The organism is Flavobacterium sp. CLA17, assembly GCF_013112255.2.
GTDB lineage: Bacteria > Bacteroidota > Bacteroidia > Flavobacteriales > Flavobacteriaceae > Flavobacterium > Flavobacterium circumlabens.
Window position 1 is genome coordinate 2290163 of sequence record NZ_CP068294.1, and the last position, 230686, is coordinate 2520848.

Consider the following 230686-nt stretch of genomic DNA (forward strand, 5'->3'; position numbering starts at 1 on the left):
AAAACACCCTTTTATCATTCATACAGATAAAATGGATACAAAAGTACTGGGGACCAGTTTTAATGTACAGGCGTATCCGGGCCAGGCCACTCAGGAAGTTTCTGTTCTGACCGGAAGAGTAAATGTGAAATCAACGGTAACGGATGAGAATGTCTATGTAACGCCGGGTCAAAAAGCCGTTTTTAAATCGAAAAACAGCAGCCTGCATGCTTTCAGTAATATTCCGATGAACTCCATCTCACTTTGGAGAAAAAATATTATCGTTTTTGAAGATACTCCTTTACCGGAAGTAATCGCGACGATCAACCGCAATTATAATATTGCCATTTCTGTTGAAAATAAGAACCTGAATAATCTCAGGATAAGTGCCTACTTCAAAGAACTTCCGGCGGATCAGGTAATCGGATTGGTGTGTAATATCATCAATGCCAATTATAAAATTGAATCGGGAGTTTACAGAATTCAATAAACGCAGAACCCATATATAACAAGAAACAAAAACAAGAAAAAAAACAATCAAAACAACACCATTATGAATGAAAAACAAATGCGGTATGTCGCAAATTGTCAAAGTATTAAAAAAGGCTTTATGCCCCAATTGATCCTGTTCATTGCTTTATTTTTTATCGGATTAACGGCAAAAGCCGGAAATGTGGATATGGATAAAAGAATAACCTTAAAAGTAGAAAATGAAAATATAAAAAATATTCTTCAAAAAATTGAAAATCAGGTTGATGTGCATTTTATGTACGAAGCCAATCAGATCAATACCAATCAAAAAGCAAGTTTAAAACTGAATGATGTAACGCTGGAATACGCTCTGGATAAGATCTGCAGCAGTTTTTTTCTGAAGTATGAAATTATAAGCAACAACATCGTAATTAAGAGAAATCAGAAAATAACGGATGCCGGACAAAACAAAATTACAATCTCAGGAACTGTTTTTGGCGGTGATGACGGAATGCCGTTGCCGGGAGTGGGTATTAAAGATAAAGTTTCAAGTGCAACGGCAACGACAGATTTTGACGGAACGTTTACGATGGAAATCAATTCTTCTGAAGCTGTATTGGTTTTCTCTTATGTGGGTTATGTTACTCAGGAAATCAAAGTTACGGAGACACAGAAGAACCTGAATATCAAATTAGCTGCAGATGTAAAACAATTACAGGAAGTGGTGGTAATGGGATACGGAAGTGTCAAAAAGAATGAAGTTTTAGGCGCTGTAGGATCTGTGTCAATGAAAGAAACCTCCAGCAGAACGTATAATTCTGCTGCCGATTTGCTTCAGGGCACAGTCGCGGGTGTTACCGTTATCAATAATGGAGGTGATCCTACAGGAGAACCTACCATCAACATTCGTGGTATTGGTTCGCTAAATGCAGAAACGCCTTTAATTGTTCTGGACGGAATTATTTACAGTGGTTCACTGAATACGATTAATCCAAATGATATTGCTTCGATCAGTGTTTTGAAAGATGCGGCTTCGGCAGCCATTTACGGAGCAAGAGCTTCAGGTGGGGTAATTTTAATTACTTCTAAAAAAGGTACTTCGGAGCGTCTAAACGTAAATGTGAATTATCAGGGAGGTTTTCAGAGTGTAGCCAAAAAATTAAAAGTGCTCAATGCCGCAGAATATGCAGATGCAATGAATACGGCAAGGGATAACGCAGGATTACCAAGAATACCTGCTTTTGATCCGGCATTTGAACCTACAGCCAGAATCACTAAAACCGACTGGATGGATGAAATTTTCCAGACGGGTGAGATTCAGGATTTGTCTATTTCGGTAAACGGAAAAACCGAAAAATCGAATTTCTTTCTGTCGGGAAGTTACCGTAAAAACGAAGGAATCCTGTTAAATACAGATGCAAGCCGTTATACTGCCAGAGCCAATTCTTCTTTTAAACTGGCACCCAACTTTACAATAGGTGAAAATCTGACGTATTCCTTAACGAATGGTCAGAGCGCCAATACTTCCAGTGCTTACACAGGGGCAATTTTAGGTGCTATTTTATATCCGCCAAATGCAACGGTTTACAGAGAAGACGGTTCCGGACTTTTTGGAGGCGTTCCGGAGAAATATATAGGTTCTTATGGTGACGTAATCAATCCGGTGGCGTATCTGAAAAGACTGGATAACAGCAATCCAATTTCTACGATACTGATTAATCCTTATGCGGAATGGGAAATTATCAAAGGCTTAAAAATCAAATCCAACTGGGGCTATACCAGAATCCAGAATGATTACAAAGATTTTACGGTGAAAATTACAGAGCCGGGTAAAGTATTTGACTTTAACAGATTGACACAAACGACTTCTACCACAACCGATTTATTAGGGGAGCAGACGCTTTCTTACGATAAATCATTCGGGAAACATAATTTTAAAGCTTTGGCAGGATATACGTATCAGGATACCAAAAGAGATTTTTACAGTGTATCGGGTACAGGCTTTGATAATGAAGATCCTTCACAACGTTATTTGCTAAATGCGAAATTAATTCAGCAGTTAGGAGCAGGAATGTCAGAAGAGATTATTTCTTCTTACGTGGGAAGGTTGAATTACGATTTTAATCAAAAGTATTTGTTCTCCGGAATTGTTCGTCGTGACGGTACTTCAAAATTGACTTCGGCAAACCGTTGGAGAGTATATCCTTCTGTTTCTGCAGGATGGCTGATTTCTGAGGAAGGATTTATGAAAAACATCGCTTCAACAGTAAACAATTTAAAACTGCGTGCGAGCTGGGGAGAAATTGGAAATTTAGGAAACCTTGGGCCGTACCAGTTTAGTGTGCCGTTAAATCAGACATCCGCTTTAATCGGATCGACTCCGGTGATTAATTATGGGTATTCAGAAAGTGAATTGTCAAATCCTGCCTTAAAATGGGAAAGTTCGGAACAAACCAACTTAGGTTTAGATTTTAGCCTTTTCAATAATACACTTACGGGATCTGTCGATGTTTATAAAAAAACGAACAAAGATATGTTGGTTCGTGATCAGTTACCCGGAGTTGCAGGAACACCATTAGGACGAATCGTAAATTCCGGTGATGTAGAAAATAAAGGTCTTGAAGCAAGTCTTACGTATCAGAAAACACGTGGACAGTTTAAATTTGATGTTACCGCAAATGCAGCCTTTTTAAGTAACAAAATTGTTTCGATCAAAGATGATTTAACTTCTCTGGAGCCGCTTAATCTTAGCAGGGTTCGTAGTTTGCCTTTAGCGAATATCTATCAGGTTGGAAGCCCGGTTGGAGCCTTTTACGGATATGCAACAGACGGATTGTTTCAAAGTAATGCAGAAGCAAAAGCGTATGTAAACAGTACAGGTGTCGTGTATCAGCCTAATGCCGTTGCCGGAGACATGAAGTTTAAAGACGTAAACGGAGACGGCGTGATTAATAACAATGACAGGGTCGTATTAGGAAATCCTTTTCCAAAAACGACATTCAGTTTAAATACCAATTTCAGGTACAAAGGTTTTGATATGAATATCTTTTTAAGCGGTGCAGCCGGTAACAGTGTTTTTAATGCTGTAAAATATACCGGTCTGAATGGTTCTTTCCCGGGGTACAATTTGCTGGCAGAATCGAAAGATGCCTGGTCACCGCAGAACACCGACACTAAGATACCGGTACTTTCAGCAACAGATAACAACAATAACTTCGGAAGAATCTCTGATTTCTATATTGAAAAGGCGGATTACCTGAGATTGAAAAATGTGGCTATTGGTTATACCATTAAGGACAGCTGGTTGAACGGAAAAGCAAATCTGAGATTCTTTATTTCTGCCCAAAACCTTTTCACAATTACCAAATACTCGGGAATGGATCCTGAAGTAGGACTGAATAATTTCGGCCTGGATTTAGGTAAATATCCGCTTTCAAGAATTTACATGACCGGTATAAACGCAACTTTTTAAAAAATATTAAAACAAACAAAATGAAAAAAATAAGTATTTTATTATTGAGTTTTACCATGCTGTTAGGAACGACAGCTTGCGAAAGCGAACTTGATTTGGTACCGCAGGGAGCTCCTTCGAGTGGAAATTTCTGGAAAACACCAGCAGATGCAAAAGCAGGAGTAAATGCTGTTTATGCGTTGTATTCGGATGATAATATGTATGGACGCGGTTTTTTCTGGCTGAATAATGCCAGTGATGATATCGGAACCAAGACAAGACAAAATGCAGAACGTATCAAAAACTTCATCGTAGACGGATCAGAATCCGATACAAAGGATATCTGGAGGCTTCATTATGAAGTCATGAAACGCTGTAACGATGTGCTTCGTAATATTCCAAACATTCCGTTAGACGAAAAAACGAGAAACATGATGTTGGGCGAAGCATATTTCAACCATGCTGTAATGCATTTGGAATTAGCCTATCACTATGGCGATAATCGCGCCGGAATTCCGATTCAGGATCGAAATGACCCGACCAATGTATATGTACCGCGTACCAAAAATGTAGCCGAAAATTATGCCTACATCGCTGCCGATTTACAAAAAGCTGCCAATTTGCTGCCTTATTTTAATGAACTTACAACAGACAATTACGGACGTGCACATAAAACTGCGGCATGGGCGTATTTGGTCCGTACGTATTTGTATGCAAAAGACTGGGACAACGCGATCAAATATGCCAATATGATCGTGAACAGTGGTAAACACTCCTTGCTTCCTAATTTTGAAGATGTATTTAAAATAAAGAATAACTGGTCATCAGAATACATCTGGTCGGTAACTTCAAGTGCTGAGAATACCTCATTGGGTTCTATTTTTCCGGGAGTTTGCCTGGAAGACAAAGGCTGGGGAGTTTACAACGGCTGGGGAAATTTCTACCCGACCAAAGAATTATTTGACGCTTACGATCCTGCTGATAAAAGACGTAGTGCGACTATTTTACAAAAAGGAGATCAGTTTATGTATTTTGGTGAATTAGCCACTTTTAACATAGGCAAATATGTAGTGAGTTCAAGTAACAGAACAGGGTATCAGTTTAAAAAATATATGGAGCCGTTCGGTTACGCCAAAACGACTTCGGGAGGAATTGACATTCGTTATGTAAATGCCAACGGAGACAAACCTTCTACAGCGTTGAATGTACCGCTTTTACGTTATGCCGATGTGATCCTGATGCTGGCGGAATCTAAATTAATGAAAGGACAGAATGCAGATACAGAAATAAACATGATTCGCAATCGCGCGGGTCTGGCCAGTATTTCCGGAGCCACAATGACTGATCTGAAGAGAGAAAGACGTTGCGAGTTAGCCGGAGAATGGACAGACCGTCATTACGATTTAGTTCGCTGGGGCGATGCTCAGGCGACTTACGCAAAACCATTGCACCATTATGACGGAACAGTGATCTATCCTGCCCGTAATTTCAATCCTGCCATTCACCATGTATGGCCAATACCACCGGATGAGATTGCCGTAAGCAAAGGAGCTTTATTTCAGAATGAAGGGTGGAAATAATAGTTTTTAAGTTAGTTTGTTTTTTTTTTTTCGCTGCAGGCTTTTGAGAAGTCTGCAGTTGTAAAGAAAGAACAAAGGACTTATAAATAAACATAAACCAGTCTTTAGTAAAGGACTGGTTTGTATTTTTGAAAAATACGCAATGCAATACATTTTTATTGTAAGAATTGAAATGTATTTTTAATAATATCAATAACTTATATTCATTTTGTTAAAGTTTACCTACAACTTTTCGAAAGAATAAATCATAGTACAGATGAAAAAAATAATTGCCCTTTTTGGCCTCCATTTTTGCCTTTTCGTTCAGGCACAGGAATACAGTTCTGTTAATATTCATTCGCATAATGATTATGCAAGTCCGCTTCCTTTCTATGAAGCCTATGCCAATGAAACCGGTGTGATCGAAGCCGATGTTTTCCTGGTGAAAAACGACTTGGCTGTTGCCCATACTTCGCAGGAAATTAACCCTGCTAATTCGCTTCGAAATCTTTATCTGAACCCCCTTTTAGTCAAATTTAAAGCGCTGGGCGGCAAAGCTTACAAAAGCGACAAACCTTTAATTTTAATGATTGATATCAAGTCGGATGCAGAGGCTACTTTAAAAGTAATTGCTGAGCAGTTGAACACATATCCTGAACTCATTTCAAACAAAAACTTTAAAGTTATTATTTCCGGCAACAGGCCATCTCCGGCAAAATGGAAGGACTATCCGGCGTTTATATCTTTTGACGGAAGACTTAACGAAACCTATACGGCAGAGGAATTGTCAAGAGTAGAAATGATCAGTGAAGATCTGAAAGAACTGACGGTTTGGAACGGGAAAGGAGTATTGACCCAGCCAGACTCAGAAAAAATACAAGCCATAATTAAAAAAGTGCACGATGAAAATAAAAAAATCCGATTCTGGTCTACGCAGGATAATGTCAATACCTGGATGACTTTAATGAACCTGCATGTGGATTATATTGCTACGGATAATACTTCGGCATTAACGCAATTTATCAAAAACATTAAATCCACTTTTTATCAGAATACGGAGTTTTATGAAACCTATGTACCTAAAAACGGCGCGGTATTTCCCAAAAATAAACGTCCAAAGAATGTGATTCTTCTTATTGGTGACGGTATGGGACTCACGCAGATTTATGCGGGTTATACGGCTAATAAAGGAAGATTAAACATGTTCAATATTCCGACAGAAGGATTTTCGATTACCAAAGCTTCGGATAGTTACATCACAGATTCGGCAGCTGGAGCAACGGCTATGGCTTCCGGGCACAAAACCAATAACCGGTTTATCGGTGTTGATGAAAAAGGAAAACCATTGGAATCCATAACCCAATTACTGGCTAAGAAAAAGTATAAAACTGCTATTATTTCGTGTGGTGATATTACAGACGCTACACCGGCCGCTTTTTATGCACATCAGTCCGACAGAAGCTATAATGAAGCGATTGCTGAAGATTTTTTATCGAATCCTTCTGATATTTTAATCGGTGGAGGAAGTAATCAATTCAAATCCCGAAAAGATGGTAAAAATCTGGTGGAAGCCTTACAGCAAAAAGGTTATACTTTTTCGGATCACTTCAGCACTTTAGATACAATAAGTAATGCCCGTTTTGTGGTATTGGACAATGCTTCGGTAGTTTCCAGAAAAGACGGAAGGGGAGATTTTTTAGCGAAATCATTATCAAAAGCTACAGCTACCTTTTCCAAAACATCAAATCCGTTTTTTATAATGGCCGAAGGAGCCCAGATTGATTACGGCGGTCATAGCAATAATGTAGAATATGTTGTGCGTGAATTACTCGATTTTGACCGTTTGGTAGGACAGGCCATGGAGTTTGTAGACAAAAACCCGGAAACGTTATTGATTGTAACGGCCGACCACGAAACCGGCGGACTTTCCTTAATAGACGGCAGTACCGAAAAAGGATATGTACACGGAAGTTTCAGTACCAACGACCACACATCGGTAACGGTACCTGTTTTTGCTTACGGCCCGGGAGCCCAGAATTTTATGGGTGTGTATCAGAACAACGAGATTTACAGCAAAATAATGCAATTGTTAGCAACAAAATAACAGCTTTCAAAAAAAGACAGGAACTGCAGTTTTACAATGAAAATTATAAAACTGCGGTTTTTTAGTGATTTGTAATTTCCTTTAAAAAGCAACCATGAATAAAATAATTTTAACTTTAGTGGTATCCTTATGGGGTACGTTTATTTTTGGACAAAACAACAAAATATCAGGAGTGGTTTTTGTCGATACCAACAAAAATGATATTCCTGATAAAGATGAGGTGGTGTTGTCTAATGTTCTGGTATCTAATGGAAAAGATGTAGTAAAAACAAATTTAAAAGGGAAATACACGCTTTCAAAAATAGAAGGAAATTCCGTTTTTGTCATCAAACCTGAAAACTATATTTCAAAGCAAAACAAACAAAACAGCGTACAGTTTTATGTTCCCTTTGATAAAATAAAAGAGCTGAAAAATTATAATTTTCCGCTGCATCCTAATGCAGAAAAGAAAGATTTAAAAGTTGTTTTGTTAGGAGACACTCAGGTCGATGTTATGGACGACATTCATCATGTCGGGAAATTGGTAACGGAAGAATTAATGGATAAAGAAATTGATTTTATAGTGCCTCTCGGTGATCTTTCTTTTGATAATCTGAATATTTTTAAACCATTGTCGGAAACTTTGGGACTTATCGGAGCTCCCGTTTTTTATACGATTGGAAATCATGATCTGAATTTTAAAGAAACTGCTTTTCAGGATAGGGATAAGGGTTTCGAAAGCGTTTTTGGCCCCTCCTATTATGCCTTTGAGTACGGAAATCAATTGTTTTTGGTACTGAATAATATTTATCCCGTCAATGAAAAAGGATATACAGGCCGCCTTGATGAAACGCAAAAGGAATTCATCACCAATCTGATTGCGGCCAGAAAAGATAATTTTAAATCGATCCATTTATTCATGCACATTCCGCTCGAGGAAATGGAAGACAAAGACTGGGTGATCCAATCCTTAGCACCTTTTGAAAATGTGTTAATCAGCGCCGGACATACCCATACCCAATACCATAAGTATTTTGCAAGGGAAACGGGACAGCCCATTCATGAATTGGTGGCAGGAGCGGTTTGCGGTTCGTGGTGGGAAGGACCGCATGATCTCGATCAGATTCCTTTTGCCTTAATGTACGACGGCACTCCAAAAGGGTATTGGACTGTCGGAATTAATACCGATGGTTATACTTACGATTATAAAGTTTCCGGAGCTCCCGTCACGAAACAAATAGATATCACAGTCCCAAAAACAAACGAATGGGATACGACACTCAACATCCTGAACGATAATTTTATTTACGCCAATGTATTTGCAGCAGATGAATTTACAAAAGTGTATATCCGTTTTGATAAAGGAAACTGGATCGAAATGACAAAATACGAAGGGATTGCTCCCAGCGTTCAAAAGCAGTATTACCTGCAAAGTCAGGGAAGATATGACAGTATGAAAATATCCAAATTTCCAAAACCGGAAACCATCAGCACGCATTTATGGAGGATCGAAAAACCTGCTAATTTGCCGGCAGGTGCACATGGTGTACAAGTTAAGGCTTTAGGTGAAACAATCAGGCTGGAAGCCCACGCGAATGCGGTATTGTGGACAAAATAAATAAAAATAGGTTTCTTGTATTTGTAATACACTTGTGTCAAAACAGTTTAAGAAATTATTTCCTTATTTTTTGCCAATTCTTTCTTTTTAGTCTGTAACATATTTTTAAATTTTGCTACTAATCAAAAGTGTTTCAATAGCTGTAATTGCTATAATTTTATCGCAGCATACTTAAAATATAGAATTAAATTACTGTTCTTTGCACTTTAATACAATATTGAAGTGGACATAGTGATTCAAAAAATTCCTTGTTTTAAATTTCGCAGTTTTGAATTTTAAAATACAATAATATTGAATACATTAAGTTTTAGAGTAGTCATCGTATTTAAGTTATGGACAATAGAAAGTTTATCTTACGTTTAAAAAAAGGTAATGAAGAAGCCTTCAAAGAGGTCTATCTCAATTACTATGATAAACTGATCCACATTGCCAGACGCTTTGATTTTTCGGTTCTTACCCCACAGGATTTTGTTCAGGAAACCTTTTTAAGACTCTACGACAAAAGGGAATTACTTCATGAAGACGTTTTATTGGATAAACAATTGTTTACCATCTGCCGGAATATTATCATCAATCACGTTAACAGGGAAAATAAAATCATTCAGCTTGATCCTTCAAAGGCTGAAATGGCAGACGAAGAAACTGATACAGGTGACTTTGAAGAAAGAAAAGAAAAATTATACAGTTTCATCAATCTGCTTCCCGAGCAGCAGCAAAAAATATTTACCTTACACAAACTGGAAAACCTTAGCTATAAGGAGATTGCAGCAATTACGGATCTTTCTGAGAAGACCATTGCCAATCATATTTATCTTGCCAGTAAATTTATTCGAAAAAAAATCGAAAACCATTAGGAACTTTTCCATTCTCGTTTGTTATCTATAAAAACAAACCATAGAAATGGATATAGAGGTTTACAAAACGGATGTCAAAACAAAAGAAGAGGCAAGTTATCTTGTAAAGCTCCTGCAATTTGTTATTTCTGATTGTATCATGAATTTTGATACAGAAGGTTATCATATTCTTAAAATTGAGACCAACAGAGAGATCAAGGAAATGGTCTGTGGTGTTTTTAATAAGCAAGGATTTCAATGTCAAAAACTATAACGCCCCAAAAATATGGACGAGAATAAACTGGATGAGGAATTAAAAAAATTATGGGAGGAAAAACCCATGATACATTCTGATCATACAAAAGAAGATTCCTGGGAAGAATTTCGTTCCCGGGCCTTTTCTTCCAAGAAGAAAAACGTTGTATGGCGCAGGTATGCGGCTGCAGCTGCTGTAATTGTAATGCTGGCCGGTACCGGACTCTATCTGACAAAGGAGCCGCTGAAAACAGAGAGTTTAATCGCAGGAAATGTGATCGAAAATACGACTTCGAAAGTAAAAACGATATTCTTGCCCGATAGTTCCAGGGTCGAATTAAGTCCGGCTTCCAAAATTGAATATACAGCTGATTTCTCTGTCAACAGAAAGATTGCATTAGAAGGGGAAGCTTATTTTAAAGTAAAAAAAGACAAGAAACATCCCTTTCAGGTTTTTTGCAAAGAGACGACTACAACAGTTCTGGGAACTTCTTTCATCGTAAAAGAATACAATCAAAAAGGAGTAGTAGTGGAATTGTATGAAGGCAGCGTTCAGATGAATGTAAAAGGGCAGGAGAAAAACTGGATACTGAAACCGGGTGAAAAATTCACGTATGGAGAGGGTGCAGTTACAGTGGCTGATTTCGAAAGATTTATGGATTTTGACAACGAAAAACTCAATGCTGTTACAGCTTATGTAGAAAGCAATTACGGCTATCAACTAATCCTTCCCGAGACTTATCATGACAAGCGAATCACATTGCGAATCAACAAAAAAGAAGACCTGAAAACAATTGTTCAATTAATATCAGAAATGTATAACCTAAACTTTGAAGTAAATGAAGCATTAAAACAGATTACTTTTCAGTAGAAAAGAAAAGGATGCACTAGCCGCGAAACTACACATCCTCCTCATAGTCAGGAAAGCATAGCGCTTTCCCATTTAATAATATTCAAAAATACAAAATTTCATGAAGCATATAATTTCAGCATGCTTTTTTTTACTCAGTTTTAGTATGTTTTCCCAAAAGGTAACCGTAACTGTAGATCAAACGGTGACCTTAAAAGAAGTATTCAGGCAAATTGAGAATCAGTCCGACTTTAAATTTGCCTTTACCGATCAGATCGATGCAAGCCAAAAATATTTTAAAGAAAACAAGACCTTTAAGCAAATCGAAGTAGAGAAACTGATCGGAGAGCTGAACAAAATTTCGTCTGTTCAATTTTCAATTGTAGGTAATAATATTTTTGTCAAACAAAAAGTAACAAAAGCCGCTAAAAAAAAAAATAAGGTGACCGGTCAGGTTTTTGATGACAGTAAGCAGCCCGTTATTGGTGCTAATGTTTTTATCAAGGAACTTTCTGTCGGGGCAACAACCGATGCGGATGGTAAGTTCTCAGTAGAAGTGGATAAAGGGAATTATACGGTTCAGATTAGTTATCTGGGTTTGAAAAATAAGGAAAAACAAATTACGGTTGCTGACGATGCCAGGATCAATTTTTACATGGATTCAGACAGTCAGGAACTGGAACAGGTAATTATCACCAATAGTAAGGCTGTTGATATCAGAAATACCCAGATGAGTGTCAACAAACTTTCTATGGAGGAAATCAAAAGGATTCCGGTAGCTATGGGGGAGCCGGATCCTTTAAAGTCACTATTAACATTGCCGGGTGTTACCAATGCAGGAGAAGCCTCTTCCGGTTTTAATGTTCGTGGAGGAGCAGCCGATCAGAATCTGATTCTTTTAGATGGTGCTCCGGTATATGGCGACTCTCATATGTTTGGATTTTTCTCGATTTTTAATGCAGATGTTGTACATGGTTTGGATTTGTATAAAGGCGGTATTCCTTCTAAATTTGGAGGACGTGTTTCTTCTGTTCTGGATGTAACCCAGCAAACCGGGGATTTTGAAAACTACAAAGTAAACGGAGGTATTGGTTTGATTTCTAGTCGATTATTGGTACAGGGACCAATCCAGAAAGAGAAAGGATCTTTTATTATTGCAGGACGTGCTTCTTATGCCCATCTATTTTTAAAGCTGGCAGATAATAAAAATTCTGCTATGTTTTATGATTTGAATGCGAAACTGAATTACCGTTTAGGTGCCAATAACACCATTGCTATTTCGGGGTATTTCGGAAACGATGTTTTCGATATCAACGATCGTTTTTCCAGCACGTACGGAAACACAATGGGAATCGTAAGCTGGAAACATAAATTTTCGGATCAGGTCAACACCAATTTGTCCGTTTTCTACAGTGATTATAAATTTAATCTTGGTATACAGACCGAAAACTTTGAGTGGAACAACAAAATTACAAGTTACGGACTTAAGTACGCCTGGAATTATTCGGTTTCAGAAAAGTTAAAACTAAACTACGGAATTGATGGTCAGTATTATAATTTTAATCCCGGTACCGTACAGCCTACAAGTTCTGATTCGCAGTTTAATTACAAGCAGCTCGATAAAAAATATGCCTTAGAATCTTCTGCCTATCTGGATTTCGAGCATCAGATTACGAAGAAACTGAATCTTCGCTACGGACTTCGTTACAGTATGTTTTATCGTTTAGGGGATGAAAATATTAATACGTACGAAAACGGAAATGCCGTAGTCTATAACCCGTTATACCATATTTACCAGGAAGGAACTCCAACCGGAAGTGTAGCTTATGGAAAGGGAAAAACAATCAGCAAATTTAATAACCTGGAACCAAGAGTGGCATTATCGTACGCTTTTAATGATGATAATTCGGTAAAGGCCAGTTATAACAGAATGGCGCAGTACATTCATATGTTGTCGAATACCCAGTCTCCGCTGCCAACGACAATCTGGACGCCAAGCGGCCCTTTTACAAAACCACAGCTGCTGGATCAGTATGCTGCGGGATATTTTAGAAATTTTAAGGATGGTGATTATTCTTTTGAAGGAGAATTATTTTATAAGAAAATCCAAAACCGTATCGACTATATTGACGGGGCAGATATACTGGCAAACAATGATATAGAACAGGTGATTTTAAATGGTAAAGCCAGATCGTACGGTATGGAATTATTGTTTAGAAAAAACACCGGAAATTTTACAGGATGGGTTTCCTACACCTTATCGAGGGCAGAACAAAAAACGCCCGGAAGAACAGCAGAAGAACCCGGAATAGCAAATGGTGACTGGTATTTGTCAGGATATGATAAGCTGCATAATCTGAGCATTGTAGGAAGTTATGAATATAATCCAAAATGGTCTTTTAATGCTAACTTTTCCCTGCAGTCCGGTCAGCCGGTAACTTACGCCAATGAGTATTATGAATTTGGAGGGATCAATATTCCGAATTATTCCCTTAGAAATGAAAACAGACTGCCGCTCTTTCATCACTTAGACCTTGCAGCAACTTACACGCCTAAACCCGATAAAAAGAAAGGATGGCAGAGCTATTGGGTGTTTAGCATCTATAATGTATACAACAGAAAAAATGCCGCTTCCATGACATTTGCTACAAATGAAGATACAGGAGCCAATGAGACCAGAAGACTGTCAATTTTTGGGATAGTACCTGGTATTTCCTATAATTTTAAATTTTAATGAACATGCAAAGGATTCAAAACGATACTTTTAAAAGTAAAGCACTTACTTTATTCAGCCTTCTTTTTATGCTGTTTTTTTCATCTTGTGAAGATGTAGTAACACTTGATTTAGAAAGTGGTGCACCCAAAATAGTAATAGATGCCGAGATCATCTGGAAAAAAGGAACAACGGGTAGTGAGCAGGTCATTAAAATCAGTAAAACGGCTCCGTACTATAATACTACTACGCCAAAAGTTTCCGGAGCACAGGTAAGAGTTGAAAATAGCGCTGGTACTGTTTTTACTTTTAACGAAACCGAACCCGGTTCTTATGTCTGTACTAATTTTGTTCCGGTTCTCAATACAGATTATACCCTTTTTGTAACCGCAGAAGGACAGAGTTTTAAAGCCGTCGAAAAACTGACTTCGGTGACGCCAATTGATAAAGTAGAGCAAAAGATGGTTCCGGATTTTGGAGGAGAAGATGTAATTGAACTGACTTTTTATTATAAAGATCCTGCTGATCAGGTCAATTTTTATCTTACGGATTATAAAAGTGCATTCCTCCTTTACCCGGAGTATGAACTAAGCGATGATGATTTATTTAATGGAAATGAAATAAGCACAAGATTCTCAGATGAAGATATGAAGCCCGGAAACACCGTTGAGATTATGCATCGCGGCATTTCTAAAAACTTTTATAATTATATGAATTTACTTTTAGAAGGGTATGGCGGAAACCCTTTCTCTATTCCTCCCGGAAATGTCAGAGGTAATATTGTCAATACCACTGATGCCAATAATTTTGCTTTCGGCTATTTCCGACTTTGTGAAGCAGATGCGGTTTCGTATGTAGTGAAATAAAATTTTTAATTGAAGGTTGATTTGTGATAACATCTGGCATACAATACGTAGGTCAGATGTTTTTTTAGGTTTATTTCAGAGCGTCTTTCAGATCGTGATACCCTTTTTCTAAATAATGTTCACAGTCCGGCCATAAAGTTTGTCCCTTGGTAATCCAGGATAATCCGAAAGCTTCTATGGCTACAGCTTCGAGAATAAATACCACCGGAACATTTTTTAAAAATGAGGGCTTTAAAAAAAAATACACGCCAAGCAGTACAATGCAGGCAATAATAACCCAGCCGCAAATAATGTAGATCAAATTTCGTTTCTTTTTTTGAGGGGTAACCACCTGTTGGTCGTCTTTTAACTTTGGAAAATAGACTAATGATATGATCGCCAGAGCAATAAAAAATAAAGCGGCGAAGATAAAATGCCTTTCAATTCCAAAAACAATCGGAACAGCTTCATTGGCAACATGTATAGTAGTAGAGCGGGCGCTGGTGGTCGCTGTTGGACTAAAGGCAATACCAATACCGCAAAGGGCAGCAAGGGTCGTTAATCCTTTTTCTATACTATTGTATCCATTATACGTAAATAGAAATACGCCCAGTACACTCAACAATACAACCAGTACATCTCCATTGCTGGTGTAATAATAATCGCTGATGGAAGGTTCGATGAGTTTTTCGCCGCTTGCCGTTTTGGTTGTCAAAACTAAAATAAGAGGAAGCAGTATTCCCGAAAAACCAATTAAATTTCTCATGGTCAGATAAGACAGCACCAGTTCATTTTCTGCTTCTTTTTGTTTGTCTGATTTTTTATGTGGCATTTTTTAAGATTTAGGGGGTTCTCAATTTCAGCTGACAAACCATAAATTTAGTATTGCTAAGATAATTTTTTGGGAAGAAAAAACTTCAAACATTGGCGAAAAATAATCTGAATATATTGGATTTAACACTGTAACCGGTTTAAAATTATTAATCAGATTACGGCAAATCCTACAGCTGAATTAGTAACTTTACGGGACGTATTATAAAGTGAAATGGAGTTGAAAATATTTCTATACTCCGGATTTGCAGCTTTAATAAAAAATAAATACCTATGCTGGTACAGGAAAACACAGGATTGATTCTAATTGATGTTCAGGGCAAATTGGCGCGTATCGTAAATGAAAGCGACAAATTAATTTCCAATCTTGAGAAAATTATTCGTGGGGGTCAAATACTGGAATTGCCCATAATCTGGATCGAACAAAATCCGCAGGGACTTGGAGCTACAATCCCCGAATTAGCAGGACTGTTAAAAAATCAACAGCCCTTCGAGAAGTATTCTTTCAATGCGATGGAGAATGAAAGCTTTAAAAAGGCAATCATCGATTCAGGCAGAACGCAATGGCTTGTTTGCGGAATTGAAGCCCATATTTGTGTCTACCAGACGGTCTTAGGATTGTTATCGCATAATTTTGAAGTTGAAATTGTAACCGATTGCGTTTCTTCGCGTGCAAAAGAAAATATTGATCTGGCCTTGAAAAAATTACAGCATAAAGGCGCTGATATAACGACTGTTGAAATGTGTCTTTATGAGCTTGTTAAAAGTTCGAAAAGTGAAGTCTTCAAAGAAATTCTAAACTTAATCAAATAAAAAAATCAACGTAAAATCAAAAACGAGTTAAATAAGCCTGATCGGGATATTTAACTCGTTTTTTATAAGGTAAACTTTTCTGATTTTGAGATCAGAACAAGTTTGTTACGCTTTACCTGCAGCGCTTTTATCTACAAGAAACAGCAATTCTCCTGAAACAGGTTTTATCAACTGCATCGGATAAGTAGCGGGATTGTAATCTCCGTGCAATACTTCCTTCAGGGCAGGTGCTTTCTTTTCACCAAAAGCGACTACGACAATCTTCTCTGCTTTGTTAATCAAAGGAGCAGTCAAAGTGATACGGTGCATGTTCTGGGATTCAAGACGATAGGCGGCTACCCATTTTTCTTTTTCGTTTAAAACGGCTTCTCCCGGAAAAAGGGAGGCCGTATGGCCATCATCTCCCATTCCCAGTAAAATAAGGTCAAATTTTCCGTCCGGTCCCAAAATATTTCTCACGGATTGTTCGTATTTCACTGCATAATCTTCAGCTGAAATACCATCTTCATACATGGTAAAAATATTTTTTTCAGGAATCGAAACATGGCTTAGAAGCGCTTCGAAAGACATTTTTGCATTACTCAGGTTATCGTCAAGCGGAACCCAGCGTTCATCACCCCAAAAAATATAAACTTTACTCCAGTCAATTTTGGTTTTATATTCAGTTGAAGCCAATAGGCGGTAAATACCCGCAGGCGATGAACCTCCGGTAAGTACAGCTGAAAATTGTCCTTTCTCCGTTATGGCTTTTTGGGCGGCTGTTACAAAAATGTCTGCTGCTGTACTATTAATAGCTTCTATAGTATCAAATATCTGTATCATTTTAAACTTTTTCGTTTTCAGTTGGTGTATTAGGAACCCACGCATGTCCTTGTCTTGCCAATAATTCATCTGCGGCTTCAGGTCCCCAGCTTCCGGCTTTGTAATTCGGAAAATTGGCGGGGGCATTATTTTTCCAGAATTCCTGAATCGTATCAATGGCATCCCAGGCCTGTTCTACCTGATCCCAACGCATAAACAGGGTAGGATCTCCCACCAAAGCATCAGAAAGCAGTGTTTCATAAGCCTCCGGTGACATCGTAGAACAATGAAAATAATCAAATACCATTTCTGCAGGTCGCAAGGAAAGCGACAGACCCGGTTTTTTGGTCATAAATTGCAGCTTGATATCCATTGCCGGCTGAATATTGATAATAAGTCGGTTGGGTGTCATTCCTTCATTGCCATACGAAAAGGAGGAGTGTGGTACCGGTTTAAACTGAATGATAATAGAAGACTGTTTTTCCTGCATTCTTTTTCCGGAACGCAGATAAAACGGAACACCCTGCCATCTCCAGTTGTCCAGGTATATTTTCATGGCCACATAAGTTTCCGTATTGGAGTCCGGTGCAATTCCTTTGTCCTGACGATATCCCGCTACAGGGTTGCCTTTTATAAAACCGGCATCGTATTGCCCTCGTACGGTATAATGATCTACTTCTTCCGGTTTGATGCGGCGAATAGAGCGCAGTACGTCTGCTTTACGGTTTCGGATATCATCCGCTCCCAGTGAAGCCGGTGCCTCCATAGCCGTCATGCATAAAATCTGAAGGAGGTGGTTTTGTATCATATCCTTCAAAGCGCCGACTCCTTCATAAAATCCGCCGCGTTCTTCAACCCCCACTTCTTCGGCCACCGTAATCTGGACAAAATCAATGAAATTGCGGTTCCATAAAGGCTCAAACATCGAATTGCCAAAACGGAAAGCCAGTATATTCTGAACGGTTTCTTTGCCTAAATAATGATCGATGCGGTAAATCTGTTCTTCCTTAAAGGTTTGTGAAAGCATTTCATTGAGTTCAATTGCTGAAGCCTTATCGTAACCAAAAGGTTTTTCAATAATAATCCGGTCTTGCCCGACATTAGGCGTAAGCCCTATTTTTTTAATATAAACTGAAATAGTAGTGATGAAGGAAGGTGCAATTGACAGGTAAAAAAGTCGATTGGCACGAATCCCGAAAGTCTGATCAATACTGGTTAATTTTGAATTTAATTCATGATAAGATTCTTCTTTGTCAATATCATGCCTTAAATACGTTATACGGGAGATGAAGTCCTTAGTTGCTTCATTGGTGACATCTGATTTTCTTGAAAACGTTTTTAAATTTTCAAGGACGTAATCGCGAAATTCAGCATCACTTTTTTCAGCCCTTCCAAGTGCTATGATCTGAAACTTTTCCGGCATTCGGCAATCCAGAAACAAATTTTGAAAGGCAGGAAAGAGCTTTCTTTTTGCCAGGTCACCCGAAGCTCCAAAAATCACGATAATAGTTGGGTTGATATTTTTTACAGTACTCATTTTTGCGTCGCTTAAAGGTTCTTAATCATTCCATTCCGTATGAAAGACACCAGGGGCATCAATACGTTCGTAGGTATGCGCTCCAAAATAGTCACGCTGCGCCTGAATTAGGTTGGTAGGAAGATTTTCAGACCGGTAAGCATCAAAATAAGCCAGAGAATTCATAAGTCCTGCAACCGGTAATCCTTTCTGTACGGCAAACTGAATCACGGTTCTGATTCCGTTCTGACTCTCATTAAGTTTTGCGGCAATATCGGCATCTAAAAGGATGTTCGGTAAGTTGGCATCTGTGGCAAATGCTTTTCTGAAGTCTTCCAGCACATTTGCACGAATGATACAGCCTCCACGCCATATTTTGGTAACAGTCTCCAGATTCAATTCGTAATTATATTCCTTAGAAGCAGTTCTCAGCTGAGCCAGTCCCTGCGCATAAGTAATCAGAATAGCAAAATATAAGGTTGATTTTAGTGAAGCAATGGCTTCTGCAGCATTTACAGCCGCCGGATCGTTATTCCAGATCAGTTTCGTGGCTGCTTCAATTCTTTCGGGTTTGCTTTTAGACATATCGCGCATGACTACGGCAGCATCGATGGTCGGAACCGGAACCTGCAGGTCCATAGCATTCTGGGAAGTCCATTTGCCTGTTCCTTTCGATTTGGCCCAGTCTGATATTTGGTTGATAAGTCTCAGGCCGTTTTCGTCTTTTTGTTTCAGGATATGGCCTGTTATTTCAATCAGGTAGGATTTAAGATCAGTCTCGTTCCATTCTTCAAAAGCTTTCTGAATGGTATCTTCATCGAGATTATAACCACGTTTCATGAGGTCATAGATTTCAGAAATGAGCTGCATAATTCCGTATTCGATTCCGTTGTGAACCATTTTAACGTAGTTTCCGGCGGATCCGTTTCCTAAGTATTCCACACAAGGTTCTCCTTCAACTTTTGCTGCTATCGCTTCAAAAATAGGGCGAAGTCTTTCGTAGGCTTTTTTATCTCCTCCTGGCATCATGCTCGGGCCGAATCGGGCTCCTTTTTCGCCTCCGGAAATTCCCATACCAAAGAAGTGGATTCCTTTAGCCGATAATTCGACAAATCTTCTGTCGGTATCGGTAAAATACGTATTACCGCCATCAATGATAATATCTCCTTCGTCAAGATGTGGAAGCAGGCTTTGAATGGCGCTGTCGACAGGTTTTCCGGCAGGTACCAATAGCATGATCGCTCTTGGACGCTGAATTAATCCGACAAAATGTTTAACGTCTGTTGTTGCTTCGAGTGTATGTTCCGCATCGGCTTCCTTTTGAAGAGAGTTGACCTTTTCGGGATCTAAATCTAATCCTGCTGCGGCAAATTTTTGGCTGGCAATGTTTAAAAGTAAGTTACGGCCCATTACGCCGAGACCGACAATGCCAAAATCAAATGTGTTCATAGTTTTTCAAATTAACTAAATTATTAGTGTGCTGTTGTTCACAATACTGCAAGAAAATACGCTGTATTGCTTATGTCGTGCTAAATTAGACAAAAAGGTTGGAATATTAAACAATTAAGCCCAGCCTTTAAATCTTTGCCAAATAAACGGGACATACGAACAAAATTAAAGGAAAAGTCGCATAAAAGGGATCTCTTTCCGAAGTGCCTTTTTCAGAGGACGGGTAAATTATTTTTGTGTTATAAAATCACTTCAGGTTGTAGATCAAATATTAATAAATCATTAAATGACGAAGCGCGTAAAATAACGGATGTTAGTTTAAGATAATTTTGTAAGGATTGTTTACCTCTTTTAAAACTGCATTATGAATACTATTTTGATCACCAGATTGCGCGACGGAGATGATTCTTCTTTTAAGGAAATCTATGAGCTATATCATTTCAAAGTATTTTGTTTTGTCAAAAAATATACGGCCCAGCTTGCAGATGCCGAAGATATCACCCAAAATGTCTTTATTCACCTCTGGAAGTACCGCACTAAAATTGAACCGGGAATAGCGCTGGATGCCGTTTTGTTTAAGAGCAGTAAACAGGAAATTTCAAAATGGTATAAAAAGCAAAATAAAGTTCTCTCGGTCGAATACGTTCAATTGATAAAAGAGCTGGATAGTGCTGATGAAGTGGACGAGAACATTTCGCTCAAGCTGGAAAAATTAGAAATGCTCTTGCAGCAAATCCCTGAAAAAAGGAGAAAAATTTTTACGCTGCATAAGTTTGAAGAAATGAGTTATAAGGAAATTGCACTGGAAATGGGCATGTCTCAAAGTGCTGTTGCCAACCAGATTTCCAAAACACTGCAATACCTTAAAAAGAATTCCGTAAAAAGCTATGAACTGTATTGGTTTGCCCTGGTATTCATCAATCACTACTAGGCGCTTATTTTTCATTTCAGCTTTATATTTTATTCCTGCAGGGGGCATCAGACAATGGTCAGGATCAGAACTCCTATGTAAATTAAATGTAACTTATTTTTTAGCTGTTTTTGATAACTAACTGTTTGTTAGTGTTTTGTTGTTGCCTGTTTTTTTAGAGCATTAACAAAAGGTTAAGTGTCGCATACCCCCGTGATTTTTTGAAGCAGAATAATCTAATGTACATAAACAGGAGATATTCGCGATTTTTCCTGGTACAATTAATTTTACTGATACATAATGAAATCGAACAGACTACGTGAAGAATGGGATGAGTTGCCGCAAAAAGGAATATTTTCTGATGAAATAAAATTCAGGATGTGGAATACTATTCAAAATGCCACAATTAAAAAACGCAAACGTATTTATCAAAAAGCAATTGCGGCCTGTATTATTCTTTTTATTTCTATTGCAGGATATCAGTCTTTTTCTGCCTTAGATTTTGTTACAACTCCTAAAGTGGTCACTCACACCTTTCCTCAGGATATCCGATTATTGCGTTTATCTGACGGAACAAAAGTATGGGTGAATGAAAATACCCAAATTGAGTATCCGGAACATTTTGCAGCCAACGAACGAATTGTAAAATTAAAAGGAGAAGCTTTTTTTGAAGTGGCACGAGATACCACGAGGCCTTTTATCATTAGTTCCGGTGACATCAAAACGACCGTTTTGGGTACTTCTTTTGATGTGAAAGCGTACGGAAAAATAGCGGAAGTAAATGTACGTACAGGTAAAGTAAAAGTAGAAAGCTCCCAAAATACTGTTTTTTTAGAAAGAGGAGATGCAGCCCTGCTTAGTCCCGAAAATAAGACCCTCAAAAAGCATAAAATAACTATTCTGGAACCGGAATGGAAAAAAGCACTCCTCGATGTTGACGGATTAAGTCTGGTAACCGTTATCCAAAAACTGCAGGCAGATCATAATTTCACTCTGAAATACGCCAGTGAAGATTTAAAATTATTGCAGATAAAAGGAACCCTGGATACCAGACAGGGAATCCCGGAAATAATACAAACCATTGCTTTCGCTTTAGAAGTAACGATAAAACCTATTGGTGACAATACTTATATGGTCAGCAAATAGAGATGCAATTTCCTGACAAGACAACAATATCAAACTATAATAAACAAAATACACACCTAAAACAAATTATTGACTTATGAGCGATTTTTTCAGGCAATTTTCAATTGCTGTACAAATTCTGTTTTTCAGCCTGTTTCTCGGTACAGCGAGTATATATGCACAATCTGGCACCGTGTCAGTAGATTTTAAAAATGCTTCGCCAAAAGATATTTTTGAAAATTTAGAATCCCGGACTCCCTATCGCTTTGTTTACCAAAAAGACATCGATTTTAGTAAACCGCTTGTGACGCTAAAAAAAGACAATGTTAGTATCGATGTTATATTACAGGAACTTCAGGTGCTGACCAATTTAAATTTCAGAAGAAACAACACCAATATTGCGGTCAATAAAAAAACGGCTTCCACCAAAAAAGTAGGAAACATTTCGGGAAAAGTCGTCGATAAAAACGGTCTTGCTTTGCCGGGTGCCTCCCTAAAAGTAGTAGAGACCGGAAATACAACGGTTTCAGATTTTGATGGAAATTATTCCTTTAGTCTGGAAGAGGGGACTTATGCATTGGAGATCAGTTACGTCTCCTTTCAAACTCAGAAAATTACAGACATAAAGGTATCCGGGGAATCTGATGCCGTATTGAATGTAGTGCTAAAAGATGATGCAGAATCCCTGAATGAAGTGGTGATTACCCAAACTTACCAAAAAGCGACTGCTTCTACCGAAGGAATGCTGCTGCAGCAAAAGAAAGCGGCTCAGTTTTCAGATGGTATTTCTGCCGAACAAATTGCCCGAACTCCGGATAAAGATGTTGGAAGTACCTTAAAAAGAATCACGGGCGTCACTACAATTGATGATAAATACGTAGTGGTACGCTCTATGGGCGAGCGTTGGAATCAGGCGGTAATGGATGGAGTGAATCTTCCGAGTACCGATCCGAACCAGCAACAGTTTAATTTTGACATTATCCCTACCGCGATGGTAGAAAGTGTTATTGTCAGTAAAAATGCTACTCCGGATATGAATGCCAATTTTGCCGGCGGTTATGTAGAGGTAAAAACCAAAGATATTCCGAAGAAAAATTTTATGACATTCAGCATAGGAACTTCCTATAACAGCCGAAGCACTTTTAAGGATCGCCTGACCAAACAAGAGGGAGAAAGCGATTATATCGGATTTGATGATGGAACCAGAAATTATCCTTCCGGTTTGGTGAACATCGCCGTACCCACTACCGAAGCAGCATCAGGGCCTTTTTTAGAACAATCCAAAAGGTTTACCCAGGATAATTTTACAACGTATAAGACCTATGCCGCTCCGGGAACTTCAATGCAATTTGCCGTAGGCCGTGTTTATGAATTAAAGGACAATAACAAATTTGGTTTTGTAGGTTCCCTAATCTTCAAAAATACACAAGATCAGTTAAAAATCGATCATACAGAGAGAGGAACGTATATGACTAATTCCGAATTTACGCCGGAGACCGAAAATGGATATTCGACTTTCAAAAGATACGGATATAAAAATTCAGGTGCCGCTTATAATTTCAATTCTACGCTGGGGGGAATGTTTAATGCTGGGATTCAGTTGGGAAAGCATAAAATTACAACCCGTAATACCTACATGCACATGTATGACAATCAGCTTACGCAAATTACGGGCTGGAATTTCTATGCCGGAAATATCGAAGGAATTGTAAACGGAAGTTATCTGCCCTTAACAAAAGAAACAGATTATCCTATTTATCAAACTTTTATCCAGAATAAAATAGAAGGAAATCATCGTTTTGAAAATTTCGAAATCAATTGGTTTGGAGCTTTTGCCAATACTTCAAAAGATACCAAAGATGCTACTTTTTTGACCAGCAACAGAAGAAAAGTCGGAGACGACGTGCAGTTATATCAGCAAATATATAATTCTGATCCCGATGTTTTTAAAAGATCAAATTTTACCAATAATGAAAAAGATTACAATGTTGGAATCAATTTTAATTATGCTTTTGATATTGGGGAATCGATTAAAAATAATGTAAAAGCCGGTTATTTTGGGACTTATAAAAAAGCGACCAATCAACAGGAATCTTCCGCGCTTAATGTAGTCGGGCAGGGAACCGACAAAGCTATTGTTGATTTTCCTATTTCCCAATTGCTTGATGGTTCCTATTATCGGTGGGGCGGTTTTGGCTGGAACAGAATTGCCAGTTACGGTAACGAATATATAGGAGATGTTAAAATTCATTCTCCTTTTTTAATGCTCGATAATAAAATCAATCCATACATAAGATTGGTATGGGGAATGCGCGCCGAGAGTTATGTATATACTCAGATTGCCAGCCAGTCTGATAATTCAGGCAGTTTTGAAACCGCACAATTAGACGATGATGTCTGGCAATATCTTCCTTCGGCAAATTTAACGATAAGCCCGACAAACAAAATGAATGTGAGACTTGGTTATAACAAATCGGTACTGCGTCCTCAATTTTCAGAACGATTAAACATGCCTTATTACGATCCGTTGCGCGATGCGAAAGTGCTGAATTATACCGGTGGTATCGTTTCGACTATAGTCGATAATTACGATTTCAAGACAGAGTGGTTTCCTTCGCAGGGCGAAATCCTTTCTTTTGGACTCTATTATAAAAATATTAAAAACCCAATCGAAGGAGTCACACAAATTGGAAACGACGGAGGTTCGCGTACTATCTTCAATATGAACTCCGATAGTGCTAAGCTTTTTGGAGTAGAATTTGAAATTTATAAAAATTTATCCTTTCTGGGTGAAGGAGATCTTTTAAAGAAAATATTTGTGTGCGGGAATGCAGCATTCAATGATACCAAGGTTACAGGATATGTAAACATCGATGGTACCGGTGGACTTTATGAAGCAAACCGACCATTATATGGCCAGGCACCTTACAATTACAATTTAGGTCTGGATTATATAGGGGAACGTTTTGGATTTAGTGTTAGACACAATGGTATTGGGGATCAGTATATTTTAGTTGGATTTGATTATCAGGCAGAGGAAATACGCATGCCCTATGCAGTTACAGATGCGCAAATCAGCTATAAGTTTTTTAAGGAAAAAAATTTAGAAGTAAAATTAGGAGTTAAAAATCTTTTTGATACGGCTATCGAAACCTATAATAATGCCAATAGCTATTCTAAAATTCAGGATTTTGAATACGGATCCAATCCAAGGGATCAAACCGCATTAGGTGCCGGAGCGACAGACAAATATGATCCTTATATCGATCGTAAATTGTTTAAAGCCTGGAGCGGAAGAACCATAAGCTTTTCTATGAATTATTCTTTTTAGTAACATTAAATGGGTGATTTCACGAATAAAAGACTACTAAAATTAAGAAAACGTTAAGGATAAATTTTCACGTGATTTTTTACTCTGTTGAAATCTAATGTATATAAAGGACCATAGATTTTTTAATATCAATAAAATCGGTTTCCAAATTAATTTCTTTGAAAGAAGGTTGCAAATAGTTACTAAACATTTCAGACGTACATAATCTGCAAAAAAAACCAGACCGGAAAACGGATCAGAATGGTAAAATAGATTTTCACGTTCTCTAATATTTGCGGTTGTATTTGTTTCCGGTTAGAAGAGAAATGACCTTTCGCCTGTGCCCTGAAAGTGAAAGAAGAATATGCGGGGATAAGTCTCCGGTGGTAAACGGAAAGCTTATTAAAAAACTTTACCAAAAAAGGAAAGGTCAGAGGGAAGAAAATTTGCTGCTCTCCCCAAAGACCTCATTTGTAAAATACAAGCAGCAAAGTTAATCAAAATTCAGTTATCATGAAAAAAGTTTTTTTGTTCGCGATTGCAATTATTTTCTTCAATTCTTGTCAAAATGATGAAGCAAGTGCTGATTCTTCATTTGCAATGAAATCTGCCAGCGCAGATTATTCAGGTTATCCTGCTACAGTACAAACAGTAAGTGGTAACATTACTACTAACACTACCTGGACAAACGACAGAGTTTGGGAAGTGAGCGGAGTTGTTCGTGTAATAGGAGCAAAATTAACCATACAACCGGGAACTTTCATTAAAGCTAAAGTTTTAGCCAGTGGAGCGACAGGTGTAGTGGTAATTACTAAAACAGGTCAGATTGATGCTCAGGGTACTGCAACAGCACCTGTTATCTTTACAAGTTATAATTTGTTAGACGGAAACGCTACTACAAAAGCAGCTCCCGGAGATTTTGGAGGACTTGTTCTTTTAGGAGATGCTCAGGTAAATACTGGTTTAACTACCAATATTATCGAAGGTTTAGGAGATCAGCCAACACCATCTGATTTTTATTATGGAGGAACAAACAACGCACATAATGCAGGAGCTTTAAACTACGTTCGTATCGAGTATGCAGGTCGTATTTTAGATGCAGCTACAGGTGTTGAAATCAATGGTTTAACTTGTGGTGGTGTAGGTAGCGGTACCGTTATTGATCACGTTCAGGTATCTTACGGAAGAGATGATTCATTCGAATTCTTCGGAGGAACAGTAAAAGCAAGCCATTTAGTTTCTTTTGCTCCGGATGATGACAATTTCGATTTTGACTTTGGTTACACAGGAACGATCAATAAAGCAATCGCTATTGCTGATATAAATTCTACACACAGTTTAAGCGGTGGAAACCCGGATTCAAACGGTATCGAATTAGATAATAACGCGACTGGTACTTCGACTACAATTATCACAAGACCGGTAATTTCTGAATTATCAATCATTGGTGCAAATTCAATTGCAGGTGGAGCTCTTTATGAAAATGCAATCCACGTACGCAGATTAGGACAAATAAGCCTTACGAATGCTACAGTTACAGGATATGTTACAGGAATCAGATGGGAAACTCCTTCATTGCCTGCTAATTCTGCAAGAAGCTTTTTATCAGTACATGCCTTTACAAATCCTGTATTACCGGTTGGAACATCTTTAGGTGCAGGAAGTTCAGTGCCATCTACTGCTACAGTTGCTGATTCATGGGGTTTAACACAACCATTTTTTAATATTGGTACATTAAACTTAGCAGGAGCTACAGGTGCATTTAAGACAGAACAAAACTGGACAAACACCTGGACAAAGTTTATTAATTTCTAATTAATACTATAATTATTTAAATAATTTAACAGGGCTGTCTAAAAGGTGTGTTTATTGTTTTTTTACTAAAGAGTGGGACATGTTCGTATGCAGTGTTGGTATGCATCTGTCCTCGCTTTTTAGGCAGCCCTTGTTTTAAACAAAAAAAAAATGAAAAAAAAATTACTTGTATTCGCTTTTATGTTTATTTCCGGAATCGCATCGGCACAATTCACCATATGGGAAGATGATTTTGAGGATTCGGATGTGTCTGACTGGACTTTATTAGATACGGATGGAGATGCCGTTAATTGGCTTGCTCGTACCAATCTTCAGGTAGATGAAAATTATGCTGTGATAGAAGGTACTAATAAGATCTTAGGGACGTATAATATCAATACGGAAACGCTGGAGTCTCTTGGGCGTACACAAAATAACTGGGCCATTGCTCCGGCAGTCGATTTGTCTTTTTACAGCGGCGGCATGCAATTAATCATAAATGCACAAAAAGCAATATTTGACGTCACTAATAATTTATACGTTTACGCTTCTACTACAGATACAGCTCCGGGTTCTTTTACTCAGATCGCAACTGTAGAAATAAAAAGAGAAGATATGTTAGCTACTGAATTTAAGGATTATACAGTAGATATTTCTCAGTTTGCAGGTCAGTCACAAGTATATTTCGCTCTTGTAAGCGCACCGGATGTTGCTATTGGTTACGAAATAGACAAAATTTCAATCACAGCTGCTTCATTAGGATTAGAGGATATACAAGGAAAAAAAGCAACAGTATTAAAACAAAATCCTGTAAAAAACTATTTGCAGTTGCAGTTAAGCGATGCTTTAAATGCAGAAGATATTGCTGTAAAAATATACAATACAGCAGGTACATTGGTTAAAGATGCCAAGTATAACGATTCAGGGATATTACTTGATAATCTGTCGGCCGGTGTGTATTATCTTGTTCTTGAGGACGGTGAAAAAGTTGAAAAAATCAAATTTATAAAAGAATAAGCGCTCCTTTTTTACACACTGTTCAGGAAATCATTTGTACCCGCAGAAAACAATTAAGGCATAAATAAAACAATCATTTTTAATAATTTACAATTAAACGCATGGATAATTTAGTTAAAGTAGTAATTGCTTTTTTAATCACCACTATTTGTCTTTCCTCTTGTACCAATGATAATTTAATTCCGATCAATCAGGAGCAAAAGGCAGGAAAAGTGGTCATAAAAGGATATAATGCAATGCCCGATTCTATTCAGGTTTCATTAGACGGCAAATTGCTGCTTATTGACAAGCGTGACGCTTTTGTGAAAAAAATAGAAAAAACATACGAATTTGTATTTTATGATAATAGTATTAAAACAATAGCCATTATCAATAAAAAAACAAAGCAAATGCTGCATTCCTACACCTTTACTACCGCTAAACCAGTGGATACACTTTCATTCTATGCTAAAGAAAATATCTGGATTGAAAATGTACTGTCGCAGAAACCCGGAACTTTAAGTACAACAAAACACACCGGATACAGATTCATTTTTCCAAATTTCAATCTGTATGCAAAAAGCAGCTATACCGGTACTTTGGATGCGATCATCACAAAAGCAAACGGACAGGAAATCGGGGTAGTTCAGAATATAACGAAAAACAGTTTTAGTGCTTTTTTGGAATTTCCTTTCAGTTCACCACCGATCATAAATGTTGAGCTTGTGAAACACGGAACCAGTGAATCATATATACCTGGAAAAAAAGTTACTTTTCAGACTATTATGCAAACCAATAAATCCAAATTAATTGTTTTGGAAGAAAAAGCAGATGCCAACGGTGTTTTTTCAGGAGTAGAAGGGACAATTAATTTAACTGATTATTTTTCTTTTTAAATTTTTAAAGAAACAATTGGAATGCTGCAGTATCTATGAAAAAATATCATTTTATTTTTAAAGGTCTTCTTTTTATTCTTTTTTCCCTCGCGGTTTCCTGCCAGAGTGAGGATGAACCCATTGTTTACAAAGAAGGCAGTACCGAATATGTAAACAGCTGGATGTACGAACAGATGAAAAAGTATTATCTATGGAGTGAAAACATACCGGACCGTAGCAATTTGTCTTTAGATTCAAAAGAATATTATAAGAAATTATTGCAGGCAGACGACCGGTTTTCTTATGCTACCCAAGCGTCGTCACCGGATACATTTCCTAAAAGTATCAGAAGCAGCTATGGATTTGATATGGCTGTTATAGAACATGAGGGAAAAGTCTACGGAATGGTTTTATTTGTACTTTCAGATTCCCCTGCCGAACGAAATGGCATGAAAAGAGGCCAGCTCATCAAAGCCATTAATGGTACCTTATTCAACAGTCAGAATTTTGAGAAGCTGTATGTCGATTTAGCCCATTCGGATCAGGCAAAAATACAGTTAACAGAGTATGCTGCACAAACTGGTTTTTCAGCAGTAAAAGAAATAGAATTAGGACGTGGTTTTACTTTTTCCCAGCCTATGATTCATAAGGTTATTCTAAACAATACCGAAAAAACAGGCTATCTCGCCATTCCTCATTTTGATATTGGACTTGCATCACCCTTATTGCAGGTTTTTCAGGATTTTAAAAATCAATCGGTTACCAAAGTTATTATTGATCTAAGATATAACGGAGGAGGAGATGTTTCATCGGCTGCAGCGTTAAGTATTATTCTGGCGCCTGATATTAAACCGAATGATTTGTTTATAAAGTTCAAAGGAAATAAAAATGGAGGCCTGGTCAACAAATCGTTTAAGGAAGCGCTTGAAATGAATGAACCTACTGTTAGCTATGAAGCCTTACGGGCGGCACATCCGGCCATTCAGGAAGTATATGTTTTATGCGGAAGCCATACCGCATCGGCTTCTGAAATAATTATAAATAATTTAAAACCCTTTATGAAAGTCATTTCCATAGGGGAGAAAACAACAGGAAAAGATGTGGCAGGTTTTGCTATAGAAGACAACAGGATTTCGGGTCAGCAGGGATGGACACTCTATCCGGTTATTTATAAACTATCAAATGCCAGTGACGAAGGCAATTACAGCAATGGCATAACACCTTCTGTAGTACTGGATGAAATACAAAATCTGGAAATATTTCCGCTTGGAGATACCAGGGAAACTTTAATGAATCGGGCACTGAACGGGGTATCGGCTGCTAAACAAAGTACTTTTTCTTCTGTAAAAGTAATTCCTCTGAAAACAATTCAGAATGACACGGATCATTTTCTGGAGGTCAATTTTAAATAAAATTCCTAAAAGGCAGTAGGAAGATAAGAGCACACAGATCGGGGCATTTCTGTATTTGAAGCACTATCTTGCCTGTTAGTAATTTTATGAAGTGTAAGAGAGTAGTTTTTTTATTCTATAACAATCCTAGTTTTTTTGCTTTTTCTATTAAATCCTTATCACTTCCTTTTCCTTGTAAAAGCTGATCTTTTATGCTTGCTTTTCTCTTTTCTATGGCACTCATGGAAAGCGGAATATAATCGGGAAGATTAACTGTTTTAACACCTTCAGAGATCAAAATCAAAATGTGATTATCGTGGTTGTCCCAGTTTATATTTTTTTTGAATAATTCTCTTTGCGATTCAATTATCGTCTGACTCCGGAATATCTCTCCTTCCATAATTTTTTTACAAATAATTGGAAATAGTTCAAAATTGATATCACTTTTGGCTATAAATCCTTCCGGCTTTAAGCTTTTGATGATCTTATCTACCGTCAAAGGCTCACTGTGCATAGTAAGAAGTACGATCTTACAGTTGGGAAATCTTTGCCGGAGTAATAAAGCCAAATCAGTACCATTATTGATATTGGCCTTTTTGTAAGAAGGCAGATTAATATCCAATAAAGCAAAATCTATAGTTATATCTTGCTTTAGATAGAAATTTATTTTATTGTATGCATCTTCACAATTGTAGCTCTTTATAAAATCAGGTGTTTTGTTTTGATAATTATTTTCAGATAGTAGGTTAATATAACTGTCAACGGTCATGGGGTGATCGTCGACTATCAAAATGCTAAAAATCATATTTATTTAATTATTTATAGCAAATCTAACTAAATATTACGGATAAACCGTACAATTAAAATAAATCTTCTTTATTTTTTTTCCTTAAATTATTGTGAATTTAAATTGATATTCTAAAGATAAAAGTATAATTTATAGCATTATGTGCTGTAAAATCAGGGGTTTTCAAGTTAATTCAAATTAAATAAGTGTTTTTTCCAATGTTACGGATTTGTAATATTAGAGATAACATTTGGAACTGTTTTCGATATGTTACTTCCTGATTGTAAAGGAATTGAATTTTTACAGGTAATGTTGATTTTTATACATAAGTACTGTCCTTTTTTTATACCCAAAATTTAAAACTGTAATTGATCCGATACTCTCAAAAGATTTAATAGTGAATTGCAATAAGATATTTTGTACTTCGAAGTTAAAATAGAAGCCAGCCTTTTGGCTTTTTTAGGATAATCTTTTCTTAAATTAAATACGATTCCCCTTAAACGAAAATCCCGTGTCAAAAGCTGCTCATTTGATATTTTATTCAAAACCTGAAATTTTAAGTATCATTTTTAAATAAAATTTGGAGTCAGTTGACGGTCCAATTCGAATTATACCATCCGGTAAGAGAATCTGTACAACATTTCTGCCGTTAAGGCTTTTTAAAAATTAATTAATTATTTGAATTCATCCTCAATTACGACTGTTTTTTTAATAATTCTAAAGTATTTTAGTTAAAATTAAGAATTTTCTTCTAAAATACGTAATGTGTTTTAAATCAGGTATTTATACGCTATTTCAAATCCTCTTCTTTTACGAATTTTAGCATACTTAAAATTAATCTTACAAACGAAATTATTTTTTGTAAATAAAAGGGATCAAAATTCAATCTCAGAAAATAGCGGTTGACGACCATTAAACTTTATTAACCCTTTAAAAACCAGAATTATGAAAATGAACAAAAAAGCACGCATTCCGTTTTTTGGAATGTTTACGACCAGAAGCCCTCCCCATTTTTTTATCAGATTTTAAAATTTTAAAATACAAACCATTAAATCTAAATCACATGAAAAAATTATACAAAATTATTTTCCTTTGTGTCTGCGGAATAACCTATTCGCAAACTCAAAATGATATCGAAACGATCAGGTCTAACAGTAATTTGTCAGAACTGGAATCGTTAAGTTTAAAATATAAGGCCCAAGCCGAGAGAAACAAAGCATTAGCTTTAAGTTTGGCAAAAACGAATGGCTGGAGTGTTGCATTTATCAATAAGGATGGAACAGTAAGTGAATTAATGGGCGTTTCCCCGGACGGAAAATCCCCAATTTATTTTACACCGGATAATGTAAATGCCGCCAAATCTACCAGAGCAAACTTTTTGAATTCAGGCGGCGGATTGGGACTCAACCTTAATGGACAATCCATGACTGCCTACGTCTGGGATGGCGGCGCTACACTTCCTACTCATAATGAATTTGGGGGAAGGGTTTCTATTCTGGATGGTGTTACTCTTCTCACAGCCAATAATAATAGCCAGCACGCCAATCACGTGACCGGAACTATTGTAGCAGCAGGTGCTGTTGCAGCAGCAAAAGGAATGGCCAATCAGGCAAATGCAAAAACCAATGATTGGAATAATGACTCAGCTGAAGCTGGTGTAGCCGCTACAGACGGAATGTTATTATCCAATCATTCGTATGGATGGAGGTTAAGAGACAATTTTAACAACGTTATTATGGCACCATGGAGATTTGGAGCCTATGAAACATTTGCAAGAGAATGGGATGAGTTAATGTTTAATGCGCCTTATTATTTAATGATAAAAGCTGCAGGTAATGATGGTACCGATAATACTGCAAATACCAACCCGTTAGGAGGTAATGCCAGTTATGATAAACTTACAGGATATGCCACTGCCAAAAACAATCTGGTTATTGCCAATGCCAATGATGCTGCCATTAATGCTACAACAGGAGCATTAACAAGTGTAACTATTAATACTTCAAGCAGCCAGGGGCCAACAGATGACCTAAGGATAAAACCGGATCTTACCGGAAACGGAACCGCTGTATATTCAACTGCTACACTGACAGCAACACCAACACCCCTGACCAACAGCAGTTATGGTAGTGCAACAGGAACTTCAATGGCATCTCCAAATGTTACGGGAACATTACTTTTGTTACAGCAGCATTATAAAAACCTGAAAGGCAATTTTATGCGTGCAGCAACACTAAAAGGATTGGCTCTACACACTGCAGATGATGCCGGGGCAACAGGACCCGATGCTATATTTGGCTGGGGTTTACTGAATGCCAAATTTGCAGCAGAAACCATTACAAAAAACGGAACATTTGCCATTATTCAGGAACATACCTTACCAAACGGAAGTACCTACAGTTTTCCTGTAACCTCAGATGGTGTAAACCCGTTAATTGCTTCTATATCCTGGACAGATCCTCCCGGAACAGCCAATTCAGGAAGTATTGCAAACGTAAGTGCGGCCAGACTTGTAAATGACCTGGACATAAGAGTGACCAATTCATCAGGTACAGCTCTTCCATACAGATTGCTGTCTGCTACAGTAAACGGACTGGGTGATAATACCAGAGATCCTTTTGAGCGCATTGCGATTAACGGAGCCGCAGGTAATTATACCGTAACGATAAGCCATAAAGGTACCTTGGTAAACAACCTCCAGAAATATTCTGTAATTGTGACTGGTATAACAGTACCTATTGCTGATTTATACATTAAGGACAGACCGTTTGACACAGGAGCAGAACCAAATCCGGATTCAGGCCCGATGTGGATCAGTGATGACATTTGGGTAAGACAAAATATTGATGCCGGACTAACACATGAAAATCCGGAATATAAAACAAGTTCCCCTAACGCAGTATACATAAGAGTGTACAATAAAGGAACAAATCCGAGTTCATCAGCAAAAGTAAAACTCTATTTTGCTAAAGCATCCTCAGGATTAACTTGGCCGACTAATTTTGTAAATTTCAGTATAGGAACTGTAAAACATGGCGATGAAATCGGAGAAGTAAGTATCCCGTCTATATTGCCGGGCAGCAGTACAATTGTCATGGTTCCGTGGTATCCGCCAAATCCGGCAGATTTTGCAACTGATATACACCATTTTTGTTTAACTGCCAGAATCGAATCTCCAAGAGATCCGATGCCGAATGAAGTAAACAATATCTCAATCGGTGCCAATGTCAAAAACAACAACAACATCGCCTGGAAAAACCTGAGTGTTTACAATTTAAACACAACAGATTTTGTTCCGCCAACAGCAGTATTTATAAGAGGAATTAAATCTAAATTAATTAATATCAGATTTGTTGATAAAGGATTTAATGAAGAACTTAAAAATAATTTCTTTGAATTAGGCGGTACAATTGAAGCCACTCTGGACGAACGTTTATTCGAAAGAGCACAATCCAACGGAAGTCTGAAAGGTGTAAAAATCCTGGATAAAAATAAAATCCTGATCACTTCCAGAGAAGCATCAATTGCTAATTTACCAATCGGTATTGGGGAAACTTTTACCATGACATTCGATTTTAGGGTAGCACAGAATTTTCCGGAAGATCAGCAAATCACGTTAGACCTTGTTCAGGAAGATGCCCAAAAAGGGGAACTTGAAGGAGGGGAACGTTTTGCCCTGGTAAAAGCAGATAAACCTAAAAATGATTCAAATGAAATTATACTGAAAGAAGCAGCTGAATCTCGTGTAATTACTATTTACCCTAATCCTACAGATGGTATCTTTACAATCAACGTAAACAATGACGAACAGGGAACCTTGAAAATATTCAACGTTTACAACGGAGTAGTTTTTGAAGAAAAAAACAATAAACAAAAAGAATTCCATGTCAATATTGCCAAACAAATCCCGGGAATTTATATTGTTCAGTTTACTTCTGAAAGCGGAATAGTAACTACCAAAAAGATCATTAAAAAATAATTTGCCTATCTTTTGACCTACTTTGAAAAGCAGCCTTCGGGCTGCTTTTTTTATAAAGTAATGTTTATTGAAGTTTTGTAATAACAATACTAAATCGTGTAAAAAAATATAAAATCAAATTCACTAATTTTAAGATTCTGAAAATTAAAAGATGAACCCCCCATTACTAGCATTTAACGACAAAGGGATATACTGCCAACAGGCAGATGTGTACCTTGATCCGTGGCGTCCCGTAACCAATACCATCATTACCCATGGCCATGCCGATCACTCGCGCTGGGGACATAAAAATTATATAACACATCATACCAATGTACCCATTATCAGACACCGCCTGGGAGAGATCAATGTTACAGGAAAAGACTGGAATGAAACTTTTACGATAAATGGCGTTAAATTTTCACTCCATCCTGCTGGACATATCATCGGGTCTGCTCAGATCAGGGTAGAATATAAAGGTGAAATCTGGGTTTTTACCGGGGACTATAAAACAGAAGATGACGGAATTTCCGTTCCATATGAAGTGGTTAAATGCCATTCGTTTATCACAGAATGCACTTTCGGATTGCCCGCTTTTAAATGGACACCGCAAGCCGAAGTAATGACAGACATTAACAATTGGTGGGCAGAAAATCGCGCTGAAGGAAAAACCTCTGTGCTCTTTGGCTATTCTTTAGGAAAAGCACAACGGTTATTAAAATACCTGGATACCGACATCGGAAAAATATATACCCATGGCGCTATAGAAAACATGACCAATGTCTTACGGCCAATGGTCGATTTTCCGCCAACTACCCGAATAACTTCCGAAGTAAAAAAAGAAGATTTATTGGGCAGTATCGTGCTTGCTCCGCCAAGTGCCCACGGTAGTACGTGGATTAGAAAAATGACACCTTTTGTTACCGGCTCTGCCAGTGGCTGGATGGCTTTTCGAGGTGCAAGACGCCGCCGTGCAGTCGATCGCGGATTCGTTCTAAGCGATCATTGCGACTGGACAGGTTTACTTGAAAGTATTAAAGCAACCGGTGCCGAAAAGGTAATTTCAACTCACGGTTATTCGGATATTTTTTCGAAGTACCTTCAGGAGTTAGGCTATGACGCCCGAACTGTTCATACACAATACGAAGGAGAATCAGGGGAAATGGATAGTAAAAAAGAGAATGAGGAAGAGAATAGAGAATAGAAACAAGAGAATAGAAACAAGAGTATAGAGCACCAGATCTTGACTCTTACATCTTTCATCTCACCTCTTTCTCCAAAAAAATAAAAAAAATGAAAAACTTTGCCGAACTTATCAAAACACTGGACAGTTCTAATAAAACTTCGGTAAAAGTGGATGCTTTAACGAATTATTTTCGCAATGCGAGTGATGAAGATAAAGTCTGGACCATTGCAATTCTTTCGCACCGGCGTCCGCCAAGACCGGTTAATACTACTTTATTGCGATTATGGGCCAATGAATTGGCAGGTATTCCGCTTTGGCTTTTTGAGGAAAGTTACCATATCGTCGGCGATCTTGCCGAAACGATTGCACTCGTGATTCCGACCACAAAAGAACATTCCGACAGAAGTCTGACCGAATTTTTACAGGAAATTATAGCCTTAAAAAAGAAAACCGATGTTGAGAAAAAAGAATATCTCCAAACCAACTGGCTTGCTTTAAATTACTACGAACGGTTTGTTTTTACCAAACTCATTACGGGAAGTTTCCGGATTGGTGTGAGTCAGAAGTTAATGACGAGGGCACTTTCGAAAGCAGAAAATATTGACGAAGATGCGTTAGCTTATAAATTAATGGGCGATTGGAATCCCAATACCATTACCTTTCAGGAATTGATTCTGGACGAAAAAAGCAGCGACTATTTATCGAAACCTTATCCGTTTTATCTGGCGTATCCTGTGGAAGGAGAACCTTCGAATCTGGGAAATGCTGAAGACTGGAGCGCCGAACATAAATGGGACGGTATTCGTTCCCAGACGATTATCCGTGAAAACGAAATTTATGTCTGGAGTCGCGGCGAGGAATTGGTGACAGATAAATATCCCGAATTCGCTTCTTTTATCGGCGTTATTCCCGACGGAACCGTGATCGACGGTGAAATCCTTCCCTTTATAGACAATGAAATAGGAACGTTTAATGATCTTCAGACGAGAATTGGACGAAAAACGGTTTCTGCTGCCATCCTGAAAAAAGCTCCCGTGATTATAAAAGCGTATGACTTGCTGGAATGGAAAGGCGAAGACATCAGGAATCTTTCTTTTGAAGAACGCCGTATCTTGTTAGAACAATTGTATGAAGATATAAAACACTATGACATTCCTTTACAGCTTTCCGAAAGAGTACAATTTTCAGACTGGGAAGAATTGACAGCAGAACGATTACGTTCGCGCGAAATGAAAAGCGAAGGCCTGATGCTGAAGCGTAAAGATTCTCCCTATCTCGTGGGAAGAAAAAAAGGGGACTGGTGGAAGTGGAAAATAGAACCTTTAGTCATCGATGCCGTTCTCACCTACGCCATGCGCGGACACGGACGACGCTCGAATTTATTTACCGATTATACGTTTGCCTTATGGCAGCAGAATGAAAATAACGAACGCGAATTAGTCACTTTCGCAAAAGCTTATTCCGGTTTGACGGATGCAGAGTTCCGAATGGTCGATGACTGGATTAAGAAAAATACACTGGAGCGATTTGGTCCCGTGCGAAGCGTAACACCGCAACTGGTTTTCGAAATTGGGTTTGAAGGAATAGCACTTTCGAAAAGACATAAAAGTGGGATTGCAACCCGGTTTCCAAGGATTCTGAGATGGCGTCACGATAAAAAAATGGAGGATGCGAATTCGATTGAAGATTTAAAAAGTATGATTGTATAGCCGTAAAATAGTACGCGGATGACACGGATTCACTAAAGCGAAAACGCAGATTAGAACGGATTTTTTTCATTTTTTGTCATTTCGACGCAGGAGAAATCACACGAGAAACTCCGCCACTAAAGTTGCCAATCTTTGTCGAATTAGGGATGCGATCAATTGAAGATTTAAAAAGTATGATTGTATAGCTGTAAAATAGTACGCGGATGACACGCATTCACTAAAGCGAAAACACGGATAAACACGGATTTTTTATTGTTATTCGCATTTTTTGTCATTTCGACGCAGGAGAAATCACACGAGAAACTCCGCAACTAAAGTCGCCAATCTTTGTCGAATTACGAATGCGATTGACTTCGTTTGTTCGCTATTGCCCGAGTCTCCTGCATTGAAAGGACAGGATTATGACTATAAAAATAATTTAAAGGATTAAAATAAAATGAACAGAGAGCAGCTTTTTACTGTGGCAAATGATTGGTTTCATCAACAGGGATGGAAACCTTTTCCGTTTCAGACGCAAACCTGGACGGCTTTTTTGCAGGGTAAAAACGGTCTTCTGAATGCCCCGACAGGAAGTGGAAAAACCTATGCACTCTGGCTGCCGATTGTTTTAAACTACATCAGGAAAAACCCAAATTATAAAACGAAACATACACCCGGACTAAAAGCCATCTGGATCACACCCCTGCGATCTCTTTCGGTAGAAATCAAACAGGCTGCAGAACGTGTTGTGCTGGATCTGGAGACCAAAATGACGGTCGGAATCCGTTCCGGAGATACGTCTGCAAGTGAGAGGGCGAAACAAAAAGGGAAAATGCCCGATTTACTGGTCACTACTCCCGAAAGCCTGCAATTACTGCTGGCGACTAAAGGCTACGATAAAATTTTTGGTAATTGCGAAGCGATTGTAATCGATGAATGGCATGAATTGCTGGGTACCAAAAGAGGCGTACAAACCGAATTGGCTTTGTCCAGACTGAAAAAAATAGCGCCCAATATGCGTATTTGGGGAATTTCTGCGACGATCGGCAATTTGAAGCAGGCGCAGGAAGTTCTACTCGGAGTGGATTCTGAGGCATACCATAATTCGGTTTTGATTAAAGCCGCCATTCACAAAAAAATAAAAGTCATTTCTATCATTCCCGATAAAATGGAAACCTATCCGTGGCGTGGACATATGGGGTTACATTTGATTGACGAAGTCGCAAAAATCATCAAAGCCAGTAAAACAACGCTTGTTTTTACCAATGTGCGTTCGGCCTGTGAAATTTGGTTTCAGCGTTTACTCGAAAAATACCCTGAGTTTGCCGGAGAAATGGCAATGCATCACGGAAGTATCAGCCGCGAAACCCGCCTTTGGGTCGAGGATGCGATTCGCAATGAAGAATTAAAAGTGGTCGTTTGTACCTCAAGTCTGGATCTGGGGGTTGATTTTGCGCCCGTAGAAACGATTATTCAGGTGGGAGGTCCCAAAGGCGTTGCCCGTTTTTTGCAGAGAGCAGGACGAAGCGGACACCAGCCCGGAAAGGAAAGTGTTATTTACTTTCTGGCAACACATGCAATTGAACTGATAGAAGCTTCGGCCTTAAAAAAGGCAGTCGAAAATAATGTTATTGAAGATCGGGTTCCGTATCTGAACAGTTGGGATGTTTTGGTACAATATCTGAATACGCTTGCCGTTTCGGATGGGTTTTTCCCTGACGAAATTTTTGAAGAAGTAAAAGGAACATTCTGTTATCAGGCCATGACCAAAGAGAACTGGAACTGGATTCTGAATTTTATTTCAAACGGAAGTCAGAGTTTACAGGCCTATGACGAATATAAAAAAGTGGATGTAGAGGAAGACGGCCGCTTTAAAATTAACAGCCGTCTGATCGCCATGCACCACAGAATGCAGATTGGAACCATCATTGGTGATTCGGTTTTGAATGTGAAATACATGAGCGGCGGTTATATCGGAACGATTGAAGAATGGTTTATCACCAAATTAAAACCGGGAGACACTTTTATTTTTGCCGGTAAAAAACTCGAATTATTTAAGATCCGGAACATGCAGGTTCTGGTACGAAAGGCAGACCCCAAAAAAACATCAAAAATTGTGAGCTGGATGGGCGGACGTATGGCGCTTTCGGCACAAATGAGCGAACTGCTGCGCCAGGAATTATACCGCGCGAATACCGATGATCTTTCACCGGAACTAAAAGCGCTTCATCCTTTATTTATCAGACAGCGAAAGGAATCTATTGTGCCCAATGCAAATGAGTTTTTAATTGAAACTTTTAAGACAAGAGAAGGATATCATGCTATTTTTTATCCGTTTGAAGGCCGTTTTGTACACGAAGCACTGGCAAGTTTACTGGCCTACAGAATCAGTTTATTAGGTCCGATCAGCTTCTCACTGGCGTATAATGATTATGGATTTGAATTGCTTTCGGATCAGGAAATGAATATGCAGGAAGTACTGGATAATAATTTATTTTCGACTGCCTACGTACATGACGATTTGCAAAAAAGCCTGAATGCTACCGAAATGGCCAGACGAAAATTCAGGGATATTGCCGTGATTTCGGGATTGGTTTTTACGGGATTTCCCGGAAAAATGGTCAAAACAAAACATTTACAAAGCGGCTCACAATTGCTGTTTGAAGTCTTTCGGGATTACGAACCCGATAATTTATTATTCCAGCAGGCGTATCGGGAAACTTTTGAACATCAGCTGGAAGAAGGCCGTCTGATTATGGCCCTGGAACGAATTCAAAAGCAGGAAATAGTCTGGAAATCCTGTGTAAAACCAACACCATTCAGCTTTCCGTTAATTACCGACAGATTAAGAGAAAAGCTTTCGAGCGAAACATTAGCAGAACGAATCAAAAAAATGACAGCTTTTTACATGAAATAATTATGAGGATAACAATACAAGATCAGACTTTCGTTTTACATTCAACCGGTGCTTTATTTTGGGAAAACAAAAAATGGCTTCTGATTTCTGATGTGCATTTGGGTAAAGTGTCGCATTTTAGGAAACATGGCGTAGCCGTTCCCAATAATGCGATTTTAGAAAACTTCAGCAGGCTGACCAAAGTGGCCGAATTTTTCAGTCCTGAAAAAGTAATTTTTCTGGGCGATTTATTTCACAGTTCTATCAATCAGGAATGGGATTTATTTGAAGAATGGGTTTCCTGCTGTGTCAGCGAAATTACCCTTATTGCCGGAAATCACGATATTATTAATAAAAAACATTATACCGATATTCATATAGAAGTACTGCAATTCCTTGAAGTTGATGGCTTTTTGTTAACGCATCATCCCAAGGAAAATAAAGGCTGGTTTAACTTTTCGGGCCACATTCATCCCGGAGTTACCTTAAGAGGTTTGGGAGGACAGTCTTTAAAATTACCCTGCTTTTTCCAGAAGGAAAATCAGATGATTCTGCCTGCTTTTGGAGAATTTACAGGAAAACATATGATGCGGCCGGAACAGGGCGATTTAATTTACGCGATTGCGATGGATGAAATTGTGATTGTCAACAGTAAGTAAATTAGAATCAATTAAAAAAAACAAACTATGGAAGCGTCAGCAAATTATATACGTTACAGCGAAAATATAGAAGTTAAACAGCCCAACGAAGACGAAATTAATCAGAAAATTGTGGACTCTATGGCAAGGGTAAACCGACTGATGTTTGAAAAATACCGTCATGCAATTCGCGATGCACATGCAAAAAGCCACGGAATTCTGAAAGGGGAATTGAAAATTTACGACAACCTTCCGGAACATTTGGCGCAGGGAGTATTCAGCCAGCCTAAAACTTATCCGGTTATTATTCGATATTCGACGGCACAAGGCGCAATAGTTCCCGATAAGATGTCGGCTTTTCGGGGTATGGCCATCAAAATCATTGGAGTTGAAGGAGAAAAATTCCTTCCTGATTTAGCCCATGCCATGACACAGGATTTTCTACTGGTCAATTATCCCGTTATACCTACCGGTACGATAAACGAATATCTGAAGCTGCAGGAAGGATTGGAAAAACAGGCAGACAGTGGCGAATTGTTTCAAAAGATAGAACAGAAGGTTGCTGTAGGGGTACAAAATGTCCTCGCTGCCGTTGGCCTCGCAGACGATACGAATATATTGAGTGCGCCGGGGCCTCATATTTTAGGGGACACTTATTTTAGTATGGCAGCAATTCGCTATGGCAGCAATTCGCTATGGCGATTACGTGGCAAAAATAAATGTAAAACCTCTTTCAGATAATCTGAAAGAATTATCAGGAAAGAAAATAGACAAAGAAGAAATAGAAGCCGATGAAAATGCTTTTTTAACAAAGCTGATATCCGGCTTTTTTAAATCTAATACAGCTGAATTTGAGATGAGTGCACAACTTTGTACCAATCTTGAAACAATGCCGGTTGAAGATGGTTCCGTGCAATGGACCGAAGAACAAAGCCCTTATCAGCCAATTGCTAAATTGACCATTTTACCCCAAAATACGTTTAGTCCGGAACGCAGGGTTTATGCAGATGATGTTTTGAGTTTTAATCCTTTTCACTGTCTGCCGAAACATCGTCCGTTGGGAAATATAATGAGAGTTCGAAAACTGGCGTATGAAACGTCAGGCAAATACAGGCATCATATGAATGCGCAACCAAGAGTGGAACCGGTTGCCATTGGGGAACTTCCCGATTAATTGGAATTATTATTGGTTTTCAATCGAAAATCTATTTAAATATAAAAATCCCCAGTACCTGAAAATTTTCAGGTACTGGGGATTTTCTAATAAAGTATGTTGTTTTATACAGGCTGATTGGCAGAACCGCTGTTCGGCGTATTTTTTCCTGTAAGATCTCCTGTAAAATCGGTTATTTTGTCTTTTAAGTTGCCTAAATAATCCGATTTAAGATCTGCTAATTTATTTCTTAAATCTTCTCCTTTTTCCGGAGCGAATAAAACTCCGATTGCTGCTCCAATTGCTACACCAGCAAGTAATGTGGCTGCTAATTTACCTGATTCCATGATTATTTATTTTTAAGTTAATGTTCAATTTTTCGTTTGTATTTAGGTAGACGTTTTCTAATCCAAATCTCAATCGTGATGCTAATGGTATTAAAAGATGTCTTTTACAAAGTTGCAATTCTAATCCGGAAATTTCTTTACATAACTTTCGTAAAATTTTATACTATTTTAATAAGGAAAGAATTAAATCGCAAATCTCCCAATTTTAGTGCTAAAAAAGTGCAAGGATATTTTGTTCCTTCTAATGTTATAAAATTCGTTTGTAATTGTGTAAGTGCTTGTCTGTAAGCCTTTTTAAATTTGATAGATCCAATTACGTCCTCAATTGAGTCAGGATTTTTAATGCACCAGAAGTTTAATTAATCAAATAAAAGGTATGTCACTTCTAAAATACAACGAAAAGAGAAACTTTAGCGATACAGCTGAACCGAAAGGGCAGGTGGGACGATCTGAAAATGAATTAATTTTTGTGATTCAAAAGCATGCTGCTTCCCATTTGCATTATGATTTTCGATTGGAAATGGATGGCGTCCTGAAAAGCTGGGCAGTTCCTAAAGGGCCTTCGCTGGATCCTGAAATAAAACGTCTGGCGATGATGGTAGAAGATCATCCGTACAACTATAAAGATTTTGAAGGGTCTATTCCCGAAGGAAATTATGGGGCCGGAAACGTGATTGTCTGGGATAACGGAACCTACCTTCCGGCTGATTCAGATTATAAAGGTACTGCCGAAGATAAATTGCAGGCAGATCTTAAAAAAGGACATATCAGTTTTACTTTAAAAGGTAAAAAACTAAAAGGAAATTTTTCTTTGGTACAATTAAAAGGCAAACAGGAAAACGCCTGGCTTCTGATTAAAAAAGAAGATAAATATGCCACGACCGAAGATATTCTTAAAAAAGATAAATCGGTTATTTCCAAACTTAGCCTGGATGTTTTAGAAAAGAAATCTGCCAAAGAAAAAGCATTAGCTAAAAAAAAAACGACTGATATAAAGTCAGCCACAACTGCTGAGAAAAAAAACAAAGAGACTAAAAAATCCGCTATTATATTTAAAAAACCAATGCTCGCCAGTCTGACCGACAAAGCTTTTGATGACCCGGATTGGATTTTCGAAAATAAATTTGATGGTTATCGCACGCTCGCTGTTATAAAGGAAGGCGGTACAGAACTTTTTAGCAGAAATCAGATTTCTTTCACTAAAAATTTTCAACCGATAACCGACGAATTAAAAAAAATAAACCACGAAGCCATTCTCGATGGGGAAGTGGTGGTTGAAAATGAAGCAGGAAAATCGGATTTTCAACTACTGCAAAATTATTTAAAAACAGGAAAAGGAAAATTAAAATTTTATGTTTTTGATATTTTGAACCTGGACGGAAATGATACGACTCATTTGACTTTACTGGAACGAAAAGAGCTGCTGGAAATGTTAGTGTCTAAATCTAAATTTTCGAATATTCTGTATTCCCAACATGTTCCCGAAAAAGGGATCGCATTTCTGGAAGTTGCCGCTAAAAAAGAAAGTGAAGGAATCATCGCTAAAAAAGCAGACAGTCCGTATACTATTGGAAAAAGAACAGGAGACTGGCTTAAAATAAAATTATCCCAACAGGAAGAAGCGATTATAATCGGAATTACGGAGCCTAAAAATTCACGTACCTATTTTGGAGCTTTACTACTGGGACAATATAAGGAGGGCATCTTACAATTTATTGGTAAATGCGGAACCGGTTTTACGCAGGAAGTACTGAAAGAACTACACCTTAAATTGGCACCTTATTTTACAGATAAATCTCCTTTGGAAGAAAAAGTACCGCTGCGGGATACTATTCAATGGATCAAACCAAAATTGATTTGTCAGGTTAAATTTGCGGAGTGGACTCAGGATAATCATCTGCGTCAGCCCGTATATCTTGGCTTGAGAATAGATAAAAATGTAAAAGAAGTACTTTTTACCGGAAAGGATAAGGATAACATTAAAGGAAAAGAAAAAATGGAAAAGACCACTACATTAGAAAGTAAATCAGCTCCTGAAAAAGAGGGTAATTTTGATTTAAAGGCAGGGAAAACAACCCTGCATTTAACCAATCAGAATAAAATTTATTTTCCGGCTGACGGCATAACGAAAGGGGACATTGTCAATTATTACAATGAGGTTGCCGATTTGATTTTACCTTATCTAAAAGACCGTCCGGAATCCATGTACCGTTTCCCGAATGGAATCGAACAATCCGGTTTTTATCAGAAAGATGTCGATGATGATAAAATTCCGTCCTGGCTCAAAACCAAAAAGATTTTTTCGGAATCTACCAATGCTAATGTCGATTACCTGATTTGCAATGACAAAGCGACTTTGCTGTACATGGCCAATCTGGGCTGTATTGACATTAATCCGTGGAACTCTACGATCAAACATATCGAAAATCCGGACTGGGTCGTGATTGATATTGATCCCGAAAAGGATGACTTTAAGGAAGTTGTAAAAACCGCACTCATGGTAAAAGAGGTGATGGATGAATTTGAAACAGCATGTTACTGTAAAACTTCCGGTGCTTCCGGACTTCATGTCTATATTCCGCTTGGAGCAAAATATGACTATGATTCAGTAAAAATATTTGCGGAACTTATTGCGCACGAAGTCCATTCCAGATTACCCGAAACAACGAGTTTAGAACGTTCGATCAAAAAAAGAAATCACAAAATCTATCTGGATTACCTGCAAAACCGAAAAGGGCAGACGCTTGCAGCTCCGTATTCCGTACGGCCAAAACCGGGAGCGACAGTTTCTACGCCATTGGAGTGGAGTGAGGTAAATGCAAAATTATCGCCTTCCCAATTTACCATCAAAAATGTATTAAAACGTTTCGAGAAGAAAGGGGATCTTTGGCAGCCGGTTTTAGGAAAAGGGGCCGATATAAAAGCAATACTAAAGAAAAGTTCCTAGGAACTTTTCTTTTTTTTGTTTTCAAGACTTGCTTTCAGCATTTCCATTAAATCATCGTTTTGTTTATGAACGACTTTTAGTTTTGGGGCAGCTTGTTTTTTGCCTTTGGCTTTGTCCTTGATGATTTTCAGAAGTTTATCGGTATATTCATCTTTATAGCTCGAAATGTCAAATTTTTCGGTAAGCTGTTCTACCAGTTTATTGGCCATCTCCATTTCTTTGACTTTTGTTTTAGAAACAGCCGGGAGTTTTAATTCAGAAGTATCTCTGATTTCCTGCTCAAAACGGATTCTGTTTAACACGATCACATTTTTATACGGTTTTAAGATAGCTAAACCTTCCTTATTTCGCATGACAAAACTGGTTACGCCTACCTTTCCTGAAGCTTCCAGTGCATCGCGCAATAAGGCATACGCTTTCATGGCACCTTTGTCCGGTTCTAGATAATAAGGCTGCTCGTAATAAAGGCTGTCAATTTCTTTTTCGAGCGTAAAGTTTAGAATGTCAATGGTTTTTGTTTTTTCGGCATCGGCGGCTTCAAAATCTTCCTCTTCCAGGATCACATATTTATCGTCTATTTTGTACCCTTTTACGATATTGCCGTACGCCACTTCCTTTCCGGTAGTTTCATTGACTCTTTTGAATTTAATATTCGAATGGTCATTTTTGTCCAGCATATCCATGTCTAATGTACTTTCCTGTACGGCGGAAAATAATTTTACCGGAATATTGATCAACCCAAAACTAATTGCACCTGTCCATATCGCTCTCATAATCCTTAATTTTAAAATTGGTTTACCCGTAAGACGCTGTACTGAGATAAGCAATTAAAGCACATCAGAGCCCAGCGTACTATTGCTGTGATAATTTTGAATTTATTTTTTGTCTTATTACGGGTCTTGTAATATTTTTAATTTTATTTTACTTCTTATCACGAAAGTTGTGATAAAAGAAATTTTAATTTTTGCCATATCACAAGAGCGTGCCCGTATTTAGCATTAAAGTGTCTCTTCAGAAACCCACGTCAGGGCTTCGTCGTATTGTTCTTTTTTAAAACCTTTAAATTCACCCGGAATCAGGTAACTAAAGCCATTGGTAAAAGAAATGATAGTATCAGAATCAGTAACGATTGCTGCCCTGTTCCATTTTCCAATGTTTTTAAGGCCCAACATCGCATCCTGAACCCAGGCGCCCGTGGTAAAATTTTCTAATTCAGTGTCTAAAACCAAAAGGAAATTGATGTGTTTAACTTGTTGGATCACACGATCTACTTCCGGAATTATAATATTCTGGAAATGTTCTTTGGTGACTTCTCCTGTTGCGCGAAAAGCGGCAATATTATTGGGGCTATCTTGTATTAATTGTATCATTTTATGTCTTTTATATTTTAAATAAATTTAAGCAACACTCCATTTCCCTGCTTACACTTAAAAAGTTAAATCTTATAAAATCGTAAGGCTTTTTTTAAGGTACTTAGGGGCTAAGGTGCTGAGGTTCTGAGTTTTTTTTAACTGATTTATTTTGAAAGCAACGTGCTATTTGGCGATTTGGGCCAAATCCTGTTGACTTATTGTGTAACATATTTGGTTAAAAAACTACCTATAGAAGATGGTGTACTTTTTACCACATAATTTTTCAAATACCCGGAACTCAAATTTTTATACTAATAACTAAAAAAGTAAAATATGAATTTATCAGAATGGCTTGTTTTTATTTTAATCATGCAAATTATTCATGGACTGTCTACCTGGAAACTTTATGTAAAAGCGGGCAGAAAGGCTGTTGAAGCATTTATACCGATTTATAATTTTGTAATTCTTATGAAAATTATAAATCGCCCGCGTTGGTGGACTTTTTTACTTTTTATACCGATTATTAATCTCATTATGATTCCGGTCATCTGGGTAGAGACTATTAGAAGTTTTGGAAAGAATACTACTTTCGATACGATATTGGTGGTACTGACATTAGGCTTCTATATTACTTTTTTAAACTATACTTCTGAAAAACTAACCTACATTGAGAATAGAAATCTAAAGTCCCAGACAAAATCGGGAGACACGGTAAGTTCTCTTTTATTTGCCATTATTGTAGCGACATTGGTGCATACTTATGTGATACAGCCTTTTACGATTCCATCTTCCTCATTGGAAAAAACATTATTAATTGGAGATTTTTTATTCGTGAGTAAAATTAACTTTGGTCCAAGAACTCCTATGACTACTGTTGCCTTGCCGATGGTGCATGATTCGATTCCTTTTTTAGGGGTGAAATCGTATCTGTTTAGTAATGATGTTACTAAAAAAGAAACCTCGCTGTTAAACAAGTTTCAGTTGCCGTATTTTAGATTTCCCGCTATAGAAAAAATTGAGCGTAATGAAATTGTAGTGTTTAACCAGCCTGCAGACACCTTGCGCGATATGGATAATTTCAAACCGGACCGGAATTATTATAAGCCGATTGATAAAAAAACAAATCTGGTAAAACGATGTGTTGGAATACCCGGAGATTCTCTGGAAATCAGGGATGGGGATATTTACATTAACGGGAAATTGAGCCAATTACCGGAAAGTGCAAAACCTCAGTTTAATTTTCTGGTAGATACAAAAGGAGAAGCCATTAGTCAGGATGCCCTTGTCAACCGATATGGGGCCAGGGAAGGCTTAAAGTATGAAAACGGAGATTTTGCCCTAACCAATAAAGGGGAATATTTTTTGACACTGACAGACAAAGAAGCGGCCTTATTGGCGAATAACCCAACCGTAAAAAGCGTAAAAAAATATTTAGCTCCAAAAGGAATAGACGGAGACGTATTTCCTCACATTCGTTCTTTGGGTTGGAATATCGATAATTTCGGACCGATTTACATTCCTAAAAAAGGAGCTACTATTCCATTAAACGTAAAAACACTTCCTTTTTACAAAAGGATTATACAGGAATATGAAAAGAACAGTTTAAAAATTAAGGGCGATGAAATTATAATCAATGGAAAAGTAAGCACCACATATACCTTTAAACAGGATTATTACTGGATGATGGGAGATAACCGCCAAAATTCTTTAGATGCCAGGTTCTGGGGTTATGTGCCTTTTGATCACGTAGTGGGTAAGCCGGTATTTATCTGGTTCAGCTGGAATACGAATGGCAGTGGAATTAATAAGATAAGGTGGAATCGTATTTTTTCTGTAGTAAACGGAAACAGTGAACCTAAATCGTATTTAATTCACTTTTTATTCCTGATCGGTTTTTATGTTATGGGCAAAAAAGTAATACAGAAAATGAAGAAGCAATAATGGGGACGCAGGGCAAAAGCTATTGAGTCAAATCAGGATTTTAGTGCAATTACTGTTTTATTTCCTATATTCGTTTCGTCAGAAAAATACGCTGTTCTAATGGCGCTGACCTCACGAAGCCACAGGACATTAACGAAACCAAACCAACCTTTATGAAAAGAAGAATTAAACTGTTAGTACTATTTATGGTGTTTTCAATTGTTGTCGGGGCACATGCCCAGGTTCAGATGAACTTTAAATTTGAAACACCTTATGGCGACAATAAAGCGGTCGGGAAATATGCTGAAATAAATGGTGCTAAAATCTATTACGAGGAATATGGAAAAGGAGAACCTTTACTGCTCATTCATGGAAATGGTGGAAGTATTAATTCAATGGGAAATCAGATTGATTATTTTAAAACGAAATACAGGGTCATTATAGCCGATAGCAGAGGCCAGGGAAAATCAGAGATGAAAACAGATTCGCTGACCTATGTGCAAATCACAAAAGACTGGGAAGGACTGGTGAATCATTTAAAATTAGATTCAATTAGCATTATTGGCTGGAGTGACGGTGGAATTGTCGGATTGGAAATGGGGATCTCCGGTAAAGCAAAAATAAAGAAAATTGTTGCGATGGGTGCCAATTTAAGACCTGATTCAACTGCAGTTAATGGCTGGGCTGTCAAAGAGGTTGCAAAACACAAAAAAGAAGTTGTATTGAAAATTAAGGAGAAAGACACCAGCCAAAACTGGAAAACAGAAAAGCAAATGCTGGGACTTTTGGGAGATCAGCCTAATATTCCGACTAAGGATTTATCAAAAATAAAGGCAAAAGTATTAATAATGGCGGGCGATGAAGATATAATTAAAAACAAACACAGTTTAGAAATTTATGAAAATATCCCCAAAGCACAATTGTGCATAATGCCCGGAGAAACACATTTTGCGCCTGCCTCCAATCCGGTATTATTTAATGAAATCGCCCATAAATTTTTATCGGAAACCTTTAAAAGACCGGATTCTAACTGGACAAAATGGAAATAATAGAGTTTAAACTTTCGGTTGATTTGCCGAAACTATCCAAAATAAAGTAAAAGTAAAAAGAGTTGAAAATAGCAATATTTCAACTCTTTTTTTTGGTGGTTCATTACTATAAAATTTAAATTATCTCTTTTTTAAACAGTAAAAATGAGGTAACTAGGAGTTTGAATAATATAAGGTTTTTCGATTGTTATTTAAATACGATAAGTTTTAACTATTTATTAATAGAAAATATCAGGTTTACTATAAATAGGAATTTGCGTAATTTTAATACTTTTATACTTCTTTATTTTGTGTCGTTCATACAACTAAAAATAAAGGATTCGTATTTCTGGTGCTTTTTTCAGGCATCGTTAATCTGATTTTTTAATTACATGCATGGTTTATAAAATTTGATTATTAACAATAAACTCATTTAAAAAAATGGAAAACAATTCAAATGACATCAGTAAATGCCCATTCCATAACGGAAGTACAAAGCAGGCTACTGCAGTAAATGCCGGTACAAAAAACCAGGACTGGTGGCCCAATCAATTAAAGGTGAATGTACTTCGCCAGCATTCTTCTTTATCCAACCCGATGGATAAAGACTTTAACTACGCTGAAGCTTTTAAAAGTCTTGATCTTGAAGCTCTTAAAAAAGACCTTCATGCACTTATGACGGATTCACAGGATTGGTGGCCGGCTGACTTTGGTCACTATGGAGGTCTTTTTATCCGTATGGCATGGCACAGTGCAGGAACCTATCGTGTAGGGGATGGCCGTGGAGGAGCAGGTGCAGGACAGCAGCGTTTCGCGCCGCTTAACAGTTGGCCGGACAATGTAAGTTTAGATAAGGCGAGAAGACTGCTTTGGCCAATAAAGCAAAAGTATGGAAGAAAAATTTCATGGGCCGATTTAATGATACTGACCGGAAATGTTGCACTTGAATCAATGGGTTTTAAAACATTTGGTTTTGCCGGAGGACGCGAAGATGTATGGGAACCGGAACAGGATATCTACTGGGGATCAGAAAAAGTATGGCTGGGCGGTGATGAGCGATATGCACATGGTTCTGAAGGCGTAGCGAAACATGCTGTCGTTTCTTCTGATGATAAAGCAGATGGGGATATTCATACCCGTGATTTGGAAAAACCTCTGGCTGCTGTTCAGATGGGTTTAATTTATGTTAATCCCGAAGGACCAGACGGTAATCCGGATCCTATAGCTGCCGCTAAAGACATTCGTGATACTTTTGGACGTATGGCCATGAATGATGAAGAGACCGTAGCATTAATTGCCGGAGGACACACTTTTGGTAAAACGCACGGAGCTGCCCCGTCTGAAAATGTAGGCGTAGAGCCTGAAGGGGGAGATCTTGAACAACAGGGCTTGGGGTGGCATAATAAATATGGTTCCGGAAAAGGTAAAGATGCGATCACCAGTGGTTTGGAAGTAACCTGGACCACAACACCAACGCAATGGAGCAATAATTTCTTTGAAAACCTTTTCGGTTTTGAATGGGAACTTTCCAAAAGTCCGGCAGGGGCACATCAATGGGTAGCGAAAAATGCTGAGGCCATTATCCCTGATGCATTTGACGCTTCAAAAAAACACCTGCCAACGATGCTGACTACCGATCTTTCTTTGCGACTGGATCCTGAATATGAGAAAATATCACGTCGTTTTCTGGAAAATCCGGATCAGTTTGCTGATGCATTTGCCAGAGCCTGGTTTAAATTAACGCATCGTGATATGGGACCTCGTGCTTTGTATCTTGGACCCGATGTTCCGGCAGAAGAATTGCTTTGGCAGGACCCAATTCCGGCAGTCGACCATCAATTAATAGATGAAGCAGATATTGCAGCACTGAAAGTAAAAATCCTGGATTCGGGATTAACTGTTGCCGAGCTTGTTTCAACCGCCTGGGCTTCAGCTTCTACCTTCAGAGGTTCGGATAAACGTGGTGGTGCTAATGGTGCGCGCATCAGACTGGCCCCTCAAAAGGACTGGGCGGTTAATAATCCTGTTCAGCTGCAAAAAGTATTAGGGGTACTGGAAAGTATTCAGAGCGCATTTAATGCAGGGCAATCAACTAAAAAAGTTTCTCTTGCTGATTTAATTGTTCTGGCCGGAGGAGCCGCAATTGAGAAAGCAGGTAAAGAAGGCGGAAATGGGATTACGGTTCCTTTTACACCGGGTCGTACAGATGCACTGCAGGAAAAAACAGATGTAGAATCTTTTTCATTTCTGGAACCTATTGCAGACGGTTTTAGAAATTATAAAAAGGCTAAATATTCGGTGGCTACAGAAGCTCTTTTAATTGATAAAGCGCAGCTGCTAACCCTTACAGCACCTGAACTAACAGTTTTGGTTGGAGGTATGCGCGCTTTGAATGCTAATTTTGACGGATCATCAAAAGGAATTTTTACAAATCGTCCGCAAATATTATCGAATGATTTCTTTGTGAATTTACTGGACATGGGAATCGCCTGGAAAGCAGTTTCAGACGATAAAGAAGAATATGCCGGACATGATCGCAATACAGGTGAAGTAAAATGGACAGGTACCCGTGCCGATCTTTTATTTGGATCTAATTCAGAACTTAGGGCTATAGCTGAAGTATATGCAAGTACCGATTCAGAAGCAAAGTTTGTTACCGATTTTGTTCAGGCGTGGACTAAAGTGATGAATCTTGATCGTTTTGATTTGCTATAACAAAATATAGTTGAAATAGAATAGGTTAAAAGCTCTATGAGTGGTTAGCTGTTTAATAGACAGTTAAGTAATCATAGAGCTTTTTTTGTGGTTAAGAAAAAAAGGATTTTGTGTGCAATGATTCTGTTTTTTGTATATTTTTACTAAAACTTTACTAAAATTTAGTATTAATAATGCTATCATAATATGTTTTTAGTAAAAAGATACATTCAAGTCTTTATATTTGTAATTAAAATTTTACAATTCACTACAATTTTTGATTTAGTCCTATTTTTCCTGAATTCTTTATAATGTAACTTTAAGTTTACGGATATACCGTAAAATGAAATACAATTGTAGTCTTTTTTTTGTATAAATGATATTAAATCAAATTATTATGAAAACTAGATTATGTATTGCTTCATTTATTTTACTTTCTTTTTCTATTTTCTCCTGTTCAACAGATGATATTGATGAACAGACTGAGACTCAAACTTTAAAGATTACTTCTGAAAAAGAGGTAAAAAATTATTTGCATAAAGATATAAATGTCAAAGCTATTGACTCAACTACTATCATTTCAGATGCAAATAATACTGCGGAAGGTGATCCAAGTAATCCAAGACCACCAAGAAAGGATTAGTACCTCTTTATTTTGAAATAAAAAGACTATATCATTTATTCGTATATTTTATAGTCTTTTTATTTCAAAATACTATATTTGAGAAGTAAAATAACACTTCGACTTTGGTAACATCTTTCAGAATATTTTTTTTATTTCTAGTGCTCGTAATTTTTTCCTGTAAAAAAACAGAACTGACTGGTTCTGAATTTAATACAGTTATTTCATTTGATCGTAATAATTTAGAAGGCAAAAAGAAAGAGCAGTATTTAGATTCGATAGTTGCTTTATTAAAACTTCAGAAAAATGATTCCACCATTAGAAATTTGTATTTTAAGATCTCTACGGAATACTATTACAACAACAACCTCGAAAAATCTTTAAGTACGAGTTTAGTAGCCCTCCATTTATCAAAAGAAGTAAATGATAAGGAAGGTATAGCAAAAGCACTTTTTTATGTTGGTGACAGTTATGGAAATATAAAAAAGGACAGTGCCTATTTTTATTACGTACAGGCGGAAAAATTGTACTATCAGTTATCAGATTATGATAATATGTCAAAGATGCTGTTTAATAAAGCCTATGTTTTATTTTACGATGGAAACTATATAGAATGTGAAGTTGAAATTTCTAAGGCACTGAAGTATCTGAAAGAATCTAAAGACCTGCGGTTAATTTATTCCTGTAATACCTTAATGGGGAATTGTTTAGAGAAGCTGGATAATTATGATAAGGCATTATGGTACCACCAATTGGCTTTGAATAGTTTGGAAAAAATGAAACTTACCGATATTGATAAAAAGGAGATAAGTGATTATAATATCACATCGATTATTAATATTTGTAATCTGTATGACCTGAAAGGAGAATATTCAAAGTCCATAAAAAAATTAAAAGGTCTGCTTTCAAAAGAATTTAAAGAAAAATCTCCACGATTATATGCCAATGTTCTCAGCAATCTGGCGTATTCTAAAATGAAGAATAAACAATACCACAATGTTTATTTAATGTTTTCCAAATCATTGGAAATGGTAGAAAAAAGCGGAGACGAGCTGGACGTTTTGTATAAAAAAATTCATATTGGTGAATATTTCCTAACGCAAAAAGACACTGTCAAAGCAATTAAAATTCTAAGAGAAGCTAATCAGCTGGCCATTAGGCTTAAGAATAGTAATGAAATCCTCACCTCTTTAAGACTTCTTTCCGGTTTAGATAAAAAACAAAGTCTCTATTATTCAAATGAATATATCAAATTAAGTGACAGCATTAATATTGTTCAGAAAAATGCGCACGAAAAATACGCCAGAATTGAATATGAAACCTCGAGAATAGAGGATGAAAATAAAATTTTGACCAATAAGAACTTTAATATTTTAATTATTTCGTTTGTACTGATTCTGTTGTTGGTTATTGTTTTTGTTTTAAGATACTTTAAATACAAAAACAAAGAGCTTAAATTTTTGAAAATGCAGCAAAAAGCAAATGAAGAAATCTATTTATTACTTACGGATCAGCATGAAAATATAAATGTGGCAAGAGACAATGAGAAAGCCAAAATCGCCAAAGAATTACATGATGGTATCATGAATAAGATTTACGGTGTCCGCATGAATTTAGGCTTTTTTAATGCCAAGTCAGAGAGTGAAATTGTCGAAAAAAGGAAAGAGTATATTTCTGAGCTGCAAAATATTGAAAATGAGATCAGGACTATATCGCATGATTTAAGTCGGGGTTCTTTTTTTGAAGGTAACGATTTTAATGTATTGCTACTGACCTTAATAGATAATCAAAAAGAGATCAGTACAACCCGTTTTAAATATCGAAACGATGAAAAACTGGACTGGTCTACGATTCAGAACATCTATAAAATAAATTTATATCGGATCATTCAGGAAGCTATTTTAAATATCAATAAATATGCAAATGCAAAAAATTGCGATATCATAATTCAGAGAAAAAGCAACAACCGCTTAAAACTTTGTATTACGGATGACGGAGAAGGATTTGATGTGGAAAGTAAAAAAAATGGTATTGGTTTACTCAATATGAAAGAAAGAGCGAACCTGCTAAAAGGTCACTTTACGATGGTATCAAAAATTGGAATGGGAACAAAAATTCAAATTATATTTTATCTTAATTCAGTTGCCCAGGATTAGAGATACTTCAATTTCATTGTTTCAATTACGTGAAATTTGTATATTGAAAGATTATCACCGGTCAACTTTTACTCTTCAATAAAAGGGGGATTCCTCCCTCTTTATAAAAGTATATTACTGCTTTTTTTAATTTCCTAAAATAAAGGTTCCGCTTTTTTATTTGGATCTTTTTTATAGTGTTGCTCCAGTAAAGCTTATAAAAAAGCAGCATTACAATCTTTAAAGTGAAGGGCAAATTGGTCTCTATTTATTTAAATGGAGCGATTATGCTTTTTATTTTCTCGAAAAACCTTCTTTTTTATGGTAAATGCAAGCGTTATTTGCTTTATTATCAATGTTTTGTGTTTTTTGTATCAGAGTCCGTAGTTTTTCTGCTGAAAGTCCGTAATTTTTATATGAATGCTACTGCTAATTTAGCGATAAATCTAATGCATTTTCCAATATTCAAAACCAGCATTTAGGATTAGTATTCTCGTAACAGAGAACAGCGTAGCTATTTAAAAACCCCTATTTTTATCATTATTTATGAAATCAATTCAAAATGGTTGGTATGTTCTATATGTTAAAAGTCATCATGAGAGAAAAGTATCTGAAGGGCTGAATAATTTAGAAATAAAGGCTTTTTCGCCAACAGTTCAGGTTCAGAGTACACGTACAGACAGAAGGAAAATGATTCATAAATTGCTTTTTCCGTCTTATGTTTTTGTAAAGATCAATTCTTCAATGGATTTTCACAGAACCCTATCCGTTAACGGAGCGTGTATGTACATTCGTTTTGGAATGGAATATGCAAAAGTAAGTGACAAGGAAATAAAAAATATTGAACTCCTGTTACAAAGCAATGACCTTACGGAAGTTGAAACAAATACTGAAAATTTTAAAGTTGGAGACCTTAAAACTATTTCATACGGTCCGTTAAGCGGATTGGAGTGCCAGGTTTTAGAAATCAGCAGCAGCAATAAAATTATTGTCAGAATTGATTCCCTAAAGAAAAATATAATCGCAACAATTCCGTCAGGCTACTTAGCTGATTAGGATATTGCGGATCAGAGAATCAGCTTCCTCTTAAATGCTGAATAAGCATTCCCTATTTTATTTATCGAAATTGAAAAAGCTCCTGTTTTTTATAAAACAGCAGCTTTTTGCATACCCTTATTTTTTACTATAAACCGTTATCATTTACTCATTCTAAAAGAGCTCAAAAATGTTTAAAAACTATCTAAAACTTGCCTGGAGAACTTTATTGAAAAATAAATATTTTACCATAATCAACATCACAGGTATAGGCATTGGAATTGCAAGCTGTTTATTCATAGTGCAATATGTATTTTTTGAGTCTGATTTTGATAAATTTCACAAAGATTCAGATTTAATTTATCGTGTTACCCAAAGTCGTTTTGAAAACAATATGCTGGTTGAAAATTCAGCAATGAATTTTTCGGCTATAGGACCTACAATTAAACGCTATTTTCCCGAAATTAAAGCCGCTACCAGTCTGGGGAAACAAGATTGTATTGTTTCTGTAGAGGGCACTTACGGAGACATCAAATCGTACAAAGAGAACGAGGTCTATTTTGTAGATCAAAACTTTTTGGATGTCTTTAACTTTCCCATTTTAAGAGGAGGGAAAAAGGCCCTAAAACTGCCGAATTCAATCTTTTTAACTAAAAGTTTAGCCAAAAAACTATTTGGGAAAGAAGACCCTATGGGAAAAACAATACAAATTGTAAACTTTAACCAGGGAACCAATTTAGAACTGGTTGTTCGTGCCATACTGGAAGATGTTCCTGCAAATTCACACCTGCAATTTACCTGCCTCGTCACTACTACCGAGACACTGGGTTCCTGGCATTTTATTGATGAATATGCGTATGTGAAATTTGTCCCGGGCACCAACGTAAACAATTCAAATTCGAAATTATCAGGATATACCAATAAATATCTTGGTGATTATTCGGATGGGATTACGAATATTCAACTCGCCTTTCAACCCTTAGAAAGTATACACTTATATTCTGATCTTACCAAAGAAATTTCTGTTAATGGAAACGGTAAATTTGTATGGTTCATGTTGTTAATTGCGTCTTTGATCTTAATTATTGCCTATGTAAATTACATCAACCTGTCTACGATTAAGTCTATGGACAGAGCGAAGGAAGTAGGGCTGCGCAGAACTTTTGGTTCTCAGAAAATAGCACTTATTATGCAGTTTTTCCTGGAATCCCTGATCCTGAGTTTTATCGGAATTATCATTGCCATTATCCTTGTATTACTTTTTAGAGGCGGTTTTGAAGGGTTGACGGGAATAAAAGTAACCGCTTTTTTCTGGACCGATTATAAAATATGGCTGCCGTTGCTTACCATACTGGTATTAGGAAGTTTTCTATCCAGTTTATATCCGGCCTATCTATTATCGTCTTACAATCCGGTACAGATTCTTAAGGGAAAATTACCCATTGGAGGTTCCGGAATTTTTATGCGAAAATGCCTGGTTCTCTTTCAATTTGTCATTTCGATTTCCTTAATTATCGGGACATTTACGATATACAATCAGCTCGAATATATGCGTAAAAAAGATATAGGCATCAATTTAGAAAGAAATATTATTGTGCCTGCCCCCTCTAATAATTTTGAATCGCAAATGGGCGGACGTAATTTCTATCAGAAAATGCAATCGTTCAGAGCAAGCTTAGAGGAGTATCCTGAAATCGAAAGTGTCACATCTGCATCTTCCATTCCGGGAATTGATCTCAACTGGACAAGGCCTTACAAACGAAAAAATGCTGTCAACAAGAATAATCTGTACGCCACTTTCTCCATAGGTCCTGAATTTATCGATCAATTTCAAATTGGTATCGTTGCAGGGAAAAAATTTAGCCGGGATATGATTTCCATAAATCAGATGCCAACCGGAAATACGCCAATCCTGATAAATGAAGCCGCAGTAAATGCGTTCGGTTTTGAGAGTGCCGAAAAAGCGGTTGGAGAATTCTTAACAGATAGTAATGGATCCGGGGTTGAGTTTGAATATGAAATTATCGGTGTCATTAAAAACTTCAATCAAAAATCATTAAAAGAAACACTTACTCCTATTGTATTCAGGTTAGAAGACGGTTCCAGTATAGAATACTACGCTGTCAAAGTTTCTTCTCAAAATATTCAGGCCTCTATCAGCCGTATCGAAAAATCATTCAAAGAAAATTTTCCTGCAAGTCCTTTTGAATATTTCTTCTTAGATGAGTTTTTCAACAAACAATACAAGGTAGATCAGCAATTTGGTCAGATATTTACGGTTTTTGCTGGATTGGCCATCTTTATAACCTGTCTGGGTCTCTTTGGATTAACGCTGTTTACCAGTTTTCAGAAAGCCAAAGAAATCGCGATACGAAAAGTATTCGGAGCTTCTGTTTTTAGTTTGTTAATGCTGCTCATCAAAGACTTCCTGAAACTTATATTATTTGCCAGTGCAATTGCCTGGGCACTATCCTGGTGGGGATTAGAGCAGTGGCTGCAGGGATATTCGACCAGAATTGGAATTAATTTCGTGTTTTTTATTCTGGCAACATTCATCGTCATTTCCATTGCGTTTGTCATCATCGGAGCGCAGTCCTGGAAGATTAATAAAAACAATCCTTTAAAAGCTATAAAGCAGGAATAATAGTTGTTTCAACCTGTTTATTTCAAAATAAACCAGCCTGCAATACTTCTGAATTTTCATAAAGTTCCTTTTTAGAAATTACTTAAACATTTTCCGTTGTGAAAGACAAATTCTTATACAAAACATTTGAGGATATTGTATCCTCTTACCCTGACCATACGGCATTAGTTGAGGCTAATGGCGATACGACTTACGCGTCCTTAAATTCATTTGCGAACCAGTTAAGTGGTTTGTTACTGGATACAGGACTGTCATCCGACGATTCAGTTGGTGTATTATTACCTGGTGGAAAAGAACTTATCGGTAGTTTACTGTCCTGCCTGAAGACCGGAATTACGTATGTTCCTTTATCGAATAGCTTTTCGCACGCAAGATTGCAGCAGGCTGTTTCAGAAACCGCTATGAAAGTGCTGATCACGGATGATGTCTCGTGGTCCGTATTTCAAAATCAGGATATTGATCATGAATTTGGTTCTGTTTTAGTATTTAAAGCATCAGGTTCTTCTCTTTTGGGAGATTTGGGACTAGGGAATTTAGATTTAATTTCACTGGAACAGACCAGTTTAGAAGTGTATAAAAGAAGTGCTGAAGGCAAATATTTATTGTCTGATTACAATTTAGCACGTTACAGTGACGCTAATATTGAGGTGGAATATCCCGTTGATAACAGCAGTTATATCTTTTACAGTTCGGGTACAACAGGAAAATCGAAAGCGATTGTAGGAAATCAGGAAAGTATTGCACATTATATCAACTGGCACAAAAACACCTTCGGATTTGACACCGAAACCCGTGTAAGCCAAATTGCTTCAGTCACTTTTGATGCCAGTTTAAAAGACATTTTAACGAGTTTGATTTCGGGAAGCTGTTTGTGTATTCCGGCTGCGAAAACGCGTGAGAATATGGTGCTGTTAGGCAAATGGCTTTCAGCAGAAAAAATAACCATTTTGCAGACTGTTCCCTCTTTATTTAGATTATTGACCAACAGTCTGGTCGAACAGGATCTTGCTTTAAAAGAGATCAAAGAAGTGGTTTTGGCCGGAGAGAAATTATACGGTCGTGATGTGGCTTTATGGCGTTCGCTTTCAGGACATACTGCCCGCATGAGCAACTTATATGGATTGACGGAAACTACAGTCTTAAAAAGCTGTTACCACATTCCGGACAGAGATTTAGATGCCGGCACCGTTTTACCTGTTGGTAAAGCGATCAGCAATACACTGATTGCAGTCATTAATAAAGACGAAATTTGTAATGACGAAGAAATCGGTGAAGTGTACATCAAAAGCCGTTTTGTCAGCAAAGGCTATTTGGATCAGGAACTTACGGCAGCATTATTTGTACAGAATCCGTTAGTTACCGATCGTGAAGATTTGGTTTGCAGAACCGGTGATTTGGGCCGTTATGACAGTGATGGAAACTTAGAAATTCTGGGAAGAATTGACGATCAGATCAAACTTCACGGCGTACGTGTAGAACTGGACGGCATTCGCAGTTCTTTATTAAATCTGGAAGGAATTGGGCAGGTAGAGTTACTGTTACATACAGACGCTACAGCAGATTCCCTACTATGCTATTACAGCGGAACGGAGTACGGTTCAGGTGAATTACGCTTGCTTTTATCCAAAATATTAGACCGCAGCAGTATTCCGGATTACTTTATTTATATAGCAGAATTTCCGTTGACCTTAAACGGTAAAGTCGACAAACGTGCCTTACCTAAACCATCAGAGTTATTGCGTGGCATCAACTATGAAGTGCCGAATGGTGCGATTGAAATTTCATTAAGTACTATTTGGTCAGAACTTTTGAGTGTTCCGCAAAACAGTATCGGAAGAAATGATTTGTTTTTTGATTTGGGAGGGTCCTCTTTAAAAGCCATTCAGTTAATTTCCAGAGTATACAAACAACACGAAGTACAATTGAGTATTGGAGAAATCTTCAATCACTCCGCATTAAAAGCGCAGGCTTTATTAATAGCGGCATCAAAAGGAGAAACAGTTTACAGTGCGATTAAAAAGACAGCAGAGCAGGAAGATTACGCACTTTCTCATGCACAGCGTCGTTTATGGGTTTTAGATCAGTTACAGGAAGATTTTACGGCCTATAGCCGTCCAATCAGTTATGATATTCATGGTGAATTAAACCTTGATGCCTTAACGGAGTCCTTTAGAAAATTAATCGAACGTCACGAAAGTTTACGAACGATTTTTATTTTAAAAGACGGTGAACCACGTCAGTTGATACAACCTCTGGAAAGTATTCATTTTGAAATTCCTGTAACGGATGTATCCAACAGTGAAAACAAAGAAGGCGCTATTGAAGAGGTTTTAGCGAAACTGGCCGTTTTGCCTTTTGATTTATCCAAGGGGCCTTTATTCAGAACCATAGTAGTAAACTTAGGAAACGATCAGCATCGTTTGTTATTTTCTATTCATCATATTATTTCAGATGCGTGGTCGATGCAGGTATTGGTGCGCGATTTAATAAGCTATTACAACTCGATTGTTAAAGCAGAAGAAAAATCGTTAAATGCATTACCAATTCAATACAAAGATTATGCAGCGTGGCAGTTAGAGGAACTTTCCAAAGGAGCGTTGGCGGATTCCCGCAAATACTGGCTGGCACAACTGGGCGGAGAATTACCGGTTTTGGACCTGCCATCGGATTATGTGCGTCCATCGGTACAAACCTATAACGGAGCACAGGTATATGTTAATTTTTCAGAACAGTTAAGCCATGCTTTCAGACACTATATAAAAGAACAGGACAGTACACCGTTTATGGGATTTGTGTCACTGGTCAAAGTACTTTTATACCGATACAGCGGACAGGAAGACCTTATTGTGGGAACACCGGTTGCAGGAAGAGAGCATTCTGATTTAGAAAATCAGATTGGGTTTTATATCAACAACCTTGCCTTACGAACCAGATTTCAGGGAACTGAGAGTTTTACAAGTCTGTTACAATTAGTCAAAGAAACCTGTTTAAAAGGTTACGAAAATCAATCGTATCCGTTTGATTTATTGGTAGATGAATTACAGCTTTCGAGAGACTTAAGCCGTTTTCCGTTGTATGATGTAGCGGTTGTCTTAGAAAGTGATGAGGTACTGTTGGAAAATGCGATCGCAATGGAAGGCGTAGATGTTTCTAACGTACGTGTAGCCGTAGACACGAGTTTATACGATCTTACCTTTTGGTTTGGAGAAGGCATTTCGGGACAAATCAGTCTTTATATTGAATACAACACCGATATATATAGTGCTGAACGTATTAAGCGATTAGGCGTTCATTTAGGAAAACTAATGGAGAGTATCGTTACCGATAGCACCATTTCGTTGAATCAATTACCTTTAATAGAAGCAGCAGAACAAAAAATATTACTCGAACAATACCAGGGAGAAATTGTTTCCCGGTTTTCAGCGAGCACGGTGGTTTCACTTTTTGAAAAACAGGCAGACCGAAGAAAAGAGGCATTAGCTTTAAAGTACGAAAATGTCACACTTAGTTACAGGGAATTAGAAGAACGTTCCAATGAATTGGCTCATTATTTACAAACACAGCATGCTATTGGAAAAGGAAGTGTGGTCGGAGTTATGCAGGATCGAAGTGAGTATTTGCTGATCAGCATTTTAGGAGTATTAAAAGCCGGCGGCGCATATCTGCCAATAGATCCGGGCTATCCATCCGATCGTGTAGCGTATATGCTAGGCGATGGAAATGTATCCTTATTGCTTGCTGATGCAGCGATAACGGAATATGAAGTGGCCAGCGTAAATATTGGCGATCTGAAAGAGGAATTAGAAAACCATCCAAAGACGCGATTAAATGTAGCGATAAGTGGAGAAGACCTTGCGTATGTAATTTACACTTCAGGTTCTACCGGAAGACCAAAAGGCGTTATGATCAGACATAATGCTGTTATCAATTTATTGAAATCGGTAGTAGATATTCTTGATGTTTCAAATAACGACCAATTACTGGCGATTACTACTTTTACGTTTGATATTTCCGTACTGGAATTCTTCACTACATTGAGTGTTGGTGGTTCCGTTATTATTGCTCCAGGTACAGTAATCACCGATCCACGATTGTTATCTGAAATGATCGATGAAAGTGGAGTCACTATTGTACAAGCCACTCCAAGTGTATGGAACTTGCTTTTAGAAACAGGCTGGCAAGCAACAAGTTTGTTGAAAAAAATATCCGGAGGAGAATTTTTACCACTTTCATTAGGCACACGTTTGTTAGCAATGCCGGGCGAACTTTACAATATGTTTGGCCCGACAGAAACCACCATATGGTCTACCTCACAATACATTCAAAATGAGAGAGATTTAAATTCAATCGGGAAACCCATCTACAATACAACACTTTACATACTGGATGAACTGGGGCAATTAGTACCGCACGGAGTTACCGGAAAATTGTTTATTGGTGGGGCAGGAGTAGCAAAAGGATATACGGATCCTGAACTGACAACGAAAAAGTTTATTAAAAACCCTTTTAATGGCGACGAAGTTATTTATGATACCGGAGATTTATGTCAATGGGATTTCAAGGGAAGATTAATCTACCTGGGAAGAGGTGATGGTCAGGTAAAACTGAGAGGATATCGTATTGAATTGGGCGAAATTGAATCGTTGTTAGAAGCAGATTCAAAAGTAAACCAGGCTGTGGTAATCGTCAAAGGCAATGATCTGTTGGCTTATGTTACCGGAAAAGAGAATGTAGATGTCAATACTTTAAAAACACTGCTCAGAAGCAAACTGCCAGCCTATATGGTGCCGGCTCACATTCAGCAATTAGAAGATTTTCCATTAACACATAATGGTAAAATCAGCAGGAAAAAACTAGCGGAAAGAGGTATTGAATTAACAGAAAGAACACTTACAGCTCCACAAACCAGTACGGAAGAAGTATTGACGGAATTATGGCAGTCGATACTGGGTGTTACTGAAATAAGTACGACGGATGATTTCTTTGAAGTCGGAGGACATTCCTTAAAAGCCATTCAGTTAATACTGAACATACATAAAAAATTAAATGTACAGATTCGCTTAAAAGATGTTTTCGAATATCCAAAACTGATTGATTTAGCGGCATATACCGATCAATTAAACGTAAGTCAATATAAAACCATCAATCCGGTAAAAGTTAGTGCTACTTATGAATTATCACATGCACAACGCAGATTATGGATCTTAGAACAATTTGAATCTTTAGGCTCAACGGCTTACAACATACCAATGAGTTATTGGCTGAACGGCAGCTTAAATATCGGATATGTAACAGAAGCATTCAGACGTCTTATTGAACGTCATGAAATTCTAAGAACCAATTTCAAAGAAATTGACGGAATTCCGTATCAGTTTATTAGTGATGCCGATAAGATCGATTTCAGCGTTGATTATCAGGATCTGTCCAGTCACGAAAGCCCAATAGCAGCAGTAATTGCTTTGTCAGAAAAAGCCGCTTTTACTTCTTTCAATTTAACAAGCGATGCATTACTAAGAGTGCAGATCAGTAAAGTGGAAGACGAAAGATACTTATTCATGCTGAGTATGCACCATATCATTACAGATGAATGGTCTATTAAAAACTTAATTACTGAGTTTTTAACGATATACAATGCTTTAAAGCAAAAAACAGCAATCAGCTTACAGCCGCTTTCCATTCAATACAAAGATTACGCGGCATGGCAATTACAAGAGTTATCAGGGGAAGCTCTACATACGCACAGAAACTATTGGCTTCATAAATTAGAAGGCGATATTCCTGTAATAGATTTACCAACAGATGCTCCAAGACCTGCTGTAAAAACATTCAACAGCACACAGCTTAAATATTCTTTTGAACCACAATTGGTTGCAAAATTCAGATCGTTATTAGCCGGTGAAAAAGCCACTTTGTTTGCCGGACTTATGGCGGTAACCAAAATACTGGTTCATAAATATACAGGTGAAAAAGATATTATACTCGGAACACCGGCGGCAGGAAGAGACCATTCTGATTTAGAAGATCAAATCGGGTTTTATATCAACGCATTGCCTTTAAGAACACAGCTTCATGCAGAAGAAACATTTGCTGACTTTTTAAAGAAGGTAAAAAATGTGGTGGTGGAAGCATTTGACCATCAGATTTATCCGTTCGATTTATTGATAGAGGACTTAGGTTTAAACAGGGATTTGAGCCGATCTCCTTTATTTGATATTGTCGTTTTAATTCAAAACAACGAAAACAGTAACAAATTGCCAGAAATGGAAGGGGTGACTATTGAAGATCATCTGCTTATCAATGAAAAGAGTAAAGTAGATTTGAAATTGTTTTTTGTAGAAAACGAGAACGAAATTAACCTGAATCTGGAATACAATACCGATCTTTTCGGAGAAGAAAGAATGCAAAGATTGTGCAGGCATTTTGAAGAATTAATCCGCGCAGTTGTTGAAGTACCTTCCCAAAAAATAAAAGAACTCAATTACATTACGGCTCAGGAACGTCAGCAATTAGTATACGATTTTAATCAGGAATCTTTTGACTATGATGAAAAATTAACGTTAGTTCAGTTATTTGAACAGCAGGTTGATAAAACCCCTCATGCAATAGCACTTGAGACTTCGACAAAATCATGGACGTACGAAGAATTGAATGGCGCTGTCAATACATTTGCAAAATCTTTACAGGAAATTTCGAACGTTACTAAGGGGCTGCATGTAGGCTTAATGACCGATAGAAATGAATGGTTGATTATTGGAATGCTTTCTATTTTAAAAGCCGGGGCAGTTTACATCCCTATAGATTTCTCCAGTCCGGCAGAACGAATACAATATATTTTATCGGATGCAAACATTTCGTTATTAATTACGGAAAGCAGCATAATAAACGGTTTTTCCGGTTTTACTGCGAATACTTTACGCATAGACGACATTTTTGAAGGTATTGAGAAACACGAACAAAATCTGATACCGAATTATTCGGCAGACGATTTGGCGTATGTAATTTATACGTCAGGTTCTACAGGACAGCCAAAAGGAGTATTGGTCTCTCATAAAAACTGTGTGAATATGGTTAAAAATGAGCATCACATATTCAATCCGTCTACGGAAGACAGGGTGTTGCAATTTGCTTCTCCCTCTTTTGATGCTTCGATTGCTGAAATTTTTATGGCGATTACTTCGGGTGCCGGCTTAGTTTTGGCAGCTAATAAAACCTTAAAAGATCTTACGGCTTTAACCCGTTATTTAAAAGAGAAGAAAGTATCTGTCGTGATTCTTCCTCCAGCCTATTTAGCAGCAATACCGGTAACAGAACTTTCCTTTTTACGATTGATCATTACGGCCGGTGATGTTGCCAACAAACAGCTGGCGATAGATTACAGCAGGGAATTAACCTATATGAATTGTTACGGTCCTACAGAATGTGCAGTATGGGCCACCATACATCAGGTGGAAGCTTCTGACCTTGATTATCAAAGATTGCCCATCGGAAAACCAATCGGCAATCTTCAGATTTATATTTTAAATGAATCCCTTCAGCCGCAGCCTATAGGAGTTCCCGGTGAAATGTACATTGGCGGTGTTGGTGTAACCCAGGGCTATTTAGGAAAAAAAGAGTTAACTGAAAAAAGCTTTTTGGAAAACCCTTTCGGTACGGGTAAAATATATAAAACCGGGGATTTGGCTTCCTGGTATTCAGACGGAAATATTGACTTTTTAGGCCGTGTAGATACACAGGTAAAAATAAGAGGTTACAGAATAGAACTGGGAGAAATTGAAAGCGTATTGAATAATCATTCGCAAATTGCCAATTCTTCGGTAATTACCAAAGGAGAAGGGAATGACAAGCTTTTAATTGCGTACTATGAAGGAGAAAATGCCCTTCCGCTTACCGCTATTCAGGATCACCTGAAAAACTTCTTACCGGATTATATGCTGCCTTCGTACATCGTTTATTTAGAGCAGCTGCCAAAAAATAACAGTGGTAAAATTGATAAAAAAGCACTACCGGATTATTTAGAAACGGCAGTAAAAGAAATAGTAGTTCCCAAAGACCCTATAGAAGCCGGATTACTGGAAGTATGGCAAAATGTGTTGGGAGTTCAGGAAATTGCCATGCAGGATAACTTCTTTTCTATCGGAGGACATTCGCTGCGTGCCATTCAATTGATGGCGCAATTATTCAAAAAACTGGAAATTAAACTGGAACTGGAAGATATTTTTATAAATCCGGTTTTCGGGGATCAGGTAAACGTCTTAAAAGCTTCCGCTAAAACAAGTTATCAGAAAATAGAAAAAGTTACCGGGCAGCCGCTCTACAAACTTTCCTATGCGCAACTGAGATTATGGCTGCTGGAGCAATTTGAAGATGAAACAGAAGCTGTAAACAGTATTCCTGTCAGCTATTGGCTTCAGGGAGATTTAAATACGGAGGCCTTAAACAATGCTTTTCGATTTGTAATTGAAAGACATGAAAGTTTGCGAACTTCCTTTATCACAGAGCATGGAGAAGCGTATCAAAAAATACTAACAGCAGAAGAATATTCATTTGAAGTGACGCAGGAAGATGCCACAACGGTATCAAACCCCAAAGAATATGCGCAAAACAAAGCCTTGGAATTATCCTTAATTCCATTCAATCTGGAAAAAGCGCCTTTGGTAAAAGCACATATCATTAAAGTTGCTGCTGATGAATACCTTTTCTTTCTGTGCGTTCACCATATTATTTTTGACGAGAGATCTGTTCATGTTTTCGTGAAAGAAATAATAGAAGCATACCAGGCATTTTTAAATCATACAACACCTGTATGGCCGGCATTGCCAATTCAATACAAAGACTATGCAGCCTGGCAGGAAAAAGAATTGCATACGGAACGATTATCGGTACACAGAGCCTATTGGTTAAGTCAGTTTGAAGAAGAAATAGAAGTATTAGACTTACCGACAGATTTTCCAAGACCTCCTGTACAGACCTTTCACGGTGATCAGGTTCACTTAAGCCTGAGCCCGGAAATAAGTACCGCATTCAGAGCTTGTTTAGAAGCGCAGGAAACAACGCTTTATATGGGCTTGGTAACGCTTGTAAAATTATTACTGCACCGTTACACCGGACAAAATGATATCATTATTGGTTCGCCATCGGCAGGCAGGGAACACCCGGATTTAAGAGATCAAATCGGATTCTTTATCAATACACTGGTTCTGCGAACTAAATTTAACGAGGAGGAAACCTTCAATTCTCTTGCTAAAAAAGTAAAAAACAATGTGCTGAATGCCTTCAAACATCAGGTATATCCTTTTGACTTATTGGTAAACGAACTGCAGGTAGAACGTGACATGAGCCGTTCGCCGTTATTTGATGCCGTAGTTGTTTTGGAAAACCTGATCGATAAAAATGAAATTCCTGAATTTGAAGGTCTTTCTGTTACAGATAATCAGTTAGATGTACCGATTAGCAAAGTCGATCTTCGTTTCTACTTTATAGAAAACGAATCCAATATTTCGCTGACGTTAGAGTACAATACGGATATCTACAGCAAACATCGAATGGAAAATCTATTAGGGCATGTAAGCGCTTTAATGCATTCAGTAATCGAAGGTCCTGCAACAGCTGTAAGCAAACTAAATTATTTATCAGCAAGAGAACAAAACTGGCTGCTGAAGGAGCTGAACCAAAAAGTAGTGACCTATGATAAAAACCAGACTCTAGTCGATATTTTTGAACAGCAGGCAGCAGCAACACCTGACAATATAGCGCTTGAATTTGAAAACAAAACGTTTACTTACCAGCAGCTTAATGAACAGGCAAATCAATTGGCGCATCATTTACGTGAGGAATATCAGGTAACAAAAGGAGAAACTATTGCCTTGATGGTAGAACGAAACGAATGGCTCATCATTGGATTCCTGGGGATTTTAAAATCCGGAGGGGTTTATCTGCCAATCGATTCAGGCAATTCGACAGAGCGAAATAATTTTATGCTGTCAGATGCCAATGCCAAAGTCCTCATCACAGAATCCGTAAATATTTTTAATGTTGGCGACTTCAAAGGAAGCCTGTTTGCGATTGATATAGAGTTTGATTTGTTGGAAACAGCAATCGAAAACCCTGTAAAAGTAAACAACGCCTTAGATTTGTCTTATATTTATTATACTTCAGGATCTACCGGACAGCCCAAAGGAGTGATGCTTCAGCATCGTAACGGGGTGCATATGGTGTACAATCAGAGAGAACAGTTTAACGTAACAACAAACGATTGCATCATTCAGTTCTCGTCCTTAATTTTTGACGGGTCTGTATTTGAATTCTTTTTAGCATTGGCCAACGGAGCCCGTTTATTAATCGCAAAAAACAACATTATCAAAGATGCTGTCGAACTGGTAAAGTACATGGCTGCCAAAGAGGTGACAATTGCAATTTTACCGGCGGCTTATTTTTCTTTGGTTGCTGTTGAAGATTTGAAATTTTTAAGAAAATTACTTTCAGTCGGAGACGCGATCAACAAAGATCAGGCAATAAAATGCAGCGCGGTTACGGATACGTACAATGGTTATGGCCCGACAGAATGTGCGGTTTGTACCAGTCTTTATAAAATAAAACCGGAAGACAGCCAAAGAGTCAGACTGCCAATCGGAGAAGGAATCGCAAATGTTCAGGTACATATTCTGGATCAGGTGCTAAATTTAGTCGGGGAAGGAATTCATGGAGAAATCTGTATTTCGAGCGAAGTAGCAATTGCCAAAGGCTATTTAAACAGAGAAGAACTTTCGAATGAAAAATTTATAAAGAATCCGTTTGGTGCAGGAATGATGTACCGAACAGGAGACAAAGGAGTACGTTTAGCGGACGGAACTATTGATTTCTTAGGACGTATCGACAATCAGGTAAAAATCAGAGGGTATCGTATCGAACTAAATGAAATTGAAAAAGTAATCCAGTCACATGCTCTGATAATTGAGACTTTAGTGACCACATACAGCACTGACGGAGATATTGCTTTGGTTGCGTATTACACGGCTACAGCAGAAATTAGTCCGACCCTGGTGAAGGATTTTATGAAAACCTTCCTGCCTAATTATATGATTCCTCCGTATCTGATTCAATTATCAGATTTTCCACTAAACGCAAGTGGTAAAATTGATAAAAGAAAATTACCGGAACCGGAAATCAAATTAAATACGACTTATGTAGCACCACGAAATGCCATAGAAGAAAGTCTGGCGATTATTTGGGGAGAAGTCTTAAATAAAGAAAATATCGGAATTGAAGATAATTTCTTCGAATCAGGCGGGCATTCCCTAAGAGCCATTCAGTTAATTACTAAAATTTACAAAGAACATCAGGTACAGCTGAACATTGGAGACATCTTCAGTAAACCGACTTTAACAGAGCAGGCGTTTTTGATTTCGAATTCGGATACCACAAATTACATTTCCATTCCGAAAGTGGAAGAGGAAGATAACTATCCGCTATCCGCAACACAGTTAAGAACCTGGTTGCAGGTAGAGCAATCCAAAAATTCCATTACCCATAATGTACTGACGAGTTATATGCTTACCGGACACTTCCATAAAGAGGCTTTTGAATTTGCTTTTCAACAAGTAATAGCCCGTCATGAAAGTTTGCGTACCGTATTCGAATTGGTAAACGGATCACCAAGACAACGTATTACAGACGCTTCGGATTTTACCTTTGCAATCAATTATACCGATATTTCAAAAGATAGTGAAGCCGTAAAACAAGCGCAAAAAGCAGAACTTTCATCGAAAGTATTTCATTTAGATACAGCGCCATTATTCAATATTGATATTTTAAAGCACGAAGAAAACAAGCATGAACTGCTATTTGCCATGCATCATATTATTTCAGATGAATGGTCGATGCAGGTGATGGTAAAAGACCTGGTGTTATTTTACAATGCCGCTGTAAATGGAATCACGAGTAATTTGGAGCCTTTGCCAATTCAGTATAAAGATTACACTGCGTGGCAGCTGGCAGAACTAAGCGGCGATAAACTAGTAGGACACAAGGAATATTGGCTGGAACAATTTAAAGGAGAGATTCCGGTGCTGGAACTCGCTTCCGACAGGCAACGTCCGGAAATCATGAACCATGAAGGAGCACAATATTCTTTCAGACTGGAGGAGACAGTAAGCCAAAAACTAAAAGAATTAGCCAAAAAGCAGGGTGCGACCTTATTTATGGGCGTAACTTCTTTGGTAAAAGCGTTGTTCTATAAATACACCGGAAATCAGGATATCATAATCGGAACTCCTGTGGCAGGAAGACAACATCCGGATTTAGAAGATCAGATTGGGTTGTACCTAAACACATTAGCACTGCGATCAAGATTTTCCGGAGAAGAAGGATTCAATACCTTACTAAGCGAAGTCAAAAAAGTAAGTTTAGACGGATTCACGCATCAGGTCTATCCTTTAGATATGCTTATTGAAGATTTAGGTGTCTATCCGCCAAAAAACAGAGGCGCTCTATTTGATGTTGTGGTCATATTGCAAAATGTACAGCTGGACCTTTTGGAAGGAGTTGAAATGCAAGGCCTGGAAGTTTCAGCGCAGGGAGAAGACTTAAAAATCAGTAAAGGTGATTTGAGATTCCAATTTATGGATCAGGGAACTTTTCTCGAAGGAAGTATCGAATACAGTACCGAATTATACGATGAAGCACGTATTTCCCGTATGGTAACCCATATGAAAAACCTGTTGACAATCATAGTAGAAACTCCGGAACAGCCTTTAAAAGAAATTCAGTATTTAGAAAATACAGAATCGGAAAATTTAGACTGGTTTGAAAAAATAATACAAAAAGAACAGCCACAATACGTACACAAAGCTTTTGAAGCAATTGTAACAGCATATCCTGAAAAGGAAGCCGTAGCAGTTGAAGAAAAATCGTTTACGTATCAGCAAATCAATGGGTTTACGAATCAAATAGCCCGTTTATTAGTGGATCTTAAGGTACAGCCGGAAAATGCTGTCGGCGTATTATTGCCGTCAGGGAAAGAATTAACAGCAACGTTGATGGCGTGTTTCAAAACCGGTGCCACTTATGTTCCGATGGCTGCTGAATTTTCAAAAAACCGAACAGAGCAGGTATTTTCAGATACGAAAATGACCACTTTGATAGCCGCTGAAAAAGCCTATAATACCTTAAATAATACAACTGATCTTTCACATACAAGACTGGAAAAAATAATATTATTTTCTGAAGAGGGAATACTAACCGTTCAGGAACGTAATGCTTCAGGCGAGTTTGTAGCATCCGATTATAGTTTAGCAAATTACAGTGAAGAAAATGTTGCAGTTGAGTATTCTATTAATAACAGCAGTTATATTTTCTACAGCTCCGGTACCACCGGAAAATCGAAAGCCATTGTTGGAGATCAGGAAAGTATTGCACACTATATCAACTGGCACAAAAACACTTTTGGGTTTGATACTGAAAGCCGTGTAAGCCAGATTGCTTCAGTCACTTTTGATGCCAGTTTAAAAGACATCTTAACGAGTTTGATTTCAGGAAGCTGTCTTTGTATTCCGGCTCCGAAAACGCGCGAGAATATGGTGTTGTTAAGCCAATGGCTTTCAGCAGAAAAAGTAACCATTTTGCAGACCGTTCCCTCTTTATTCCGATTATTGACGAACAGTCTGGTGGAACAGAATATTGCTTTAGAAGAGATAAAAGAAGTGGTTCTGGCCGGAGAGAAATTATACGGTCGTGATGTTGCTTTATGGCGCTCGCTTTCCGGACACACAGGCCGCATGAGCAACTTATACGGACTTACCGAAACTACGGTTTTGAAAAGCTGTTACCACATTCCATCTGGAGATTTAGATCCCGGAACCGTTTTACCGGTGGGACAAGCCATCAATAACAGTATGATCGCTGTAATCAACGATAACGGACTTAGCATGTGGGGAGAAATTGGTGAAGTCTATATCAGAAGTCCTTACATCAGTAAAGGCTATTTGGATCAGGAACTTACGGCAGCGTTACTGGTACAAAATCCATTGGTTAGCGATCGCGAAGATTTAGTTTGCAGAACAGGCGATTTGGGTCGTTATGACAGCGATGGAAACTTAGAAATCTTGGGAAGAATTGACGATCAGATCAAATTGCACGGCATACGCGTAGAACTGGATGGTATTCGCAGTTCTTTACTAAATTTAGAAGGAGTTAGTCAGGTTGAACTTTTGTTGCACAATGATGCGACAGCAGATTCTCTACTCTGTTATTACACCGGAACAGAATACGGCTCAGGCGAATTACGTTTGCTTTTATCAGCCGAGTTAGACCGCAGCAGTATTCCGGATTACTTTATTTACGTAGCAGAATTTCCGTTGACCTTAAATGGCAAAGTCGACAAACGCTCTTTACCAAAACCATCAGAACTATTACGAGGCAGTAATTATGAAATGCCGAGTGGTTCGATTGAAACGTCACTAAGTAATATTTGGGCAGAATTGTTAAGCATTCCGCAAAGCAGTATAGGAAGAAACGATTCGTTTTTTGATTTAGGCGGTTCGTCTTTAAAAGCGATTCAATTGATCTCCAGAGTGTATAAAAACCATGAGGTACAATTAAGCATCGGAGAAATTTTCAATCACTCCGCATTAAAAGCACAGGCTTCCTTAATAGCTGCATCAAAAGGAGATACCGCATACAGTTCGATTAAACAGGCGGCAGAGCAGGATGATTATGCCTTGTCACATGCACAGCGTCGTTTATGGGTACAGGAAACACAACAGCAAAACGGGGAAAGCACCTTTAATATCTTTATGCGTTACCAAATGGAGGGTAAACTTCAGATAGAAATACTACAGGAAGCCTTTGACCAGATTATAAACCGTCACGAAAGTTTGCGAACCATCTTTGTTTTAAAAAATGGAGAACCAAGACAAAAAATCCAATCCATGCAGGAGCAATCTTTTGAATTGGAATTTGAAGATCTTCAGGGAATCAAAGAACAGCAGGTAATTATTGATAAAGAGGTTCAAAACCTTGCTTACCATCCTTTTGATCTTCAAAACGGACCGTTGATGAAAGTAAAACTTTTAAAACTGGATGCTGAAAATCATATGTTATTGTTTGTCAAGCATCATATCATTTCAGACGAATGGTCTTTACAAATTTTTGTGAAAGAAGTATTGTCGATTTACAATGCTTTGTCAGAAAATAAAGAACATAATCTGACACCATTAACCGTTCAGTATAAAGACTATGTGGCCTGGAAAGAAAATGAATTGTCAAACAACGGACTTATAAATCATCGGGAGTTTTGGTTGAAAAAATTACAGGGAGACATTCCTGTTTTATACCTGCCGACTGATTTTCCACGACCGCCGATTCAGACTTTCAATGGATCAGAACTGCATTTTGAGTTTGCTGAAGATACGGCAGCTCCGTTTAAGCAACTCCTTCAGGAACAGAATGCAACCTTATTTATGGGGTTATTGTGCGTGGTAAAAACGATACTGTATCACTATTCCGGTCAGGAAGACATCATCGTCGGAACACCAATCGCCGGAAGAGAACATCCGGATCTGGAAGGACAAATAGGATATTACCTGAACACCCTGGCACTGCGCAGTACATTTGATCCTGCACTGAAATTTGTTGATTTCCTTTCAGAGGTAAAGAATACGGCAATAGCGGCTTTTGAACATCAGGAATATCCATTTGATACGCTTATTGAAGACTTAAATTTAAAGAAAGACTTAAGCCGGTCTCCTTTATTCGACGTTGTAATGATTCTTCAGAATGTGGATTTACACAGAGAATCGGATCTGGAAATGAACGGCATTACCATAAATCCTATCAAAGAACCTATGAATATCAGTAAGAGTGATCTTCGATTCCAGTTTGCTGATTTAGGAAATACAATAGTGGGAACCATCGAATACAATACCAGTTTATTTAAAAAAGAACGTATAGAACAACTCATAGCACATATGAACAGTTTAATAGCTCTTGTGGTTACAGATTCACAACGTTCCCTAATAGAATTTGATTTCTTAACTGATACAGAACGCCAACAAGAACAGCTGGCTTCCGATTTTTTCGGTTCTGATATCAGTACAGACTTCTAACTTAATTAATAATCAACTAACATTAAAACTCAATCTAATGAATAGAAACATTATTGGCATCTCTGCTTTTTACCATGATTCAGCGTGTTGCATAATTCAAAACGGAAAATTAATCGCTGCGGTAGAAGAAGAGCGATTTTCAAGAAAAAAAAATGATCCGGATTTACCCGTAAATGCTTTTATGTATTGCTTAGATCAGGCGGGAATAAGTATTTCCGATATTGATTGTATCGCGTATTATGAAGATCCGGTTAAAAAGTCGGAACGCCAATTGTGGAGTATAAGCAATCAGGTTTCTACGGATCCCATTTACGATATAGATCCCCAACATGTCATCAGGCAGATTCGTAAAGAATTAGGATATGATGGTCCAATTAAATTCTACGAACATCACCAGTCGCATGCTGCAAGTACTTTTTATTTCTCAGGTTTTGATTCAGCGGCTATTTTAACGGTAGATGGAGTAGGAGAATGGGCTACCACCACTTATGGAATTGGAAAAAATAACAAAGTAGAACTATTTGGAGAAGTGACATTCCCGGATTCAATTGGACTGCTTTACAGCACCATCACCAGTTATTTAGGATTCGAAGTAAATGGTGGAGAATACAAAGTAATGGGACTGGCACCTTACGGAGAAAACAAGTACCTGGAGCAAATGCATCAGTTGCTGACGCTGGAGGAAGACGGAAAATATACCCTGAACTTAAAATATTTTGACTTTTTGCGCGGAGAACGCATGTATTCTGACGAATTGCCAAAACTATTCGGATTACCGGTACGAGAGAAAGATGCGGAAATGGGGCAGCATTATATGGATATTGCCAAAAGTTTACAGACTTTCCTGGAAGAAACACTGATAAAAATGGCCAACTACCTGTATGAAAAAACAGGAGAAGAAAATTTATGCATGGCTGGCGGAGTGGCTTTAAACTGTGTCGCCAATGGTAAAATATTGAAAAATTCCCCTTTCAAAAGGATGTACGTACAACCGGCTTCAGGGGATTCCGGTTGTTCATTGGGAGCGGCCGCACTGGCTTACACAGAATTATATCCGGAGGATAAAATCGAACCGCTTACCAATGTGTATTTAGGACCTTCCTATACAGGAAAAGACGTTGAAAACCTGTTAAGTGCTACCTCCTTAAACTATGAAGACTGCAGGGAAGACGGAGATACACTTGAAAGAGTAGCGCAGAAACTGGCAGAAGGAAAAGTAATTGGCTGGTTCAACGGAAGAATGGAATTTGGACCAAGATCCTTGGGAGCACGTTCTATTTTAGGAGATCCAAGAGTGCTGGATATGAGAGACCGCATCAACGCCATGGTAAAAAAGAGAGAAGGTTTCAGGCCTTTTGCACCGGCAGTTCTGGAAGAAAAGATGTTTGAACATTTTGATATCGATCATGCCTCTCCTTTTATGCTGGAAACCTGTCAGGTAAAATCGACAATAGACATGCCGGCCATTACACACGTAGACAATTCGGCCAGGATTCAATCGGTTAATGATACTGATAATCCAAGATTTGCACAATTACTTCGTGAATTTGACAAACTTACCAATTGTCCGATTTTGCTGAATACCTCTTTTAATATCAAAGATGAACCAATAGTTTGTACACCCGAAGACGCTTTGGTCTGTTTTATAACTACTGATATCGATTGTTTAGTGCTGGAAGATTTCATTATCAGTAAAGAAGGAAATGAAATTACAATGCTTGAAATGATTAATAACAACTTTACGGAAAGAGGACGTTTCGAGCTAAATCCAAACGTATACACATTCATTTAATCCTTAAAAGAGAAAAAATCATGTCAAGACCTTCAGAATTACATAAAGAACTTGCTATTGACTTAGCAGCATTATTACCTGTTACACCAGAAAATCAACAAACTTTTTTAGATTTAATGGAAAAGCTGGGTTATACCAATCCACAAACATCCGAAGAAGAAACTGTTGCTGAAAATCCATTCAAATCACACATAGGAATCTACAAACCAGATATCAAAGACGGTAAAAAATACTATCAAAGAGATATTCTGTTCAAAGAAACCTGGAGTTTCTTCGCAGACATACAAACCATTCCGCCAAAATCGGATAAAAAACGTGTGGTATTATTGGGAGAATCCGTAACCAGAGGATTTTTATTAGACCCGGAATATACGCCGGCAATTGTATTAGACCAGCTTTTAAATTCAAATAAAGAGCTGTATGGATACGAAATAATTGATTTAGCCGAGACCAATCTGGGAATGGCAGGAATCAGACAAAGATATACCGAGTGCATGGCGCTAGAGCCGGATATGGTGGTTTTTTTAGCCGGAAACAATTGGCGTGAAGAATTATTAAGCACGATTGGCAACAGTCAGAAAAAGCAAACGGCCTTACAGGAATTAACACTGGGTGAGGACGGAATTGCCATAGCAAAACCGTTAATCGAAGATTACTTCAGTACGATTGTAGATGACTTTTTAGCGTATGTAGGAACCGTTTCGAAGAAAAACGGAGTTCCGGTACTGTTTGCAATTCCCGAATTTAACCTGTTAGATTGCAGAAGTACACCGGGAGAGCGCGTTGTTTCTGAATTGCCGTATGAAAAATTAAAAAGCTGGATTGAAGCCAAAGAAAGCGCAGAAGAAAGCCTGGCTTCAGGTGATACCGAAACGTGTAGCATACAAGCACAGCAAATGATAGAAATTGACCCGAGTCATCCCTACGGATTTGAGCTATTGGCAGATTGCTGCATCAAAAACGAACAGTACAAAGAAGCCAGACACTATTTGGAAATGGCAAGGGATACCGCTCTTTTTTGCAGGACCAATAGTAAACCGAGAACCTTTAAAGTAATTCAGCAGACCATACTGTCCAAAGCAGCAAGCTTTGGAATTGAAGTAATTGATTTACCGGCGGTTTTTAAAGCACACTTAGACGGTAAAGTACCGGGAAAAGAGTTGTTCTTAGATTATTGTCACTTTAGCGTTACGGGAATTCAGGTAGCTATGGATGCTGTTTACAAAAAAGTGCTTCAGGAATTTGATGATCTTAGAAAAACACATAAGGATGTAAAAACAATCATTCCGTCAAACGAAGTATTGGCGTTAGGACACTTTTTCGCGGCCATACACAATGCACACTGGGGACAATCGTATGACATTTTGTTGTATCACTGTTCCGAATCTTTGTCAAAATGGAAGGATATAGCCAAAACAATGGTCTATTACTGTGATATGATTAGCAGGGGAGCAGCCAATAATGTGTGTAAATCACTCGAGAAAATATTGGAAGACAATACAAAACTGGACCGATATGTACATGCGCTGGTTCCTGCAAGAAACATGAAAAACATGGAACTGGAACTGGTAGATGCCATGACAACCGTGTTAAAGTCAAACGGAATTGATATTACGAATTACTTACTGAAAATTCGCTTAGACGATCATAGTATCAAAAACAGACGTATCAATCTGTTGCAAAATTATTACCACGCGACTTCTTACGATGAATATCAGGGGCAAAAAACCGCTTTTTTACAGGCAAGAGACAGCAAATCTGATTTTTTTGTCATAGCAGATGCCAAAACAAAAGCGTTGTTATCCGTATCCTTCAGAATACCGGGAATCATCAGTGAAAACAATGATACAGCAACCTTATATGTGAATGATACCGAAGTAACAAAATTGTCTGTTGGCAGTAAATGGCAAACCCATTCGATAGAAATTCCGGTCGGTTTTCTTCAAAACGGATTGAATGTATTCAGAATAAAATGGCCAATAGTGGCTACCAGCAGAGCGCTGCAGGATAAAGATTCTTCTACGGCAATACTGGATGCTGCTTTTCGCGTTTTCGGGGAAATTGGCAGCATGACAGTTTCAGGAGTATAATTTTTACCCTAACCAGATTCTTAAAAAGAGAACCAATTAAAAGTGTTTAAAACAACGTTTCTAAGTCTGCTGAACATACAATTAAAAAAGTAAATCACTTATCAGCATTGTATGAAGTGTCATAACAGCAAGACGTACCAATTTATAAAAATATGTGTGGAATAAGTGGAATTTATAATTTCGATAGAGAATCTGTAGCCAGAGAGGATATCATTGTGGCTATGACCAATAAAATTCAGCATCGCGGACCGGATGATTCGTCTTGTTATATAGACGGTCATGTGGGACTTGGATTTGTACGACTAAGTATTATTGATTTAAGTCATGGAATGCAGCCCTTTTTTAGTCCTGATAAATCGATCGTATTAACCTGTAATGGAGAAATCTATAATTACAAGGAGTTACGTCACAAAATGGAAGACAAAGGATACAACTTTAATACCAATTGTGACATCGAAGTCCTGGTTTATCTGTACATGGAGTACGGGGTAGATTTCTTAAATATGATCAACGGCCAGTTTGCTTTTTGTCTCTACGATAAAAAGAAGGATATATTGTTCATGGCCAGGGATCATTTCGGAATTTGTCCCTTATTTTATGCCAAACTGGATCACGCTTTGGTATATGGTTCAGAGATAAAAGCAGTTTTGGAACATCCTGACGTTTCCAGAAGAATTGATTACAAGGGACTGGATCAGATTTTTACATTTCCGGCCAATATTGCTCCCATCACCTTTTTTGATGATGTAAAAAGTTTAGAGCCGGGACATTATGCCATATTGCATAACAATAAACTGGAAATAAAAGAATACTGGAATCTTGATTATCCAACCTCAGATTATGACTACGGTCAGAAATCGGAAGAATATTACATAGAAAACCTGAATGACCTACTCTTAAAGTCGGTAAACTATCGTTTAAACGCAGATGTTCCCGTAGGTTTTTATTTAAGTGGCGGACTGGATTCTTCGATGATTGGAGGCATGATGCGACATTTGGATAAGGATAAAGAATTCAACTCATTCTCTATTTGTTTCTCTAACACAGAAAACAAAGACATCAACGAGCAGCGTTTTCAACGGCTATTAAGTGAGCAGATAAAATCAAAACACAATGAAATAGAATTTGAGTGGAATGATTTTGAAAGCAAACTTCGCGATGTGATTTATTATTCTGAATCTCCGCTAAAAGAAACTTACAATATTTGTTCGATTGCTTTATCTGAAAGAGCGAAACGCGAAAAAATAAAAGTAGTCCTTTCCGGAGAGGGAGCAGATGAATTATTTGGCGGCTATGCAGGCTACAAATTTGACGGAAGGCGTGAAGGAAATATCGGCTACAAAGATTTAGAGCATTTAAGGGAAGATGAGATTCGAAAACAACTTTGGGGAAATCCGGATTTCATTTATGAAAAAAATGAAAATGTTTTCCGCGAAACCAAACAAGCGATTTATTCCCCGCTTTTAAACGAATCGTATAAAGATTTTGACTGCATGAAAGAACCGGCTATCGATCACGGACGTATTAAAAACAGGCATCATTTTCATCAGCGTTCCTACGTTGATTTCAAATTACGTCTGGGCGGACACTTAATAGCCGATCACGGAGACCGTATGACGCTGGCGAACAATGTAGAAGGCCGTTATCCTTTTTTAGATGTAGACCTGATCAACTTTGTAAAAACAGTACCTCCTTCTTTAATGGTGAAGAATATGGAAGAAAAGTACATCCTTAAAAAAGTAGCGCAAAAGTATGTACCGTCTCAGATCATTAATCGCGAAAAATTTGGATTCGTAGCACCGGGAAGTCCGCACTTACTGAAAACAAACAGCGAATGGATCAATGATTTATTGTCTTACGATCGGATCAAAAGACAAGGGTATTTCGATCCGGATACGATAGAACGCCTTAAAAAAATGTACAGTAGAGACGGGTTTATATTAAATCCCCCTTACGATTTAGACTTGCTGATTATCGTATTGACTTTCAATATGTTTCTTGACATTTTTGATGTACCGAATGTTTAATAAATTAATTCTTCTTCTTAAAACCAATACTAAATGAAATTTATCAAAACCCTATTAAGCAAATCAAAAAAGGCCTTGGGATTTATGCTCATATTAGGAATCTTCAACAGTATTCTTAACGCGGGATTATTAATTTTTATCAATAATACCATCATAAAAGAACCGATTCCATTCTTTCCGAAATATGACTGGGCCCTTTTTATAGCAATCATCCTGGCTTCGTTGGTCTGTTCCCGTTTCTTTCAAACCTATATGATTAAGCTGACGAACAACTTATTGTTTGATTTTGAAATCATGATTCTAAAAAAACTGCGTATGGCTTCCTACCAGGATTTTGAAGAAATAGGAAACGAAAAAATATACACCGCCATTAATGATACCAAAGTATTGGGAAGTATTCCTGAAGTATTCATGAATGCGTTTAATTCCCTGATCGTAATCTTGTGCTGTTTCGGATATTTATTTTATATCTCTCCGGTTGGAGCAGGTTTGGTGGTGGTGGCAATGGTCCTTTTACTGGTCTTTTACTTACTAAGAAACAATGCCATCGAAAAGGATTTAAACGAAAAAAGAGACTTGCAGAATTCTTATTATCAGTATTTAGCCGATATGCTTCATGGTTTCAAAGAACTTAAAATGGGCATTACAAGAAGCAATAATATCCTGAGTAAATTTCTGGTAAAAAACAGGGTAAAAGGAAAAGATATTTCGATACATACTTCCATAAAATATATGGATAATGAATTAACGGGCTATTACAGCTGGTACATTATTCTGGGAATAGTCATGTTTGTACTGCCGGTTTATTTCAATATCAGCACTGAAAAAACAACAGCTTTTCTGGTAACAATCCTATATCTTATCGGGCCTGTGGCGGTTTTAATTACACTAATTCCAACCTACACCATGGTTAAAATTTCAGTGGAACGTTTAAACCTGATCGAACAAATGCTGGATCCTATTCAGGATAGAATCGTTCCAAGCAAATTAGCGAACGCAGAGCCATTTGAAGAAATCAGACTGGAAAATGTTACGTACTTCTATAATGATGAAGAGCGAAATCAGAAGTTTTACCTGCAACCCGTAAATCTTACGATCAAAAAAGGAGAAATCATTTTTATCACCGGTGGAAACGGCAGCGGTAAAAGTACTTTCGGAAACCTGCTTACCGGATTGTACAAACCCTACGAAGGTTCCATATACTTTAATGATCAAAAAATTGATTCAGGTCAGTTAATGTATTACAGCGATAAAATTGCAGCCGTTTTTACAACGAACTACATCTTCAGTGAAAACTATGATGAATTTGAATTGAAAGAAAACACAGGCGAATTAAAAGCACATATCGACATGATGAAAATGCAGGAAGTACTTCACCTCGATGAAGAACGAAATGTGTTTGATAAAAATTTATCCAAAGGGCAACAAAAAAGACTGGCAATGATCTATGCTTTATTAGAAGAGAAAGAGATCATCATCTTAGATGAATGGGCAGCAGAACAAGATCCCGGATTTAGAAAATATTTCTATGAAGAAATATTGCCACAACTTAAAGAGCAGGGAAAAACAATTATCGCCATCACGCACGATGATGAATATTTTGACAGGGCGACCCGAGTGATCAAGTTTAATTTCGGAAAAATTGTAAGCGATAAAAGTAGTGTGTCAGATTTTACGGCTGATATAAAACGCCTGATTAACTAAGAAAAAGTGATTTGACATGATGGATCTAATTTGTTTACATTTTGCAGGAGGAAACAAATATTCCTTCTATCCCCTGGAAGAATTTTTAGATAAAAATATCAATTTAATTACGCTGGAACTTCCCGGAAGAGGCAAAAGATTTCATGAACCCCTGCTTACAGATATTCATCTTATAGTAGATGATTTGTTCGAACAGTTAAAGCAAAACGTATCCAGGCCCTATGCGATTTTCGGGCATAGTATGGGAGCAATCCTGACTTATTTACTGGCACATAAAATTGAAGAAAATGACTTCCAACGTCCGATTCATTTATTTGTTTCCGGTTGCAAGCCTCCGAAAATTAGGAGAGAAGCTCCTTTTTACCATGATTTGCCTAAAGACGAATTTGTCAATAAAATCAGGGATATGGGCGGATGTCCGGAAGAAATTTTAGGGAACGACGAACTCATGGCACTTTTTGAACCTTCGTTAAGGGCAGATTTTAAAACCATTGAAACCTTTACCTACGAAAAGAAAGATCCATTAAAAATGAGGCTTACTGTTTTTATAGGAAACAAAGACAAAGTCAGTTGGGAAGACGCAAAAGCCTGGGGAGAAGAAAGCATACATCCTATTGATGTGAAGGAGTTTGAAGGGAATCATTTTTTTATATTCCAACACAAACAAGAAATTACAGCTTTATTTAAATACTATATCAATACAAAAAACTTATTAAATAACTATTAAAAATTAAAACCATGAACTTAAAAATGAAAACAGTATCAATCGCACTACTAATGTTATTTGTTGTTTCTTCCGTAACAGCACAAAAGAAAACAAATCTGAACATTAAACCGAATTTAGTTTTAACCTATTCCGCGAAAGATCCTAAGGGAAATGAAGTGTTACTGCCATTGGAAATTAAAGAATTGAATGATAAAAAAATAGTTTTGGAATATTCTATGATTAACGGAGATAAGAAAATTTCCGGAGAATGGGTGATTTCACCAAAAGGACTTAAGTCAGGAAAATACTTTAACTGGCAGGCATTAAATCCTTCAGAAGTTAGAATACTGCCTAAAGACCAGACTATTTTTTGTGTTTCAAAAAAGTTTCTGGATGAAATAAAAAGCAAAAAAACAGCAAAGTATGATGATAAAACTTTCGAATTGAAAGAGATACCAAAAGGAAAAGAAATTATAGTAGACGGTAAAGAAATTGACGCTATTTACATCGCTGAAAAAGGAGGAGATTCAAAATACTGGATTTTAAACAACAGAGATTTACCTTTTATTGTTAATTCTGCCGGAGGAGACGGACCATCGTTTAAGCTTACAAAAGTGAGCAAGTAATCGCACAACGTTTTAGATAATCCATAACTAAACCTAAATAAGGCAGGAATGTATCCGGGAAAACTCTTTGATACATTCTGCATTGCCGGAAAAAAATCATGCAAGTTTATTATGCTATTATAACCCAGCCGTTAAACGACCTTGATTTTAAAAGGTATCTGGACCAAATGCCGCCTTTTATTCAGCAAAAAATTGGCCGTTACAAGAATTGGGAAGACGCCCACACTTCTTTGCTGGGCAAGTTATTACTGATACAGGCCCTGCAGGACAGTGGGGTTCAAAAAACCGACCTTTCTTTGCTCACGTACAATCAATACGGAAGGCCTTCGATTCCGGGAATAATAGATTTTAATATTTCACATTCCGGAACTTTGGTACTCTGTGCGATTGCCACAAGCGGAACTATCGGGATAGATGCAGAAGTCGTGAAACCCATCAACAAAATGGATTTTTATAATTGCTGGACTCCAACGGAGGTGAAAGCAATCTATGACGATCCGGACGATTACAAAACCTTTTACAGCCATTGGACTAAAAAAGAAGCTGTAGTCAAAGCAATCGGAAACGGATTAAACATTCCGTTGAAAGACATCGAAATTAACGGTGATCTGGCAACCGTTGCCCATCATGGAAACTGGTATGTAAAAGAAATTCCATTTTCGGAAAAATATATAGTGCATATGGCTGCCAAAGAGCCATATGGTGACCCCATAGTTGTCATACAAAAAGAATTTTAATAAGCTGAACAATCACTTATTTACAATTCGAACATTCTCAGAAAAAAAACCGAATTCTTTAAAGAATATATTTTTTGCCGCTTTCTTAGCGGTGAAAGTTAATAATGTCTTAATATGCTTATTAGTAATACTTTAGTTGATGTTTTAGAAAATGCCGCACAAGAGCAAACCGGAATTACGTTTATTCGTTCCTCTAGTGAGGAAGTAACGTATTCTTACCGGGAATTGCTTAGTAAAGCATTGTATACGCTCCATAATCTTCAGGAATTTGGAGTGCGCTCCGGCGATGAGGTCATTATACAAATAAATGATAACGCAGAATTTTTACAGGTTTTCTGGGCATGTATACTGGGGAAAATCATTCCTGTTCCGGTCGCAATCGGAAGACAGGAAGGACACAAGCATAAACTATATAACATTTGGAAAAAATTAAATAATCCTTTTTTAGTCTGTGACAAAGGCCTGTTGGATGAAATGTTCACTTACAAAAGTGATGAGGTAACCGAAGCAGCGTATCAGAAAATTGCAAAAACGACACTATTTTCAACAGATGCTGTAGTCGAGAAATCCCAGGGCATTAGCAACACCGATATACGTGCCGAAGATATTGCCTACATTCAGTTTTCATCCGGTTCTACAGGAAATCCAAAAGGAGTGGAATTAACACATGCTAATTTAGTAGCGAACATTGTTGATATTGCAAATCGTTCGCAAATTACAGCAGCAGACCGATCTCTAAGCTGGCTGCCACTGACACATGATATGGGGCTGATTTGTTTTCATCTCTCGTGTACACTAAGAAAAATTCAGCAATTTTTATTGCCAACAACACTTTTTATCAGAAGGCCTTTACTTTGGATGGAAAAGGCAAGTGAGCATCAGGCAAGTTTGCTGTATTCTCCAAATTTTGGATGTCAATACATCTTATCGGCAATAAATACGGCAAAAAATCCGATGGACTGGAATCTTTCGAAGGTAAGGATCATGTACAATGGTGCTGAGCCAATCTCATGGAAACTGTGTAATCAGTTCCTGGAAGAAATGGCACAGTTTCAATTGCCTTCATCCATTCTGTATCCGGGTTACGGACTGGCAGAAGCATGCGTGGCGGTGACCCTTCCAATTGTAGGGAATCCTTTCAAATGTTATTTTGTAGACCGTAATCATTTGAAAATCGGAGAAAAAATAGTAGAAGTGGCCAACGAAAATAGCGCCAACAGTACTTCATTCGTAGAAGTTGGAAGACCATTGGACCAATGTCCCGTACGAATAGCAAATGATAATGATGAAGTATTGGCGGACAAGCACATAGGACATATTCAGATCAAAGGGGCGAATGTGACCACAGGATATTATAATGATCCCGAAATAAGTGCAGCCTGTAAAACAGACGATTACTGGCACAGAACAGGAGATTTAGGATTTATGTACGAAGGGGCTTTGGTCATCACCGGACGTGCCAAAAACCTGATTATTATTAACGGACAAAATATTTATCCGCAGGATATTGAAGAAATTCTTCATAAAAAACTTCATTTAAAACCGGAAACTGTCGTAGCCTGCAGCGCCAGGAAAGATGTAAATCATTCCGAAGAATTACTGATTTTTGTACAGCAACGGTCGATATCGGAAGATTTTATTCAGACAATTTGGGATATAAAGCGAGAAGTTCTAAATGAATTAAATCTGGAAGTAAAACAGGTGATAGCCGTAAAAAGTATCCCTAAAACAACAAGCGGAAAAGTACAGCATTACCAATTGGTACAGCAATATCTTGCAGGAGATTATGAAACTCAAATTCTGAAAACAACGGAATTAGAAGAACAATTAACAGACAAAGATGACGATAAAACGAATTCTTTAGATGATAAATTGTGGTCCCTCGCCAGGCACATCCTTAAGAATGATACCTTAGAATTTTCGCAAAATTTCTTTACCGATCAATTCAATAGCTTAAAGGCGACAGCATTACTATCGCGAATTCAGCAATTGGGCTACCAGATATCGATAGAAACACTTTTCAAAAATGCCAGTGTAGCAGCATTAAGCCAGTATCTCCAAAATAAGGAACAGGTTGAAATTGCAGCAATTGAAGTTGCGGAGACAGGCAATAATTATCCATTGACTGCGGGACAAAAGCGATTTTGGATGTTGCACCAATTCAATCAAAGTACTGCGGCACATATTACAAGTGTAAGCCGTATCAATGGAAATTTCAACCCAACCGCTTTCAGCAATGCCATGAAAACGATTGTAAACCGCCATGACAGTTTGCGTACCATTTTCAAAAGCGAAGCCGGAGAAATAGTCCAACAAGTCATTCCGGCGACTTCTTTTGACTTTGAAGTTAGCCAATTGGATTTCAGTACGAAACCAGCACCGGAAGCCCTGGCCAAATCACGCGCCTATGAAGTGGCCAACAGCAGTTTTGATTTATCGAAAGGCCCGTTACTTCGAGTAGAACTTATAAAAATATCCGAATCTCAATATTATTTTATTTTTGTCATCCATCACATTATCAGCGATGGCTGGTCTATTGATGTCATTAGCAAAGAATTACAATCATTCTATAAATCGTATAGTTTAGGAAACGAACGGATACTTTCGCCGCTGCGTTTGCAATACAAAGATTACGTTGCCTGGTACAATTCGTATGCTGCGACCGCTTCCTATGAAGCTTCCCGTACCTATTGGCTGAATCGTTTTTCAGGCGAATTGCCAAGTTTGGAATTGCCTTTCTCTAAAAATGGCGGGGATTCCCTGTCTTTTTCAGGAGCATATTTACACCATAGTTTCAGCCGCGAGATCAGTACAGCATTAAAAACACTTTGCGCGGCACATCAGGTAACCACCTTTACGGGCATCATGAGTGTGCTCAGCAGTGTATTTTATCAGCTTACCGGACAAACAGACCTTATTATCGGAACCGATACAGCCGGCAGAATACACCAGGATCTGGAAAATCAGGTAGGGTATTATTTAAATTTACTTCCTATCCGAATCGGTTTTTCAGCTGAAAACAGTTTTACGGAATTACTTTCTGTAGTACATCAGGAACTATTGTCAGGATACAGCCATCAGTCGTATCCGTTTGATACCCTGATCTCCGAATTGGGATTACCAAGAATTATGGGTAAGCCTCCGCTATTGGATGTACTGGTCTTGTTTCAAAACTTCGAAAATGCATTAGGTTTTAATGATTTAATCGAAGACGTTTCCATTAGCAGTGAAACGATCGAAACCCCGACAAGCCTGAATGATTTATTATTGGAATTCAAAGAAACCAACGATACCTTATCACTCACCATTCGTTACAATACAGCCCTTTACAAGGCCGAACAATTGGAAGTTTTCATAACCTCTTTCGAAAATATATTATCCAAAGTAATAGCCCATCCAACGCAGTCAATTGAAAAATCAGGCATTCTGTCAGAAGCAGAAAAAGCTACAATTCTACAGTTCAGCAAAGGAGCAACCAAATCCTATGAAGCAGGATCGATAGTAGAACTATTCAGAAAACAGGCAGCCAAAACACCCGAGTCCAACTGTTTAACCTATGAAGGCAAAAGCCTTAGCTATGAGCAAGTAGAAGCACTTTCGAATCAACTGGCCGATCAATTGGTAAACGAGTATCAGGTAAAAACCGGAGCAATCATCGGATTAATGACCCATCGTGATTTTGATATGATTATCGGAATGCTAGGGGTTTTAAAATCCGGGGCAGCGTATCTTCCTATCGATAAAGACTATCCCGTTGCACGTCAAAATTACCTGATAACTGACAGCGGATTAGACGTACTCATTGTGAGTCAGAATGTGGAAGTTGAAGCAGCAGTTTCAAAATTAGAACTCCATATTGACCAATTATCAAAATACGATAATAATTATAAGGGAATCACAGCATCAAAAGACGATCTGGCGTATGTCATGTACACCTCAGGTACCACAGGAAAACCAAAAGGAGTAATGATTACCCATAATTCACTATTGGATTATACACAGACTTTTGTAAACTATTTTGGACTTACAGCCAATGATGTTGTTATTCAGCAATCCTCCTTTAGTTTTGATACCAGTGTAGAAGAAATTTATCCGATATTAAGTGTCGGCGGCGAATTGATATTAACCTCTTCGGGCGGAAAAGACGTCGAAGCGTTATTAAATCTAACAGCAAAACATAATGTTACGCTTTTAAGCAGTACGCCCTTGGTGCTACAAAGCATCAACGAATTACTGGCAGCGCGCAACAGCAACATACCATCCTTAAGAACAGTAATCAGTGGAGGAGATGCTCTAAGATTAGAATATATTTCCAACTTTTCAGAAAAAGTAAAACTGTACAATACCTACGGCCCAACAGAAGCAACGGTTTGTACCAGTTACTATGAAATAGACAACAGCAGCGTTTCCAACTGTATCGGAGCTCCTATTTTCAACAGGGAAATCTACATCTGTAATAACGATCTGGAAATACAGCCACAATTTGTAATTGGGGAATTGTATCTGGGAGGAAGCGGGATTGCAGCAGGATATCACAATCAGCCGACACAAACAGCAGAACGTTTTATTGAAAACCCTTTTGGGAAGGACAAACTATATAAAACAGGTGATTTAGGGTATTGGGATGCCTCAGGAAATATTCATTTTGTGGGTCGAAAAGACCATCAGCTGAAAGTTCGTGGTTATCGTGTGGAAACAATGGAAGTAGCCAAAGCCATCATCGCCTTTGAAGGTGTTACGGACAGTTATGTGACGGGCTTTAATGCTCATGGCATACAACATTTAGTGGGCTATTATACCGGAAAAAGTACCGAAACCGCTTTACGTGACTATTTACGCAATGAGTTGCCGGATTATATGGTTCCAACCTATTTAATTGCAATGGAATCTTTCCCAATGACAGCCAACGGAAAAATAGCCATCGACAAATTACCGGATCCCATACTGGTTTCCGCAAAAGAACATCAGCCCGCCCGAAACGAAAGAGACGAGCAGCTGATTACCATTTGGAAAACCGTATTACAAACAAACAATATCGGAATCACCGATAATTTCTTTGAGCTGGGTGGCCATTCCTTAAAAGCCGTTCAGATTGCCAACAGAATACAGGAAGAATTCTCGGTAGCCATTGGCCTGAAAGAAATATTCTTATATCCGGTATTGCAAGACCAGTCCGATCTATTGGCTGCTTTGGAGGAATCAGTATACGAACCGATTCCGGTGGCAGCTGTTCAGGACGGATATCCGTTATCCTATGCACAAAGAAGATTATGGTTTTTGGATCAATTGGGAATCGCCAAACAATCCTTCAATTTATGCTGGTTATGTAATATTGAATTAGGAAACAAAGCATTCAACCCAACCGCTTTCAGCAATGCCATGAAAACGATTGTAAACCGCCATGACAGTCTACGTACCATTTTCAAAAGCGAAGCCGGAGAAATAGTCCAACAAGTCATTCCGGCGACTTCTTTTGACTTTGAAGTTAGCCAATTGGATTTCAGTACGAAACCAGCACCGGAAGCCCTGGCCAAATCACGCGCCTATGAAGTGGCCAACAGCAGTTTTGATTTATCGAAAGGCCCGTTACTTCGAGTAGAACTTATAAAAATATCCGAATCTCAATATTATTTTATTTTCGTCATCCATCACATTATCAGCGATGGCTGGTCTATTGATGTCATTAGCAAAGAATTACAATCATTCTATAAATCGTATAGTTTAGGAAACGAAGCTGTACTTTCGCCGCTGCGTTTACAATACAAAGATTACGTTGCCTGGTACAATTCGTATGCTGCGACCGCTTCCTATGAAGCTTCCCGTACCTATTGGCTGAATCGTTTTTCAGGCGAACTGCCAAGTTTGGAATTGCCTTTCTCTAAAAATGGCGGGGATTCCCTGTCTTTTTCAGGAGCATATTTGCATCATAATTTCAGCCGCGAGATCAGTACAGCATTAAAAACACTTTGCGCGGCACATCAGGTAACCACCTTTACGGGCATCATGAGTGTGCTCAGCAGTGTATTTTATCAGCTTACCGGACAAACAGACCTTATTATCGGAACCGATACAGCCGGCAGAATACACCAGGATCTGGAAAATCAGGTAGGGTATTATTTAAATTTACTTCCGATTCGAATCGGTTTTTCAGCTGAAAACAGTTTTACGGAATTACTTTCTGTAGTACATCAGGAACTATTGGCAGGATACAGCCATCAGTCATATCCGTTTGATACCCTGATCTCCGAATTGGGATTACCAAGAATTATGGGTAAACTTCCACTATTGGATGTACTGGTATTGTTTCAAAACTTCGAAAATGCATTAGGTTTTAATGATCTAATCGAAGACGTCTCCATTAGCAGTGAAACGATCGAAACCCCGACAAGCCTGAATGATTTATTATTGGAATTTAAAGAAACCAACGAGACCTTATCACTCACCATTCGTTACAATACAGCCCTTTACAAGGCCGAACAATTGGAAGTTTTCATAACCTCTTTCGAAAATATATTATCCAGAGTAATAGCCCATCCGGCGCAGGCTATTGAAAAATATAACATCCTGTCAGAAGCAGAAAAAGCTACAATTCTACAATTCAGCAAAGGAGCAACCAAATCCTATGAAGCAGGATCGATAGTAGAACTATTCAGAAAACAGGCAGCCAAAACACCCGAGTCCAACTGTTTAACCTATGAAGGCAGACGCCTTAGCTATGATCAAGTAGAAGCACTTTCGAATCAACTGGCCGATCAATTGGTAAACGAGTATCAGGTAAAAACCGGAGCAATCATCGGATTAATGACCCATCGTGATTTTGATATGATTATCGGAATGCTAGGGGTTTTAAAATCCGGGGCAGCGTATCTTCCTATCGATAAAGACTATCCCGTTGCACGCCAAAATTACCTGATAGAAGACAGCGGATTAGACGTACTTATTGTGAGCCAAAATGTGGAAGTTGAAGCAGCGGTTTCAAAATTAGAACTCCATATTGACCAATTATCAAAATACGATAATAATTATAAGGGAATCACAGCATCAAAAGACGATCTGGCGTATGTCATGTACACCTCAGGTACCACAGGAAAACCAAAAGGAGTAATGATTACCCATAATTCACTATTGGATTATACACAGACTTTTGTAAACTATTTTGGACTTACAGCCAATGATGTTGTTATTCAGCAATCCTCCTTTAGTTTTGATACCAGTGTAGAAGAAATTTATCCGATATTAAGTGTCGGCGGCGAATTGATATTAACCCCTTCGGGCGGAAAAGACGTCGAAGCGTTATTAAATCTAACAGCAAAGCATAATGTTACGCTTTTAAGCAGTACGCCCTTGGTGCTACAAAGCATCAATGAATTACTGGCAGCGCGCAACAGCAACATACCATCCTTAAGAACAGTAATCAGTGGAGGAGATGCTCTAAGATTAGAATATATTTCCAACTTTTCAGAAAAAGTAAAACTGTACAATACCTACGGCCCAACAGAAGCAACGGTTTGTACCAGTTACTATGAAACAGACAACAGCAGCGTTTCCAACTGTATCGGAGCTCCTATTTTCAACAGGGAAATCTACATCTGTAATAACGATCTGGAAATACAGCCACAATTTGTAATTGGGGAATTGTATCTGGGAGGAAGCGGGATTGCAGCAGGATATCACAATCAGCCGACACAAACAGCAGAACGTTTTATTGAAAACCCTTTTGGGAAGGACAAACTATATAAAACAGGTGATTTAGGGTATTGGGATGCTTCAGGAAATATTCATTTTGTGGGTCGAAAAGACCATCAGCTGAAAGTTCGTGGTTATCGTGTGGAAACAATGGAAGTAGCCAAAGCCATCATCGCCTTTGAAGGTGTTACGGACAGTTATGTGACGGGCTTTAACGCTCATGGCATACAACATTTAGTGGGCTATTATACCGGAAAAAGTACCGAAACCGCTTTACGTGACTATTTACGCAATGAGTTGCCGGATTATATGGTTCCAACCTATTTAATTGCAATGGAATCTTTCCCAATGACAGCCAACGGAAAAATAGCCATCGACAAATTACCGGATCCCATACTGGTTTCCGCAAAAGAACATCAGCCCGCCCGAAACGAAAGAGACGAGCAGCTAATAACTATTTGGAAAACCGTATTACAAACAGACAAAATCGGCATCACTGATAATTTCTTCGAATTGGGTGGCCATTCCTTAAAAGCCGTTCAGATTGCCAACAGAATACAGGAAGAATTCTCGGTAGCCATTGGCCTGAAAGAAATATTCTTATATCCGGTGCTGCAAGAGCAGTCCGATCTATTGGCTGCTTTGGAGGAATCAGTATACGAACCGATTCCGGTGGCAGCTGTTCAGGACGGATATCCGTTATCCTATGCACAACGAAGATTATGGTTTTTGGATCAGTTAAATGAATCGTCCATTGCCTACAACGTTACCTTCGGACATTGGCTGCAGGGACCCTTAGATATAGAAGCCTTGTCGTATGCTTTCAATGCCTTAATAAAAAGACATGAAAGCTTAAGAACAGTTTTCAGATGGCAAGACGAAGAAGTAAAACAATACGTAAAAGCTTCTGAAACCATTGATTTTGAAGTAGAAAGTATCGATTGGGAAAAGGCAAAAGACGACGATGAAAAAGTAGTAAATACTATTTTCAAAGAATACAATACTGCTTTTAACTTATCGAAAGGGCCGTTGTTAAAAGTACACGCGTTCAGACTTTCAGCAGAAAAGCATTTTCTGTTCATCAACATACATCACATTATTGCAGATGAAATTTCGGTTCAGATACTAATTGCAGAACTGCAGGAATTATACAACGCGAAAATTAACGGAAACCAGATAGTTTTAAAAGATTTAAAAGTTCAGTACAAAGATTTTGCGGTTTGGCAGCAAGTGTCGAAAGAGCAGCAAGAAATTAGTCATAAATCGTATTGGTTAGAAAAATTATCAAGTGAAATTACTCCGTTGAATCTTCCAACATGTTTTCCAAGAGGCATAGAGCAAACCTTCAATGGAAAACGCATAAAACACACGTTTGGAAAGGAAATAAGTGCAAAGTTTCATTCGTTGTTAGAGCAACAACAGTCATCGCTGTTTATGGGGGTGCTTTCTTTAGTGAAAACACTTTTATATCGCTACACCGGAACTCAGGACATCATTATAGGAACTCCGATATCCGGCAGGGTACATCCCGATTTAGAAAATCAGGTTGGATTCTATCTGAATACTTTAGCCCTTAGGGATGAATTATCCGGTGATATGAGTTACGAAGCTTTACTAACGCAGGTAAAACAAACCTGTTTAGACGCGTATGAACATCAATCGTATCCGTTTGATTTGTTGGTCGAAGAGTTGGATGCTGCCCGTGATTTGAGTCGTTCCCCATTATTTGATGTAATGGTGGTTTTGGAAGACATGGAACGTTATGATAAAAAACTTTCCTTTTCCGATATCACGATTGAAGGAGAATATGTGGATGAAGAAACAAGCAAATTCGACATCACTTTCTACTTCAGTAAACGAAATGATAATTTACATTTAACGATCGAATATAACACTTCGTTATTTTCAGCTTCGCGAATTGCAAGAATGGCTTCGCACCTGGAAGAATTGTTGGCATTAGTTGTAGCGGCTCCACAGACCAGTATTGGGAAATATAATTATTTATCGGATGCAGAACGTACTACTATTTTAAAGAATTTCAATGCTACGGCAAAAGATTATCCTTTAAGCGGCAGTTTCCTGACCCGATACGAGCAAAATGTAAACAAAACTCCACAAGCGGTGGCAGTTTGTTATGCAGATCGAAAATTGAGTTACGAAGCATTGGATGCCGCTGTAAACCAATTGTCGAATTATCTGAAAAACAATTATAATATTCAGCAAGGCGATTGCGTCGGTTTACTGATGGACCGCAGCGAATGGATGTTAATCTCGATGTTAAGTATACTGAAACTGGGCGGTATTTATTTACCGATTGATAAAAGTTATCCCACATCCAGAATCAGTTACATCTTAGAGGATGGCCGTGCAGCGTTATTGATTGCTGATACAAAATATACAGATGAATCCGGGATCAACGTAATGCTGCTGCCGGAGCTAACAGAAGAAATTTCCACTTACAGCAGTGAGCTGGCACCCGTTGCTGTTGATGAAGCAGATCTGGCGTATATGATTTATACCTCCGGTTCTACAGGAACCCCGAAAGGCGTAAAAATCCTTCACAGATCGGTTACCAACTTAATGTATGCGATGGAAAGTGAAATTTCAGCAAACGCATCCGATTCGTTACTGGCTGTTACGACTTATGCTTTTGATATGTCTGTGGTCGAGTTATTCCTGCCGCTGCATGTTGGTGCAAGTGTGATTATCGCCTCAACGCCATCATTGAAATCACCCGAAGCCATCATCGAATTGTTTGAAAAACACGATCCGAGTATCATGCAGGCCACGCCTGGTTTCTGGCAGATGCTGGTAGATGCTGGCTGGGAAGGAAGCGAGAAAGTGCGTGTCATTACAGGAGGAGAAGCGTTATCGTTATCACTGGGAGAAGCACTGATCAACCGCTCAGAAACAATCTGGAACATGTACGGACCAACGGAAACCACGGTGTATTCGACTTATAAAAAAGTAAAAGAAACCCAGGACATTCCATACATCGGACGTCCGGTCGACAATATGCAATCGTACATCCTGGACAAAGAATTGCAACTGGTACCCATCGGCGTAATCGGAACCTTATATATGAGCGGAACCGGAATCGCAGTGGGCTATCAAAACAAAGAAGAACTGACATCAAAAGCTTTTATTGCTCATCCGTACCAGGAAAATACAGTCATGTACAACACCGGGGATTTATGTATGTGGAACGAAGAAGGCAGTATAAAATACTACGGCCGAATTGACCATCAGATAAAAATCCGCGGTTACCGAATCGAACTGGAAGAGATCATCTCGGCGATGTTAAGCTTTGAAGGTTTACAGCAAAGTGTAGTGGTAGGATTGGAAATCGATGGCGAGAAACATCTGGCAGGTTATTATACCGGAGAAGAGGTAGAAAGCAATTCGCTGAGAAAACACTTAGCAGGCTGTCTGCCGGAATACATGATTCCAACGTATCTGACCGGCATCGAAAAATTCCCTTTAACACCAAACGGAAAAATAGACAAACGTGCCTTACCCAACCCAACAGAAGGAATCGTGAGGGAATATGTCGCAGCGACCAATGAAACCGAACGCGTCTTAATCTCGATTTGGGAAGAAGTAATCGGAAAAGAACAAATCGGAATCAAAGACAACTTTTTCGAACTCGGTGGCCATTCCTTAAAAGGAATTCAGATTGTGTCGAGAATCAAAAAAGAATTCGGGGTTAAACTGGAATTAAAAGAACTTTTCATTGCGCCGGTATTGGAAGATGTCGCTTCCAAAATTTCCATTATTCAATGGGCAAAAAAATCAGAAACGCCAGGAGCTATTATCATTAAAAAAGATACCATAACATTATGAATGTATATACATTTTTAGAAGAACTAAAATCTAAAGAGGTTCAATTAAATCTCAAAAATGGAAAGTTAGAAGTACAGGCTCCTGAAGGAGTACTGACAGCTGATCTTGTGGAACGTTTAAAACAATCCAAAGAGGAAATTATTGCCTTATTGCAACAGACAGGAACTGAAGAAAATGTATCTGAAATTCCGGTAGCAGCAAAAAAGGAATATTATCCATTATCCTTTTCTCAAAACAGACTTTGGGTTTTAGATCAGTTTGATCAGGTGGCAACCGTCTTTAATATGGCGATGCAATATCGACTGAATGGTGCCATTGATGAAAAACTATTCGCACAGGCGTTCGAAATTTTAGTTGCGAGACATGAAATCCTGAGAACCCGTTTTGTAGATAAAAATGGCCAGCCGTATCAGCACATATTAGAAAATGCAACAGAAGGAATTTCTTTTGAAAGCTTAGATTATTCTAATAGTGAAAATTCAAATCAGCTGGCACAAAATAAAGCAACAGCAATTGCGGAAACCAAATTTGATTTATACCAGGATCCGTTATTAAAAGTGGCGATTATAAAAGTGGAAGAGGAGCAGTATTTTCTATCCTTATGTATTCACCACATTATTTCTGATGAATGGTCGATGAATATTTTGGTCAAAGATGTAATGGCAATTTACAGCGGATTAAAAAATGATAAAAAAGCAGTTCTGGAACCTTTGAGAATACAGTTCAAGGATTACGCCAGCTGGGAATTAGAAAACATAAAAAATGAAACTGCAAGCCAACAATACTGGCTAAAGAAGCTGGACGGAACACTGCCGGTCTTAGAACTGGTTTCGGATCACATTCGTCCTGCCCTGCAAACGTATAACGGTAACGAAGTTGCCGTACAAATTTCAAAAGAAAACAGCCAAAAATTTTACGAACTGCTGGAAAAAAATGGTACAACCTTATTCATGGGAGCCATGTCTCTGGTCTATACATTATTGTACCGCTATAGCGGTAATAATGATATTATTGTAGGAGCGCCGGTATCGGGACGTAAACAGGCAGACTTAGAACATCAGATTGGTTTTTATATCAATACGCTGGCTTTAAGACAAAATATTGATGGTGCTTCAGGTTTTACGGCATTATTGCAGGATGTTAAAACCAATATCCTGGAAGGTTATCAGCATCAGTCTTATCCTTTCGATTTATTAGTCGACGAATTAACCGTGCAAAGAGATCCGTCAAGAGCACCCTTATTTGATGTGATGGTTGTGGTGGAAGATGAAGGAAAAGACAACTTAACCAAATTTGAAGGGGTATCGATTGAAGAAGTGCCTTTAGAAAAAAAAGTAAGTAAATACGATCTTACGTTTTGGTTTAAAGAAGGTGCTTCGGGAGAAATCGCCATTCATCTGGAGTACAATACCGATATCTATAGTAAGGATCGCATGACACGATTAGCAGTTCATTTAGTAAAACTATTGGACAGTGTTATTGCAGACGCTACCACTCCGTTAGATCAATTACTTCTCCTGAAAACAGAAGAACGAAAAACACTACTGGAAGACTATCAGGGAAAGAAAGTAGCACAATCTTCGGATACCACTTTGATTTCACTTTTTGAAGCACAGGCAGACAAACAAGGAAACGCCTTAGCTGTAAAATATGAAAACAATTCGCTTAGTTATGCAGCATTAGAAGCGCGTTCGAATCAATTAGCACACTATTTACAAACCCAACACCATATTGGTAAAGGAAGTATTGTTGGTGTGATGCAGGACAGAAGTGAGTTTTTGCTGATCAGTATTTTAGGAATATTAAAAGCTGGCGGTGCCTATTTGCCAATTGACCGTAACAATCCCGCAGATCGTGTCGCATACATGCTGGCAGATGGAAATGTATCATTTTTACTGACAGATACCGAGGTTTCGGACTATGCAGTAATCACCAAAAATAGTACACAACTGCAGGAAGAATTAGGGAATTATCCTGACACCCGATTAAATATAGCGATAAACGGAGAAGATCTGGCGTATATCATTTATACTTCAGGTTCCACAGGAAGACCAAAAGGAGTGATGATCAGACATAGTTCCGTGGTGAACTTACTACAATCGGTTACCCCTGTATTTGATTTTTCAAACAGGGATAAAGTACTGGCAACGGCAACTTTTACGTTTGATATTTCTGTATTTGATTTTTTCATGCCTTTGTGTACGGGAGGTTCGCTTATCATCGCCACAAATCATGTAATTACAGATCCGTTATTGCTATCTGCAATGCTTGAGGAAAATGAGATTACTATTATGCAGGCGACTCCAAGTGTCTGGAACGTGCTTTTGGAAGCGGGTTGGAAAATCTCAACTCCCTTAAAGAAAATAAGTACCGGAGAATTTTTACCGGTTTCATTAGGAACGCGTTTATTAGAAATTCCGGGAGCACTTTACAATATGTATGGCCCGACGGAAACCACGATCTGGTCTACATTTCAGCAGATTAAAGAGGTGAAAGATTTATATTCAATAGGAAAACCAATCTGCAATACGACCATTTTCCTATTGGACAAACAGGGACAAGTAGTGCCTCAGGGAATTATAGGAAACCTGTTTATTGGCGGTGCAGGAGTTGCAAAAGGCTACACGGATGCTGAATTAACAACGAAAAAGTTTATAAAAAATCCTCTTAATAATGACGAAGTAATTTATGACACAGGTGATTTATGCCAGTGGGATTTCAATGGGAATCTGGTCTACCTTGGAAGAAGCGACAATCAGGTTAAACTTAGAGGATATCGTATTGAGTTAGGAGAAATAGAAACGTTGTTATTACTGGATGCACAAGTAAACCAGGCGGTTGTAATCGTAAAAGGTGATTTTCTTTTAGCCTATGTGACAGGAAAGGAAAAACTGGACAGAGAGCATTTAAAAACAGTGCTTCAAAGCAAGCTGCCAGCTTATATGGTACCTGCTCACATTGTACAATTAGAGATGTTTCCACTAACTTCCAGCGGTAAGATTGACAAATCAGCCTTGCCATTTCCAAAAGAATTATCTTCCAAAACCTACAGCGCACCGGAAACGGAAGCGGAACAATTGATAGCAGAAATCTGGTCCGAATTATTATTAACAACACAAGTAGGAAGGGAAGACAATTTCTTCGAATTAGGAGGGAATTCTCTTAAAGCAATTCAGTTCATCACAAGATTAAGAAATGAGGCTTCCTTACAAATAAACATAGAGTCTGTTTTCAGAAACCCGGTATTACAAAACCTGGCCAGACAAATTAAGGAAATAGCATCAAAAGAAGCATTCCTTATACCAAAAGCAGCGGTACAGGAGGATTATGAATTATCAAGAGCACAGCGAAGAACCTGGTTGCAGGTGCAAAGACAACCGGAAGCAACGACATTCAATATAATTACAAGGTATCATTTAAAAGGAATATTAAATCGTAACGCATTAGAAGAATCTTTTAACGCGTTAATCAGCCGTCATGAAAGCTTAAGAACGGTTTTTGTTTCAAAAGGAGCAGAGCCTCGCCAGAAGATTGTATCACTGGAAGAATATAATTTTTCCATTGAATACAGAGCAGGAAAAGACAGTCAGTCGGTAATTGCTGAATTTACGAATCATGTCTTTGATTTGAGCAAAGGACCGCTTTTCAAAGCCACCGTTTTAGAAAATAATTCCAACGATCAGGAATTATTTTTCGCCATACATCATATCATTTCCGATGAATGGTCAATGCAGATTCTGGTTCGTGATCTAATAAACTATTACAACGCATTAGTACGAAGCGAAGCGGCTTCAGTAACACCATTGTCTGTTCAATATAAAGATTATGCCGCCTGGCAATCTTCTACTTCTGGCAGTGCCGAATTTGAATTATCGCGTAACTACTGGAAAAACCATTTATCAGACGCACCGGGAATAGAACTGGCTTCTGACCGTCCGCGTCCGGCCATAATGAGCAATAACGGATCTCAGTATAATTTCTCCTTTTCTACAGCAGCAAGCGAAGGATTAAAAGCAATCTGTGCGGCATCAGGAAGTACCTTATTCATGGGCGTTAGTGCATTGGTGTATACCTTATTATACCGTTACACGGGACAATCGGATATCACTTTAGGAACACCGGTTGCCGGAAGAAATCATGCCGATTTAGAAAACCAAATCGGATTATACCTGAATACTTTGGCTTTACGCGCTGAATTTAGAGGGGAAGATAATTTTAAAGACTTATTATCGAAAGTAAAAGAAATTAGCATTTCGGGTTTCAATCACCAAAGCTATCCGTTTGATGTTTTGGTCGAAGATTTAGACCGTTCTCTAGAAAAAAATCGCGCTCCCTTATTTGACGTAGCGGTTATTTTACAGAATGTAGATTTACAGTTCATGAAATCGTTGAAGATGGAAGGGATTGAAATTGATGCAAAAGATTTGGATTTAAAAACAAGTAAAAGTGATCTTCGATTTGAATTTATAGAACGCGAAGATTGTATAGAAGGCAGTATTGAATACAATACAGACTTATATGACGAGGCACGTATGGTACGTATGGCCACTCATATGGGAAATTTACTGACAGCAATTCTCGATGCGCCAAATCAGGTATTAAACGAAATAGAATACTTAGAAGAGACAGAATCAGAAACCTCAAAATGGTTTGAAAAGCCGGTACAAAAAACAGCCTCAAAATACATTCACAAAAGCTTCGAGGAAATTGTATCTGCTTATCCGGATCATACCGCAATTGTGGAAGATAATGGACGTACAAGTTATGCCGCCTTAAACTCCTTTGCCAACCAGTTAAGTGGTTTGTTATTGGAGACAGGTTTGTCATCTAATAATGCAGTGGGTGTATTATTGCCAGGCGGAAAAGAATTAATCGGAAGTTTATTGGCTTGTTTGAAGACTGGAATTACCTATGTGCCGCTATCGAATAGTTTTTCATTGACCCGAATGCAGCAGGCTGTTTCAGAAACAGCGATGAAAGTTTTAATTACCGATGAAGCTTCGTGGACTGTATTTCAAAGTCAGGATATTGATCATGAATTCACGCATGTTTTGGTATTTAAAGCATCAGAATTGAGTATAGGCTTAGCCGTTTACAAAGCAAGTTCCTCAGGCGAATATTTATTGTCCGATTACAGTTTAGAAAATTACAGTGAAGAAAATGTTGCAGTTGAGTATCCAATAAATAACAGCAGTTATATTTTCTACAGCTCCGGTACCACCGGAAAATCGAAAGCGATTGTGGGGAATCAGGAAAGTATTTCACATTATATCAACTGGCACAAAAACACTTTTGGTTTCAATACCGAAAGCCGTGTAAGCCAGATTGCTTCAGTCACTTTTGATGCCAGTTTAAAAGACATCTTAACGAGTTTGATTTCAGGAAGTTCTTTATGTATTCCAACTGCGAAAACGCGCGAGAATATGGTGTTATTAGGCCAATGGCTTTCAGTAGAAAAAGTAACCATTTTACAAACGGTTCCCTCTTTATTCCGATTATTAACCAATAGTCTGGTGGAACAAAATCTTTCTTTACAAGACATAAAAGAAGTGGTTCTGGCAGGAGAAAAAGTATACGGTCGTGATGTGGCTTTATGGCGCTCGCTTTCCGGACATACGGCGCGCATGAGCAATTTATACGGACTGACCGAAACTACAGTTTTGAAAAGCTGTTACCATATTCCGGAAGGAGATTTAGATGCCGGTACCGTTTTACCTGTTGGAAAAGCCATTGACAACAGTATGATTGCTGTAATCAATGACAGCGGACTCAGCATGTGGGGAGAAATAGGGGAAGTGTATATCAAAAGTCCATACATCAGTAAAGGCTATTTGGATCAGGAACTTACAGCGACGTTATTAGTACAGAATCCATTGGTTTCGGATCGTGAAGATCTGGTTTGCAGAACAGGCGATTTAGGTCGTTATGACAGCGACGGAAACCTGGAAATTCTGGGAAGAATTGACGATCAGATCAAACTGCACGGCATACGTGTAGAACTGGACGGTATTCGCAGTTCTTTACTAAATTTAGAAGGAGTAGGGCAAGTAGAATTAGTATTACACACAGATGCCACAGCAGATTCTTTATTGTGTTATTATACCGGAACAGAATACGGTTCAGGCGAATTACGTTTGCTTTTATCGGCAACCTTAGACCGCAGCAGTATTCCGGATTACTTTATTTATGTAGCAGAATTTCCGTTGACCCTAAACGGTAAAGTCGACAAACGTGCCTTACCAAAACCATCAGAATTATTGCGTGCAGGCAACTATGAAGCGCCAAGCGGTGCGATTGAAACCTCACTGAGTAATATCTGGGCAGAACTGTTAAGCATTCCGCAAAGCAGTATCGGAAGAAACGATTCGTTTTTTGATTTAGGCGGTTCGTCTTTAAAAGCGATTCAGCTGATTTCCAGAGTGTATAAAAACCACGAGGTACAATTGAGTATTGCAGAAATCTTCAGTCATTCCACATTAAAACCGCAGGCTTCCTTAATAGCGGAATCAAAAGGCAACACTTACCTTTCTATTCAAAAAGTAGCAGAACAGGACGATTATGCCGTTTCTCACGGACAAGGCAGAATGTGGCTTATTGAACAGCAGATAGACCGTGTTTTTCCTTTTAATGGTGTAGATATTTATCGTTTAAAGGGAAATTTAGATATTGAAGCTTTAACCCAATCGTTTAAAAAACTTATCGATCGTCATGAGAGCCTTCGCACTATATTTATCCAAAAGGAAGGCAGACCACGTCAGAAAATACTAAACAGCAGTGATGTTGTGGTTCATATAGAAATTATTGATATCAGTGCAGTTCCGGAGCGCAGAAGCATCTTGATCGAAGAATTAAGAAATGCTGCTTTTGATCTGAGTCAATGGCCTTTATTCCGGGTAAAATTACTATCCTACGGAGCGGATGTCTATGATTTGGTTTATGTAGATCATCATATTATTTCGGATGAATGGTCTTTACAGGTCTTAATCCACGATTTGGTAACGTATTATAATGCATTCGTTTTAAAACAAGAAGTTGCTTTAGAGCCATTGCCAATTCAATACAAAGATTATGCAGCCTGGCAGTCTTCACTGGTAAACAGTACAGATTTTGAAGTTTCCGCAAAGTATTGGAAAACACATTTACAGGATGCGCCAAGAATAGAATTAGCCTCTGATCGTCCGCGTCCGGCCGTAATTAGCAATCAGGGATCTCAATATAATTTTTCCTTTTCAAAAGAAGCAAGCTCAGGATTAAAAGCAGTTTGTACGGAATCGGGATGTACTTTATTTATGGGAGTAAGTTCTTTAGTATATGCGCTATTATACAGTTATACAGGACAATCCGATATCACTTTGGGAACGCCGGTTGCCGGAAGAAATCATGCCGATTTAGAAAAGCAAATCGGATTCTATATCAACACCCTGGCATTGCGGGCGCAATTTAAAGGCGATGATAGTTTCGAAGAATTATTAGACCATGTCAAACAAGTATGTGTAGCAGGATTCAGTCATCAAAACTATCCGTTTGATATATTAGTCCATGAATTAGACAATAATGTTGCTAACAACCGTTCCCCTTTATTTGATGTCCTGATCGTTCTTCAAAATGTAGATTTACAAGTACTGGAATCTTTAGAGATGGAAGGCCTGGAAGTAACATCCGACGTCGAAGAATTAAAAATCAGCAGAGGCGATTTACGTTTTCAGTTTACGGAGCATGAAGATTTTATACAATGTAATATTGAATACAATACTGATTTATATGATGCAGATCGAATAATTCGTATGCAGAATCACATAGAAAACTTACTGGCAGAAATTGTGAATTCGCCTAAAGTTTCCATGAAAGAGCTTATCTATTTAGGCGAAGAAGAATTGTCTTCGTCGAATTGGTTTGAAAAACCGGTACAAAAAGTACCTTCAAAATACATTCACAAAAGCTTTGAGGATATGGTATTCTCTTATCCGGATCGTACGGCATTAATAGAAGCTAATGGAAGTACAAGTTATAAATCCTTAAACTCCTTTGCCAACCAGTTAAGTGGTTTGTTACTGGACACAGGCTTGTCATCAGATGCTTCGGTAGGTGTATTATTGCATAGCGGAAAAGAACTGGTCGGAAGTTTACTGGCTTGTTTTAAAACAGGAATCACCTATGTGCCTTTATCGAACAGTTTTTCACTGGCACGAATGCAGCAGGCCCTTTCAGAAACCGCCATGAAAGTTTTAATTACCGATGATGTTTCCTGGGCTGTATTTCAAAATCAGGATATTCGTCATGCATTCACTCATGTTTTGGTATTTAAAGCATCAGGTTCTTCCGTTTTGGGAGATTTGGGACTTGGTAATTTTGATTTGATTTCACTTGAGCAGACCACTTTGACAGTATACGAGGTAAGTGCTTCGGGAGAATATACAGTATCGGATTACAGCTTAGAAAGTTACAGTGAAGCCAATATTGCAGTTGATTACCCAATTACGAACAGCAGTTATATTTTCTACAGTTCGGGTACCACAGGCAAGTCGAAAGCGATTGTCGGGAATCAGGAAAGTATTTCACATTATATCAACTGGCACAAAAACACCTTCGGATTTGACACCGAAAGTCGTGTAAGCCAGATCGCCTCAGTCACTTTTGATGCCAGTTTAAAAGACATCTTAACAAGTTTGATTTCCGGAAGCTGTTTGTGTATTCCAGGTACAAAAATACGGGAGAATATGGTGTTGTTAGGCAAATGGCTTTCAGCAGAAAAAGTAACCATTTTACAGACTGTTCCCTCTTTATTTAGATTATTGACGAACAGTCTGGTAGAACAGAATCTTTCTTTAAGAGATATAAAAGAAGTGGTTCTGGCAGGAGAAAAATTATACGGCCGTGATATTTCTTTATGGCGATCCCTTTCCGGAAATACGGCCCGCATGAGCAATTTATACGGACTGACCGAAACTACAGTCTTAAAAAGCTGTTATCATATTCCGGAAGGAGATTTAGACGCCGGTACCGTTTTACCTGTTGGAAAAGCTATCGACAACAGCATGATCGCTGTAATCAATGATAGCGGACTCAGCATGTGGGGAGAAATCGGTGAAGTCTATATCAAAAGTCCATACATAAGCAAAGGATACCTGGATCAGGAACTTACAAAAGCCTTATTGGTACAGAATCCACTGGTTAGCGACAGAGAAGATCTGGTTTGCAGAACAGGAGATTTGGGCCGTTACGACAGCGATGGAAACTTAGAAATCCTGGGAAGAATCGATGATCAGATCAAATTGCACGGCGTACGTGTAGAACTGGACGGTATTCGCAGTTCTTTGTTGAATTTAGAAAGAGTCGGACAGGTAGAACTACTGTTACACACGGATGTTTCAGATTCATTACTGTGTTATTATACGGGAACAGAATACGGCTCAGGCGAATTACGTTTGCTTTTATCAGCCAAATTAGACCGCAGCAGTATTCCGGATTACTTTATTTATGTGGAAGAATTTCCTTTGACCCTAAACGGCAAAGTCGATAAACGTGCCCTGCCAAAGCCATCAGAATTATTGCGTGGCAGTAACTATGAAGAGCCAATAGGTGCAATCGAAACTTCACTGAGTACTATCTGGGCAGAACTTCTGGGTGTTCCGCAAAGTAGTATTGGAAGAAATAATTCCTTTTTTGATTTAGGCGGTTCCTCACTAAAAGCAATGCAATTAATTACACATGTATATAAAAAACATGATATACAATTAGCTATTGCGGATATCTTCAACTATTCAGAACTAAAGGCACAGGCAACGCTGCTCTCCGATTCTAACCATAAAACAGTCTATCATGCCATACCAAAAATAGCAGAACAATATGATTATGCATTATCACATGCTCAGCGTCGTACGTGGTTGATTGAACAGCAGATAGAAGGAGTTTCACCTTTTAACGGAATAGAAGTATATCGATTAAAAGGAAATCTGGACGTAGCTGCCTTAACGCAGGCATTTGCACAACTAATTGACCGACATGAAAGTTTACGCACCATTTTTATCCTGAAAGAAGGCGAACCACGTCAGAAAATAATCAAAAGCAGCGATGTGGTGGTCAACATAGAAACCATAGACATCAGTCAAACTCCTGAACTTAGGAATACAATAACAGAAGACTTACGACACCAACGGTTTGATCTTAGCAGCTGGCCGCTTTTTAGAGTAAAAGTACTTTCATACGGAGCCGATGTCTATGATTTAGTTTTTGTAGATCACCATATCATTCTTGATCAATGGTCCATGCAAATTTTAGTACGTGATCTGGTAAGTTATTATAACGGATTCCTGAGAGGGGAAGAATCCTCTTTAGAACCATTATCAATTCAATACAAGGATTATGCAGCCTGGCTGTCTTCGGATATCGGAAGTACGCAATTTGAAGTATCCGGTAAGTATTGGAAAACAAATTTACTGGACGCACCAAAAATAGAATTAGCCTCCGATCGATCACGCCCTCAAACGATAAGCCATCAGGGTTCGCAACAGCATTTTTCATTCTCCAAAGAAGTAAGTGCGGCCTTAAAAGAATTATGTTCTGAAGCCGGCTGTACCCTGTTTATGGGAGTTAGTGCCTTGGTATATACCTTATTATACCGTTACACCGGACAATCAGACATTACGTTGGGAACACCGGTAGCCGGGAGAGATCATACCGATTTAGAAAATCAAATTGGTTTGTATCTGAACACAATAGCACTTCGAGCCAAATTTAGCGGTGAAGATAATTTCAAAGAAGTACTCGCACAGGTAAAACAAATAAGTGTAGCGGGATTTCATCATCAAAGTTATCCATTTGATTTATTAGTCGAAGAATTAGGGATCAATGCCGCTAAAAACCGTTCACCCTTATTTGATGTTGTAGTCATCCTGCAAAATATAGATTTACAACTGGAATCTTTAGAAATGGAAGGATTGGAAGTAACCTCTGACAACGAAGAATTGAAAATTAGTAAAGGCGATTTAAGATTTCAATTTATTGAACGAAAAGAGCATATAGAAGGAGGTCTCGAATACAGCACAGACTTATATGATAGCGATCGTATTGCACGTATGATTACAGATCTGAATAATCTGCTAGCGGGGATTCTTGAAAAGCCAACGACTAAAATTAGAAAATTAAACTTCTTATCCGAAATACAAACGAAAAAACTGGCCGCCAAACGCGCCAGTTTTGCAGATGATTTATTAGAAGACTATTAAAAAATATAACGAACCACTATTTACAAAACAACCATCACACAGAAAATATGAAAAAAGACAGTATAGAGAAAAGTTACGATATAGAATGGCCGGGATGGTCATTAGACAACAATAATTTCGGAGAAGAGTTTGATGCGGAAGCCAGAATCAGAATGATTGAAACAGGGCGAAAATTGCTCCCTTATGTACTGGAATACGCCAACCATTCGTCAAAACAATACTTAGAAATAGGACCTTTTTTTACGCCTTTATTATTTTCTGATGAAGCCATTAATACCTTGCCAAAAGATCGAAAAGTTAGTTTTTTAGAAAATGATCAGAATGTAATCAGTTGGTTAACAGAAAAATTCGATTGTAATATCCTGAATCTTGACATTAACGCGATCACATTTCCGCAGGATTTAAAACAAAAAATGACCTCTCAGTTCGGAGCACACGAAAACTTTTATGATGTGATTACCGTCTCTCAGATTGTTAATTATATAGACTATAAATTGTTGCTGGCCAATATTTATTCCTCCTTAAAAACAGGAGGACAAATTTTTATAAACAATGTAATTGACTACGGCATTCCGGTATTGTTTTCAGAAAAAAGACCAAAATCGAATCAGGAAATAATAAATACGGCGATCGCTTTGGGATATAAAGTCCTATTGCAGGAAGAGCTTGCAAAAACTTTTAATAAAGAACCTCATCACCGATTAATTCTGATTCTTACCAAATAAAAGAAAACGCTTTACGTCTACAATAAAAATCAAATCAATGATTAAAAAATATATTCACAAAAGTTTCGAGGATATTGTATCCTCTTATCCTGAGCATACGGCATTAGTGGAGTCTAATGGCAGTACAAGTTATGCATCATTAAATTCATTTGCCAACCAGTTAAGCGGTTTGTTATTGGACACGGGCCTATCATCTGATGATTCGGTTGGGGTACTATTACCTGCCGGAAAAGAACTTATCGGAAGTTTACTGTCTTGTCTGAAGACCGGAATTACGTATGTGCCTTTATCGAATAGCTTTTCGCAGGCAAGATTGCAGCAGGCCGTTTCAGAAACACCGATGAAAGTTTTAATTACGGATAATACTTCCTGGTCCGCCTTTCAAAATCAGGGCATCCGTCATGAATTTGGCTTTGTTTTAGTATTTAAAGCATCCGGTTCTTCCCTTTTGGGAGATTTGGGACTTGGAAATTTAGATTTGATTGCATTGGAGCAAACCAGTTTAGCGGTATACCAAAGAAATGCTTCGGGCGAATATGAATTGTCCAATTATAGTTTAGAGCGTTACAGCGAAGCTAATATTGATGCAGAATATCCGGTAGATAACAGCAGTTATATTTTCTACAGTTCCGGTACAACCGGCAAGTCGAAAGCCATTGTTGGGAATCAGGAAAGTATTTCACACTATATCAACTGGCACAAAAATACGTTCGGATTTAACACCGAAAGCCGTGTAAGTCAAATTGCCTCAGTTACTTTTGATGCCAGTTTAAAAGACATCTTAACGAGTTTGACTTCGGGAAGTTCTTTGTGTATTCCGGCTGCGAAAACGCGTGAGAATATGATGTTGTTAGGTACATGGCTTTCAGAAGAAAAAGTGACCATTTTACAGACCGTTCCGTCTTTATTCCGATTGTTGACCAATAGTCTTGCAGAACAGAATATTGCTTTAAAAGATATAAAAGAAGTGGTTTTGGCAGGAGAGAAATTATACGGTCGTGATGTTGCTTTATGGCGCTCGATTTCCGGAAATAATGCCCGCATGAGTAACTTATACGGAATGACAGAAACGACAGTTTTGAAAAGCTGTTACCATATTCCGGACAATGATGTAGACGCTGGTACGGTTTTACCTGTCGGTAAAGCAATTAGCAATACTTTGATCGCAGTAATTAACGAAAAAGGAATCTGTAACAGGGGAGAAATCGGCGAAGTCTATATCAAAAGTCCGTATGTAAGTAAAGGTTATTTGAATCCGGAACTTACAGCAGCCTTATTTGTACAGAATCCACTGGTTTTGGATCGTGAAGATTTGGTTTGCAGAACAGGTGACCTGGGCCGTTATGACAGCGATGGAAACCTGGAAATTCTGGGAAGAATCGACGATCAGATCAAATTGCACGGCGTACGTGTGGAACTGGACGGTATCAGAAGTTCTTTATTAAACCTGGAAGGAGTAGGTCAGGTAGAGCTACTTTTACATACAGATGTTACAGCAGATTCTTTATTGTGTTATTACAGCGGAACGGAATACGGTCCGGGTGAATTGCGTTTGCTTTTATCCGCAACATTAGACCGCAGCAGCATTCCGGATTACTTTATTTATGTAGCAGAATTTCCGTTGACACTAAACGGTAAAGTCGACAAACGTGCCTTACCGAAACCATCAGAATTGTTGCGTGCAGGCAACTATGAAGCGCCAAGCGGTGCCATTGAAACTTCACTAAATGCAATCTGGGCAGCACTTTTAAGTGTTCCGCAAAGCAGTATCGGGAGAAACGATTCGTTTTTTGACTTAGGCGGATCTTCTCTAAAAGCGATTCAGTTGATTTCCCGTGTATACAAACAACACGAAGTACAGCTTAACATTGGAGAAATTTTCAATCATTCCCAATTAAAAGCACAGGCTTTATTAATAGCAGAATCAAAAGGAAATGCCTACAATGCTATTGAAAAAGCAGCACAACAGGAGGATTATGCCTTGTCACATGCGCAGCGTCGTACGTGGCTAATCGAACAGCAAATAGAAGGAATTTCACCCTTTAATGGTTCAGAAGTATATCGTTTAAAAGGAAATCTGGACTTAGGCGCCTTAACGAAGGCATTTACACAACTAATTGACCGACACGAAAGTTTACGAACCATTTTTATACTTAAAGAAGGCGAACCACGTCAGAAAATACTAAATAGCAGCGATGTTATCGTAGACATAGAAACCATAGACCTTAGTGCAGCTCCGGAACGCAAAGAGGAATTGGTAGAACAATTGCGAAATGAACGTTTTGACTTGAGTCAATGGCCTTTATTCCGGGTAAAATTATTTTCATACGGAGCCAATACCTACGATTTAGTGTTTGCAGATCATCATATTATTTCAGATGAATGGTCGATGCAGATTTTAGTGCGTGATTTGGTAACCTATTACAATGGATTAATTCGAAATGAATCCGTTTCATTAGCACCATTACCAATTCAGTACAAAGATTATGCTGCGTGGCAATCTTCACTGGTAAAAAGCACTGATTTTGAAGTTTCCGGAAATTACTGGAAAACTCATTTATCAGATGCACCAAGAATAGAATTGGCCTCCGATCGTCCTCGTCCGGAAATAATGAGCCACCAGGGAACACAACATCATTTCTCCTTCTCTGCAGCAGCAAGTGCAGGCTTAAAAGCACTATGTTCTGAAGCAGGCTGTACCCAGTTTATGGGCGTTAGTGCTTTAGTATATGCCTTATTATACCGTTACACCGGACAATCGGACATTACTTTAGGGACACCGGTAGCGGGAAGGGATCATTCCGATTTGGAGAATCAAATCGGATTATACCTGAACACAATAGCATTACGCGCTGCATTTAACGGAGACGATAATTTCAAGGAATTATTAGCCCACGTAAAACAAATAAGTGTAGCGGGATTCAATCATCAAACCTATCCCTTTGACTTATTGGTAGAACAACTGGACAGCGATGTTGCGAGTAACCGTTCACCCTTATTTGATGTTGTAGTCATTCTTCAAAATGTAGATTTACAATTGATGGACTCTTTGGAGATGGAAGGCTTGGAAGTCGTATCTGCCAATGAAGAAAAACAAATCAGTAAAGGCGACTTACGTTTTCAGTTTATCGATCGTGAAGATCATTTAGAAGGAAGCATCGAATACAGTACCGACTTATATAACAGTGATCGTATTACACGTATGGTCAGTCATTTAGATAAGTTGATTTCGGAAGTTGTTGCAACACCCGAAGCAGCTCTGAAGGATTTAACCTATTTAGCGGAAGACGAGTTGTCAGCAACGGATTGGTTTGAAAAAAATATAGAAAAAACAGCTTCATTATACATTCACAAAAGCTTCGAGGAAATTGTATCTGCTTATCCGGATCATACAGCAATTGTGGAAGATAATGGACGTACAGGTTATGCCGCTTTAAACTCCTTTGCCAACCAGTTAAGTGGTTTGTTATTGGAGACAGGTTTGTCATCTAATAATGCAGTGGGTGTATTATTGCCAGGTGGAAAAGAATTAATCGGAAGTTTATTGGCTTGTTTGAAGACTGGAATTACCTATGTGCCGCTGTCGAATAGTTTTTCATTGACCCGAATGCAGCAGGCTGTTTCAGAAACGGCGATGAAAGTTTTAATTAGCGATGAAGCTTCGTGGACTGTATTTCAAAATCAGGATATTGATCATGAATTCACGCATGTTTTGGTATTTAAAGCATCAGATTCGAGCAGAGGTTTAGAAGTGTATCAATTAAATACTTCAGGCGAATATGTAGCATCGAATTATCGTTTAGAAAATTACAGTGAAGAAAATGTTGCAGTTGAGTATCCAATAAATAACAGCAGTTATATTTTCTACAGCTCCGGTACCACCGGAAAATCGAAAGCGATTGTCGGGAATCAGGAAAGTATTTCACATTATATCAACTGGCACAAAAACACTTTTGGTTTCAATACCGAAAGCCGTGTAAGCCAGATTGCTTCAGTCACTTTTGATGCCAGTTTAAAAGACATCTTAACGAGTTTGATTTCAGGAAGTTCTTTATGTATTCCAACTGCGAAAACGCGCGAGAATATGGTGTTATTAGGCCAATGGCTTTCAGTAGAAAAAGTAACCATTTTACAAACGGTTCCCTCTTTATTCCGATTATTAACCAATAGTCTGGTGGAACAAAATCTTTCTTTACAAGACATAAAAGAAGTGGTTCTGGCAGGAGAAAAAGTATACGGTCGTGATGTGGCTTTATGGCGCTCGCTTTCCGGACATACGGCGCGCATGAGCAATTTATACGGACTGACCGAAACTACAGTTTTGAAAAGCTGTTACCATATTCCGGAAGGAGATTTAGATGCCGGTACCGTTTTACCTGTTGGAAAAGCCATTGACAACAGTATGATTGCTGTAATCAATGACAGCGGACTCAGCATGTGGGGAGAAATAGGGGAAGTGTATATCAAAAGTCCATACATCAGTAAAGGCTATTTGGATCAGGAACTTACAGCGACGTTATTAGTACAGAATCCATTGGTTTCGGATCGTGAAGATCTGGTTTGCAGAACAGGCGATTTAGGTCGTTATGACAGCGACGGAAACCTGGAAATTCTGGGAAGAATTGACGATCAGATCAAACTGCACGGCATACGTGTAGAACTGGACGGTATTCGCAGTTCTTTACTAAATTTAGAAGGAGTAGGGCAAGTAGAATTAGTATTACACACAGATGCCACAGCAGATTCTTTATTGTGTTATTATACCGGAACAGAATACGGTTCAGGCGAATTACGTTTGCTTTTATCGGCAACCTTAGACCGCAGCAGTATTCCGGATTACTTTATTTATGTAGCAGAATTTCCGTTGACCCTAAACGGTAAAGTCGACAAACGTGCCTTACCAAAACCATCAGAATTATTGCGTGCAGGCAACTATGAAGCGCCAAGCGGTGCGATTGAAACCTCACTGAGTAATATCTGGGCAGAACTGTTAAGCATTCCGCAAAGCAGTATCGGAAGAAACGATTCGTTTTTTGATTTAGGCGGTTCGTCTTTAAAAGCGATTCAGCTGATTTCCAGAGTGTATAAAAACCACGAGGTACAATTGAGTATTGCAGAAATCTTCAGTCATGCAGTATTAAAAGCGCAGGCTTCCTTAATAGGAGCATCAAAAGGGAATACCTACAATGCTATTGAAAAAATAGGGGAACACGAGGATTACGCCTTATCACATGCGCAGCGTCGTTTATGGGTTTTAGATCAGCTGCAGGAAGACTTTACGGCCTACAGCCGTCCAATCAGTTATGATATTCAGGGTGAATTAAACACCATCGCGCTGACGGAATCCTTTACAAAACTTATGGATCGTCACGAAAGTTTGCGAACTATATTTATCTTGAAAGACGGTGAACCACGCCAAATAATTAAGGCTACGGAGGCGGTTACTTTTGAAATTCCTGTCAAAGATCTTTCAAACAGCGAAAATAAAGAGGCCGAAATTCAGGAAGTTTTAACTGAATTGGCAGCTTTACCCTTTGATTTAGCAAAAGGCCCTTTATTTAAAGTGGTCCTGTTAAATTTAGGAAACGATTATCATCGCTTGTTGTTTTCGATTCATCACATTATTTCTGATGAATGGTCGATGCAGGTATTGATTCGCGATTTAATAAACTATTATAATTCGATTGTTAAAGATGAAGCAGCAACAGCAGCGCCATTATCCATTCAATACAAAGACTACGCAGCCTGGCAGTTACAGGGATTATCAGAAGGAGAACTGGCAAATTCCCGTGAATATTGGCTGACAAAATTAAGCGGAGAATTACCGGTGTTGGACATGCCGTCAGATTATGTGCGTCCATCATTAAAAACCTATAAGGGTACCCAAACCTATGTGACGTTCCCGGCAGCTACCAGCAGTAAATTTAAAGCGTATCTAAAAGAGCAGGACAGTACCTTGTTTATGGGACTTGTTTCACTAATCAAAACACTTTTATACCGATATAGCGGTCAGGAAGATATTATTGTAGGAACGCCAATAGCAGGAAGAAACCATTTGGATTTGGAGAACCAGGTCGGCTTCTACATCAACAACCTCGCATTGCGAACCCAGTTTGAAGGGAGTAGCAGTTTTACAAAACTGTTAAATTTAGTAAAACAGACCTCTTTAGACGGATTTGAAAACCAATCCTACCCATTTGATTTATTAGTCGATGAACTGGACTTATCAAGAGACCTGAGCCGTTTCCCCTTATTTGATGTTGCGGTTGTATTGGATAATGATCAGGCATTATCGGGAGAGCTGGTAGAAATGGAAGGTTTAGAGGTGTCTTCAGTACAGGTAAAAGTAGACACAAGTTTGTATGACCTTACATTTTGGTTTACCGAAAGCACTTCAGGAGAAATAGGAGGATATATAGAATACAACACCGACATTTATAGTGAGGAACGCATAAAGCGATTAGGCGTTCATTTAGGAAAACTAATAGAAAGTGTTGTTACAGACAGTACCATTTCGTTAGATGAATTGCCACTCATAGAAACAGAAGAACGAAGAATATTACTGGAAGAGTATCAGGGAGAAATCGTATTACAATCTTCGGATAAAACCCTGATTTCACTTTTTGAATCGCAAGCAGACCAAAAAGGAAACGCTGTGGCTTTAAAGTACGAAGATGTTACGCTTTCTTATCAGGAATTAGAAGAACGTTCCAATGCATTCGCACATTATTTACAAACCCAGCATACTATTGGTAAAGGAAGTATTATTGGTATCATGCAGGATCGAAGTGAGGATTTGGTAATCAGTATTTTAGCAGTATTGAAAGCCGGAGCTGCCTACCTGCCTGTAGATCCGACTTATCCATCCGATCGTATAGCGTATATGTTAAGCGATGGAAACGTATCCTTACTGCTTGCGGATAAAGCAATTACGGAATATGAAGTGACAAGCGTAAATATTGGCACTCTAAAAGAAGCATTAGCCAATAATCCGAAGACACGATTAAATGTAGTATTAAGCGGAGAAGATCTGGCATATGTAATGTACACTTCAGGTTCTACGGGAAGACCAAAAGGCGTTATGATTGAGCATAGTTCCGTGGTAAACTATTTAAATTGGGCGAATGAAAATTATTACGGAAACGAAGTAAACTATCCGGGTTGTTTATTTACCTCACTATCATTCGATTTAACGGTTACCAGTTTATGGAGCGGGTTGTTACGTGGTGATGCATTAGAAATTTTATCTTCCAAAGAAGATGATTTTGCGGCCTTACAAAAAGTATTCAGCAGCAATTCCATCCGAACTGTAAAACTAACCCCTTCGCACATACAGGTACTGGCAGGTTTAGAACTAAAAAACACCAATATTGCAGTAGCCATTGTTGGAGGAGAACGTTTAACGGCCCATCATGTTTCGATATTGAAAGGATTGAATCCTTCGATGAAAATCTACAACGAATACGGCCCAACCGAAACCACCGTTGGTTGCAGCGTTGCAGTAGCAGAAGAAGAAAAGACCATTACCATTGGCCGTCCGATCAGCAATACAACATTATATGTTTTAGACCGCAACAATCAACTGGCACCGATTGGTATTCAGGGTGAATTGTATATTGGCGGTGCAGGTGTGTTCAAAGGCTATATCGGAAATGAAGTTTTAACCACAGAACGTACCTTACCAAATCCATTCGGAGCGGGAATACTTTATAAAACAGGCGATATAGTAAGTTGGGATAATACCGGAAATTTACGCTATCACGGAAGAAAAGACGATCAGGTAAAAATACAGGGACACAGGATTGAACTGGGAGAACTAAGCGGCATAATAGCCGAAAGCAACTTACTGGCACAATTTGAAGTGCTGGTAGTTTCAGACGGAATACTTCCATCGTTAGTTGTGTACTACATTGGTGCAGCACAAAAAGCAAACGAGATCAAAGCATATGTGGGAGCCCATTTACCATTGTACATGGTGCCTAATTATTATGTAGGCATGGAAGAATTTCCATTGACAACTAATGGAAAGTTAGACAAGTCAAAATTGCCGTCACCACAAGGAGTATCCTCAAAAACATACCTCGCACCGGAAACAGCCACAGAAAAATTACTGGCAAAAATATGGTCAGAATTATTGCTGGTGCAGCAAGTGGGTGCAGAAGATAACTTCTTTGAATTAGGTGGAAATTCACTAAAAGCCGTTCGATTAGTTTCAATTGTAGCCAAAGAGCAGTCTGTAAAAATAACACTGAAAGATATTTTTGCCGCAGGGAGTTTAAAAGAATTGGCAAAACGAATAGAGCAACAAGAAGCCACTACGCTTGTCAATATAGAAAATGTACCCCAAGCAGATTATTACACTGCTTCGTATGCGCAAAAACGCATGTGGACATTAAATCAGTTTACAGAAGCAAGAGTAGCTTATAATACTTCAATGTCCTATTGGTTTCATGGAGACTTAAGTATCGAAATATTAAATCAGGCATTTCTTGAATTAATAAACAGACACGAAATTCTGCGTACCGTATTTAAGATGATTGATGATGAAGTTCGACAAGTAGTGATGGAAATGAATAATTTCTTTAAAATAAATTATGTTGACCTGACGGCTCATGAAAATGCTCCTGAGATAGCAAAAGAAAAACAGCGTTTGTTAATAGAAAGTCCATTAGACTTAGAAAATGGACCATTAATTAAAATAAGTGTTTTTGAAGTTACCGAAAACGAATACCTTTTTGTATTGGTAAATCATCATATTATTTCGGATGAATGGTCTGTTGAAATTTTAATCGATGAAATAAAACACATATACAATAAAATCAAGGCAGGGCAAAATTTAGGACTTCAGCCACTAAGCATTCAGTACAAAGATTATGCTGCCTGGGAAGCAAAAGAACTGGAAAAGGATAAATTATTAGCTCATAAATCCTATTGGTTAGAGCAGTTATCCGGAGAAATTACGCCATTGGAATTACCAACGGATTATACAAGACCACCCGTAAAAACTTTTTCAGGTGCGCATTATCAGTATCAATTTGAACCAAATAGTTTCAAAGACTTTAACAAATTAATTACGGGTACCGGAAATACAATGTTCATGGGCGTGCTGTCATTGGCAAAAATGCTGCTATATCGCTATACCGGAACTTCAGATATCATTATCGGAACTCCGATTTCCGGCAGAGTACATGCTGATTTGGAGAAACAGTTAGGATTCTATCTGAACACCTTAGTGCTTAGAGATGAATTATCCGGTGATATGAGTTACGAAGCTTTATTGGCGCAGGTAAAAGAGACCTGTTTAAATGCCTACGAACATCAATTGTATCCTTTCGACCTGTTGGTAGAAGAACTGGAAGTGTCCAGGGATTTAAGCCATTCCCCATTATTTGATGTCATGATTGTTTGGCAGGAGGACGGTAAGGAATCATCGGAAACTTTAGGGAGTGTAGAAATTACAGAAGATACAGAAACATTCGTCAATAGTAAATTCGACATCACTTTTTACTTCAGTAAACGAAATGATAATTTACATTTAACGATCGAATACAACACTTCGTTATTTTCAGCTTCGCGAATCGCAAGAATGGCTTCGCACCTGGAAGAATTGTTGGCATTAGTTGTAGCGGCTCCACAGACCAGTATTGGGAAATATAATTATTTATCGGATGCAGAACGTACTACTATTTTAAAGAATTTCAATGCTACGGCAAAAGATTATCCTTTAAGCGGCAGTTTCCTGACCCGATACGAGCAAAATGTAAACAAAACTCCACAAGCGGTGGCAGTTTGTTATGCAGATCGAAAATTGAGTTACGAAGCATTGGATGCCGCTGTAAACCAATTGTCGAATTATCTGAAAAACAATTATAATATTCAACAAGGCGATTGCGTCGGTTTACTGATGGACCGCAGCGAATGGATGTTAATCTCGATGTTAAGTATCCTGAAACTGGGCGGTATTTATTTACCGATTGATAAAAGTTATCCCACATCCAGAATCAGTTACATCTTAGAGGATGGCCGTGCAGCGTTATTGATTGCTGATACAAAATATACAGATGAATCCGGGATCAACGTAATGCTGCTGCCGGAGCTAACAGAAGAAATTTCCACTTACAGCAGTGAACTGGCCTCTGTTGCTGTCGATGAAGCAGATCTGGCGTATATGATTTATACCTCCGGTTCTACAGGAACCCCGAAAGGCGTAAAAATTCTTCACAGATCCGTTACCAACTTAATGTATGCGATGGAAAGTGAAATTTCAGCAAACGCATCCGATTCGTTACTGGCTGTTACCACCTATGCTTTTGACATGTCCGTGGTAGAGTTATTCCTGCCCCTGCATGTTGGTGCAAGCGTGATTATCGCCTCAACGCCATCATTAAAATCACCGGAAGCCATTATCGAATTGTTCGAAAAACACAATCCGAGTATCATGCAGGCCACGCCTGGTTTCTGGCAGATGCTGGTAGATGCTGGCTGGGAAGGAAGCGAGAAAGTGCGTGTCATTACAGGAGGAGAAGCGTTATCGTTATCACTGGGAGAAGCACTGATCAACCGCTCAGAAACAATCTGGAACATGTACGGACCAACGGAAACCACGGTGTATTCGACTTATAAAAAAGTAAAAGAAACCCAGGACATTCCATACATCGGACGTCCGGTCGACAATATGCAATCGTACATCCTGGACAAAGAATTGCAACTGGTACCCATCGGCGTAATCGGAACCTTATATATGAGCGGAACCGGAATCGCAGTGGGCTATCAAAACAAAGAAGAACTGACATCAAAAGCTTTTATTGCTCATCCGTACCAGAAAAATACAGTCATGTACAACACCGGGGATTTATGTATGTGGAACGAAGAAGGCAGTATAAAATACTACGGAAGAATTGACCATCAGATAAAAATCCGCGGTTACCGAATTGAACTGGAAGAGATCATCTCGGCGATGTTAAGCTTTGAAGGTTTACAGCAAAGTGTAGTGGTAGGGATGGAAATCGATGGCGAGAAACATCTGGCGGGTTATTACACCGGAGAAGAGGTAGAAAGCAATTCGCTGAGAAAACACTTAGCAGGCTGTCTGCCGGAATACATGATTCCAACGTATCTGACCGGCATCGAAAAATTCCCTTTAACACCAAACGGAAAAATAGACAAACGTGCCTTACCCAACCCAACAGAAGGAATCGTGAGGGAATATGTCGCAGCGACCAATGAAACCGAACGCGTCTTAATCTCGATTTGGGAAGAAGTAATCGGAAAAGAACAAATCGGAATCAAAGACAACTTTTTCGAACTCGGTGGCCATTCCTTAAAAGGAATTCAGATTGTATCCAGAATTTATAAGATCCTTTCGAAGAGAATAGAATTAAAAAATATTTTCATGTATCCCGTATTGGGTGATTTGGCAAACCTGATTATCAATGAAGATTTTGAGGAATACACGCCAATAACAAAAACGGCAGAACAGGAATATTATCCGCCATCCTACCCGCAGAAGCGTATCTGGATATTAGAAAAATTTGAAGCCTCGGGAGAAGTATACAACATGCCTAATACGTTTTGGCTGACCGGAAATCTCGATAGAGAGATCTTAAAACGAACTTTTGAAACCATCATAGAACGACATGAAGTTTTCAGAACGGTTTTCGTAGAAACGATGGAAGAACCACGTCAGAAAATTGTACCGTTTAAAGACATTGATTTTGATATTGATTTTGTTGATTTAAGAAACGAGGAGGAGCCAAAAAGTTTTGCCGTCGCGTTGGCACAAAATGCTTCTCAGGAAATATTTGACCTCGGAGAAGATCTTCTGGTAAAAGTAAGTTTATACCAAACGGCTGATGATGAATACCTGTTCTTATTTAATATTCATCATATTATAGGAGACGAGTGGTCTTTACAAATTTTAAACAAAGAAATCATTGCCATATACAATGCTTATTCTAAGGGAGAAGAGCATCAGTTACCGGTATTAAATATCCAGTACAAAGACTTTGCAACGTGGCAGCAGAAGGAACTGAGTGGAGAAAATTTACAACGTCACAAAGACTACTGGAACGAAAAAATGGGAGGTGATTTAGTGCCACTGGACATCACTACCGATTTGGTACGCCCATTGTCCCGTAAATTTAACGGAGACCGACTGTACTTTACCATAGATGCTGAAACCACTAAAAAATTCCAAAAATTACTGGCCAAAGAAAACAGTACTTTATTCATGGGATTATTAACCCTGGTCAAAGCAATGATGATTCGCTACACAGGAAACGAAGAACTCATCATTGGAACAGCCATTACAGGAAGAAGTCATACGGACTTAGAAGATCAGATCGGATTCTACTCCAATACCTTGGCGTTTAAAAGCCAGTATAAGGAAAAAGATTCCTTCTTAAGCTACCTGCAAACGGTAAAAACTACGGTTCTGGAAGCATTTGACCATAGAATTTATCCATTCGATAAATTAGTCGATGACTTAAAATTAGTACGGGATTTAAGCAGATCACTCTTGATCGATATCATGGTGGTATTACAGGATGCCAACGCAGATAACGAAAGTATACTGACGTTAAACGGAATGAACATTGCAGAAACGAATGTGCGAATGCCTATTAGTAAATTCGATTTATCGTATTATTTCAGAGAGCGTGACGGAGAATTAATCATGACCATTGAATACGATACCGATATATTTTTCAAAGATAGAATTGAAAAAATGGGAAGCCATGTGATGCAATTGTTAGCTTCCATCGTAGAGAATCCAATTGAAGAAATTTACGAATTGAATTATCTTCAAAAAGAAGAAAAACAGGTACTGTTATCAAAATTTGCCGGAAAAGGAACGATCAATATTCCGGATGAAACCCTTAGTGAATTATTTGAAAAACAAGTAAGCATAAACGGGGATCACACAGCAGTAGTGGACGGTGTTTATGAAATGACGTACAAAGAGCTGAACGAAAAAGCCAATCAGTTAGCGCAATACCTGAAAAATACTTACGATGCAAAACCGGAAGATGTAATCGGAATTATTGCCGAACACAATCAATGGCTGGTTATCAGTATTCTCGCCGTTGCAAAAACCGGAGCGGCCTATTTACCGATGAATTCAAAATCACCAATAGACCGTATCAATTATCAACTGGAAGATGCCGGTGTTAAATTGGTGTTGACCGATTATTTTGAAGAAAAATTAAAAGCAGAAACCTTCAAAGTGCCTCAGGAATGGTATCAGTTGGAACACTATCCGGTTACCAACTTTAAAAACAAGGCCAATACCGGTAACCTGGCGTATGTAATATACACCTCCGGTTCAACAGGAAAACCAAAAGGCGTAATGATTGAACAGGCAGGATTAATAAACCTTTGTGAATGGCATACAGCCTACTATGGACTAACGCACAAAAGCAGGGTCAGTATGTTTGCCAGTATCAGTTTTGATGCCAGTGTTTGGGAATTCTGGCCGGCAATATTACAAGGAGCTGCCGTATATATGGCTGCTGAAAAACAAGAAACCGGTTTTGATAACCTGATCGACTGGATTCATGAAAAAGAAATCGATCAGGTATTCCTGCCAACAGCTGCCTGTAAATTCCTGATACAGTCCGGAAAAGAAATTAATCCGAACATAAAAATTCTGACAGGAGGAGACAAACTCGGAAATTTAGGTAAAGTTCCTTTTACGCTTTATAACAACTACGGCCCGACAGAAGCTGTTGTGGTGAGTACGGTTTATAAAGTAGATAAAGCACACGAAGACAAACAAGTACCCATTGGAAAACCAATAGACAATAAAGTAATTTACATATTGGATGCTAAGCTTAATCCGCTTCCGGTAGGTTTTGAAGGCGAACTGTATATTGGAGGAGCCGGTATTGCAAGAGGATATATCAACAAAGAAGAACTGACAAATGCGGCATTCATTCCGAATCCGTTTGGAGAAGGACGTTTATACAAAACGGGAGATGTAGGGAAATGGCTGGAAGACGGAAACATCGAATTTATAGGGCGAAATGATGCACAGGTAAACATCCGCGGACTTCGTATAGAATTAGGCGAAATAGAAAGCAACCTGCTGTCACATCCGTTAATACATCAAGTATTGATAAGTGTACACGCAGTAGAGGAAGATGAATACCTAATCGCGTATTTTATCTCTGATGAAGTACTCGAAAAAAACGATCTCAAAGAATATCTGAGAGACTTCCTGCCGGCCTATATGATTCCGGAACATTTCATTCAATTAGATAAATTCCCGCTTACGCTGAATGGAAAAATGGATAAAAAAGCATTACCGATGCCAACGGAAATCTCTAAATTCAGATACGTAGCACCAAGAAATGAAAATGAAGTCAGAATGGTCGAAATCTGGAAAAAAATTCTGGAGCGTGAAGAAGTAGGTATCGAGGATAACTTTTTTGAGATTGGCGGACATTCGATGAAAGCACTTCAGATGGTTTCCAGGGTAAATGCTGAAATGGATTTAAGAATAAATCTTGGAAACGTTATCATTGCCCCATACATCAAAGATCTGGTAGAATTAATAAACAATTACCAACGTGATTTCAATAACATAATTACCCTGTCCGATAGTGCAGAAAAAGAAGAAGATGCCTTTTTCTTCCCGCCGTTAATGGGAACTTCATTAGCTTATATGGGAATTGTAAAAATGCTGAAAAACGACTTTAATTGTTACGGAATTCAGGATAATGGCTTTGATTTTGACGAACCGTTTGATAAAAACCTGGAAGACAAAGCCTGGAATTTTGCACGACAAATCATGAAAGACCGTTCACAAGGAAAGCTGACCTTAGTTGGTTTCTCGTTAGGAGCAAGCTTAGCGTTTGAAACGGCCAGAATATTAGAAGACAAAGGATTTGAAACACGCTTAATCCTGATCGACAGAAATATTAGCCGAAGAAAACCAAAACTAACCGACGAAGTGAAAAAAGCGAATGAAAATGAGCTGCGTTATTTAGAAGGGTGGTTAAGTGGTTTTGAATACAACGAAGAGCAGATCAACCGTATCCGAAAATTGTGGAGAAACAACATTGAACTCAATAACAAATACAAACAAAGAGGGAAAGTAAAAGGAGATATTATAGCATTCAAAGCCAAAAATAATATCAGTAACAAATTCCTGAACATGAAAGAATGGGAAAAATTCACAACAGGAAAATTTGACCATGTCTACCTTCAGGGAAATCACTATGACGCCATTCAGTTAACAAAGAATATCGAAATCATAGCTCAGGAGTTATTAGGCGCTGCAATTCAGTCATAAACCAATCACTTATTTAATAATATATTTTGTCTGCTGCAATAGCGGATCAGATAACTACGATCAAAACTATTCCTATGAAAAATGAAAAAGTATATCTAAAACCCAATGTCATTTTAGAGCCATTAATAGATAAATGGTATGCTTGGACACATTTAATTTATCCGCCCACGGCAGCGATGAATATAAAATCGAGGCATTTAAAAATCATGAATTCCTATGTGCAGGCCCCGAATATTCATATGGCTGCAACGCGAAACCCTAAAATGCTGGGCGGCCCTTTTATGAATTACGAGTCCAACAGGAAAGAAGAGGTGCAGGGACTTATTACACATGCTTTTGAAGAGCGAAAGCCAATGTTTGAGCTCGCAGAAGCGATTCATGAACTGACCCGTTTATTAAAAAAACACGGAAACGGACACTCCCTTGAACCGCTGTACGAAAAAGTACCGGAAATCCTGAAAGGCTACGTAGAACTCAATTACGATCTTAACGGAAATCCTTCCTTTCGGATATTTGAAAGTCTGATGTACAAAAGTGAATATTACAATACAGACACACAGAGTATTACGCTTTGGTTAACTGAAAATGATGAACGCCCTTTCGTATTGAGTACGGCAAGACTGCCTGAAAAAAATTGCCTGGAAATCAACATTCCCTTTGCACACGAAGCCATTGATAAAATGTGCAGCATGCGTAACGAAGCAGATACGCTGGAAAACCTGATCAGAGATTTCAAGATCAGCGAAGATCAGAAAGAATTGTTTGAGTCCTTTTTTACAACAGAAAAACCAATAAAATATCAAAAATACACGGGAGACAAAATCAGGATGCGTTACTATGGCCATGCCTGTATCTTAATCGAAACCAAAGACATTTCGATATTGGTAGATCCGGTAATCAGCTATTACGGCTATCAAAACGAAGTAAACAGATATTCGATGCAGGACCTGCCGGATGAAATTGATTACGTACTGATAACACACAATCATCAGGATCATATCCTTTTTGAAACCATGCTGAGTTTACGTCATATGGTCAAAAATATTATAGTCCCGAAAGGTACCACGGGAAATCTTCAGGATCCCAACTTAAAAATCATGCTGCAAACCATTGGTTTTAAAAATGTGATCGAGTTACAGGATATGGAAACCATTGAAGACAAAGAATGCAAAATAACCGGAATCCCTTTCCTTGGAGAACATGGTGATTTAGATATTCAGGCAAAAATTTGTTACCACGTCAACATAGGAACGAATTCAATGATATTTATGGCAGACTCCTGTAATATCGAACCGAAACTCTATGATTTGGTGGCCAGACAGGTGGGCGACATAGACGTTATCTTTTTAGGAATGGAATGTGACGGCGCTCCTTTCTCCTGGGTTTACGGCCCCTTAATCGAAGGAGAAGTTGACCGGGACATGGATAATGGCAGACGACTTGCCGGATCCAACTTCGAAAGAGGAAAAGGGCTGGTCAAATCATTTAAGCCAAAAGAACTCTATGTGTACGCTATGGGATTAGAGCCCTGGGTAGAATTTATCAGCAGCGTTCGTTTCGATGAAGCAGCTCATCCGATAATCGCATCCAACAACCTGATCAGTCACTGTGCAGAAAATAATATCAAGGCCGAGCGCCTGTACGGAGAAAAGGAATTACACTACGAAATTGACTAATAATTAAGTAACCAAATAAAAAAAAAACTTGAAAAAATGAAAACATTATCATTACACGAAGACATACTGGTAGAGGAAAACAAATATCCAATGACAATCACCTTTAAAGACGGCAGCATGGATAAATTTTTAGCTTACTACGAAGAAAATAAGGAATTTATTGAAGATCGATTAAGAAATGTAGGTGCCATTCACGTAGTGGGAATTAACATTGATAACGTAGATAAATTCGGGACTTTAATGAAAAATTTATGCCCGAAAGCGCCGGACTTTCTGGATGGTAACTCCTCAAGAGGAAAATACTCCTCCAATGTATACAATGCTTCCGAATACGACGAAGCTTCAATTGTAAGGCTGCATACCGAATTTTCATACTCCAATGTATATCCGAAGAAAATATTTTTCTGTTGCCAGAACCCGGCAGCAACCGGCGGACAAACTACTGTTGGGGATTGCAAAAAAGCGTTGGAATTAATAGAGCCGGAAGTAGTAAAAGCTTTTGATGAAAAAGAAATTCTCTATATCCGAAACTTACATTCCGGAGGCGGTTTAGGACCATCCTGGCAGGAAGCGTTTGAAACAGAAGACAAAAACTTTATGGAAGAATACTGTAAAGAAAATGGTATAGAAGTAAGCTGGAAAGCAAACGGAATTGTACGATTAACACAACGCAGACCTGCGATCAGGAAACATCCGGTGACAGGAGACCGTTTGTGGTTCAATCAGGTAGATCAATTTTTTCCGGCTATTTATGGAGAGGAAATTTATGAAACCCTGCTGGAAATCAACGGCGGAGAAAAAGATGCCCTGCCGATGTTTTCCCGTTTTGCAGACGGAACAGAAATCAAGAAAGAATACATTGAAAATATAATTAAAGTACTGGACGACATTACCATACCAGTTCCGTGGCAAAAAGGAGATTTGTTAATGGTAGACAATATGACTGCCTTACATGGAAGATTACCCTTTACGGGCCCTCGAAAAATTTTAGCCTCGATGGGATAATCCGGGATCAAAAACAGATAATCGGATGCGCGATATCTTAAACCCGGGTTTTAAATGGTACTAGAAAATAATTATAATTTAATAAAGCAAAAATGGAAAAATTTAAATCATATACATTAGGTCAACTTGATAAAATACCTCAATTAAGCGGACTTAGTGAAGAGCAGATAGAAGAAATTAAAATTGTCAGCTCCATATATCCTTTCAAAACCAATAACTACGTATTGGAAAAACTCATCGATTGGAACAACATTCCGGATGACCCGATTTTCAGGCTCAATTTTCCGCACAAGGAAATGTTGCTAACAGAAGATTTTGAGCAGCTAAAGCATATCAGGGCTACGGGTACTGATGAAGAAATTAAGGAAGTGATTTACAATATCCGAATGAGATTAAATCCGCATCCTGCAGGACAGGTAGATTTGAACAGCGCGTATATCAATGACGATAAACTGGAAGGAATCCAGCATAAATACAGGGATATTCTGCTTTTTTTTCCTAGTCAGAGCCAGACCTGTCATGCGTATTGTACTTTTTGTTTCCGATGGCCGCAATTTATAAATGATCTGGATTTTAAAATTCAGTCCAAAGAAATTGGCCCGCTTTTAGAATACCTGCATGAAAACCCACAGATTTCAGAAGTACTGTTTACCGGAGGAGACCCGATGATTATGAATTCCCGTGTATTGGATTCTTATATAGAACCATTACTCAAAGTAGACAGCATAAAAACCATACGTATAGGAACAAAAGCGTTGAGTTACTGGCCATACAAATTTACGACAGATGAAGACGCAGAAGGAATGCTGAACGTATTGGCAAAAGTAACCAAAGCAGGAAAACATCTGGGTTTTATGGCGCATTTTAATCATCCGGTAGAGTTAGAACCGCCTGTAGTAAAAGAAGCGATCGATAACCTGATAAAAATTGGCGCCACGATCAGAACACAATCTCCGTTATTGAGATTTATCAATAACAGCCCGGAAACATGGACGAAAATGTGGGAAAAACAAGTACAGCTGAATTGTATTCCTTACTATATGTTTTTGCCAAGAGACACGGGAGCACAGCATTATTTTGCAGAAACCTTAGAAAGGGCACATGAAATTTATACAGAGGCCATACGAAATTGTACCGGTTTAGCCTCTACGGCAAAAGGGCCTGTAATGTCCATGACCCACGGAAAAGTAGAAATCTTAGGGGTTAAAGATGATCTGTACACCTTACGTTACGTGAAGCACAGAGATGACAGCAAAACATTTAAAGTGTTCACAGCGCAGTCTATCAGTCCAAAACCAATGTGGATTGGTGATTTACAGGAAATAAAATCAGAAATAATGAATTATTAATTTAAATCTCAGTTCTATGAAAAAGCAATGCCAAAACACAGAACTGAGATTATTACGGCTCTAGAAGCCTCAGTAAAAAGAAGGAAATGATTATTGCTAAAAAGCAGTAAAATTTAATAGTATAAAAGAATGGATAAAAAAATCTCTAAAAAGAAGTGGACCTATAAAAAAATAAGTTACGTCGCAATCGGTACTTTCTTTGCAATTTTTGTAGTGTATTTTCTGGTAGCCTATCAAAATAAATCTACGTTAAAAATAGATCCCTCAAAAGTTGCATTTTCAAATGTTGAACAAGGCGATTTTCAGGAATATATCGTTCAGCAGGGAGAAGTAGTGTCCGGAAGAACCTATTTTTTAGATGCGGTTGAAGGTGGAAATATCACCAAAATCTTCAAGGAAAGCGGTGTTCAGATCAAAAAAGGCGATAAGATTGTGGAGTTGGAAAACATCAATCTAAGGCTTAGCGTTTTGGGTCAGGAGAATTCGTTAAGTGAGCAAATCAACAGAATTCGTACGACGAGGCTTGAATTAGATCAAAACTTTTTAGCCAATAAACAACAGTTAGCTCAGATTGAAAATCAACTGCAGATTTTAAAACCACAGTTTAGAAGAGATAGCATATTATTTAAAAAGCAATTGATTTCAAAACAGGTTTTTGAAAGAACAGAAGCAGATTACAGATACAACATCAAAAGAAAAGTTTTTACACTCAAAGCGTTTGAAAGTGATTCTGTTTCCCGTGCCGTACAAATAAGACAATTGCACACTTCAGAATTAAGCATGATGGAAAACCTGGACGGCGTTCAGAAAATCCTGGATTACCTGACCATAAGAGCACCAATTGACGGACAACTAACGTCGCCACAGCTGCAGGAAGGCCAGAACATTAACAAAGGCGAACGAATTGGCCAGGTCGATATTACGGGGGTTTATAAAGTAAGAGTGCCCATAGACGAATTGTATCTCTCAAAAATCAAACAGGGACTTCGTGCCACTACCGAAATTGCCAATAAAACCTACGAACTGCAAATTACCTACGTCTATCCCAATATCAAAGACGGAAGATTTGATGTAGACATGCAGTTTATGAAAACCATTCCAAAAGACATTACAAGAGGACAGTCACTGCGTTTAAAAATTGATTTAGGAAATCCTTCAATTGCCACTTTAATTCCGGTTGGCGGATTTTATCAGAGTACCGGGGGAAACTGGATTTACGTAGCAGAGGGGACCAATAAGGCTGTAAAAAGGCAAATTAAACTAGGAAGGCGAAATGTGGCAAACTACGAAGTCATCGAAGGACTGAATCCGGGAGATCGCGTTATTATTTCCTCTTACAGCACTTTTGGGGATAATGAAGAATTAGTATGGTAACTGAATTATTAAAACAGAACAAAAAAGACATGATAAAGCTAAATAAATTATTAAAAGTATATACGAGCGAAGACATCGAAACCACAGCCGTAAACGAAATAAGTTTAAACATTAAAAAAGGAGAATTTATAGCCATAATGGGCCCCAGCGGATGCGGGAAATCATCCTTACTGAACATTTTAGGTTTGCTGGATAATGCTTCCGGCGGAGAATATTGGTTTGGAGATGAAGAGGTAGTCAAATATGTAGAAAAGGACAGAGCCAATCTGAGAAAAGGAAACATCGGATTTGTTTTCCAGAGTTTCAACCTTATAGACGAATTAACGGTATACGAAAACGTGGAATTACCGCTTCTCTACCTGAAAATGACAAGTGCCGAACGTGCTGAAAAAATAAATCAGGGGCTGGAACGAATGGGAATTATGCACAGAAAAGGCCATTTCCCGCAACAGCTCTCAGGAGGGCAGCAGCAAAGGGTGGCTATTGCAAGGGCAATTGTAACCAATCCAAAAGTAATTCTTGCCGATGAGCCAACGGGGAATCTTGATTCTGCAAACGGAATAGAGGTCATGAACTTATTAAAGGAATTAAACCAGTCCGGAACAACGATCGTAATGGTAACGCACTCGCCGGAAGATGCCAAATATGCAGATCGCATCATTAACTTACTGGATGGCAAAATAGTAATGGAAAACATTAATCAGCCACTAGAACTAAAACTTACTATTGATAATGAATAAGCTATGTTTTTTAATTCTATTTCTAATAAACAGTTTCGCTCTGACGGCACAGGAAAAACTGAGTCTGGATCAGGCGTTAAAACTGGCATTAGAAAATAACGTAGAGATTGCTAAAAATAAAAATGACGAAGCCAGTACCAAATATGATAAAAAAAGAGCCTATTTTTCCCTGTTGCCAAGTGTAAACGGTTTCGGAAATGTATTCGAATCCACCGGAACCAATTTTGATCAGTTGACCGGAATGTTACGAACAGAAACGGGACAGTATGTAAACGGATCTGTTACGGCAAGCTGGGATATTTTGAATGTGGCCAATAAACTTTCCGATCTGAAGCTTTCCAATTCCAATTATGAAAGTCAGAAAGCGCAATTGGCCTACACAAAAGAATTCATACTGTTAAAAGTAGTAGGAAGATATCTGGAAACCCTGCAGGCAATGAAACAAGACGTGATTTTCAATAAGTTTTGTGATGTGCAGGAAGAACAACTCAGAAGAACTGATGAACTCATAAAAGTGGGTTCCTTGCCCGGACAGGATTTTTATACGCAAAATGCAGAATGGAGCCGTTTAAAATCCCTGAGAGAAGACAATCTCAATGTCATGAATGCCAAGAAAAACGAATTGATCCTGCTTTTACGATTAGATCCGGCCAAAGAAACACAACTGGACAGTATTCTCGGAGAAGGATTGTTTAAAGGTAAAATGAACATTGACAGTCTCTATCAAAAAGCATTGGTGAGCCGTAAAGATTACCAGCAAATTGAAGCAAAATCAATGGTAAAAAAGTATGAATTGGCTTTACAGCGCTCTAAATTTATTCCTTCGGTCTCTATTTACTATGACTATGGTTCGCGATATTCCTCCTTTCAGACCAGAAGATTTAACGATCAGTTTTATAAGGACAATATCACGACAACTATTGGACTTTCTGTTCAGGTTCCCATATTCAACGGATTGCAGACCAGAAATGTGGTGTACAAAGCCAGACAGGATTTTAAGAATGCCGAACTCGATGTCGTACAAACCAAAAGTAATATCTATGTGGAGTTGAAAAACTTAATGTCTACCATTGCTGCAAACGAAAAAAAGGTAACCTACAGACAAGACCAGACAGAATCAGCCAGCAGAGCTTATGAACTCGAAAAAGAACGTTACTATCTGGGACAGGGAAGCCCTCTTGACTTAGGGGTAGCACAACGAAACTATGTAGAAGCTTCTTTATCCTTAAACCAAATTAATTATCAGTTGATTTATAACCGGTTTGAACTTCTTTTTTATACCGGAGATATTATTTCTTTGGTGCAATAGCAGGCAGGATATGTCAAAGTAAATCAGTCGTTTTTAATCCACACCTCTTAATGTGAAAATAAATTTTAAATGAAAACACAAAAAATAATAACCCTCTTATTTTTCTTCTCCATCCTGTTGTGTAACGCCAATAATCCGGCCATAATATCAAACCTGAAAGGGACTATAGATGAGAAAAATCATAAGGTAACCATCGTTTATGATCTTTCAGATAAAGAAGAGAATCAGATAGAGGTGTGGTTAAAAATCACCGATGAAAAGGGTCTTAGCTATACAATAAACAAAAATAATACAGAAGGAGACATCGGATTTCCGGTAGCCACCGGCAAAAAAAGAAGAATTGTATGGACCTATGACAAGAATACTTTTAATCCTAAAAAATGCAGCATAAAGCTGGTAGCAGATGACCGGTACAAAATAGAAATCACACAGCTCCTTAAAGAAGTCGATACGGTTCGTATGGTAAAAGATTTGCAGTATGTTATGGGAGAACGTAATAGCAGCAATAGTAAATCGGAAGAACACTTAAGAAGCGTGGGAGAGTATCTTAAAAATTCTTTTAAAGACAACGGTCTAAATGCTTATTATGATACCTTTAAAATTTCCAATTCAGAACTTAATCAAATTTCGAATGCCAAAACAGGGTCTAACGAGATCGTTCCGGCAGGTGACAAAAAACACAATGTAAACAATGTGGTAGGCAGCATAGCGGGGCAGAGTGAAGAAGCAGAAACGTTTATTTTATCAGCGCATTATGACTCCTATCCTGGCAGTTTAGGAATGGATGATAATGGTTCCGGTATAATTGGTCTTCTGGAAGCCATGCGGATCCTTTCCCAATATAACTTTGCCCATACGATAAAATTTATGGCATTTGACAAAGAAGAAGACGGCCTGATAGGAAGTCTTTCGTATGTTTTTGCAGGAGGTATAAAAAAATCGGAAAAAATTGGCGGTGTCATCAATTTCGACATGATCGGCATTTCTTCCGATAAACCAGGATCACAGATCGTACCGGAAGGATTTGATCAATTGTATCCTGAAGTCTGCAGTGAAGTAGCAAAGAATCAATACAGGGGAGATTTTGTAATAAATACGTCTAATGAAAATTCGACAAAGTTGAGCGAATCTTTTATAAACTCAGGAAAAAAGTATGTGGAAGAGTTGAAAATAGTATCGCTCCTTGTAGAAGGTAATGGTGAAAGCACACCTTCATTGGCAGAAAGTGATCATGCCAGCTTTTGGTACAATAAAAATCCGGCTTTACATATCGGTGAAGGAGGAGCAACCAGAAATCCGAACCTTCATACCATCAAAGATAGCAGTAGTTATTTAAAATTCAACTATAAATTTATGAGCGATATCGTCAAAACGACAATAGCCCTTTTTATGGAACTGGCTGAAGCAGAACATTATACTACTGCGTCCATTCCGCTAACCCGATAATTGGTAAAGAATAGGATACATTTACGTATTTACCGTACTTTTTAATAATGGAACTTCATAACTTACGTCATATTTCATTTTTAAAAATACAACAATGCAAATAGTAAAGAATAAAAATACGATAAGACAGTTTGGTCTTTTAACTACCATTTTCCTGACAACCTGCAGCCTGTTCGGACAGAAAGCAGACTTTGTAAAAAGCGACAAAATAACGTACCCCGTTCACAAGGCAAACGTTGGAAAAATTGCTTTCATGCGGGAGAATATTCCCATCGAAAAATTTACGCAGTCCGACTTTTTAACAACCTATGAGTTAAAAGATAAAAGTAATCTCGATATCAGGTTTTTTCTCAAAAATTCGCTGACCAACAGCCTTCATGTACTTTCTCCAAATTCATCCGCTGAGGAACTTATTAAAAATGGCAACTACCAATTTTCATTTTTCATGGACGGCAAAAAGGTTTATGTGGAGAATCTGAATAACAATGCAGGAAGCAAGGAAAGTAAAAACAAGAAAAAAATGGTAAGAGTTCCGTTAATTAGTGCTGCCAATGAAGATTCGTGGGGTAAATTTCTTTGGAACAGATTTCTGGCGAATGGCGGACAGGAAGCATTGACAGACGGAGAACATCTTCTTAAAATCGAAATCAGACCTTACCTGAACACAACAGAAGTGCTGACGGGTGAAATTATTGCAGAAGGCGAGATAAAAATTATAGTTCCACAAATTATAATAGACGAGAAATTAGTAAAGGTTCAGAATATTGAACAACTTACGGACTGGCAGGTTTCAACAGAAAAAATTGATAACGTTAAGTTGGAAGAGCTCAATCGAAAAATCTTAACAAATGCCTATAAAAATATCACAAGTGTTGTTGTCATAAAAGACGGAAAGCTTTTGATTGAAGAGTATTTTAACGAAGAAAACAGAAATTCACTTCACGACACCAGATCTGTCGGAAAATCGTTTGCATCAACACTTATGGGAATCGCAATCAAAGGCGGTTATATAAAAAGCGAAGCGCAAACCCTAAAAGATTTTTACAATCTCAGCACCTTTCAAAACTATTCCCCATCAAAAGACAGTATTACATTACAAAGTTTACTCACCATGAGTTCCGCTTTCGACGGTTCTGATATGAATCAGGAATCACCGGGTAATGAAGAAAAAATGTATACCGCGGAGAATTGGGTGGACTTCACCTTAAATCTTTCCATTGACAAAACAAAAACAGCAAAGAAGCGATGGGATTACTTTACCGCCGGCGTGGTACTTTTGGGTGACATTATTCACAAATCGGTTCCAAATGGTTTAGAGAAATATGCCGACGAAAAATTATTTCAGCCACTCGGAATCACAGACTATAAATGGCAGTTGACCCCTCAAAAAGTTGCCAATACAGCTGGTAGTTTACAATTGCGTTCGCTGGACTACGCGAAGTATGGACAATTATACCAAAATAAAGGAAGTTGGAATGGCAAACAAATCCTGTCACAAGAATGGGTAACAAAAAGTTTATCCCGACAAATGGAGATAGGCGAAGGAGAATACTACGGTTACCTGTTTTGGAATAAAACTTATAAAATAAAAGACGTTGAATACGAAGTCTGCTATTCAAGCGGAAATGGCGGTAACAGAATTTTTATTTTCAAAGACAAACCAATTGTAATTGTCATCACTTCAGAAGCCTACAATACGCCATATGGAGAGAAACAAGTAGATAAAATCATGGAGGAGTATTTAATTCCGACCATCTTTTAAAGAACAAAAAAGCAAAAACAGAAAGGAATGCAAAGAAGGAGATCTATTAAGGTCTCTTTTTTTTTTGGAATAATAGGTTTTACTAAAATGTGAAATGTGAAATTTGAAAATTTGAAAATGTGAAAATGGGAAAATGGGAAAATGTGAAAATGGGAAAATGGGAAAATGTAAGAATGTTATTTTCACCTTCAAGTCACTGAGAATGAGACTGAGACTGAAAACTGCGATTTAAAGGGTAAAAACAAAAAACCGGATTGAAATACTCATCATAAGTATTTCAATCCGGTTTTTTGTTTTGTACTATTTTATGGCGATAACCAGTTTTTTCTCAACTGATACCAGTTATATCACGGAACATGGTTTTTGTTTAATAGCAGCTATTATTGTAGCTCCGATGCACTTAATTTGCCGGCTTTATCGTGCGAAAAAGTAGTAATCGGCCAGTAAGTCATTAGTGATTTGATCTATCTCTTGTGTCTGATTTTTTTATAATAAATTAAATTCTAAACCCCTAAAAAATGAAAGCACCTCTATTGTTCTTTTTCCTGCTGCTAACTTGTTTAGTCGTTGAGGTCACCTACGGGCAGGCCGGCATGCCGAAGAAAATTTTGGGAAAAATTCTAATAGAAGGTTCCGGTGCGGGCGGTAATCAATCTGTTACCCTCTTAAATAGTTCCAGTCAGACGACTTCGGTAACTGATGAAAAGGGAACGTTTTCAATTTTTGCAAAGGAAGGGGATGTATTGTTTTTTTCGGCAGTAAATCTGGAGGCAGTACGCCGGATAGTAACGGCAGAAGATCTTAAAGGAAATGTAGTATTTATAAAAATGGCAATCAAAAGCATTGAATTAAAAGAAGTTGCCATAAACAAACATCCGAATATAACCGCAGAAAGTATGGGAATTATTCCATACGGAATGAAAAAATATACCCCTGCCGAAAGAAAATTATATACAGCATCTTCGGGAGGAGATGCATTGCTCAATATGTTTTCCGGACGAGCCGACATGTTAGAAAAAGAATTAAAGGTGGAGGAGAAAGAGCGTTTATATGCAAAAATCGAATACCTCTTTGAGGATAGCTATTACACAGAAAGACTGCACATTCCATTTTCATTTTATTTCATACGATAAGACATTCGGAGGGCATTTGGTATCCGGAACTTTATCATCTGCAAAAATAAAAATAAGTATAGACGAAAAACCCGGATATGAAATTGTGTTGCCGCAGCAAAACAAAAATTTTGACAAACCCTGGCCACAGCAGCAGGTTAAGAGTTCTTACTAATAAGTAAGAACAAGGGAATTATTTTTAATACAAGGAATATTGGCATCTACCGATACTACCAATACCAATTTTGAAGAACAGGCAGAAAGATGCTGCAAGGAATAAAGTACATCATACTCAGTCCGGAGAGGCTATACAAGATTGATCCTGATAAGATGTCTGTGGCAATTCTAATCGCACTAATTTAATTCAACGACGAAACAGACCCTTAAAGTTTGCGGGTAGGTTAAATTATCAGTACCATGCTCCGATAACTAATCTAAAATTTTAAACAAAAAATCTTCAATAAACTGATTGGTAAACTCGGAGTTGTTTTTTGAGGAAACATCCGTTAGTTTGGGCAAATTAACACTAAAGTACTGCTGATGATGGGAAGTCTCAATCAGCGTAGTGCTTAAGGAGCGGGGATATTTATATTTGGAATTGTAAGCTGATATGACTTCTGCTATTTTCCCACACAAATCCTTATAAGGCTTAAAGACCTCATTTTTATTGATTTCTGTAACTTCTTTTACCAAATACACCTTACTGCTTTCCGCAATAACAATTTGATTCAGTAACTTTTTATTATAGTCAAATTGATTCGTGCTTTCTGCAAATTCGTGCGTCAGTAAATGCACAATTATTTTTAACCTTTCTTTTTTGTCAATTACGTTTTCTAATTTAAACGTCACTAAAAATTCCATATAGCACCAATACCAATTCAGAATATAAAGCAAAAGCCTGTGCTTATTTTCAAAATAGCGGTAAATGGTTGCTTCGGTACTGTTTATTTCCAGGGCCAGTTTCTTAAAAGTAAATTGTTCAAAGCCCAACTCATAAATAAGGTCTATGGATTTTTTGACCATCAATTTACCTACTTCACTGCTTTCAGGATTTCGTAAGAATATCTTTTCGTTTATATCAAATTTTACTTGAAATTCCATAAGGATAACTGTTTCAGCAAATGTAGTAAAGATTTATTGTTTGATAGTAATACTATTATAAAAAAATATTTATAATAGTATTACTATCATTAAAAATAGTTTTATTACTTTTACAGGGTAATTCAAATTAAAGCAGATGTTAATCAATACTAAAATTCCGGTTTCCTATCTTTTCAATAAAGTTAAGTATGAAATTATGTTCGTATTAGTTATTGCAGTATTAGTTCATTATCTCACGACGCAGTTTGAAAATCTCATTCCGGAGATGCCCATCACAATACCGGCCTTTATCGGAACAGCCATTTCTGTTCTGCTTTCGTTCAAACTCAATCAGTCGTATGACCGTTGGTGGGAAGCCCGTAAAATCTGGGGAAGTATTGTGAATGACAGCCGTAGTTTTGTGCTGCAGCTGCAATCCTTTGTAGCCGGAGAAAATCAGAACGAAATCAGGGAAATTGCTTTCAGGCATATTGCATGGTGTTATAGCCTGGGACAAAGTTTACGCGATCTCAATCCTGTTGAGAATCTGGAGCACTTTATTTCTAAAGAAGACATAGCGGAAATAGAGAAACAAAGCAATAAACCATTAGCCTTATTACAGCTGAATACACTTCAGATACTGAAATTGAAAGAAAAAAGGGCAATGAGTATTTTTTCACAAATTCAGTTGAATAATACTTTAGTTAATTTTTCAAATGCTATGGGAATGGCGGAGCGTATTAAAGGCACTATTTTTCCCATAACCTATCGCATTTTTCTACATTTCTTCATCTACATTTTTATCGTTACGCTCTCAATTGCGCTAAGAGATATAGAAAGTTATTTCGAAATTCCGTTGTTACTGACCATTTCAACCATGTTTTTTCTTCTGGAAAAATCGGCTACGCACATGCAGGATCCTTTTAGAAATCGTCCTACAGATACTCCGGTAACCGCGATTGCAAGAACGATTGAAATAAATATCAAACAGTTATTAAAAGAAACAGAGGTTCCAAAACCACTTCAGCCGGAAAATTTTTATTTATCATAAACTTTTAAAATCAATAAAAAATGAAAACATTAACAAAAGAAATGCAAGCTGCTATTACGCCTTCCAAAGCTTTAGAATTATTAAAGGAGGGAAACCAAAGGTTTGTAAGCAACCTGAAAATAAATCGTAATCTTTTACAACAGGCCAATGAAACGTCAGACGGGCAGCATCCTTTTGCTGTAATCCTGAGTTGTATTGACAGCAGAACTTCTGCAGAATTAATATTTGACCAGGGACTTGGTGACGTTTTTAGTGTGCGTATTGCCGGAAATATTATCAATGAGGATATTTTGGGCAGTATGGAATTTGGCTGTAAAGTGGCAGGTTCAAAAATTATCGTAGTATTAGGACACACGAAATGCGGAGCTGTAAAAGGCGCTTGCGACCATGTTGAAATGGGGAATCTTACAGCACTGCTAACAAAGATAAGACCGGCTGTAGACGATGAGACTGAAACCACAGAAAACCGTAATTCTGGCAATCCTGTTTTTGTTGAAAACGTATCAAGAATTAATGTGAAGCGCACCGTAAAATCAATAATGGAACGCAGTCCAATCCTAAAGGAAATGATTGAAAGCGGAGAAATTGGAATTGTTGGAGGTTCTCATGATATTACAACAGGAGAAGTAACATTTTTTACTTAAAATTTTGGTTTGTAAAAAATAAACAAATACAGAAACCTCCAAAGTCATTTGATTTTGGAGGTTTCTCATTTTAAATACATAGTAAAACTATATTTTTTCAGAGCATTTCACCTATCATTTTTAAACCGAAGATTTCAGATTGTCACCATCTTTAAAGTGCAGTCTTCTGAAAACGAAGCCGGATAAAATGGTTAAAAAACCAACCACTAAAAAGGTATAACGAAATGCATTGTGAATTTCATGATGAATTAGTTTTACATCGCCCTGAAAAATTTTAAGAACCAACAGTCCGAAAGCGATACCAAAACCAATAGCCAGCTGCTGATTTACCGAAACCAGGGAGTTGCCGCTGCTGGTGTGGTATACACGTAAATCAGCAATAGAAATGGAATTCATGGACGTAAACTGTATAGAGTTAAAGAAACCCAATACCGCGATGATCGGAACATACCAATAAATCGAGGTATGTATGGACGGAATGGCCAGAGCACAAATCAGCGCACCAATAATAAAGGTGTTTACCATTAAAGTTTTTCGATACCCAAAAGTGTTTAAGATGCCGATTACAGCCGATTTCCCAAACATGGCCGTTAGTGCCATCGGAGCAACAATCCACCCAGAGGTAACTGCCGACTTTCCGTAAGCAATCTGAATCATCATGGGGAGCAGTAACGGAATGGAACTAAACCCCAATCGGGTGGCCAGATTTCCAATGATGCCCACGCGAAAGGTTCGCACCTGAAATAAATTCAAAGGAAAAAGAGGATTATTGTCCGTCACCGCATGGCGATAGTACCAGTACAGCATTAAAAAGCCTGACATAAAAAGTACTAAAACGGGCGATACCCGAACAGTGTTGCCGAATAATTCCAGGGCCACGGACAAAAGGAGTGAGGCTGCGGCAAAAATCAGGAAACCCTTTAAATCGAAATCAATTAGGGGCGATTTGTAATCAGGCATGTATTTCAGGCTCATGAGAATACCTATAATTCCAAAGGGGATATTGATGAGAAAAATCCAGTGCCAGGATAAATAGTCCACCATATAACCTCCGACCAAAGGACCCAATACCGGGCCAATCAAGGCAGGAATAATGGCAAAATTCATGGCTTTCAGGAGCTCTTTTTTAGGAAATGTCCGGATCAGTGCCAGCTTTCCAACGGGCGTCATTAAACTTCCGCCGATTCCCTGCACCACACGGGCAAAAACCAAATGGGTAAGATTTTGGGAAAGCGAACAAAACAAGGAACCCAGGCTAAATAAAAACAAAGCAAAAATAAATACTTTTTTAGTCCCGAATTTATCCGACAAAAAACCGCTGACAGGCATAAAAAGGGCCAGTGTCAACACATAACTAATAATGGCATTCTGCATTTCCAGAGGAGACTCCCTTAAATCTCTTGCAATCGAGGTTATCGACGTATTGAGAATGGTAGAATCAAGCATTTGCATAAAAATGGAAGTAGCGAGGATAATCGGTAGTATTTTTTTGGTAGTCGCACTGTTTTGTTCCGGAGCGGTTGTACTCATATCATTTTTAGAAGTAACGTTTAGTAACGCCTATAAAATTAAATAAGATTTTATAGTTTTAAAACTTATTTTTCATCAATATTGATTTTTTTACTTCAACAGAGGCTTTTTCATTGTGTCTGGAAGAAGTCGACTTTGCTTCCGGTTTTTTATCTGAAGTTCGGGCACTGGAAACATTATTTTTGTGATGGGAAGAAGTCATAATTACATTTTTACAGTTAGATTACAAATAGAGCCACTAAGATAGCGCCTGCATTATAACATTGATGGTCAGTACTTATAATATTAACAGTTAGTTGTGAATTATAAAGGAGGAAAGCGGGATCAATAGAAAAACCATCAGTTCTCACTGACGGTTTTTACAAAAGAGTATTAAAAATGCTCTCCTTATTATGTATCAATTATATCCTGTTCAGGATTCTTTTTGTTCGAAATCTCCATAAGAATCAACATTATCGAGATCATCTTCCTGATTCAAATGTTTGTTAAAATCATTGGAAAGTTCGTTTTCGGGATATTTAGGATCTTCACCCCAATTTAATAATTGTTCTTTGATCGTTCTGTAGGTACAATAAAGGTGTTCCCCTTTTTGTAATTCCGTATAGCTTCCTGATTTTGTTGGGTTTGCAGTGTTCATGATTTCAATTTTTAGTAAAGAGATTAATTGATAAGTTAGTGCAAGGTCTAAAGTTTGGCTAAAGTAGAATTACAGTTAATCAAATTGTTATATAATTTTCGGGAATAGTTGTTTAATTATCAGCTGCTTATCACTGTACTTTATAAAATAGCTTCTATTCTGTTATATACAAAATACTGCCAACCCGAAACACTACTTTTAAGGAGCGTTTTTTATTAAGAACTGTTTTTGGTATCTGAATACGCTGATTCAAGTGAAATTAGGCTACTGCTTAGTCTGAATTGCAGCTAACAACCTATTTTTCTAAAATTTCTTTTCTAAAAAGAACCCCCCAGTTTAGAATCTCGTCCAGCAATTTTTTCATCGTCAAGCCTAAAGGCGTTAGCGAATATTCCACCGTTACCGGCATACTGTCGTAGAGCGTACGGGCAATGATTTTATTGGTTTCTAAAGCTTTGAGTTCCTGCGACAGCATTTTTGGTGAAATATCTGAAATATCTCTCTGGATTTCCCCAAAGCGTTTGTTGCCGTGCGTTAAGGAAATAATAATGGGTAAACGCCATTTCCCCTGAATAACTTCTAAAGTATCCCTGGCAACCAGTAACCGATGTTGGCAAACTTCATCTTTTTGACTCATAACGATCTGTTTTAAAGCATACTCACCTGAAGGTAACTACTTACTCAAAGGTAACTACTATATTTTGTATAGCGAATTTAGATAATTTTGTTCTTGTAATAACAGTTAAAAAAAATAAATATGTCAAATTCAACAAGATGGGCAATAGACCCATTGCACTCTGAGGTTTTTTTTAAAATCAGGCATTTGGTTATTTCTACCGTAACCGGTTCATTCAAAAAATTTGAAGGGAATATCATTACGGAAGGAAGTGATTTTACCAATGCAAAAGTGGCTATCGTACTGGATGTAAAAAGTATTGATACCAATCAGCCGCAACGGGATGAGCATTTACAAAACGGTGATTTTTTTGATGCCCCGGCCTATCCGCAAATCAATTTTGAATCGACGTCTTTTGTAAACAGTGGGGACAGGACTTACAAAATGACGGGTAATCTGACTTTGAAAGGCGTAACGAAACCTATTGAACTAAATGTAGCATATGGCGGTTCTGAAAAAGATGGGCAGGGCAATCTAAAACATGGATTTGAGGTAACCGGAATCGTAAACCGAAAAGAATTTGGAATGACCTGGAATAAAATTACGGATTCAGGCGGTTTGGGATTAAGTGAAGACATTAAACTTATTGCCAATATTCAGGTGGGTCAGGCAGCAGAATAAATAAGCCACAGTTTTTGCAAGTGTATTGAAATACAAGCCAAACAAAAAAAGCGCGAAGGCAGAGAGAACTGCCCCCAAAAAGTGACACACTGTTTGGGGGCATTTTTTTGTTCTTAAAAAGGGTAAAGCTTATAAAAGTTTATTCCTCTTTCTAATATTTTTTAAGCTTAATTAAAAGTTCAGTTGTTTTAGTATGTAAAAAGAACAACCACTTATTACAGAGATCGGGTCAGTTATTTAAAGTTACCTGTTTTGGAGGATGCATAAAATTACTTTTACCGAATAAGTATAAAATTTCCTACTATTTCAGAGTTGGGAGTTTTTATTTTAATCATTTAAAAAGTAACTATTAAAAGTTTATTACCATGAAAACAGTTTTAAAAAATCAATTTAGGTTTAGGCCATTTTTTTGCTCACTGGTGCTGTGCGCTTTATTAACCGGAATAACTTCCTGTAAAAAAGATGATCCTGTAGAGAAGAATGAGGTTAAAGTTTCGGAATTTACTCCAAATGCCACATTTGTGGTAAAGAATGCAGAGGAAAGCATGCCGGTCTGGGTCAATGGGAATAAAAATGCTAACGCTATTATTTTAGTGATGCACGGAGGGCCGGGATCAGATGTTCTTGATTTCAGAGCCTACAAGGACGGGCTGGCCTTTAAGAAAATAGAGGCGAATTATTTGGTTGCCTATTGGCAGCAGCGCGCTTCAGGACAATCTACAGGGCCGGATATTTCTAAATATTATACAATAGATCAGTATGTGGATGATGCGGATAAAGTAATAGAAGAGCTCGTAAAAACCTATCCGGGCAAAAAGATCGTATTGTTTGCACACAGTTGGGGAGGCATGCTTTCCTCTTCTTATCTAAAGGACGAGAAACGCAGAAATAAAATAGCAGCGTGGATTGATGCTGCCGGTGCTCACAATGGAACCTCCCTGCTTAAAACTACAACAGATGATGTTAACGCAGAGGTTGATTCGCGCATAGCAGCCGGAAAAAATACTGAGGTCTGGAAAGAAATAAAGAAAGTGGTGAAAGAACAACCGGAAAAGATCAATAGCATCGCTTATCTCGTTACAGCCGAAATCCCTGAAGTTGTAATAAAGGTAGACAATGCCGATTTTAAAATGAGTAGCCGTGGACATTCAAGTAATTCCTATTTGTTTAAAGAAATAATCAAAAGAGACAATAATCCATTTTTGGCAGACGTAAAAATGCCGTGTCTGGTGCTTTGGGGAAAATATGATTTTGCCGTATCCAGAACGTATCAGAAAGAGTTCCTGAAAAATATAGGATCAAAAGACGTGACCAATGTTGATTTTAATGCCTCCGGACATTATATGATGTTTCATGAACCTGATTTGTTTGCAAAGTCAATACTTGATTTTATGAGCAAACACAAATTATAACAGTTTACACTTAATCAAATATAAACCGGTACCAATAAAAGTATAGTAGTAAAATCAGAATTTATGAAAAAGAACATTTTAAAACTGATGATGATCAGTATTTCTCTTTTCGTTGTAAGTTGTAATAAGGATGATAACAACGATAGAGAAAAAGAACACCCATTATCAGAAATACAGGGAATATCAAGGAGTACAGGAGATCAGAACAGCAATATTGTGGTGGTTAATATGCAGGGAGGGCCTTTGTATGAGTTGATGGATACCGCGGAGACCATTGATTTTGCGAATGCGAAAAATGCGCTATGGGTAGATGTTCAGCAGATTCAGACCTTAAATCCTGCTTTGTTTAATCTGGATATATCATTTGCTGATGCCAAAACACGTGCGACTGCCAACGCAGAGAATGTAGACAAAGTGGTCAGTTATTATAAAAGTAAAGGAAAAACCGTTTGTTTAGTAGGCGTTTCTTACGGTGCTTTTGTAGCAGAGGATTATATTGCCAGATATGGTACTTCAAACATCAGCAAAGCATTAATTGTTGCCGGAAGATTAGACATGGAGAATGAATTTTGGGAAAAATTCAGCCAGGGTTACGATGGAGAATATGTGTATGGGGCAGATGGAAAATTCACTTATAAATTTGTAGAAAATAAAACAGCTAAAGACCGAAATTTAGGAAGACTGGCAGGTGCTCTGGGCTACAAAAGATTTACAAAATTATGGGAGAATGTCAACGGACTTGATAAAATAATCTACTATTACGGCACTAAAGATGAAAAAGTGGGAAAATTAACTACCGCCGAAACAGACTTTTTAGTATCGAAAAAAGTGACGGTATTCAGTGTACCTGACGGAACCCATGATGAAACAGGCAGTACAGCAATTTCAAAATTAAAAGAGCACTTTCAAATAAAATAAACTTTTTATTGGTGGTGAATCAAAACAGTTGGGTCAATCGCGGTACTTTGTGAAATTTTTGATTTTAATCAGGAACAGTTACAAAGACTAAGAGTCAGGGCACTTGCACAGCTTGCAATAGCACTCCACATACAGTAAAACCCCTTCCCTCTATTTTTAAGGGGAAGGGGTTTTTATTTTTATTTTTTTTCTTCATTGTCGAGCTGATCATCGAAATCAGGTGCTTCCCCTTTAAATTTGTGCGTGTCCACATCATAATTTTCATCGTTGGTCAGCACTTCATCATGATCTTTATACTGATGTTTTCTCATGTCATTTCTGTCATTTCGATTCTCAGTGTTGTTCTTATTAGTATCCGGATTTTGATTATTTGTTTTCATAATAGTACATTTTAAAGTTGTACTAAAATTACTTAAATGCCAGGACAGCAGGGTTATATAATCCTTTATTAAAGTTATAAAATACCACTGTCAGGAAGCTTACGTAAACCCGAACCTCATGTAGAATTGCTGTTGCGTTTAAGCGGAAAGGCAAACTACTTTTTCAAAACGGCCATGATGGCTAATAGAAACAGCCTGTCCATTTGGAGATAGGGGAGAGAATAAAAACGGAATACCATATTCGTCTTTCTCAATGTTCTTTTTTTCAATTTCCGTTACACTACCCCACTGATCGGGAGTAGTAACGGCTATGGTATGAAGGCAATCTGGAGTAAGAATCGTTTGGGTATAATACAGATTTCCGCAGCAGCTCACTTTTCCGGAAATGCAGTCACTACTTTCCGAATCTAAACTGCAGACCAGCTTTAAAGGGATGTATGCCCTGATTCGGGTTTGTCGGTTATAAATTTTATAGGCGGCCTCTTTCATGCTCCAAAATACCCACACCATCCTTTCCGGATTTAGATTCCGAGCGATAAGTGACTGTTCTTCATCGGTAAATAGTTTCTCTAAAAAACCTTTACGCTGCCAGTTGCTTTCCTGGCGGGTTTGTATGAGATCAATCACATCATTACCGATCATTTTGCGGCCAGTTTGGTTTCAATAATTGCTACGGCGGTTTTTACATCCAGCATGCGTTCCATATCGATATTGTCAATGACCACATCAAAAGTTTGTTCGATATCCAGCACAATATCGACCAGATTAGCAGAGTTGATACTCAGATCGTTGATAAAATCAGTCTCTTCCGTAAGGTTGTCAAAAGCTTCCGTATTGGTCGTGTAGGGCTTGATGATCGCTTTTAGTTTCAGTATAAGTTCTTGTTTGTTCATAGTATTATTTTTGAAATTTTTTAAAGAGGAGGCAGGCATTTACATCGCCAAAACCAAAACTTGCTTTGGCAATGATAGCAGCGCTTTTTTCTAAAGTTTGCAATGGAATTTTCGAGGCATCAATAAGAGAAGTAATTTCAGGATGAAGATCGGCACAATTGGTATTGCCGAAGATAAAACCTTCATGAAGCTGCAGCACCGTGGCAACGCTTTCAATACTTCCTGCTGCGCTCAGGCAATGCCCCGTCAGGCTTTTTAAGGAATTGATGTACGGAAAATCAGTACCCTTTCGTCCCAGGGCTTTTGTCCAGTTCTCAATTTCCAGACTGTCTTTTGTGGTGGCGGTAAGATGACCGTTGATGGCATCCACCTCATTCGCCGATATTCCGGCATTGTGCAGAGCGTTGGTAATACATTTTTGTACGGCCGTACTGTTGGGTGCTGTCATACTGCCGTTGCCGCGCTGTCCGCCGGAGTTGATATTGCCCCCCAGTATTTCGGCATAAATGGTAGCACCGCGTTCCAAAGCACTATCCAGTTCCTCCACAACTAAGGCTCCGGCACCGCTGCCCGGGACAAAACCTGCCGCTGAGGCACTCATAGGACGCGAACCGTCTTCAGGGTTATCATTATATTTCGAACTGCAGACGCGCAAAGCATCAAATCCGGCCCAGATATAAGGTCCGCTGTCTCCGGTACTGCCCGCCAGCACCCGTTTTGCCTGTCCGGATTGGATGCGGTCGTACGCCAGTATAATCGCTTCCGTACCGGTAGAACAGGCAGAAGAATTGGTCGTGACCTGATTCCCCAATCCGAGTTTGCCGCCCAGATAAGCGCTTACGCCACTGTTCATGGTTTGGGCGACAACCGTACTGCCCAGCCTGCGGGTCTGCAAATCGTCTATTTTATAAATGCTTTCGCGAAATTTATCAATTCCCGAGGTACCGGATCCAAAAATAGTCCCGCTGTCCCAATCGGGTTCTTCGTTTTTTTCTATCGGTAAACCGGCATTTTTCCAGGCTTCCATACCCGCAATAACCCCGTACAAAATACCGGTGCTGTTAAAACCGCGGAGTTCCAGTTCTGTAAAATACTGCGCTTTAAGTTCCTCCGAAATCTGGGGCTGTCCGGCAATCTGGCAGGAAAACTGCAGCTTCTGTAATTGCGCATCATGACGTATACCTGAAATTCCGTTTTTCAGGGCATGTGTAAACGCCGCAATGCCAATTCCGTTTGGAGCGACGACTCCAAGACCTGTTATCACAACGCGCTTTTTCATAGTTTTGTAGTAATCATGCCGGCAATGGTGCCTTTGCAGACTTCTTGTCCGGCTTCGTTTTTCATAATCGCTTCACACTTCAGTTTCCCAAACCGGAAAAATAGTTTCTTTGAAGTCACCGTTACTTTTTCATTGGGATATACCGGTTTTAAAAATTGCATATCCGCCGAGGTAAAAGCGACTACGGTATCTTTTTTCAATTCATTTCCCAGTAAATAAATACCCAGGCAAACCATCCCGATCTGTGCCATCGTTTCCGTTAGGATCACCCCCGGGGTGACCGGATTATCCTTAAAATGCCCTTTATAAAAATCAAGATCGTCCTGAAAAGTATAGGTTCCGGTAATGCCGTTTTCATCGACGTGAAGCAGTTCATCCACAAACAAAAAAGGAGGGGTGTACGGCAGCTGCGCTATAATATTTTGTAATTTCATGGTTCTTTTTTAAACAGTACTTACCATTGTAATAAAACACGTTGTGCCGAAAATCCCGGACCAAAACTGAGCATCAGTCCTTTTTCTCCGGCTTTTGGCTGATCCTCCATAATACTTTCGAGAACATACAGCACCGTTGCGCTCGACATATTGCCGTATTGTTTCAGTACTTCTTTGGTAGCATCAATATTTTTTCCTAATCCCGAGAACAAAGCCTCCACCGTGGTCACAATTTTTTTTCCGCCGGGATGAAAGATCATATGGTCGAGATCCTTGATTTCTAAATTGTTTTTCTGTAAAAACGGATGGATAATGTCGCTGAAGTGGGACGCAATCGTATCCGGAACTTCAATATCCAGTACCATCTGCAGTCCGTTGTTGGTTACTTTAAAACCCATCATATGTTCGGCATCATAAAAATGATACATCTCCTCATCGATAATCTCAGGACCAGCATCCTCTTCATAAGAGGATAACAGACAGCAGGCGGCGCCATCGCCAAAAATAGCCGCACTAACAATATTGGGCATCGAAAAATCATCGAGCTGAAAAGTGGCCGTTGGCGATTCAACCGCTATAACGGCAGCGCGTTTTCCGGGATTGGCCTTCAGGAAGTTTTTGGCATAGATAATACCCGATATTCCTGCGGCACAGCCCATTTCGGTAACGGGCAGGCGCACAATGTCCTGCCTTAGTTTCATTTTGTTGATCAGGTAAGCATCCAGCGAAGGGATCATAATTCCGGTGCAGCTCACCGTAATAATATAATCCAGTGTTTCGGGCTCCCAGTTGGCTTTGCGAAGTGCTTTTTCGAGCACCTGTTCGCCCAAAATAATCACTTCACGGCTGTAAATATCGTTTTTGTCTTCAAAGGAAGTAGCTGTAAAAACCTCGACGGGATCCATGACAGAATAGCGTTTGTCTACAGCGGCCGCTTCAAATATCTTTTTTACTTTTTTGATAAAACGCTCGTCCTGTCCGGCGAGCCATTCATCCAGAAAAGGAAGAATCTCTGCTGTGGTACGGGAATACTGGGGTAGCTGCTTGGCAACTGTTGTTATTTTTACACTCATCTTTTAGCGATTATCCATTGGTAGCGGAAAGCCCATTTCCAGTTTATGGTATAGTTTTTTAAATTCAGTTTTTTAGAAAATTCTTCCAGTTCGTTTTTTTTAAAACCTCTTAATATGGAGACCTGGCCATCTTCCCGCGACATTTTATTCAGCCGGAAAACAAAGCCAATCACTTCAAAAAGGCGATATGCCAGTGCACTGCGATGCAAATCATTTATTACAGTACCAATTGTCGCATTGGTATTAAAGATAGGCATTATATACAGGATCTGCTCATTTGTAAAATGGTGCAGGGTCAGCGTACACAGCACAATATCGTATTGCAGCGATTTGAATTCCTCACTAAAAATATCAATACAGACATATTCAATATTCGAAAACCGGCTCGATAATGATTCGGCATAACTGATCGTAAATGCATTGGCATCAATGCCTATCAGTTTAAAATTAAGATGACGGGAAGCGCCGTAATCCGCCAGCATTCGCAGCATATCACCGTTACCGCAGCCTATATCGGCTATAACGATCGGTTCAGTACCAATAGGTTGGTTCAACAATTGTCTGGTAGCCTGCAGCGTCAGTTGGTTACCGCCTAACAACCGGTTGATACGGGCAATCTGATCAAGCGCAGATCGTAATTCCTCGCCCGTAAGCGAAAAATCATCCATGATCTCGGTTTCCTGTGTTCTGTATTGGGTATTTATCGTCATTTAATCGATTACTATGGGTTTACCGTGTGTTTGTTTAATAATAAGCGGAAGCAGGCCGGGTAAGGAGGCAACGATCGAAATAAGAATAGGAGCCAGTTTTTTCCGGCTTAATATTTTGGCGAGCAGGCGTCCCATCAGCATCCGTCTGCCAAAATGCGTTTTCCATCTTTGGGTATAGGTTTTTTCTAAAAGGTCACGTGAAATCCTTCCGTTTTGAAAATCCAGTACCAATTCGGCTGCTATTTTAGCACTGTGTAAAGCCATGGCCATCCCGTTGCCGCATAACGGATGGATCAAACCGGCTGTATCGCCAATCATGAGGACATGTTTTTCTACCGGTTGTTTGGGGTCAAACGATATCTGACTGATGGTAATTGGTTTTTCAAAAAGAAGCGTGCTGTTTTCAAAAACTGTTTTAAGGTTTTTGTTTTGATACAGGACCTGATTTTGGTACTCTTCTATATTTTTATATCGTTTGAAAGTCGCATAATCGGCCAGATAACAAATATTGATTTTATTGTTTTCTACTTTGGAAACGCCGCAATAACCGCCGTTAAAGTTGTGCAAAGCCACCAGGTCATCAGGGAAATCACCCGAATAATGGGCTTTAACAGCCAGCCACGACGACTTTTTATGAATAAAATCCCGTGCTAAAACCTGGTCGATATTCGAGCGTTTGCCATAAGCGCCCAGTACAATTTTAGAGGTTAACGTCTGATGGGGTGTGCTGACACTGAATACGTCCTGATCGAAAGCAATATCGGTAACCGTTTCCTGCAGGATCTGGCAGCCATTGGCTATGGCTTTTTCATAGAGAAAATGATCCAGCGCATAGCGGCTCACGCCAAAACCGCCCAACGGAAGCTGAGCTTTTGCACTTCTGCCGTTTGTTGTCGTAAACTCAAATTTGGAAATAGCGGTAGGATGCAATTCAGAAACGGCTGCACCAAGCCATACTAAATACGGTAGAATTTCATTAGAAATATATTCGCCGCAAACCTTATGTCGGGGATAGCCGGATTTTTCAACCAGTGTTACCTGCATTCCCTGTCCGGACAAATGAATTGCACTTGCCAGACCTGCCAGTCCGCCGCCAATGATCAGTACATCCGTGTTTGTTTTCATATAAGCAAGTTAGATATAAATCTAGTAACAGAATACAGATTGTACCTTTTTTTCAAGCCAAAAGGTATAAAAAAAGCGGTATTTTTTAGATTTCAGGTGTAGGATCAGTTTCTTGAATCCACCAGGCTTCTTTTATAATCTCAGGCAAGTTTAAATTTAGATTTTCATCGGTAAAAAGGCTTATAGTATTCCCCTTAAATGTTATACAATTTCGTACTGCCGTTCAAAAGGGATTCAAGATATCCCTGTCTCTTCATGCTACTTTAAAACGGTATTTTTTTGTGCGTGATTTTGCCGTTTTTATTTTGCAGAAATTAACTTTATTTTATATTTGTAATGATTCTAAATAAAAATAACGATTATAGTTCACATGAAAATAAATAGTAATACGCTTATAAATATTGTTTTAGCTAAAATAGTACTGTCCATTCTACTCCTTCTTTTTGGGTCTTTTACCGCTTTTTCGCAATCCAATACCGGAACAATCTCAGGGAAGGTAAATGTAAAAGACGGAAATTCTGTACAAGGTTCGAAAGTCAAAATTGATGAGCTGAATAAAACAGCCATCACGGATGCGGACGGTTCTTATGAATTGAAAAATATTCCGTTTGGGACTTATATAGTCGAAGTAGTTATGAACGGCTATGATTCATCTCCCGCTTCCGTAGTAATCGATCAAAACAATACGGCTGTCCAATTGGATTTTGAGCTTCTTTATACCTCACAGAAATTAGAGGAAGTTATTGTAAGTTCGGGAGGAAACCGATTTGCCAGAAAAGAAAGCGAAGAAGTTTCTAAGATGAAACTCAAAAACATGGAAAACCCTCAGGTATACACCATCGTAAGCAAGGAACTGATGAAAGAGCAGGTCATAACCGATTACAACAGTGCGTTTAAAAACGTTCCTGGAGCCGGTATTGCCGAAGTTCGAAATCAGGGAAGAACCACCAATATTTCGAGAGGTTTTGCCACGCCGCAACTGGTCAGAAACGGGGTAGGAAGTTTTACGTACAATGCAATAGATCCGGCGAATCTGGAGCGTATTGAGGTCATTAAAGGGCCATCGGCTACGTTGTTTGGAAGTACCATTTCTTCTTTTGGAGGTTTGTTTAACAGGGTAACCAAAAAACCTTTTGATTTCTTTAAAGGTGAGGTTTCCTATTCAGCGGCGGATTGGGATCTAAACCGTTTTACCGCTGATATTAATACCCCGCTTAACGAAGACAAAACGGCACTTTTCAGAATCAATACCGCTTTGCATAGTGAGAGAAGTTTTCAGGATGCCGGATTTAATAAAAGCTTTTTTATAGCACCAAGTTTCTCGTATGCCGTAAACGAAAGACTGACTTTATTGATTGATGCAGAATTCAGCACCTCAAAAGGAACTTCGCCAACCCGACTGGCACCTTATACCGGAAAAGATGCGACAGCCAAAAGTATCACCGAAATGGGAATTCCGTACAAACTTTCTTTCGCCAACAATACTGTAAATTATACCGGACAGCAGTACAATATATTTGCCCAGTTAAAGTATAAAATATCAGACGCATGGACGTCGCAGACCATTGTATCACGTACCCGGTCTTCAGCAGAAGGCTATACGGTCGCTTTAACCGCTTTGAGTAATACAACCCTGAGACAGGCGGTTACCAAACAGGATAATCCGTATTACGGAACCGACATTCAGCAAAACTTCAACGGTGATTTCAAAATAGGAAAACTACGTAACCGCGTTGTGGCAGGATTTGATTTCTACAGCCTTCGCGCCACCCGTAATGATGCGACCGTAAACATGAAACCGCTCGACTATAGAAAACCGGGGGATGCGTACAATAATTTCACTGCCGTTAAAATAGACCCTTTGTTTTTACCGGAGAATGTTAAATTCAGTAATTATGTATCCAATAACGAGAGAACCTACAGTGCGTATGTGTCCGACGTATTGAATGTTACGGATAAATTAATTGTAATGGCGGGAGTAAGGGTAGACCGTTATATCAATAAAGGCGTCTATTACCCAAGCCGTGATTCTCTGGTAGGAAGTTACAATCAGACGGCATTTTCGCCAAGATTCGGGGCCGTGTATCAGCTTGTAAAAGAAAAGGTATCCGTATTTGCCAATTACATGAACGGATTCAATAATGTGGGCGGATCCGATTTTAACGGAAATACGTTCAAACCCAATCAGGCGAATCAGGTAGAAGGAGGGGTGAAGTTTGACTTTAATAAAATCAGCGCGACTTTAAGTTATTATGATATCCAGGTCACGAACATCACCCGTGATGATCCGGATAACGCGAACTTTCAGCTTCAGGACGGTACGCAGCTCAGTAAAGGACTGGAGGCCGAACTGATTGCCAACCCGATACGCGGTTTAAATATCGTGGCAGGGTATACCTATAATGACAGTAAATATACCAAAGCCAATGCGACGATCAACGGATTACGCCCAACCACGGCAGGTTCGCCAAGAACCGCCAATCTTTGGGCCAGTTACCGTCTGGCGGAAGGATCACTTTCGGGATTGGGAGTCGGTTTCGGAGGAATTTATGGAAGTGAATATTACCAGACCAACACCACAAACTTTAAGTTTAGTATTCCTTCGTATACCGTTCTGGATGCTTCCGTTTTCTACGACAGGCCAAAATACAGATTGGGGTTAAAAGTCGATAACCTGACCAACGAAAAATACTGGTCGTACCGTTTAGCGGCGCAAAATCCGACAAGAGTAACGGGTAATATTACCATAAAATTCTAAGCACTCCGTTGAATCATTTTAAAAGCAGATTCTCTATATTTGGACTTTACGATACAGTATGACAAAAGGATTTAAAAAAGCAGTACGACAAATACATTTATGGCTCGGTTTAGCATCGGGCCTTATTGTTTTTATCGTTAGTATAACCGGGTTTTTATATGTTTTTGAAGAAGAGATCCGGGAGGCGACACAACAGGAATACCTGCACGTACCCGTTCAGCAAAAACCTTTTATAGGGCTAGCTGCTATAATAGCAAACTACCGGCACCTCGAGCCCAAACAGAAAATAACGGCTTTAAAAGTCAACAAGGAAGAAGCTAACGCAACGGTTCAGCTTTCCACCAAAAAGAAAAAGATCTACTATTTTAATCCTTACGACGGAAGCCTCGTCAACGAAAAAGGGGCAGACTGGCTCAATACCGTTTTAGAAATACACCGTACCCTTTTATTAGGAGACGTTGGGGAATTTATTCAGGGCTGGTCTGTGGTGATTTTTATGATCATGCTTATCACCGGATTGATCTTATGGTTTCCGAATCAAATGCGTCAGCTGAAACAGTCGCTCCAAATAAAATGGGGCGGTTCGTTTAAAAGAGTCAACTATGACCTGCACCAGGTTTTAGGATTTTATGCGGCTTTCGTGCTGCTGCTGATCGCTTTTTCCGGACTTTATTTTAAGTTCGAAACCGCCAAAAAAGCCGTGAGTTTCGTTACCGGAGCGCCTTTAAATAAAGGAACAGCAGCTGTAAACACCGCCAAAATAGATTCCACCACCATTCCCGTTCGGTACAATGCAATCTATGAAACGGTAAACGCCCAATATCCGGGGGCAGCGTCCATAAGTTTTTCGGTTCGAAAAACCGGAGAGCTTAGGGTAAGAATGATTTATCCCAATACCTGGGCAAGTGCCAGAAATCAGAATGTTCTCTTTTTTGATGGAAAAACAGGGCAGCTGTTACGGACCAAATTGTACAAAGACAACAATGCCGCAGATGTATACGAAGCGAGCAATCATGACCTCCATACAGGCACTTTCTTCGGACTGGCCGGAAAAATACTGTGGAGTCTCGTCAGCCTGATTGGCGCCTCACTTCCGGTAACCGGATTTATCATCTGGTGGAAAAAAGGAAAAAAAGCAAAAGGAAAAAAAGGAAAGGGCAGGACTGCTGTTCTTTCAGAATAATTTAAAAGAACTTTTTATCTGGTAACGTGTAGTTCAGGCTTACGCTCTGTTAATCGCATTAAAATGGCGCAGGATATGTTTGGGTGCTGCGATTACTTTGCTGCGAACAGGGTCGAACCATTCGATTTCTTTGGTCACTGCCGCACAGCATTCGTTTCTGGAGTTGAAAAAGTAACTTTCAACCGTGATTTTATCGCCGATACAACACTGTTTCATTTCCACAAAAAAAGGTTCGGTAAACATCAGGTCCTGATACGAAACCAATATATCTTTTCTTTCCTGCAGACCCAGCTGCAAGGCATGGAGCCGCTCTTTTGAAAATCCGTTGGCAAATAAAAAACGATACAGGAGGCGAAGCGTATAGGAAAGGTACGCACTGGTTTCCATAACCATAAAGTCATTGACATCTTCTCCCGAAACAACATAATTTTTGCAGATCATTTCATTTTAGTTTAGGATTCGTAAAAAAAAGAGGTCAGCCGGTATCAACTGACCTCAGGGCACTATTTATTTAACCAGTAAAAAATTGTAATTAACCTTTATTTTATCCGCAATTTTTTTTCGTACCAGGTTGGGTATTTCAATACCATAATCTTCCGGTTTCACCTCAAAAGAACCCATAGCGATAACGCCGTTGGCTGCTTTCGAAACTTTTACCGTTACCGTTATCGGTTTGGTTACGCCGTGAAGGGTAAGGTCTCCCTTTAAAGTAAAATTTTTAGCCGTACTGGTTACTTTCGAAAGATCAAAATCTTCCATTTTACCTTTTAAAGTGGCTTTCGAAAACTTTTCAGATTCCATATAATTTTCATTAAAATGTTCCTCCATTAAAGCCACCTTAAACCGAAAACCTTTGATCAGGACCAAAGCCGCGAAATCCCCGGTAGATTGCTCTAAAACCGCAGAGACACTTTTGTTTTCGGCAGCCACTTCTTCATTGGAAGGTGTAGAAGCCTGAAATTTGATATTCCCCGTTTTGGTGATCAGCTTTTGCGCCCATGTGTCTGTACTTACCGTAATAAGCAACACGAATACGAAGAAATGAATAATTGATTTTTTCATGACCCTAGTTTTCTTTAAGTCCGTCCGTATTCCATTTTACAATCACATCAATATTGGCCTGAGACATTCTTCCTGCCTGAGGCATGATGCCCTGTTGTCCGGTCTGCAACTGAATTCGGTTTAATAAACCACCGTTTTCAACCGCTGCTTTAACCTCCGCATAAGTAGTCAGAGGCCTGAAAGCCGCAGACCTTCCGCTTTGGTGACAGCCGATACAATTGGCATCAATAATTGATTTCGCATTTTTAGTATAACTGCTGGCAGCCACAGGATCCGGATTTGGAGTTCCGGTCGTTGGTGGCGTTTCAATATCCTGATACGTATCAGAATCACTACAGCTTGCAAAAGCAGCCATAAGTAGGGTAAGGGCTATTAGTTTTTTCATAGTTGTTGTTTTTTATTTAGGTTATAAGTTATGAGTTATGTGTTATGGGTTATGGGTTATGGGTTGTGGGTTGTGAGTTATGGGTTATGTGTTATGAATTATGAGTTATGTGTTATGTGTTATGTGTTAGGCGTTTGTAAATCTCTCATTCTCACATTCTCACATTATCACATTATCAAATTATCAAATTATCACATTCTCAAATTCTTCTCTTAAAACACCCTGTACAAGTTAAATCCAAAGAAGAAATCCCCTTTACCCCAGTCACCGGTAGCATTCGTCAGGTACCCGCTCTCACTCATCGATTGTGAATTGGTAAAGATCAGTTGAAAGACATGTCCTCCGGTTTCGACATCCAGGCCTACGGACAATGGATTTTTGTAAAAGTCAGGCGTGTCAAAGTTGTGCATGTACTCTAAATTCACCGATAATCTTTTGGTGATTTTATAACGGCCGCCTCCTCCAAAAGAAAACTGATTGTCGTTTTCGATGGCCGGATTGTACAGGTTTCTATGAATAAAGGAGGGTACTAACTCTAACGATAGTTTTTCACTCACTTTTCGCGATACCAGCAGCTGCTGCACATACGTCATACGATGTTTGAATTCCAAGCCCGGATACTGATCCTCTTCTAAAAAAGTATTGATATCCGCCACACTGTACCCGACAATATCTACCGGGAAACTGGCATCCTGTCTGGCCATTCGGTATTTCACTCCGGTCTCGTACATTTTGTTCAGAGTATGTCTCGAAAGGCTTACGGACAACCAATCGGTAACGCCGTAAATACCACCCAGTTTGGTAGTAGCGTTATCAAGGCCGAAAAAACTGTCAAAACCGTCTTTCACAGTACCGAAACGGTGCGAGACTACAAAATAGAATTCTTTTTTGGCAGCCATTTTAGTGGTCTGTAAAGTAACCAGCTGTAAGGCTTTAAAAGTAGCGGTCGAATAGCTGTCTTCTACCTGAGTAGAATCCAGGTCCTTCAGCAGATCATCCTGCGAATAGGCCATAGTGGCCAGAAAAAGGCAGATTGGGATTAAAAATTTCTTCATAATACGTTTTAATTGTGGGGTTGATTAAGGGTACACTGGTCTAATTTAACTTCCTGAAACAGCTCGTCATATCCAATACATTTGCCTTTAACGCTTACCTTATGATCGAGATGTTTCTCTTTTATTTTCTGGGTAAACAGACAAAAAACAGTATTTTCGAGTGTGATTACCGAATCGGTTTCTTTGGTTACTGCACCGGTGATTTCAATAGTTTTATTGAGATACAGGGCATCTGCTTTTTTGGGATCTTCATTATACGCTTCCAGTAATTTTGTTGCGGTGATATTGAAATCCGCCTTTTCTGAGGCAATATCACGTGCTCCCTTAAAGAGAAACCCGTAATAAAAATAAATACCCGCAGCAGCCACGATCAGTAAAGCCGCAAGTACAAAGGCTGTTCTTTTTCTTTTCATGTTTTTGTTTTAAGTTCAGGTAGCAGTGCTATGTGTTTATTGGAAATTCTGGTGCTTAGATCGCGAGCGGCGAATCTTTTACCGGTACCGGCCAAACGCCCGGAGCAGGGAAACTGATCCCTTTATTGGCGCCTCTTACGCTGGCATCCTGTCCAAAATAATACAAAGGCCAGCCGTTGTACACCAGTTGCGATTTACCAAATACGGTAATTACAGAAAATTTGGTTTTGTCCAGAGTAGAAGGCACTACAATTTTGTCGGTCTCATAGATAGGCCAAACCGCATTGTTGGAGAAATCGGACTTTGTAAAATTGTTTTTCTTGAAATTATCATTTTTATAAGTATACAGTGTGATCCCTTTCGCATCGGTAAAGTAGGTCGTTACACCATCTCCAACCGTGTAATCAGATTTGTAGTTTTTACCATCATGTCCCACCAGCTGGCTTCTGACCAACAGGACGGAATAATCCGGTTTGGCAATAAACCAAACCCCGCCAACTCCGTCACCGGTTGTTTTTCCGGCCGCTTCCGGTACATTCGTTCCGGCACCGCCATACCCGTCACCCGAAGAAAGTGGTGCATAGTAATACAACGGCCAGCCTTTATACGTCAATTGTTTTTTGGCAGAAGCAGTAGTAACCGTTCCAAAATCAGCTAAGGTAAGTCCGGCACCTAATTTGTCGGCAGTTAGGTTATCCACATTAAAAGCAGGCCATACTGCTTCACATCCTCCGGTACAGGAAGGTTTTCCGTTCGCATCCGTGGCAAAAAAATACAAAGACCTTCCGTCCTTATCCGAAAGATAAGCACCTAAAGTAGCACTGGTAGAAAGACTAATTTCTTTTTTGGCTTCGACCACAGGCGGCGTAGTGGTGGGAGTATCACTGTCACTGCTGCAGCTTACAAAAAAAGCTGTTGCGATAAGAGCAACGAATGCGAATGTAATTTGTTTTGATTTCATGGGTTTTAAATTTTAATTGATTTTTTAACGGTTGTTAGTTCTTAGTTGTTGGTTTTTAGTTGTTGGTTTTTAGTCTGTCCAGATAGCTATCGGGATTAGTCTGAGTTCTCTATTCTATTCTCTTTATTCTTTGCTCTCTACTCTATATTCTCACTTTTCAGCACTATGGACTAAGAACTAAGGACTAAGAACTTTTCACATCGAACTAACAACTAATAACAAACAACCAACAACAATAAAACAGCCTTGACGCAGGTTACCCTACCAAAGAATTGATATTTTATTAAAAAAAAGTAAAAAAAGGAAAGTAAAGCTTTACAAAAGATTGAAATACAAGCTTATAGAGAAACCCTAAAACTCACATTTGGAGTTCTTTGCAGGGCGAAGGTTTCCACTTCTTCGATAGAATTGGTTAGGGAACTGATGCGGTAATATTCGCTGATTTCGTTTTTGCGGTTCAGGATATTCAGGATCGAGAGGCCTACTTTGTACTGAATTCCATTGTCGGTTTCCCACTTGTACGTAGAAGAGATATTTACCTGCGAAAAGATGTGCAGGTTGGTATTATTCGGTTTGTTGTAGATCAGTACCGGATCTGAAAGGTCAATTTGCGAAACATCAGTAGAGGTTTTGGGCCTGCCCGAAGACCATTTGGTGCCCAAAGCAATCTTGAAATTGTTTTTCTCGTAAATGGCAGCCCAGGATAACGTATGTGTTAACTCAAAATTGTTCGGAAAAGTAGGGTATTCATAAGCGGGAAAATGATAATTGTTTTTATTGTAGGTATAACTGAGCCAGGTCAGAAAATGGTTTATTTTTTTCTGAATCAGGATTTCCGTTCCCAATACTTCATAATCGCCTGTGGTTCGCACAAACTCCAGCTGGTTCTGAAAACCCTGGCTCGAAGTGGTGATGCCGTTTACTTTTTTATAAAAATTTTCCATACCCAGCAGCCAGTCGTTCTCTTTGTAGAATACATTTAAAGAGAGCTGTTTGCTTCTCTGAATAGGGATGGTGGCGTTATTGGAGATGATCCAGCGCCTTTTTTCAATGCCGAAATAATCTTTCTGCAAATCAATAATCTGTTGGGAGTTTTGACTTTTCAGTTCCCCCAGCAATTCTACATTGACACTTTTACTAATGCCATAACCCAGTTGCAGTCGCGGTTCAATATTGTATTTTTTAAATTTTTCAATATAATTCATACGGACTCCGGCCTTCAGATAGATTCTCGAAAGCGTGTCGTTGTATTTTCCCTCCAGAATTAAGGCATGGGTTCGCAGTACGTCTTTGACCCTGCGATAGAAATCAGGATTGGTGACCTGCTCTAAATTGGTAATCCCCATTTCGTTAAACTGATACCCGTTGTTAAAACTCCATTTAGCCGTAAGCGTATGGTTGTTCTCCATAGTAAGTCCATTATTGTTTACTGTGTTTTCCTGAAGCACGACCTGATTAGCATTGGTCGTTTTCTGGTTGCCCAAAAGTTCATACGCAGAGTTGTAGATATTAATTTTAGTGGTATTAAAGGCATTCCAGTTTCTTTTCCAGGATAAATTCCCGCCATAGTTTTGCTGGCGTAACACATTGTTTTCCGATCGGTTGATGTCGTAAAGTGTCGCACTCTGAAAAACTTCCAGATTGTCTTTAATCGTAATTAAATCCAGTACAATCTGGTCTTTAGTACCTATTTTTTGGGCATATTTTAAGGTAGCATCATAGAAACCGAATTTTTTATCACTTTGGTAATCGACATTCTGGTTTTGGGCAAAATCAGTAATGGTCGTGTTTTGAAATACTTTATTAAAATATTCCTTGTATGTAGGGGTTTCGACAAAATCAGTAATCGATTTACGGGCGGATATTTCAATAAAGCTCTTTTTCGAAAGATTGTACTTCCCGTACACATCGGCATTGATCATATTGATTCCGGCACTAAAGGAATTTTTTTCCGCGGTTTCGGGCGTTGAAGAAATCGCCACGACACTCGAAACACTTTCCCCGTAAAAAGCCGAACTTCCGTTTTTATAAATAGAAATCGTATGTGCCAGATTGGGATTAAAAACCGAGATCAGACCAAAAAAATGCCCGGTCTGGAACATGCGGATCCCGTTCCATAAGAACAAATTCTGATCGTGTGTACCGCCGCGCACGTTGATGCTCGAAACACTTTCGTCCAGACTGTTCACGCCCGGGATTTGCTGCATGGTCTGCAAAGCATCGGGTTCAATAAGTCCCGGCAGGATTCCGAACTTCTTGGGTTTAATTTCAAAGGCGCCATCGGTATTTTTGGAAATTCCCGAAGCCAGCACCGCACTCGCTTTGATTTCTTCGAGCTGCGTAATTTCAGGTTCCAGTACGATTTGGAGACAATTAGCAGCGTCCAAATGATCCGCCGTGATTCTCTGGGTGATAAACCCGACATGACTGATTAGAAAAGTAGCAGCGCTTTTTTGTTCAAATTCAAAATACCCGTTAAAATCCGTGGCAATCTGTGTACTATTCGGTAAGCTGATATTGGCGTTTTCAATCGGTTTATGATCCGTAGCCCCAAAAACATAGCCGCAGATCAGGGGAGCTGAATTTTCTTTTTTGTAAATATTAATAAACCGGTTGCCAATATTCTCAAAAGACAACTGTGTTTTTTGGGACAGGAACTGCAGTTTCTGCGCTAACGAAAGCGATCTTTTGGGCGGATTGCATTGCAGTCCCGTAATAATATCCTCGGTATAGTTAAAACTAACCTGATGCTGTTTTTCAATAGCCACGAGGATTTTTTTAAACGGCATGACTTTTCCCTTGTCCTGCGCAGATAGGGGCAGGACAAGGAAAAAGAAGAGAAACAAAAAATGAAATTGTTTGGGGAGCAACATTTATTTTTCGTCAAAAATTATTTTATGGTTGGAGACTTTCCGGGCCTCTAAATGATAGGTGGTACTAATAATCTGCAAGGCTACCTCCAGGTCATGGGCGGGTAATTTCCCTGTAAACAAGGCCGTTGTATCTTTGGTGTTTAATTCGATAGTAATGTTATATTGCCTTTCGACTTCGTCTAACAGGCTTTTGATGTTTTCCTGATAAAAACTAATCTCGTTGTCCATCCATTCCGGCTGTGAGGTTTGTATGTTTCTTTTGAGCTGTTTTCCATTTTCAAAACGTACTCCCTGTCCATGCGTCAATAGAATTTGCGTATTGCCGTAATTGACCTTGACACGTCCTTCGTAACACACAATATCAAAGCTGTTTTTACGGGCTTTCACGTTAAACTGTGTTCCCAAAACCGTTACTTTTCCCAGATTGGTCTGCACCTCAAAGCGTCGGCCTTTCGCTACTTTAAAATAGGCTTCTCCTTTAAGTTCCAGATGCCTGTTGTTATCCCAGTTCCATTTTTTATACTGTATTTCAGAACCCGAATTCAGGACTACTTCAGAATGATCCGGTAACGAAAAAATAGTTTTTTCGCCAAAACCGGCCGTCTCCGTCTGCTGTACCAGCATTTTCAGCGCAAAGGTAATGCCAAGCGCCAGCACAAAAATAGCCACTGCGCGAAACGCCCATTTTTGATATAAAGGAACTACTTTCGGAGTCACTTTAGGCTGTTTCAGGATATTCGACAACATCGCATTTTCATCCCAGTCCGCTACTTCCAGATGATCGGTATAGTGTTTTATCTTTTTATATTTTTCAAAATCGGGACTGGCTTCAAATTCCGCCAGTTCCTCAGGTGTTAAATCATTGTTCAGCCATTGGGCCAATAAGCGATTCTTTTTCATTGTACTGTATTATATCATTAAAACAATTAGAATTCAATTTACCCTACTTTTTTATAAATCAATTTCTTTACGTAAGCTTAACAGGGCGAGATGAATGCGTTTTTCAACGGCCTTGACGCTAAGGTCCAGCTCCAGGGCAATTTCACTGTATTTTTTTCCGTCAATACGGTGCATCAGAAAAGCGACCCGTTGTTTTTCGTTCAGGTTTTCAATGGCGCGCAAAAGCTTCGCCTGAAACTGTTTTTCCTCCAGCAGGTATTCCGGATTCTCATTCGTTTGATCTGTACCGCTAAAGTTTTTTTCATAGTTCAAAACCACTTTCTGGTGGGCAATAGCGTTCAGACTGCTGTTGTTGGCAATCGTATAAAGATACGACTTTGCTTTTTCCAGCGGTACCGAAGCACAGTTTTGCCAAAGCTTCACAAAAGCTTCCTGCGCCACATCTTCTGCCTGGTCGGTATTACCGAATTTGTACAAAAGAAAATTCCGAAGCGCTTTGACGTGACTTTTGAAGAAAGACGAAAAAATAATCTCATCACAGGTATTGGATTGGTTTTGATCTGGCATTTCCATTTTCAATTGGTATGCTGCAAAAGTATTTGTTTTTAGTATAAGTAGGGTAAAAGCCAATAGGATTGTTTTATAGAGGTATAGAATGCTATTACCTTTTGATAATTTAGTACAGACGAAGGGATCGAAACCTTTGAGGACGAATTTATTAAAAAACAGTTTCTTAATTTTATTACCTTTGTAAAAATATCACTATGTTCCCTTTCCAAAAATATATATCCATCATCCTTGTACTGTTCTTATGCGGCTGTCAGAGCGATTCAGAAGAGCAGGACACCACCGCACCCGGAACAGTGACCAATGCTTCTCCGCTTACGACCTATCTGCAAAGGGTGGCCATGGTACCCACCGTACAGGACAATGTCATCGACGGCTCTACCTACTGTACCATAAAACTCCCGTATACCGTGACGGTCAATAGTGCCACCATTGCGGTCAACACCACTGCCGATTATCAAAAAGTAATCGACAATATCAACGCCGATGCATACGACGATGATGTTGTAAAGATCACTTTTCCCGTAACGATGGTGTATTACAACTACATCCAGAAAGTGATCCCGAACGAAACCGAATTTAAAGACCTAATCGATTACTGGAACATGTACCCGGACCTGTTGTCTAAAATCAACGGACTCAACATCAATTATCCGATCACGATCAATACCTATAACAGCGCGAATCAGATCGCCGGTTCGGTGTCGATTGCCAGCGATCAGGCCTTTTTCAGTTTTATCAAAAACCTGAACGCCAGCCAGTATATCGCCCTGCAATATCCGATCTCGGTTACCGATTACAACAATCAGACAAAAGCCATTACGAACAATACCGAATTCGAAAATGCCATTAAATACGCGATTGATTACTGCCCCGAAAACAACATTACGCCACTTGATTTCACGGCAACCCTGACCGGTGCTTCCTGGGATATTACCTATTATTTTGCCGATTCCGATAAAACGGCTTTGTATAACGGCTATTGCCTGGTCTTTGCTAATGACCAGTCGGTCGTAGCGACTAAAAATGGAATTTCGGAAACCGGACAATGGCAAAGCAGCGTACAGTATGGGGTTAGGGTCTTTCAGCTTACGTTCAGCTCCCCCGAACTCGCCAAATTGAATACGAGCTGGAAGTTGTTTGAGTTTAACAATTCAATAATACGCTTTCGCAATGTCAGTAATGGTACACAGTATCTGTATTTTGAAAAAACTAAAAGCTAATTATTGATTTACTAATTTGAAAAATATTTTACTTATTCTCCGCAAAAAATGTGATGATTAGGGTATTTATTCGCTGCAAATGGAATATCTTCTTTATTCTTTGAATTACAAGAAAAAAAATCATAAATAGCAATTCCACTTTTAATAGCTGTTAATGAAATATTTGATTATTTAAACATTTTAACGAAATCATCAGATATTCTCATGGCACCATCAAATACGTGATGTCCTTGCTCAAAATTAATCCAGTCTTCTATTCTCATTTTATCTGTAAGTTTTGTATTTGATATTTCTAGCATATCTAATATATTATGATAATCCATTAACTGCAATTGCATTGTTCCTAATTTATTTATTTCGTTTTTAGAAATTAAATTGGCATCTTCAATTGCATCTTTTGAGAAATGGTCTTTATTTGAAACTAAAATTCCTGATGGAATACCTCTCGCTAATAAAGTACCGGCAACTTCTCTGATAACTTTTACGCTTTCAGCACCGTTCATGTTTTCTCGCCATTTTATTTGAACTATTGAACTAATTTCATCCCCTTTAATAATATAGCCATCAATCCCTTTATCTTTATATCCACCCACATTTTTAACTTCACAATTTGAATAATCTGACAATAAGTCCATAACAAATTTTTCTGCACGTTTAGGTCCGATATTAGGAAGCTGATCAGGATGTTTTTTTAAATGACTTACAAGATATTCTGTTGTTGAATCTTGTAATGGTACTAATGGTTTATAAATTCCTAACACACCCCGCAGACCAATTTTTGAAGACACATTATCCATTCTGCTGCCTCTGCCTCCCCAAAAACCATAGGTTAGACAAATATATATTTGTTCATTAAAATCTTGAGGACGAGGAGCCATTTTACTTTTACAGATAGGACAAGTTTGAAATTTTAAAATCCTATGAATTTCGTCAATTGCTTTTTCATCTTGTAAGCGATACTCTTTTCTACTTCCATTATCATAAGTTAGAAGGAATTCTGGAGAATTGATAAATTCAGACCAGTTTATGGGATTATCATTTTCAGGTAATTTTATTTCAGTACCAATATGGAAGGGAATCCATTCATCGAAAACTGCTATTCTTGGTTTGTCCATTTTTTTTATTTGACGAAATGGTTAATAAATTTGCTCCGCTCCGCTAAGTTTTCAATGGTAACGCTCCGCAATCCCGAAAGCCTTCGGGACTGACTTTGCGCTCTTTTAACATCAATAAGTGCTTTGGTTTGCTTTTCAGACTGTATTGTGGTAGTCATTGTATTTTTAGGTTATTTTTTCAATTTTTTAATATCTGCCTCAATTTCCTTCAGGCTCTGTTCGATCTCTATTGTTTTTCGAACTTCTTTAAATTTTTCAAATTCCCCGTTAGATTTATCCAATGCCATTTGATGGGTAATTTTTCCGGCATGCGACAGCAATTCTCTTCCGTTGAGCTGCAAAATACTATCCAGGCGCTCTGCCCAGTCTTTCATGTACATGGGAGTTTGTTGTTGCGCCATCGTCTCGGCAAATGCTAAATATTGCTCAACCAGTAGTCCTAAAAGTTTTATTTCATCTTCATTAAGATAATTTTTGGCGATGCTGACATCTGTTTTCTGCACCGCTTTGGCTTCCTTTTTATCAAAAGACTGCATTCCTAATAAGGGTAAAGAGGCATCTACTCTGCGATAGACTAATTCAGCCGCTGTGTTTTGAGAGATTGCCCAGAGAAGTTTGTTTTGTACAATTTTGAAAAACGAAACTGTTTTCTCGTCTTTCGGATCATAATCGATACTTGTGGTGTAAATGTCTTTTATTTTTTGGTAGAAGAACTTTTCGGATATTCGTATCTCACGAATGCGTTGCTGCAATTCGTTAAAATAATTCATTGAAGTACCCGACTTAAAGCGATCATCATTTAGAGCGAAACCTTTTATGATATACTCTTTTAAACGCTGTGTTGCCCAAATCCTGAATTGTGTTCCTTGCTGCGATTTTACTCTATAACCAACAGAAATAATGACATCGAGGTTGTATAGATTTACTTCAACTTCCTGCGTTTTCCCAGCAATAGCACCATGTTGAGTGGTTGTTCGGGATTTCCGAACAACCACATTTTCGATTAATTCTCCTTCTTCAAAAATATTTTTTATATGCTCACTGACTGTTGCTTTAGATTTTTGAAACAATTCACACAATTGCGCTTGCGTTAGCCAAACTGTTTCTTCTTCAAGCCGCACATCAATTTTAATATTGCCTTCCTGATTTTGATATATAAGTATTTCTCCTGTATTCCTATTACGCTGTTCATCCATAAAACTCGTTCCTGTATTCTTTTACTACCCTTTCCGTTACGTTTTCATTGGTAACACTCCGCAATCCCGAAAGCCTTCGGGACTGACTTTGTGCCCTTCAACAAATATAATTGAAAAACCCAAATCTTATAAAGTTTCTGACTTTAAAACTAATTTTCTTATAATATTGTTTAATGTAGGTAAAAAAATAAACGCAGTATAAGAACTAAACTTAAAAAGTCAGTCCCGAAGGCTTTCGGGGTTGCCAGCTTTTCATAAGAAGACTTAGGGAGAAGCAGGGGAAACAATAAATAGAATAGGGAAGAGGCAAAAAATGCTAAATAGTAAAACAAAAAGAGAGACTCCCGGGTCTCTCTTTTTGTTTTGTCATATCTTGTAAAGGTTTATTTTCCTTTTACTAATTTTTCCAGATATTCAATTTTATCTTTTTCGGCTTGTAATAAACGTTCGTAAAGGCTTTTGATTTCTTCTACTGATTCCATTAATTTATCTAAGGGATTGAAAGTGCAATTATAATTAGTTCCGGCATTAACGATACCATTGTCATGATACGTATTGCCAATAATATTTAGTACTGCCTCTTCCGAAAAATTTTTAATGGCCTCCACACTCACACCCAAAGCTTTTGCTACTTCAATCAACTTTTCTTCGTCAATGGTCTCGCTGTTTTCTATAATCGAAACCGCCTGCTGATTGGTTCCCATAGCCTGCGCCAATGCTTCCTGTTTCATGTCTTTTAGTTCGCGAATACGGCTTATTTTTCGCCCGATGTGATTTGGTTTTGTTTGTGTGCTCATAGCTCAAAGATAATAATTACGAATAAAAAAATAACGGTTAGGGAGGATACAATTATTTGGTTGTATGCCTTAACTGTGTGTATGGAACAAAAATACAATTTTTCATACAAGTTTGATTAAAAATATGAGATTTTGGGATGAAGTGATAAGCGGGAGTTTTTCTGATTAATATAATTTGTAGTTTTCTAACTTACCTTCACAACTAAATAGACTTAGAAATGCTAAGATTACTATAAATTTAATTAATGACCTTTATTGCAATATCTATTCATTACTGCCTAAAAAATAAATTGGGTGTAAAGGCAATAGATTCTTTTGTTCATCACTCATTTTAGAATAGTACTCTTGCCATAATGAGGTCAAACGATTAAAATCAATTAATTCAATATGTTCCCTTGATTCTCGCGCTTCTTTTACGGCAGGTTTTGAAAAGGTACCAGAGGTAACAAAAATCCCAACATCCGTATTCCTTTTTAAAGTGCCAGCTAATTTTTGTACCTCGTCGGAAGATACATTATCATTAGGTCTATGTTTTACTTGAACTATTATACGTGGCTGTTTAGTTCCAAGAGGGTCTGTAAAAGCAATAATATCTATTCCTCCGTCTGGTCCTCGTTGTGCTACCTCTGAAATAAAATATCCCATAGCTCGTAATAATTCAGCCACCAAATCTTGAAATTCATATGGATTTTTGTTTATTATAAAATTCCTAATTCCATTAAAAGCATCTTCTTCATAAGAATTCAATATCGCTTCTTGTGCTTGATTTGTATTTTCTATCGTAAAATCTTCTTCAACTATATCTTCTTCTATAACTTCTTTTTTTCTATTTCCATTCCATTGTCGATATAGCTCAGTTGCTGTTTCCAGTAATTTTTCGGGTCCTAATTTTATTGCATTTTCACCTTCTGAAGTAAGAATCCAAGTGCCTTTATTTTTTCTTAAAAATCCGGCTTTCATAGAGTCTATGGTAAAAAAGCGTAAAATGGATTCCCATCTGATATTCCCTGTTTTTTCTAAACGATGGCTTTCATATTCATCAAAAGTAACAGTTTCCCTTATTTTATCTATTACATCCTTACCTCGCATTTCTCCACCATTATTTTTTAGAATTTTAAAGGCGGCAAATATCGTTTTCTCTGCTATTTGTTGTGATTTTGATTTTGGCATAAATAGTTTTATTTATAAAATTTGAGGAATTCCTTGATATAAATTATCAATATTTAATTGAGATATAAGGCTATATGTTTTTTCAGCTTCTTTAAATTTTTGCTCAACCCAGTAAGCTCCTTCTTCGCTTAAAATTACATCAGGTTTTTGCATTAAAACATTTTTCGGATTAATATTCTGTTCTCCATCTAAATATCTTTTTTTTGTACTTCTAAAACATTCATAATCTAAATCTTTTATAAGATCTCCCATCATAGGACAATTACCTAAGTTGGTACTTAGAAATTTCGTTGAATGAATTCTTATATATACCGGATAATAGTCTTTCCATGGAACTCTTGCAATATCTTCTGGACTAGCAATATCCCTATCATCTATATGTCTTCTAGCAATTGCTCTACCAAATATTGCATAATCACCCCCACTTACCATTCTAGCTAAATAAATTATATCCCCATCTTGATAGCGCCTTGGTCTCCCGTTTGATTTTGAAAATGTTACAGCAAAATGACAGTGAGTTCCACTAACTTCTTCTATAATTTCTACATCTCTTTCAGCTCTCTCGTAATTTGTTCCATAAAATTTTATAAAGTAATTTTTTTGTTTTACTACTTTATTTATTATACAAGTTCCATAATCTTCTAATTCTGAACCTGAATTAATAATAACTCTATTATTTAAAATATTAATATTCCATTCATCTATTTTTGGACCTGATAGAATAAAATTATCCAGCTTCCATAATTTACTGAAATACTCAATTGATTCTAGTGTTTTCTTAGGATTATGACTTATCACTCCTAATTCATGATTTCTAAAAAAACCTCCACCTGTAAAATTTGCAGAAGTAATTATAACACTTTTTACATCAAAAATATATGTTTTGCTATGTAGGTCCTTTATTCCTTTTATTTCGGCCCCTTGTGCTAGTAATCTTTTTAAAGCACTTAGGCTTGATACACCTGAACGAAAATCATTAAGATTAAAACGGGTGATCAATTTAATGGTATTTCCTTTCCAATTATTAAGTAAATGGCTTACCATATTATCAGTAACAAAAGGAGAGACAATTTTAATTTCATTTGTTCCCTTAAGTTCTTGTAAAAAAACATTTAACCAATTATCTTGTAAAATTTCCATAATTATAACAATGTTAAGTTTGTTTTTTAATTTTAGCAAAAATAATTAACACTTCTAATGCACAATTTTTTTATTGGATCGATGGATTATGATACTTATATTTTTGATATCTTAATTTTAGTAAATGCTTCCTTTGCTAATAATTCTGTTACTGCTTTATTAAAGTCTTTCTCCCCCATGAATCTGGCAAAAATATCTTCATTTTGATCTATACGTTCCATGAATAGTTGTTGTAAAATACTTTTAAACATCAATGTAAATTTATCTTGTGAATTAGCTTTTGCAGCTAGAATGATATCTTCATCCGCAATTGCTGTTTGTATTATTTGATCGAAAAAATATTGATCTGCCTGATTAAATTCTGTTCCAAATCTATCGTTAACTACATCCACAATTCTTGAAAAAGGAATTTCTTCTTCTCTTACAAATCCAGTGGCTACGTCCGTTGGGCCATCTAATTTATATTCCTTGACGTTGCTTAAACTAATAGATCCTTCACTGATTTTTTGTAATCTATAATATTCTAATCTTATTGAATCATCAAAATTATAATCAAAGCCATTAGTTTTCTTCGGTAATTTACTTGATAAATGCCTCAAGAATACAAATAGCTTTTCGAGATCGGTATCTTGATATGGAATAATTTGACTTAAAAATGCATATAGATTTTTGAAGGCTGTAATTTTGCCTCTCCATAATTCAGCTTCTTCTTCGTTTTTTTTTAAGAATTGTCTGAATTTTTCAACAGGTATATCAAGTATATGGTTCATATCTTCATGATCCTTACTACTTTGTTTTTCTTTAGCTTTAAAATAGATGATTATAAAGGCATCTATATTCTCTACAGTAAAGACATTTGCGAAAAGTAGTTCTTGTTGTATGCGATATAAATTATTAGGATCAGCTTCCTGGCCTAATTCTGCTCCATCATAATAGGTTTTAAAAGCAGCTTGGATTTCATCACGATTATTAACAAAATCTAAAACGAATGTATCTTCTTTTAACGGATGGGTACGATTCAATCGTGATAATGTTTGAACTGCCTGAATTCCTGATAATCTTTTATCAACATACATTGTATGAAGTAATGGTTGATCAAAACCTGTTTGATATTTTTCAGCTACCAAAAGAATATGATAGTCAGAAGTTGAAAATTTTTCAGGAAGATCTTTTTCTTTAATTCCTTTATTCATTTCAACTTCAGTAAACAACTGATCTGGCATTTTATCATCTTTTACCTCACCTGAAAAAGCTACTAAAGATTTTATTTCATAGCCTTTTGATTTAATAATTTCATCAAAACTCTGTTTATAACGAACAGCTTCTAATCTAGAACCTGTAATCACCATTGCTTTAGCTTTTCCACCAATTTTATGCCTTGTTGATTGGTAAAAATGTTCTACCATTATCTCTGTTTTCTGAGCAATATTGTGCGGATGTAATTTCATAAAACGACTTAATGCTTTAGCTGCCTTTTTTCGTTCTACTTTAGGATCTTCTTCAGAGGACTTTATTAATCTATAAAATGTAGCGTATGACGTATAGTTCTTTAGTACATCTAAAATGAAATTTTCTTCAATTGCTTGTCGCATGGTATATTTATGCAGCGGTTCTCCTTTAGATGAAAATAATTTAATTGTTTTATGTTTAGGTGTTGCAGTAAAAGCAAAGAAGCTAATGTTTTTTTGTCGCCCTCTTTTAGCCATATTCCTATACAAAAGCTCCAAAGTTTCTTCTCCATCTTCGTTTGCTTTTTCTTCAGCTGCTCTAGCAAGGTCCTTACCTCCTAAAACTTCTTTTAAATCGGCAGCAGTTTCACCAGATTGTGAACTGTGTGCTTCATCGACTAAAATAGCATAGTTTTTAGTCTTTAACAGACCATTTGTTTCTTCACCTCGTTCTTCAGACAATTTCCTGAGTTGTTCTGTTACAAAAGAAAATTTTTGTAAAGTGGTTATAATTATTGGTACTGAATTTTCCAAAGCTTGGGCTAATTGTTTAGAATTTTTGTCGATTTTTAATACGACGCCTTTTTTATGTTCAAATTGATAAATAGTATCTTGTAATTGTCTATCTAAAACAACACGGTCAGTAATTACAATTACAGAATCAAACAATTTAATATTATCTTCTTTGTGTAAAGATGATAAACGATGTGCAATCCACGCAATTGTGTTGCTTTTTCCACTACCTGCAGAATGCTCAATTAAATAATTACTCCCTACTTCATCGACTAATGAAGTTTGTATCATTTTACGGACTGCTTGTAGTTGATGATAGCGAGGAAAGATTATTGCTTCTTTTTTGATCTTCCTGCCTTCATCTGTAATTCTTTCATCTACTTGTAAGTGAACAAATTTTCCTAAAATTTCCATTAAGCTGTCTTTCTGCAAAATTTCTTTCCATAAATAGGCAGTTTTGTAGCTAGATACTTCTCTATCTACTGGATTACCAGCACCACCTTGATTTCCCTTATTAAAGGGTAAAAAATAAGTGGCATCTTTGGATAATCGAGTAGTCATTTCTACTAAATCAGTATCAGCAGCAAAATGTACAATTGTTCTTTTTTTGAACTCAAAGATTAGTTCTCGGGGATCACGATTATTTTTATATTGATCTATTGCATCTGAAATATCTTGTTGTGATAACTGATTTTTAAGTTCTAGCGTAATTAAAGGAATGCCATTTACACTTAATACCACATCAATTGAATTTTGATTACGTGTACTATAGTACAATTGTCTTGTAATACCAAAGATATTTTTACTATAGCATTCTAAAACTTCTGCATTCATGGAATGAGAAGGCTTAAAATAAGCTAATTGTAATTGTTTTCCATAACATTTGAAACCATGACGAAGAGTAGAAAGAACTCCATTAAGTTCAATCCATTTTGTTAGGTCATGGATAATCTGATTCGCTGTACTATCTCCTAAAATAGAATGTAATTTGTTCCATTCTTTTAATTGGGTTTTTTGGATAAAATCAATTAAGGTTTTAGGAAATAATGCTTTTTCTTTATGATAAGTATTGCTAGTTAATGAAATGAATTCATTTGCTAATAATACATTTTCTATGCTTTCTTCAAATGCTATTTCTTTGGTTTGGGAATTATTCATTTTTTTCTAGCGTATTTTAACTTTTTTTCAATTTTAATAAGGTAAGCCAGATGTTCTATAAGAGCATGTTTTAAAGGAATGCAGAATTCAGCATATTTGCCATTTACTATCTTATCTATATCAGAGATTGCTTGAGTAGTTTTTGCTTTCTTGATTGGGTTAGACTTTCCAATAAAACTTTCAATTGCTAATTTTCTGTCTTCGACAAGAAAATCATGGTTTAATCCTAACAAAATAACAGTTATTTCCCCTCTTACAGTAGTTCCTTCCACTGTTCCCTCTTTGCTATATTTAAAATTATTTTCGCATTTTACTTGCAAAGGCAAAATATAATCTGTGCCATTGTTTATCCAATTATCATCCTTTTTAATTGCTCCAAAATATTTTTCTTTTGGAATACCTTTTGGAGAACTTTTTGGAAAACAAGCCACCATGTTTCCATAATCTAAATCTGAAACAGTTTCTATGCCATCAGCCATGTGTGTTCTGCAAAGTTCTTCTGGTTTTAGATGTTCAATATGACAGCTGTCTAAAGAAATTCTCTTCAAAGTATAGGCGCAGATGTATCCTTGTTCTTTTAATAATGCTTCTTTTATAGGTTTTCTTTCATTTTTACCTAAACTTGAATCGTAGCGTATGTGAATGCCAGCTTTTTCATTTTTTTGTTTAAATTGAATAAAGCTTGCTGGCTCTTGGCCTTTAATTATCCTCCTCATCTTCAAACATTTCAAGATGAGACATTCGGGCCTCAAAAATTACCCATTCTTCAAGATCTAACTTTTCTTTTTTATATTTATTAATCAATGATCTAGCTTCTTCAAATTCTACCTCATTCATTAATTTTTGAACTTTTTTAATAGCTTCTTCAGATTCTTTTATTCTATCATTATCTTCCATAATAAATCTTAAAATCCAATTTATATCTAAACCGTAACTTTTTATAGTTTGATCTACTTCAAAGTTTTTGATAATTTGAATATTTTCTGGAACAACTGATGATATAATCTGAGGAGAATGTGTTGTTGCTATAAATTGGCAATTAGGAAAAGTTCTTTGCAAATCACTGACAATAGTGCGTTGCCATTTTGGGTGTAAATGTAAATCCAGTTCATCAATTAAAATTACAGCTTGTCCAAGTAGAGGATTTTCTAATGATGGGTTTGCTATGCTAAGTCTTCTTGCTATATCGAACACTAATCCTAAGATACTACGTTCTCCATCTGATAATTGTTGAAAGCTGAGTTCCTTCTTATTTTTGACAATACTAAAAGTGTTGTTTTCATTCCTAAGATCCTTAATTACTTTTAAACTTGAAAACTCAGGTAAAAAAGTATAAATAGCTTTTTTTATCGAATGAATCTTATCTAATAAATTAACATTTTCTTTCGCTAACTCTTCTTGTGCAATAAACCAATCCGCAAATAAACGTAGAGCAAATTCTCTCTTCGAATTTAAAGCTTCCGCAAACGCAACGGCTTTACCACCTACTGTTTGACTTTTTGTAGGTTTTTCTTCGTTCATTAAAGAACGGTGAGAAGAATAAAAAATACCTAATGGTTGATTTAAAATTTCTTTATAATCTTTAGGGATATCTGGTTTAAATTCAGATCGATTTTTCACATCGAATGTTTGTGCTCTAATATTCTCTGTATTGACAATTTTTGTTTTTTCTTTATGTTTTGCTATCATAAATGAAAATTTTTCTTCATCAAAACTTATTATTGCGTCTAATTGTAAGTTCTCTTTCTCAATTTGTATGTCGTAAAGATCAAACGATTCTTTTTTGTTTTTCGACAGAGTAGCTTCTGGTAATAAATGGGACAGAACTACTCTTAAACTTTCCAAAACAGTAGTTTTACCGACACCATTTATACCAACAATAAGGTTAAAACCAAGCTGAAAATTTAACTTTGCATGTGTAAACCCACGGATATTAGTTAACTCTAAAGAATGTATTTTCATAATTTTTATAAGTTTAATTCACCATTAATTGCTTCTAATATAATTGCAGTTCGTTTTTCTTTTAAAAGGTTTTTAGCTTTTCTTACTTTATTTACAATTGAGTCAAATTTTGAGAATTCTTTTTCTATAAAGTCTACGATATCCTTTTGTTGCTCGAAAGAAGGAAAAGGTATCCAAAAATTTTTAATATTCTCAAACGAAACAGCTTCTCTACCACCTCCATATTGCAATAAATCAATTTGAAACTGTCCTACAAATGATATAAGTACAAAATGTAAATACTTATAAAAAATTTTATCATTTACACGTATAATGCATACATGTTGATTGATATTAGCTTCAACTTCTAGATTATAATAATAACATCTTCCAATTGACCCCCCGGTTATATTTAATAATATATCGCCTTTTTTTACTTGAGAAGATTTCATATTATTATGAATATTTTCCGGTATATATGTTTCATCATCTAGATGTAGTCTGTCATTATATATATTCTGGCTTCTTAAAAATAATATACCTTCATCTGTATAGACTTCCGCCCCGCCAGATGGAGTAACTCCGCTTCCTACTTTACTCGTTAGAAATTTTAATCTTTCTACCCTCCAGTTTTCAGAAACATTGCCGAGCCAGTTAATTCCGGAATTCTTTAAAAAATCTTCCGAATTTAAGTCTCTGGTTACGCACTGGTTAATTACAGCTTTTTTCTTTTCTTCGAGAAGATCTATTAATTTTTTTTTCTTTTCAATTAAACTATCTATTTTTCTTATTTCTTTATCTAGATAATTAACAATTTTATTTTGTTCAAACAAACTTGGAATTTTAGCTTTATTATTAAAATAATCTTCAATATCCAAATTCTGAATTCCAGTAGTTTGTTTTATTGACTTAACAACTGTTCTGTTTTTCCATAAACTATACAAAATGTAGGTTATAAAACTAGGTATAACAATCTCATTATTAGGTCTTAGTAAATCTAGAAAATTTGAACATAAAGCTTCCTTTTCTATTACAAATTTAGCAACTCTTCCTACTGGTTGGTTTTCTCCACCTCCAGACTTTTCTATAATAATGTCACCTTGTTTAAGTTTTCTTGAAATTAACTCTTGAAACGAAAATGAACGATAAGTTAAGTCATTAAGTTTATGACGAAATTGATCAGTTATTATATCGGCTGCACGCAAACATATTTTAGCATTTTCATCAGGCTCTACACCCCATGCACCACCAATTCTTTTTACAAACAAATGTTTTATACGATATTCTTTTGATAAACTCATTATAATGTATCTTGAATCATTTTAAGTATTTCTTCTTCAATCTGACTTAATTCTTTATTAATTATTTCTAAAGAACGATTTTCGCTATTTTTAAAGAAATAACGATTAAAATTGATTTCATAACCTATTTTGTCTTTTGAATTATCCATCCAGGCATCTGTAACAAAAGGTAAAACTTCCTTTTTGAAATATTCGTTAATCTTTATTTTTAAAGGGATATTTTCAAAATCTCTCAAATCAGTGTCAGCTTCAAAGTCGGATTTCCCTTTTAATACTTTTTCTGCCTCAGGATCTTTTTCTGTAAATACTGAACGGAATAATGCTATTTCCTTAGCTGACCATTTTTGGTTGCTTATTTTTTTTATGTTTATTAAAACTTTATTCCAATCTCTTAGTTCTTGTCTACCTAATTTTTTATCGATTGATTGTAGGTCATCAAGCAAATGCGGACAAGCGTCTAAGAAAGATGACTTTCTTTCTAATGACATTTGGTACTTTAAACGTAATGGACGATCCACGGTTACACGAGTAAAACCAAAATCTTTATTATCAAGTAATTTTGAGTTTTTTGAATTGACAAATTGACCATACTCCTCAATAATCTGAGCTATTTGATTTGGTTCGTTTACATGAATAATTCCATCATCAACGTCACCTTCTCCAATTTTTCTGCGTTTACTTCCTTGGCTTTTGCGCATTGAGATGTAAAATTCTCGCGCGTCAAATAATTGAATTTTTCCTTTTCGGTTTGGTGTTTTTCGATTGGTCAATATCCAAATATAAGTGGTTATTCCAGTGTTATAAAACATTTGTTCGGGTAAAGCAATTATTCCTTCTAACCAATCATTTTCGATTATCCATTTACGTATGTCACTTTCGCCAGATCCCGCTCCACCAGAAAACATAGGAGAACCACTAAATACAACAGCTAATCGAGAGCCATGTTTTTTATCTTTAGGATTATATGGTTCAAATTTACTGATCATATGTTGCAAAAACAATAAAGCACCATCGTTTACACGAGGTAAGCCCGCTTCGAAACGCCCTGTTTTATCACGATCAATTTGTGGTTTTTGCTTTTTCCAATCAACACCAAAAGGAGGATTTGCAATTAGATAATCAAATGTATCATCTTTAAATTGATCATTAATTAAAGTATCTCCAAATTTTATTTCTCCCTGATCCTGATTATATTTCCCAATACTATCAGACTTATCCATTTTTATCAGTAAATCCGCTGCTGCTGTTGCAAACGCTCTTTTGTTGTATTCTTGTCCATATGTTGCTAAAATAGCTTCACTATTTAGTTTTTTAACATAATTCTTAGCTTCGGATAACATTCCTCCCGTACCACAAGTAGGATCTAAAATTTTGCGTAATTCATACTTATTGATTAAGAAAGAGTCATCATCAATAAATAATAAATTTACCATTAATTTAATAATTTCACGTGGTGTAAAGTGATCACCAGCTGTTTCATTTGCTAATTCGTTGAAACGACGAATAAGATTTTCAAAAATTAAACCCATATCTCTGTTTTTAACAAAATCAGGATGTAAATTAACTTTTGCAAATTCCGAAACGATTAAATATAAAATATTAGCATCATTCATCGCAAAAATTTCTTTTTCAAAATCGAAGAACTCAAAAATTTGTCTCACATTTGTTGAAAATCCATTAATGTAGCTTACCAAATCCTGCGCAATACTATCAGGAGCTCCTTTAAGTTTATCAAATGTAAATGGGGAAGTATTGTAGAATTTTTGATCTGTTATTTTTTCAAGTTTGGAACTTAAAATTGAAGATGGGATATCATTTTTGTATTTTAATTTTAAAATCTCAAATTCTTCGAGAACTTTAGATTTTGTGTCTTCCAATACAGAATCAAATCGACGTAAAACAGTCATTGGTAGCATTACACGCTCATATTGTGGGGGCCTGTAAGGCCCACGTAATAAGTCTGCAATATCCCAAATAAATTTTATGTGTTGTTGATGTGTAGTCATTTAATTATTTCGTTTGTTTTTAGAATGATTTTCCATTTATTATTCACGACTCCATTTTGTTAACTCAAGTGAAAAATATGTTCACTGTTATTGCTAGCAACAATAATTGTCAGCCATTTTTAATCTAATATTGAGGAAGCACATTTCAGCAAACTTACAGTTTTTAAGTAAATTTTCGTTAGTAATTTATAATTTAATAGGAAGTTTTGATTTCTATTTTTAGGTCAATTTCTAATGTTAATTAAAATCATCCAATTTTATTCCATTTTTTTTTATAAAATTCTAATATTCTTTAGTTTAATTTTACTGTCTTTTAAACGCATAGTGATTCCTAATCAGGCATTTTCAAAGTACCATTAATTTTATAACACTATTGCAAGCTCTTTGGGTTTATTCATAAAAAACTTCTTTATCCCAAATTTTCTTTCCGAGATAGTTACCGCAAAAATCGTAGCGTTTTATGATGGCGTTTTCAGGATTTCTATTGTAGTAAAAAAGCAATATTTCATTGACTGTAATTTTTATACGGCGGTATCTTATGCCGTCACAGGCATCTGTTGAACAAATATTTATAGAGGTTGTCTTCAGGATGATTTTTCCGTTGGCATCCTTTACCTGATCACGTACAATTATTTTTTTGTGCGGTAATTTCCAAAAAAGAAATTTTCTGTCTTTCTCTGTCCGTTCTGATTTTAGTGTTACGTTAGTAGAGGAACAGGTAGGGTCAATAACATATAAAGTATTTGCTGGTATCCCTTTGGTTTTACTGTTGGCATAAAGACTAAAAAAACTAAATAGTAGTGATAGTATTAAACTCTTTTGCATCTTCTTTTTTTATATCAAGTAAGTTTACTGTAATTCTAACTTCTGTTCGTTTTACGTTAGCCCTTCTTCTGGCGAATATAAGCTATATTTTAACTGATTTTTTTCAAAAGAAATAATTTGGGATACTATTTTATCTCTTGTATTACTTCCTTTGTTAGTAATTATAATTGTGACAAAATAAAAAACAAAATCAAATTTGTCACGTTTTTTTTGTGACAAATTAATAATTAGATTTTTTTTTGTCACGCTTTTCGTGACAAAGTGTAAATTGTAATTAAATTTGTCACAAGAATGAAATGTAATATCTTATAAAGCATCGGGATGAAAAAAGATAAAAATATTGGAGAATTATTGGGGATGCAGCAAGAAGAAATGGCCATGCTGCTGCGGGTCACGCGCAGCCAATGGGCAATGTATGTATCAGGACAGCGTGGTCTGCCTCCGGAAGCGCAACTCAAGCTGGCTGAAATGTTCGCTTTTATAGCCCAATTAGATAAAGAAGAGAAAGTTGCTTTACCCCCTGCAAAGCAGCAAGGATCAAAGAAAAATAATTTTTGGGAAGGTAAGCTGATTGATAACCAGCTCAATCAGGCCCGTGTAGCGGCGATACTCAAAAAGTATAAGGATAAATATGAGCAGGCAATGATCGCCTGGAAGCTCAGTAATTTTCTGTCCACTAAAGAACAGGAAACCAAATGGGAGCAAGAACTTTTGCAGCACATTAAAAACAGGGCAGAAGCGGTTATGCAGAAAAATGGCTTGGAACTGCAGGAGCAGTACGAATTTAAACTTCGGTTATTGCAACACGAGGAATTGTTGCTGAACGAGAAACTATCAGGTAAATAAAAAAAATCTAAGCGATTAGCTGTGACTTTACAGCATAAATTTTGATTGATTAGGGTGGAATACCCCGCAATTGGTGACCTTTATAGAGTATACCATAAGTATATTTATTTGTTTAAAATTTACTATATATACTTTTTTTCTTACAATTTGTTAAAATTATTGTAAATTATTTCTGATACAAAACAACGGATATTGATTTTTATTAGTATTGCAGGAATAATCAATAAAATTAAAAAATCATGGGGTATTCCATTAAAAGAATTACACAAGTAGCAGACTGCGACGTCTTATTGACATGGGCAGCAAGAGAGAAAGCAGATTTGGATTTTGAACTGATGTCTGAAGATCGTTTAACCGATAAATTTGAGACTACTTCAGTAGAAGTAGAAGCAATTTTACAAGGGGTACTGGCCGAGCTATTGGCGCTAAGAGTAGCAGTAGTCATGTTGCCGGAAGGGAAGGGTAAAAGGGAGATGAGCGTAAGGATAAAAAAATTAGAACACAAACAATTCTTACTCGAAAACCGTAAATTAACCTACGGGCTTCTGGCCTTGCTGCAAAAAGAGCTGGATATTCAGCGTATCGAAAACGAAATAAAAGAAGTAGACACTTTTGTAGCCGAACTAACGGCCCATAAAGCGACTTTGTAAACTATTCGTTTGTAGAAGAAGAGGGTTGTCCTGGTTGGGACAACCCTTTTTTTTGTGGATGTTTTATATCGAATGTAGTTCTATGAAAATAAATAATTAGTGCTGACTTCATTTACCGTAATTAATATATCGGAGCGATTTTCTTACGTATTTAACTGGTAGACAATTATATCAAATTGATTTGTGTGCATTTAAGGTAAACTCATAATGGATCACAAAGTTAAAATCAGGTAATTCTACCTAGAATTTTGCAGGATATAATAATTAGATTTGGTAATATTTTATTGTAATAACATAATCATTAAGCTCATTAAAATAATTTCACAGGGACTATTTTTTAACTTTTAAAAAATCGCTCCGTATTTGTATTCGACGATTTTATAAAATTAAACAGTTTAAACTTTAATACGATTATTATGTTTGACAACGTAGCATTTAATGTGTTTATCGGATTAGTTTTTGTTTTTCTCCTTTATAGTTTATTAGCCACTATTATACAAGAAATAGTAGCCCGATGGTTGAACTTGCGTGCAAGAATGCTTCAGAAAGGTATAAGACGAATGCTTCAGGATGAAAATGTTACCTATAAATTGACTATCATAAAAATTCCACTGGAAATATGGAAAAATATTGTTCGTTTTTTTGTGCCCTTTTCAGGAAATGAACACTCTTTTTTCAAAATATTTTATAACTATCCAACTATCAAATATCTTGCAGAGAGCAGTTGGAACAGCAAACCCTCTTATATTGATGCGTCCAATTTTTCCGAAACGATAGTATACCTGCTTCAGGGGAGTCAGGGAAGCGGTAATGCTAATGCTGCAGAACAAATAAAGCATGTTCTTTTTACCTGTAAAAATGTTCGCGGAGTGGATGGCAAACAAGTTGATATCGATAAAGAAACCTGTGAGCATCTGGGCAGGCTCTGGAATGATGCCCAAGGAGATATTAATCAGTTCCGGGTTAATCTGGAAACCTGGTTTAACCGGACTATGGACCGCGTTTCGGGTTGGTATTTAAAACAAACCAAACTTATGCTTTTTGTTATAGGGTTAATAATTGCATTTAATTGCGAGGTAGACTGTATTGCAATTTACCGACTTTTGGCCAAAGATGATAACGCGCGAAATAATATGGTGCAGCTTGCCGTTAGCCATGGCTCCCAACAGAACACAACAAGTGATAAGACAGATGATAAAATGCTCAGAGAAGCCAGCACAGCTGTTCAGGCCGATATCGATCAGGCTGGACAAATACTCTCGGTAAAAGTAGCAAATAGCGACAGTTGTCAGGTTTGCCATTTTTTTCAGAAACAAAGAGCAGTCCTTGTTGAAGCAGAAAACAAACTGATTAAAAAGAAAGACAGTACTTCAGTCATTTTTAAAAAGAATAAGAACCAACAGGCCGAGCTTTCGTTACTCATTAAAAAGTATGAGCCAGCCTGTCGTAATTTGCCACAAGCCAGCCTGTTTTCCTGGGGTTACTTGCTTACAGCACTTGCTATTTCCTTTGGATCTTCATTTTGGTTTGATTTATTAAACAAGTTGATGCAGATACGCGGAACAGGCGGTAAACCCGATGATAAAACTGCAACTGGTACAGATAAGACTTCACCGCCCGTTAAACCTGTTGGCTAATGAAAACTTTTGTAAGTAAATATCTGAATGCGCGTATTGGCACTGCCTCAGTAAACGCAAAGATCCGGACTTATAAAAGCCCGGGCGAACGTATTGTTATTGATTCAGTAGTTATCGGAGACGACATTGAAGGTAATGCAATATGGTATCTTAACAGCGAAGACCTTTGTTATTATTGGAGCGGAGGTATTGATGAAACTGAGTTTGCCATAAAAGATACCTCATTTGGTTCAGACCGTAAAAAATCGATGCTAATAATGGCTGAGGCAAAGGACTATTTTTGGAGAAAGTACAGGGATGAAATACCTGAACTTACAGGTGTAACAATAGAATATAATGATGTTTTTTCACTCGTTTTTCAATATTTGAACCTGCAAAATTCAGCTATACCGGCTATACTTTATTTTAAAGGATTTACAATTCCTACAAGTATGGTGATAGCCCCGAACAGTGAGTTTCATTTTATACTTGGGAGCAGTATTTCGCGCAGAGGAATGGAGCAATGGGGCAGTAGTGGTATTAAGTTGCGTGGTACCATGACCGGCAACGCCGGAAATTATCTGTTGACGAACTATCATGTGGCTGCCGTTGATTTCATGGAGAAAGATATCTTCATTTATTCTTATGACAAAGACAGCCAGTTTCGGTTTTGCAGTATGCCCGCATGGTTTGACAATCCTAACAGTACAAATGAAATTGGATGGCTTTACTCAGGTCTTTTCACTGATTGGCATGATGTGGCCTTAATTTACTTAAAATCAGATTTGGATATGAGGAACGTAACATTTGACGGAACAGAAATAAATGGTCACATAGATATATTTAATGATCCGGAATATGAGAGAAAACATGTGGTACTATTCGGCGCAAAAAGCGGAAGGAAGTCAGGACATATTTTATCTGTAAATGCATCACAAAGATTTGCACAGGGAACAAAAAGTTATTATAAAGAGAATCTCATACAGATCACTAATACCAGTAACCCAGGTGATTCAGGTTGCCCGGTACTATACAATCAACAGCTCATAGGCTTACTTGTAGGATCGGACACATTGTCCAGTTATGTCTTGCCTATACAGCGTATACTGAATAATTTTTACTTAAAACTCTAATTTTATGAGCAAAACTCTACTCTTTTTTATCGTTTGCGTATTTAGTATTGCTGAGTGCAATGCCCAAAAAACTATCGTTTATATGAAAGTACCTAGCAAAGAGGTACCAGCTCTTGCTGCCGGGGAGACATTTATAATAAATAACATTCCCAATACAACCAAAGCTGATAAATTGAGGCTTTTTTACAATGGAGGTACTGAAATCAAAGGAACAAGTACTGGCTCGGGTACAGAATTAAGTAAAACATTTGCTATACCTTCTGACACTAAAGATTTACAATTACAATTTGATGACAGTGCTCCTTATTTAATTAGCTTAGTGACGGGTGCACCAGTTGTACCTCCACATGGTGGAAGCGGGAACGGTGCCACGTACGTTATTAATGATGAAGACTATTTAAACAGGGCAATTTGGGCCGCTATTCAGATGGACGCCTATATTTATCAATACAAGGATAATCCTAATGATATGAATGTAACAGAGTTAGATAAAATCTTGTCCCGATATATTAGCCCTAGTCGTCTTAATGATATTTATGGAGGCGATTATAATAATTGGTACAGTACAAATCCATTTGTAACAAATGTTAATTTTTTTGGAAACAAAGGACTTAACGCACTTTACCCAGCACCAGATCCAGCGCAACTTCATAACGCTCTATCAGCTATCGGGGGAATGGATGTTACAAAATACGTTCAGGCCTTTTCAGATTTTTTACGGGACCGTATTAAACAAGAACTTACCATCGCTTATCTTGAGAAATTTAAGGAAGCTCTTGAAAAAAATAAGGAAATAAGAGAGCTACTACCTAAGACCTGGGCAACTTTTAAAGATAATGATATTTTTAATCTACCAAGTATGGGGGCTACTTATAAAGACGCCTTTGCTGACGATCTGGCTAATTTAATGCCCAATTTTATTACTTATGTAAAGAGGTATCGTTTTGAAAATATGGCATCTGGAAACAAAGAAGTTTTTATCATTGGCAGTGCGATGTATACTTTTATTAATCAAATGGCTATCGGTAACCATCCCTCAACCGCAATGCATACTATCGCTTTGCAAAACCCCTATAAAGGAGATTTGACCAGTACTTATATTATTGCCGTAACTGATATGTTCTCACAGAATCTAATGGCGAAGGACGATGATCGATGGATTGAACTCCAAACGGTTGAAAAATTAAATCCTGATATTATACGTATTTTCTTTGCCCTTCTCTATGATAAATATCCCGAACTTTTTGACGATAAACACTTATCAGGTAAATTGATTGATCTTGCGAACGATTCAAAGCTCAATCAACGTTTTAATGATATTTATAATTTTGTTTTATTGGCACAGAATATTGATCAGCGTATCAAAGAGTTTGATACTATGAAAAAAGCACTGGAGAAAAGCACAGCCGCTGAAAGAAAGGAAGCAGCACTTGATTTTTTTCTGACTAATTCTGATTTTTTAGTAGATTTGGTTAAGAGTACTTTTTCAGTTGTTAATCCTGAAGATGTATATGACGAAAAGTATGCAAAGATCATTTCGGGAGTTACGGATGCTATTGACATTGCAAAATCGGTACGTTCAAATAATTTACCAAAAGCAACCAATGCAGCCATTTCACTTATCACCACGGTTGTTGGTTCAGAAAAAGATAATAAATGGATTCAGTCACTTAAAAACATCTTAGCTTTTACTAATGATGTAGTTGCCGCAAAAACTTCAGATCAGATAAAAGCAGTGATTGAAAATTATGCTGAACCTGTACAATCTTATAAAGTAATACGCAAATCATACTTCTCGGCAGCACTAAGTGCTTATCCTGGACTTTACTGCGGTACAGAGGCAAATAGTCAAACTAAAACCAAATTATTTTCAAATTTTGTATATGGTGTGACCGCTCCAATTGGTTTAGCTTTTGGGTCAGGGAACAGTGATGAAGACAGCGGATCAATAACAGGTTTCTTTAGTATTGTTGATATTGGTGCTGCTTTAAGCTACCGTTCTAATGATACCAATACCGATATACCGGATAAAATTACTTTAGCGCAAATTTTTGCTCCGGGATTCCATCTTGTTTATGGTATAAAGAAAAGCCCACTGGCACTAAAAGTGGGTTACCAATATGCCCCTCAATTACGTGATATTAGTACAGAATCTATAACCGTTGAGGACGCAAGTGTATGGAGGTTAACTGCAGGGATCTCAGTTGATATTCCAATTTATATATTTACCAGTAAACATTAATACAAGATGAGAAACTATTTAATACTCTTGGCAATATTTATGACAGTAACAAATGTTTACTGTCAGGATAAAATAAACTTTTCGGCATTTGCTCCTACCAGTTTAGACCAGAATAAAGGTACTTGTTTTGCTTATGCGGCTTCCTATACGGCACTTACTATTAAATTTGCGATAAAGATGGAAATAAACTCTGCACAGGATATTAATCTTAATGCTTTTTCATCTGCATTTACGGCCTCCCGTATACAATCTGAGAAAAACTTTTTTAAACGGTTGTTTACTTCTTGCAGCATAGGAGGCAATATTGAAAAAGCAGCAGCTGTTCTTGTGAAGTACGGTGCTGTTCCGGTTAGCAATCAACTATGCTGTTATACGATTCCAAAAGCGGAACTGACCTTAGCAGCTAATTATGCAATTAAAGGTTATACAACAATAATAAAAATTGATACTTCACGAGAAGATTTCGCTAAGCTGATGGATGTGATTAAACCATATCTGCTTAAAAAAGAACCTGTAATCTGTGCCATCGCTCAAACAGAATCCCTTCGAAACAATAAAGATTTGATCTATCAGATCAAGCCGGAAATAGATGCTAAAAACGATTATAAAGAATCGAACCACGCTATTTGTGTCGTTGGATTTGATGATACCTTAAACGGCGGATCGTTACTAATTAAAAACAATTATAAATCCTTTGGAAGCAATGGTTTGTCGTGGATCACTTATAAAGATTTTAATAAATATTTGAGCTATGCCATAATTTTAGAAGATTTTGTTTCGACAATTTCTGACTTCCCCCCCATAAAAAAATACGATCCTTCTGAGATCTATAAATGAAAAGATAAATGATTTTTATTATAATTAAATGAGATTAAAAAAAATACTGGTTAAGAAGGCGCATTATAAAGTAATAGAAAAAGATAAGAGCATATTGGCTTATAAAGTCGACTGTAGCCCATTGACAGGAGATCTTATTCCCAATAGAATAGTGTTTTTCAATACTTACAGAAATATTTCTAATAAAACCTCCGTAAAAGTCTTCTGACTCTTTGCGGATTTTTTGCCTTTTTAGAACTTATAAATTTGGCAAAAGTCTCCTCATTTTTCTTTTATAGATTACTTCTTTATTTACTATTTACTTTTAGTTCTTTAATAAAATCGGAGGGTTTCATTTTGGTATAAGCGGTAAAAGCTCTTGTAAAGGTCTGTACACTATTATAGCCACAGATTTCAGATAAAGCCTGTATGGTATAATTTAAAGTTTTTTTGTCATTTTCTAATTGATTCAATATATATTCTATTCTTAAAGTATTTATATATTGCGTAAAAGTAATGTCTTTTATGGTGTTGATCACCTTAGACAGGTACTTTGAATTAGTTTTAAACTCAGCCGCAAGCATCTCAATAGTATATTCTTTATGAATATATCTTAACTCAGATTCAAATTTTTGAAGACAATCTAAAATATGGTTAATGATATTTTCGTCCATATTATCGATTGACGCTTTTTTGGTAACCCTTTTTAGGGATTCGTTAGTAAGGATCATTTGTTGTTCCCTTTCCTTAGTGTAGGCTTCAAACAATTGCCTTTGTTTTTCGACTTCTTTTTGTCTTTTTTTGTTATTGCTGTACAATAAGCTGAAAAGGATTATAACTCCTAAAAACAAAAATAGGATGGTAAGTTTTAATGAAAGTTTTTCGGTCTTTAAAGCCATCAGGCTTTGCTTAAAGGATAATACTCCTTCTGTGTCAGATTTTTTTGCAAGTGTGGCAGTGATATATTTATAATCACCATCCAGCACTTTATCTGCTTTTATAAACTGATCGGAGTAAAAAATAACTTCCCTGTACTGGTCTTTGGCTTTATAATAGGCAATCATTTTTTCGTACGCCGGTATAGTGATTAATGAAATATCATGTTGCACGTTAAAGATCGAATCTACTTTTTTATAAAAGCGTACGGCCTGATCACTTTGATCAAGCTTTGTATAAGCCTCTCCGATATAAAAGCAGTTCTCAGCATAATTAGAAAAATCATTATTTTTTTTAAAATTTACCAAGGTACTTTTTAAATCTGCGAGGGCAGCAGTGTAATTTTTCCGCTGTAAATAATTTTTTCCCCTGTTCGCAATAAAATAGGGCAGATAGTAATCGCCAAAATCATAATTCCCACAGGCATGAATTCCTTTTTTTGTTAATTGCTCAGACATTTCAGTATTCCCTGTCCAGTTATAGAGTTCTGCTAATCCTGTAAGATACCTTAGGTAATTTCCATCCTGAATCTTTTCCGCTCTGGCTAGACATTTTTTGTAGATGGGGATTGCTTCACTATAATTACCCTGTGTCTTTTTGATAAGGCCTATGGAGTACCGGATGTTGTTAATCCGCTGATCAGAAAGATTTGTAGTATCCTTAAGGGCCGTCAAAAAACAATTTAAAGATTCTTTGAGCCTTTTTTTATTGTAAAATACGTAACCTCTTGTGAAATAGAGATAGGGAAGTGCTTTTGGATATTTTTGCCGGGCTAAAGTGATGGCGCTATCCGAATACTTAATAGATTGATTAAAATCATCAAAAATTTCAGCCAATAAATCGTACCCGTAAATAGTCTCTCTTGTATTATGCTCACTTTTTGCTTTTAATAAATTGAACTTCCCATAAATTGAGCTCCTGGTAACATTATCGTCATATGAGCTATAAACTTTAGCTCTAAAAGTATCATATGTATAGTTTTTTAAAGAATCAGGTACTTTTAATAGCTTTTGGGAGTGGGCAATAGAGTAGAAAAGGAAAAGACTAAGGACAAACAAAATTTTATTCTGGCGCATATACGATCACTTATTTTATTCTGAACTGCAAACATACGTAATATTCTTACATTTAAATGGTTTAAAACGATTGAATGTCTTTTTAGAAATGACAAGTACTTCTGTAGTTTGAAAAATATCTGATTCGTATAGTGGGTCAATTCCTAAATTGAAACTACCAATTCCTGAATTGATACATACATAGTTTGTACATCCGAAAGTGACAGTATACATTTGTCAGAACAAGATCACAAAAAAAGCGATTACTATGATACAGCTTTGTTTTTCTTTAGCTTTTCCTTGTTGCGTTAATTGCGATCAATTGAAATAGTATTTAATGATGTAGTACTTTGTTAAGAAGGCCAATTGCAAAGGAATAATTTTTTAAATAAATCGCTTGCAAGCAAAAACAAGGGCTATTTTTTGAGGTGTTGGTTAAGTAGCCCGGTTCAGAACCAACCAACCATAAAAAAGCAGCCTTACCCTATTAAATGTTTTCGACGACAGGAGTAAGACTGCAATAATTTAATAATTGCGAATGTATGAAAAATTTAGAAAATTTAGGTTTAGTGGAGCTGAATGCTCAGGAAGTTCTTTCCATTGAAGGCGGTGATGGTTGGTTGAAATGGTTTGTGGAGGAGGTTGTAGATCATTGGGAAGAGATAAAAAAAGGGGCTAGAGAAGGCTGGAATGCCGGTAATAGATAATTAAAAAGACAGAAAGATGAAAAATTTAAATGAATTAAATGTAAATGAGTTAACCCTGAATGAATTAGTAGCAATAGAGGGTGGTAGTGGCTTTTGGGAAGATGTGGCTTATGGAATAGGTTATGTAGCTGGTAAATTAAATCATTCCTTAGAACATATTGAACCACAGGTTTATCAACGATGGTAAAAATTAGTAACTAAAGAAAGAAGTTTTATAACAAAAGAGGCTGTTGTACAACAGCCTCTTTAATAAACTCAACAAACATATGAGGGTAAAAATAAAAAAAAGTGTCCTAGGTTTTGAGCAATGGCAGCTTGTAGTAATAGTACTCCTTTTAAATTTTCTAAATAATTATATTTTTTCAATTGTTGCAAAACACTTTTCAATTTCCTTAAATAAAGGGTTCATCGACAATTACTCTATAACAGAAAAAATAGTTTTATTTATTATTATTGGACCAGTCATTGAAACGCTGCTTTTTCAATATGTGGTAATTGAAATTTGCAAAGATCAAAAAATGGCCTTAAAATACAGCTGTTTTGTGTCTGCCTTTATTTTTGCCTCCATGCATCTCTATAATGTTTTTTATTTTTTATATGCTTTTGTTACTGGTTTACTGTTCGCTTGTTTATACCTGGCGGGCAAGAATGAAAAAAATGCCATCCTTTTACCCTTGGTAACTCACATTATTTATAATGGTATTGGTTTTATAGGAAAGACTTATTTTTCTTAAATTTTAATCATAAAATTTTAATCGAACCATAGGTTCAGCAGCGATGGTAAAACTGATAATTCAGGAAAATAGTTTTAATAAAACAAAAGAGGCTGTTTAAAACAGACTCTTTAACAAAGTCACACAATGGTATTAAAAATAAAAAAAACGGTACAAAGTTTTCAGCAATGGCAGCTTATGCTAATAATAATCCTTTTAAATTTTCTAAGTAGTTATATTTTTGAAGTAATTGCAACACTTTTTTCAAGGTCTTCAGACGAAGGTTTTAATGAAAATTACTCTAATAAAGAGAAACTCATTTTATTTGTTATTGTTGGTCCTATCCTTGAAACTTTGCTATTTCAATACGCAATAATTGAATTTTGCAAACGCAAAAAAATGGCATTACAATACTGCTGTCTTCTGTCTGCCTTTATTTTTGCCTCCATGCATCTTTATAATATTTTCTATTTTCTATATGCTTTTGTTGGTGGTTTAATGTTTGCCTATTTATACCTAGCAGGCAGGAATAAAAAAAATGCAATCCTGATCACTGCAGCAACACATATAATTTATAATGGTATTGTTTATATAGCGAAGGTCTATTTTTCTTAAATTTTTACCCATACAATGAAAAAAACAGTACACTTTTATATCAGGACCTTTTTGATCGTTTCCTTTATATCTCTGCCCTTTGTTTTTTATTGGTTTTACCGATTTAAAGACAACGACATTCAGCTATAAAATATGGATCGCAGCATTTTGTCCCCAATTAATCTACATACTATATTTATTTAAGAACAAAAAAATGTACGATAGTTTTAAAACTGCTTTTCTCGATAAAGAATGGTCTGTTAGCCTCATTGTGATTACCGGTCTGATGCCCTTTATTGTATATTTCTCTCTTATTGGATTCCAATTAATTGAGGTAGATGATACCGGTACCTGGGATATTGAAATCTTGGTTTATTTTATTTTACTATTTCTTTCGGCATTGCTGGAAGAGATTTTATTCCGATTTATTCCTTATACAATGCTAATTAAAAATCCTTCCCTAAAAGATGTACTATTAGTTTCTCTTCTTTTTAGTGTTTTCCATATATTTAATTCGAATATCAATGTAATTGGTATTGTTAATCTTATCATAGCAGGTGTTCTCTTTAGTTTGATCTATTTAAAAACCAATTCAATTTTAGTGGTAAGCTTTATACATGCTTTTTGGAATTTTGCTATTGGCTGTTTGTTAGGAAGTAATATTAGTGGTATAAAAATAGAAAGCGTTTTCAAATACAAACCACTGGAACCGTTTTTCTTAAGTGGCGGATATTTTGGCTTTGAAGGTTCTGTTTTAACAGGTTTGGCTTTTTTGATTTTTTGTGTCTTTTTATATCACCAAAAGCCAAATGGTTTTGAAAAAGTATATAAGCCAAATGAACATTAGTGAAGATCCCGTACATACTATTGAAAACCTAATCCCCAGAAATAGTAGTAAAGGTATTTCGTTATACCTCGTTTTGGTCTTGGCAGTTATTGCATTCTTATTTTCATTGCCGATTATAAAAGTAGAAGTAAGCAGTCAGAGTCGTGGTATCGTGCGAAGTACTATGGATAAGGTGCCTTTACAGGTACTTGTAAATGGTAAAATTACACACTAAGACTTAAGAAATAAGGGTAAGACCGTAATTGTTATTGCACACCGCTTAAGTACCATTGCTAATGCTGATACGATATTAGTGATGGAAACGGAGGCATTGCAGAACAAGGCAATCATGCTGCGCTCTTGAATCTAAAAGGCAAATATTTTGAATTATGGCATAAACAGAGTTTGGTTTAACTGCTTTGTAAATATTCTTGTAACATTTGTTTTAGCTGAAAAAAATATTTTGCTGCTTTTTGTGTTGTGTTTTTTTATTTGCTGACAAGTTACGTTTAATTTTGTGGATATATAGTATACGATGCAATCATTGGTGCAAACAAACAATTTTTTAACCCTGCTAAATATTTTCTTTTGGGTTACCAAAATCGATTATTATAACATTTTAAAACTTGTTATTATTTGTCCTGTTTGTTTTTACAAGCTAAATTATTATACTAAAAAGGATAATGGAGCAATCATCATTAAAGATAAAAATTATGACTTAGGGCGATACTCTTTTTTAGTGGATGTATATAATTTATTCTTCCTATATGTTGGTAATCTTTACTTACTATCTTTATAAAAAGGTTTAAAATATTCTGTTTTCAGGATTGCTAAATTTAAAGCTTCAGTGAAGTGTGAAGTTAATGGGCAGTTGTAAATTAACCAAAAAATAAAAGGCTCCGGATTTTTCCGGAGCCTTTTTTAATTATCGGTTTTAAATTGACACCTAAAAAACAAGCAGGCTTTATTCGTTTTCAAATGAAAAACGACTACCTGTTGCGCTATATGATTTCTCTTCTTTTATTATTTGAGATTCATTTTTTTGTACATTTCATCGTATTTTTCGTAGTTGCGAAGGACAGTGGTAGGCGGGAGATTAAATTTACTGGCGATCTCTGATACGTTGCCGACACTGTTTATGGCATCTGTAAATCGGGTAGTATCTTCGGGTGTGTCTGTGAGGTTATTTCCTAAAAATATATTGAGGCGTTCTTCCTTGAACGTTTCGGGTGTGGTGCGGACTGAATTGACAATTAGTTTTCTAACTTTAGCGATAGCATTGTCTTTTAGGTTTGAACCATAATATTTTGATTTTTGCAAGAGGTTCTTATACAAGTCTGCCATACGCGAGAGGTCTTCTACTTCTGAGAAATTGTTCCAGAAGATATCATAACTCAGGCTGTCTACGACGCGATCCATGATGGAACCGGGCTTGAATTCCATCTTTTTGCCCACCGTTATCATACACTTGGCCATAATAGCCGAGACGATGGGTAGTTCTTCTGAATTGATTTGCTGCTCACTGTCTTTTAAGGCTTTGAGCATTGCAATGTCGGGCAGTTCCAGTATTGGGGTATCCCTAAATTCGATGTTATCCTGTTCATTTTCCGTAACCAAATGAAGGATGTGTACCAGTGCAACCAGATAGGGATGTTCTTTTATGGCAGTGCGGTCTGAAGCGGTGAGCAGTTTATAGTTATTGTAATCTTTGTAAGCATATTGAATTTTGTCGAGCAGCAGGTATTGGTTGTCCTGCCTGTTAAATCCAAATTTGTTGTCATAGTAGAAAAAACTGTTATAAAAATCGGGTGCCTGCTTGTAACGCAATAAAAACTGGGTTTGATACCCGTTATAAATGTAAAAGGGAAAAATCCTGCGTTTTCCTTTTTTTCTATACTTAAGAAAATACAGGCCCTTTCTGAGCCGGGCAGAAAAAATAACAACGGCAGCTTCCGGATCTACAAACGAATTGTCGTAGTCGAAACGGATATTTAGTTTTCCTTTTGGATCGAACAGGGAAAAATTTTCAACAAGATCGGTAATTATTTCCTCCTTATACGGGGCATCTTTGTCAAAAGCGGCTGCAAAAAAAAAGAAATTTGGGATCTTATTCTGATCGCCTGATGTACATTTTCTGCTCCCTATTTCGGCAGGAACTGAAAAATATTCGTGTGTGGTAGCAAATTCCATACTGGGTGAAGTCATCGGGTAATGGTAATCCAGGACGAAAGACTCATTTTGACTGACAGTGAGGAAGTATTCTTCGAAGTAGTCTATGAAAGAAGCTTTTAGCTGGTAAATTCCTTTGGACAATGAAAGTTCAAGGCTCTGTGTTTCTTCCTCCACAATGTTGTTCAGGCTGCCGTCGACGAGTACGAGCTGCAATCCCTCCAAGAACTGTCTGAAAGAAATATGAATGGTATATTTAGTATCAGAATCGTTCATAACTGATTGTTTTTGGGGAATAATTGATAAATGTTTTAGGCAGTACCGTTGTATCCAGATTGTCCTTTAACTGATGAAAACCTTTGGCCAGTTCCGGTAGTTTCAAAATCTGTCCGACTACCACGTCGCCTTGCCAGACACTTTCGAAATTCGGGCCGTAAAGCGTGACATTTGAATTGCGCTCAAAGGTGATTATACAATTATATTCAGGCAATATCACAGGGACGGTACAGATCAGAATCTGATCTCCGCCGTTTAGTGTATCGGCAGAAGCATCCTGTGTTTTTTTGAATTTTTCGGCATGGCTTTTAAAATTGTTACGGATATGATCTTTAAGGGCCAGTGCGGTAATTTGCCCGGTGCCGTCACTGTCTGCATCACCATTCAGGCTGTCAATAAGAAAAGTCGTAAAGGCACCCCTTTTTTTGTCAGACTCTGATTCTTTAGGCAGTGCATGGGTTTCTGCCCCACGATCCGGATCGCTTTCACTTACGGGATCCATTAGCACCTCATAGCTCAATTTGCCATAGGCAGTAGAGTTACAAATGAGTACTCTGGGATTTCTGTTCCCAATTGGAAGGTTCCACGAACCGGCAGGCGAATTGCCTTTAATCAGGGTGTCGTGTTCACGGCAGCAATCGAAGAAAATCAGTACCTCGTCAAACGCCCCTGCATTGGTAAACCAGGTGCGGTAATCCAGACCGGAAATGCAATGGTTGATCAGGGCCGGCCAAAGGCGGAGGCAAAGGGCTGTATTGTCGAAAGTGACGCCTATGCCATGTCCGGAGAAATAAAAATACAGCCTGTTTGTTTCGTTGTTGTTTCTGGCAGCACGGTTGATCCTATCGATGGCTATGTCAATTTCGGGACCGCTCACGAGCATGTCTTCGCTGTTTGATACAAACAGTTTGAGGTTTTCCTTTTGTACACCGCCTTTTGTTTCCAGCCAATTGGCAAAAGCTTTGGCATCTGCTACGGCACCCGACAGCGGTTTCTTCTCGTAATGGTCGATTCCTATAACAATAGCATAATTCATAATTAAATGATATTTATAGTGGAAAGGATTGATTTTAACGTGGCACTGTTGTTGTCAAAATCGCCGTGTCGCAAAGAATCGGTCCACATGCTGTTATCTGCATTTGCAATATCCTTTGACAGTGCCAGTTTGTTGTTTGTAATAAAGCTGTTTATTACTTTCAGTTCGTCAAATTTAGCGTAGCGCCCCTCCGCTTTGAACTGCTCATGAAGCCCCATTATTTTTGCATCTGTTTCGTCTTCAAACAAGCCCGATACAAGATAGAGCAGGGAGTAGGTGTAGAGGTATTTGACACAGAAATCTTTTTTCTCATACTGTTCTTCCATGGTAAACATCTTGAATTTTTTAAAGACCCCGTTTTCTTTTGCAGGGATCCCTTTTTCAATAAACAGGTCGGTCCTGCAGGCAGGTGCGAGAAAAACGACATTGTTGTATTTTAGCTGCCTGAAGTTTTCGGATGTTGCGGCCAGCATATTGCAGATTGCGATAGAGCCTGCACTATGGCCTACAAGTTCAATCGTGAATTTTTTACCGGCGGTTTGTCTTTTTTCGTAATGTCTTTCCAGAAGCTTAAGGAAATAGGTTCCGGCATGTAAATCGGCACCAGATAGTCCTTCGTTATCGGCAAACATTTGTTCGGCTTTTTCTTTCATTTCAGACCAGCCCCATTTGCCGATGCGGTCTATATAAAGTTTCCTGAAAGTTTCTTCTACAACGGTAGGGTAGAAATCATGATGGGTTTCCTTTGCGTAACGCTTAAGCACAGCAAACGCAATTTTGGCTACAAGCGTACCCAGCGTAAGTAATAATCCTTTTGAATCGTCCCCATCAGGATCAGTTTCTGCTACTTCAATTTCTTCTTCCACCATTTCACTTTCTGCGCGGATCATCCTGTCGCTATCCTTTTTAAGATCGGCAAAAAAGCCTGTTTCATCTTCTTCATCAAATAGAATACTTCCGCCTCTGCTGCCTCTGTCTGCACTATTTTTGAGTTGATCGTTCAGTTCGGCAAACGGATATTCTTTTAGTTTTTCTGTTTCTATAGTTGCATTGTCCAGCATTTCGCCGCCACCCCGGGAGTCAACACCCAGCTTTTTGCCGACAAGTTTAATGACAAAATTCAGTACTTTCCGGAATTGGCTTTCTGTACTCTTTAAGCTTAGGTTTTCTACTATGGTTTCCCAGAGTCCTGTTTCCCAGACGAACGTAACAGCATGTGTTTTGGAAGGAGCATCTGCGAAGTTGGCACGCATCACTTCTGCCGATCCCATTCCGCTGGTTTCATTCACAAGTCCGCCGTGAAAGTATACGAGCAATCTTTCGATGTCGTTATCCTCCAGGTGTTTGAACAGGTTGTCGATATCGGAGGGATCACTGTCGTAGTCTCCGGATTTTTTAAATGTTCCGCCCTGTCCGACGTTGATGTAATAGATTTTTTCAGGATTTGTCATTGGATTATGGTTGTTTTTGGTTGTTAATCTACTGGAGATGTTTAGTGTATGGCGAGAAAAGTATGCACTTCCAACCTGAACATCATGAAAAAAGCGGCTCCTGTTTTCTTAGAGAATAAAATTTTCCGTCTTACCCATGTTTGGATAGTAGTTGATCAGATTTTATTATCAGAGAACTGTCTTAAAAGTTTTCGGGTCAACAGTTTAACAATCAGTGCTTTATTTTGGATAATAAAATAAAAAGTAAATTTAAAAATAAAAAGGAGAGTAGTAACGGGTAAAAACACCCGATTATTTTAGGGGTATTTACCCATTGGAAAAGAACTAATATGGGTTTGTTATACTATTTAAAATTAGATAAATGTTTTTAGAGTCGTAACATTCCTAATTTAGGGCAGATTTTATTATGGTCCCGAATCCTTTATAAGAATTTTGAATAAAAACGGAATAAAAGCACGCTTAATTAAAGTGTAATAGTTTTAAATAACAGCTTATAAAATTTTTACCGCTATAGGCCGGCGTGCGTTAAATGCTAAATTTTGTTATTGATTTTAAGATTATTGATTTGTAAAAACCTTATTAAGTATTTATATAGTACTTTTGAAAAAAATTAAATCACTTCAACATGATAAGTTCTGAAAATTCATTCGAAACTTCTAAAGACATAAAAGAGAAAGAGCCGGTAAAAATAATTTTGGCTGAGGATGATAAAGATGATCAGGAATTATTCATGGAAGCCCTTAATGCAACAAAAGTTCCTTCTGAAGTAATTACGGTAGAAAACGGGAAGGAATTGGTTGACACCCTGAAAGGTGGGGAACCGAAACCTGATATGATTTTTATCGATATTAATATGCCAATCAAAGGAGGTAAGGAGGCACTGGCAGAGATAAAAAGCGATGAAGAACTTAAAGAAATTCCCGCAGTTATGCTCTCCACTTCCAACCACCCTAAAGATATTGAAGATACTTTTAATAATGGGGCAAACCTCTTTATACAAAAACCAAATTCCTTTACGGGCTTTATTCTGATTCTTAAAAAAGTATTCATGCTCCACTGGTCAAAAGCTTTAATCAATCCGATAAAAAATATATTTTTTGTTTCTGAAAAGAATATAACTCAGGACAATTAACAATACTGAATATTGTAAAAAACCATGTGCCGCGATTTGCCCACAAAACTCAAAATTTTAATTTTTGCCACATTTCTTTGCCTAATCTACTGTCGGATATTATTTGGTTTCAATAATATTTCCAGTTTCAGCCAGGCCGGATTTTACTTTTTGGGCTGTTTTTCCAATTAGCAGATTAATATTCGAAAAATAGGAGGGAAGACCTTCAGCAGCATTAGTTATATCAGTTCTAATCTCAAAATGAAGGTGTGGAAAAAAGGAGCTGCCCGAAACACCAATCTGTGCAATTTCCTGTCCGGATTTTACCCAATCTCCCTTTTTATACTTTAAACTGTTTTCTTTTAAATGACCATAAATACTTACTGAACCATCTTTATGCTCCATTGCAATACAATTTCCATATAGTTCCAAAGGATTTTCTTTAAGCTTGGGGATGTCAAAATTTTTATCGTCTTTGTGATCGCCTGTCGCATAGAGTATTTTTCCATCAGCAGCTGCATAAACTGAATTTCCAAAACCAAAATAATCAGAATTGTTTTCTCCTTTGTTTTTAAATTGATTGTTATTGGAATCAAGTATTACAAAATCATAGGCATAACGCATGAAATTTGATTTTAAATCCAGCAATCTGACAGGCTCGAAATTATAGTCGAATCTTCGGTGATGTGAGTTATAATCATGCGCATCATATACAAGGATACGACCTTTTAAGGGTAATTTATACGTTGTTTTTTGTTGATATTTTTTAGGTATAACACTGGTTTTTACAACGGTTTCATTCTCTTTCGGATCACTAAAAATCCATTCGAATTCTAATTTTGCCAAAGTAAATGAATTATCAAATTCGGAAAAAGGATTAAATACCAAATGACTTTCCTTCCCATTCCAGTTGCGGGTTGGTACTAATAAAATACTGGGAGCAGTGCCATTATTATCAAGAAATCTTGTGTGAATCAAATGATTTTGATTGTCAAAAACCAAAACTTTAATACGTTGTAAAGTCAGTGTGTCTGTAGATTGATTTGAAATTAAAAAATCAAAATTGAGGATTTGTTTAGTGTCACTTTGCTCTATAAAAATTGAAGATGGTTTTGAATCAATCAAAATTTTATTTTGAGCGTAAGTCGGAATTCCGGAAAAAAATAATAGCAATGCGATGTAATAAACTGTTCTCATCTTTAATAGTTTTGGTGGTTATCTTATTTAAGACGATGATTTTTTTTTTAGGTTACATTAGCTCGTACATTTTACAATTAAAATAGCAGATCATTTAAAAAGCGGTAAAAAAGTTTTAAGGGTTGTGTCAAATTCAACAAAATTATTTCAAAGATGGAGAATTTAAATCAGCAGTAAATAAAATTTTTCTTTTTAAATAAAACTATTAGATTTATCTCCATCAGCTAATAATGTAAGGACATAGATCAGTTGTACAGATTAAAATTTATTTCATCACAAACAATGAGTTGTTTTGTATTGCTTGCCTAACAAGTTAACTGTGGTTTTGCATAGGTATATGCGTTAAATTTCTGAAAATCAAATGTCAAAAAAATAGTTTAAAATGAGAAATGAAAATAGCTTACACCCAAAAAAAACCTACAAACTATGGAGAAATTATTTAGAGCTCATCTGGAAAAAATAATTACACTAACCGATGAAGAGTTTGAGTATATAAAGTCTCATTTTTCAGTAATGAATTTTAAGAGACGTGATTTTCTTATTAGAAAAGGCGAAAAGGTTACCTATGTATTCTGGGTAATTTCAGGGCTTTTAAAGCTAAATTATGTAGATGACGCAGATAAGAATCATGTCGTAGCTTTTGCTATGGAAGACTGGTGGGAAGGGGATTATTATGCATTCTTTAACCAAAGTTCAGCAACAATGTCCCTACAGGCACTTGAAGATACCCAGGTGCTTTGTATGACTCTTGACAGTTATAATACTTTATGCAGGGAGTTTCACAAAATGGCCTACTTCTTTCTTGAGAAAGCCAACAAGGGGCACATTAGCTCTCAGCAGCGAATACTGGAATTAATAAGCACGAATGCCAAAGAGCGCTATGATAAGCTCCTGAATCGATATCCGGTACTTTTCCAGCGCGTCTCCCACACCCTTATCGCCTCTTATCTTGGTGTAACCCGGGAGACACTCAGCAGGCTTACAGCACAATAATGTTTGTTACATGATAATTGTGAGATTTGTCACGATTAATAAATTAGGCTTTTTATGAACTTTGTCTTATTAATTTAAAACATCTGATTATGGAAAGATTTGCTAAAGTTTTAGTACTTACATTATTAACTGTTGCACCTGTTGCGGCGCAAAATACAAAAGAAAAACAAATGGAAAAAAGAGAATTCAGTCCGTGGAAATGGCAGGACGAGCTCAGCTATGTACAGGCTGTTGAGGTAAAAAATGTACAGAGTACCTTATATGTTTCTGGTCAGGCAGCAGTGCATAGCGATGGCACATCCAGTAATGCCGATATGCGTACCCAACTTGGACTGGCAATACAGAACCTTGAAAAAGTAATCAGCGAGGCGGGTTATGACCCTAAAAATATCGTTAGGCTGACTATTTACTCGACTTCCTCAAAAGAGTTTATCGAAAATTGCTTTGACATATTCAAGGATTTCGTAGCAAAACACGGAATGAAACAGGCACTTACTCTGCTACAGGTAGTTGCTTTGAATGAAACACTGAATATAGAGTTGGAAGCTACTGTAGTGAAATAATAATTTAAAACGTTTTAGCTATTTAGCCCTCTATTGAAATGCCCTCAAAAAATCAGACACTTTTTGAGGGCATTTTTTATTAGAAAAGAGAAAATGATAGTAATGATTTTTTTGAGTTGATCTGTGTAAAATTACATCTGACACGAATAGGATATTGCATTGCCCTAATGACTATCATTAGAAATAAAGCATTTAATGTTCAACTTCTATTGCAATTTTACCGTAGAAATTTTCATCACCGGCTTTTGTTTCCAAAAGTTTATGAGCTTTACCAATATCTGATAAAGGAAAAATTTTGGTTAAAACAGGTTTTAGTTTTTTACTTTCTACGAGTTTAGTCAGTTCATCCAGTTTATTTCTGCTTTGTCTTGTAAAAACAAAATGATAGGTTGCATTTTTCCCCCAGGCTGCAACAAGGTTTTGTGGCTTCTCAATATCAACCAAAGTAACTACTTGTCCTAACTGACTAAGTATTTTTCCACTATCAGAAAGAGTGTTACCACCGATAGTATCAATGATTACATCTACTCCTTTATTGTTCGTTAATCGATTAATCGCCTGAAGGTAGTCTTCATTTTCGTAATCAATGACATAATCTGCCCCCAACTCAAGAAGAAACGGGTGGTGAACTTTTCTCGCTGTTGTAAATACGGTTGCTCCGATAGCTTTAGCAATTTGAATAGTGGGTATTCCCACTCCGCCTGCACCTCCGTGAATCAATATAGTCTGGTTAATTTTAAGTTGTGCTCTTGTAACAAGCATTTCCCACGCAGTACCAGCAGCTAATGGAAGCGTTGCAGCTTCTAAATGACTTATGTTTTTAGGTTTTAGACCGATAATAGATTCGGGAGCACAGTGATATTGTGCATAGCTTCCTTGTCCATTAAAAATTTCAGGGGAATAATAAACTTCATCGCCTATTTTAAAATTTTCAACCCCGGGGCCAATTTCCACGATCACACCTGAGATATCGTGTCCTGTAATAACAGGCAGGGTTAATTCATTTTTATAATCTCCGCGACGGACCTGAAAATCCAAAGGATTGACGGAAGAGGCCAGAACCTTTACTAAAACTTCTTTAGATTTTGGTTGGGGTGTGGGTATTTCTGTAATTTTAAAACTTTCAAAAGACCCGAATTCATTTAATATTGCTGCTTTCATATACTATATTTAAGTTAGATGTTTCATTAAAAGGCTGAAAAAATATTGTTTTGAGAAATTTTGATTTCTAATTAATACTGTTTCAGGCTGCTAATTATTTAGATAAGGTTGCCATAAATTCAACAATCTCTGCTGCAATCTCTGTTACATGGGTTTCTAACGCAAAATGACCTGTATTGTAGAATATAAGTTTAGCCTTAGGTAAATCTTTTTTGTAAGCCTCTGCCCCCTGAGGTAAGAAATAAGGATCCTTATTTCCCCAGACTAATAAAGTCTTTGGCTGGTATTTTTTAAAGTATTCATGAAATTTCGGATATAATGCTACATTTGTTCTGTAGTCTTTAACCAGGTCCAATTGTATTTCAATATTTCCTTCTCTGTCTAAAAATTTCTGATCAAGTGTATAAGCCTCAGGTGCTATTAAGGATGGATCGGATACCCCATGATGGTATTGAAACCATGTTGCTTCCTTGGAAACAAAATCCTTTAAGGCTATTCTGTTTTCGGGAGTAGATTCATTCCAATATCTTTGAATAGGATCCCACTCAGTACTTAGTCCTTCTTTGTAAGCATTTCCATTCTGAGAAATAATTCCTGTGATCTTTTCAGGATTGTTCATCGCTAATCTAAATCCAACAGGAGCTCCATAATCAAATACATAAATGGCAAAACGTTTCATTTTTAGCTGATCAGTGAAGGCTTGCATTGTTGTAGCTAAGTTTTCAAATGTGTAATTAAACTCCTTATGATCCGGAGAATCTGAAAAGCCAAATCCCGGCAAATCAGGTGCTATGATGTGATAGTCTTTGCTTAGAATTGGAATTAAATTTCTAAACATATGAGACGATGTTGGATATCCGTGTAATAGCAGTAGGGTTGGTTTAGTTGCATCTCCTGATTCTCTATAGAATATATTTAATCCATTTACTTTAATGTTTTGATAGTGAATTGAATGATTGTCCATGTTTTGATTTTTTAAAATTAAATTTTGCTGCGATTGTGCCATTGCACTGTTACTAATGAATAGCGTTAGCGATAAGCTTGCTATGGTTTGTGTAATTGTTTTTTTCATCTTAATTATTTTGATTGTCAAAGATAAATCATACATTTGATTACTAAAAACGATTAATTGTGATTGTATAAATCATAAAAAGTGATATTAATATGAATACAAATGATTTAAAAATATTTGAAGCAGTTGCAGAGAGCGGCAGCTTTACTAAAGCTGCAGATAGAATGTTTACGGTTCAATCTAATGTTACAGCAAGGATAAAGAGTCTTGAAGAAGAATTCGATACAAAACTTTTTTCCCGTACCTCCCGTAAGGTAGAGCTAACGGATGAGGGACAATTATTGATGAAATATGCTAAACAAATTCAGTATTTAGTGGAAGAAGCTAAAAATGAAATTAAAAGTAGTGATACAGTTAACGGGCATTTGGTCATAGGCTGTATGGAGACTACGATGGCATTAAAAGCGCCCGAAATATTATTGGCTTTTGGAGAGAAATACCCTGCTGTGGAATTAGAATTTAAATCTGATGACAGGGATATGCTTATTTCAGATGTTTTAAATTATAAACTTGATGCTGCTTTTGTTTCGGCTCCTTTAAATGTAAACGGACTGGAAAAAATAAAGATAAAAGAAGAACAACTTGTAATTTTAGCCTCTTCAAAGGAATCATCTTTAAATAATTTAGTGACAAAAGAAGCATTAAAATCTATAGTATTTGATAATGGCTGTATTTTTAGAGAGCGCTTAGAATCTTGGTTTAGCCATAAAGGGATTCATAATTACAAAAGTATTGAGCTCAACTCTATTGAAGGAATTATAAACTTTGTTGAAGCAGGTTTAGGGATTAGTCTATTACCGGAAGAGGTGATATCTAAATATTATGAGGGAAGAAAAATTTGCACTTATCCTTTGAACAAACAATTAGGAACAATGACTACTTTGTTAGTATATAGAAAAGACAAAACGACATCCAGGGCTTTGCAAGGCTTTATTGATCTGTATTTGCAGGATATCATTTAAGGAATTAATCTCTAATAGTTTATTTTAGTGCGTAAAGTATATTTGTATTGATAAAAGGCTCCGGATTTTCCCCCGGAGCTTTTTTGTGCAGTATCTTTTTCATTTAAGGTCTTACTGCTTAACTGCCAGTAACATTCGTTTTTTCAGTACCTACATTATTTTATAATTATAGTCATATTCGAAACCAGAACATCGGCCCCGTCGTTGCCGCTGTAACGCTGCAGGTAAAAATCAATATAATCGCCGGTATTTAATTCAATAGAGGCATTAATAGGAAGGGTTACAATATCACTGGCAGCATTTCCGCGGCCGTAAAATTTAAATTGCGGCATTGCCACGCCATTTTTGTACAGGTGTACAATATAGGTACCTGCTGACGGAACCTGAAAATTGACCGCTCCGGATACCTGAAAGATCCTTTTCTTTTTACCCACATATTTTAGCCTGTTGTAAGTAGCATCTGTTGAAAATCGAAATAAATTGCCCGATACCGTAGGAATTGACGCTGAATAGATTCGTAAATTGGCGCTGGGAGTAGAAGTGCTTAAGTTAAGGGGTATAGCACCTCCGGTTTCGGCATCCATAGAAAAATCTCCTGTTGCATTGGTATCGGCTTCATTCGGAATCCCGGCAGCCCTGACGGTCCAGGCATTACTAAAATTGTAGCCGGTATACGTAGCTGCAGCTGCATAAGGCTTAACATAATTAGCCGGTGTAGTGCCTGTAAAAACTACAGATTCTAAAACAGCATCACCACTAATGGCCAGACCGGCCGTAGCAACATCCAGACCATACGCTCCCGGACCCACATTAGAGAAACCTCCTTGTTTTTCGATCAGCGTAAAGTTGCCTGTAAATTTTTCGTAGGTTCCGGCATTATTGACAAACCACGCCTGATTGCTTAATAGTAACTGACCTATATTATTGTAGGTAATACCATTTGTATTTCCTGAAAAATTGACAATACTCAGGAAAACCAATCCATAACCGGATACCGTTCCAATACTGGCAGCATTGGCAATTATAGTATCCCGAAGTAAAAAAGTTGCCGTTGCTAAAGCCGCATTTAAATTAAAAACAGTTGCACCCGGGGCTAAAATGGTAACGCTCCTAATGCTGCCGCCAGTGGTCCCGTCGAACAGAATTCCGGATGTTCTATACATAATATCTTCGTTGGCGTCCAGACCTTGTATATAAGCATTATTGAGGTCTATCGGAAAATTAAAAGTCACCATACCATTTATTTCATATAAGGTATTGGAAGTCAGTACATATTTCGCACCGCCACCGGCAGCCAGTTCTGTTGCGAGCACGACGGCTAAATTATCTGTTGATTTGATACGTTTAAAATTTAATCTTGACGTTTGACTGCTATTAAGAGCGGCCCAGACGGTAGTACTGTAATAATAAAATGATTTTAAATTGGTATCGTAAACCAGTAATCCGTCAGCGGGTGCAGGGATAGCGATCCTCTGAGCGGTTGTCATACGAGGAGCAAGCATACCCTGCGTGGTAGAAGATATATCTAAAACCGAACTTGCATTGGGCGTAACAGTACCAATACCAACTTGTGCATTGCCCGAAAGGGTCAGGAAAAAGAAAAACAGTAATAGGAGAATTTTAGTATTCTGACGAGTAAAGGTTATTACCATAATTTAGTTATGAATTGAAAATGGATTAAATAAAAGGGGGCTTTTTGATCCTGATGAAATGGGTATTATCTGCCGGAATTCGAGATGATTACTTTTTGGGTAATTTTTACATTCTCTGCGGTCAGGAAGGTGGCGATATAAACACCGGAACTTATTCCCGAAGTCGAAAAAATATAGTTTGGTTCGGCTTCTAAAGGCTCTTTAGAAAGCACAGCCCTTCCAAGGATATCATAAAGCACAAATGATTTCATGATTTGATTATCGGGATTCATCGCTTTTAAAACTTTACCGGCATTGTCCTGAGTAATAAAAAAATTAGTTTTACTATCTTCCTTTGTGCCCAGTGTCTGATTGGTAAAGCTTATTTTAAAACGGTCGGTATAGGTTCCGGGAGCAACGGTAACTTCGTAGGTACCCTTTGTAATATCATGATAAGAATTATCCAGTGAATCGTAAAGATAAACGGCCTGCGAAAAATCAAAATCTACCATTTCAGGAATATAAAACTGAAAGGTGGTACTGGCGGCGGCTTTTACCGACAGCGGAATTTTTTTAGATAAATCGAAAGCAACGCCCTCAATCACATAATTTCCGTTTTCAATCCAGAAAGCTACGTCATTAGGAAGATCTTCATCCATATTTTTGGCATCAATGCCCCTGTCAACGCCGTCAGTTGCTCCGGAAACTAAGGCTAAGGCAAGCTGTCTGGTAAATTCTTTATTGATGATGGTATTCAGCTTAAAATAAGGAATGGGAGGAGGGGGAACGGGTGGGCCGTTTTTAATAGCGCTTGTATTTCTGGCCGGTTTTTCGAATTGTGACACGCTATTGTCTTCCTTATAAAAAACCCGGTGTGCATTTCTAAATGTGACGGTTCCGTTTGTAGTGCCATTGATTAGAAATCCCTGACCGATTGGAAGGTATTTTCGGGATACAACAGGACTTGTTCCCGTTGGTGGATTATTGTTTACCGTTCCGTTGCTGTTGTACGATCTGAATGCTGCAGCTGTGTAGATACCGTTGGACTCTATGCTGACAGGTGAGTACGCAGCATAACCGCCTTTGTAAGCAGACAGATAATGAGAGTTTACATTTTTATCCTGCTGCCAGAAATAGGCCACACCCGTTGCGGCAGTATTGGCGGGATCTAAAAGAAAAGCATTGAGATGTAAGGCAGACGGGTAGGGATTTCCTGTAAGTGTTGCCGCATTGTTAGCCCCGACAGCCACTATAATATCTCCGTCGTTTGGCTTTCCTCTGAAATCATATCTCTGACGGCCCGTGCCCGGGTTGTTTACGATTCCGGTTCCCTCAGGATCTATTTGGTCAGACCCGCTGGTTCCCTTCATCGTAAAACCTTCCCCAGGTGCAAGTGCAGTGGTACTTCCCACAGGTATCCACTGCGAATAGTTATTGGCAATGGTCAGTTTGTAAATCCAATGTGTGGCTATGGTCAGTGGACTGGCCAGGCCATTGTAACTGCCAACAGGCAACAAGACAGCACCGGATGATGTGGTTGAAGTTACAGGCTGATACAGCTGCGTAATTCCAAAATTATTATTGATGGCGGAGGCTGCCGTATTTCCTACGGGAGAACACCAATAGTTATAATCAAAATGATCAGAAGTTCCCTCCTGATAGACAGACATATTTCCTGTTCCGGTATTGGCCGAAAGGCCTGTTGTACCCTGTACCAATTGGGAATTGTTTCTTAAGTAAAGATTTGAATTGGCAGCTAAATTTATATTCTGACCCACATACAATACCTGAGCTTTTACGTACACGGGTGTATTGGCCCCTATTGCTATTTGGGAAAAGCTCTGACAAGAAATAAAAACAGTTAATAAGAGTAAAGTTTTTTTCATATTGCTTTTGGTTTAATTATTAGACAGGTGAGACCGTTTCCATTTAAAGGGTAACTCTATTTCCTTTTGATACTACTATAACCTCCCAATACAACACCTGCCGTTGCTAATAGGAAGAGCATGGAATCAATAGGCACCACTACAGGTTCATCCGGCAAACCGGGCGGAGGGGGATTTGCTGAAAAAGCCAGCAGGGGCATAAGAAAAAGGAAACAGTAGGCGAGTTTTTTCATTATTTTGGATTACAGTTACGTAAAGTGATAATAGAATTGGTAAAAATTACAGGAGGATTTCCGGTTGAATACTAAGGCAAATTAAGCGGAATAGCCTTTAAGTTAAAAGGGAGAAGTAATAACTGACTTTAATAGGGAATAACTGTTTACCAAAAATGGACAGATTGTTAAAGAAGTTGCCCGGTATGCCCGTAACTGTACTGCAAATAGGGCAAGTGGTTGATTTTGAAATGCTTTTACAGCACAGCTTTACGTCATAGTATGGAGTCGTTTAGCCTGATGTAGCCACAGAAAGGGAATGCGATAGGAATAGAGTGTCTTTTTGTGTGCTTTTTGACTAATAGGCAGAAAAAACAAAAACAGATTTAAAAAATTTTTAACGGTCCTGCTGGAAATTGCGCCTGATTTACTGAGGTGATGGCACAAAAAATCTAAACTTTAAATTGAATTTAAAGTGATCGGGGGAGTAAATTTTAAAAGAATAAGCGTTGCTAGACAATACGGTCCAGAAATTCTTTGGTTATGGGTTTAACGTGAAAAGAAATTACATTCTTATTACTGTTAGATCGGGCTATGTCTTCATTGTCTATTGTTGATGATATAATATAGGCCTTACAATGCTTTTTTACAGCAGCGGATAGTTTCTCGTAGGCCTCCAGAAATTCAAATCCGGACATTAAAGGCATGTAGATATCCACAAACAGTACCTGAGGTAATTCAGAGATATTGTCCTGATTGTCCTGAAGATATTTCATGGCCTCTTCCGCTTCTGAATAAAGCAACACTTTTTTGCCAAAATTATTCTGAGTGATCATACGGGATGCAATGTAAAGATCTATGACGTTATCATCAATAATCATTACGGTATCAAATTTTGGTGTTAATGCTTCTATCATGGTTTCAAATTTTTTAGTGTGATAATAAATGTGGTTCCAATGCCTTCTTCCGATTGTATGGCTATAGAACCCTGCAATATTTCTATGGCATCCTTTACGATATACAAGCCGATACCCGAGCCCTCTTTTTTGCCTGAAAGCCGAAAAAACATGTCATATATTTTTTGATGATAGGCCGGAGCAATTCCGATCCCGTTATCGGTTATGGTTAAATGAAGGTTTTCCGGGTCTGAATGTCCGGCTATTTTTACAGATCTCCCGGATTCTTCTTTCTTCTGGTATTTGATGGCATTGGAGATAAGGTTTTCCAGAATGGTATTAAAACGCAGCCGGTCTGTATAAAACGGCTGCTGTTCCTGAACTGCAATTTCATAATGAATTCCCTTTGCATCTCTCGTACTTTGAAGCGAATTGACTACCTCAGACAGCGTCTCCTTAATCGAAATTTTTTCGACTTCAACTCCGGTACGTTTGTTTCGCGAGTAACTTAAAATGTTTTTAATAAAGTCATCCAGACGATTGATGCTGGAGTGTATCATTTCAGCATGTATAACGGTATCAGGCTCCCGGCTTTCTGTTTCAATAAAAGAAAGCAGACCAAGGATAGAGGTTAGGGGAGAACGTAAATCATGGGAAACGCTGTACACAAATTTATCCAGCTCTGAATTGGTTTTGAGGAGTTCCTTATTTCTTTTTTCCAGATTGATTCCGGCTTTGGTCTGATCGGAGATATCATTCGAAAGAATTAGCCTTGCCCGGGATCCTTCATACATGATATCATGCGCTATAATCTCCACCGGAAAAACAGATCCGTCCTTTCTGAGGTGATTCCATTTTCCCCTGTTGTAATTGGATCTTTTAATTTCTGAAGGATCGCTGGATTTGATGAAATGATTTCTCTCCTTACTGGGTCTTATGTCTAAAGCAGTCATAGAAAGGAATTCGTCTCGGCTGTATCCATATTGCAGAATGGCCATTTTGTTGACATCGAGAAATTTAAAAGTGACCAGATCGATCACCCACATGGGCATCGGATTGTTATCAAAGAGATACCTGTATTTTTTTTCGCTTTTTTTTAGCTCTTTTTGTGCCAGTTTCATATCTGTAATATCGGCAAGGACAATAACCGCTCCTGTGATCCGGCCTTCAGCATCACGGAAAGGAACCGGGTAAGGCAGTACATAGCGTTTATCTCCGTTGGGACGTTCGATAACGATCTGCTTGCTGGGGTTTGAATCCTCTTCTGTCAGTGCTGTGGAAAGCGAACACATACTTAGCGGTTCAGGGTTATTTTTAGCAGCGTTACTCTTCCAGGAATCGTACCATAAATCTTTGCCTATTTCCGGTTTTCTTCCCCATAAAGCCACTGCAGCCTTATTATAAATTACGATTCGTCCTTTGTGATCGCAGGAATAGGTTGCAACGGGTAATTTGTAGATGAGCTCCTTATACATTTTTTCCCGTTCTTCGATTTTTTTACGGGATAGTACCTGCTCTGTTACATCATTGGCAAAGACAAGAATACCATCAATATTGTTATCGGTGTCCCTATGGGCCTGGCAAATGAAATTTAAATAGGAATCTTCCGGTTTTTCGTTACCGGACCGATTAAATTCGATGAGCATCTCATTAGCTGAAAAGGTTTCCCCTGTTTTATAGACCGTATCTAATATTTCAAAAATTCCCTGGGTTTCAAGTTCAGGCAATACTTCTTTTACGGTTTTGCCTATAATATCTTTTGTATCGATTAATTGTAAATAAAGTTCATTTGCCAATTCAAACACATGGTTGGGACCTTTTAAAATGGCCATTGAGGAAGGTGCGTGAGAAAACAGATTAGAGAACCGCCGCCTTTCGATTTCAAAAGCTTTTTCGACGTTTTTTTTCGCGGTAATATCTCTGCCTGTATAGTAGCTCATTTTTTTTACATCATCCCATACGGCAGACCATTGCAAATAAACCGTACTGCCGTTGTTGTGTCTGAACCTGTTTTCAAATATAGGCAACTGGCCCCCGTTGCTGCTATCGAAATCGGTATGTACGGTAGTTTCAGCATCTTCAGGAAACAGGAGATCGATATATGGTTTGCCGATTAATTCTTCGGGCCGGTAGCCTAAAATACGCTCCGAGGCTTTATTCACCCAAATAAACTTTCCGTTTTCATCACAGGAACAGATCAGGTCCATTGAAAAATCCAGAATTTTGCCCAGATCCTGTAAGGATTCCTGCAAAGCAGGGATAGGATCAGATTTTTCTTTTGTTGTTTTGCTTTCCGTTATACTGTAGCGCGGCATTACGGTTCTTTCTGCTTCCGTTTGGTAAGTTTCGCGGGTCTTCCTGCTTTTTTTTAGCGCACTGTTTACTTTTGAAGTTAAACTATTCAGGTCTGTTTTGAATACGATGTCGTTTACTCCGGTTTGTATAAGCACTATGGCTTTTTCTACCGTAATGGCTGGTACCACAAAAATAAAAGGGGTTTGCGGTGTCAGTTTTTGCTTCATTCTAAAAAGTGCCATTCCGTCGAAGGATGGGAACGTATCATTCGAAAGAATAAGGTCTGGTTTGAAATGATGAAGTGCCGCTTCATACGCCTTTTTTGAGGAAACAATTTCGACGATACAATTGATAATACCGGTCTTCAACTCGTGTTGAATCCACTCAATAGCAGCGGGGTTTTGCTCAGCAATTAATAATTTTGTTTTCATAGCTCTGATTCAGTTTGTATTAGTTCGAATTACCTTAAAACAGGAAGCCGTTTTTATTCTTTAAGTTTTATAAATTTATTAAAATCATCTTGTCGTCTTTTCGCAACCGATAAAATTATACCATTGGAAAGTTCACAGAAATAGCCGTCTTTTTTTGAAATTTTAACGATATGACGGAGATTGATGATATAGGAATGATGTATTCTGAAAAAATGGCTGTTGTCCAGAATAGTCGTGTATTCTCCCAGATTTCTGCTTGACATGATATTGCTTCCGTTGGAAAGAACAAAAACAGTATATTTTCCGTCTGCTTTGCAAAAAATAATTTCGGCCATGGGTATGAGTTCTATTTTTTCCAAAAACGCGACGGCTACATAATCATTGGATTGACTGGCAGAGTTGAGGATATTAATACTATTGATTTTATGATTCTGATAGGAGCGCTCCATTTCCCTTCTTTTGATTACTTTATAAACGGCTAAAATGATGGCATTAAAATCAGTTGGTTTCAATAAAAAATCAATTGCATTGTGTTTAAATGCCTTAATTGCGTACTCTTTTTCTGCTGATATAAAGACCAGTTTTGGAATGCTGAAGTCTAATTGTTCCAGCATTTCGAAAAAAAGATCATCCTTAAATACAATATCCAGAAAAATAAGATCCGGTTTTTTTGCTTTTAGGAGCGCAGTTCCGTCACTGATGCAATGGGCATCACCGATTATTTCCATAATCATGGCGTTGTCCTCTCCAAATTTTTTTAAAATCAGCAGCGTCTCTTTTTCCTGGGATATGACTATGGCATTTATAGGATTCATACGCTTTTTTGGTGTTTGTAAATTCAAACGATACATTAATGGATCAAAACTATTTCTAACGTACTGATTTGTAGGTTTTTATTGTAATAATAATCGTAAATCGCAAAATAGAAATTACAGCAATACTTTGATATGGGATGCGGAAATTAATGAAAAGTAATAAGTGTGCTTCAACAGGTATAAGTGGGAATAAAATGGATCTAACTGTATATTCAAATATAGTACTTGGGGTAGGAATCCATTTATACAATTAACCTTAATTATTATACATTTAGTGGTATAAATAATTAAAAATCAATTTTTTAGACGGTTTGTTTTAGCGCCTTACATCAGGATTTTTAAAGGCAGGCTGTAGAAAAAAAAGCAAAAACAACTATATTTATTTCAGATCTCAGGTTGTTTCTGACGCAAAATCAGGACAATTAAAAAATTTAAATGGAAAACCCGTCTGTACTCTTAAGTACGAGACGGGCGTCCATAAACATAATCTTCCATTTTATGTTTACTCAAAAATCTGTAACAGCAGAGCCTGCCGTATGCAGTGGAATTTTATTTTAAAGCGTTCATTTTACACTACTGCAAAAAAATGCACTATTCAAAGTCAGCGATTAGATTCAATTGTACTCCGATACACCAGATGTAGTCAGGTTATCAAAGGTGCGCTTTATGAACTGTCTTTTATTACAGGCTGGATGTAATTAGTTGTATAATTAGCATCTCGCTCTATTACCAGATTTTAAATACAGTACTGATCTCTGATTTAATTTGGGCTGTATCCTATAGAAACCTTAATTTTTCTTCTTCGATATCTAAAGAATGCATTTGCCTTCTGATAATGGACTCGTCTATATTCAGATCGCTTCTGTTTTTTTCAAGTAACCATTGCCGTTGCTGGTTTAATAAATCGAGATAAATAACTTTCAGTTCGTTTCCTATGGATTCATCCTCTATTCCGTTACTGTATTGTTCCCATTTTAGAATGAGATGCTGCAAGGCCGCATTGTTTTCTACCTGGTCACTATAATTTATTTTTAAATAATTTACGGCATACTCCGCCAGTTCTTGTCGTATGTTTTTATAAACTTCATCCCGTGACAAAGAATCGTCCAGAGTAGTAAAATTAATTTTTCTGATAAAGTAGGGAAGTGTTAAGCCCTGAATGAGCAGGGTAAGAAGAATAACAATAAAAGTGATGAACAAAATAAGGTTCCGCTGCGGAAAGCCATTACCATTGTTCAGGTAAACCGGTATCGATAAAGCGGCGGCTAAGGAAACCACGCCTCTCATCCCGGTCCAGCCGAGTATAAAGGGTGCTTTTAAGCCCGGATTTTTGCTGTCGGCTACGGTTATGAAATTACGTGCAATCATGGTGATGACCACAGCACCGTAGGAAGATAATATTCTGCTGATGATTAAAACCAGGGTAATCATAATGCCATACCCGATGGCTGATAAAAGACTGACCCCTTCGAGTCCGCGGGTAATTTGCGGAAGATCCAGTCCGATTAGCATAAAAACAAAACCGTTCAATATAAAACAAAAACTTTCCCATACGTTTATGCCCTGCAAACGGGATTTGCTGGTCAGGAAACGGTGTCTGTTATTAGACAACAGCAATCCGCCGCTTACAACGGCCAATACACCCGAGCAGTGTACCTGCTCAGCAGACAGGTATATTATATAAGGGGTGAGTAATGACAGCACGATATCTGCATTGTTATCGGTAGGAAGGTATTTATGGGCTTTCATGAAAATCCATCCAATCAATAAACCAATAGTGACACCGCCAATAATCATCCAGCCAAAACTTGTTGCCGCTTTGTAGAATAAAAATTGCTCGGTGGCGACGGCGATCATCGCAAATCTGAAAATGATCAGTGAGGAAGCATCGTTCAATAAACTTTCGCCTTCTAATATAGACGAAATCGCTTTGGGAACTTTAACAAACTTTAAAATGGCACCGGCACTAACAGCATCCGGCGGAGATACAATACCACCCAATACAAAACCTAATGCCAAGGAAAATCCCGGAATAAAATAATTGGCAACCAGCGCCACGGAAAGTGCAGAGAGAAAAACAACTACAAAGGCAAAACTGGTAATAATTCTCCGCCAGCGCCATAATTCTTTCCACGAAACTTTCCATGCGGCTTCGTAAAGCAACGGGGGCAAAAAAATAAAAAAGATGAGATCCGGTTCTATATTGATAACAGGGATACCGGGAATAAAACTTATAATCAGTCCGGCCAGTACCAACAGTATGGGGTACGCTACTTTTATTTTATTGGCCAGCATAATCAGCAATAAAATGACAATTAATATACCGAGATAAAAGGGGAAATCTTTAAGCATTGGTTTGGTTATAAAAATGGTTTATAATGAATAGGTGCCATCAGCTAAATAATTAATCTTGCCTGCAAATATACTGTTCCCCTTATTACTATGTTAAAGTATTTGTCCCAATCCGTTAAAATTTTAGGAATAGCAGCGATATATTTAGGTTTCGGAACCGGAAAGGCAGTTGAGCTGCCGGAATCTTTTGATTTTATCCTCTTACATGTAGTCTTCTATTTCCGAATCGTTCCTGTAGATCTGCTTACTGGCAGGTTTTTTTAGCACTTACTATAACGATTGAATTACTTTATTGCATTGTTCGTCTTTTTAATCCTTGCTGTCCGGACAAAGTATTTTTTATAAGACAGGAGTAGAAAGAGTAATGAAAAAAACAGCTCTGAAATGTTTTATCTTCTGTTTTTTTATATTGAGAAAAGACCGCTGAAAATGAAAATAAACAGCTATAACTTTTGATTGCCGGAAGAAATAGTGATGCAGGGGATTTATTTTCATAAGTACTGATTGTAATTGTAGAAGTACCGTCTTATTCTGCGATTCTCAAAAAGTTGTATATAAAGATGATATAAAAAAACCGTCTGGAAACAGACGGTCTTTAAATAGTTTACAACGGACGATCCGTATTAATTTCATCATCGTCATCGATACCATCAAGGCCTTCGTTCTCAAAATTTTCACCTCCCAGTTCGTTACTGTCCTCTTCGTTACTGAGTTCTTCATCCAGTTGTTCGATATCGAGTTCAGGTGTATTGAATTCGTTGTTCCCGAGATTCTCATTATCAAGTTTTTCGATATTGAGATCATTTCCGTAATCCGGTTCTGCATTGCTGGTAATGGAATGATCTTCGGAAAGATTTTGTGCTTCCTGACCTTCATATCTTTTTTCGTTATTTTGAAAACCCTGATCTTCCTGACCGTAATTTTCTCTTTCGTCTCTATTCATGATACTATATTTTAAAATTATTTTTAGTTGTTATTTAGTGCTTTCCATTTGATAAACTTCTCCCTTTTTAATTGTGGTTACAGTTGAATCGTATTTTCCTGCAGTTCAATTCATTATTATTAAAACAAATTTCGACTATGGAATTATCTTCTGCTTACAGAATTAGAATTGCAATCTTATAACTTTTGCATTACTCAGTGAATCAGCTGCTTTGATTTCAATCAGTTGTTTTGATTCCGTCAATGCTACTGGAAGTAAGGTTATAACATAAAAGGATAATTGTGTAAGAAAAAAAGTAGTCCCTATTTTATATTTGAATCCTACAAACTAAATTTCCATAGTATGAAAAAGTTCATTAAATCAATAATCATGTTAGGCCTTATTCTAACAGGACTTCTATTTTCCTGTAAAAAACAGGACGGATACAGCGATGAAGTTCAAACGACCCAAACTCCTGTTGATACTACAAACGGAACAGTAAGCGATAGTGCGGGTGTACATAATACGGATGCGAATGCCCCAATGACAGGTACCCAGGCGGCGGGCGCTCAATCTACAGGTTCTCAATCCGGAGTTTCCAGTTCCGGTAATACCGGATCCGGAAATAATAATACGAAAGGTACCGGAACAGGAAGCGGTCCCGGACCCAGTGCAAAAGACGGGTCTGCTTATGCCCCTTCATCCGATCCTAAAAATGCCGTAAATAGCGATACCATTAAAAAAAAGGCAAGTAAGACGCAAAACTAAATGTTGTATTTTGATGTTTTGTGTTTTAAGTGGAAAGCCTGTAATGAAATCATTACAGGCTTTTTGTTGGAAGCCGCTGCCGAATGATTATTTTTATTTTAAATTTGAAATGAATTTTAAATTTTTAATAAGAGACAATCCAAAATGGCAGCAGCGACGATTTATTTTTATATTCCGAAACAAGTTACCATACTGGACTTAGCCGGCGTTTTAGAAGTTTTTCAGGAAGCTAAAAATTTAGGACTTCTTTATACGTTAAAATTTATCAGCAGTAACCCTGTGATCACTTCTTCATCCGGATTAGAACTTTCATCCGTCACACACTTTTCAAAAGCACATCCGAAAGAAAATGATATTATAGTTATCTCCGGATTCAGTTCCGGTCAAATCAATAAAATAACAGAAGATATCGTCTTTTTCGAATGGCTTGAGAAAGCAAATTCACTTCAGACTACAATAGCAAGCATTTGTAACGGGGCATTTATTCTTGCGAAATCCGGGTTATTGGATTTTAAAGAATGTACTACGCACTGGAAATTAATCGAAAAATTTAAAAAAGATTTCCCTCTTTTAAAAGTACAAAGCAATACGCTATATACCAAAGCAGACAATTTATATACCAGTGCAGGTATCGTAACGGGGATTGATCTGGCCCTGTTTCTTATAGAAGAACGTCATGGTAAAGAGGTTGCCGTAACCATTGCCAGAGAATTAGTGGTATACAAGAGAAGACAAGGCAGCGATCAGCAGGAAAGTGTCTATCTGCAAAATAGAAATCATCGCGACGAAAAAATCCACATAGTTCAGGATTGGATTATTTACAATCTGGAGAAAACGTCTACTATTGATTTTCTGGCCGATCTGGTTCATATTGGTCCCAGAAACCTGACGCGGATTTTTAAGAAAAAAACCGGAGTAACGATCGCGGAGTACCGGACAAAACTGAGAATCGAAAAATCAAAAAGCCTGTTGATCCATTCGGATTATAAAATAGAAAATATTGCCCATTTATGCGGATACAAAACCTCAAAGCAATTACGGGTTGTTCTGGAGACACACCTTCATGAATTACCTACGGAAATTAAAAACAGGCTGTCTTAAAACGACTATCTTTTGTCCTTGTTTGCATACTCAATTAGCTGATACATTTGTATAACGAATTAAATCACTAAAAACATGAAACTTAGAGAACACAATACCGCTTTGATCATCATAGATGTGCAAAAAGGTTTTAATGACGAAAATTATTGGGGCGGCAATAGAAATAACAAGGATGCGGAAGTAAAAATAACACAGATTCTTGAAAAATGGAGGTCTCTTAAACTCCCGGTATTTCATATTGTTCACAGTTCGGTACACCCGGACTCTAAATTACACGAATCAAATGCAGGATTTGAAATTAAAGAGGAAGTAAAGCCAATTGAAGGTGAAACTATCCTTGTAAAAAATGTAAACAGTGCTTTTATAGGAACTGATTTAAAAGAGCTGCTGGATCACCGGAAAATTAACAAATTGGTCCTTGTAGGATTAACAACCAACCACTGCGTTTCAACGACAGCAAGAATGGCCGGCAATTTAGGATTTGACAATTGGGTAATTTCCGATGCTACGGCTACTTTTGACAGGATCGGAATAAAGGGAGAAAAGTTCGACTCAGAATTAATTCATCAGATCTCTTTAGCAAGTTTGCACAATGAATTTTCGCAGGTAATTGATACCGAAAAATTATTTGATTTAGTTTAAGCCAACATTTAAAACTGAAAATATGGATAAAAGAGTACAATTTGACTTTGAAATATATTTCACCAATGGCGGAAGTATAAAAGGCGAGGACTTTCGTCTGGATATTGAGGGCAACACCATTTCGGATCAGGAACTCGCGGATTATATTGTAAACGATTTGCGACTGCTTATGGTAGGGGAAGTCAAAATTCTGAATAAAGAAATTTTTGATGAAACCCACAAAAGAAAACCGATTTCTACCAAAACGGAACCTGATTTATTAATCGATTTAAGCCATACGATCGAACACGGGCTTGTCACGTATAAAGGTTTGCCGGCACCCATTGTATGTGACTATTTAAGCAGGGAAGATTCTAAACAGTTTTATGAGGAAGGTACTCAGTTTCAAATAGGTAAAATTGAGATGGTCACCAATACAGGAACTTATATTGACTGCCCGTTTCATAGATTTGAAGATGGAAAAGACCTGTCGGAAATAGGTTTGGAATGTTTTACAGACCTTGATGCTGTGGTAATCCGTATTCCTTTTTCAGAAACACGGGCAATTACCGAAGCACATTTGAAAAATCGTGAAATTAGAAATAAAGCCGTTTTGATTCATACAGGATGGGATAGTTACTGGAATACGGAAAAATATTATGAGAACCATCCTTATCTCACAGAAGGAGCTGCCCTCTATTTAAGAGACTGCAATGTAAAGCTGGTTGGCATTGATTCTCATAATATCGATAATACAGCAGGCAAAAGCAGACCGGTACATACCACACTTTTGCAGGCAGAAATACTTATAGTAGAACATCTTTGTAATCTCTGTGTTTTACCTCAGGAAGATTTTACTTTTAGTGCGATTCCTCCCAAATTTAAAGGAGTCGGAACATTTCCGGTTCGGGCAATGGCTAAAATATCTAAAAGCTCATTTCGTTAGAAATGGGCTTTTTTAGCTTGAAATCGAAAATTGACAGCACTTCATTAGTTGTACAATCTGTTATAATTTCAAATTTTGCAACAAGTCTTTTCTTATAGTAGTATATAATAGTTTGCTGAATGTATTACTAAATCCCATACCGGCGACTTTTATTTTTATTTCGTTGCATATCTGCATTTATTTTATTTATTTAGATACGTATTTTGGTTCAGCAACTGCTTTAGTTTTTCTGTACCAGTCTTAACCTGCGAAGCACCGGAAGTTTGTATGTGGAATAAAAGCATCACAAACCGGTGTCAATGATGTGCCGTATTTCAATACTATTAATAATCACATAAACAGCAGAGCAGTCTGCTGCCGGATAATATTATACCGCCTATGGATTTAATAAATAATGATCTCTTTCAGACCGTTTTTGACTCTGCCTCAAACGGTATTGCCGTTATGCAGGCTGTTTACGATGATAATAACAAGGTAAAGGATTTCTCTGTACTGCTGTTTAATGCTTATACCTTGAATTGGATCGGTGATAAACCTTATAAAGGCAGACTGTACAGCGAGTTATTTCCAACGGTAAAACAAACAGGAATTCTGCAGAAATTTATTGAAACTGCCGAAACAGGTATTACGGCCCGTTTTGAACAGTGGTATGAGGGGGAAGGGATGAATCATTGGTTTCGGTTTACTGCAGTTAGGCAGCAAGATTTGCTGGTAATAACTACAGATGATATAACTCAGAGCAAACAGGCAGAAATTGCCCTGAACCGGGCACTCGAGGCCGCAGAGAAACAAAGACGACTGTACGATTCCATTACAAACAACACGCCCGATCTGGTCTATGTATTTGATCTCAGTTACAATTTTATTTATGCCAATAAAGCATTATTGAATATGTGGGGTAAATCGGCGGAAGAGGCTATCGGAAGAGGCTTAAGAGAAAACGGTTATGAAGAGTGGCATGCCCAGATGCACGAAAGGGAAATCGATGAAGTAGCTGCTGTGAAAAAAACAGTCAGAGGTACCGTTTCCTTTCCTCATGCTGAGCTGGGCAGCCGTATGTACGACTATATCCTTGTCCCGGTCTTAAATGAGCGGGGAGAGGTTGAAGCTGTTGCAGGAACAACCCGTGATATTACTGATATAAAACAGGCCGAGGAAAAACTGCAACAAAGTGAAACGCGCTTTCGAAATATGATTGAGCAGGCACCTGTGGCTATATTGTTGTCCCGTGGTGAAGATGTTGTCATTGAGAGCATTAATAAGCCAATGCTCCAGTTTATGAACAAAAGTTCTGCCGATGAGGTGATTGGAAAAAAAATGATTGAGACACTGCCGGAACTTTCAGGCCAGCAGGCACTGCAAACCGTTATTGAGGTTCAAAAAACGGGAATTTCTTTTAGAGGAGATGATCAGCCCGTTGATTTAATAATTAACGGCAGGCTCGAGCGACGTTATTTTAATTTTTCTTATGACTGTATTCAGGAAGCTTCAGGGAATTCTGCTGTACTTCATATGGCAGTTGATGTAACCGAAATGCTCTTATCCAGAAAGAAGATTGAAGAGAGCGAAAAACGTTTTCGTTCCTTGATTGAAGAGGCGCCTGTAGGCACCTGTTTATATGTCGGGCCGGACATGCGCATTGAAATTGCCAACAAAATTATTATGGATCAGTGGGGCAGAGGTCCTGAAGTAATTGGCAAAAACATGATAGACGTTTTTCCTGAGGCGAAAAACCAGCCTTTTCCTGAAATATTAAAAAAGGTTTACAAAAGCGGAAAGCAGTACGAGCAAAAAGGAGCCAGGGCCGATATTATGATCGACGGTAAGCTCAAAACGTCGTACTTTGATTTCACCTACAAACCCTTATTTGATTCCAATGGCAGTGTATATGCTATTTTAGATGTGGTTGTAGATGTAACCTCTCAGGTTAAAGCAAAACTGCTTCTGGAAGAAAATCAGGAATTTATACGTAAAATATTCTATAACTCTCCCGTAGCTAATTTGGTCTATGTTGGAAAAAATATGATATTGAGGGAAGCTAATGAAAAGATGCTCGAAATTTTCGGACGTGATGCTTCCATAATAGGAAAACCGATACTGGAAACTATTCCTGAATTGAGAAAGACTGATTTGTTTGAAAAATACAATGAGATCTTAGCCACCGGAGAAACGTACCAGGTATCTGCCCAGCGCATTGATCTTATTAAAGATGGAATTCCGCATTCGGGATATTATGATTATACCTATAAAGCGCTGATGGATGACAATGGTGCGGCCTATGGTATGATCTGCATTGCCGTGGAAGTAACAGATCAGGTATATGCCAGGCAAAAAGAGTTGGAAGCAGAAGCGCGTTTAAGAGGTGCTGTTGAATTAGCACAGCTGGGTACCTGGAGTATCGATGTAGCCACAAACGGACTTACTTACTCCGATCGTCTTATAGAATGGTTTGGATATGATCCTAAGGATCAGGATTATAATAAAGTGATCCCTATACTGGAAGACGAAGACCAGGAAAGAGTAGCAAAGGCAGTGGCCTGGGCGCTTAATCCCGAATCAGGAGGTATTTATGATGAAGTATATAAAGTAATTCATCCCATAACGGGTCATAAGAGAATCCTGCACGCTCAGGGAAAAACGGTATTTGATTTGGCAGGAAACCCAATTCGGATGCATGGTACCGCACAGGATGTGACCATACAGCATGAATTGCAAACGGCACTGGAACAGCAGGTTCTGATACGTACAGAGGAACTCGCAGCAACAGCTGATGAATTAGTAAAAACAAACGAAAATCTCGAAAAATCCAATCTGCGCCTCGTTCAGTCTAATGAAGAGCTGGCTCAGTTTGCCTATATTGCTTCACATGATCTTCAGGAACCGCTGCGGAAAATTATTACGTTTTCTAATTTGCTTGAAACAAGTCTCGGTGAGCACGCAGCTCCAAATGCAAAGAATTATATGAGCAAAATTCTGAATTCGTCTATGCGAATGCGAAGCCTGATCAGTGATGTTCTCAATTATTCACAGCTTGCCAAATCTGAAGAACACTTCAAGGAAGTCAATCTCAACGAAATTGTTCAAAATCTTATAATGGATTATGACCTGCTGATTGAGCAGAAAAAGGCTAAAATTTATTTAGAAGACCTGCCGGTTATACAGGCAAATCCGATGCAAATGGCACAGTTGTTTAGAAATCTGATTGGAAACGCTTTAAAATTTACTAAAAAAGACAGGGATCCGATCATTTCAATAAAAGCTTTACCACTGGAGCCGCATGACATTGATAAAATCCATACTACTCATTCAAATGCTGAATTTTGCAAAATTCAGATAACGGATAATGGAATAGGTTTCGAAGCTCAATACTTTGAACGTATTTTTAATATCTTCCAGCGCCTGCACAGCAAATCCGATTATGAAGGAACCGGTATAGGACTCGCAATGTGTAAAAAGATCGTTCAAAATCATGGAGGCGACATAACTGCTGAGAGCCAATTTGGTGAAGGTGCTGTATTTACAATTATACTGCCGATAAATTCCGAAGTTTAACTTTTAACTGTAAAGAAAGAGCTTCTATGCTCAGTATGGTTTTATTTTAAGGTTCTTCAGGGATGGCCGGAACTAAATCCAACTGTAAGTTTATTATGCACCGGCATTTTGAATGGCAGCTTACCTGAAAATAAAAAGGCTTCCGGCAGGGAAGCCTGAATAATTGCGCTTTACAGGAAAGTACCAAACCTCTCAAAATGGCAGGTATAACCGTTAGGATTCTTTACAAGGTAATCCTGATGATATTCCTCGGCAGGCCAGAATTTTGTGTAAGGTTCGAGTGTGGTGACCACTTTACCCGGCCAGCGTGCAGCATCATCGACAATTTTAATGATCTCCCTGGCCGTTTCTTCCTCCTGTTCGTCCTGAATAAATAGTGCGGATCTGTAACTGGATCCCCTGTCATTTCCCTGCTGATCGACAGTCGAAGGGTCATGCATCCTGAAAAAATAATCCAGAAGTTTGCGATACGATGTTTCATTGGGATCGTAGGTAATTTCTATCCCTTCTGCATGTCCGGGATGGTTAGGGTAAGTAGGGTTGTCATTGCTTCCGCCAATGTAACCTACCTGAGTGTCTTTTACTCCGGGGCGTACGCGAAACAGGTCTTCCATTCCCCAGAAACAGCCCCCTGCTATATATGCTTTTTTTAAATTTTCCATGAGTGGTATAGATTAAGTGAATTGCTATTTAAATGATTGTAATTATTTTTCTTTATAAGTAAAACCAAAGATAAAGAGTATATCTAAATTAGGGTAATTAATACCGAAATTAAATTGGGAAACCAGAAAGCCAAAATGGCCGAAAGCACCTAAAGAAAAAAAGTAAACGGGACTGATTTTTCATTCTTTTTTTAAACATTCTGATAATCCTGCAAAATTTAATACTGTTGGCCGTTTATTCATCAATATTATAATTTTTTATATTTCACGACACTGGCATTAATTTGCGAAATATAGTCAATAAGAAAATTAATATAATATCTATTTAGCTGATATTTAATAGTTTATTACTTTAGTATAGTTATTGTTTTCGGTATTGGCCTATGGGATTCAATTACAAAAACGGACATCAAGTAAGGGACTCTTTTATTTTAAAGCCTGAAGTAAAATTGAATCCGTATCATTTAATCTGCTGAGGTTAACTGAGCTGTATCTTTAAAGTGCTATTACTAATTTAAATAATAAATCTTATGACAAAATCGAAATCCATTATTCTCATACACGGGAATTTTGTAAACGACACCACCTGGGCAAAGTGGAAAGAACGTTATGAACAAAAAGGCTATAAGGTCTATACACCGGCTAATCCGGGTCATGGAGGTAATCCCTCTGATTTGAGAAAACAGGTTCATCCCGATCTTATTAAAACAGGTTTTACAGACGTGGTGAATAACATTGTAAGGCTTGTAGACAGTCTTCCGGAAAAGCCATTAATTATCGGGCATTCAATGGCAGGAATGGCAGCAATGAAACTACTGGAACTGGGCAAAGCAGCCGCTGCAGTAAGTATTGATGGTGCTCCTCCAAAGAATGTTTTTCCTCCTTTCTCAACATTAAAGGCAGTGTTGCCTGCATTTGGTTTTTTTTCGGCTACAAAGTATTTTATGGGGAGCCGTGACTGGTATGACAAATGTTTTTTTAACACATTGCCCGAAAGTGAAAGAGCGCGTACTTTTGACAGTATTGCAGTACCGGAAAGTTATAAAGTGAATCGTGAACTGGTATTGAACTCTTTTTCTAATATTGATTTTGGTAAAGCACACAACCCTATTTTATTTATTGGGGGAGGCAGTGATGCCATTTTTCCGTCTTCTCTTACAACAAAGCTGGCAAAAAAGTATAAAGACAGCAACAGCCGTGTTGATTTGAAGATTTTTCAGGGTAAAAGTCATTTTATCTGTGGAGAGACGGGTTGGGAAATAGTAGCAGATTATATAACAGACTGGTACGAGAAATTATAAAAAGTAAAAAAGCTCTCGGTTGTAGGACACCTTTCAGATTGGTTCATGAAAAGATCTGGTTTAAAATGATAAATGAACTAAAATGAATTCAAATTATTAGTAACAATTTAAAAGAAAGTAAAATGGCTAAAATTACAGTAAAAGACGGAACAGAAATTTATTATAAAGATTGGGGAACAGGAACACCTCTTTTTTTTCATCATGGCTGGCCGTTGTCAGCAGATGATTGGGATGCGCAGCTGCTTTTTTTCCTGGATCAGGGCTTTAGAGTTATTGCACATGACAGGAGAGGACATGGAAGATCTACGCAAACGGATACCGGTAATGAAATGGATACTTACGCCGCTGATGTAGCGGAGCTTACCACATTTCTGGACTTAAAGGACGCGATACATATTGGGCATTCCACCGGTGGTGGTGAAGCAATTCGATATGCTGCAAAATATGGTAAAAACCGCGTTTCAAAGGTAATTCTTATAAGCGCAGTAACACCATATATGGTTCATGATGAAAACAATCCGGAAGGTGTGCCAATTGCGGTATTTGATGATATCCGTTTTAATACCGCCAATAACAGGCAACAATTTTATCAGGATATCACTTTTCCGTTTTATGGCTATAACAGAGAAGGGGCAGCTATTAAAAAAGGAATTCAGGATAATTGGTGGCGTCAGGGAATGATGGGCGGTATTAAGGCACATTATGACTGCATCAAAGCATTCTCTGAAACAGATTTTACTGAAGACCTAAAAAGTGTTGATTTCCCTGTACTTATACTACATGGCGAGGACGATCAGATAGTTCCTTATAATGTTACTGCGTTAAGAGCTATTAAACTGGTAAAAAACGGCAAATTGATCACTTATCCGGGACTTTGTCACGGAATGCCGACAACAGATGCTGAAACTGTTAATTCAGATATTTTAGCTTTTATTAAATCCTGAAATGTTTATTCCGGATTTTCTGTATTATTGTTTTAGCGGTTAAATTATATAAATAAAAAAAATACAAAATGGATGCAAGTATATATTCAAAAACAGCCCTGATCATAATTGACCCTTTCAATGACTTTCTGTCTGAAGGGGGAAAGCTATATTCCGTCACAAAAGAAACTGTGGAAGGTATTTCTCTGGTTCAAAATCTTAAAAAATTAATCGAAGGAGCGCGAGAGCGTAAAATACAGGTAATTTATGCGCCGCACCATCACACAACGAAAGAGGATTATTTAAATTGGAAATTTCTGGCACCTGCACATCAGGGCAGTAAGAATATAGTTTTATTTGAAAAAAATAGCTGGGGAGCAGAATTTCATCCTGAACTTCAACCACAGCCAGGTGATTTAATCGCTCAAAATCATTGGACCGGCAGTGGCTTTGCCAATACCGATTTGGATTTTTTATTAAGAGCACATAACATTGACCATATTATAATCGCAGGAATGAGAGCGAATACCTGTATTGATTCTACTGCAAGATATGGCGTCGAGCTCGGTTATCATGTGACGCTGATTAAAGACGGAATAGCAGCCTTTAACTGGGAAGAAATCCGGGTTACTGTCGAAATTACTTTTCCAAACTATGGACATGCAATGTTGACCACTGAAGAATTTATAAACAGTCCTCAATCCTGAAATAATGGAAATCATCTCAGGAAGCAGCACAACAGCCCGGATTACTGTAGCAACAGAAATTATGGAGGAGCTAGAGGTTATGAGTTAGAGATTGGTTTAGGGAGAGTGTTTAGCGGCTTTTTAAAAAACAGCTTTGATTTTAGCAGCAAAAAAATAAGATGTTCAGAGATTTATTTTATTTAGAAATTTCTGAATGTCTTTTTTAAAATATGCTTTTTCCGGTTTGTTAATTTCTTCCGGAACAGGAATCCAGCTCTTTTCAGGACTTACCCTTTTATAAAACAATTGCAGGGACTGCCGCAACCCTGAATATTTTTTTTATCCTGACCACTGAGCAAAATTTCAATCACGGCAGGCCAGATTAACCAATAGTGTCCGGAGCTGAAATGTTTCATAATTAACTTAAAAAAGCTTTTATGTATCGATCCAATACTAAAACGATTGTATTTATTTCAGGAGCATTTGTGAGTCATCATTATTGGGAGCAATGGATTGTTTTTTTCGAAAGTAAAGGGTATAAAGCAGTAGCACCACCGTGGCTTCATAAAAATGATACTGCCGAAAATCTCAGAAAACAAAATTTAAACTCTAAAACAGGAGCAATCCGCTTATCTGAGCTTTTGTGTTATTACAAGGAAATAATTGAAATACTTCCTGAAAAACCAATTTTGATCGGACATTCCTACGGCGGGCTTATAGTGCAGTTATTAATTCAACAGGATTTAGCTTCGGCAGGAATCTGTATCAACTCATTTCCGCCTGCAGGTTGTACCGTTTCAAAATGTTCTTTTTATAAAAATATTTTTAGGTTTTCCTACAGTCTTTTTTCTGATGAAAAGACATTTTTTTTATCCTTTAAGAAATGGAAGCATGTTTACTTCAATACCAATTCAGCTGAAAAACAGAAAACTACTTATGAGAAATTCCTGATTCCCGAATCAAAAAGAGCCTTTAGGGATTTATTTTTAGAAAATACAACTATAAACTTTAAAAGAAAACATGTTCCTCTTTTCTTTATTTCGGCTTCAGAAGACAAAATCATTTCTTCAAAACTAGTGTACTGGAACTTCAGAAAATACAAAAACTTCCATTCGCTAACCTGTTATAGAGAAGTCCGGAATAAAAGCCATTTTGTGATACTTGATTGCCAATGGGAAGAAACGGCTCAGCATAGTGCCCAATGGCTAAAAAAAATCTTTAGCTGACTTCTTTATTGATTTGAAGTTTTTTAATTCTTGAAGTTAAGGTTGAAGGATTAATATTTAGAATTTCTGCTGCCCCGCCGGCTCCGGAAACTTTTCCATTACATTTTTTAAGAATATAAAGAATATAATCACGTTCATTGTCTAAGATCGTTTTAATAGAGAATGATTCCGCATTCTGTTCTGGTTTAAAGGCTGATGAGGGTGAAAATTCAATTGTTTTAATGGTGCTTTCTTCATTAAGCAAAATCGTACGTTGTATAATATGTTCGAGTTCTCTAATATTGCCCGGCCAATTATAATTGATTAGCTGTTGTAAGGCTATATTAGAAAGTAATGGAGGTTTTATACTCATATTCTCACTGTACATTTTTATAAAATGATCTGCCAGTTCAGGGATATCTTCTTTTCTGGTTCTAAGGGATGGTACTAAAATTGGAAAAACATAAAGCCTGTAATACAAATCCATTCTGAAGCGCCCGGCTGCAACCTCATGTTCAAGATCCTTATTGGTTGCTGCTATAATTCGGACATCAATTTTCAGCGGTACAAGTCCACCAACACGTTCTATGTCTTTTTCCTGCAAAACACGTAATAATTTAACTTGAAGTGTCATTGGCATTTCTCCAATTTCATCCAGAAACAGGGTACCGCCATCAGCTAATTCAAACTTTCCTATGCGTTTTTCCAGTGCTCCGGTAAAAGCTCCTTTTTCATGACCAAAAAGTATAGACTCAGCCAGATTTTCGGGTATTGCACCGCAGTTTACAATAACTAAAGGTTTTTCTTTTCGTGGTGATAATGCATGAATACTTTGGGCAATTTTTTCTTTTCCGGTGCCACTTTCACCCAGTATCAAAACAGAAGTCTGCGACGGTGCCACTTTTTTGATATAGTTAAAAACCGTTGCCATCTGGGAACTATTTCCAATTATTCCTTCAAAACCTGATTTTGTACTTTCTGCATGTTGTTTTTTTGGTGGAGCAGTTTTTATTGTTGTTGGCTCGACTGCTTTTTTATCTAAAAAAAGATGAGTTATCAGCCCGGAAAGTGTGCTTTGTAATTGCTTTAAAAGAAGCAAATTTTCATCAGAATAAGTATTAAAGTTTCTGCTGTAGAAAGTGAAGCAAAACTGCTGGGAATCTCCTGCGCTAAAAGGGAAAACCAGGTACGATCTGATACCGAAGTTATGGGCTATTATTCCTTTTATAGGGGAAGCCTGAAAATTATTGATTAACGATTCCTGGCTGTAAATAGCAGGAAGTATGTCGATCTGGGATTTTTTATAAGTTTCATCTAATTCCTTAATTGAAATTTCAGCTATTTTAGAAAGTTTTGATACCGTAATAGTTTGATATTCCTCTATGTTTTTGCGCACAATACCAATATTAGAATACTGGTCTGCAGCATTAAATCCGGCTTCCAGATAATCGAAAGAGATAAAAGTCTGAATTATTTCTGCAAAGGAGATCAAACCGTCTTCGGGATTCAGATTTGAATTTAGTAATTCACTTATATTATTTTTAAGCTGAAACTGATGCATCAGTTGAGATTCCAGACTATAGGTTTGCCTGTAAAAAGCAATTTCAAGAGTAGTCAGAATATCCTGTTCTCTAAAGGGTTTAATGATAAACCCGTAGGGACATGTTATTTTGGCTTCATTTAAAATTAATTTACTTGAATTCGCTGAAATAAAAATAAACGCAATATTTCTATTTTTTAATATATGAGCCAGATCTATTCCGTTTTTATCCCCTTTAAGCATAATATCAAGAAATACCAGATCAGGTGTCTGAGTCCGGAGTCTTTCCAGAGCCTGATCTACAGAACGGGCAATACCAAGTACTTCATAATTTGCTTTTTCTACAATTAGCTGCAGATCATGTGCTTCAACAAATTGGTCTTCAACAATAAGGATGCTTTTTTTTACCAGGTTTTCAGATTGTGGGTTTTCATCAGACAACGTTCCCATATATAATATTATTGAGTTTATAAACTTATGATTTATTACTATAAAAATAGTTAATTATCCCCATTAATATTATTGTTTTCTCTGAATTTTAATAAAAAAAATCATATTTAATGTGAATTTTCCTGATATTTTTCAAACATGCTTCTGGTTTATTTTTATATTTGTTTTTAACTAAAACCAATTTCAAAAACCTGATTTGTAGTTAATTATGAAAAAAAATCTGTATTTCTATTGCATCTTATTAATAACTTGCTCAGCATTAGCTCAGGTATCGCCTGCAATTGCGAGATATGATCTCCCTAAAAAAAGATTACTACTTCAGCTTTGTTCAACTTATTTGTATAATTCTAATCAGGGTGCTATAGATGTAGACAGTTCAGTTGTTTTAGCCGCTACAGCTTATAAATTGCCTTTAAGGCTGGCGTATGAGGAAGGTTTTAATGAGGAATCATTAATTGGAAGTGATTTAATAGAGAAAGGAAATAGTAAAGGGATACAAAAGCTGATTGCTAAATCAACAGGTCTGGAAAAAATTAAAATATTACTTCAACTAGGGAGCTTTTACCTTTTTAAACCGGGTGTAAAACCAGACGATCTTCGAAAGGCAAAGCTTTATATGGATCAGGCATTTGCAGAGAGTAATAAATTAAAAGTTGTAAAATGGCAGCATCAAAGTCTGTTGCTGCTTGGTAAATATTATTATCAGGCAAATAATCAGTCTGAAAGTAAAAAATGTTTTTTACAGGTTATAAACGAATGTCGCAAAAGTAATGATAAACTAGGTTCAGCTCAGGGTTTAGAAGCTCAGGGAGATGCATTATCTAATTTAGACCCTGAAAAAGAAAAAATCCTGCTGGAAGTAATTTCGCTTTATGCATCTTTAGGATTAGAAGAAAAAAGAATTGAGAATTACAGCAAGATTACGACCATTTATTTTTGGTCAGGAAGAATGCAGGAAGCAAAAAAGAGACTGTATCAAAGTTTAATTGATTTGCGTAAAATTGGTTTCACACACCAGCAATTTACAGAAACAACAATCGTCTATGTCGAATTGCACCAGCACAACATAAAAGACGCTTTGTACTATGCGCTAAAAAGCGTGAAAAGAATGGAAACGGAGAAGGATTATACTTTTGCAGATATTTTTTACATGCGCCTCGGTGATGTTTATAATATATACGGCCATAATCAGGAAGCATTGGATTTATACCTGAAAAGTATTGAAATGGGACGTAACGATCTGGATACCGGTACCTGGTATAAAAGTTTTTTTGGCGGTGTCGCCGCTTTATCCTTAAAAGGAAAAAATAAAGAAGCTGTTGCCTATATCAATTCAATGACCGCAAAATATCCTCCAAAAAGTACCTTTGATAAAATGTCAGTCGCCTTCATCAAAGCGAATTGTTATGAAGCATTAAAGAAGAATATTCTCGCTGAAAAATATTTTAAGGAAATGGACGATTATGCGCAGCAGCTCCACGGGCCGGAAACATCCAGAGAAATCGCCCATCAATATACTATGATGGCCTTATTTTACATTAACACAAACAGACCGCAAAAAGCCCAGCCTTACACAGATAAAGTTTTGGCACTTGGTAATGCCGGTAGTAAAACTTCCAATTCAGATGTTTTTCAAATGTTACTGTATAAAACAGATTCCATCAACGGAAATTTCAAAGGAGCTTTAGCTCATTTTCAGGATTATAAAAGAATAAACGATTCCATTCATGGAGTCTCCAGAAACAAGCAGATTGATGAACTGAAAATTGCCTATGAAACTAAAAATAAAGAACAGGAAATTAAATTTTTAAATAATCAATCTAAATTGCGGGAAAGCGAATTGCAAAAATCGAAACTTTTAAATAATCTTTCAATTGGAAGTTTAATTCTTTTGCTGATCATAATTGGATTGTTGTATAACCGTTATCGCTTAAAACAACGAAATCACAGCAAACTGGAGATCAAGGAAAGAGAAATTAACCAAAAGAACATTAATTTGAGACATTTACTGGATGAAAAAGAATGGCTGTTGAAGGAAGTTCATCATCGGGTAAAAAATAATTTGCAAACCGTAATAAGCCTTTTAAGTTCACAAGCGGCTTATTTAAATAATGATATGGCTTTGTCTGCAATCAAAAACAGTCAGCACAGAATACATTCCATGTCATTAATTCATCAAAAACTATATAAGTCAGACAATATTGCAACCATTCATATGTCTAACTATATCAAAGATTTGGTTGAATATTTAAAAGATTCTTTTTCTACCGGACAGCGAATCCGCTTTGAAATTACAGTTGAACCACTGGAGTTAGATGTCGCACAGGCAATTCCGATTGGTCTTATCCTGAATGAAGCCATTACCAATTCAATTAAATATGCTTTTCCGGATAACAGCATCGGATTAGTTCGTGTACTACTGGAAAAAACAGAAGCAGATTACTATCTGCTGACTATTTCAGATAACGGAATCGGAATTGATACTACTTTAAGCAATAGTAAAACAGACTCTTTTGGTATGAGTTTAATAAAAGGTCTGAGTGAGGATTTAGAGGGGAAATTTATCATGGAAAACAACAATGGGACTATCTTAAAACTTGAGTTTAAACCGGAGCACCCTCTCGATAAAAAGTACCTGAAGAAACCGGTTCATAATTTTGACATTTAATACACTTTAAAAAAAACAGATAGCTCAGGAGTTTCGCTGAAGTATAATCAATTTCTGAATATTCTCATTTACACCTTCCATGATGTTCCTAAACATCATATAAATCAAATCCATGAATAAGAAGCCGGTTCCGGACCAGATTCTATTCATGGATTTGTGTTTAATAATACGACTTCCTCGTTTATCTTTTTGTTTAAAGCTGCGGAATACCCTTTGCCGGCGATCGTATTGCTGAAGAATCTGAATTTACAATGTACAGCCTATTTTTTCATCATATTTCGCAAATCTGCCTGCTAGGCTCGCGAAATATAAAACAAAAAAGCAGTATAAAAAATATAAAACCACTGTTAATCAGTTGTTTGGTTTTTGGTATTTGAATTGTTTGATAAGAAGCAACGGATTAAAATATCTTCTTAATCGG

At 37.6% G+C, this 230686-nt stretch carries 148 protein-coding genes; 89 read left to right on the forward strand and 59 right to left on the reverse strand.

The annotated features are described in order from the left end of the window. The 10 genes from HAV12_RS09710 to HAV12_RS09755 all read left to right on the forward strand — a co-directional run. A partial coding sequence (locus HAV12_RS09710) for a FecR family protein (RefSeq protein ID WP_171569463.1) occupies window positions 1–469 on the forward strand: 469 nt, incomplete at its 5' end. Between the two features lie 63 nt (window positions 470–532). Continuing rightward, window positions 533–3922: a SusC/RagA family TonB-linked outer membrane protein gene (locus HAV12_RS09715; protein ID WP_171569464.1), complete on the forward strand. Its 3390-nt coding sequence runs from the start codon at window positions 533–535 to the stop codon at window positions 3920–3922. Window positions 3923–3942: 20 nt separating this feature from the next. Further along, complete coding sequence (locus HAV12_RS09720; RefSeq protein ID WP_171569465.1) at window positions 3943–5481, forward strand: RagB/SusD family nutrient uptake outer membrane protein; 1539 nt, start codon at window positions 3943–3945, stop codon at window positions 5479–5481. A 256-nt stretch (window positions 5482–5737) separates the two neighbouring features. Beyond that, entirely contained in the window at window positions 5738–7564 is a 1827-nt protein-coding gene (locus tag HAV12_RS09725; protein WP_171569466.1) for an alkaline phosphatase, read from the forward strand. Between the two features lie 94 nt (window positions 7565–7658). Beyond that, window positions 7659–9161 (forward strand): calcineurin-like phosphoesterase family protein, encoded by a 1503-nt coding sequence (locus HAV12_RS09730; protein WP_171569467.1) that lies wholly within the window; start codon window positions 7659–7661, stop codon window positions 9159–9161. A gap of 332 nt (window positions 9162–9493) precedes the next feature. Next, window positions 9494–10015, forward strand: a complete 522-nt coding sequence (locus tag HAV12_RS09735; RefSeq protein ID WP_171569468.1) for an RNA polymerase sigma factor — start codon at window positions 9494–9496, stop codon at window positions 10013–10015. A 46-nt stretch (window positions 10016–10061) separates the two neighbouring features. Beyond that, a complete protein-coding gene (locus HAV12_RS09740) occupies window positions 10062–10268 on the forward strand; it encodes a hypothetical protein (RefSeq protein ID WP_171569469.1) in 207 nt (68 codons plus the stop codon). Between the two features lie 12 nt (window positions 10269–10280). Then, the gene (locus HAV12_RS09745) at window positions 10281–11120 is read left to right on the forward strand and encodes a FecR family protein (protein WP_171569470.1); all 840 of its coding nucleotides are present in this window, start codon (window positions 10281–10283) and stop codon (window positions 11118–11120) included. Window positions 11121–11220: 100 nt separating this feature from the next. Then, the gene (locus tag HAV12_RS09750) at window positions 11221–13833 is read left to right on the forward strand and encodes a TonB-dependent receptor domain-containing protein (protein WP_171569471.1); all 2613 of its coding nucleotides are present in this window, start codon (window positions 11221–11223) and stop codon (window positions 13831–13833) included. A 5-nt stretch (window positions 13834–13838) separates the two neighbouring features. Continuing rightward, window positions 13839–14678 (forward strand): DUF4249 domain-containing protein, encoded by an 840-nt coding sequence (locus HAV12_RS09755; RefSeq protein ID WP_171569472.1) that lies wholly within the window; start codon window positions 13839–13841, stop codon window positions 14676–14678. A 70-nt stretch (window positions 14679–14748) separates the two neighbouring features. Here HAV12_RS09755 and HAV12_RS09760 read toward each other — a convergent pair whose 3' ends face one another. Further along, complete coding sequence (locus tag HAV12_RS09760) at window positions 14749–15489, reverse strand: hypothetical protein (RefSeq protein ID WP_171569473.1); 741 nt, start codon at window positions 15487–15489, stop codon at window positions 14749–14751. 272 nt (window positions 15490–15761) lie between these two features. On the opposite strand from HAV12_RS09760, the gene HAV12_RS09765 reads away from it, so the two are divergent. Further along, window positions 15762–16301, forward strand: coding sequence for a hydrolase (locus HAV12_RS09765; protein ID WP_171569474.1), 540 nt, complete (start codon window positions 15762–15764; stop codon window positions 16299–16301). Window positions 16302–16406: 105 nt separating this feature from the next. Here HAV12_RS09765 and pgl read toward each other — a convergent pair whose 3' ends face one another. The 3 genes from pgl to gndA are packed head-to-tail and all read right to left on the reverse strand — an operon-like array spanning window position 16407 to window position 20067. Further along, window positions 16407–17123, reverse strand: coding sequence for a 6-phosphogluconolactonase (gene pgl, locus HAV12_RS09770; RefSeq protein ID WP_171569475.1), 717 nt, complete (start codon window positions 17121–17123; stop codon window positions 16407–16409). A 1-nt stretch (window position 17124) separates the two neighbouring features. Then, window positions 17125–18639 (reverse strand): glucose-6-phosphate dehydrogenase, encoded by a 1515-nt coding sequence (zwf, locus tag HAV12_RS09775; protein WP_171569476.1) that lies wholly within the window; start codon window positions 18637–18639, stop codon window positions 17125–17127. Between the two features lie 21 nt (window positions 18640–18660). Further along, window positions 18661–20067, reverse strand: coding sequence for an NADP-dependent phosphogluconate dehydrogenase (gene gndA, locus HAV12_RS09780; RefSeq protein ID WP_132037119.1), 1407 nt, complete (start codon window positions 20065–20067; stop codon window positions 18661–18663). A gap of 364 nt (window positions 20068–20431) precedes the next feature. On the opposite strand from gndA, the gene HAV12_RS09785 reads away from it, so the two are divergent. The 7 genes from HAV12_RS09785 to HAV12_RS09815 all read left to right on the forward strand — a co-directional run bounded on the left by HAV12_RS09785 (window position 20432) and on the right by HAV12_RS09815 (window position 30489). Next, window positions 20432–20998 carry an RNA polymerase sigma factor gene (locus HAV12_RS09785; protein ID WP_132037120.1) on the forward strand — a complete coding sequence of 189 codons (567 nt, stop codon included), beginning with the start codon at window positions 20432–20434 and terminating at the stop codon, window positions 20996–20998. A gap of 279 nt (window positions 20999–21277) precedes the next feature. Then, entirely contained in the window at window positions 21278–22123 is an 846-nt protein-coding gene (locus HAV12_RS09790; protein WP_171569477.1) for a FecR family protein, read from the forward strand. A 76-nt stretch (window positions 22124–22199) separates the two neighbouring features. Then, the gene (locus HAV12_RS09795) at window positions 22200–25433 is read left to right on the forward strand and encodes a TonB-dependent receptor (RefSeq protein WP_171569478.1); all 3234 of its coding nucleotides are present in this window, start codon (window positions 22200–22202) and stop codon (window positions 25431–25433) included. A gap of 492 nt (window positions 25434–25925) precedes the next feature. Then, window positions 25926–27227, forward strand: a complete 1302-nt coding sequence (locus tag HAV12_RS09800) for a hypothetical protein (RefSeq protein ID WP_171569479.1) — start codon at window positions 25926–25928, stop codon at window positions 27225–27227. A gap of 150 nt (window positions 27228–27377) precedes the next feature. Next, entirely contained in the window at window positions 27378–28223 is an 846-nt protein-coding gene (locus HAV12_RS09805) for a T9SS type A sorting domain-containing protein (protein ID WP_171569480.1), read from the forward strand. 101 nt (window positions 28224–28324) lie between these two features. Continuing rightward, window positions 28325–29098, forward strand: a complete 774-nt coding sequence (locus tag HAV12_RS09810) for a hypothetical protein (RefSeq protein WP_171569481.1) — start codon at window positions 28325–28327, stop codon at window positions 29096–29098. Between the two features lie 35 nt (window positions 29099–29133). Continuing rightward, window positions 29134–30489 carry a S41 family peptidase gene (locus HAV12_RS09815; RefSeq protein ID WP_171569482.1) on the forward strand — a complete coding sequence of 452 codons (1356 nt, stop codon included), beginning with the start codon at window positions 29134–29136 and terminating at the stop codon, window positions 30487–30489. A 115-nt stretch (window positions 30490–30604) separates the two neighbouring features. On the opposite strand, the gene HAV12_RS09820 is transcribed toward HAV12_RS09815, so the two are convergent. After that, window positions 30605–31273, reverse strand: a complete 669-nt coding sequence (locus HAV12_RS09820) for a response regulator (protein ID WP_132037127.1) — start codon at window positions 31271–31273, stop codon at window positions 30605–30607. A 1045-nt stretch (window positions 31274–32318) separates the two neighbouring features. On the opposite strand from HAV12_RS09820, the gene HAV12_RS09825 reads away from it, so the two are divergent. The 7 genes from HAV12_RS09825 (at window position 32319) to HAV12_RS09855 (ending at window position 42795) form a co-directional block, all read left to right on the forward strand. Further along, on the forward strand, window positions 32319–35234 hold the full coding sequence (locus tag HAV12_RS09825) for a S8/S53 family peptidase (RefSeq protein ID WP_171569483.1): 2916 nt from the start codon (window positions 32319–32321) through the stop codon (window positions 35232–35234). Between the two features lie 151 nt (window positions 35235–35385). Continuing rightward, entirely contained in the window at window positions 35386–36417 is a 1032-nt protein-coding gene (locus HAV12_RS09830) for a ligase-associated DNA damage response exonuclease (RefSeq protein WP_171569484.1), read from the forward strand. 89 nt (window positions 36418–36506) lie between these two features. Next, a complete protein-coding gene (locus HAV12_RS09835; RefSeq protein ID WP_171569485.1) occupies window positions 36507–38108 on the forward strand; it encodes an ATP-dependent DNA ligase in 1602 nt (533 codons plus the stop codon). 436 nt (window positions 38109–38544) lie between these two features. After that, entirely contained in the window at window positions 38545–41004 is a 2460-nt protein-coding gene (locus HAV12_RS09840) for a ligase-associated DNA damage response DEXH box helicase (protein ID WP_171569486.1), read from the forward strand. A gap of 2 nt (window positions 41005–41006) precedes the next feature. After that, entirely contained in the window at window positions 41007–41642 is a 636-nt protein-coding gene (gene pdeM / locus HAV12_RS09845) for a ligase-associated DNA damage response endonuclease PdeM (protein WP_171569487.1), read from the forward strand. 27 nt (window positions 41643–41669) lie between these two features. Continuing rightward, the gene (locus tag HAV12_RS09850; RefSeq protein ID WP_197984785.1) at window positions 41670–42362 is read left to right on the forward strand and encodes a hypothetical protein; all 693 of its coding nucleotides are present in this window, start codon (window positions 41670–41672) and stop codon (window positions 42360–42362) included. Then, complete coding sequence (locus HAV12_RS09855; RefSeq protein ID WP_205423361.1) at window positions 42301–42795, forward strand: hypothetical protein; 495 nt, start codon at window positions 42301–42303, stop codon at window positions 42793–42795. The genes HAV12_RS09850 and HAV12_RS09855 overlap by 62 nt, the downstream gene beginning before the upstream one ends. A gap of 104 nt (window positions 42796–42899) precedes the next feature. Here the strand turns inward: HAV12_RS09855 and HAV12_RS09860 are convergent, their stop codons facing one another. Beyond that, a complete protein-coding gene (locus HAV12_RS09860; RefSeq protein ID WP_197984787.1) occupies window positions 42900–43121 on the reverse strand; it encodes a YtxH domain-containing protein in 222 nt (73 codons plus the stop codon). A 376-nt stretch (window positions 43122–43497) separates the two neighbouring features. Between HAV12_RS09860 and ligD the strand changes: the two genes are divergently transcribed. After that, complete coding sequence (gene ligD, locus HAV12_RS09865) at window positions 43498–46068, forward strand: DNA ligase D (RefSeq protein WP_171569488.1); 2571 nt, start codon at window positions 43498–43500, stop codon at window positions 46066–46068. Here ligD and HAV12_RS09870 read toward each other — a convergent pair. After that, window positions 46065–46841 carry a Ku protein gene (locus tag HAV12_RS09870; protein WP_132037136.1) on the reverse strand — a complete coding sequence of 259 codons (777 nt, stop codon included), beginning with the start codon at window positions 46839–46841 and terminating at the stop codon, window positions 46065–46067. The two genes, ligD and HAV12_RS09870, sit on opposite strands and share 4 nt — an antisense overlap. A 225-nt stretch (window positions 46842–47066) precedes the next feature. Further along, a complete protein-coding gene (locus HAV12_RS09875; RefSeq protein WP_171569489.1) occupies window positions 47067–47438 on the reverse strand; it encodes an STAS/SEC14 domain-containing protein in 372 nt (123 codons plus the stop codon). Window positions 47439–47753: 315 nt separating this feature from the next. Here HAV12_RS09875 and lepB point away from each other — a divergent pair, with 315 nt between their 5' ends. The 29 genes from lepB to HAV12_RS23065 all read left to right on the forward strand — a co-directional run bounded on the left by lepB (window position 47754) and on the right by HAV12_RS23065 (window position 135999). Next, window positions 47754–49361, forward strand: a complete 1608-nt coding sequence (gene lepB, locus HAV12_RS09880; RefSeq protein ID WP_171569490.1) for a signal peptidase I — start codon at window positions 47754–47756, stop codon at window positions 49359–49361. A gap of 152 nt (window positions 49362–49513) precedes the next feature. Continuing rightward, a complete protein-coding gene (locus tag HAV12_RS09885) occupies window positions 49514–50389 on the forward strand; it encodes an alpha/beta fold hydrolase (RefSeq protein ID WP_171569491.1) in 876 nt (291 codons plus the stop codon). Between the two features lie 420 nt (window positions 50390–50809). Further along, window positions 50810–53083 carry a catalase/peroxidase HPI gene (katG, locus tag HAV12_RS09890; protein WP_171569492.1) on the forward strand — a complete coding sequence of 758 codons (2274 nt, stop codon included), beginning with the start codon at window positions 50810–50812 and terminating at the stop codon, window positions 53081–53083. A 376-nt stretch (window positions 53084–53459) separates the two neighbouring features. Then, window positions 53460–53705 carry a hypothetical protein gene (locus tag HAV12_RS09895; protein WP_171569493.1) on the forward strand — a complete coding sequence of 82 codons (246 nt, stop codon included), beginning with the start codon at window positions 53460–53462 and terminating at the stop codon, window positions 53703–53705. Between the two features lie 140 nt (window positions 53706–53845). Then, complete coding sequence (locus tag HAV12_RS09900; protein WP_171569494.1) at window positions 53846–55840, forward strand: ATP-binding protein; 1995 nt, start codon at window positions 53846–53848, stop codon at window positions 55838–55840. A gap of 525 nt (window positions 55841–56365) precedes the next feature. Beyond that, the gene (locus HAV12_RS09905; RefSeq protein ID WP_132037143.1) at window positions 56366–56875 is read left to right on the forward strand and encodes a UpxY family transcription antiterminator; all 510 of its coding nucleotides are present in this window, start codon (window positions 56366–56368) and stop codon (window positions 56873–56875) included. A gap of 169 nt (window positions 56876–57044) precedes the next feature. Next, the gene (locus tag HAV12_RS09910) at window positions 57045–59498 is read left to right on the forward strand and encodes an ABC transporter permease (RefSeq protein WP_171569495.1); all 2454 of its coding nucleotides are present in this window, start codon (window positions 57045–57047) and stop codon (window positions 59496–59498) included. Window positions 59499–59596: 98 nt separating this feature from the next. Further along, window positions 59597–75598, forward strand: a complete 16002-nt coding sequence (locus HAV12_RS09915; RefSeq protein ID WP_171569496.1) for a non-ribosomal peptide synthetase — start codon at window positions 59597–59599, stop codon at window positions 75596–75598. A gap of 37 nt (window positions 75599–75635) precedes the next feature. Further along, entirely contained in the window at window positions 75636–77390 is a 1755-nt protein-coding gene (locus tag HAV12_RS09920; protein WP_171569497.1) for a carbamoyltransferase, read from the forward strand. Between the two features lie 20 nt (window positions 77391–77410). Beyond that, window positions 77411–79480 carry a hypothetical protein gene (locus tag HAV12_RS09925; protein ID WP_171569498.1) on the forward strand — a complete coding sequence of 690 codons (2070 nt, stop codon included), beginning with the start codon at window positions 77411–77413 and terminating at the stop codon, window positions 79478–79480. 152 nt (window positions 79481–79632) lie between these two features. Next, window positions 79633–81507: an asparagine synthase (glutamine-hydrolyzing) gene (asnB, locus tag HAV12_RS09930; RefSeq protein WP_171569499.1), complete on the forward strand. Its 1875-nt coding sequence runs from the start codon at window positions 79633–79635 to the stop codon at window positions 81505–81507. A gap of 33 nt (window positions 81508–81540) precedes the next feature. Then, window positions 81541–83211, forward strand: coding sequence for a cyclic peptide export ABC transporter (locus tag HAV12_RS09935; RefSeq protein ID WP_132037149.1), 1671 nt, complete (start codon window positions 81541–81543; stop codon window positions 83209–83211). A 16-nt stretch (window positions 83212–83227) separates the two neighbouring features. After that, entirely contained in the window at window positions 83228–83938 is a 711-nt protein-coding gene (locus tag HAV12_RS09940; RefSeq protein ID WP_132037150.1) for a thioesterase II family protein, read from the forward strand. Window positions 83939–83961: 23 nt separating this feature from the next. Beyond that, complete coding sequence (locus HAV12_RS09945; protein ID WP_205423362.1) at window positions 83962–84543, forward strand: hypothetical protein; 582 nt, start codon at window positions 83962–83964, stop codon at window positions 84541–84543. A 98-nt stretch (window positions 84544–84641) separates the two neighbouring features. Further along, complete coding sequence (locus HAV12_RS09950) at window positions 84642–85280, forward strand: 4'-phosphopantetheinyl transferase superfamily protein (protein ID WP_171569501.1); 639 nt, start codon at window positions 84642–84644, stop codon at window positions 85278–85280. Between the two features lie 114 nt (window positions 85281–85394). Continuing rightward, window positions 85395–96809 carry a non-ribosomal peptide synthetase gene (locus tag HAV12_RS09955; protein WP_171569502.1) on the forward strand — a complete coding sequence of 3805 codons (11415 nt, stop codon included), beginning with the start codon at window positions 85395–85397 and terminating at the stop codon, window positions 96807–96809. Continuing rightward, window positions 96806–108034: a non-ribosomal peptide synthetase gene (locus tag HAV12_RS09960; RefSeq protein ID WP_171569503.1), complete on the forward strand. Its 11229-nt coding sequence runs from the start codon at window positions 96806–96808 to the stop codon at window positions 108032–108034. The genes HAV12_RS09955 and HAV12_RS09960 overlap by 4 nt, the downstream gene beginning before the upstream one ends. Window positions 108035–108081: 47 nt before the next feature. Continuing rightward, window positions 108082–108759 (forward strand): hypothetical protein, encoded by a 678-nt coding sequence (locus HAV12_RS09965; RefSeq protein WP_171569504.1) that lies wholly within the window; start codon window positions 108082–108084, stop codon window positions 108757–108759. A gap of 37 nt (window positions 108760–108796) precedes the next feature. Beyond that, the gene (locus HAV12_RS09970) at window positions 108797–124051 is read left to right on the forward strand and encodes a non-ribosomal peptide synthetase (RefSeq protein WP_171569505.1); all 15255 of its coding nucleotides are present in this window, start codon (window positions 108797–108799) and stop codon (window positions 124049–124051) included. Between the two features lie 74 nt (window positions 124052–124125). Then, window positions 124126–125727, forward strand: a complete 1602-nt coding sequence (locus HAV12_RS09975; RefSeq protein WP_171569506.1) for an MBL fold metallo-hydrolase — start codon at window positions 124126–124128, stop codon at window positions 125725–125727. Between the two features lie 36 nt (window positions 125728–125763). After that, window positions 125764–126732: a TauD/TfdA family dioxygenase gene (locus HAV12_RS09980; RefSeq protein WP_132037433.1), complete on the forward strand. Its 969-nt coding sequence runs from the start codon at window positions 125764–125766 to the stop codon at window positions 126730–126732. Window positions 126733–126824: 92 nt separating this feature from the next. Next, window positions 126825–128081, forward strand: a complete 1257-nt coding sequence (locus tag HAV12_RS09985) for a KamA family radical SAM protein (RefSeq protein WP_171569507.1) — start codon at window positions 126825–126827, stop codon at window positions 128079–128081. Window positions 128082–128210: 129 nt separating this feature from the next. Next, complete coding sequence (locus HAV12_RS09990) at window positions 128211–129455, forward strand: efflux RND transporter periplasmic adaptor subunit (protein ID WP_171569508.1); 1245 nt, start codon at window positions 128211–128213, stop codon at window positions 129453–129455. Window positions 129456–129484: 29 nt separating this feature from the next. After that, window positions 129485–130195 (forward strand): ABC transporter ATP-binding protein, encoded by a 711-nt coding sequence (locus HAV12_RS09995; RefSeq protein WP_171571663.1) that lies wholly within the window; start codon window positions 129485–129487, stop codon window positions 130193–130195. Next, the gene (locus tag HAV12_RS10000; protein ID WP_171569509.1) at window positions 130188–131504 is read left to right on the forward strand and encodes a TolC family protein; all 1317 of its coding nucleotides are present in this window, start codon (window positions 130188–130190) and stop codon (window positions 131502–131504) included. The genes HAV12_RS09995 and HAV12_RS10000 overlap by 8 nt, the downstream gene beginning before the upstream one ends. 69 nt (window positions 131505–131573) lie before the next feature. Further along, the gene (locus HAV12_RS10005) at window positions 131574–132950 is read left to right on the forward strand and encodes a M28 family peptidase (protein WP_171569510.1); all 1377 of its coding nucleotides are present in this window, start codon (window positions 131574–131576) and stop codon (window positions 132948–132950) included. A gap of 94 nt (window positions 132951–133044) precedes the next feature. Further along, a complete protein-coding gene (locus HAV12_RS10010; RefSeq protein ID WP_171569511.1) occupies window positions 133045–134712 on the forward strand; it encodes a serine hydrolase in 1668 nt (555 codons plus the stop codon). Between the two features lie 518 nt (window positions 134713–135230). Continuing rightward, window positions 135231–135845, forward strand: coding sequence for a hypothetical protein (locus HAV12_RS10015; RefSeq protein ID WP_171569512.1), 615 nt, complete (start codon window positions 135231–135233; stop codon window positions 135843–135845). Then, a complete protein-coding gene (locus HAV12_RS23065) occupies window positions 135763–135999 on the forward strand; it encodes an acetolactate decarboxylase (RefSeq protein ID WP_370528493.1) in 237 nt (78 codons plus the stop codon). Before HAV12_RS10015 ends, HAV12_RS23065 begins: the two co-directional genes overlap by 83 nt. Window positions 136000–136253: 254 nt before the next feature. Here the strand turns inward: HAV12_RS23065 and HAV12_RS10025 are convergent, their stop codons facing one another. Beyond that, the gene (locus HAV12_RS10025) at window positions 136254–136925 is read right to left on the reverse strand and encodes a TetR/AcrR family transcriptional regulator (RefSeq protein WP_171569514.1); all 672 of its coding nucleotides are present in this window, start codon (window positions 136923–136925) and stop codon (window positions 136254–136256) included. 136 nt (window positions 136926–137061) lie between these two features. Between HAV12_RS10025 and HAV12_RS10030 the strand changes: the two genes are divergently transcribed. Further along, window positions 137062–137955, forward strand: a complete 894-nt coding sequence (locus HAV12_RS10030; RefSeq protein WP_171569515.1) for a bestrophin family protein — start codon at window positions 137062–137064, stop codon at window positions 137953–137955. A 20-nt stretch (window positions 137956–137975) separates the two neighbouring features. Further along, complete coding sequence (locus HAV12_RS10035; RefSeq protein ID WP_171569516.1) at window positions 137976–138599, forward strand: carbonic anhydrase family protein; 624 nt, start codon at window positions 137976–137978, stop codon at window positions 138597–138599. Window positions 138600–138719: 120 nt separating this feature from the next. Here the strand turns inward: HAV12_RS10035 and HAV12_RS10040 are convergent, their stop codons facing one another. The 4 genes from HAV12_RS10040 to HAV12_RS10055 all read right to left on the reverse strand — a co-directional run bounded on the left by HAV12_RS10040 (window position 138720) and on the right by HAV12_RS10055 (window position 141403). Then, window positions 138720–140129 (reverse strand): MFS transporter, encoded by a 1410-nt coding sequence (locus tag HAV12_RS10040; RefSeq protein ID WP_171569517.1) that lies wholly within the window; start codon window positions 140127–140129, stop codon window positions 138720–138722. Between the two features lie 58 nt (window positions 140130–140187). After that, complete coding sequence (locus HAV12_RS10045; RefSeq protein ID WP_171569518.1) at window positions 140188–140331, reverse strand: hypothetical protein; 144 nt, start codon at window positions 140329–140331, stop codon at window positions 140188–140190. 210 nt (window positions 140332–140541) lie between these two features. Further along, window positions 140542–140766, reverse strand: coding sequence for a hypothetical protein (locus tag HAV12_RS10050; RefSeq protein ID WP_171569519.1), 225 nt, complete (start codon window positions 140764–140766; stop codon window positions 140542–140544). Window positions 140767–141061: 295 nt separating this feature from the next. Next, window positions 141062–141403 (reverse strand): helix-turn-helix domain-containing protein, encoded by a 342-nt coding sequence (locus HAV12_RS10055; RefSeq protein ID WP_132037450.1) that lies wholly within the window; start codon window positions 141401–141403, stop codon window positions 141062–141064. Between the two features lie 120 nt (window positions 141404–141523). On the opposite strand from HAV12_RS10055, the gene HAV12_RS10060 reads away from it, so the two are divergent. The 3 genes from HAV12_RS10060 to HAV12_RS10070 all read left to right on the forward strand — a co-directional run bounded on the left by HAV12_RS10060 (window position 141524) and on the right by HAV12_RS10070 (window position 144393). Then, on the forward strand, window positions 141524–142063 hold the full coding sequence (locus tag HAV12_RS10060; RefSeq protein ID WP_171569520.1) for a YceI family protein: 540 nt from the start codon (window positions 141524–141526) through the stop codon (window positions 142061–142063). Window positions 142064–142428: 365 nt separating this feature from the next. Further along, window positions 142429–143475 carry an alpha/beta fold hydrolase gene (locus HAV12_RS10065; protein WP_171569521.1) on the forward strand — a complete coding sequence of 349 codons (1047 nt, stop codon included), beginning with the start codon at window positions 142429–142431 and terminating at the stop codon, window positions 143473–143475. A 63-nt stretch (window positions 143476–143538) separates the two neighbouring features. Further along, window positions 143539–144393 carry a hypothetical protein gene (locus HAV12_RS10070; RefSeq protein ID WP_171569522.1) on the forward strand — a complete coding sequence of 285 codons (855 nt, stop codon included), beginning with the start codon at window positions 143539–143541 and terminating at the stop codon, window positions 144391–144393. Window positions 144394–144572: 179 nt separating this feature from the next. On the opposite strand, the gene HAV12_RS10075 is transcribed toward HAV12_RS10070, so the two are convergent. The 8 genes from HAV12_RS10075 to HAV12_RS10110 all read right to left on the reverse strand — a co-directional run bounded on the left by HAV12_RS10075 (window position 144573) and on the right by HAV12_RS10110 (window position 150287). Further along, the gene (locus HAV12_RS10075; RefSeq protein ID WP_171569523.1) at window positions 144573–144773 is read right to left on the reverse strand and encodes a hypothetical protein; all 201 of its coding nucleotides are present in this window, start codon (window positions 144771–144773) and stop codon (window positions 144573–144575) included. Between the two features lie 138 nt (window positions 144774–144911). After that, a complete protein-coding gene (locus HAV12_RS10080; protein WP_171569524.1) occupies window positions 144912–145415 on the reverse strand; it encodes a 4'-phosphopantetheinyl transferase superfamily protein in 504 nt (167 codons plus the stop codon). Next, window positions 145412–145666: an acyl carrier protein gene (locus HAV12_RS10085; RefSeq protein WP_171569525.1), complete on the reverse strand. Its 255-nt coding sequence runs from the start codon at window positions 145664–145666 to the stop codon at window positions 145412–145414. The genes HAV12_RS10080 and HAV12_RS10085 overlap by 4 nt, the downstream gene beginning before the upstream one ends. Before the next feature lie 4 nt (window positions 145667–145670). Beyond that, window positions 145671–146945 carry a beta-ketoacyl synthase gene (locus tag HAV12_RS10090; RefSeq protein ID WP_171569526.1) on the reverse strand — a complete coding sequence of 425 codons (1275 nt, stop codon included), beginning with the start codon at window positions 146943–146945 and terminating at the stop codon, window positions 145671–145673. Then, complete coding sequence (locus tag HAV12_RS10095) at window positions 146942–147379, reverse strand: 3-hydroxyacyl-ACP dehydratase FabZ family protein (protein ID WP_171569527.1); 438 nt, start codon at window positions 147377–147379, stop codon at window positions 146942–146944. Before HAV12_RS10095 ends, HAV12_RS10090 begins: the two co-directional genes overlap by 4 nt. 20 nt (window positions 147380–147399) lie before the next feature. Then, window positions 147400–148452: a type III polyketide synthase gene (locus HAV12_RS10100; protein ID WP_171569528.1), complete on the reverse strand. Its 1053-nt coding sequence runs from the start codon at window positions 148450–148452 to the stop codon at window positions 147400–147402. Next, on the reverse strand, window positions 148449–149162 hold the full coding sequence (locus HAV12_RS10105; protein WP_171569529.1) for a methyltransferase domain-containing protein: 714 nt from the start codon (window positions 149160–149162) through the stop codon (window positions 148449–148451). Before HAV12_RS10105 ends, HAV12_RS10100 begins: the two co-directional genes overlap by 4 nt. Next, the gene (locus HAV12_RS10110) at window positions 149163–150287 is read right to left on the reverse strand and encodes an NAD(P)/FAD-dependent oxidoreductase (protein WP_171569530.1); all 1125 of its coding nucleotides are present in this window, start codon (window positions 150285–150287) and stop codon (window positions 149163–149165) included. Between the two features lie 370 nt (window positions 150288–150657). Between HAV12_RS10110 and HAV12_RS10115 the strand changes: the two genes are divergently transcribed. Beyond that, on the forward strand, window positions 150658–153045 hold the full coding sequence (locus tag HAV12_RS10115; protein WP_171569531.1) for a TonB-dependent siderophore receptor: 2388 nt from the start codon (window positions 150658–150660) through the stop codon (window positions 153043–153045). 58 nt (window positions 153046–153103) lie between these two features. Continuing rightward, window positions 153104–154228, forward strand: a complete 1125-nt coding sequence (locus HAV12_RS10120; RefSeq protein ID WP_171569532.1) for a PepSY domain-containing protein — start codon at window positions 153104–153106, stop codon at window positions 154226–154228. A 39-nt stretch (window positions 154229–154267) separates the two neighbouring features. Here the strand turns inward: HAV12_RS10120 and HAV12_RS10125 are convergent, their stop codons facing one another. The 9 genes from HAV12_RS10125 to HAV12_RS10165 form a co-directional block, all read right to left on the reverse strand. Continuing rightward, on the reverse strand, window positions 154268–154669 hold the full coding sequence (locus HAV12_RS10125) for a hypothetical protein (protein ID WP_171569533.1): 402 nt from the start codon (window positions 154667–154669) through the stop codon (window positions 154268–154270). 66 nt (window positions 154670–154735) lie between these two features. Beyond that, window positions 154736–155290, reverse strand: a complete 555-nt coding sequence (locus tag HAV12_RS10130; protein WP_171569534.1) for a YceI family protein — start codon at window positions 155288–155290, stop codon at window positions 154736–154738. Between the two features lie 4 nt (window positions 155291–155294). Beyond that, window positions 155295–155675, reverse strand: coding sequence for a cytochrome c (locus HAV12_RS10135; RefSeq protein WP_171569535.1), 381 nt, complete (start codon window positions 155673–155675; stop codon window positions 155295–155297). Window positions 155676–155887: 212 nt separating this feature from the next. Further along, entirely contained in the window at window positions 155888–156730 is an 843-nt protein-coding gene (locus HAV12_RS10140) for a DUF5777 family beta-barrel protein (RefSeq protein ID WP_171569536.1), read from the reverse strand. Between the two features lie 8 nt (window positions 156731–156738). Further along, the gene (locus HAV12_RS10145) at window positions 156739–157143 is read right to left on the reverse strand and encodes a hypothetical protein (RefSeq protein WP_171569537.1); all 405 of its coding nucleotides are present in this window, start codon (window positions 157141–157143) and stop codon (window positions 156739–156741) included. A 55-nt stretch (window positions 157144–157198) separates the two neighbouring features. Continuing rightward, the gene (locus tag HAV12_RS10150) at window positions 157199–158104 is read right to left on the reverse strand and encodes a hypothetical protein (RefSeq protein ID WP_171569538.1); all 906 of its coding nucleotides are present in this window, start codon (window positions 158102–158104) and stop codon (window positions 157199–157201) included. Between the two features lie 338 nt (window positions 158105–158442). After that, complete coding sequence (locus HAV12_RS10155; protein ID WP_240345260.1) at window positions 158443–160872, reverse strand: TonB-dependent receptor; 2430 nt, start codon at window positions 160870–160872, stop codon at window positions 158443–158445. A gap of 105 nt (window positions 160873–160977) precedes the next feature. Beyond that, entirely contained in the window at window positions 160978–161877 is a 900-nt protein-coding gene (locus HAV12_RS10160) for a FecR family protein (protein WP_171569540.1), read from the reverse strand. A gap of 51 nt (window positions 161878–161928) precedes the next feature. Next, complete coding sequence (locus HAV12_RS10165) at window positions 161929–162444, reverse strand: RNA polymerase sigma factor (protein ID WP_171571664.1); 516 nt, start codon at window positions 162442–162444, stop codon at window positions 161929–161931. Between the two features lie 197 nt (window positions 162445–162641). On the opposite strand from HAV12_RS10165, the gene HAV12_RS10170 reads away from it, so the two are divergent. Beyond that, complete coding sequence (locus HAV12_RS10170) at window positions 162642–163667, forward strand: hypothetical protein (RefSeq protein ID WP_171569541.1); 1026 nt, start codon at window positions 162642–162644, stop codon at window positions 163665–163667. A gap of 167 nt (window positions 163668–163834) precedes the next feature. Here HAV12_RS10170 and HAV12_RS10175 read toward each other — a convergent pair whose 3' ends face one another. The 12 genes from HAV12_RS10175 to HAV12_RS10230 all read right to left on the reverse strand — a co-directional run bounded on the left by HAV12_RS10175 (window position 163835) and on the right by HAV12_RS10230 (window position 178277). Beyond that, the gene (locus HAV12_RS10175) at window positions 163835–164782 is read right to left on the reverse strand and encodes a restriction endonuclease (protein WP_171569542.1); all 948 of its coding nucleotides are present in this window, start codon (window positions 164780–164782) and stop codon (window positions 163835–163837) included. Window positions 164783–164787: 5 nt separating this feature from the next. Beyond that, window positions 164788–164940 carry a hypothetical protein gene (locus tag HAV12_RS10180; protein WP_171569543.1) on the reverse strand — a complete coding sequence of 51 codons (153 nt, stop codon included), beginning with the start codon at window positions 164938–164940 and terminating at the stop codon, window positions 164788–164790. 12 nt (window positions 164941–164952) lie between these two features. Then, a complete protein-coding gene (locus HAV12_RS10185) occupies window positions 164953–165978 on the reverse strand; it encodes a virulence RhuM family protein (RefSeq protein ID WP_171569544.1) in 1026 nt (341 codons plus the stop codon). 383 nt (window positions 165979–166361) lie between these two features. Beyond that, window positions 166362–166775 carry a helix-turn-helix domain-containing protein gene (locus HAV12_RS10190; RefSeq protein ID WP_171569545.1) on the reverse strand — a complete coding sequence of 138 codons (414 nt, stop codon included), beginning with the start codon at window positions 166773–166775 and terminating at the stop codon, window positions 166362–166364. A gap of 264 nt (window positions 166776–167039) precedes the next feature. Then, window positions 167040–167945 (reverse strand): restriction endonuclease, encoded by a 906-nt coding sequence (locus HAV12_RS10195; RefSeq protein WP_171569546.1) that lies wholly within the window; start codon window positions 167943–167945, stop codon window positions 167040–167042. A 12-nt stretch (window positions 167946–167957) separates the two neighbouring features. Continuing rightward, window positions 167958–169085 carry a phospholipase D family protein gene (locus HAV12_RS10200; protein WP_171569547.1) on the reverse strand — a complete coding sequence of 376 codons (1128 nt, stop codon included), beginning with the start codon at window positions 169083–169085 and terminating at the stop codon, window positions 167958–167960. A gap of 95 nt (window positions 169086–169180) precedes the next feature. Then, window positions 169181–172204 carry a type I restriction endonuclease subunit R gene (locus HAV12_RS10205; protein WP_171569548.1) on the reverse strand — a complete coding sequence of 1008 codons (3024 nt, stop codon included), beginning with the start codon at window positions 172202–172204 and terminating at the stop codon, window positions 169181–169183. Next, window positions 172201–172920: a retron system putative HNH endonuclease gene (locus HAV12_RS10210; protein WP_171569549.1), complete on the reverse strand. Its 720-nt coding sequence runs from the start codon at window positions 172918–172920 to the stop codon at window positions 172201–172203. The genes HAV12_RS10205 and HAV12_RS10210 overlap by 4 nt, the downstream gene beginning before the upstream one ends. Then, on the reverse strand, window positions 172904–174166 hold the full coding sequence (locus tag HAV12_RS10215; RefSeq protein ID WP_171569550.1) for an AAA family ATPase: 1263 nt from the start codon (window positions 174164–174166) through the stop codon (window positions 172904–172906). Before HAV12_RS10215 ends, HAV12_RS10210 begins: the two co-directional genes overlap by 17 nt. A gap of 5 nt (window positions 174167–174171) precedes the next feature. Beyond that, a complete protein-coding gene (locus HAV12_RS10220; RefSeq protein ID WP_171569551.1) occupies window positions 174172–175446 on the reverse strand; it encodes a restriction endonuclease subunit S in 1275 nt (424 codons plus the stop codon). Next, window positions 175446–177452 (reverse strand): class I SAM-dependent DNA methyltransferase, encoded by a 2007-nt coding sequence (locus HAV12_RS10225; RefSeq protein WP_171569552.1) that lies wholly within the window; start codon window positions 177450–177452, stop codon window positions 175446–175448. Before HAV12_RS10225 ends, HAV12_RS10220 begins: the two co-directional genes overlap by 1 nt. A 390-nt stretch (window positions 177453–177842) precedes the next feature. Then, entirely contained in the window at window positions 177843–178277 is a 435-nt protein-coding gene (locus HAV12_RS10230; protein ID WP_171569553.1) for a hypothetical protein, read from the reverse strand. A gap of 321 nt (window positions 178278–178598) precedes the next feature. On the opposite strand from HAV12_RS10230, the gene HAV12_RS10235 reads away from it, so the two are divergent. From HAV12_RS10235 to HAV12_RS10260, 6 genes are all read left to right on the forward strand, one after another. Continuing rightward, window positions 178599–179123 (forward strand): hypothetical protein, encoded by a 525-nt coding sequence (locus HAV12_RS10235; RefSeq protein WP_171569554.1) that lies wholly within the window; start codon window positions 178599–178601, stop codon window positions 179121–179123. Window positions 179124–179362: 239 nt separating this feature from the next. Further along, window positions 179363–179773, forward strand: a complete 411-nt coding sequence (locus HAV12_RS10240) for a hypothetical protein (protein ID WP_171569555.1) — start codon at window positions 179363–179365, stop codon at window positions 179771–179773. A gap of 416 nt (window positions 179774–180189) precedes the next feature. Next, complete coding sequence (locus HAV12_RS10245; protein WP_171569556.1) at window positions 180190–181410, forward strand: hypothetical protein; 1221 nt, start codon at window positions 180190–180192, stop codon at window positions 181408–181410. Further along, complete coding sequence (locus HAV12_RS10250) at window positions 181410–182522, forward strand: hypothetical protein (RefSeq protein ID WP_171569557.1); 1113 nt, start codon at window positions 181410–181412, stop codon at window positions 182520–182522. Before HAV12_RS10245 ends, HAV12_RS10250 begins: the two co-directional genes overlap by 1 nt. A 4-nt stretch (window positions 182523–182526) precedes the next feature. Beyond that, window positions 182527–184764 (forward strand): hypothetical protein, encoded by a 2238-nt coding sequence (locus tag HAV12_RS10255; RefSeq protein ID WP_171569558.1) that lies wholly within the window; start codon window positions 182527–182529, stop codon window positions 184762–184764. Between the two features lie 39 nt (window positions 184765–184803). Further along, complete coding sequence (locus HAV12_RS10260; protein ID WP_171569559.1) at window positions 184804–185601, forward strand: C1 family peptidase; 798 nt, start codon at window positions 184804–184806, stop codon at window positions 185599–185601. A gap of 287 nt (window positions 185602–185888) precedes the next feature. Here HAV12_RS10260 and HAV12_RS10265 read toward each other — a convergent pair whose 3' ends face one another. Then, a complete protein-coding gene (locus HAV12_RS10265) occupies window positions 185889–187592 on the reverse strand; it encodes an AraC family transcriptional regulator (RefSeq protein ID WP_171569560.1) in 1704 nt (567 codons plus the stop codon). A 521-nt stretch (window positions 187593–188113) separates the two neighbouring features. Here HAV12_RS10265 and HAV12_RS10270 point away from each other — a divergent pair. From HAV12_RS10270 to HAV12_RS10295, 6 genes are all read left to right on the forward strand, one after another. Next, a complete protein-coding gene (locus HAV12_RS10270; RefSeq protein WP_171569561.1) occupies window positions 188114–188278 on the forward strand; it encodes a hypothetical protein in 165 nt (54 codons plus the stop codon). Between the two features lie 16 nt (window positions 188279–188294). Then, complete coding sequence (locus tag HAV12_RS10275) at window positions 188295–188465, forward strand: hypothetical protein (RefSeq protein ID WP_171569562.1); 171 nt, start codon at window positions 188295–188297, stop codon at window positions 188463–188465. Window positions 188466–188544: 79 nt separating this feature from the next. Next, entirely contained in the window at window positions 188545–189012 is a 468-nt protein-coding gene (locus HAV12_RS10280; RefSeq protein ID WP_171569563.1) for a CPBP family intramembrane glutamic endopeptidase, read from the forward strand. A gap of 126 nt (window positions 189013–189138) precedes the next feature. Continuing rightward, window positions 189139–189606 (forward strand): CPBP family intramembrane glutamic endopeptidase, encoded by a 468-nt coding sequence (locus HAV12_RS10285; protein ID WP_171569564.1) that lies wholly within the window; start codon window positions 189139–189141, stop codon window positions 189604–189606. 193 nt (window positions 189607–189799) lie between these two features. Continuing rightward, window positions 189800–190432, forward strand: coding sequence for a CPBP family intramembrane glutamic endopeptidase (locus HAV12_RS10290; protein ID WP_171569565.1), 633 nt, complete (start codon window positions 189800–189802; stop codon window positions 190430–190432). Next, the gene (locus HAV12_RS10295; RefSeq protein WP_205423363.1) at window positions 190422–190646 is read left to right on the forward strand and encodes a hypothetical protein; all 225 of its coding nucleotides are present in this window, start codon (window positions 190422–190424) and stop codon (window positions 190644–190646) included. The genes HAV12_RS10290 and HAV12_RS10295 overlap by 11 nt, the downstream gene beginning before the upstream one ends. A gap of 788 nt (window positions 190647–191434) precedes the next feature. Here the strand turns inward: HAV12_RS10295 and HAV12_RS10300 are convergent. The 3 genes from HAV12_RS10300 to HAV12_RS10310 are packed head-to-tail and all read right to left on the reverse strand — an operon-like array spanning window position 191435 to window position 195343. Next, a complete protein-coding gene (locus HAV12_RS10300; RefSeq protein ID WP_171569566.1) occupies window positions 191435–192856 on the reverse strand; it encodes a hypothetical protein in 1422 nt (473 codons plus the stop codon). Then, window positions 192843–193892, reverse strand: coding sequence for a caspase family protein (locus tag HAV12_RS10305; protein WP_171569567.1), 1050 nt, complete (start codon window positions 193890–193892; stop codon window positions 192843–192845). Before HAV12_RS10305 ends, HAV12_RS10300 begins: the two co-directional genes overlap by 14 nt. Before the next feature lie 2 nt (window positions 193893–193894). Continuing rightward, on the reverse strand, window positions 193895–195343 hold the full coding sequence (locus tag HAV12_RS10310; RefSeq protein WP_171569568.1) for a hypothetical protein: 1449 nt from the start codon (window positions 195341–195343) through the stop codon (window positions 193895–193897). A 625-nt stretch (window positions 195344–195968) separates the two neighbouring features. On the opposite strand from HAV12_RS10310, the gene HAV12_RS10315 reads away from it, so the two are divergent. Continuing rightward, window positions 195969–196475 (forward strand): response regulator, encoded by a 507-nt coding sequence (locus HAV12_RS10315; protein WP_171569569.1) that lies wholly within the window; start codon window positions 195969–195971, stop codon window positions 196473–196475. 99 nt (window positions 196476–196574) lie between these two features. Here the strand turns inward: HAV12_RS10315 and HAV12_RS10320 are convergent, their stop codons facing one another. Beyond that, window positions 196575–197651, reverse strand: a complete 1077-nt coding sequence (locus HAV12_RS10320; RefSeq protein WP_171569570.1) for a M23 family metallopeptidase — start codon at window positions 197649–197651, stop codon at window positions 196575–196577. 513 nt (window positions 197652–198164) lie between these two features. Between HAV12_RS10320 and HAV12_RS10325 the strand changes: the two genes are divergently transcribed. Both HAV12_RS10325 and HAV12_RS10330 read left to right on the forward strand, forming a co-directional pair. Continuing rightward, window positions 198165–198644 (forward strand): Crp/Fnr family transcriptional regulator, encoded by a 480-nt coding sequence (locus tag HAV12_RS10325; RefSeq protein WP_370528494.1) that lies wholly within the window; start codon window positions 198165–198167, stop codon window positions 198642–198644. 170 nt (window positions 198645–198814) lie between these two features. Beyond that, the gene (locus HAV12_RS10330) at window positions 198815–199207 is read left to right on the forward strand and encodes a RidA family protein (RefSeq protein ID WP_171571665.1); all 393 of its coding nucleotides are present in this window, start codon (window positions 198815–198817) and stop codon (window positions 199205–199207) included. 192 nt (window positions 199208–199399) lie between these two features. Here HAV12_RS10330 and HAV12_RS10335 read toward each other — a convergent pair whose 3' ends face one another. Then, the gene (locus tag HAV12_RS10335; protein WP_171569572.1) at window positions 199400–200368 is read right to left on the reverse strand and encodes a zinc-dependent alcohol dehydrogenase family protein; all 969 of its coding nucleotides are present in this window, start codon (window positions 200366–200368) and stop codon (window positions 199400–199402) included. 94 nt (window positions 200369–200462) lie between these two features. Further along, window positions 200463–201440, reverse strand: a complete 978-nt coding sequence (locus HAV12_RS10340; protein WP_171569573.1) for an alpha/beta fold hydrolase — start codon at window positions 201438–201440, stop codon at window positions 200463–200465. 92 nt (window positions 201441–201532) lie between these two features. Between HAV12_RS10340 and HAV12_RS10345 the strand changes: the two genes are divergently transcribed. After that, a complete protein-coding gene (locus HAV12_RS10345) occupies window positions 201533–202402 on the forward strand; it encodes a LysR family transcriptional regulator (protein ID WP_171569574.1) in 870 nt (289 codons plus the stop codon). Window positions 202403–202557: 155 nt separating this feature from the next. On the opposite strand, the gene HAV12_RS10350 is transcribed toward HAV12_RS10345, so the two are convergent. The 7 genes from HAV12_RS10350 to HAV12_RS10380 form a co-directional block, all read right to left on the reverse strand. Further along, window positions 202558–204054 carry a hypothetical protein gene (locus HAV12_RS10350; RefSeq protein WP_171569575.1) on the reverse strand — a complete coding sequence of 499 codons (1497 nt, stop codon included), beginning with the start codon at window positions 204052–204054 and terminating at the stop codon, window positions 202558–202560. A gap of 65 nt (window positions 204055–204119) precedes the next feature. Continuing rightward, window positions 204120–205919: a T9SS type A sorting domain-containing protein gene (locus tag HAV12_RS10355; RefSeq protein ID WP_171569576.1), complete on the reverse strand. Its 1800-nt coding sequence runs from the start codon at window positions 205917–205919 to the stop codon at window positions 204120–204122. 724 nt (window positions 205920–206643) lie between these two features. Then, window positions 206644–207048 (reverse strand): response regulator, encoded by a 405-nt coding sequence (locus tag HAV12_RS10360; RefSeq protein ID WP_132037510.1) that lies wholly within the window; start codon window positions 207046–207048, stop codon window positions 206644–206646. After that, on the reverse strand, window positions 207045–209753 hold the full coding sequence (locus HAV12_RS10365) for a PAS domain S-box protein (protein WP_171569578.1): 2709 nt from the start codon (window positions 209751–209753) through the stop codon (window positions 207045–207047). The genes HAV12_RS10360 and HAV12_RS10365 overlap by 4 nt, the downstream gene beginning before the upstream one ends. 53 nt (window positions 209754–209806) lie before the next feature. Beyond that, entirely contained in the window at window positions 209807–210568 is a 762-nt protein-coding gene (locus tag HAV12_RS10370) for a LytTR family DNA-binding domain-containing protein (protein WP_171569579.1), read from the reverse strand. 777 nt (window positions 210569–211345) lie between these two features. After that, window positions 211346–212920, reverse strand: a complete 1575-nt coding sequence (locus tag HAV12_RS10375; protein ID WP_171569580.1) for a Na+/H+ antiporter — start codon at window positions 212918–212920, stop codon at window positions 211346–211348. A gap of 604 nt (window positions 212921–213524) precedes the next feature. Then, a complete protein-coding gene (locus HAV12_RS10380; RefSeq protein WP_171569581.1) occupies window positions 213525–213863 on the reverse strand; it encodes a hypothetical protein in 339 nt (112 codons plus the stop codon). A gap of 342 nt (window positions 213864–214205) precedes the next feature. Here HAV12_RS10380 and HAV12_RS10385 point away from each other — a divergent pair, with 342 nt between their 5' ends. The 5 genes from HAV12_RS10385 (at window position 214206) to HAV12_RS10405 (ending at window position 220830) form a co-directional block, all read left to right on the forward strand. After that, complete coding sequence (locus HAV12_RS10385) at window positions 214206–214610, forward strand: hypothetical protein (protein WP_205423364.1); 405 nt, start codon at window positions 214206–214208, stop codon at window positions 214608–214610. A gap of 144 nt (window positions 214611–214754) precedes the next feature. Next, the gene (locus HAV12_RS10390; RefSeq protein WP_171569583.1) at window positions 214755–215711 is read left to right on the forward strand and encodes a GlxA family transcriptional regulator; all 957 of its coding nucleotides are present in this window, start codon (window positions 214755–214757) and stop codon (window positions 215709–215711) included. A 75-nt stretch (window positions 215712–215786) separates the two neighbouring features. Then, window positions 215787–216353 (forward strand): cysteine hydrolase family protein, encoded by a 567-nt coding sequence (locus HAV12_RS10395; protein WP_171569584.1) that lies wholly within the window; start codon window positions 215787–215789, stop codon window positions 216351–216353. 22 nt (window positions 216354–216375) lie between these two features. Then, window positions 216376–217278 carry a cyclase family protein gene (locus tag HAV12_RS10400; RefSeq protein WP_171569585.1) on the forward strand — a complete coding sequence of 301 codons (903 nt, stop codon included), beginning with the start codon at window positions 216376–216378 and terminating at the stop codon, window positions 217276–217278. Between the two features lie 378 nt (window positions 217279–217656). Continuing rightward, window positions 217657–220830 (forward strand): PAS domain S-box protein, encoded by a 3174-nt coding sequence (locus tag HAV12_RS10405; RefSeq protein WP_171569586.1) that lies wholly within the window; start codon window positions 217657–217659, stop codon window positions 220828–220830. 170 nt (window positions 220831–221000) lie between these two features. On the opposite strand, the gene msrA is transcribed toward HAV12_RS10405, so the two are convergent. Next, on the reverse strand, window positions 221001–221492 hold the full coding sequence (gene msrA, locus HAV12_RS10410) for a peptide-methionine (S)-S-oxide reductase MsrA (RefSeq protein WP_171569587.1): 492 nt from the start codon (window positions 221490–221492) through the stop codon (window positions 221001–221003). 530 nt (window positions 221493–222022) lie between these two features. Between msrA and HAV12_RS10415 the strand changes: the two genes are divergently transcribed. From HAV12_RS10415 to HAV12_RS10430, 4 genes are all read left to right on the forward strand, one after another. Beyond that, entirely contained in the window at window positions 222023–222793 is a 771-nt protein-coding gene (locus HAV12_RS10415; protein WP_171569588.1) for an alpha/beta hydrolase, read from the forward strand. A gap of 122 nt (window positions 222794–222915) precedes the next feature. Beyond that, the gene (locus tag HAV12_RS10420; RefSeq protein WP_132037523.1) at window positions 222916–223737 is read left to right on the forward strand and encodes an alpha/beta fold hydrolase; all 822 of its coding nucleotides are present in this window, start codon (window positions 222916–222918) and stop codon (window positions 223735–223737) included. 68 nt (window positions 223738–223805) lie between these two features. Beyond that, a complete protein-coding gene (locus tag HAV12_RS10425) occupies window positions 223806–224423 on the forward strand; it encodes a cysteine hydrolase family protein (protein WP_171569589.1) in 618 nt (205 codons plus the stop codon). Window positions 224424–224839: 416 nt separating this feature from the next. Next, window positions 224840–225628, forward strand: a complete 789-nt coding sequence (locus HAV12_RS10430) for an alpha/beta fold hydrolase (RefSeq protein WP_171569590.1) — start codon at window positions 224840–224842, stop codon at window positions 225626–225628. On the opposite strand, the gene HAV12_RS10435 is transcribed toward HAV12_RS10430, so the two are convergent. Then, the gene (locus HAV12_RS10435; RefSeq protein ID WP_171569591.1) at window positions 225621–227597 is read right to left on the reverse strand and encodes a sigma 54-interacting response regulator; all 1977 of its coding nucleotides are present in this window, start codon (window positions 227595–227597) and stop codon (window positions 225621–225623) included. The two genes, HAV12_RS10430 and HAV12_RS10435, sit on opposite strands and share 8 nt — an antisense overlap. Before the next feature lie 208 nt (window positions 227598–227805). Here HAV12_RS10435 and HAV12_RS10440 point away from each other — a divergent pair, with 208 nt between their 5' ends. After that, on the forward strand, window positions 227806–230265 hold the full coding sequence (locus tag HAV12_RS10440) for a sensor histidine kinase (RefSeq protein ID WP_171569592.1): 2460 nt from the start codon (window positions 227806–227808) through the stop codon (window positions 230263–230265). A gap of 24 nt (window positions 230266–230289) precedes the next feature. Here HAV12_RS10440 and HAV12_RS22990 read toward each other — a convergent pair whose 3' ends face one another. Continuing rightward, a complete protein-coding gene (locus HAV12_RS22990) occupies window positions 230290–230415 on the reverse strand; it encodes a hypothetical protein (RefSeq protein ID WP_255539584.1) in 126 nt (41 codons plus the stop codon). Between the last annotated feature and the right edge of the window lie 271 nt (window positions 230416–230686).

Excerpts from the sequence above, each read along its gene's own strand:
- HAV12_RS09715 (WP_171569464.1), top strand. The coding sequence starts at position 533 with ATGAATGAAAAACAAATGCGGTATGTCGCAAATTGTCAAAGTATTAAA.
- HAV12_RS09720 (WP_171569465.1), top strand. The coding sequence starts at position 3,943 with ATGAAAAAAATAAGTATTTTATTATTGAGTTTTACCATGCTGTTAGGA.
- HAV12_RS09725 (WP_171569466.1), top strand. The coding sequence starts at position 5,738 with ATGAAAAAAATAATTGCCCTTTTTGGCCTCCATTTTTGCCTTTTCGTT.
- HAV12_RS09730 (WP_171569467.1), top strand. The coding sequence starts at position 7,659 with ATGAATAAAATAATTTTAACTTTAGTGGTATCCTTATGGGGTACGTTT.
- HAV12_RS09735 (WP_171569468.1), top strand. The coding sequence starts at position 9,494 with ATGGACAATAGAAAGTTTATCTTACGTTTAAAAAAAGGTAATGAAGAA.
- HAV12_RS09740 (WP_171569469.1), top strand. The coding sequence starts at position 10,062 with ATGGATATAGAGGTTTACAAAACGGATGTCAAAACAAAAGAAGAGGCA.
- HAV12_RS09745 (WP_171569470.1), top strand. The coding sequence starts at position 10,281 with ATGGACGAGAATAAACTGGATGAGGAATTAAAAAAATTATGGGAGGAA.
- HAV12_RS09750 (WP_171569471.1), top strand. The coding sequence starts at position 11,221 with ATGAAGCATATAATTTCAGCATGCTTTTTTTTACTCAGTTTTAGTATG.
- HAV12_RS09755 (WP_171569472.1), top strand. The coding sequence starts at position 13,839 with ATGCAAAGGATTCAAAACGATACTTTTAAAAGTAAAGCACTTACTTTA.
- HAV12_RS09760 (WP_171569473.1), bottom strand. The coding sequence starts at position 15,489 with ATGCCACATAAAAAATCAGACAAACAAAAAGAAGCAGAAAATGAACTG.
- HAV12_RS09765 (WP_171569474.1), top strand. The coding sequence starts at position 15,762 with ATGCTGGTACAGGAAAACACAGGATTGATTCTAATTGATGTTCAGGGC.
- pgl (WP_171569475.1), bottom strand. The coding sequence starts at position 17,123 with ATGATACAGATATTTGATACTATAGAAGCTATTAATAGTACAGCAGCA.
- zwf (WP_171569476.1), bottom strand. The coding sequence starts at position 18,639 with ATGAGTACTGTAAAAAATATCAACCCAACTATTATCGTGATTTTTGGA.
- gndA (WP_132037119.1), bottom strand. The coding sequence starts at position 20,067 with ATGAACACATTTGATTTTGGCATTGTCGGTCTCGGCGTAATGGGCCGT.
- HAV12_RS09785 (WP_132037120.1), top strand. The coding sequence starts at position 20,432 with ATGAATACTATTTTGATCACCAGATTGCGCGACGGAGATGATTCTTCT.
- HAV12_RS09790 (WP_171569477.1), top strand. The coding sequence starts at position 21,278 with ATGAAATCGAACAGACTACGTGAAGAATGGGATGAGTTGCCGCAAAAA.
- HAV12_RS09795 (WP_171569478.1), top strand. The coding sequence starts at position 22,200 with ATGAGCGATTTTTTCAGGCAATTTTCAATTGCTGTACAAATTCTGTTT.
- HAV12_RS09800 (WP_171569479.1), top strand. The coding sequence starts at position 25,926 with ATGAAAAAAGTTTTTTTGTTCGCGATTGCAATTATTTTCTTCAATTCT.
- HAV12_RS09805 (WP_171569480.1), top strand. The coding sequence starts at position 27,378 with ATGAAAAAAAAATTACTTGTATTCGCTTTTATGTTTATTTCCGGAATC.
- HAV12_RS09810 (WP_171569481.1), top strand. The coding sequence starts at position 28,325 with ATGGATAATTTAGTTAAAGTAGTAATTGCTTTTTTAATCACCACTATT.
- HAV12_RS09815 (WP_171569482.1), top strand. The coding sequence starts at position 29,134 with ATGAAAAAATATCATTTTATTTTTAAAGGTCTTCTTTTTATTCTTTTT.
- HAV12_RS09820 (WP_132037127.1), bottom strand. The coding sequence starts at position 31,273 with ATGATTTTTAGCATTTTGATAGTCGACGATCACCCCATGACCGTTGAC.
- HAV12_RS09825 (WP_171569483.1), top strand. The coding sequence starts at position 32,319 with ATGAAAAAATTATACAAAATTATTTTCCTTTGTGTCTGCGGAATAACC.
- HAV12_RS09830 (WP_171569484.1), top strand. The coding sequence starts at position 35,386 with ATGAACCCCCCATTACTAGCATTTAACGACAAAGGGATATACTGCCAA.
- HAV12_RS09835 (WP_171569485.1), top strand. The coding sequence starts at position 36,507 with ATGAAAAACTTTGCCGAACTTATCAAAACACTGGACAGTTCTAATAAA.
- HAV12_RS09840 (WP_171569486.1), top strand. The coding sequence starts at position 38,545 with ATGAACAGAGAGCAGCTTTTTACTGTGGCAAATGATTGGTTTCATCAA.
- pdeM (WP_171569487.1), top strand. The coding sequence starts at position 41,007 with ATGAGGATAACAATACAAGATCAGACTTTCGTTTTACATTCAACCGGT.
- HAV12_RS09850 (WP_197984785.1), top strand. The coding sequence starts at position 41,670 with ATGGAAGCGTCAGCAAATTATATACGTTACAGCGAAAATATAGAAGTT.
- HAV12_RS09855 (WP_205423361.1), top strand. The coding sequence starts at position 42,301 with ATGGCAGCAATTCGCTATGGCGATTACGTGGCAAAAATAAATGTAAAA.
- HAV12_RS09860 (WP_197984787.1), bottom strand. The coding sequence starts at position 43,121 with ATGGAATCAGGTAAATTAGCAGCCACATTACTTGCTGGTGTAGCAATT.
- ligD (WP_171569488.1), top strand. The coding sequence starts at position 43,498 with ATGTCACTTCTAAAATACAACGAAAAGAGAAACTTTAGCGATACAGCT.
- HAV12_RS09870 (WP_132037136.1), bottom strand. The coding sequence starts at position 46,841 with ATGAGAGCGATATGGACAGGTGCAATTAGTTTTGGGTTGATCAATATT.
- HAV12_RS09875 (WP_171569489.1), bottom strand. The coding sequence starts at position 47,438 with ATGATACAATTAATACAAGATAGCCCCAATAATATTGCCGCTTTTCGC.
- lepB (WP_171569490.1), top strand. The coding sequence starts at position 47,754 with ATGAATTTATCAGAATGGCTTGTTTTTATTTTAATCATGCAAATTATT.
- HAV12_RS09885 (WP_171569491.1), top strand. The coding sequence starts at position 49,514 with ATGAAAAGAAGAATTAAACTGTTAGTACTATTTATGGTGTTTTCAATT.
- katG (WP_171569492.1), top strand. The coding sequence starts at position 50,810 with ATGGAAAACAATTCAAATGACATCAGTAAATGCCCATTCCATAACGGA.
- HAV12_RS09895 (WP_171569493.1), top strand. The coding sequence starts at position 53,460 with ATGAAAACTAGATTATGTATTGCTTCATTTATTTTACTTTCTTTTTCT.
- HAV12_RS09905 (WP_132037143.1), top strand. The coding sequence starts at position 56,366 with ATGAAATCAATTCAAAATGGTTGGTATGTTCTATATGTTAAAAGTCAT.
- HAV12_RS09910 (WP_171569495.1), top strand. The coding sequence starts at position 57,045 with ATGTTTAAAAACTATCTAAAACTTGCCTGGAGAACTTTATTGAAAAAT.
- HAV12_RS09920 (WP_171569497.1), top strand. The coding sequence starts at position 75,636 with ATGAATAGAAACATTATTGGCATCTCTGCTTTTTACCATGATTCAGCG.
- HAV12_RS09925 (WP_171569498.1), top strand. The coding sequence starts at position 77,411 with ATGTCAAGACCTTCAGAATTACATAAAGAACTTGCTATTGACTTAGCA.
- asnB (WP_171569499.1), top strand. The coding sequence starts at position 79,633 with ATGTGTGGAATAAGTGGAATTTATAATTTCGATAGAGAATCTGTAGCC.
- HAV12_RS09935 (WP_132037149.1), top strand. The coding sequence starts at position 81,541 with ATGAAATTTATCAAAACCCTATTAAGCAAATCAAAAAAGGCCTTGGGA.
- HAV12_RS09940 (WP_132037150.1), top strand. The coding sequence starts at position 83,228 with ATGATGGATCTAATTTGTTTACATTTTGCAGGAGGAAACAAATATTCC.
- HAV12_RS09945 (WP_205423362.1), top strand. The coding sequence starts at position 83,962 with ATGAAAACAGTATCAATCGCACTACTAATGTTATTTGTTGTTTCTTCC.
- HAV12_RS09950 (WP_171569501.1), top strand. The coding sequence starts at position 84,642 with ATGCAAGTTTATTATGCTATTATAACCCAGCCGTTAAACGACCTTGAT.
- HAV12_RS09955 (WP_171569502.1), top strand. The coding sequence starts at position 85,395 with ATGCTTATTAGTAATACTTTAGTTGATGTTTTAGAAAATGCCGCACAA.
- HAV12_RS09960 (WP_171569503.1), top strand. The coding sequence starts at position 96,806 with ATGAATGTATATACATTTTTAGAAGAACTAAAATCTAAAGAGGTTCAA.
- HAV12_RS09965 (WP_171569504.1), top strand. The coding sequence starts at position 108,082 with ATGAAAAAAGACAGTATAGAGAAAAGTTACGATATAGAATGGCCGGGA.
- HAV12_RS09970 (WP_171569505.1), top strand. The coding sequence starts at position 108,797 with ATGATTAAAAAATATATTCACAAAAGTTTCGAGGATATTGTATCCTCT.
- HAV12_RS09975 (WP_171569506.1), top strand. The coding sequence starts at position 124,126 with ATGAAAAATGAAAAAGTATATCTAAAACCCAATGTCATTTTAGAGCCA.
- HAV12_RS09980 (WP_132037433.1), top strand. The coding sequence starts at position 125,764 with ATGAAAACATTATCATTACACGAAGACATACTGGTAGAGGAAAACAAA.
- HAV12_RS09985 (WP_171569507.1), top strand. The coding sequence starts at position 126,825 with ATGGAAAAATTTAAATCATATACATTAGGTCAACTTGATAAAATACCT.
- HAV12_RS09990 (WP_171569508.1), top strand. The coding sequence starts at position 128,211 with ATGGATAAAAAAATCTCTAAAAAGAAGTGGACCTATAAAAAAATAAGT.
- HAV12_RS09995 (WP_171571663.1), top strand. The coding sequence starts at position 129,485 with ATGATAAAGCTAAATAAATTATTAAAAGTATATACGAGCGAAGACATC.
- HAV12_RS10000 (WP_171569509.1), top strand. The coding sequence starts at position 130,188 with ATGAATAAGCTATGTTTTTTAATTCTATTTCTAATAAACAGTTTCGCT.
- HAV12_RS10005 (WP_171569510.1), top strand. The coding sequence starts at position 131,574 with ATGAAAACACAAAAAATAATAACCCTCTTATTTTTCTTCTCCATCCTG.
- HAV12_RS10010 (WP_171569511.1), top strand. The coding sequence starts at position 133,045 with ATGCAAATAGTAAAGAATAAAAATACGATAAGACAGTTTGGTCTTTTA.
- HAV12_RS10015 (WP_171569512.1), top strand. The coding sequence starts at position 135,231 with ATGAAAGCACCTCTATTGTTCTTTTTCCTGCTGCTAACTTGTTTAGTC.
- HAV12_RS23065 (WP_370528493.1), top strand. The coding sequence starts at position 135,763 with ATGCAAAAATCGAATACCTCTTTGAGGATAGCTATTACACAGAAAGAC.
- HAV12_RS10025 (WP_171569514.1), bottom strand. The coding sequence starts at position 136,925 with ATGGAATTTCAAGTAAAATTTGATATAAACGAAAAGATATTCTTACGA.
- HAV12_RS10030 (WP_171569515.1), top strand. The coding sequence starts at position 137,062 with ATGTTAATCAATACTAAAATTCCGGTTTCCTATCTTTTCAATAAAGTT.
- HAV12_RS10035 (WP_171569516.1), top strand. The coding sequence starts at position 137,976 with ATGAAAACATTAACAAAAGAAATGCAAGCTGCTATTACGCCTTCCAAA.
- HAV12_RS10040 (WP_171569517.1), bottom strand. The coding sequence starts at position 140,129 with ATGAGTACAACCGCTCCGGAACAAAACAGTGCGACTACCAAAAAAATA.
- HAV12_RS10045 (WP_171569518.1), bottom strand. The coding sequence starts at position 140,331 with ATGACTTCTTCCCATCACAAAAATAATGTTTCCAGTGCCCGAACTTCA.
- HAV12_RS10050 (WP_171569519.1), bottom strand. The coding sequence starts at position 140,766 with ATGAACACTGCAAACCCAACAAAATCAGGAAGCTATACGGAATTACAA.
- HAV12_RS10055 (WP_132037450.1), bottom strand. The coding sequence starts at position 141,403 with ATGAGTCAAAAAGATGAAGTTTGCCAACATCGGTTACTGGTTGCCAGG.
- HAV12_RS10060 (WP_171569520.1), top strand. The coding sequence starts at position 141,524 with ATGTCAAATTCAACAAGATGGGCAATAGACCCATTGCACTCTGAGGTT.
- HAV12_RS10065 (WP_171569521.1), top strand. The coding sequence starts at position 142,429 with ATGAAAACAGTTTTAAAAAATCAATTTAGGTTTAGGCCATTTTTTTGC.
- HAV12_RS10070 (WP_171569522.1), top strand. The coding sequence starts at position 143,539 with ATGAAAAAGAACATTTTAAAACTGATGATGATCAGTATTTCTCTTTTC.
- HAV12_RS10075 (WP_171569523.1), bottom strand. The coding sequence starts at position 144,773 with ATGAAAACAAATAATCAAAATCCGGATACTAATAAGAACAACACTGAG.
- HAV12_RS10080 (WP_171569524.1), bottom strand. The coding sequence starts at position 145,415 with ATGATCGGTAATGATGTGATTGATCTCATACAAACCCGCCAGGAAAGC.
- HAV12_RS10085 (WP_171569525.1), bottom strand. The coding sequence starts at position 145,666 with ATGAACAAACAAGAACTTATACTGAAACTAAAAGCGATCATCAAGCCC.
- HAV12_RS10090 (WP_171569526.1), bottom strand. The coding sequence starts at position 146,945 with ATGAAAAAGCGCGTTGTGATAACAGGTCTTGGAGTCGTCGCTCCAAAC.
- HAV12_RS10095 (WP_171569527.1), bottom strand. The coding sequence starts at position 147,379 with ATGAAATTACAAAATATTATAGCGCAGCTGCCGTACACCCCTCCTTTT.
- HAV12_RS10100 (WP_171569528.1), bottom strand. The coding sequence starts at position 148,452 with ATGAGTGTAAAAATAACAACAGTTGCCAAGCAGCTACCCCAGTATTCC.
- HAV12_RS10105 (WP_171569529.1), bottom strand. The coding sequence starts at position 149,162 with ATGACGATAAATACCCAATACAGAACACAGGAAACCGAGATCATGGAT.
- HAV12_RS10110 (WP_171569530.1), bottom strand. The coding sequence starts at position 150,287 with ATGAAAACAAACACGGATGTACTGATCATTGGCGGCGGACTGGCAGGT.
- HAV12_RS10115 (WP_171569531.1), top strand. The coding sequence starts at position 150,658 with ATGAAAATAAATAGTAATACGCTTATAAATATTGTTTTAGCTAAAATA.
- HAV12_RS10120 (WP_171569532.1), top strand. The coding sequence starts at position 153,104 with ATGACAAAAGGATTTAAAAAAGCAGTACGACAAATACATTTATGGCTC.
- HAV12_RS10125 (WP_171569533.1), bottom strand. The coding sequence starts at position 154,669 with ATGATCTGCAAAAATTATGTTGTTTCGGGAGAAGATGTCAATGACTTT.
- HAV12_RS10130 (WP_171569534.1), bottom strand. The coding sequence starts at position 155,290 with ATGAAAAAATCAATTATTCATTTCTTCGTATTCGTGTTGCTTATTACG.
- HAV12_RS10135 (WP_171569535.1), bottom strand. The coding sequence starts at position 155,675 with ATGAAAAAACTAATAGCCCTTACCCTACTTATGGCTGCTTTTGCAAGC.
- HAV12_RS10140 (WP_171569536.1), bottom strand. The coding sequence starts at position 156,730 with ATGAAGAAATTTTTAATCCCAATCTGCCTTTTTCTGGCCACTATGGCC.
- HAV12_RS10145 (WP_171569537.1), bottom strand. The coding sequence starts at position 157,143 with ATGAAAAGAAAAAGAACAGCCTTTGTACTTGCGGCTTTACTGATCGTG.
- HAV12_RS10150 (WP_171569538.1), bottom strand. The coding sequence starts at position 158,104 with ATGAAATCAAAACAAATTACATTCGCATTCGTTGCTCTTATCGCAACA.
- HAV12_RS10160 (WP_171569540.1), bottom strand. The coding sequence starts at position 161,877 with ATGAAAAAGAATCGCTTATTGGCCCAATGGCTGAACAATGATTTAACA.
- HAV12_RS10165 (WP_171571664.1), bottom strand. The coding sequence starts at position 162,444 with ATGCCAGATCAAAACCAATCCAATACCTGTGATGAGATTATTTTTTCG.
- HAV12_RS10170 (WP_171569541.1), top strand. The coding sequence starts at position 162,642 with ATGTTCCCTTTCCAAAAATATATATCCATCATCCTTGTACTGTTCTTA.
- HAV12_RS10175 (WP_171569542.1), bottom strand. The coding sequence starts at position 164,782 with ATGGACAAACCAAGAATAGCAGTTTTCGATGAATGGATTCCCTTCCAT.
- HAV12_RS10180 (WP_171569543.1), bottom strand. The coding sequence starts at position 164,940 with ATGACTACCACAATACAGTCTGAAAAGCAAACCAAAGCACTTATTGAT.
- HAV12_RS10185 (WP_171569544.1), bottom strand. The coding sequence starts at position 165,978 with ATGGATGAACAGCGTAATAGGAATACAGGAGAAATACTTATATATCAA.
- HAV12_RS10190 (WP_171569545.1), bottom strand. The coding sequence starts at position 166,775 with ATGAGCACACAAACAAAACCAAATCACATCGGGCGAAAAATAAGCCGT.
- HAV12_RS10195 (WP_171569546.1), bottom strand. The coding sequence starts at position 167,945 with ATGCCAAAATCAAAATCACAACAAATAGCAGAGAAAACGATATTTGCC.
- HAV12_RS10200 (WP_171569547.1), bottom strand. The coding sequence starts at position 169,085 with ATGGAAATTTTACAAGATAATTGGTTAAATGTTTTTTTACAAGAACTT.
- HAV12_RS10205 (WP_171569548.1), bottom strand. The coding sequence starts at position 172,204 with ATGAATAATTCCCAAACCAAAGAAATAGCATTTGAAGAAAGCATAGAA.
- HAV12_RS10210 (WP_171569549.1), bottom strand. The coding sequence starts at position 172,920 with ATGAGGAGGATAATTAAAGGCCAAGAGCCAGCAAGCTTTATTCAATTT.
- HAV12_RS10215 (WP_171569550.1), bottom strand. The coding sequence starts at position 174,166 with ATGAAAATACATTCTTTAGAGTTAACTAATATCCGTGGGTTTACACAT.
- HAV12_RS10220 (WP_171569551.1), bottom strand. The coding sequence starts at position 175,446 with ATGAGTTTATCAAAAGAATATCGTATAAAACATTTGTTTGTAAAAAGA.
- HAV12_RS10225 (WP_171569552.1), bottom strand. The coding sequence starts at position 177,452 with ATGACTACACATCAACAACACATAAAATTTATTTGGGATATTGCAGAC.
- HAV12_RS10230 (WP_171569553.1), bottom strand. The coding sequence starts at position 178,277 with ATGCAAAAGAGTTTAATACTATCACTACTATTTAGTTTTTTTAGTCTT.
- HAV12_RS10235 (WP_171569554.1), top strand. The coding sequence starts at position 178,599 with ATGAAAAAAGATAAAAATATTGGAGAATTATTGGGGATGCAGCAAGAA.
- HAV12_RS10240 (WP_171569555.1), top strand. The coding sequence starts at position 179,363 with ATGGGGTATTCCATTAAAAGAATTACACAAGTAGCAGACTGCGACGTC.
- HAV12_RS10245 (WP_171569556.1), top strand. The coding sequence starts at position 180,190 with ATGTTTGACAACGTAGCATTTAATGTGTTTATCGGATTAGTTTTTGTT.
- HAV12_RS10250 (WP_171569557.1), top strand. The coding sequence starts at position 181,410 with ATGAAAACTTTTGTAAGTAAATATCTGAATGCGCGTATTGGCACTGCC.
- HAV12_RS10255 (WP_171569558.1), top strand. The coding sequence starts at position 182,527 with ATGAGCAAAACTCTACTCTTTTTTATCGTTTGCGTATTTAGTATTGCT.
- HAV12_RS10260 (WP_171569559.1), top strand. The coding sequence starts at position 184,804 with ATGACAGTAACAAATGTTTACTGTCAGGATAAAATAAACTTTTCGGCA.
- HAV12_RS10265 (WP_171569560.1), bottom strand. The coding sequence starts at position 187,592 with ATGCGCCAGAATAAAATTTTGTTTGTCCTTAGTCTTTTCCTTTTCTAC.
- HAV12_RS10270 (WP_171569561.1), top strand. The coding sequence starts at position 188,114 with ATGAAAAATTTAGAAAATTTAGGTTTAGTGGAGCTGAATGCTCAGGAA.
- HAV12_RS10275 (WP_171569562.1), top strand. The coding sequence starts at position 188,295 with ATGAAAAATTTAAATGAATTAAATGTAAATGAGTTAACCCTGAATGAA.
- HAV12_RS10280 (WP_171569563.1), top strand. The coding sequence starts at position 188,545 with ATGAGGGTAAAAATAAAAAAAAGTGTCCTAGGTTTTGAGCAATGGCAG.
- HAV12_RS10285 (WP_171569564.1), top strand. The coding sequence starts at position 189,139 with ATGGTATTAAAAATAAAAAAAACGGTACAAAGTTTTCAGCAATGGCAG.
- HAV12_RS10290 (WP_171569565.1), top strand. The coding sequence starts at position 189,800 with ATGTACGATAGTTTTAAAACTGCTTTTCTCGATAAAGAATGGTCTGTT.
- HAV12_RS10295 (WP_205423363.1), top strand. The coding sequence starts at position 190,422 with ATGAACATTAGTGAAGATCCCGTACATACTATTGAAAACCTAATCCCC.
- HAV12_RS10300 (WP_171569566.1), bottom strand. The coding sequence starts at position 192,856 with ATGAACGATTCTGATACTAAATATACCATTCATATTTCTTTCAGACAG.
- HAV12_RS10305 (WP_171569567.1), bottom strand. The coding sequence starts at position 193,892 with ATGAATTATGCTATTGTTATAGGAATCGACCATTACGAGAAGAAACCG.
- HAV12_RS10310 (WP_171569568.1), bottom strand. The coding sequence starts at position 195,343 with ATGACAAATCCTGAAAAAATCTATTACATCAACGTCGGACAGGGCGGA.
- HAV12_RS10315 (WP_171569569.1), top strand. The coding sequence starts at position 195,969 with ATGATAAGTTCTGAAAATTCATTCGAAACTTCTAAAGACATAAAAGAG.
- HAV12_RS10320 (WP_171569570.1), bottom strand. The coding sequence starts at position 197,651 with ATGAGAACAGTTTATTACATCGCATTGCTATTATTTTTTTCCGGAATT.
- HAV12_RS10325 (WP_370528494.1), top strand. The coding sequence starts at position 198,165 with ATGAATTTTAAGAGACGTGATTTTCTTATTAGAAAAGGCGAAAAGGTT.
- HAV12_RS10330 (WP_171571665.1), top strand. The coding sequence starts at position 198,815 with ATGGAAAAAAGAGAATTCAGTCCGTGGAAATGGCAGGACGAGCTCAGC.
- HAV12_RS10335 (WP_171569572.1), bottom strand. The coding sequence starts at position 200,368 with ATGAAAGCAGCAATATTAAATGAATTCGGGTCTTTTGAAAGTTTTAAA.
- HAV12_RS10340 (WP_171569573.1), bottom strand. The coding sequence starts at position 201,440 with ATGAAAAAAACAATTACACAAACCATAGCAAGCTTATCGCTAACGCTA.
- HAV12_RS10345 (WP_171569574.1), top strand. The coding sequence starts at position 201,533 with ATGAATACAAATGATTTAAAAATATTTGAAGCAGTTGCAGAGAGCGGC.
- HAV12_RS10350 (WP_171569575.1), bottom strand. The coding sequence starts at position 204,054 with ATGGTAATAACCTTTACTCGTCAGAATACTAAAATTCTCCTATTACTG.
- HAV12_RS10355 (WP_171569576.1), bottom strand. The coding sequence starts at position 205,919 with ATGAAAAAAACTTTACTCTTATTAACTGTTTTTATTTCTTGTCAGAGC.
- HAV12_RS10360 (WP_132037510.1), bottom strand. The coding sequence starts at position 207,048 with ATGATAGAAGCATTAACACCAAAATTTGATACCGTAATGATTATTGAT.
- HAV12_RS10365 (WP_171569578.1), bottom strand. The coding sequence starts at position 209,753 with ATGAAAACAAAATTATTAATTGCTGAGCAAAACCCCGCTGCTATTGAG.
- HAV12_RS10370 (WP_171569579.1), bottom strand. The coding sequence starts at position 210,568 with ATGAATCCTATAAATGCCATAGTCATATCCCAGGAAAAAGAGACGCTG.
- HAV12_RS10375 (WP_171569580.1), bottom strand. The coding sequence starts at position 212,920 with ATGCTTAAAGATTTCCCCTTTTATCTCGGTATATTAATTGTCATTTTA.
- HAV12_RS10380 (WP_171569581.1), bottom strand. The coding sequence starts at position 213,863 with ATGAATAGAGACGAAAGAGAAAATTACGGTCAGGAAGATCAGGGTTTT.
- HAV12_RS10385 (WP_205423364.1), top strand. The coding sequence starts at position 214,206 with ATGAAAAAGTTCATTAAATCAATAATCATGTTAGGCCTTATTCTAACA.
- HAV12_RS10390 (WP_171569583.1), top strand. The coding sequence starts at position 214,755 with ATGGCAGCAGCGACGATTTATTTTTATATTCCGAAACAAGTTACCATA.
- HAV12_RS10395 (WP_171569584.1), top strand. The coding sequence starts at position 215,787 with ATGAAACTTAGAGAACACAATACCGCTTTGATCATCATAGATGTGCAA.
- HAV12_RS10400 (WP_171569585.1), top strand. The coding sequence starts at position 216,376 with ATGGATAAAAGAGTACAATTTGACTTTGAAATATATTTCACCAATGGC.
- HAV12_RS10405 (WP_171569586.1), top strand. The coding sequence starts at position 217,657 with ATGGATTTAATAAATAATGATCTCTTTCAGACCGTTTTTGACTCTGCC.
- msrA (WP_171569587.1), bottom strand. The coding sequence starts at position 221,492 with ATGGAAAATTTAAAAAAAGCATATATAGCAGGGGGCTGTTTCTGGGGA.
- HAV12_RS10415 (WP_171569588.1), top strand. The coding sequence starts at position 222,023 with ATGACAAAATCGAAATCCATTATTCTCATACACGGGAATTTTGTAAAC.
- HAV12_RS10420 (WP_132037523.1), top strand. The coding sequence starts at position 222,916 with ATGGCTAAAATTACAGTAAAAGACGGAACAGAAATTTATTATAAAGAT.
- HAV12_RS10425 (WP_171569589.1), top strand. The coding sequence starts at position 223,806 with ATGGATGCAAGTATATATTCAAAAACAGCCCTGATCATAATTGACCCT.
- HAV12_RS10430 (WP_171569590.1), top strand. The coding sequence starts at position 224,840 with ATGTATCGATCCAATACTAAAACGATTGTATTTATTTCAGGAGCATTT.
- HAV12_RS10435 (WP_171569591.1), bottom strand. The coding sequence starts at position 227,597 with ATGGGAACGTTGTCTGATGAAAACCCACAATCTGAAAACCTGGTAAAA.
- HAV12_RS10440 (WP_171569592.1), top strand. The coding sequence starts at position 227,806 with ATGAAAAAAAATCTGTATTTCTATTGCATCTTATTAATAACTTGCTCA.
- HAV12_RS22990 (WP_255539584.1), bottom strand. The coding sequence starts at position 230,415 with ATGAATAGAATCTGGTCCGGAACCGGCTTCTTATTCATGGATTTGATT.